Source organism: uncultured Winogradskyella sp., from assembly GCF_947501905.1.
Classification (GTDB): domain Bacteria; phylum Bacteroidota; class Bacteroidia; order Flavobacteriales; family Flavobacteriaceae; genus Winogradskyella.
Genome location: NZ_CANMXL010000003.1, coordinates 403,698 through 634,383, shown reverse-complemented (window position 1 = coordinate 634,383; position 230,686 = coordinate 403,698). Strand labels below are relative to the sequence as shown.

The window sequence follows — 230,686 nt, the reverse complement described above, 5'->3', positions numbered from 1 at the left end:
AAATGAGGTAATGGGTCATCATCCATTCGTATTTGCTGAATGTGTTGATAATCCATTTTTTTATAATCTACTGGCAAGTTCTCAAATCCACTTTTACTAAAGGAAGGATGGCTTGTTTGACAAACCGTATAATCACCTTTGCTACTTAGAACTACTCCATAGTTATCATCAAAGCGATGGTTATAGTTTTGCCATAAAGCAAGATCAATAGCTTTCTGCTTATTTGGAAACCGTATCATCTTTCTTTTTAGTTTGAGTCGTTTTACTCGGTTCTTTTTTGGCAGCTACTTTATCCTCTTTTGGCAATACACGTCCGTTTAAAGAAATGATATCAAGTTTTGACGATTTTGGATCGCTACCTTTTTTACGTAACAACTTTTGAGTATTAAAAAGCGAACGACATTTGATATTAAACTCGGAATACTTAACAGCTTCATCCTTGTTCTTTAAAGCATTTACATAACCGTCATATAATTCCTGATTGGTTAGCTGATTGTTTTTAGCTTTCATGATTAAATCAAGCGCTACAGATGCTATATTATTAATCCCTCTTAGAGGGTCAGAAAAACTAAATCCTAAAGCTTCAATTTTAGCGTGTTGTTTTTCATCAGCATATTTAAGTAATACCGAGATATCTTTTTGCTGTTCTTTCAGACGATTCACTATCCTTTGTTTTTCGTCTTTTGCAGTTTCAATTTTTGCCTCTACAGTTTGTAATAGGTCTTGGTCTGTTTTGATGTTTTCAATTAAAACATCGACAATAGTTGCATTCATAATATTTAATTTTAGTGGTGGCGAATCGCCACAGATTTGTATTTAATTTTTCTTGTTTAACACCTCTTAGGGTTCGATTTTCCAGAGTGATAATATTTTCAAATCACCTTTTTCAAATTTTTCTTGCGCAATACAACGTTCTAACTCTTCTTCCGCTTCTTCTTTTGTATCAAAAAAGAAGGACGGTTGTGTACTAACCACATATTTGTCTTCTTCTTTAATATCAGAAGTATAGATGGCAAATACACGTCGGGTCTTTCCGTGTTTGTATAAAATGGAGTAATAATTGCTGACGTCATAATCATCCCACTCTTCTACAGGTTTATCTCTCAAGTAATGAGTTGTAATGGGCATCCGCTCAAAGAAATCATCAACTTCAGCTTGGGTTAATTTCGGGACAAGGCTAATGTTACTTTTCCATTGTTCTATGACAAAGGCAAGTACATTAGCATCATCATTTAACAGCTGCAATAACTCGGTATCTGTTTTTTCAGTAAGCATACTCTTGTCGTAATTTGTATGTAGCCACAGTACCATTTCTATAAGTTCTGTTCTTGAGAATAAATTCAATAATTCAGAACTAATGTTGTGGTCTTCGTGACTTTCCATATTTACCATAAGAGCTTCTAAAAAGTAAAGGATTCGTTTACGTTCTTTAATTTTCATGGCTTTCGTCTTTAGGTTCACAATGGTTTTCAATAGTCGCCAAGAGGTGGTTGTAATCGCCACTTTTAGCTTCCGCTAGCACCATTTCGATTTCAGAAGTACTCCAGCCTTCCTTTTTTGCTTGTCTTTGAAATACGCCCATAATCATAAAGGCATTTCCGTTGACGCCAACCAAATCAAGGTTGACGGTCTTATCGATTACTCGTTTCATGTTTAATTGTTTTTGTTGTGGCACTTCGAATATGTTCAGTATAAACTGCCACGGATTAAAATTCATTTTTATTTTCTAATCTCGCTTAGCGAGAAGTTTGCAGTGAGAACCTCAGTTTTACGACCTCTAGGTTTATTTTCCTGTGCTTTTCGTGCAGAGAGTGGTTTGTCAAAAGTTTTGGTAAACCACCCGAATTGCTTAGTGTACTTTTCTAATGCTTCATTTGGATAAGAAGACAAAAGGAACTTGGCTTTTAATTTTGATAGAACTACTAATAAGTCTTCAAAATCTTGTTGGCTGAATCCTGAATAGTGACCTTGATTGCTGTTAGGATACGGCGGATCGAGATAGAAAAACACATCCTCACCATCACGGTTTTGGATGACTTTAAGCGCATCTAAATGTTCAATTTGAACATCTTCCAAGCGTTTAGCGATATTATCATTGAATAAGAGTTTCTTATTCCGAAACGCTTTAACTCGTTTTGAATATTTATCATAGCCCCAAGACCCAATCTGACATGAAAAGCCCATATTGGTTCCCACATAAAATGCCCAGGCACATTGTAGCTTTGAAAATAAATGTGGCATCCTATAAATGGCAAGTGCTACATTGTAAGTCGCTCTTGAAAACGGTGTACCTTCAATTTTTTCTTTAAGGTTTTTAAAGTCTTTTGACTTAACCACTTCGTAGAAGTTAACCACCATAGCATTTAAATCATTAATGATTTCAGCATCAGATTTATCTTTAGCAAATAGAATGGCGCCTCCACCGAAGTAGGGTTCTACATATACTTTATGCTTTGGAATAAGCGGAAGTATATGCTTTACCATGTTCAATTTTCCACCATAATAGGTTATACAAGTCTTCATAAGGATTTAAAAAAAATTAAGTCTTCAATATTTAAAGTACCTTCTCGTAAGCAAGGGATAAAAAAGATTCAGAGGTGAGGATTAGATGGTCTAGTAATTCAATGTCTAAAAGTTTACAGGCTTTTTTCAGCTTATCTGTGTAAGTCTTATCACTATCGGAAATCTTAAGGTTTCCTGATGGATGTGAGTGCGCCACGATAATTCGTGAGGCATTCGCTTTTAAGGCAATTTGTAATATTTCTTTGGTGCTAACAATAACACCACCCGTATTACCAACGGTCGATTCACTAATTCCAATCAATCGATGAGCCGTCGTGAGCGTTATTAGCCAAAAGCATTCTTTCAAATCCAATTGTTTTAGATTAATGCAGGAGCGCAAAGCTTTATCTGCATCTTCTGCGCAGGTAATGGAGACCATCGTATTAAAAAGTGGCCGTTTGTAGTGCAGTTCAATCTCAGAACTGCCTAACAAGTTTATGGAAGGTAATTCTAAGTTCATAGTATTAATTTTTAATGCCCACGATGGGCTTCAAAAGAAGTATTACAGAAAAGGACTTTAGAGAATATCCGTACTTTGTTGTCATAAAATCGCCTTATAATAAAGCGTTTTAGCAGTAAAGGGTTTGCTAGGCTTCCCATCAATCATAAGGGAGATAATGATTTCCTTGTTGGGTAAATACACGTAATCTCCGATGGTAAGTGGACTGTATTCTTTGAATTGCTGTTTTATCATATGCTCAGCATCCAACGCCCCAATACGAAAACAGATAATTGTCCCTACGTTCCCGAGAATTCCAAGCCGTGTTTTTTCAGGGATTTCTGCTAAATAATGGTGTGCAATATTGAGAGAAATATGGAACTTTCTTAGCTCCGAAAACATATCCGAAATATCCACGGTGTAGTATTGAAACTCATCTAAATACACATGAAAAGGATTGTGGAGGCGAGTCGATTCAGGTAAAACAACTCTAGCCATACCCGCATGTTTGATTCCAAAAATGAGTAGGGAACCAAGGATATGAACGACATCATTTCCGAGCAACCCTTTATTGAGATTGACCAAGACTAACTGGCGTTCATTCATTGCTCTATAAAGCGAAAGAGAATCGGGATTGTCTATCAAGAATCGTTTCACTACAGGGTGTGCCAAAAACGCTTCTACCTTACTGAGTACTGGAAGTAAGCTTTGTGTTCCAAGTTTTGGTAATTGTTTTTCAAGGAAGTTTCTAACGTCTTTATTAACGGTATGTTTAATACAAGCTTTACGGAAATCATCTTCTTGTAGAATCCGAACAATATCTCGAAGATTGGCTTTAGGTTGATCCAGGAGGCACAGAAGTACCATTCTTAGTGTATTCTCCAATCGGTCACCCCAACTACCACTCCATAATTTTTGGAAACTCTCCAAAATACCACTGGCAACTAAAGAGCGTTTTTCATAGGATACTTTCTTAAGCGGATTGTAACCAATAGCTAGTTTTGGATTGGGAAGGTCAATATAAAGGACATCTTTTTTACGGTGTTCGGGAATGTTCTCTACTAAAGTATGCACTAAATCTTGGTGGACATCACAAACATAAACACCCATACCTTTTTTAATATCCTGTAAACACATGGATAATATCAAATTACTTTTTCCTGATCCTGTTTTTCCAAGCACATATAAATGAAAAAAACGGTCAGCATTCAAAATACCGAACCGATGTTTCCAATCCCTAAAGTTGGTTCTTCCAATATAGGTGATGTCTTTTGGGGTATACATACTAGAAAAGTATAACTACTAATAGAGAAGTGAAATACTAGGGCTGTGTTGTCATTTATACCTACTATCGGGTACTTTTTCAATTATATTTTTTGATTAAATTGCCTCGTTTTAAGTATATTACGATTAAAAAACTAACCAAAAACCAATAATTTATGAAAATACATTACTTGTTAATTATAGGATTGCTCTTAGTCTCTTGCGATGACGATACAAAAGATGTAACCCCAGTAAGCTTAGATGATGCCTTTGAAGGCGTGAAAGATTTAGATAACTCTTCGGGCCTAAAATTAGTTGATGAGATAGCTAAAGAGGCTAATAATGTCACGCCATATTATTTTTTCAAAAGTTTACCTGAAAAAAGAGCCTTTAAAATATGGGAAGCTCGCAAATCTAATAAAGAAGGTCTTGTTCAATGGGAATGGACAACTCGAGATTCGTTAGCTATTGGTAATACAGTATCGATAGCTGCAAATAAGGATTTATCATTTGATGATTTTCAAAAATATGCCGTTCAAGCAAAATCTGGTTCCTACAAAACAGCAGATTTTGCGGCATATACCAGTGTTGATTTTAAAGCAACGTTCAATGATAAAGAATTAGTACAGTACGACACTATAAATATTAAACAGGAAATTGTTACTTTTTTCAGCCCAGAAAATTTTGAATGTGTACTTCCTAAAAAAATTAAAAAAAGATTTAAGAAGCGTAAAAACTGGATACCAAGTTCATTAAAATCTAACTTTAATAATCTTCCTGATGTAGCTTATAAATTAAATGATGCAAGCATTGCCGTTTTGTTAAATACTTTTTACATAAAGCCATCAGACGGTTCTGAAAAGTATCCAGTTACCGTGACAAGCTCGCAAACCTACTCTTCTTTTGATGTTCAAAAGTATATTGACGGTCAGCGTTCTAATTTTGCTTACTCATTAGATTGTTCTGGATATTTAAGTGCTGCATTCTCAGTAGATGCAAAAGCACCTATTGTAGATATTCAATCCTCTGCCCAGTCATCACTTGATAGGTCTAATTCAACTTTATTAGCAAGAGCATTCGTCTTTTCTCCAATCATTTCTGCCATTAGACCGAGGCAGTTTAATAAAGGTAACTATATGAGTGATAGTGAAAGATTAGACGTCCTAGTGTCTATATTGTCTTCAGTCGGAAACACTAATGATGATGATGTTCTTATGGTTCCACCTATTATGGATGTTTTATGGACTTCAAAAAAAGGAGAATCTAAATTTAACGGAGAAGGAAAGTTTACAGGTAATGCAGGCGGAGGTATTGGTATTGCTTCATTAAGTTTTAAAACTTCGGCAGGTGCAAGTTTTACACGATCAACGACTTTTACAGATTATGATTCATACCTGTTGAATTCTGAGATTATTAATAATCCAAGGCCTATTAAAATTGTCGAGATTAAAAATGAAATAAAAAAACTTACAAAGAATACTGTCATAACTAAACCATTAAGTGAGGTTGATGGTAAAAAAGTATTTACCGTCGGCATACCAGCATCTTTATGCGACTTAAATTGGACGATTGAAGAGTCAAATTTCACAATACTCTCTACACAGTCTAATGAAAAAGGTTGCGAATTCGAAATACTAGCTCAAAATCCTAATGCACCAATTGCAACTTTAAAATGTATAATTGAGGGCGTTGAACTAAAGAAAAAAGTATTGATCCAGTAAAAAAGTAATATGAAATATTATCAACCAATTATTTTAAGTATTCTCCTATTGTTTATTTCAAATTTAGCTCTATCGCAAACTAAAAACTCTCTTGATGATGGTAGAACAATTAATATTCCAGTAGTTTTTCACATTATTTATTCTAATAAAACATATACTGTATCTGACGGTAAGCCACATCAAAATGAAAACATCCATGATGAAGCTATATTACGTGAACTGAAGGATTTAAACTTGGATTTTAGAATGAAAAACGACCTTTCCTTTGTCGAAGAAGAATTCAAAAATATTATTGGAAATCCTAATATCAATTTTCATATTGCTGATACCATTTTACAAGAAGGTGGAAGTAAAGGAATTATAAGAAAGTTTCATCCTACAGGGACAAAGTTTATGACTAATGTGAGCCCCTTAGTACAAAAAGACAAGTACTTAAATGTTTATATAGGAAACAAGGGGAATGTGACTAATCTTAACGGAGATTGGATTAATCTAAATTTTAGCCAAATAGGTGAAAACACCCATGTCCTTACGCATGAAGCTGGACATTGGCTGGGTTTATACCATATTTGGGCAAAAGTAGGAAGCTGTAGTAGATTCAAGAATTTCTTTGCTAAAAAGGATGATGGAATTGATGACACGCCTCCTCAAAAAAGATGCTCGGATTTATCGAGAAAATCATGTCCACCAAAAAACAGAGCGGTTAAAAAGGGAACAAAAGCAAATTGGAATAATTTTATGGACTACTCAACTTGTAGATGTATGTTTACGCAAAAACAAGCTATTAAAATGCGAAATAACATTATAGAGAAAAGGTTAAAACTATTTAATAGTAGTAGTCTCTAGAGGATGTTTAAATAATTGACCTCTTAGGTGTTCTGCTGAAGCTGATAGATATAAAGTTGTTGTTTTGATATCACTGTGTCCCATCATTTTGGAAAGACTGTAAATATCGCAACCACCTTCCAGCATTAGTGTTGCAAAAGTGTGCCGTAAAATGTGAGGTCTAAAATAAATACCACAGGTCTCACGGATACATTTAACCAATCGTCGTAATCCAGCATCTGTATAACCTTGATTTAGATGATAGGAGGTAAAAAAAGACGTACATGTTTTCTTCATGTTTTGACGCTCTTTTAAATAACGTTCTAAAATGTTCGCAAGTTTGAAACTCATTGGAACAATGCGTTGCTTTTCTCCTTTTCCATTTATAAATAGTGTTCGATTTTCAACATCAACATCTGTAAGGGTGAGTCTTAGGAGTTCATCCTTACGAATGCCAGCAAAAATAAACGTGGCAAAAATAGCGTGGTTTCGATAGCGTAAAAATGGTTTAGTATATGGATAATTAAGTGTAGCCTCTAGAATAAATGCAGCTTGTTGTTTGGATAGGTTTTTAGGTAAGGACTTCGGAATCTTTGGGAGCTCCAACCCTTTCACATAGTTTTTCTCCATGTACTTATTAGTAACTGCCCAATCAAAGAAAACAACCAAAGACATATAATTTGTTCTGTAAGTAGTGGCTTTCCACTTCCTATGAATACGTCCTTCAAAGAAAAAGGCTAAAACATTTTGGTCATTAATTTCACTCATAGTAGTAATCTTTGAGCGTGAAATGAAATGACTAATATTATGTTTATAACGTTTGATAGAATTATCTGAGACCCCTCTGATAAATTTTGCATAACTACAAAAATCCTCTAGTAACTGTTCGATGTGCATAAGTAATATTGACGATGCATCGGACTACTAGAGGATGTTAAGGGCATGTATAGAAAATGATGTGATCATTCTAAGCGTTTTTAAAGCTCATTTAGCTTTAAAACACTTATATAATAGGGGGTTTAAGAACAATAGATGCGCTCGTGGGTACTACCACGAAATTATCAGTGACGCGCTCTAACCACCTGAGCTACACGCGCTGAAATAATGGTATTTTATAAGGGTTTTAGCCTACCTGCCTCCAAAAACATAGCTTTAAAGGTGGGTCACATCACCACGGAGGGTGATGTCAAAAAAATACAGCATTACAGCTTAAGTAGTCGATGCATTATCGGTTAAGTTAACGTCTAATGAATACGACACCTCAAATATTACACGAGCTTTTAAAAAAAATCAATACGACAATTTTTCAATATAACCCCGAGCCTGTTCAGGGGTAATTGATCGTAAATAGCGCTCCGTCATCCTTGTTGTTGAATGTCCTAGTGCTTTCATAATAGTAGCTATATCTGCTCCAGATTGTGCTAAGGAACAGGCAAAAGTATGTCGTGTTTGGTGAATATGAAAACGAACTCCCGATAGCTTTCTATATCGCTCTACCCAATGTTTCAGACCATAAATGGACAATTGGGCATCCTTGGTGGTAGAAATGATAATATACGGGCATTTTAAGCTTCTGAGACGTCGCTCTTTTAAGTGCGACTCTACTTGATGGAGCAATTCGGGATGCAAAGGTATGAATCGATTTTTTTTACTTTTTGAAGTTTTGGCATTTACTCGAATGGTCTTACTTCGTAGATCAATATCTTGGATTTGTAATCCCAACAATTCTCTTCGACGAAGTCCAGAGTAAATACAAAAGCTAATAATGAGCATATCACGCTGAAACATCAAATAATCATCCATAGTGTGCAAACCTATAGTAGCTATAAGTTTAGAAATATCCTCATGCGAAAGTGCCCGCTCATCTTCATATACTGGTTCTGGTGGTTTGGGAATTTTATCCGTAACGCCTTTATCCATATACTCAAAATGTTCCAGCCATCTGAAATATGCCATTAGTTTACTGTAATATGTTTTTATTGTTGAAGGTCTTAGTGCGCCACGTACCATTTTTCTACCAACGAGACGTTCTCTGGTTGCCAAGCGTTTATAAAATAAGGAAAGCGTGTGGGGTTGTATATCTTTCGGACTTTTAAGCTCAGGCATTACTTTAATGAAACATTTAAAAACAGCTTGGTAACTTTTCAGCGTATCTGGTCGTAGTTGTTTGGTGTACATGCAATCTGATATGTAGTTATCAAATAGAGTTTCCAATGGTTTCTGATTTGGCATACTTCCATACTAATGCAGATAAAACAGCTCGTATATCCGTACCAGGTTGTCTAATTGACAACCCAGCCAGCATATATTTTTAGCTCTTATATAGTTATGCTAAATCTATGGATTATACCGCCACAACAATGACTCCGAATCGTTTGTACGGTCTGCTTAAGTCTTTAAGCGAAAAGGAGCTAAAACTCCTTTTGATTATTATACGCCAAACCGCAGGATGGATAGAAAGAAAAACAGGGAAGCGTAAAGAGCGTGATTATATCAGTCACCGTTTTTTTATGAATGCCACGGGCTTATCCTCAAAGTCTGTCTCTAATGGGTTGGGTTTGTTGCTTCAAAAGAATCTGATTTCTATTGAGACTGCTTCTGGAATAGAAATTTTAACAGAAGTACAACGCCAATCGCGTTGCCGAAAATTTTACCGCTGTTTGCTGTTTGAAAAAGAAATACCGGTAAAACCTACTGTAGACAAGCAGTCAATTTTACGGGCAACAAAACTAACACCTACAAAACTAAAGCCTCTTCAATTCAAAAAAATAAAACAGGGACATCGAAGACTTACAGACCTAGAACGTTACCAACAGATTATTGGACGTTCTGTCAAATAACGTGGTATACTAATAAAAATACTCTTGTCAGTTTGTATTTATTGTTGTTTTAAGAATGCTTTGCATTCGTTCCTTAAACAATGGTCATTACAACTTGTAGTTGGCTTACATCTTCTAAAAGTGGTCTAGTTGCCATTTATACACGGCACTATCCACGAATATTAGAGTAACCCAGAAAAAAAATTGTCAATTTGACAACTTCGTACGGGTATATTGCCATGAGAGATTAAGCTATAGTATAAAAAGCGTTGAATCGTAACACTCAACGCTCTTTATATTTATGCAGACAAAAATAAATTCATTTTCCAAATACCGCAACGATTCCAGTGTGCCACTGGCTGACGTTGCGTTTCTATTAGCATTGGACAAGGGCAACCTCTCAAAAATTGAGAAAGGACATAGACAGCCAGACCCTCGAACCATATTGTTGTACCACATACTCTTTGGCGCCTCGTTAACCGATCTTTTTAGCGAGCAATTGGAACTGCTCAAGAAGATGATCCAGCGAAGAAGTAAGACACTTATCAGTCGATTGGAAACCGACAGACCCCCAAAGAGTATTCAAAGAATATCATACATCAAATCTTTTGTCAATACCTTAACAAAATCCGACCATGAATGTTAGTCTTTATGAAGACCGACACGAACGTGTCTTGGGGATATACCCAAATTCTTATGGTTTTGGTTTTGCACTGATGCAAGGCGCATTGACCTTAATTGATAAAGGGATGGTCAAGATAAAGCCAGCCTGCAATACCACAGCTATGACCAAGATTAAAGAGCTCATTGATAAGTACGAACCAGAGCGGGTTATCCTTGAAGATTTTCAGGCCAATCGTCTTGGAAAGTCAGCACGTATCAAACAACTGATTCGAAGCCTATTGTCATATTTAAAGGCAAAAGACATTCCTGCTTCCCAATATTCAAGAGAACAGATCCGATTGGTGTTTGCCATTTGGAATGCCAATTCACGCTATGAGATTGCTGAAGTCATAGCACGGAACATTCCAAAACTTAAAATGCTCTTCTATGACAAACCCAAATACCCAAAATCTGAAGTCTACCAATCTGGACTGTTTGATGCGGTATCGATTTGTATTTGCCACTATTATTTAACCACTTGAACCAACACATAAGGTGTTGACAAATATTTTTATAATGCTATGATAATGAGGAATTTAAAAAAACAGTTCCTTATGACAACTTCATCAAAATCTTTAGAAATAACTTATAAAAACGGGGTGTACCAATTTACATCAGATAGTCCTCTGGAAGAGCAAACTTCTTTCAAAAGTTTAAAGGAACTTCCTAGCTTTCTCAATGACTGTGAGTCAAGACATAATTTTGTCACAGAAAGTAAGGATGTGAAAGAAGAATTCTTCACCATCATCTATTATAATAAAGATAATGAGATGATTGGATTTTCTGATTACCGACGTCCATTTACAGTAGAGACTGATATTACTACGGTAATGCGAAATACTCTTATGGTAGATGCAAAAGGTGTTGTGATTGCTATTACAAGGCCTAGTATCAATTTTCGTCCCAAAAAAATGACACGAAATCATTATGTGGAAGCTTTAAAATTAGATGAAGCCTTATCTACCGTAAGTATTTCGATGTTAACCTATGTTGGTTATGATTATTTTAGTGTAGATTATGCCACCGACAAATCAATTTAACAAAAGCCCGATTATGGGCTTTTTTTCTTTTCTACTTGTTTTTTAAAGTTAAGAAGTTTCAGATATAAGCTGTCTTTTAGGTAAAAATGATTTTTATCATCAATAAAAATTAATCTCTTTTCCATATCCTCAATGAATTCAAATTTCGTTCTGATATCTTTTTTTTGACCATAAACTGCTATTGGTAACGTATTTAACTTCTTGTCATTAATGTATTCTTCGAAGGTCATTTTCTTACCCCAAGATTCCATGTCATTACTCATAATAGGATAATTTACTTTAGTCTCTAATAATTTCTGCTTTTCACTATGAAGCTTATTGAAAAAGCTGGATTCATCAATCAGAATACTATCGACCATCGTCGTTTTATCAAAGTACACATCTCCAGTAGTCAATCTCATATCGATATCATACAACCTAGAATCCTTAAAAAACAGTTTTTGGAACGTTGAACCTTTAAAAGAAACGCCATTTATCTTCGAGGAGAAACTTACGTTATAGAATTTACAGTTTTCAAATGAAGCGTAGAGAGGATGGTTTTCCAAAACCACCCTTTCAGGGCATTTCATATTATCAATATTTCCAAGTCCATAACAGTAGAAATCCTTTCCTGAACTTATAAAAATTGTATCTGAACTTTGGATAACTTTATCTTTCCAGAGATAATTTAAATAATGCGTTATGGCATATTCGGAGTAATAGTTATCATTGGTACGTACCGTATAACTCACTAGTGTACTCTCTTCACTTTTCCAATTTTCTATATATTTAGGTAGTGAATAGTTTTTTCCTATCAATCTAAAGTTTTTGTCTAAAAATGGTATTTCCTTTTGAGATGGACTCAAAAATACTTGAACAGGATTATAAAAATCATGTACCCAAGTTCCTTCTAACGATTTGTATTCTTCGTTAAAAAAAGAGTTTGCAGCATATTTATTCTTACCGAATTTAAAGTCAGAGTATCGATATCTACTGTATATTTCTTTTGATCCCAAGAAAGAATTATGGAATGTTGTTGTCTCTGAATAGGTATCAATCGGTTTGTTGCCGATAGTCTTCATATCAGTAAATGCATCATTATAAAGATTGTATGGTAAGAGCATACTATTATTAAAAATTGCACCTCGAAGATCAGAATCAATAAAACTTCCATAAATGGTATCATTCTGAAAGTTAGTATTCTTAAAATCAGAATTCACGACCTCGATAACTCTTTGCGAACCTGAAAAATTAGCGTTTACAGCACGACTCCAGTAAAACAGGGTATTAGTAACTATAGCATTCCTAAAATCCGCGCCACTAAAATCCGCAAAAAGCTTTGCTCCAGTCAAATTACAATTTTCAAAAAGAGATTCTTTCAAGTTTGGACGATTGAAGGTTGCTATTAATAATTTAGCGTTTTTACCGTGATTTCCTTGAATACCTTCGATAAACCGAATAAGATTAATGTTAGATAAGTCTATGTTAGAAAAATCTCCATAGGAAAAATCAGCTTTATCAAATATTTTTCTATAGGTGTCATTAGAAAGTTTGAGTTGTATTAGGTATCTAAACAAATCAGCTCGTTCTCGGCTTAAGGGCGTATCCAATAACTTTTGATTGTATAGATATCTGTAGGGTTTTAAATTACCTGAAAGCGAGATTATTTTATCTATGGTAGTTTTAGAAAGAACATTGTCTCCTTTCTTTAATTCTTCTTCAATGGTCTTATACAATTGATTTAATTGACTAGAATATCCACTATGAAGCATTGTTGCGTTACTTAAAATACGCTCTTCTTCAAGAGCCTGCTCTTTTAATTGAGATTGTTTTTCTAGATAATTATATCCAAAATAAACAACTATCAATATGCCCAACACAATTAAACCAGTGCGTATCCATGTTTCTTTTTTTAATGGTTTTTCTTGTTGAACCTCAGGCCGTGATTCGGAAGTTTTTTTTGATTTTGAAAAAGAAAAAACGTTGCTTTCTTTGAATACAGGCATCCATTTCCCCTTATTTTCTTGTAAAAAAGCCAATCGCCATTTAATACCAATTTCTGCTTTAATGGAAAAAAGGTCTATTTTTTTTAAAAGGGTATTTATAAGAATCTGAGTTCCCTTGAAAGATTCTCCTTTTGTTTTTTTGATATCAATCCATTCAAATAAAGTTTCCAATTTCTTCAGCTGATAAACACGCTCGTCTATATTATTGGAAAAATCTTTTTGAATATTATAAAAGAAATAAATGATAAAGGCGTGCAAGCCTGCCAATTTCATATCTCCCGTGAGGAGATATTTTGATAACCTATCATGTCCAGATATAGGTTTAGGATTAATGTTACTTGGATTTATTTTCCAGTCGCTATAAACATCGTCTACACAGCTAGAAATATGTCGTCCGATGGTGGTGTGCTTTTCTGTATGTTTTACGTCTTTATCAAGATTGTAAATGAGCTTCTGAAACTCATCTATTTTTTCATTTTTTATCATTCAATAATCGAATTTTGACTCTCTTTTTCCTCCTTTTTTAGTGTCGACTGATTTTCCTCCTAAAATAGGCTAATCGACAACTTTGTCGACAACTCTCAAGACGAGTAAAACCGCTTATCGTCAGCATATTGTGACTGTAAAAATTAAACATTAGTAGTCATGAGAAAAAGCGAAAAAGTTACAAAAAAAACTTCAAATAAGAAATCTAAAGGTTTCTTCAAAAGATTAGAAGACATTCACACATTAATTGATGCTCCAAGATTTAATCAAGAGTTAGTGTCTGAATTCTTAGGCAGAATCAAACCTGACTATTTAAGTCCATACTATAAAGTCTATAACCTTTATTTGAATGCTAAGTTTCATTTTAACTGTTATAAGCAAGAAGATGCTATTGAGCATTTAGAACTAGCAAGTGGTCTATTAGATTCTATGGATGCATTAGCATACCAAAAAAAAGTATGGATTAATAATCCTGATCATCACTTCACTAGAGCATACATTAAATTTCTATTAGCTACCCTCTATTGGGATAAAGATAGCTCTCCATACTATTTAGAAAAAGCAATTCGAATTACGGATTGCAGTTTAAATCACCATCCAAAACATAAGGGGTTCATTTGGCTGAAAAATCAGTTTGCGGCATAGAACCCCCTAGCAACAGCTCCAACTGGAGTTGTTGCCTCTTTTCAATTTCACAAATCTTTAAAACTACTAGTTATGACCGAACATAGCAAAATTACCCTTGATGAGTACATCAATAATCCAGTGCAATGCGAAAATCAATATCTACATCTAGCACCATTGGAAATATTAGAATCCACAGCATGTGAATCTATTCAACTTCTTTTTGATTCAGAGTTCAAACAGCATTGTGTTTTAAGTTCTTCCTCACTTGTTTACGTAGAGGATTTAATGCAAGCCAAGAAACTCTATCAAAAGCAAATCTCAAAACTAAATAATTCACTTAAATCCAATTAATTATGAAAACTAAAGTTAAAAACAACGTATCGGAAAACAACAGCATAACTGTGTTCCGATACAAGATGGAAGACTTGGAAAAAAAATTAATCCAAGAGCATGAGGCTATTAAAAACGAAATAGCGATTCCTTTAGGTAAAGACCTAGGGAATATGAAACCTAGTAAGCCTGAAGAGGGCTGTGAAAAAGATGTCTATAGCGGTGTTATTAGCGGTGCGTACTCTAAAATGATGATGACGGCAAAAAAGGAATTGCAGTCCGATATTGAATCCCATCATATTTTAGCAGACAAAGAAGAAGCGGACAGGAAGCTAAAGGAACTAGAGACCGAACTGGAAAAGAAAGAGACGGATTACCGTCTCAAAAAACGTGAACTAGAAAAGTGTGATAATACTTTAAAAAAGAAAGCACAGCGCTATAAGTGGACAAGGCTTATTTTATTATTCCTAGTTCTGGTAGACACGCTTATCTCAGGAACTGCACTTCAAGCCATGGGCTATCCGCTTATTACCTCTTACATCATTGGATTAGCCATTGGTATCGGGATTTTCTTCACGGCTGAACATCTGCCCGAGATTATTGATAAGGGTAAAACACTTTGGCAAAAACGCTTAATTGCTTTTACGGTTTTTACGGTGCTTTTTATAGTGTTTTATGTACTCGGTATTTTCAGGACTACCACATTTAGAGGCAATGAGGTCTTTGGTAATGGCGCGGGACCGTTTTATTTCGCTTGTTTAAATCTTTTCTTCACAGCAGTTGCAACTCTGGTAGTCTACTTTGCTGGATTAAGTCGAGCTGAAAAAAAGATATGGGACAAATACCGTATTGCCGAAGACGAGGCTAAGGCACTTAAACTTGAGGTTGTAGAGCTTAAGGAAAAGATTGCCGAAGTGCGCAAGCAACAAAAAGAATCTGAATTGGCACGAAAACAAATTCAGATTTATGCAAACGATATTCAAGAATTGATCCAGAGACTGTTTGAAGAAGCACAAAAGACCTTTTACAGCACGAACTGTATTCATCGCTCAGATGGAAAAGTCCCGAAGTTTTTCGAGGATGACATTCCATTACTTCCATCATTCTATAAAGGTTTAAACATATAGTTATGAGAAGTTGGATATACATACTGGTGATTGGGCTGACGATGTCAGCCTGCACCGACTCGAAGCAAACAGGAGTTACCATTTCTGTTTTAGAAGATGTTACGGAAACTGATTTTCTAGCGACCCCCAAAGCACAATCATTAGTTTCGAAGTTTGATTTGTTTGACAATCCTTGGCAATCCGCTAGGTTTCGCTATGGAACGATGAATAGTCTGGTTCATAATAGACGTTCGGAACTACATATTGAAGGAGCTACAGCATTACTGGGTAACCAACTGGTACGTGATGTTGAAATAGCCACATTCCAAAAGGGAATAGATAGTATTTTAAACATTCCAAAGAATGATAAGGTCTACAACTATTCCTCTATTTGGAAGCCACTAGTAGAGGAACTAAAGCACCTACAGAAGGACACTATCAGGCAAACAACGCTATGCGTTTACTCGGATTTACAGGAGAACAATGGCAACTGGTTTTCGGTACATCGCTCTGCAGATTTAAAACTACTCGAAACGAATTCCGAAAAGGTCAAAGCTTTGTTTTTACAACGTGCTTCAGGTATTCTAAAGGGTAGTTCTAACATCAACGTCGTTGTGGTGTATCAACCACAAACCATGAAGCAGGACAAAGTCTTTGCAATGATGAAAAAGTTGTATTCAGAAGTCTTTGCTGAGATGGACATTTCTATTGAGTTCGTATCCCATCTAAATTAAATTCAGCGATATGAAAGCAATACTAACACTATTACAATTCCTCTTCAAAATTGTTTTGATCTGCGTGTACACCGTGACACGTGGATTGGAACTCTTTTTAGAGGCGTTCAATAACGCATTTCAAAAGCTACTTGGAAAATAGACCTCAAAGAGGCAGTTAAAAATTTTAAACGATGACTATTAAAGATTTCAGAATACTGGCTATGGAAAGAACGGGAGAGTTCTTAGACGGCATTTTAGATAAGATTGCAGGCAAAGACCACCGTCTCAAGGCTGACTTTACAAAAGCTTCGAAACTCATATCTGCAAGGCATAAAGGCTTTTCTGTTACAGGAAAAAAACATTTGTCAGTGCAGCAGTCGCGCAACAATATGGTGGTTGTTTCGCCAAGTGGTGGTGGTAAAACTACCACTATAATTTATCCAACTATTTTCAACATTGGAAATGATAAAAGTGGTGGTTCAATTGTGATTAACGATCCGTCAGGAGAATTGATCAAGACTCGAAATTTCTTATTACATCGTGGTTATAAGGTCGAAGAAATCAATTTTGGAGACAAGACCAATTCATTGTATTACAATCCGCTTCATAGAATTCAAACAAATGCGGATGTAAACAAAGTAGCAAGTATGCTCGTTCGTGCTACAAGCAAAGATTCAGACTTCTGGACGCTTAAAGCAACGGAACTCATTGGACTTTGTATTCATCATTTAAGTGCTACTGAACCACGTATCCATCAGAATTTGGCTAATGTGTATAGAATACTAGAAACACTGGCTGGAGAACCAGAAGTAATTGATGCCTATTTTGCGGATACGACTCCGAAACATCTATGGCGTAAATTCCTTTCATTAATGGGGAATTCCGAAAATACTCGTGCAAGTATCATCAGCTCTGCTCAGGCATCTTTAGCCTTTTTAGGAGAAGACGAAACACTATGTGACCTAACTTCTGTCGATACATTCAATTTCGAACAATTACGCAAAGAAAAAGTAGCGGTGTTCCTGCGCTGTCCGTTATCAGACATGCAGTATTACAGCACTATTTTAAGCATTTTTTGGGAGCAGTATTTTTCGCACGTTTTCAGAAGTTTACCCAGTAAAGATGATAATGATGTGTTCGTTATTTTGGAAGAACTCTCCAGTCTACATCTACCAAATTTGGCAAACGTGATATCCAATTCTCGTAAGTTTTCTATGCCAATAATGGGTGTAATTCAGTCGGAGAATCAGCTATATAACAACTACGGTATTCATAATGGTAAAACCATTTTAAACAATGCCAATGTAAAGGTGTACTTCACAGGGCTTTCGGATGAGAGTCGTGCTATCTCAGATACGCTCGGTGTGTATGAATATCAAGATGACAGTGGTTATAAGCGTATAAGAACACTTATGACACCAGACGAAGTACGCACAATGCCTAAAGACCAAATTCTTGTCGTTCCAAGTGGTATGCAACCGCTAAAGTGTAAAACCATTCCTTTTTACAAACAATCTAAGCTAGTCCACTATATGGAACTTGAAGCTCCCATTAATGCTGAAGTATTGAATATGGAATATACAGCGCAATACATTGATTTTGAAACCTACAGAGATGATAACCAAACTCCAAAAAACAAAAACAAATAGCAATGGAAAGATATACAATCATACAAACCATCAAGAAAGCCATCTTAAAAGGTGAAAGTACTTTTCAAGGTATTTCACTTCCAAGTAAACAAAGTGCAGGCACTTATTTTCAACAAACTACCTATGCTCAAATACAGGCGCAAAAAGTATATGAACAACACTTTGTAAAATTCAATCATTAAAACTTCTATGACTATGCAATTCAATAGTATTTATGAGTATTTGGATATGGTGTTTGAAGCAAATACCAATCCTACCAAAGCAGAAATTATCGAAGCCAAAAAACAATACTATAAGCTTTGGCACAAAGCGTATAACCGTAAACGCAGAAAAACCCGTAAAGAGTTTAGGCTTGGTTTTGATATTAATACACTGGGGCGCATCAAACGAGAAAAAGGAACCAGAACCGTCTCGAAATATTTATATGACGCAGTGTTTAACGCCTTAGACGGTGGTTCAAAATCAGACTTTGATAATGAACAATTAGTAACCATACATCAAAAACTGATGCAATTGATTGCACTTGTAGAGCAAGTGCTAGACAGCGGAGAATCTCTAGAGTTAGAAAATTTACTGGAGCGCATCGAACAACTGGAACTTCAATTTTCAAAGCTAACAGCATAAAAGGTGATTATTAAAAGTAAGTCCATAAAAAGTAAAACCAATCTGTCTAATGTCCTGCGGTATATTTTGGTAGGACACGATCTGACAGATTCGGGTTTTGTGTTAAGTAGATCCATTCGTGGCGATAGAAAGTACCACAAAGAACTTATACAATTTAAAGGAAACACGACACTTGAAACAGCCGTTTTAGAGGCTCGTATCGACAATATGCTAACTCAGTTCGAAACTAATAACGAAAAGCGGTTAATTCCGCATAAAAACGGTAACAGGGCGTATCACGAAATCATTAGTTTTCACGCCAATGATTCTAAAAATTTGTCCAGGGATGCCATGCTAGATGTGGCTAGAACCTATGCTAAAGAGCGTAGCCCAAATTCACTAATGGTTTTTTCGTTGCATAGAAATAAGACCCATTTACATATTCACGCTATTGTTTCTGCTGTAGAGCTTGGTGGAAAAGTAAAACGCCTGTCTAAGAATCAATTCCGTGAACTGAAACAAACCATGGAACGCTATCAAGAAAAGCACCTACAACTTGAGCATAGCAAGGTAAATCATTCAAAAAAAAAGAACCATCGCTTCTAAAAGATGCGGAATACCAATTGCAACTCCGTACGGGAAAACTCTCAGAAAAACAGCAACTGCAATTAGACTTGGCTGAAGTCTATGACAAAGCTAAATCATCAAATAAGTTTATTGAACTACTTAAACAGAAAGGACATCAGATCTACCAACGAAATGGAAAAGATGTCGGTATTAAATCAAAACGGAAATACCGTTTTAAAACTCTTGGGTATCCAATGGAAAAACTACAATTATTGGATAAAAACATCATTCGTAATCAGCGTTTATCACAAGTTAGAAAACTACGAAATAATCGTTCTAAAGACAGTGATCGAGAACGGTAATCATTAGTATTTGGATAATACAAAAACAGCTAACAGGGTGCATTTCTGTTAGCTGTTTTTGGTTTGGGGTTCTAGGGTCTCCCTAGCAAGATAGCACCTTAACCTTAGTGTCGACAGACCTTATGGCTTAAGGTGCAATCTTGCCACGATGTCGCTAAAAGGAATCACTAGTTGATTCCGACTTACGATCATCGTGCCAGTAGCTGTCCAAAAAGCCACATGGTAAGGCGACTTTGGACAGCTACTTTTTTTAAAGGACATCATATTTTGAGAATTAAAATCACCTAGCTTCCAATAAAAAAAAGAGCTATATCTCAAGCTCTAATTCTTTTGCCATTTGATTGGCTGTTTCTTCAATTACGATCCAGCAGAGATTGGTAATAGCATGGCCTTTAAATTTCAAAAGGTCGTTATGAGTAATGCCAAATTGTTTTTGCTTTTTCAGAATGTCATTTTTATAAGTTTGATAAAAATCATCAACATCTGAATATTCAAAAAATTGGAACATCATACTCATTGATGTTTCAGGATTGAGAAGGTTTTTAATATAAGTTGAACAGTCTTCCGGATCGTAATTAAGTGCGTCGTAAGCAATAAAGCCTTCAATCTTTGTTCCTGCTTCTTTTTCTGCAATTGATGTAAGCGTTTTTTTTAGTTCTAAATGAGTCATAGTATTATATAAAGGTTAACGAATAATACGCTGACAGTAAAGCCTAGTGGCAAAGTTTTTTTGACAAGGAGGAATCCGCTAGGAGCAAATCCTTGCGAAAAAACGGCACTAGGATAGTGTCGAAAGTATTTATGAGTCTTTAATCTAATACAGGAGTGCATTACTAAAAAATAAAGTAATTGTAGATAAGAAAGCGGACACTTGAAGCGTATCTTATTTACCTCGCACTTTGGCTAGTTCTGCAAGGCGATTCTTCATTTTAACATTCTGAAATTTTTCAACACGATCTTTCTCAATCATTGAATCCAGTAAAATGTTTACAACATTCTTGTTGTAGTCTGAAAGATCATTTATCATCTCAAGTTTTTGAGCAATGCTTCTATCCTTTATCTCTGTAGTGGAAAGTAATTCTATTAAAGAAACATCAAGCGCATTGGCGATACGTATCATCGAAGCTAAAGAAGGATTAGAACCACCACGTTCTAATCGTGAATAGGTTGGTACAAGCATATCTGAACTGTCAGCAACGTCTTGTTGTGTGAGTCCCTTTTCCTTACGTATACGTTTAATATTGGCGAGTAATAGTGCTTGTGTTGCGTCCATAGTGCTAATTATTTACCACAAACTTATGAAAAACAGACGTAAACAGCAAAAAACACAAGTTTTAATTATTTTATTAAACATATTTGTTTATATTTGACTTGTTAATTTGTGTAATATGATGTTTTAAAATATGAGCCAATTGAATACAACGAATCCAAACCATTACATCTATACCACCGGGGTACTTGAATTTCATATTCTCGGTGGGCTCTCGACGTTTGGATTGGATAGACTTCGAGTAACGATTAAGGTACATCGTGTTGATGATGAGTTCCATGCCATGCGTCATAACATTGATTTGTATAACGCTAATGGCGTTGAGAAGTTCGTTCGTAAACTTGCTGAATTTTTGGAAATTGGTACCTCAATTATACGACGAGCTTTACAGGAACTTATTAGTAAGTTAGAACACTTCCGATTGGAAGTACTCGAACAAGTCGAAAACGAAGAAGTCGAAGAATACCTGCTATCCAAAAAGGAAAGACGCTCTGCAATGGATTTTCTCAAGTCAAAAAATCTGCTTGAAAAGACCAACAAGTACATTGGCAAATCGGGTGTTATCGGTGAAGAGAATAACCGCTTACTGATGTACTTGATATTTACCTCTCGTAAAATGGATAATCCACTCCACTGTATTTCGTTTGGAAGCAGTGGTTCGGGAAAAACGCATTTGCAAAGTTCTGTTGCAGAATTGATACCATCCGAAGATAGATTAAGCCTCACGAGTTTGTCCAGTAATTCTTTTTACTATTTCAAAAAAGACGAACTGAAACACAAGCTCGTCTTGATTGAAGATTTAGATGGTGCTGGTGATGTACTCTATCCACTGCGAGAATTACAGACCAAGAAGCGTATTACAAAATCGGTTGTTCAAAAGGGAATTGGTGGACAAGGTAAGACCAAGAACTTAACCGTTGAGGGTCCTGTATCGGTAGGTGGCTGTACAACCAAAGAAAGTATTTACGAAGATAACAGCAATCGTAGTTTCTTGCTTTACATTAATGAAAGTGAGGAGCAAGACGAGCGCATTATGAAATACCAACGTCGTATGTCAGCAGGAAAGGTGGATGTTGTAGAAGAACTGATGGCAGAGGAATTATTACAAAATGTACAACGCTTACTGAAACCTGTACGAGTAATCAATCCACTTGCCGAACACTTGATATTACCTAAATCAGTATTCAAACCACGACGTACCAATGCTCATTATCTGCAATTTATTGAAGCTATTACTTTCTACCATCAACACCAACGTGAATCGAAATTTGATCAGCAAACAGGCGAAGAATATATTGAAACCACATTGGAAGATATACGCTATGCCAATGAATTATTAAAACCTATTCTGCTCCGCAAGTCTGATAATCTGAACGGAGCAACTCGAAACTACTTCGAAAGGCTGAAAATATATTTGAAAAAGAAACAAGATACTGTTTTTACTAATCGAGAAATCCGCAAAGCATTCAGAATTGCGGAAAGCACCCATCGTCGTTATCAGCTCCTGCTTCTACAAGAAGGGTTCATTATACGCAGAACTGATATCGAAAGCGATTCCTTTGTGTACGAGATAGTCGATGTGGATGAGTTTGGAGATTTAGAGAAAAGCATCAATCAAGCATTGACGCTGTGCGTGGATAAGCTAATAGAGGCGAGTTAAAATGTTTACCTCACCTCGCTACAGTGCGCCAGCGCGTCACAGGTTCGCCACTATAAAAGTGGCGAGGGTAACAAATAGATAATCAAACAGTTGCGAATAGGTCGCCACAAAACGTAAAAGATAAAAGGTAGGTCGATAATCGACACTTAATTATTCAAAGCGAAAACCATAAAAATGAAGAAGTTAATCCTACAGAGCGAACATTTTAACGCCATCTTGGAGTCCTATAAGGATTGGCTGAAGATATTAGGATACGCACCATCAACAGTATACAATCTGCCACATCATTTAAAGGAGTTTTTCCACTATCTCGAACAACGTGGTCATAACAACGTCTCATCCATTACGACGCATATTATCAAAAGTTACTACACGCACTTGTCTCAACGTAAAAACCAACGACGTGGCGGTTCGCTTTCCAAAGCCTTTTTAAACAAACACCAACAAGCACTCAAGAAGTTTCAAACCTACATCAAAGAACACGATGGTAAAGTACTTTTTGGCGTGCATTTGAAACAAGAGAAAATCAACTACCAAGACAATAAAGTTATCCTTACCCAAGCAGAAATCAAAGACCTTTTTAATGCCTGTCAGTATGCACACATGGCACCGTATTTCCAAGCACGAGACAGAGCGATATTAGTGCTATTATATAGCTGTGGACTTCGCAGGAATGAAGCAGTGCATATTGATACCGAAGATATTCTCTTTCAAAAATCACGTATCTATGTTCGCAAAGGAAAGAACTATAAGGAACGCTTCGTTCCAATCAATAAGCATAATCTTGAAATTTTAGAAGAGTATGTTTTTGAATACCGTTCGGAGTTTATAACCAACTATCAAACGGATGCATTGTTGTTATCTTCTCACGGTAAGCGTATGAATGATTTAACAATAGCGCACCGCTTGAAAGCCATAGTTGAAGCGACACTCAACGAAACCATTATCGAAAAGGGAATTACGATGCATACGTTACGCCATAGCATTGCAACACACCTTATGCAGAATAACGTGCCGCTTCAGATGATTAGTTCCTTTCTTGGACATGCTTCACTAGAAAGCACACAAATCTATACACACCTCGCAGACCCACACGCTCATAAACAACAAGTACATGACTGATATTCCATTTACCAAATACCTGAAACAGCAAGGCTATGCTGATACCACTATTACGTCTTACGAGGCTACCAAGTCTCATTTCCTTGATTGGTGCGATAGGAAAGTTTACGATCCAATGATTATCGATTACAAATCCTGTTTGGATTTCGTGAAGAAGCTACAGTATGGTCTCAAGGGAAAACGTGTAAGTCAGTCGACGGTAAAACACAAAGTTGGTGCCTTAAAAATCTACTTCAATTATTTGGTTGATTTAGAATACCGTTTCGATAATCCCATTCAGAATGTAAACATTCGAGGTGTTAGACGAACGCTTAACCATAACTTACTAGAATATGCAGAGCTTGAAGATTTGTACTACAGCTATCAAATGGACAATATTGAGTTTCCAAGCAATCCATCAGTGGCGATTCGCAACAAGGTTATCACTGGCTTTATCGTATACCAAGGTATGAACGTAACAGCGTTAAAGTCGCTTACTATTGATCACGTGCATATAGAAAAGGGAATTGTTTATATTCCGAGTACTCGTAAAACAAATGGTCGCACATTAGAGCTAAAATCGTGGCAAATACTGCCACTGGTCCAATATGTCGAGAAACATAGGGGAATCATCCAAGAGGAGCTACAAAACTACTCACAGGCGCTGTTTCCGCTTAATTCAAACCGCTTTGATATCATTACAGCGCAACTCTACAAAAAGCTAAAACGAATCAACCACAAAGTAGTTTCTCCAAAGCAAATCCGTGCTTCGGTTATTACCCATTGGCTAACCCAATACAATATCCGTGAAGTACAGTACATGGCAGGCCATCGCTATATTTCTTCTACGGAACGGTATGTGCAGGATGATCTTGAAAATCTACAAGAGATTATTGAAAATCTACATCCTATTTCTTAAAAAACACTATATTTAGCATTGACAATTCTCTCCAAGAAAATTAGTAGTGTGACTGAATTTAACGTTCAGAACTATTGTTGCATTTGAGTAAACTTAAAATGCGATTACTAACTAATTTAATGCATTGTATAATAACTCTATGGCGAAACAAGATACATTAATCGGAAAACACCCTGTTGCTCCAAATTTATTTGGAAAATGGTTAGCGAGTACTGATCATCCAGATTCAGATACACAATGTCACAGAAGCTTAACAGATTTAAAAACTATTGATGAAGATGAGCTGTTAGACTTGCTATCTAACGAATTAATTAAACATCATTACAATGAAGACCTCTTAGAACGTTTAAAGAAAAAATACGCTTCGTTAGGATTTTCAGAATACGCAGAACAATATCGGATGTTGCCGAATGCAGATAAGGTCAGAAAAGGAAATCTGACTGAAGTTATTTTGTGTGAATATGTATTGGGTGCTTTAGACAAGCCCTTGGTACATACATATCGATTTCGTTATAGTCAAAATGTAGACCAGTCAATGAAAGGAGATGACGTGTTATTGGTTGATTTAGATGGTGAAGAAACTAAAATTTATCTTGGTGAAGCTAAATTTAGAAAAACACCTACCAAAGCAGTTGTTGAAGATATTTCAAAGTCACTATCAAGAGACACGAAACCTCTTTCGTTTCCATTCCTTTCACAACGCCTTTTTGAATCGGAAACAACAAGAGATATAGCTGAACAAATTGATTCATTAATAGTCGAAACTATTAAACAGGGAGGTGGAATTATTTATGCGGGATTACTTTTAAGTAATGAAAAAGCATCAGATCGAGTTCAAGACAACCTAAATAGCGATAATCCAAATTTATTATTCATATCCTTGGGTATTGAAAACCCAACAGATTTAATAACCAATGTTTTTAATCGTGCTCAAGAAAAACTTAATAACCCAACAGCGCTATGAGTAAGGAAATGAGTATCGAGACCATTTTAGAAGAAATAGATAAGCTTGACGAAGACAAGTATCTACAAGATCGTATTGCTCAACTTAATGCGAGGTACATTTTATTTAATACGAATGAAAGCAAGGAGAATTTTCCAAACTATAGTGTTAAGGATAATGAAATGACCTTGTTAGCATTTCAGTATTTAAACTGGGGTTGTAGACTGGCAGAAAGAGAGCAAATTGACCTTGCTCATAATGCCCTTGAAAAAGGTGCTCAAATACTAGAGTACATCTATGGTTCAGCCAATAATGAAGTTGATTATCGAAAATACCACGTCCTCATCTCTTCATTAGCGTATTATGCTTCTTTTCAATATTCGAAATCTTTTATCTTAATTAAAAAAGTAGAACACGAAACTACAATTGCTGGGCTTTTGAGTCTATATTTAAAACGCAACTTCTCTGATTTAGAAAACACGATTAACTCAATTCTTATCGATGATAACTATATTAATTTTTCTAATAAAAAAGATGTAGACCAAACACCAGATAGAATTTATGAAATTGTTATCGCAAGAGCTCTTGGTAAGATAATTAGCTTTTTAAATTTTGGAGACATTATATTGTTGGATAAAGCAAGAAGTGAGTTAATCGACCTTAAGGACATTGCTGAAATTAGTAGAGATGTTGATGTTTGGTGGGTAATACGGTTAATTCTATTGATTGCATTCGGGATAGAAAAATCTTCTTTGTGGAGTGTTTTAAGAAATCACTATACAGATTTACCGCACCTTGCAGAAAGATTTGTTTACTCGCATGTATTTTCAAAAAGCACAAAAATTCATGAATTCTTTACTACGCAACGACAAGCATTAAATAAGGTTATCAATAATGACTCGGGAGTTATTATTAGTATGCCTACAAGTAGTGGTAAAACTCGTATTGCAGAGCTATCTATTTTGAATTGTAAGGTGGACGACCCTAAATCAAAAATTTTATTTATCGCTCCGTATCGCTCGTTAGCGTTTGAAATTGAAAACGATATATCAAAAATTTTTAATCCCATTGGAATCTCTGTATCACAATTATATGGAGGAAGTTTATTTAGTAAGATTGATGAAAAATTAATTCAAGAGACCGATGTTATTATTGCAACGCAGGAGAAGGCAAAAGCCTTGTTGCGTAGTGATTCTGAAATGTTAAATCTGATTAAACTGGTCGTTATCGACGAAGGGCACTTATTAGGTGCTACTGAACGCATGACCAGAAACGAATTATTTGTTGAAGAGTTAAGATTCCACATTGAAAAAAATGGTGGTAAGTTCGTAGTACTTTCAGCAGTTTTGCCCAATCCAAAAGACTTATCAAACTGGCTTACAAGTTCAGAAGATAATATATTTCAGAGTGACTGGAGACCATCCGAAGAACGTTTAGGTACGTTACAATGGACAGGAAAAAGTGTAAGTCTTAATTGGTTGAGTGCTGACGATGAAAGAGATTCCTTCAACAATAGATTTGTCGTCTCTAAATTGCAGCCCCGTAAACGACTAGAAAGAGTTGATAAATATATTCCAGGCAATAAGAACGAAGCTGTTGCAGCTACGGCATTAAAACTTTTTAGCTTTGGTTCTGTATTGGTATTTGTAGGTAGAAAAAAATCTGTTTTCACGATGGCAAGAGCCTATGTAAAAGTGCTAGGTGAGACAGAAGATTATGTTTGGAAGAATAATCAGAATTGGACAGCTTTTGAATTAGCCTGCAAAGAATTTGATGGGAAGGACTCTCTTTGGATAGCGTATGCAAGGAAAGGAATTCTCTGCCATAACTCGGATTTACCGTCTGATGTTAGAGTGCCCTTGGAACGATTAATGCGAACTGAAAAACCGAGAGTGATTATTGCTACATCAACACTTGGGCAAGGGGTGAATTTAGGAGTGTCTTCTGTTATCTTCTCAACATATTATCAGGCAGGAAATCCACTTGAATATGGTGATTTTTGGAATATTGCTGGACGAGCTGGACGCGCTTTTGTTGATCAAGAAGGGAAAATACTTGTCGCATTAGATGCTTCAAAATCTGGCACAATAAAAGAGCGTAAACGCATTACCTATAAGCAAAAAGAGATTCTTAAATACTTTGAGAAATCCAATATACAAAATGCCGAAAGTGGCCTAATGTATTTAATTAGAAGCTTAAAGTATACAGCGGCTCGATTTGAAGGAATTAGTTTTGAGAAATTTTTGGAGCTTATTGCAGAAAATAATTTTGAAGAGCTGGAAGAAAAAGAATACTTTATACAACGTCTTGATATCATCGACGATACCTTATTGAGCTTGCATCAGTTATCAAAAAGTAACGATGATTTACTTGATGTAACTTGGGTGGAAGACTTTTTTAGAAAATCGCTTGCATATATACAACTCGAAAAAAACCAAGATGACACAGCATTAAAATCGGAAGAACTTATTTCTTTTATAAAAGCAAGAGTTAAGGGTGTTATAGCTTCTGTTGGTGGTGATGAAAGTCAATGGAGTACTCACATAAAATCTGGTATCCCTTTGCAAAGTGATCTTCTTTTAGAAGAGAAACTTCCTGATATTATCCATTTGATTGAAGCTTATTTCGACTGTGGAGAATACGATATAGAACAAAAAATAAATCTACTTGCTTCAATAGAAGAACTAATAAATGAAATCCCTGTATTAGCGGATTCGATACTTAACAACGACCGTTTAGTAGAAATAAGAAGGTTGTGGTTGTCAGGAGAATCAATGGCAAAAATTAAACCGATAGTAAATTCCCAAAGAATAATCAATGAACACTACTTGTTTAGATTACCTTGGGTATTAAACGGTATTGCTAAAAAGCTATCAAATATAGAATTAGATGATTACTCGGATGTACTACAGGAATTGGCAATCTTATCTGAAACTGGTTTACCAAACCTTATCGCTGTAAAAATATACCAAGCAGGTATACGCTCACGAGAATCAGCAATTGAACTAAGTAGTGCTTTCGATGATGACCTATGGGACAAAAGCATTAAATTCTACAAACAAGAAATTATTAGAAACGCTGATGTATATAAAATCGTCTTTTCAGATACAACTGCCAGCTGGATTGATTTATTTCTTCAGTACAACAAAAGTGAAATTAAGATAATTAACTATATTGAACCATTTGAGTTTAATGATGAGCGCTTGTCGGGTGTAACAATATTAATTCCTAAAAGGATTAGTGGTGACGAATATCTTGTGAGTCCCGATTTAAAAACAATGATTCCCGTTGGGGATATCAAAGATTTATATGCCAATGAAATTATAGGGTTAGATGGTATATACTTCCAAGCAAATGCCACAGGGTTATGGGAACTTGTTGTTGTTAACCCGAATGTACATTTGAATTTAGAAGATTATGAGTTTTAAAACACCAACAATAGAAGAAAAACTTGGTAAGGAGTATACCGAACACGATGTTTTTAAAAGGTTGGACTTATATATGTCCTTTTATGAGTCGTTAGCGTTTATTGTCATGCATTGGGTGCCTCAAGGAACAAGTGCGTTTATTAATATTGACACCTATGCTTATTCGTCTATTCAAGGAACGTTAGAATCTATAAAAATGGTTTTAGCAAAAGGTCGAATTAATGATTCGTTTGCGCTTTTACGTAAGTATTATGATGTGACCATTATCAACGTATACACAAACCTTTACCTTAAGACCGAGATTGATTCAAATAATTTTCACGTCAAGGATATAGATAATTGGTTAAAAGGGAAGCAATCTATCCCAACTTACAAGACAATGATTGAGTATATCAAAGGACAAAAAACGGTCTCTCATATAGTGAAATTACTGTATAAAGATGATAGATATAAGAACATTAGAAAACGTTGCAATCAAAACATGCACTACAATTTTTACGATAACCTTTTGTTAAACGATAATGAAATTCATCGTACGGATAGAGTTATCAAACTTGATGTATTTCTTGAGGATTTAAATGAACTTTTCGTTCAACACTTTGCTTTTATATTTTCGATTAGTGAACACTATATGATGTCGAGTGATCATGTGGATTTTAGAGATGTCGGAATGGAACCACCAGAAGATTCTCAATATTGGGTGTCTCCTCCAATACAAAATGTATTTGACGATGTAATTAAAAAAGAGAGAAATGATATTGCGCTTATAATGAAAGAGAAAACGATAATGCAATTGGAATAATTATTTCTTCTTTTTCTTTGGGTCTTGAGATGTATTGAAAACAGAATAAACAATAACTTGACTATGGAACTCTTCGTAAATGATTACATAAGGAAATCGCTTTAAAGGAAGTTCTCTAAAGACTGGTTTTCGTTTGAGTTCAAATGTTGCTTTTGCGTTTTTTAAGGTTTGAAAATAACCATCAAGATAATTTAAGAAATCAGCACCTAACCCAACTTGCTTGGACTCGTACCATTCTATTGCGTCTATAATTTCTTGCTCTGCTTCAGGTTCAATAATTAATTTAGAACCCATATTTGTCTTTCAGTTTTTGTTTCACTTCAGACCAAGTAGCACCTTTTGTTTCTCCAGCGTGAAATTTTCGTCTGCGCTCTTCAACAATTTTGTAGTGTTCATCTGGAACAATAGATGGGGCTGCAGTAGATGTATTTATAGAATCAAAGATACCGTCCAAAGCTATAAGTTTTGAATCGTCCTGTATAAACAAGTTAAATTGCTCAATCAGTTTTTCTCTTAATTCCAACGCTCCCATGATATAAATATTTGTAATAATCAAAGATACAAAAATCATTCCAGATGAATGATTTTCAGGAAAAAAATTAGGTCAATTTGTACCAAATATGTAGATTTGAATATGAAAGGTTTTGATTCATTTGTTGATGATATAGTAGCTAAATGGCGTACAGAAAAAAAGGTTATTCTTGAAAGAGGTGGTCTTGCTGGAGCTGCTAGTAATCGTTATTCTGGTGATGCAGCCGAAGAATACATATTAAGGCGTATTAAAGGGATACCTCAAAGTTATCTTGGAAAGAAATCAAAGGGAAGTCAAAGCCCTGCGGATATTTTTGCAGTAGCCAATAGAGGGCGTTATTGGCATATTATGTTGATTCAAGTTAAGAGTTCTGAACGAAAAGAAAGTATTTACATGCTGAATGATGCAGAGAAGAAAGTATTGAATGAGTTTGCAAAATTGTTTAAGAAAGAACTAGGCTCATCAAAAACAATGAGTAATTATAAAAACAGTGCTGTGGTTATTACTACGGGTTACGCTGGTGTTTTTAATGATAAAAAAAATAATAGACATCTTTTGAAGGATACTAGATATTTTAGTTCTTACAAAAGAAATATGTCTGGTGTAGTAGATTTAAAATTAAATTTTAAGATTGCCTTAGCTCATAGCTTGGCATCTAAATAACGTTCTTTAGAAGCCTGCTTGAAAATGTGAGGCATTGGTTAAAAAAGTGTAAAAGCCCTCAAAAAAGACGGGTAGTTACTATCCATTTGGCTTAAAACATAAAGGGTATAATAACATAATTAACGGCACCGACCATCCGTATGGGTACAATGGAATGGAAGAAAATGACGAGTTAGGATTGAATTGGAATGATTTTGGGGCAAGAAATTATGAGGCAAGTTTAGGCAGATGGATGAATCTTGACCCATTAGCTGAACAATATTCTAATTTAACACCTTATGCCTTTGTAGCAAATATGCCCACTATAGCTATAGACCCAGACGGTAAGAGAATTGTTATTATTGGGAGCGACGAATATTCCGAAAAAGTTAGAGCCCAGTTAGCAGTACTTGCGACTACTGAAGAAGGTTCCAAAATGATTTTGGAAATGGCTAATAGCAAAGACGATATTGTAATTGGAAATTTTGGAAAGAAAGGAAATCAATATGTTAAAAGTATAGAAAAAGAAGATGGAACAAGTAATCATTATGTAAATTTCTTACCTGGTTTAAAACGAAACATGGCAGATGGAACAAAAAGAGACCCTGCTGTTTCTTTAGGTCATGAATTAGGTCATGTATCGGACGAAATGAATGGAAAACCTGATAATTATTATTGGGAAGCTACAACTGATGATGCTTTTGATAACTTTGGCACTACTATTGAAGTAAACGAAATAGACAACGTTCATAGAGAAAATTTAGTTAGAGCTGGTCTTGGAGTTGACTTACGTAATACCTACGATGGTGTTCAAGTAAGAGATATGCAACTTGGTCAGCAAAAATGGTTCGGTGGTCAAGCCAATTCTCAAAGTGCTTCGTATTTGTTTGAATTGGTACCTAAACCTGAGAATATGCACTTTGACTATTCTTCAGTACCGAAGGCATCAAAGAAGTATTTTACACAAACAGCAAATGGAGTTAAACCTTATAGTATTAAGAGAAATATAAGTGAATGGGCTGTAAAAAGGCATGGATTTACTAGATTTAGTACAAATTTTAATAAATCGGATAAAGCCACCATATTGGAAGGGAAATCAAAAAATTAATATTATGAAAAAAATCATTTATTCTTTGTTATTATTGCAAATTGCCTTTTTTGGCTGTGATTCAAAAGAAGATGTTAATGCTATTTCGAGAATAAATCTAATTAACTATGATAGTTCTCTTGGTGAGTACTATATCTATGGTGTCACAAGAGATAGTTTAAAAATAAATCACAATTGTGATTATGAAAACTGTAGTGATTCACTAATTTTTTCTAAGAAATTACTAAAGGAAAGTTCTAAAAAGTTTTTTAATTTTTTATCAGATTTAAAAATAGATACACTACAACAAAAATATTCAGAAGAAGGGTTCGATGGTATAAAGATAAATCTTACATATTATAAGAATGAGAAAAAGAAAACGATAAAATTTGAAAGATACATTCACCCACAACTTGAAGAAATTTTGTATGAATTGGATAAACTAGTTCCTAAGAATTACTCTCCAACATCCAAAGCACTTTTAAAATAATGTTTCCCATTTAAGGGAATTGATATAGAAACGCTCGTAACAACTACGGGCGTTTTATTTGTACAATAACTAGATGCCAGAAAAAGGACTTTTTCTCTAAACTTCATAAAAGCGCCTGTATATACAAGCGCTTTATTTTTATGAATTTTGTTTTAATTATTTGAAGCTCAGTTAATTGAAATGATTTTCGTACATTTATACTCCTCCACAGCATTTTTATCCCCCGTTTTTAATTAAAATCATTTCTTGAGTCTTACTCAAGACTATTAATATATTTATAAACCTATGACTGTCTGTATACAGTTTTAAAGATTAATACTACTACCATGGATTTACCAAAAGAATTAGAAGGAGGTGCTTATAACATCCCTCAAATTTGTATAACGCTAGCAGCTTTAGCCTATGACTCAAATACTGAATTAATCTCAGAATTGGCTAATAAATCATTGGCAACTCAAGCTAATTGGAGTTTAGCTTGGGGTCCTGTTGATAATGGGAGCAATAGAGTTTATGTGGTTAAAAATGGTTTAACCAATGAGTATGTAGTGGCCATCAGAGGCACTGTTAAATCTGTTGAATCCATGTTTATTGATGCAGATTCGTTCTATCTGGCGCCATTACCTTGGAATATGGGAGAAAACATGATATCTGATGGAATGTCAGATGCATGGACTCATATTAACAACATGGTAGATTCAAAAACAGGACAAAATCTGTATCAATTTATTAGTCATTTTGCTTCTAATACAACTGTTTATGTTACTGGGCATAGTCAAGGAGGTTGTCTAGCTTCAGTTGTAGCCTTATGGTTGGCACAAACATTTAATCATATTAAAGTATATCCCATAACATTTGCCGCAGAAACGGCAGGTAATAAAGCTTTTGCAACCGTGTATCAAACAGCATTTCTATTTGGTGGTTTAAGAGTATTTAACCCCAATGATATTGTTCCAATGGGCTTTGCTGATATAGATAAAATAAAACACTTATACGGTTCAGAACCTCCTTATGTAGCATGTCCGGATGAGTTTAAGGCTATAATCAATGGATTAGAGTCAACCTTACCAGAATATGTTCAAGTGATAAGAGCCTATCCATTACCTAATGCGTTTATAGTAAAAGTAAGAGGTGAAGTTCATTTTTTCAATAGAACCCAAGTGTTCTTTAAACAAGTTGAAATACAACATTCTTGTTTTTCATATTTACACCTTTTAAATGCACCTATGACAAATGGTGCTCCAAAGGTATGGCCTCCAGTATATATCAATGCATAAAAACAATTACCCTTAATGTGCTAACGCTCGTAATTAATACGAGCGTTTTGTTTTTTCAAAACCTATTTTAATCATTTGAAATTCAGTTAATTGAAATAATTTTCGTACATTTATAGTCCTCCACATAATTTTTATCCCCCGTTTTTAATTAAAATCATTTCTTGAGCCTTACTCAAGACTATTGATATATCTATTAATGTAAAAACGTAAATAATGAGCACTTACAAATCATGGCCCATTACCTTAGTTGGTAATGTTGTCACCGATAGTATCGGTACTTATCAAATGATGAGTTTAACACTAGAAACTGGAAATGGAAAAAATGGAACTATCCTCGAACTTACTCCAGGAACAAGTAGTAAAAATTACCCTTCAGCACCTGTCTATAATTTATCGCCTTCTCAGATAATATTTCCTGGACTAATCAATCTACACAATCATTTAGATTGGGATTTCTTTCCATTATGGTATCCATCTCTCGGGAATATATGGGGATATGATAACCGATTTGAGTGGCAAGCTAATTCTAGTTATCAAACCAATATTAGAAATGTACATGGGCAAATAGAAAAGAAACTCCCTACAGTAACCTATCCTGGAAGCCCTGATGGTTATACACTACTTACAGCCTTATCTGAAATTCAATCAGTTTGTGGTGGTACAACCATTATACAAGAAAATACATCAATTGATTATTCTACTAAAAAAGTTACTAATCACCATATCTTAATTAGAAATACAGGAGATACAGATGATATGCAGACGTCTCCTAAGTTTATTGATTCGGCGGTAATGTTCTATAGACCAACACCTCCAACTGGCGGAATCCCTGGGTCACCTGGACATGACACTTCTACTTGGGTTCCCCCTCTAGTTCAATCCAGTCTTACTGACTGGCAAGGTTATATTGCTAATAATGATATACAGAGTGCCTTAGTGCATTTATCGGAAGGTCGCTATGGCTATTTAAACAAAGGCACAAAAGATGCCTACACAAGACAGGAGTTTTTAGCTTTTAAAAATTTAGTAACTAGCAGCTACACTCCAGCTGCTTTTAAGAATACAAGATTTAATATGATTCATGCCTGTGGTATTGACCCAACCGATGCCTCAGATATCAGTTTTATTCAAAACTATGGTATTACTGTATTATGGTCTCCTGTATCTAATACTATGCTATATGGAGATACTTTAGATATCAAAACTTTAGTAAATAAAGGTGTCCCAATTGTACTTACTTCGGATTGGTCACCGTCGGGTTCCAAGCATGTCTGGGATGAATCTAAGTATGCATATGAGTTTTTAACAAGTATTCAAGGTTATTCAGATACTCAAGCTAAGCAAATGCTTTATGGGATGATGACCTCTAATGCTGCAAAATGTATAGGAAAGGATAATGTGTGTGGAAAGATTGTTCAAGGAGGTTGGGCAGACCTGTTTATACTAAACGCAAAGAATCCAGTCTCTTCTTATGCTAACGCATTGGATATCCTTTTTGAGTCTGACGATAGCCAAACATCAGGTGTTTATACTGGAGGTATGCTGGTATTAGCAGATACAACAAATTTTACACCACCTGGACTTTCTTTAGATTTTCAAAACCTCCCAGCTTCTGACGGTCCTTATGCCGCTAATAAAGCTATTAATTTTAATGCCAATGGCGATTATCCAAACATTCAATTAGGGAAAGTTGTTCTAGCTTTAGATACACTTTTAGCTGGTTGTACTCCTCCCGTTGTTAGGTCTAAATTTTTAGTATCAGACGATAAGCCTTATCAAGCTTATATCTCATCACTACATACATGGCTTTCAAAACAAACAACATAAGTATAAATTAATATTAACCTTAAAACTTAAACAATGAATTCAGCAAACTTATTTATTGATTGGAGTAGTCAGTTCCATAATCCGCCATGGCAAGCATGTGATTATATTCCAATTACACCAAATCAAACTAGTGTCTTTAATTTAATGAACGATGCAAGTTCTTGTAATCCACCTGTAAAATTCACTTTTGAAGGCAATGGCGATAGTGCTTATTTAACAAGCATTGACGGTGTTGAAAACAATCAAAATGGAAATGGGTATTATTGGGTTTTTCTAGTAAATGGAAAAATGGCTAATGTAGGTTTTGCCGCTTACAAGCTCTCTGATAATGACAGTGTCGTATGGGATTATAAACACTTTAGTTCTGGCATGAAGCAAGCAAATCAACCTGACCATCCTTTAAATAAACAATAGAAGTCTAGAATAGAAACGCTCGTAATTAACGGGCGTTTTTTGTATAATATATTTCTATTCTATAACTCTAAACTTTCTTTTATGCTCTCTGCTAATATTGTCTATGACGATAATTTCGTTTAAACCAGCTTTTATATCATTCTGATCTAGCTTAATAAGTAACGTGTAAAATGCTCTATTCTCATCATCAAATTTTTCAATTAAAGAAATAAGCTTCATGAATTTACCATTGATTTTAATTCTTTTTGGTTTGTCAGTCATAGAATTAACTAACTCATCGTTATTTGGATTATAATCAACTTTAATAAATACATCATTTTCACTTACAAGATTATTACCTTGATAAGGATATATTCTTTTTATTTTTTTTGTTTCAAAATTTACTGAAGGTTTTTTGATCTTTGATATAATAGTATCAGGTTCTAATTCCACTTTTTCTTTCTCCTTAGTCGAGTCACTATTTTCTTGATTTTCAGAAATGGATTTTTCCATTTCTTTTTGTGTTCTTTTTAATTCATTGTATTTACTGATGTAAACAGCTTCAACTGTCTCATTATTTTTATTAACACTATCTTTTTTATTTTGAATTGCTATTGACAAGATTGAGTCGAACTCTTGGGTTTTAGTTACCAACAATTTTAAGTTATCAAATTTCAGATTATTCTCTTTTATTTTTTCCTGAAGAACTAAGATTTCATCATTTTGTTCTCGCAAAAATTGTTTTTGTTTCTTGTAGAAAAGAATTGTTGAAGCAAAAAATATTAGAAGTATGGCTATGAAAAAGTATTTTATCTTCATATTATTTTCTTATCAAAACATCAAGTTTACCTTCTATGTTCGCATTAGTTGAATGTAACTTCTCGAATTCTTTTAAAAATTCAAATCTTTGCTCTGATACTTCATTCTTAATACCGTTTAGCATTTCTTTATTACTTGTGATATCGGTTTTCATATCTTGGAATGTTACAATTTGTGTTACTATGATAGCTGTTACACTAATAACTCCACCCAATAGAGCAACTATATATTGGGGTTTAGTTAAAATTTTCAAATTATCTACATCAATAACATTCTTATTCTTTGACATTTTGGTGAGTTTATATTATTTGTAGTAAAAATACTTCATTTTTAACAAAATCAAAAGTTAATAATTTATTTTACAGGGTCTTACACGGAAAATATCATAATTAGCACCAATTCTTTTATTTAATTTAGCTACATGAAGAAACTACTTATAATATCTCTAATTGGTATATTCATTTTTACTAGTTGTAAAAAAAGCTCCTAACCATTCAAAAGAAACTAATGAGGCTACAATATTTGGATTGAAAAAAGAGAATGATTCTCTTAAAGAAAAGCTGATTAATTGAAAAATTATAAGCTTTGACAAAAAGACTTTTAATAACAAACCTTTTTTAAATAAAACCTTTATCTCTAGCTTCGTCTAGCAAATCTCTATCTGTTGCTTTATCTGAACAAAAAATGTCTTTAAGCTTTCGTTTTCTATATTCTACAGAACTATTAGATAGGCAAACAAGTCGTGGTATTTCTTTCATTTTTATGCCAATAGACAGATAGTGTAATATGGATTTATCTATTTTATCTATAACAATATTATGTGCCAATCGCTTTCTAATACATCGCAACACGCTTTTACTATAATAAGGCGGTTCTACAAGTACAGTTTCTATAGCTTTTGTAAGCTCTTTGTAATCTATATCACTTTTAATTAGTAAGCATTCAGGGTTTATTGTTTTTAGTACGGACTGCATGTGCATCGTATTCCTGTACGAAGAGAATAGTATGGTTTTTGCTTTGGGGTTTGTTTTGTGTAGCATAGCGTTTACATCATCTGCAAGTACTAACACGTCACTATTACATGGCGGAATATTAATATTAAGTAGCGTAATATCTATAGCCGTATTAGCCTCTATTTGTTTTACAGCTCCACTATAGCTTCTTACAGTTTTTAAGTTAAAACTTCTGATCTTATTGCTAAGACTTGTAAATGCGTTTGCTAATACATCTACAAGTAGGTTTTCATTTTCTACAATAAGGACATTAATAATTTTCATTTCTTGATGGTCAATCTTTTATAAGATGCAATTTGTAAGAAAAGGTTGCTTCTTATGTATTTAATAACTTAAAAATAGGTAAGTTATTACTCAGAAACATCTGATAATGAGTAAAGGCTTCAATTTAATTGGGGTTCTATTAAATTGGATGAGTAAAACTCATATCAGTGAGGAAAACCCTTAAAAGTATTAAGGGAAATCCTTAAGGTTACAAAAGCACTTTCTTATACATTTAGTATCTAAAAATATAGATGTATGAAAAACTATCTCAGTTTACTTTTTCTTTTTGTATTACTATCTGCATGTGAGGAAATCATAGAAGTTGGGGATATTTCTCAAGAGCAAGTCACTATACTTGCACCAACAAACAATAGTGTTCTTAACCCATCAACTATTAACTTTTCATGGCAATCTCTAGAATTTGCTGAGACCTACCAGTTACAAATTGCAACTCCAAGTTTTGCAAATGCTTCTCAAATTGTTGAAGACACGCTAATAAGCACCACTAGTTTTGGCAAATTACTTAATCAGGGCAATTACGAGTGGCGTGTTAAAGGATTAAACTCAGCATACCAAACTCAATACCAAATACAAGCCTTTACTGTTGAAGAATAAGAAAAAAACATATATACTATTAGTTGTTGTTATTAGCGTTTGGGGGACTATAGCTTATAAGGTAATATCTGCATATTCTGAGGATATGCCAGAAATTAATGCTCCTAACCTTGCATTAAATACAGATTATAAATTAGAGTATGTAAAAGACACTTTTTCTATTCAACCTTTAGAAAGAGATCCTTTTTTAGGAACAGTATACAAACCTAAAGCACAAAGCAATTTTGTTGCAAAAAGGCAAAAAAAAGTGCTTTGGAAACCTATTGAATATTTAGGTGTTATTGCTAATGGAAAAGACAAGGTCTTTATTATTTCTGTTGCTAGTAAGCAAACACTTTTTAAAACGGGTCAGCAACTAGATAGTATAAAACTTATTAGGGGGAATAAAAAACATGTTACCCTTAGGTATAAGAATCAGAATAGGACGTTTAAGCTAAAACAATAGTTATGAAAAAGCTTAATGCAGGATCATTACAACTCGTTACTTATATCACTGTAATCATTGCATTATTATTGGGATGTTTTATTCTTTTGGTACATACCCAGCGACAGTTTAAAACGAGGTCTTATACTCTTACAGAAACTATTCAAAATATAGATAAAGGGATTTTAGACCTTGTGAATAATCCAACAAAACAGGATAGTGTTTCTATTTATACAAATAACAATGCTCTTATATATATATTAGAGCCTTGGGGTGTTTTCCAAAAACTAGGCGTCATTTCTAAACAGAAAACATACACCTATAAAAAGACAGCACTTCTTGGGAGTTCTCAACCTATTGAAGAAAACGCTTTATTTATCAAAGACCATAATAAAGCTTTGGTACTGGTTGGAGATACTAAAATAAAAGGCGATGCTTATTTACCAAAACAAGGTGTAAAATCAGGTAACATTGCAGGTCAATCCTATAACAAACCTAGATTTGTAGATGGTAATATAGCTCCTATAAAGCAATTTCCTAAACTACAATTTAAGCTTAGAAATTACTTGCAGAATATTCAAAGTTATTATGACAAAAACAATTTTGAATCTATAATTATAAAGCCTGGAAGTACTTATCTAAACTCTTTTGAAACGACAACTCAGGTTTATATAAATCCTAATCCCATTTATCTTGAAAATATTACTCTTAAAGGCAATATTGTTATTCAATCCGATTCTAAAATTGTTATTGATGTATCGTCAAACTTAAAAGATGTGATACTTATTGCTCCCATTATAGAAATCGAAGATAATACTAAAGGCATATTTCAGGCATTTGCTTCAGAATATATCACTGTAGGAAAGCATTGTAATCTTGAATATCCATCTGCTTTGGTTTTAATCAAGGATTATAGAAGCCCATTTACTAAAGATAACTTTATTGATGTTGGTTCTAATACTAGACTCAAAGGAAGTATTCTCCTTTTAGGAAGAAAAGACTCTAAAAATTACAATCCTCAACTTATCATTAACAAAAGTGTAGAAATTAAAGGTGAAATCTATTCTGAGCAAACCATAGAGCTCATGGGTAAAGTGTTTGGCACTACCTACACCGATGGTTTTGTAACTAGAGCTAATGGTTCTTACTACCAAAATCATTTACGCAATGCAGAAATCAATAGAGATAAACTTGAAGATGAATATGTAGGTTTAGCATTTCAAAACTCAAAAAAAGGGATTGCCAAATGGCTATATTAAAAAAAATAAAAGCAGCCACGCTAATGGAAACACTGGTAGCTACAGTGTTAATTGTTATTGTTTTTGTAATGGCTAGTCTAGTATTAAATAATACGTTTTCTAACCTTATAAGAAGCAAAAAGCATCAAGTCCATAACTACATCTATGAGCTAGAATACCAATACTTAAACGACAAGATGAGTCTGCCGTACTCTGCTCAATATAACAAATGGGATATCTCAATTTATAGTGATACCAATATATCTGGAGAAATAAAAATTATAGCTATTAATAAAGACACTAAAAAGCAAATAGAAAAAACCATTTATGACTATTGACAATAAAATAAAATCTTTTACCCTTCAAGAACTATTAGTCACCATTATAATAACCGCAATAGTTGCTGGAATGGCATTTTCTGTATTAAATATGGTACAAAAGCATATGTGGTCAATACAAAAACATATGACTGCGAATACTGCTTTAATACAGTTAGAACAATCTTTATGGATCGATTTAAATAGATATCCTATTGCTAAGTATGATAGCAAGCAATCTACTCTTAAATTAAAATCTGAAATAGATTCGGTGAATTATCATTTTTCTAATGATTACATCGTGAAAGTAAAAGATACATTCAATATTAAGCTAAAATCAAAAGCGTTTTATTTTAATGGAAATATTGCAAATTCAGGAACCATTGATGCTTTAAAACTCGCTTTAGGCAAATCTCCGAATGAGAAGATACTCTTCGTTTATAAACGCAGTGATGCTAATCAATTTATCAAGTAATGGCATTTAATCTAGCTAACATAGAACGGTCCAAATCCAAAGTAGCTTCAAAAGAAAAGACGTCTTTCCTTGAAAAAGAAATTGTGCTTTTTAAAAAAGGATTTTCTAACAAAGTCAAAGAAGACTTCTATACTGAGATAAGTGTACTATTAAATGCAGGTGTTAACTTAAAGGAAACTCTAGAATTACTTTACAACTCTCAAAAAAACAAACACAACAAAGACATCATTAATACAATGCTTACAGATGTTATTTCTGGTAAGAGTTTGTCCGATTCTGTGAAAGATTTAAAATCATTCTCTAGATATGAATATTACTCCTTAAAAATTGGAGAAGAAACTGGTAGAACAGCAGAAATTACAAAGCAATTAGGTGATTTCTTTTCTCGCAAAAATGAACAGCGAAGACATCTGATAAACGGACTTACTTACCCAGCAATAATCATTTCTACGGCTTTGCTGGTCGTTATATTTATGCTACAGTTTGTTGTGCCTATGTTTCAAGATATATTTAAACAGCAAAATGCTGAACTTCCTGGTATAACGCTTTTTGTGATGTCTTTATCTCAAAAAACACAAGAGTACGGATGGTTTATTTTACTAAGCATAGTTGGTATAATTATTACAATACTACTACTAAAAGAAAATCCTAAATACTTAAAATTTAAAGATGTATTACTGAGTAAAATCCCATTCATTGGAGACTTTATTAAAACGGTTTACTTATCGCAATTCACGCAAGCAGTGGCTTTACTAACCGCATCAAAAGTCCCTGTAGTAAATAGCATTAAGCTTGTAAAACAAATGATACGGTATCAACCCTTAACCCAAGCTCTAGAAGCTATAGAATTAGAATTACTAAAAGGTAAATCATTAAGTTTAAGTCTTTCTAAACATAACATCTTTGATGAAAAGATGATTGCACTTGTAAAAGTTGCTGAGGAAACCAACCAAACCCAATACATGTTTGAGCGTCTTAACCAACAGTACAATACCAAAGTACAACAACGCTCTAAAATGCTTTCTACAATTTTAGAACCTACTATCATCCTTATTGTTGGTGTTTTTGTTGGCTTTATACTGGTAGCTATGTATTTACCAATGTTTGAGTTGAGCAATGTAATGGGGTAATCTAGCTTTAAAACGTTTCATCTCATTGCTTATACATATAGAGACACAAGTAATACAAAACAAAAAAGCATCCCAATTTTCTATAAAGAAAAAAGGAAAGCTTCTCATTGGTAAAATCCTAATCGCTTAGGAATCTTACAACTACTCTAGGATTTCTCCTAGAACAACACAACATCTTTGCTGCTAAAAAAAGCTCTAATTTCTTAGAGCCTTATAGCTCCCGAAAGCTTTCGGGATTTGCGGTCTGGACGGGACTCGAACCCGCGACCCCCTGCGTGACAGGCAGATATTCTAACCAACTGAACTACCAGACCGTTGCTTAATTGCGAGGGCAAATATACATTGCATTTTTAATTCCGCAAACTAAATGGAAAAAAATATTCTTTATTTATATAAATTTTTGCCGTTCAATCATATATGTGGTAAGTATCTTGTCAAAACCTTTATTGATGTCGGCTTCTACATACTTTATCCTGTATTGGCCACAGCGTAATTTTAGGTTATCAAAATACTCAGAAACTGCTTTTTCATAATTCTCTTTAATAGTATCCGGATACAAATCTATAGTCTCTCCAGTCTCTACATCTACAAAACGTTTGGGTCTGTTATCGAAATCAAAAGCGAGCTCTTTTAGCTTATCGAAAACGTGAAATACAACTACTTCGTGCTTGTTATGCTTTAGATGTCTTAATGCTTCAAATATTTTTTCATCATCTTCAGACGTTTGAAACATATCTGTAAATACAAAAATTAAAGAACGCCGATGTATCTTTTCGGCAATTTGATGCAGGTATTTATAAGTTTCTGTCGTTTTTGATGCTGTCTTATTTGAAACGGCAACACTCAACTTAGACAATAGCATGTGGTGATGGCGTTCACTTCCTTTTTCAGGCGAATAGAAATCGTATTTATCACTATAAATGCTTAAACCAACAGCATCTCTCTGCTTCTTAAGAATATGCATTAAGGATGCCGATGCCAAAGACGAAAAGCCTATTTTGTTAAGATGACTTATTGAATTATGAGACAACTCAGGATAATGCATTGACGAGCTATTATCTAGAATAAGATGACATCGTAGGTTTGTCTCTTCATCATATCTCTTAGTATACAATCTATCCGTTTTGGCATATAGTTTCCAATCTATATGTTTAGTACTTTCGCCTTGGTTATAAATTTTATGTTCTGCAAATTCTGCCGAAAACCCATGAAACGGACTTTTATGCATGCCAGCAATAAAACCTTCAACAACTTGTTTAGCTAACAATTCTAGATTTTTAAAGCCTCCAGCTTTATTAAGTTCTTTTTGTAAATCCATGAGTTACCGAAACTAAAAAAGGTTTGCCGTATTGGCAAACCTTTTATCATTTCTTTTAGATGTATTTATTATAAAAGCGCGTCTAATGCCTCAGAGTAAGCATTTTTTGGTGCTACACCTACTTGACGACCAACAACCTCTCCGTTTTGAAATACCAATACAGTTGGGATGTTTCTTACGCCGTATTTAGCAGCAAACTCTTGGTTAGCATCTACATCTACTTTACCTACAACAGCTTTACCATCGTATTCAGTACTAATCTCATCGATGATTGGTCCAACCATACGACAAGGTCCACACCATGCAGCCCAAAAATCTACCATTACTGGCTTATCGCTATTTAATACTTGCTCTTCAAAAGTTGCATCTGTTATTTCTAATGCCATAATATTTATTTTAATTGTATTCTACTTCAGTTTAATATGCAATATTAGTCAAAAATTCTGCCAAACCTTACAATCACATTATTTGTTTTGGTTATGCACTTATTGACTGACAATATAGCTATTTTATGGCGCAACCCAAGGGTCAGGCTGTTCGTTATATCTTTTTTGCTCTTGGCTTCGAGTAACCTCAGCCACCCGACAAAAAAGGATGCCACTTCCATCCTTTGCGCAATTCAAAATTAAAATACGCAACCTTTTAGTTGCTTATTAAATTTATTTATTTAATTTAGCAACCATAAAGTTGCATATAAATCAAAAAAACGAACATTATGAGCAAAACAATAACAAAAGAAAAAGTGTTTAATCATCCTATCGGTCAAATCTGGGATGCCATTACTAAAGCCGAAGAAATCTCAACATGGTTTCTCGAAGCAGATTTTAAGCCTGAAAAAGGCTATAAATACACCTTTAATTCGTCTGGTGAAAATTGCTCACCTATCATTGGCGAAGTTTTAGAAGCCAATCCTTACACACTCATCTACACATGGGTTGTTAAAGACACTCCAGCCACAACTACTGTTACGTGGAAGCTAGAATCTTTTAAAAATGGCACCAAACTCTATTTAGAACACTCGGGTATTGAAAACTACTCAGGTGAAACTGCTATTGAAATGTTTAATAGTTTTAATGGTGGTTGGGATAATTGCATTAATGGTTTAACAGACTATTTAAAAGAAGAAGTCAATGCAGGATAATATTACAAAACTATTTAAAGCCATTGCTGACCCTACAAGACGTGAAATTTTTCATGCTTTAGTACTTGCAGCCTCATCAATATCTATCACCCAAATTTCAACACAATTCGACATGAGTCGTCAAGGGGTTACTAAGCATATTAAAATACTTAATGATGCTGGTTTGGTAAAAATGAAAGAAGATGGTAGAAATCGATTTTGCTTAGCAAACCCAAAACCCCTGAAAGAAGTTAATAAATGGATGCAATTCTATGCACAGTTCTGGGATGATTCGCTAAATAGTTTAGACAACTACTTAAACGCTAACAAAAATGCATGATAATAGCTCATCGGATTTAGATTATAGAAAACAGATTAAAGTAGTTTCTACAGCTGAGAATGTCTTTAAAGCTTTAACGGATAATATTCATCTGTGGTGGTCCAAAACAACAGACTCTATCCAAAAAGCAGATGGTCAATTCACTATTCATTTTGAAAATGGGTATTGGTGGACTTTTAAAATTTTAGAATTTACTCCAAATTCAGAATTAGTATGGAAATGCATAGATGGAGAGCCTGGCTTTAACAAAGAATGGATTGGACATGTATTGCATTGGCAGATTATCGAAGATGAATCTGAAACTACAATAAATTTTCATCAAGTTGGTCTATCACCACAATTACATTGTTATGATGTGTGTTCAAGCACTTGGGATATGTTTATTGCGGAAAAATTGATACAACATATTGAACTAAGTACTTAGATTACAATTACATCCATATTATAAGATAGGATCTTATCTAACCTACCATATATTTCTTTAATTCAACTTATACTTAATATCATTTTCAGCCAGCGTATTTAATAATTCTTGAGAAATTTTAACTTTTTGCTTTCGGCTAGGCATATTAAGCTTTATCTTGTCTTCACTGTCATATACTATAAAAGATAATGAATTTGTACCTTGATGAATCCTAAACATCTCCTCTAAATTCTGAACGGTATTTTCCTTTAATTCATTAATATCTAATTGTACAGACAACTTCTTAGCATAAGTATCCATAACATCATGTAGTAACTGAAAATTATTAAACTGAATTCGAGGATCTCCTTTTTTACCAGTATCTCTATTTATCCAACCTTCTTTTACAAAAGCTTGCACATGCACAAACGAATTTTGAACTAAGAAGTGTCTAAACTTTAAATAATCTTCTCCAAAAATTCTAAAATCGAAACTATCTGTATAATCTTCTATCGTAAATATGGCCCATCCTTTGCCTTGTTTACTGATACGGTGTTGCACATCTGTAACTACACCTCCAAACTTTAAGTTTTGGTTTACTGCAGCTTCTAAATCATTAAAATCTGCAACTACACTATTACAAAAAGACTTCATTTCTATTTTAAAATCATCTAGAGGATGTCCAGAAATATAAATACCAACAACTTCTTTTTCACGAGATAATTTTTCCATGGTTCCCCAATCTTCACATGGCGGCACCTGAGGCTCCGCTATCTCAACACCACTAGCCTCACCAAATAAACTTACTTGGGCTGAATTTTCATTTTCTTGATGCTTTGCGCCATATTTCATGGCCTTTTCTAAGAATGTAATCCCATCGCCATCATGAGCAAAATATTGAGCGCGATGTGTATCATCAAAACAATCAAACCCACCGGCATTAGCCAAGCCTTCAAATGATTTTTTGTTTGCCGCTCGTAAATCAATACGTTTTGCCAAATCAAAAATAGACTTGTAATTACCGTCTTCTTTCCTATTCTGTACAATAGTTTTTACTGCGCCATGACCTACTCCTTTTATGGCTCCCATCCCGAAACGAACGGCATTATCTTTATTTACTGAGAATTTATAATAGCTTTCATTAACACTCGGCCCTAAAACAGGTAAGCGCATACGCTTACATTCTTCCATAAAGAAGGTTACGGACTTAATATCATTCATGTTATTAGACAATACAGCTGCCATATACTCGGCAGGATAATGCGCTTTTAAATATGCCGTTTGATAGGCAATCCATGCATAACAAGTGGAGTGTGATTTGTTAAAGGCATAACTTGCAAAAGCTTCCCAATCTTTCCAGATTTTCTCAAGTTTTTGCTCATCCATACCTTTTGCAGCTGCTTGAGAGATAAACTTGGGTTTCATTTTATCAAGTACAGCCTTTTGTTTTTTACCCATAGCTTTACGGAGTACATCAGCTTCACCTTTAGTGAAATCAGCCAATTTTTGAGAGAGCAACATTACTTGCTCTTGGTACACTGTAATTCCGTAAGTTTCTTTTAGGTATTCTTCAGTTTCGGGTAAATCGTAAATAATATCTTCTTCGCCATGCTTACGTCTAATAAAACTTGGAATGTACTCCATTGGACCAGGACGATAGAGCGCGTTCATTGCAATTAAATCATCAAAAACCGTCGGCTTCAAATGCTTCATATGCTTTTGCATACCAGGAGATTCATACTGAAAAATCCCTACGGTTTCTCCACGCTGGAAAAGCGCATAAGTTTCTTCATCATCTAAGGGAAAATTCTCAGGATCAAGTTCAATACCATGTTTTGCTTTTACAATCTTAACCGTATCCTTAATAAGCGTCAATGTTTTTAATCCTAAGAAGTCCATCTTTAACAACCCTGCACTCTCAACCACCGAGTTATCAAACTGCGTTACATATAAATCGGAATCTTTTGCAACAGATACTGGAACATAATTGGTAATGTCACCTGGCGTAATAATGACGCCACAGGCATGAATACCTGTATTTCTTACTGAGCCTTCAAGGACTCTTGCTTGATTTACGGTTTCGGCTTGTAAATCTTCTCCATCAGAAATATTGAGGAGTTGATTAACCTTATCTAGTTCTTCCGCTCTGAATTTTCCTGCGAGTTCTTTTTCACTTTTCCCAAATATTTTTCCAAGTTTGGACATATTTGGTATCAGTTTCGCAATATGATCAGCTTCATTTAATGGTAAGTCCAACACACGAGCTGTGTCTCTGATTGAAGATTTAGCTGCCATAGTTCCGTAAGTAATAATCTGAGCCACTTGATTGGCACCATACTTATCAATAACATATTGCATAACACGACCACGACCTTCATCATCAAAATCGATATCAATATCTGGCATACTTATACGATCTGGATTTAAGAAACGCTCAAAAAGTAAATCGTATTTAATGGGATCAATATTTGTAATCCAAAGACAATATGCAACTACAGAACCAGCTGCAGAACCACGTCCCGGACCAACAGATACATCCATATTTCTGGCTTCGCGAATAAAATCTTCTACGATTAAGAAATATCCTGGATAACCTGTATTCTGAATAACGCTCAATTCAAAGTCTAAACGCTCTTTTATTTCTGGTGTAATATCCCCATAACGCTTTTTTGCACCTTCATATGTGAGGTGCTTTAAGTATGCATTTTCTCCTCGTTTCCCGCCATCAACATTATCTTCTTCATCTTTAAATTCATCCGGAATATCGAAAGCTGGCAATAACACATCTCTTGCTAACTCATAAGCTTCGACTTTATCTACAACTTCCTGAATATTGACAATAGCTTCAGGAATATCTCTAAACAAAGCCTTCATCTCTTCTGAAGACTTAAAATAATATTCTTGATTTGGTAATCCATATCGGTAACCACGTCCTCGTCCTATTGGTGTGGCTTGCTTTTCTCCGTCTTTAACACAAAGTAAAATATCATGGGCATTAGCATTTTCCTGCTCTACATAATACGTATTATTTGTAGCAATGAGTTTTACATCATGCTTTTTCGAAAATTGGATTAAGACTTGATTTACACGATTTTCGTCCTCTTGATTGTGACGCATAAGCTCGATATACAAATCGTCTTGAAAAGCATCTTTCCACCACATTAAAGCTTCTTCGGCTTGTTTTTCTCCAATATTTAAAACCTTGCTTGGTACTTCACCATAAAGGTTCCCTGTTAGGCAGATTAAATCTTGTTTGTATTTTTCAATAAGGGATTTGTCTATTCTAGGCACATAGTAAAACCCATTTGTAAAGGCTGCAGAAGATAACTTGGCTAAATTGTGATAGCCATTTTTATTTTTAGCTAAGAGTACAATTTGGTAGCCATTATCTTTTCGGGTTTTATCTTCATGATTCTCGCATACAAAAAACTCACAACCAATAATTGGTTTTATGATATTGCCTTTTTTGGTTTCTCCATGTTCTTCTGCTTCGGCATGTTGCGCTTTTACACCTTTATTATGATTAGAAACCGCACTTACAAAATGAAATGCGCCCATCATATTACCGTGATCCGTCAAAGCTACTGCTGGCATATTTTCATTAGCCGCAGCAGTCACTAAATCCTTTACACTTATGGTAGATTGAAGAATAGAAAACTGCGAGTGATTATGCAAATGCACAAAATCAACGTCAGCAAGTTTAGCAGCAGCCTCTTTATTAGTTTCTACCGGAATAACATCTACCTGCTCTTTCTGAAGACGCTCATTAATCTTTGCACTCTCACGTTTAAGATTAACATGTTTTAGCTTTATGCCCTCAACTTTTGAAGGGTTTGCTTGGGCAAACTCTTCAAAATAATCTGGCTGAACATCGAGCTGCTCTTTTGTATATTCTCTTCGCCTTACTAATTCTAAAAAACAACGTGTTGTGGCTTCTACATCTGCAGTTGCATTATGCGCTTCGCCAAAAGGTGTGTCGAATAAAAATTGATGTAACTCCGTTAAAGTTGGGAGTTTAAATTTCCCGCCACGACCTCCTGGAATTTGACACAAGGTCGCAGTATGCTCAGTACATGTATCTAAAACTGGTAATTCTTGCAGTGGATTTGCAATATCTCCACGCACAAACTCAGCACCCATGATATTTACATCAAATCCAACATTTTGCCCAACAATAAATTTTGTTTTAGACATAGCAATGTTGAATTTTTCTAAAACTTCAGCTAAAGCTATACCTTGCTCTTGAGCCAATTCTGTAGAAATACCATGAATTTTCTCTGCATCATACGGAATATTAAATCCGTCTGGCTTTATCAAATAATCCTGATGCTCAATACAGTTACCCATTTCGTCATGCAACTGCCAAGCAATTTGTATAGCTCTTGGCCAGTTATCTGTATCCGTTATGGGTGCATTCCAGCGCTTAGGTAAACCTGTAGTTTCAGTATCAAAAATTAAATACATGTGTAGTTAAATCGTTTTTTATTGAGCTATAAAGTCTAAAAAAATCCAAAGAAATTTAGCATATAAACTTACATAGAATTTCTACTTTTTTAAACTAAAGTTATAAACACTTGTAAACAAAAAAAGCCACGCAATGCATGGCTTTTTTCAATACATATTGTTTTTAATTCTGTAGATAATCTGGCGTACCATCCATATCTGTATCTAGAGCATCACTTGGGTCACCATCTCCATTTGGGTCAGGGTTTTCGTCAATTGTAGGTATACCATCACCATCATCGTCTGGGTCTATATGATCGACCAAAGAGTCACCATCTGTGTTTTGAGATGCGTTAGCACCTTCAAAAACACTAAGCACTCCATCGTTATCATCATCCATATCCAAATAATTTGGTATGCCATCACCATCTGTATCACCTCTCATATTTTCAAAGTTTGTAAGAACACCATCACCATCATCATCATTATCTAAATAGTTAGGAATACCATCCATATCAGCATCATCATTGTCAAGGTTTCCATCCATATTTACATCTTCAAATGAGTTTGGTAGTCCATCACCATCATCATCATTACAATCTACATTATCTAACATCATTTGCAAAGTTCCATCACTATCCACACAGGATAACACCTGAACTTCTAATGCCGCTTGATATTGCAAGCATAAGTCTACATCAGGAGATGGCTCAAAAGCCATAATTTCTGCCTGCAAATCATTAATTGTTGACGTAGCTAAGTCACACGTAGAGCCTCCTGTTGATTCTAGGATGTTTTGAAGTATTGGAGTTTGAAAGAATACACCATCAATAAAGTTTACTGAATTTAAACCATCAGCTGTAAATGCATTAAACCAAAACTCTCCTGTGGCAATATTATTAACCAGATCTACACTTGTGATTTGTATTAAACCATCTGAAGGAAATACTTGAACTGATGGGTCTGGTGCATTTAATGTAGAATATACTGTTCCATCTGCTGCTGTATACCTTGCTTCACTTTGATTATTACCTCCTAGAGGATAATCTCCTGCATCCGTTCTAGTTGTGAAAAGCAAAAGTTTTTCAGTACCTCTAATTCCTCTAATAATTAATCCGCCATCTTTTGTAGATGCACTAAAGGCAACTGCTCTCCATGATTGACCTTCAAAATTTGCCTGTACAGCTGGGTTATTAAACTCTACATCATCGGCACAACCAAAAAATATAGAAACCAGTAACAATAAAAGTAGATTCTTATTCATTTTTAATTACTTTAAAAATATCTATGTTTACAACGTTCGATTGCCATCAAAAGTATATTATTTTTTTGAGATTTCTTTATATTATATAAAGTCTTGAAAATTAAAAAAATATCCTATCTTTGCGCCCTCATTAATAACAGAGGTCGAGAACCTCAACTAATTAATTATTATGCCTGTAAAAATCAGATTACAAAGACACGGTAAAAAAGGAAAACCTTTTTATTGGATTGTAGCGGCAGATGCTCGCTCAAAAAGAGATGGTAGATACCTAGAGAAATTAGGAATTTACAACCCAAACAACAACCCAGCAACAATCGAATTAGATGTTGATGGCGCTGTTAAATGGTTAGATAATGGAGCACAACCAACAGATACAGCGAGAGCTATTTTATCTTACAAAGGTGCTTTATTGAAAAAGCATTTAGCTGGTGGTGTTAAAAAAGGAGCTCTAACTGAAGAACAAGCGCAAGCGAAATTCGATGCTTGGTTAGAAGAAAAAGCAGCTAAGGTTCAAGCAAAAGCAGATGGCTTATCTAAAGCAGATGCAGATGCAAGAGCTAAAGCATTAGAAGCTGAAAAAGCAGTTAATGATGCACGTATCGCAGCAGCTACACCAGTAGTTGAAGAAGAAGTTGCAGAAGAAACTACAGCATCTAACGAGGAAGAGTAAAAAATTTATTTTTATACTTTTAAACCCAGACCATTTTGTGTCTGGGTTTTTTATGCAAAGAACTTTCTTTTGCATAATGCTGAACTTGTTTTGGCATCTAAAATTTAAATAATGAAGACCCTGAAATAAATTCAGGGTGACAAATCAATAATTTGTCATGAAAAAAGACGATTGTTTTTACTTAGGAAAAATAGTAAAGAAGTATAGCTTTAAAGGTGAACTTTTAGCTAAACTCGATACCGACGAACCTGATTTATATGATAATTTAGATGCTATTTTTATAGATCTAAGAGGAAATCTAGTTCCCTTTTTTATCGAAGCATCCCAATTACACAAATCTGATTTATTACGATTAAAATTTGAAGATGTTGATAATGAAGCAGATGCTGATGCACTTTTAAAATCTGAGCTTTACCTACCTCTAGATTTGCTCCCAAAACTTGAAGGCAACAAATTCTATTTTCATGAGGTGATTGGTTTTACAATGAACGATGAAAATTTTGGTAAGGTTGGAAAAATTGTAGCAATCAATGACAGTACCACTCAAGCTTTATTTGAAGTTGACCGAAACGGCATCGAAATTCTTATTCCTATGAATGATAAATTTATTATTAAAATAGATAGAGATAACAAAACTGTTATTGTTAATACACCTGAGGGATTAATAGATTTATACCTTTCTGAATAGTGAGTTCTAAGCCTTTCAAATTCAAAGAATTTACTATTAATCAAGACCGTTGTGCTATGAAGATTGGCACAGATGGTGTTTTACTTGGTGCATGGACATCTATTGAAAACCATCCATTTTCGGTTTTAGACATTGGTGCTGGGACAGGGATTTTATCATTAATGTTGGCACAAAGAAGCAATGCTCAACTCATAGAAGTTATAGAAATAGATGCTGACGCATATGAACAATGTGCAGATAATTTTGAAAACTCACCTTGGGGAGACAGACTATTTTGTTATCATGCGTCACTATTAGAATATGTTGAAGAAGTTGAGGATAAATACGACACCATTATTTGTAATCCACCGTTTTATTCTGAAAACTATAAAACAGAAAATATTTCTAGAGATTTAGCCAGATTTACAGACGCTATGCCTTTTGAGCATTTGGTATATGCTGCATCTCAATTACTATCTAAAAGTGGATTATTCTCTGTCATCATTCCGCATAAAGAGGAAAAAAAATTTATTGAACTTGCATCTAAAGTACATTTATTTCCAAAACGTATTCTTCATGTAAAAGGGAATCCCGAAGCTGACATTAAACGCAGTTTAATTGAATTCTCATTTCAACATACGACTATTAAAACTTCCGAATTAATTATCGAAAACGAAAGACACAATTACACAGAAGATTATATAAATCTTACCAAAAATTTCTACCTTAAAATGTAATTTATTGGTTGTCCACTGAAAACGTTTTCGTTACATTTGACCCATAATGGGTATTTAAAAAAATCTAATTGTCCATTACTATTTTTCAGTTAAGTATTTAAAAGTATTTTATAATGAAACCAGATTTATTTGAAGCTCCAGATTATTATAATCTTGATGACTTATTCTCAGAAGAACACAAACTAGTTCGTGATGCTGCTCGCGAATGGGTAAAACGTGACGTATCTCCAATAATTGAAGATGCTGCGCAGAAAGCAGAATTTCCAAAATCTATTATAGGCGGATTGGCTGAAATAGGTGCTTTTGGACCATATATTCCTGAAGAATATGGTGGCGCAGGATTAGACCAGATTTCTTATGGTTTAATCATGCAGGAGATTGAGCGTGGCGATTCTGGTGTAAGAAGTACAGCTTCTGTACAATCGTCTTTAGTCATGTATCCTATTTGGAAATATGGCACTGAAGAACAACGCAAAAAATACTTACCAAAATTAGCCACTGGAGAATGGATGGGAAGTTTTGGATTGACAGAACCTGACCATGGAAGTAACCCTGGTGGCATGACCACCAATTTTAAAGACATGGGTGACCATTATTTGTTGAATGGTGCGAAAATGTGGATTTCAAATTCGCCATTTTGTAATGTAGCTGTGGTTTGGGCAAAGAATGAAGAAGGTCGTATTCACGGTTTAATTGTTGAACGCGGAATGGAAGGGTTTTCTACTCCAGAAACACATAACAAATGGTCTTTGAGAGCATCTGCCACTGGAGAACTTATTTTTCAGGATGTCAAAGTCCCTAAAGAGAACTTATTACCTAACAAATCTGGTTTAGGCGCCCCTTTAGGATGTTTAGATTCTGCGCGTTATGGTATTGCATGGGGTGCCATTGGTGCTGCAATGGATTGCTATGACACAGCTTTAAGGTATAGTAAAGAACGTATTCAGTTTGGTAAACCTATTGGACAGTTTCAGCTTCAACAAAAGAAATTAGCCGAGATGATTACTGAGATTACCAAAGCACAGTTATTAGCTTTTCGTTTAGGGCAATTAAAAAATGAAAACAGAGCAACATCAGCTCAGATTTCTATGGCTAAACGTAATAATGTAGATATGGCTATAAAAATTGCTCGCGAAGCTAGACAAATGTTAGGTGGTATGGGTATTAGTGGAGAATATAGTATTATGCGTCATATGATGAATTTAGAAAGTGTAATTACTTACGAAGGCACACATGATATTCACTTACTAATTACTGGTTTAGACGTTACAGGTTTAAATGCATTTAAATAAGTCTCTAAACGACTTTTTAAAAATATAATATTGAAAATGCTTCATCTCATCATGAAGCATTTTTTATTTACATTTACTAAATGTTTTCAGCAAAAAAACGATTAGATAAAGCTTACAATAAAGCGAAAGTCATTTCTTTTAATGACTCTAGTAAGTATATCTTATTTAGTGATTGTCATCGTGGTGATAATAGTTTTGCTGATGACTTTGCTAATAATCGTAACATTTACTTTCATGCTTTAAAGCATTACTATAATGAAGGTTTTAATTATGCTGAATTAGGTGATGGTGATGAACTATGGGAAAATCTTTCATTTGAATCTATCTTGCATGCACACAAAAATGTGTTTATGCTCATGAAGCAATTTCATGATGAAGGTAGATTGCATATGATATGGGGGAATCATGATATGGTGTATCGTAATCAGAATTACGTTAAAAAACATCTCAACACCTATTTTGATGCAAAAACTGGAGAAAACAAAGACTTGTTTTGCGACATTAAATATCATGAAGGTATCGTTTTAAAACATTCTGAAACTGGTCAAGAATTGTTTCTATGCCATGGACACCAAGCTGATTGGTGGAATTATTTGTTTTGGAAAGTCAGCCGTTTTATGGTGCGTGCGCTCTGGAAGCCATTAAATGTTATGGGTATTGCAGACCCTACAAGTCCAGCAAAAAACTACAAGGAACTTATAAAAGTTGAACGTCGCACAAAAAAATGGATTACAGAAAACAACAACTTAGTTACCATTGCTGGTCATACACATAGACCACGCTTTCCTGAACCTGGTGATATTGCTTTTTTTAATGACGGCAGCTGTGTACACCCAAGAAGCATTACTGGTCTTGAAATTGAAAATGGCGCTATCTCACTTATTAAGTGGCAAATTGCCACAGCAGATGATGGTACACTAAAAATTGTGCGAATCCTTTTAGAAGGCCCAACAAAATTGATGGATTATAAAACTGAGTGATTAACTCTCAGGAGCTAACTCTACTTCTAAACCTTCAAGTTCTGGTGAAATATGTATTTGGCATCCTAAACGGCTATTGTCTTTTACATAAAATGCTTCCGAAAGCATAGCTTCTTCATCGTCCTGCATTTCTGGTAAGTTGTGTTCGGAATTGACATAGCATTGGCAAGATGCGCACATTGCCATACCTCCGCAAACACCAATGGTACCTTCTGGAGCAAGCTCATAACTACGAACAATCTCCATCAAATTCATGGCCATATCTGTAGGTGCTTCGATATTATGTTTTACACCATCACGATCAATAATTGTAATCTTTATGTCATTACTGTCCATTAATCAATTGTTTTTACCACAGCCTTTGGTGCTTCTTTACGCGTCCCATCAAAACCATCGATACCAGCTACAGTAGTATACTTTAGCACATAACGTTTCCCTGGATTTATGATTTTGTAAGCCGCTTGACACATTAATGTAGCTTCATGGAAACCGCAAAGAATCAGTTTTAATTTTCCTGGATATATATTTCCATCACCAATGGCAAAAATACCTGGAATATTAGTTTGGTAATCTAACGCATTATTAACCTTAATAGCATTTTTTTCAATTTCTAAGCCCCAATTGGCTATTGGTCCTAGTTTTGGTGATAACCCAAAAAGCGGAATAAAATGGTCTGTTTCTATAGTAAATGGCGCTTCATCTTTTTTGGTAATTTCTAGTGCTTCAACTTTATCATCACCAATAATCGCGGTGATTTCTGCAGGTGTAATTAGACTTATTTTTCCTGAGTTTTTTAATTCTTGAACTTTTTCAACAGAATCTAAATGTCCTCTAAACTCATTGCGTCTATGCACTAAAGTGACACTTTTTGCTACATCTGCTAAAAAGATACTCCAGTCTAAAGCAGAATCGCCACCACCAGCTATGATGACATTTTTGTCACGATAGAGCTCTGGCTCTTTTATAATATATTCTACACCTTTATCTTCAAAATCTGTAATGTTACCTAATAATGGTTTACGAGGCTCAAAACTTCCCAAACCGCTTGCAATAGCAACAACAGGCGCTTGATGTTTAGTACCTTTATTGGTTGTGACAATAAATGTTCCGTCTTCTTGTTTATCTATAGTTTCTGCACGTTCACCAAGCGTAAAACCTGGCTCAAATTGTTTACACTGTTCTAATAACTTATCTGTTAAATCACCTGCCAAAATCTCTGGGTATGCAGGAATATCGTAAATAGGTTTTTTGGGATATATCTCAGAGCATTGTCCTCCTGGTTGAGGCAATGCATCAATAAGATGACATTTGAGTTTAAGTAAACCTGCCTCAAAAACGGCAAAAAGCCCAGTTGGGCCAGCACCGATAATAATTATATCTGTTGTAATCATTGAATTGTAATATTGAAAAGCAAAACTAATACTATGCTTCTTTCCAAAGTGTGATAAAAGTCATTTTAAACTATTCGACGTTAATCACTTTTTCTATCTGTGGTGCATACTTTTTAATAGTCATTTCTACTCCAGATTTTAAAGTCATTTGATTAACGCTACAAGCAATACATGCGCCTTGCAACTGCACTTTAACAAACTTATCATCCTCTATAGAAAGCAAAGAAATATCACCTCCATCGCTCTGAAGAAATGGGCGAATTTCGTCTAGTGCCTTCTCTACATTTTCTTTTAATTGTTCACCAGTCATAATTTTTATTTAATGGAATTCATGAAGTTAAGATTAACCTATGAATTCATTTTATTTCTTTTTTACAGCAGAACATCCTGCCATTGTTGTAATTTTTATTGCTTCTGTTTCGGGTAAAGCTTCATTTCTATAAACCACTTGCTCTACAACACTTTTTGTTAACGCTTCAAAAGCTTCTTCTATTGGGGTTGCTGTTTGTAAAGCAGCTGGTCTACCAACATCTCCAGCTTCTCTTATACTTTGTACTAAAGGTACTTCTCCTAAGAAAGGTACTTCTAAATCCTCTGCTAAATGTTTTGCACCTTCTTTCCCAAAGATATAATATTTATTTTCTGGCAATTCAGCTGGCGTAAAGTAAGCCATGTTTTCTATAATTCCTAAAACTGGCACATTGATACTATCTTGTTGAAACATCGCAACACCTTTTTTTGCATCAGCCAAAGCTACATTCTGTGGTGTACTAACGATAACCGCTCCAGTAATTGGTAATGCTTGCATGATACTCAAGTGAATATCTCCTGTTCCTGGAGGCAAGTCTAATAATAAGAAATCTAATTCGCCCCATGCGGCATCAAAAATCATTTGATTTAATGCTTTCGAAGCCATTGGTCCACGCCAAATTACAGCCTGGTCTGGTTTTGTGAAAAATCCTATTGATAAAACTTTTACACCATAGTTTTCGATAGGTTTCATTTTAGATTTTCCATCTACATTAACAGACAGCGGTCTTTCTGAAGCAACATCGAACATTATTGGGATTGACGGCCCATAAATATCCGCATCTAGAACACCTACTTTAAAGCCCATTTTAGCTAAAGTCACTGCTAAATTTGCTGTAACAGTAGATTTACCAACACCACCTTTTCCTGAGGCTACTGCAACTATATTAGAAATTCCTGGAATAGGTTTTCCTTTTATTTCATTAGTTTGTTTTGGAGCTGCAGCTGGTGCTTCAACTTTTATATTGACTTTTATTTTAGCCTTTTCGTAAACTTCACGATGTATAGTTTGTAAAATCTCAACTTCTGCTTTTTTACGTGCTTGAAGACTTGGGTTTTTTATTGTTAAATCTACAATTACTTCATCTGCAAACGTCACTACATTAGTAACCGCACCACTATCAACCATATTTTGCCCTTCACCAGGAACTGTTATGGTTTTAAGCGCATTTAATATATCTTGTTTATTAAGCTTCATCTGTTAATATTCAACTTTACTAGTTTGTAAGATGGAATTCGCCATTAGTACTCTAGGGCAACTAGAAACTTTCATTTTTGGCTCATTTCACTTTTTATCTAGATTAATTCTAAATGCAAAGATACTGCTAAAAGTTTATATTTTTCGTTAAGAAAATTGAAAAGAAAAATGTGTGGATAAGCTTTATAAATGGGCTTGTAATTCCTTCGAAGGGTCCCAAAAAACAGCTTCAAAATTCTGAATCTGATTCTCTACAACTTCAATGCCTTCGTTTTCTAAAAGTTGCTGCATCAAATTTGTGCCTTCAAAATGATGCTTTCCAGTCAATAAGCCTTTTCTGTTCACCACACGATGTGCTGGGACATCTTTACCAAAAGAACCATTCATAGCATAACCCACAATACGTGCACTTTTGGCCGCTCCTAAGTATTTAGCAATAGCACCATAGCTTGTTGCTCTACCATAAGGGATACGTTTTGCGACTTCATAAACACGTTCGAAAAAAGATTCAGTTTCAGGTTTCATCTTAAATTTCTCTAAGAATATTTATAAATGTAACTAATGCCACCAGACCAGTAACACTACCAATAATATAGTTCATGTTCTTTTGAGATGTAAATGCTTTGTCTTTTATCTTATCAAAAAAGAAAATATAAAAATATAGCATTACAAAAGTACCCATTGCAGCTCCAGTCACATAAGTGATAATGCTCACCCGCTCAAAATCCATAACCCCAAAAGATGCCAAAGTAATTGTCATGTATGCCTGATATGGTATGGGAAATACATTTAGCGCAGATAACAACATCCCATAAAAAAAACGACTTTTTTTACTTCGAATATCATCTTCATCAACTGGCTTAGTTTCTTCTTTTTGTTTTGATGCTAAAACCAGAAAATAGATAGTAATTAAAACAAAAATAACAAACGCTACACGTTGAAGAATCTCAACCACATCTGGTCGATTACTCAAATATCTTGAGAAAATTGCAGCAATATAAGTCTGAATAAAAACGACTAAACATACACCTGTGGAAAACATAACGCCTCGTCCAGCACCTTCTTTAAGGCTTATTTTTGCGGCCGTCATATTAAGTAAACCAGGCGGAATTACTCCAATTAAGGCCACAAAAAGACCAAGGAAAAAGACAATTGTTATACTCAAGATTTAGTTGATTTGAAATCTAATATACGTAATTGGTTTGTCTTGTTCTAAATATTGACTCTCGTAATAGGTTTGTATTTCTGTAACTTCTTCAGGACTACCTTCTTGCTTATAAACATTATGATTAGCATAAAGTACTTTATGTTCAGCTCCATGTAACAAGCCTAAGGTATAACCATGCATAAACTCGCTATCAGTTTTTAAATGCATTATTCCGTTTGGCTTAAGCACCTTTTTATAACGTTCTAAAAACTCAAGATTAGTCATTCTATGCTTGGTCCGCTTGTATTTAATTTGTGGGTCTGGGAATGTTATCCAGATTTCATCAACTTCATTTTCAGCAAAAGCAAAATCGATAAGCTCTATCTGGGTTCTTATAAACATAGCATTAGGGATATTCTCATCAAGCGCAGTTTTTGCACCTCTCCAAAAACGTGCGCCTTTAATATCTATGCCTATAAAATTTTTATTAGGATAGCGCTTGGCAAGACCAACAGTATATTCGCCTTTACCACATCCTAATTCTAAAACAATTGGATTATCGTTTTTGAAAACGCCTTCATTCCAATTGCCTTTATTTATAAAATTACCATCTGTAAGTTCTTCTCGTTTAGGTTGAAAAACGTTTTCAAATGTTTCGTTTTCCTTAAAGCGCTTTAATTTGTTTTTGCTTCCCACAATTATTTAATCTTTTGGCAAAATTAAGGAAACATTTTAGGTTTATCTTTGGTCGATAATCGACATTTTAAAAATAAATGGCAATTACTGCTCAGTCATCATCAAAATATAATAATCAGATACTGAAACAAGCTCAGAATAGAAAGCGGGTTTTAGTGGCACCATTACATTGGGGGTTAGGTCATGCTACACGTTGTATCCCCATTATTAACGCTTTAATTTCTCAAGGTTTTGAGCCTGTTATTGCTTCGGACGGTGGCGCATTAGAATTACTAAAAAAAGAGTTTCCTAAATTGTCTGCTTTTGAGCTTCCATCTTATAATATTTCGTATTCAAAAAAAAGTAATGGCTTTAAATTGAAATTTTTAAAGGCATCTCCTCACATTTTAAAGACCATTAAACGAGAAAGAAAACGTGTTGCCCAATTAGTTGAAACTGAAAGAATAGATGGTATTATTTCTGATAATCGTTTTGGTGTTAGACATAAAGCTATTCCATCTGTATATCTAACACATCAATTAAATGTTCTTAGCGGGAAAACAACTTGGCTGAGTAGTAAATGGCATCAAGATATCATTAAGAAATTTGACGAATGTTGGGTGCCTGATTTTGAACATAGTCCTAATTTAAGTGGTGAGTTAGGTCACACAAAACGCCAATTAAACAATGTAAAATACATTGGTCCTCTGAGCCGTTTCAAAAAACAGAATAATGAAGAAAGCATAGACATTCTTGTTATTTTATCTGGACCCGAACCTCAACGCACTCAGCTAGAAAAGAAATTATTATTTGAGCTTAAAAACAAAAAAAAATCTGTGGTTTTTGTAAGAGGTATGGTTGAAGGTAAACAGCAGACTACCATAATTGACAATATTGAGATGTATAATTATATGACTAGCAACGAGCTTGAGACTGCAATTAATTCTAGTAAGTTAATTATTTCACGTTCAGGATATACCACGATTATGGATTTAGCTAAGCTAGAAAAGAAAGCGATTTTCATCCCAACTCCTGGACAGTTTGAACAGTTGTATTTAGCTGAAAAGCTATCCGGAAATTCTATTATTCCTTTTGTAAAGCAAGACACTTTAAGCTTCGAAGACCTTAATTTTAATACTGCTTATTCAGGCTTTAAGCCTATGGAGTCTGAGCTTAACTATAAAAAACTATTTAGCCTTTTCTAAGGTAAACGAAAACTCGCTTCCTACACCAGGTTCGCTTTCTACATATATCTTTTCGTTGTGAGCTTCTATAATATGCTTAACGATAGATAATCCTAAACCCGAACCGCCTTCTTTTCTGGATCCACTTTTATCTACACGATAAAAACGCTCAAAAAGACGACTTAAATGTTCTTGAGCAATCCCTTCACCATTATCTGTTACACGCACAATAACCTTATTCTTAATTAAATTCTCAATGCTTACTTCTGTTGTCCCGTGCTCTGAACCATATTTTATAGAATTAACAACTAGATTACTTACAATTTGTTGAATACGTTCTTTGTCTGCATTGACATAAACAGGCTGAGGATAATCAGTATCGAAAGTAAGTGTAATCTTCTTTTTTGAAGCCTTCATTTCAAAAAGGTCAAAAATATTTTGAATCAATTCTACAACATCAAATTTCTCAATGTTCAAACTTAAGTCTCCAACTTCTAATTTGGTGATCATGTCTAAATCTTTCAAGATATAAGTCAATCTTTCTACGCCTTTACTCGCGCGACTTAAATACTTTTTTCTAATCTTTTCATCATCCATCGCACCATCTAGAAGTGTTTCGATATAACCTTGAACGGTAAACAAGGGGGTTTTTAACTCATGAGACACATTTCCTAAAAATTCTTTCCTGTATTCTTCTCTAACTTTAAGTGTTTCAATCTCTAGTTTTTTGTCCCTAGCATACTTATCAATCTCCTTAGTAAGCGTAGTCATATCTGTAGTGATGGGCTGCTGTCTCAAATCTGTAGACTCAAGAAGTGTAAGGTCATCATATATTCTTTTTATACGGCGATATATAAAACGCTCTATTCTGTATTGAATAACCACAAAGCAAACAACAAAACATGCAAATGGAAAAATTAAAAATTCCCAGTCTATCGTATAAAAAGAATTGAGAAATAAAGCCATTAAAACTGAAGCTATTATTGTAACATAGCTTGCAGTTCTAATCGTGAATTTATAAGATTTCTTAAGTGATTTTTGCATTAGTCAACAAACTTGTAACCAACGCCTTTGACAGTTTTAAAAGATTTGTCACCAATTTTTTCTCTAAGTTTTCTGATGTGTACATCTATGGTTCTTCCGCCAACAACGACCTCATTACCCCAGACTTTGTCTAAAATCTCTTCGCGCTTAAATACTTTCCCAGGCTTGGTTGCTAATAAAGATAGTAATTCAAACTCTTTTCTAGGTAAAATGATTTCTTCTCCTTTATTAGTGATTTTATATTCCTCTCTATTAATAATTAGTTCGCCAATTTTGATAATGGTATCTGATGGATTTTCTGATTCTTTAAGACGTCTTAAAAGTGCTTTTACTTTACTTACCAATACTTTAGGTTTTATCGGCTTTGTAATATAATCATCAGCACCAGCATCAAAACCTGCAACTTGAGAATAATCTTCACCTCTTGCCGTTAAAAATGTAATGACTGTATTGCTTAAGTCAGGAATTTCTCTAAGCTTCTCACAAGCTTCTATACCATCCATCTCTGGCATCATAACATCTAAAATGATAAGATGTGGCTTATGTTTTTTTGCTTTTTCAATAGCTTCAATACCGTTTTTTGCAGTAGTTACTTGATAGCCTTCTGATGATAAATTGTAGCCTACAATTTCTAAAATATCAGCTTCATCATCGACTAGTAAAATTTTAATATCTCTTTTTTTCAAAATAAAGTAGAATTATAACTTACGGTAAATATAATTATAACTCCTAAATAAAATTTACTGATTACAAATTGGTAACAATTACCTAACATTTGTCGGATAAAATTACAGTTTGTCGAATTAAGAAAAGTTAATTTTAAATAATTGTAAAATGAGAGCTTAATTGCTTGATATCATTTAATTAAAGCCAATATTCTTCTTATATTTGAGGCTCTTATAACTACAATTAATATATTATGAAAAAACTTTACTTTTTAATTTTTACAATTTTAATCTCTACTGCTTCTTTTGGGCAGGTAATATTAGCTGAAGACTTTTCTTATCCTGATGGGAGTCTTGTAGCAAATAGTGCATGGGTAAACACTAGTGGTACTGCAGGAACTTTCTTAGCTAACTCAGGACAAGCTGTAATACTACAAGACAATTCAGCACCAGAGGATGTCGCTATTGATTTTACTTCAGTTGCCGGAGATATATATGCAGGATTTGATTTTTCGGTTGATGATTTAGGTGCACCAATTAGTGGAACAGACTTCGAATATTTTGCGCACTTTGACTTTAGAGCTAGATTAGATATTCAAGCACCTAATAATACTGGTGATTTCACTGTTGGAATTGCATCTAATAGTAGTACAGGTGAAGTAAGTTGGGCAAATGATTTAGACTTTGGTGTAACTTACAGAGCTATTTTAAAATTTGATCAAACTGGCGGTACTGCGCAATTATGGATTAATCCAGTAAATGATATGAGTACATCAATTTCTAGTACTGTCTCAGCACCACTATCAGTCTCTCAATTTGAATTTAGACAATCTAATTCTTCTGGAGATGAGACTGTAAGGGTTGATAATCTTATGCTGGGTCAAACTTTTAATGATGTATTGGTCTTTATGGCGCAAACTAATCCAAGTATAACTATAACTGCTCCATCTTCAGGCACAGTTTTTAATCCTGGTACTACTAATGTAGACTTAACTTGGACTACGGCTAACTTAACTGGCAATGAATTTGTAAATGTAATTGTAAATGCAGGTGCTCCAACAAGTGTGGCGCCGACAGCTACTCCTTTTGGTATTACAACTACTGATGGTGCTAGTTATAATGTTACTGTTGAGTTAAGAGATGCAGGAAATATGTTATTAGACACTAAGATGACTGATTTTAGTGTAGGAAGTTTAACTACTGTTGCTGACTTGGCTGCAGTAAGAGCAGATTTCAATACAAACGGCCCTGGAGCTTTCTATAGTATACAAAGTGAGCCTAGTGTCACTTATACTAGATCAACAAGGAACCAAAAGTATATTCAGGATGCATCTGCAGCTATTTTAATTGACGATGATCCTGGAGTAATTACTTCAGTCTTCAATATAGGTTTTACTATGAGCGGTTTAGTAGGTCAAGTATCAGAATTCAATGGCGTAATGCAATTTAACCCTATTGAGGATCCAACTATTGCTGGAAATAATCCTATTATACCAGAAGTAGTGACATTAGCACAGATTGTTGCAAATCAAGATGATTATGAATCTGAGTTAGTTCAAATTAATGATGTAACATTCTCAGATGGTGATGGTGTGGCGACATTTGCTGCTTCTACTAGCTACAATATTTCGGACCCTTCAGCTAGACTATTAGCAGCGTCAATATATAGAACTAATTTTAGCGAAGCTGATTATATTGGAGAACTCATTCCTTCAGGAGCTATAGGTATTACAACGTTTGTTGGAGAATTCAATGGCACACCACAGATAACATCAAGAGCATTAGCAGACTTTTCTCTTAGTAATGACGAATTTAGTATAAACAAATTCTCAATCTTCCCTAACCCAACAAATACTGGTGAAGTAACTATTTCTTCTGTAAATGCATCTCCTATTGCAGTTACTGTATTTGATGTATTAGGTAAGCAAGTAAAAAACGAGACGATTTCTAATAATAGATTAGACGTTTCTAACTTAAAATCTGGAATCTATTTATTGAGATTAACTCAAGATGAAGCAACAAGCACTAAGAAGTTAGTGATTAGATAATCATAAAGAATTTTTTTAATTCTAAAAAGCGCTACCCATTGGTGGCGCTTTTTGTTTTGCTTAATTTTACATCATGATAGAAACGGATAGAATTTTTAATATATCTTCTGAAAAGGAATTTAAAGTTTTGGCATTGGAAGTCTTTAAATTTCAGTTTGAAAATAATCCCGTCTATCGTTCGTTTTGCGATTTACTTTTTAAGCATCCTTCTGATATTTCTGAAGTTGAAGAAATTCCGTTTTTACCCATTCAATTTTTTAAATCACATGAGGTTTTAAGCTCTAGAAATCTTATTGAAAAGACTTTTACAAGTTCTGGTACAACAGGAAGTATAACTAGCAAACATCATATTACTGACCTAAATATTTACGAAAATAGTTTTAGAAAAGGCTTTACTCATTTCTACGGAAATATAGAAGATTATGTTGTTTTGGCCTTATTACCGTCTTATTTAGAAAGAGATGGGTCTTCGCTAATATATATGGCTGAAGATTTAATCAAAAGCTCCAATCATACTGAAAGTGGTTTTTACTTAAATAATTTAGATGAGTTAGCTAATACTATAAAAAGTCTAGAAACAAGAGGACAGAAAACACTTTTGATAGGTGTTTCTTTTGCTTTATTGGATTTAGCAGAAAGCTACAATTTCAATTTAAAGCATACCATAATTATGGAAACTGGTGGTATGAAAGGTCGACGAAAAGAAATGATTCGCACAGAATTGCATGCTATCTTAAAGAAAGGCTTTGGCGTCAATCATATTCATAGCGAGTATGGTATGACAGAATTGTTAAGTCAAGCTTATTCTAAAGGTAATGGTATTTTTGAATGTCCGCCATGGCTAAAAATCTTCACTCGTGACACTGAAGATGCTTTATCTATACATAAAAAATCAACTTCTGGAGGTCTTAATATTATAGACTTAGCAAATATTAATTCCTGTGCTTTTATAGCTACTCAAGATCTTGGCAAAACTTATGAGAATAAAACTTTTGAAGCCATAGGGCGTTTTGACAATTCAGATATTCGCGGTTGTAATCTTATGGTTTTGTAAGCAAGCTTTTAAGTTCTCGACATAGTCTCTAAACAAAGATATTATGAGATTTACACTAATAGCATTACTAATTAGCATTACGAGTTTAAACGCGCAATCTATAGATTACAATCTTAAAAAGGGTTATGTTGCCGAAGGTTATGATGTTATAGAATACTTTAACAACAATGCTGTCGAAGGCAAAAAAAGTTTCTCAACGACGCACGATAATGTAAAGTATAAATTTTCTTCTCAGAAAAACTTAGATACTTTTTTAATGGCTCCAGAAAAATATGCACCTCAATATGGTGGCTATTGTGCTTATGCTGTTGCTGTAAAATCTAAAAAAGTAGGAATCGACCCAGAAACGTTTGAAATACGTGATGGAAAACTCTATTTATTCTACAATTCATGGGGCACAAACACTTTAGAATTATGGAAAAAAGAAAATGTGAAAGGTTTACAGAAAAAAGCCGACTTAAATTGGGAGGCTATTAAAAATTAATTTTTTAAATGAAAAAGAAAGATTAATAAATAGTTGAAAGTTGATTGATTGGTTGAAAATGCTCGGAGGCTTCTCCGGGCATTTTTTTATACAACCTTAATAATATATGTATTGCGTTTTCCTTTGTTAAGAATAACGTACTTGCCATTAATTAAATCATCAGAAGAAATGATATAATCTTCTTTTACCTTTTCTTTATTTACAGATACAGAATTTTCTTTAAGTGCACGCCTAGCTTTGCCATTAGAGTTTAAAAACCCCGTTTTAGCTGCTAATGCTGCAATCATATCTAGTCCAGTTTCAAAATCTGCTTTTGAAATCTCAGCCTGAGGCACACCTTCAAAAACATCTAAGAATGTATTTTCATCAATCGTCGAAATATCAGCTTTAAAAGTTTTGCTAAATAACACATTTGATGCTTTTTCAGCATTTTTAAAATCTTCTTCAGAATGTACCATTGACGTAATCTCCTCAGCTAATCGTTTTTGCAATCCTCTTAAATGTGGTGCTTCTTTATGAGATTCAACAATACTCTTAATTTCTTCTTGATTTAAAAATGTAAAAATCTTGATATACTTTTCTGCATCTTCATCACTTGAATTCAACCAATATTGGTAGAACTTATATGGTGATGTTCTTTTAGCATCTAGCCAAACATTTCCACCTTCAGACTTTCCAAATTTAGAGCCATCACTCTTAGTAATTAGCGGGCATGTAATTGCAAAACCTTTACCATTGCCTATTCGTCTTATGAGCTCTGTTCCTGTAGTGATATTTCCCCATTGGTCACTTCCTCCCATTTGTATGGTACAATTATTCGCTTTATATAAGTGTAAAAAATCGTACCCTTGAACCAATTGGTATGTAAACTCTGTAAAGCTCATTCCATCGTTAGTAGATTCTGCAGAAATCCTATTCTTTACAGAATCTTTAGCCATCATATAATTCACAGTAATATGCTTACCTACATCACGAATAAATTCAAGGAATGAAAACTCTTTCATCCAATCGTAATTATTTACCAATTTTGCTGCATTTGGGGCGTCACTTTCAAAATCTAAAAAATGAGCTAACTGCCCTTTTATGGCTTCTTGGTTATGACGCAATGTGGTTTCATCTAATAGGTTGCGTTCACTTGATTTACCTGATGGGTCACCAATCATTCCTGTAGCTCCACCAACCAATGCTACTGGTTGATGCCCGCAACGCTGATAATGTGCTAACAACATAATTGGCACCAAATTGCCAATATGTAAAGAATCTGCTGTTGGGTCAAAACCCACATAGGCACTTCGCATGGCTTCACTTAAGTGATCTTCAACGCCCGGCATACTATCATGTAACATGCCTCTCCATTTTAACTCTTCAACAAAATTCTTACTCATCAGATGTTTAAATTCTAAAATTCGTTAGGCAAAGATATGTTTCCACTTTAAAAGACAAAAGACAAATGTAAAAAAGCGTAAATTAGCTTCGACAAGCTCAGCTACAGCGTTTAGTCATCTATTCAAAATAAATACATGATTTTAGTTACCGGAGGCACAGGATTAGTAGGTTCTCATTTACTTTACAAACTAACTAGTGAAGGCAAAAAAGTAAGAGCCATTTATAGACGTGCCCATAAATTAGAATCTACAAAACATGTGTTTTCATATTATTCTGAAAATTGGGAAACGCTTTACAATACTATTGAATGGGTTGAGGCGGATATTACTAATATTCCAAAACTACAAGACGCTTTTAAGGACATTACATATGTATATCATTGTGCAGCTTTTATTTCTTTTGAACCTGATAAATACAGAACTCTACGAAAAATAAATATTAAAGGCACAGCTAATATTGTTAACCTATGTATTTCGTTTAATATAGAAAAGCTCTGTTACGTCAGTTCTATTGCAGCTATTGGACAAACTAATAATCCTGAAGATTTAATAAACGAAACAACGTCATGGAATCCAGAAGAAGACAATAGTGTTTATGCTATTACTAAATATGGTGCTGAGTTAGAAGTTTGGCGTGGATCACAAGAAGGGTTGGGTGTAGTAGTTGTTAACCCTGGCATAATTTTAGGTCCTGGTTTTTGGCGTGGTGGTGGCAGTGGCAGTCTATTTAAGCAGATATATAATGGATTATCTTTTTACACCGAAGGGGGCTCTGCATATGTTGATGTTTATGACGTAGTTGATATAATGATTCTTTTAATGCAAAGCGAAATTAAAAATGAAGGGTATATTTTAATTTCCGAAAACCTACTATTCAAAGATTTTAATAGAAAAACTGCTGAAGCTTTAAATATTTCTAAAAAGCAAAAGCTAATAAAACCATGGCAGTTACATATTTTATGGCGCTTGGATTGGTTAAACCATAAGCTATTTGGGAAAAGGAGAAAACTATCTAAGCAGTTAGTTAAAACCATTACATCTGTTACCAAGCATGATAACTCAAAAATAAAATTAGTTCTTGATTACGAATTCACTCCAATTGAAGAATCAATAAAAAAAGTCTCCGAACTTTTCCTGAAGGATTTAAAACACTAGTCTTTTGTTTTAATAGACCCATCTTTTAAATTAGGATTAGCTCTTTGAACTTGTCTTAACTGCCTAAGAGAATCTTTTTTCTTTTTGTTAGCAGCTTCTTCCTCTTTATTTATAGCTTCATATTTTTGCTTTTTTGAAGTGAGTTTAGCCTTTACCTCTTCTATAATTTCCTTATAGGTTTCGACATCATGAGCATAATAATCATTGCTTTGCGCAAATTGTAAACTATCAATATTATATTTTTTTAGAATATATGTTTCTGGATCAATCCCTTCTACTTCAAATTTAGTTCTACTAATTCCTTTTGCAGAACTTACAACAAACATATCGGATAAAATCTCAGTCATTTTATCTTTAGGAATCAAATTTTCAGGTTTTTTTGGTTGTAATTTTGGTTCACACCCTAAAAAAAGTCCTATAACTAATACTATGACCAAAACCTGTTTCATTATCTATCAAAAGTTAATCTTTGCCCTGCTTTAACATCTAATACTTTAAAATTGTTATATACCAATTGACCATTAACAAATGTATGTGTAATACGACTCTTAAAGGTATTACCCTCAAAAGGAGACCACCCACATTTATAAAGTATATTTTCTTTATTAACCGTCCAAGGATTATTTAAATCTGTAATAATCAAATCTGCATAATAACCTTCTCTTATATAACCTCTTTTTTCGACATCAAATAAAATTGCAGGATTATGCGCTGTTTTTTGAGCAATTGTTTCTAAGTCTATTTTTTGACTGTGATAAGCTTCAAGTAAAGCTACAAATGCATGCTGTACTAATGGCCCACCAGATGGTGCAGTTGTATAATTATTATCTTTTTCTTCTATAGTATGAGGTGCATGATCAGTTGCAATAATATCAATACGACCATCTAATAATGCTTTCCACAGTCCTTCTCTATCATCTGCTGTTTTTACAGCTGGATTCCATTTGATATGACTTCCTTTTGTTTTATAATCCTTATCAGAAAACCATAGATGATGTATACAAACCTCAGCTGTTATTTTTTTATCTTTTAAAGGAATTTTACTCGTAAACAACTCCGTCTCTTTTGCCGTTGACAAATGAAAAACATGTAAGCGCGCTCCTGTTTTTTTGGCCAACTCAATAGCTTTCGATGATGACAAATAACAGGCTTCTTCACTTCTAATAACAGGATGTAATTCCATTGGAATGTCATCTCCATATTTAGCTTTTGCTTTTGCTAAATTCTCTCTAATTGTTGATTCATCTTCACAATGTACTGAGATAACTAAGTCTGTATTAGAAAATATTTTTTCTAGCACTTCAGGATTATCTACTAGCATATTACCCGTTGAAGAACCTAAAAACAGTTTTAAGCCAGCAACAGCTTTTGGGTCTAATTTTAAAATTTCGTCTAAATTATCATTTGTGCCACCAAACATAAAAGAATAGTTAGCATAAGAAGATTTTGCAGCGATGGCAAACTTTTCTTCAAGTTTTTCTATTGTAGTTGTTTGCGGATTGGTATTTGGCATTTCTACAAAAGATGTAATACCTCCTGCAATGGCTGCTCTTGACTCGGTTTCTATATTAGCCTTATGCGTTAATCCTGGCTCTCTAAAATGTACTTGGTCATCTATCATCCCTGGAAACACATAATTACCCTCTGCATCAATCACTTTTACATCTGCAGACTTTGCGCTTATCGAAGCATTTATTTCTTTGATTAAGTTATCTTCAATTAATATATCGCCTTCAATAATCTGACCTTCATTTACAATCTTGGCATTTTTTATAAGCGTTTGGTTACTCATTTATTTAATCTTTTTTGAATAGACTTTTCCATTTAAGGCTAATGACTCCAAAGATTGCTTCAGAAATAATGCCTCCAGACATTTTTGATTTGCCTTTAATTCGGTCTGTAAAGATAATGGGAATCTCAACAATTTTACAGCCTTTTTTGTAAGCTTTAAACTTCATTTCAATTTGAAACGCATAACCTATAAACTTTATTTCATCTAAATTAATCGCCTCTAACACCTCTCTTTTATAACAAACAAAACCAGCTGTTGGGTCTTGTACACGCATGCCAGTAATAATCTTTACATAGAATGAAGCTCCGTAAGATAAAAGAATACGAGCCAATGGCCAGTTTACAACATTTACACCTTTGATATATCTAGAACCTACTACAACATCAGTACCTTTTTGTTTTGCTGCTTGGTATAATCTTACTAAATCTTTTGGATTATGAGAAAAATCGGCATCCATTTCAAAAACATAATTGTAATCTCTTTTCAGGCACCATTTAAAACCATCTATATATGCCGTACCTAAGCCATCTTTATTAGCTCTTGAGAGTAAATGAAGCTTGTCGTTAAAAACAGATTGCAATTTGCTTACAATAGAAGCAGTACCATCTGGGGAGTTATCGTCAACAACTAGTACATGAAAACTTTTTGGTAATGCAAAAACACTTTCAATTATGGCTTGGATGTTTTCTTTCTCGTTATAAGTTGGTATGATGACAATTGCATCACTCATATGCCTTTTTGTTTTAGCAAATGTAAAATTTTTAAGCAACTAAGCCGCTTTTAATTCCCTTTTTACATTTAATACATACCTCGACTTTTCTTTATAAATTAGCTTAATGCTAAGAGAGTACTTTACACAAGACATATACATAAGCCTAATATTGGTTTGCCTAATTCTAATTGTCTCAACAAGGCAGTTATTTGGTACTCGCTTTGCAGATTTTTTACAAGTTATCTGGAATGACAGATATCTTAAACTTTACTCTCGCGAGCAAAAAAAGCTAGACATCTTTAATATATTCCTGTTTATAAATTTTGTTTTTACTTTAGGGATTTTTATTCATTTTACGTATTCCACGCTAAAAGGACCCTTACCAGATGACATATTCTTATTAATCTATTTATTTGTTAGCATATTATTTATTACGGTATTTAAGATTATTATTGAGCGTATTATCGCTCATATATTCGAATTTTCGGAGTTTATAAAAGAGTATATATTTCAAAAAAATACTTATAAAAACATTTCTGGCTTGCTTTTGTTGCTTGCCAACATCTTGTTATTATTCAGTAATTTAGATAAAAAAATAGTGATATACTCAGGTTTAACACTATTCCTTTTAATTAATATCAGTGGATTTATAAGATTCTTGCAACACTATCAAAAAGCCATAATTTCTAATTTTTTCTATTTTTTATTGTATCTTTGCGCTCTCGAAATTGGACCTTATGTTATTTTGTATAAGGTATTTAAAGATTATTTCGGGTAAAAAAGCGTTTAGCATATGAAAGTAAAAACGATATTGGTTTCACAACCAGAACCTAAAATTGAGAATTCTCCTTATTTCGATTTACAAGAAAGACAAAAGGTAAAAGTAGATTTTAGACCGTTTATACATGTTGAAGGTGTTGAAGCCAAAGACATAAGACAACAAAAGATTGACCTTACCAAATTTTCTGCTATTATCTTAACTAGTAGAAATTCAGTTGACCACTTTTTTAGAGTTGCCGAAGAAATGCGCTTTAAAGTGCCAGATACAATGAAGTATTTCTGCCAATCTGAAGCTGTTGCTTATTACTTACAGAAGTATGTTGTTTACAGAAAGCGTAAAATCTATGTGGGTAAACGTACTTTTGAAGACTTAATGCCTTTAATAAAAAAGTATAAAGACGAAAGTTTCTTATTGCCAACAACTGATAAAGTAAAGCCTGTAATACCTAACACTTTAGATAAGTTAGGCGTAAACTGGACACAAGCGACTTTTTACAAAACTGTAATTAGTGATTTATCAGATTTAGAGAATGTAACTTATGACATCTTAGTATTCTTTAGTCCATCAGGGATTGAATCTTTATTCCATAATTTTCCTGATTTTAAGCAAAACGAAACGCGTCTTGCGGTGTTTGGAAACACAACTATTAAAGCTGTTGAAGCTAAAGGTTTACGTGTAGATATCGCTGCACCAACTCCTGAAACACCTTCAATGACTATGGCTTTAAAGAAATATATTGATGCCGTGAACAAAGGGAAATAATTTCCTTATTTATATAAAACAAAAAAGCGATTCAAATATTTGAATCGCTTTTTTGTTGTTTCCTATTTTGCTTAAAAAGCATAACGTTGAGGACCACCTCGTCTAATTTCTTCTGATGCATAGCTTTCAAATTGCTTAAAGTTATTTCTAAACTCATTAGAAAGTTTAAATGCCATTTTATAATAGGCTTCATCATCATTCCAAGTTGTTCTTGGACTTAAAACCTCTGTTGGCACTCCAGGGCAACTTCTTGGTTGCGCCACTCCAAAAACAGAATGTATATGGTAGTCTTCATAATTATACAACCCCAAATGACCATCCAATACGGCATTAATCATAGCGCGCGTATACTTTAATTTAATACGTGTACCAACGCCATAAGGCCCACCAGTCCAACCTGTATTAACCAACCACACATTTACACCAGCGTCTTTCATCTTTTTACTAAGCATCTCTGCATATTTAGTTGGATGCAATGGCATAAATGGCGCTCCAAAACAAGCAGAGAAAGAAGGTTGAGGCTCTACAACTCCAGCTTCGGTCCCAGCAACTTTTGCAGTATAACCTGATATAAAATGATAAGCCGCCTGACTTGGTGTTAATTTAGATATTGGAGGTAGTACTCCAAAAGCATCAGCAGTCAAGAAAAAGATATTCTTTGGGTTTTTACCAGATGAAGGTTGCCTTATGTTCTCAATGTGATATATTGGATAACTTACTCTTGTATTCTGAGTGATGGATGTATCAGCAAAATCTACATGACCATTATTATCAATGATTACATTTTCAAGAATAGCACCTTTCTTTATTGCACCATAAATTTCTGGCTCTTGTTCTTGAGACAAATTAATAACTTTTGCATAACAACCACCTTCAAAATTAAAGACTGTATTCTCTTTAGTCCATCCATGCTCATCATCTCCAATTAAACTTCTATTAGCATCCGTAGATAATGTTGTTTTTCCTGTTCCAGATAAACCAAAGAAAATCGCAGTATCGCCATCTTTACCAACATTTGCACTACAGTGCATTGGTAATGTATCTTTAAATACTGGTAAGATAAAATTCAGCGCAGAGAAAATACCCTTTTTAATTTCGCCAGTATAACCTGTCCCACCTATTAGAGCAATTTTTCTTGTGAAATCTAGAATCGCAAAATTGTGTTGCCGTGTACCATCAATCTCAGCATCTGCCATAAAACCTGGAGCGTTTACAACAGTCCATTCTGGTGTAAAATCCATTAACTCGTCTTCCGTTGGGCGTAAAAACATGTTATAAGCAAACATATTACTCCAAGGGTACTCATTAATAACTCTTATGTTTAGTTTGTAATCTTCGTCAGCACATGCATAACTATCTCTGACATAAACTTCTTTTTCAGATAAATAATCCACGACTTTATCGTAAAGTTTCTGAAATTTATCACTATCGAAAGGAATATTGATATCACCCCACCAAACACGGTCTTTTGTAATATCATCTTTTACAATAAAACGATCTTGCGGAGAGCGTCCTGTAAACTCTCCTGTGTTGACAGCTAAAGTATTATTTGATGTTTCTACGCCTTGACCATTTTCAACAGCCCTTGACTGTAGCTGGTCTGGAGACAATTGATAATTAACTTTAGCGTTTTTAATCCCATACTTTTCTAACGAAATCGTTTTCGTAGATTGGTCTGAATTTACCATATTTATTATGTTGTGTTATCCCGCAAAAATAAAACTTTATTTTAGAATATAAGGTGGTTAAACTGTTAATCAACTCTAGTTTTTAAGATATTAATTAACAATAGTAACCAAGCCAAAATAAGTAGTAGACCACCTATTGGCGTAATAAAAGCTATTGTCTTAAAATCAAATCCTGATAGGCTATTAGTAGCTAAAACATATATAGAAAATGAAAAGAAGACAACACCAATACTAACCAAAATTAGTATATAGGATTTAGCTTTTTCTTTAATAAAAGATGTACTTCCAAGTATCAACAGAAAAAAAGCGTGATACATTTGATAGCGCACACCTGTCTCAAAAGATTGTATCGCTTTTTCATCAATTAAATTTTCTAGACCATGAGCTGCAAATGCACCAAGAATAATAGCTAAAATTCCAAATACAGAACCCGTAATCAATAATTTTTTGTTCATAATTAAATTGAATTAATACTGTTAATCCTTTTATCTATTTTATTACATTCGTGGTGAACAAAATTAGTCATATAAAGCCATTATGCGAAAGATTTTAATCATCGGAGCAGGAAAGTCTTCATCATACCTCATCAAATACTTATTAGACAAGTCTAATGCAGAAAATCTTCATGTTACAATTGGAGACCTTAATGTTGAAAACGCAAAAAAACTAGCAGGTAATCACGATAATGTAGCTGTTATTCACTTAGATGTTTTTAATACTGAATCGCGAACTGAAGCCATAAAAAATGCTGATATCGTAGTATCTATGCTACCCGCGCGTTTTCATATTGAAGCTGCAAAAGATTGTATTGCCTATAAAAAACATATGGTAACGGCATCTTATGTAAGTAAAGAGATGCAAGACTTAAATGAAGACGCTAAAGCTAATAATTTGGTCTTTATGAATGAAATTGGTGTTGACCCAGGTATTGATCACATGAGTGCGATGCATGTTATTGACCGTATAAGGGATAATGGAGGTAAGATGATTTTGTTTGAATCCTTTACAGGCGGACTTGTTGCTCCAGAAAGTGATAATAATCTTTGGAACTACAAATTTACCTGGAATCCAAGAAATGTTGTTACTGCTGGACAAGGTGGTGCTGCGAAATTTTTACAAGAAAACCAGTTTAAATACATTCCTTATAATCGCTTGTTTAGACGTACAGAATTTTTAGAGATTGATAATTACGGGCGTTTTGAAGCTTATGCTAACCGAGATTCTTTAAAGTATCAGCACGTATATGGATTAGACTATGTAAAAACTCTATATCGTGGTACAATGCGCCGCGTAGGCTTTAGTCGTGCATGGAATGTTTTTGTTCAATTAGGAATGACAGATGACAGTTACACTATTGATGATAGCGAAAATATGAGTTATCGCGATTTTATAAATGCATTTTTGCCATATAGTCCTACCGATTCTGTTGAATTAAAATTTAGACATGCCCTTAAGATTGATCAAGATGATATTGTTTGGGATAAGTTTTTAGAGTTAGATATTTTTAGTAATAAAAAAATGGTAACTCTAAAGAAAGCTACACCAGCGCAAATACTTCAGAAAATATTGATGGATAGTTGGGCTTTAGATGAAGACGATAAAGATATGATTGTGATGTATCATAAATTTGGTTATGAGCTTAATGGTGAGCAACATCAAATTGATGCAACTATGGTAACTATAGGCGAAGACCAAACTTATACAGCTATGGCAAAAACTGTTGGGCTTCCAGTAGCCATAGCAACATTAGCCATACTTAATGGAAAGATTAAAACACCTGGGGTACAAATACCAATAACCAAAGAAGTTTACAATCCAATTCTTGAAGAGCTTAAAGATTATGGTATTGCATTTTCTGAAAAAGATGTAGAATATTTAGGCTATAATCCATTAAACATCTGAACTGAGGTTACATATTCTGATACTTTTAGTACTTTTAGCTTTCAATCTTAAAGCAAATACAAGATGAAGATTAACGATAAAGGCATTTTTATAGATGGTATTGACAAAAAGATACTTCGTGCCTTAATGGAAGATGCAAGAACTCCTATTCTAGAAATTGCTAGAAATGTTGGTATTTCTGGAGCAGCAATTCACCAGCGTCTCAGAAAGCTAGAAAAGTCTGGTCTTTTAGCGGGTTCAAAGTTTATTGTTAATCCAAAAGTGTTAGGTTATACGACCATGGCATTTGTTGGTGTTTACTTAGACAAAGCTGTGAGTAATCCTGAAGCTGTGAAGCAGCTAAAACGTATTCCAGAGGTTATAGAATGTCATTACACTACAGGACATTGGAGTATATTCATTAAAATTCTTGCTAAAGACAATGAACACTTAATGTATGTTTTAAATACCCAAATACAAAGTATCACTGGAGTTTCAAGAACGGAAACTTTTATTTCACTTCAACAGCAAATAGATCGGCAGATTAAAATATAATGTACAAAAAAAGCTCTGATTCCTCAGAGCTTTTTCTTTATATCTATTTATAACGCTTAGTCTCGTGACATAAAAATCTGCAGTATATACCAAAATAGCAACATTACTGCAGCAAAAATACCTAAAGCCGCACCAACATATTGGTCTTTGGTATATTCATACTTCACTTTTGAAGTTTGATATAATATAGCTGCACCAGCAAAAACTACCATTGCCATTGAGAACCATAATCCTAAATTAAACCCAAAAAGGCTACCTGCGACAATTAATCCGATAGCAATAAAACTAGCAATCACTAATCCTGTTTTTAAAAACGAGAAGTCTTTGTTAGTCATAAACACAACAGCTGTTAAACCTCCAAAAAGGCAAAGCGTTATAATAACTGCTTGAGTCAACATTTCTGGACCCGTTGAAGAATATGCTGCATAATAAATCAAAGGCAAAAAGATAATAGCTTCTAATAACACATATAAACCTAAACCCATGTATTGTGTTTGTTTGGACTCATGATGTGCTAGTTTATCTGCCATAGAACTTCCTACCCAGAAAAGACCTAAAACTATTAACCAAGAAAAGCTATTAGCAAACATGAGGTTAATCAAAGAAACTACCGTCTCTTCAAAAAAGCCAATAAATATGTATTCGAGAAACGTAAATGCGAGAACAGCCCAAGCCACATGCATGTATGTTTTACGATAAAAAGTTGCTTTTTCAGTGTCTTCTAAATGGCCAACTAAAATTGGTCCTTGAATTTGATCGTCCATAATAATTGATTAATTTTTCCTAAATGTAAGTTTTTTTCTCAGGCAGAAACAAAAAAAGCTCTGATTTCTCAGAGCTTCTCCATTACTATTATTCTAATTAATCTCTTTCACCAAAAACTTGAAGTGCCCAATACAATAAGGAAGCTAAAGCTCCTATTGCAGCTACTAAATATGTTCTTGCAGCCCATTTAAGTGCATCTTCAGCGCCTTCATATTCCTGCTGAGAAACCATGTTTTTATTCTTTAACCAAGCCAATGCACGATTACTGGCGTCATATTCTACTGGTAGTGTTATAAAACTAAACAATGTTGCTGCGCCCATAAAAACTAAACCAGCAACAGCAACCCAATAACCCATACCAACACCTGCGGCAGCACCCATAATTAAACCGCCGATAACAAGCCATTGAGACATGCCTGAAGTTACACTAACTATTGGCACTAAAGCAGAGCGCATTTCTAAAGCACTATAAGCTTGTGCATGTTGCACGGCGTGACCAACTTCATGTGCTGCAACAGCGGCTGCAGCTGCATTACGTTGATTATATACTGCTTCACTTAGATTTACTGTTTTGTTTTTTGGATTGTAATGATCTGTTAGTTGACCTCTTACCGAAATCACCTCAACATCATAAATACCATTGTCAGAGAGCATCTTTTCTGCAATTTCACGACCTGACATTCCGTTTTGAAGTTGTCGTTTAGAATAAAACGCAAACTTTTGTTTTAGTTTGTTACTAACTAACCAACTTACAAGTGCTATTGCGCCTATTAAAATATAATATCCAAACATAATTTTATCCTTTTTTGATTTATAAAGTTATAATATTTAAAGCAAAAAGTACGCCAAATCCATGTTAAGAAATTTTGTCAGTATTTGTCGATTTACATTGCCTCAACTGACCAATTAAAAGCTTCAGCAATTTCTTCGTAAACAATTTTACCGTTAACGATATTAAGTCCTTTTCTTAAAGCCAAATCTTTAGCACATGCTTTTTCCCATCCTTGATTCGCTAATCGTAGCACATATGGCAATGTTACATTTGTCAATGCCAAAGTAGATGTGTAAGGCACAGCACCTGGCATATTCGCCACACAATAATGCACCACATCATCAATGATATAAGTTGGGTCTTCGTGTGTGGTCGGTTTTGTAGTCTCAATGCAACCGCCTTGGTCTACAGCTACATCTACAATTACAGTTCCTGGACGCATGTCTTTTAGCATATCTTTGGTAATAAGTTTTGGTGCTTTAGCTCCTTTTATAAGTACACCACCAATTATTAAATCATGATTTTTAATGCGCTTTTTGATGTTATATGCGCTAGAGAATTCTGTAACTACGTGATTTGGCATTACATCATTGACATAACGTAATTGCTTCATGTTAATATCCATTATCGTCACATGTGCACCCAAACCAGCTGCCATTTTTGCCGCTTGTATACCAACAGTACCTGCGCCTAGAACTAATACTTTACCTGGCGGTACTCCGGGAACTCCGCCTAATAGTACACCACGGCCTTTAATTGGTTTTTCTAGATATTTAGCACCTTGTTGTATAGCCATGCGACCAGCAACTTCTGACATTGGCGTTAATAATGGTAATGATCCATCCGCTTCTTCAACAGTCTCGTACGCAATACAAACGGCTTTACTCTTAAGCATCGCTTTTGTTAGAGGTTCACTAGAAGCAAAGTGAAAATATGTAAACACCACATGATGCGATTTTATGAGTGGATATTCTTCAGCAATAGGTTCCTTAACCTTAACTATCATTTTACTTGAAGCGTAAACTTCTTCGATAGTATCTAAAATAATAGCGCCAACATCTTTATAGTCTTGGTCAAAAAAACCACTGCCGAATCCAGCATCTTTTTGTACAAATACGGTATGATTTTTACGTATTAATTCGAAAACGCCAGCTGGTGTCATACCAACTCGGCTTTCATTGTTTTTGATTTCTTTTGGAACTCCAATTTTCATTCTCTAAGTAGTGTTGAGATTAGTAATTGGACTTGAATTTAAATTTAAATTCTGAAACGAATATGCTTAAAATGAGATATTTAAAATTATTGCGAATATGATAATTTGAATCTCAAATAATACGAAATCAGCAAAAAAGTCAGTAAAATCAATCTATTGCTTCTGTTACTTTACTCACCTTTTCGTTTTGAAATATGACAAGCATTTTCACTTCTTCTTCAGTATTAAAAAAACTTGGCTCCGTTCCTAGTTTGTATACAAATCCCCTTTTTGGTTTTGACACAACTGAATTCGGTTGGCCTAATAAACTAATAATATCGCCTTTGGTTTTTCCTATTAATAACCTTGACTCTATAATATCATGAACCATTTGATATCGCTCTAAGGGTTTATTATGCCACTTTGCCTTATCAAAACGTTCATCAAAAATTGAGATTAGAAGTTTACTTGACACTACAACAACTAATAAGAACACTATTACTTTTATTATTCTTATTAGCTTGAGTTTTATCATATATTATCCTACAATATTCACAATTTTACCTGGAACAACAATTACTTTTTTAGGCGTGCGTCCTTGTAATTGCTCTTGCGTCTTTTCGTTAGCTAAAACTGTTTTCTCAATCTCTTCCTTGCTCATATCTAAAGGTAATTCTAGCGTAAAACGCATTTTACCATTAAACGAAATTGGATAGTTTTTGTTGCTTTCCACCAGGTGACTTTCATCAAAAATTGGGAAAGCTGCTGTTGAAATAGATTCGTTATTCCCTAACTGACTCCATAATTCTTCTGCGATATGTGGTGCGTAGGGCGAAATTAAAACCAATAAAGGCTCAAGAACTTCTTTACTGGTACATTTTTGAGCGGTTAATTCATTAACTGCAATCATAAAGGTAGAAACTGATGTGTTGAACGAGAAATTCTCAATGTCTTCTTCAACCTTCTTTATGGTTTTATGAAGCGTTTTTAAATTATCTTTTGATGGCTCAGCATCATTAACATTTATAGTCTCTTGGCCAACATAGAGTTTCCAAAGTTTCTTTAAGAAATTATGTACACCAGTAATACCAGCTGTGTTCCAAGGTTTGTATTGCTCTAATGGCCCCAAAAACATTTCGTATAATCTTAAACTGTCTGCTCCATAATCTTCGCAAATACTGTCTGGGTTAACGACATTAAACCAACGCTTTGACATTTTTTCGACTTCTCTCCCAACAATATATTTTCCGTCTTCTAGCTCAAATTTCGCGTCTTTAAATTGAGGTTGCCATTTTGATAATTCTTCAATATCAATTTCATCTGAAGAATTAACTAAAGTAACATCAACTCTAATTTCTTCAACATCATAATTACTCTTAAGGTTTTTCGAAACATAAGTATTTGTTCCTGAGACTCTATAAACAATAGCGCTAGTCCCTAAAATCATCCCTTGGTTAATAAGCTTTTTAAAAGGCTCGTCAACACCTACAAAACCTCTATCTTTCAATAGTTTTACCCAAAAACGAGAATATAGTAAGTGGCCAGTCGCATGCTCGCTACCGCCAATATATAAATCTACATTTTCCCAATAGTTTAAGGCCTCTTCACTTGCAAAAACACTGTCGCGATTAGCTTCTTCCATATAACGGAAAAAGTACCACGAGCTTCCTGCCCAACCTGGCATGGTATTAAATTCTAAAGGATGTATCGTCGTATTGTTTATTTTATCGTTTGCAACAACAGTATTGCTTTCTGTACACCAAGCCCAAACATCAGCACGACCTAATGGCGGCTCGCCTTCTTCAGTTGGTAAATATTTTTCAACTTCAGGTAATACAATTGGCAAATGCGCTTTGTCAATCTTTTGTGGCATGCCATTGACATAATATACTGGGAAAGGTTCACCCCAATAACGCTGTCTAGAAAAAACAGCATCACGCAAACGGTAATTGGTTTTACCTTCACCTTGACCTATTTGCTCTAATTCGTATATGGCACGTTTTGTTGCTTTTTTATAGTTCATCCCATTAAGGAAATCGCTATTGGCAATCTTTACATTGTCTTTTGAACCATAAGCTTCTTCAGAAATGTCAACGCCTTCAAAAATATTTGGAATCGCAATATCAAAATGCTTTGCAAAATCATAATCACGTTGGTCACCACATGGCACTGCCATAACTGCTCCTGTTCCGTAGCTTGCCAAAACATAATCGCCAATCCAGATAGGAATTGGTGCTTTTGTAAACGGATGCTCGGCATAAGCGCCAGTAAACACCCCAGAAATGGTTTTTACATCTGCCATACGTTCGCGCTCGCTTCGTTTTGCAGTAGCTTCAACATAAGCGGCAACGGCTTCTTTTTGTTCTGGTGTGGTTATTTGAGATACATATTCGTGCTCTGGCGCTAAAGTCATAAAACTGACACCATAAATAGTATCTGGACGTGTGGTGAAAACGTCTATCTTTTTATCGTGACCATTCACGTTAAACGTCACAGAAGCACCAACAGATTTTCCAATCCAATTACGTTGACTCTCTTTTAAAGAATCGGTCCAATCAATAGTCTCTAAACCTTGCAATAAACGCTCTGCATAAGCAGAAATACGCATGCTCCATTGGGTCATTTTTTTACGCACTACAGGATGTCCACCACGTTCAGAAACACCGTTTACGATTTCATCATTAGCTAAAACGGTTCCTAATGCTGGGCACCAATTTACTTCGGTTTCAGCTAAATAAGTTAATCTGTATTTTAGTAGTATTTCTTGTTTTTTTTCTGATGAAAAGTTATGCCAATCATCAGATGAAAAAATCTCAATATCATCATCACAAGAAGCATTTACCGTTGTATTTCCTTCAGTTTCAAAAACCTGAATTAAGGTTTTTATGTCTTCAGCTTTATTTGTTTCGTTATTAAACCACGACTCAAACAACTGGATAAAAATCCACTGTGTCCACTTGTAATAGTCTGGATTAGAAGTACGCACTTCGCGACTCCAATCAAAAGAAAAGCCAATTTGGTCTAGCTGGCGACGATAGGTTTTGATATTTTCTTCAGTAGTTATTCTTGGATGCTGACCCGTTTGGATAGCATACTGCTCTGCTGGCAAACCAAAACTATCGTAACCTTGGGGATGCAATACATTAAAGCCTTTGTGACGCTTATAACGGGCATAAATATCACTGGCAATATAACCTAGAGGATGTCCAACATGTAAACCCGCACCACTTGGATAAGGGAACATGTCTAAGACATAATATTTTGGTTTATCTGAGCTATTGGAAGCTTTAAACGTTTCGTTTTTTGCCCAATAGTCTTGCCAGTTTTTTTCAATCTGATTAAAATCGTATCGCATCGCTATAATTTCCTTGAAATAAGCCGCAAATTTAGGGCTATTACAACACATTTAAAAACTAAACGTTGTAATACTCAGCATAACAGATTTCTTTTTTATTTTTACCTTAATTAATTATCCTTTATGGCCTCTTCTTTTGACTCTTACCAAAAACGCAAATTGATATCATCGTATATCTCTGTTGTGATAAGTATAGCCTTGGTATTATTCCTTTTAGGTTGCTTAGGGTTACTGGTCATAAACTCTAAAAAAGTCGCTGATCATTTTAAAGAACAAGTGGTCATGACTATTTATTTGAATGACACTGCAAAAGACGTCGAAGTCAACCAACTTAAGAAAAGTTTAGCCTTAGCTGAGTACTCTAAAGAAGCGCTTTATGTCTCTAAAGAAGAAGCAGCCGAATTTATGAAAGCCGATACAGGTGAAGACTTTATGGATTTTGTGGGTTACAATCCTTTAAAAAACTCGATTGATGTCTATCTAAAGGCCGAATATGTAACCACTGAAAAACTCACTGAAATTACTGAAAGCCTTTCCGAAAAAGGGTTTATTGAAGAAATTCGATACGATAATGACTTGGTAGAATTGATGAATGACAATGTGAAAAAAATCACGTTTTGGGTATTAATAATAAGCGGGCTTTTTACCTTAATTGCAGTCCTTTTAATTAATAGTTCTATACGATTAGCTGTATATTCTAAACGTTTTATCATTAAAACCATGCAAATGGTTGGTGCAACAAAACGCTTTATCCGCAAGCCTTTTGTATGGCAAAGTGTAAAGCTAGGTATTATTGGTGCTTTATTAGCCTTAGCAGGCATGGCTGTTGTACTTTACTATTTAGACATCACCTTTTTAGAACTCCGACTACTCGAAAACACAGTACTTATTGTTGCCCTTTTTGTAGGCATCTTTTTATTAGGTATCCTCATCACTTGGATAAGCACCTTTATTGCGACGCAACGCTTCTTAAACTTAAAGACGGATCAGTTGTATTATTAACATTTGTTGCATCAAGTTTAACACCATTTTACCATTCTTTCTACAATAAGGGAACAATAGTTGAGTTATCTAATACCTAAACCCTATTTATAGCTAATGACATAACTATACGCCAACCAAAGAGAAGTTTAACTAAAAATCTTTGATTATGAATCGTATTGTATTTGTAGGTTTATGCCTCGTAGGAATTATGGTTTTTGTGTTTGCACACGCAGATTCAAAATTAGAAGAACAACCTAAAGCTGAAGTAGCTAAAGAGAGTTATAAGAAAACGTTCTATTAGGACTAAGTCCTAATCCATACTAAATGCTCAATGTTGATTATAAAATTTTCAATACTGAGCATTTATTTTTTTGATGCTCTTAACAATTCATTTCTTAGAATATGTTTACTTTGCAATAGCTATAACAAAAATCATGGGCGAACAAAAACGCAAACAATCTGCTAAAGGCGATTTTATCTTCGGGAAAAAAAACTATAAATGGTTATTTATTGGTCTAGCCTTTATTGCTGTTGGTTTTATTATAATGGCTGGTGGCGGCAGTGACGACCCAAACGTATTTGATGAGTCTATTTTTCATTGGAGACGTATCCGTTTAGCACCAACACTTGTACTTATTGGTTTTGGCATTCAGGTATACGCTATTCTCTTAAATCCTGATAAGAAAAAGGATTAATTTAAATTTCATTGCGTTTTCATTTTTCGGTAACTGTATTTTAATACTTTTGCTTCATGGATACAATCGATGCCATTTTATTAGGAATTATTCAAGGGCTCACAGAGTTTTTACCTGTGTCGTCTAGCGGACATTTGGAATTAGGCAAAGCTATTTTAGGTGATAATTCGGTCCCAAAAGAGAGCCTCTTATTTACAGTCGTACTTCATTTTGCAACTGCTCTAAGTACTATAGTTGTATTTAGAAAAGATATTTTATCACTTCTAAAAGGCATTTTTAAGTTTCAATGGAATGAAGACTTGCAGTTTGCTGCAAAAATTGCAGTATCTATGATTCCTGCGGTTATTGTAGGTCTGTTTTTTGAAGAACAACTCGAAGCCCTTTTTGGCGGAAATATTCTACTTGTTGGTTGCATGCTTATCGTTACTGCTGTATTACTATTCTTAGCAGATAAAGCAAAAGATACACAGAAAAAAGTGAGTTTTAGTAATGCTTTTATTATTGGTGTTTCGCAAGCTGTTGCAATGCTTCCAGGGATTTCACGTTCTGGAGCAACAATATCTACATCCGTGTTATTAGGAAACGACAAAACCAAAGCTGCACGGTTTTCGTTTTTAATGGTAGTGCCCTTAATCTTTGGAAAAATAGCGAAAGACATTTTGGGTGGCGAGCTCACATACGATTCTGCAAATTTCACCACTTTAGGTATTGGTTTTGTAGCTGCTTTTGTCGCAGGTCTTTTTGCATGTACCTGGATGATTAGTCTCGTTAAAAAGAGTAAGCTTTCTTATTTTGCTTTCTATTGTGTTATTGTCGGTGTTATCGCCATAGGGTTTTCATTATACAATAGGTAATATGAAAACAGCTGACGATTTTAAAAACGGACAAGTATTATTAATAGATAAGCCGTTAACATGGACATCTTTTCAAGCTGTAAACAAACTCCGTTGGTCAATCCGTCAAGCTTATAATATCAAAAAAATCAAGGTAGGTCATGCAGGCACATTAGATCCATTAGCGACAGGTTTATTGGTGATTTGCACAGGCAAAATGACCAAGCAAATCAATACATTTCAAGGTCAAGAAAAAGAGTATACTGGCACTTTTGTTTTAGGAAGCACGACACCTTCGTATGATTTAGAAACAGAAGTCAACGAAACATTTCTTACGGAACATATTACCGAAGAGTTAATTCATAAAACCACTGAACAATTTACTGGTAAGATTGAACAGTTTCCACCTATATTTTCGGCTATAAAAAAAGAAGGAAAACGTTTGTATGAATTTGCTCGTGCTGGTGAAGCTGTAGAAATCAAATCTCGTGAAGTAGAAATTACCGAGTTTGAAATTACCGCAATTCGCGAATTAGAATTAGAATTAGATTTTAGGGTGGTTTGTAGCAAAGGGACTTACATTCGTTCTTTAGCTCATGATTTCGGAAAAGCGCTGAATTCTGGCGCACATCTTTCGGTATTACGACGCACTCGAATTGGTGATTTTAAAGTTGAAAATGGCTTGACTCCTGAAGAATTTATTGGAACACTTCCAGAAAAAGAACAAAATTAAAAATTAGATTCTTTAATCCTTTTCTAAACTACGTTCGTATATTATTTAGGTACGATTTTTGCCCTAAACAAACTAAATGCATTTTATAGAAAAATACAAAGCGGTATTAATAACAAGCCTTATCACAGGCATTGTTGCTTTTGGTATGTTTAGTATTCAGCTTTCAAATACTAAAGAATTAATCGCAGAAACCATCTATGAGATTGAACCAAAGACCGAAGAAGATATTCAGAAGGAACTTGAGGAAATTCAAGATTTAAAATCTCCAACCACTAACAAAGCTTATAATGAAGATGAAGAGTACAAAAAACTCATGAAAAACTTTAAAACTATAAGTGCGGATGATTTTGAAAAAACGACTAAACGACTCGAAGACAATAAAGCTGAAAGAGAGGCTGAAATAAATAATAACTCTAATATAGAAACTCATAAAGCTTATGCACTTAAGCAAAATGAAACCGAGTCTTACAAGAAACTACAAAATTTACTAGACAAAAAACAAAATGGAATTGCTGAACATGCTGCTGGTGGAAGCACATTAAGCTATTCTTTAAAAGACCGTAGGCTTTTAAGCTATGATACACCAAGATATTTGTGTGAAATTTCAGGAAAAATTGTGGTAAACATTAAAGTAGATAATACCGGTAATGTCTTTGAAGCCTATATTAATGGTTCTTCAAATAGTAATAATGAATGTTTGATTGAACACGCGATAGCATATGCTAAATCGGTACGCTTTAATACTTCAAAACGCACCGACCAATTAGGCTCTATAACCTTTTATTTTAAGGGAAAAGATTGACTTCGACTCCGCTCAGCCACCACAATTAAACTAAAGTCTTCAGTAAATCTTCAAGTGTAGATTGCCCTTTGTCTTTGTTATACCAACGCTGTAAGTCTTCTTTAAACTCTGGTGTTAATTGACCATGTTCAGCTTTATAATCATTTACTAACTCTGTAGCAACAGATGGTCTTGGACCAAATGTATCTATAACTTCATTAGAGTCATTATCAATCATAATTAGCTTTGGGATTGATTTTCCGCCATTGGTTAAAAAGGCATTCATTAAAGCTTCATTCTCATCCCTAAGTACAACTTTGTAATCGATATTATCATTAAGCTCTGCTACTTTATTAATAACAGGCATAATATGTGCTGCATCTCCACACCAACTTTCAGTGAGTACCAACCATGTCATTTTTCTATTAGAATTTTCAACAGTGGTTTTAGCATCTTCAGATAGTTTTACTGTTTTATCCCAGCGTTTCATTCGTCTATCGTTTAAAGCTGTATAGTTTACTAAAGCCTCCGTCTTTTCTAGACCAGTAGTAGAGTTATTTTCGGTAAGTTCGCTTACCAAAGTTCTATATTCAGCATAAGACATGCTTTTTTCTAAACTATTAGAAATTATATCATTTATCATATTGACTTGTAAAGTTTCCATAATACAAAATTAAAATTCTATTGCCCAAAATTGTACAACAGTTGTTACATTAGTAGTATAATTATTAAAAGCTTACAACTATGGAAAAACACAGATGCGGTTGGTGCGTTGGCGACCCACTTTATGAAGCTTATCACGATAATGAATGGGGTGTTCCTGTGAGAGATGACCATCAATTATTTGAATTTTTAATCTTAGAAACCTTTCAAGCTGGATTAAGTTGGATTACCATTTTACGTAAGCGTGAAAACTTCAGAAAAGCTTTTGATTATTTTGATTACAAGAAAATAGCTAATTATGATGAAGACAAAATTGCCGACTTACTCCAAGATGCAGGAATCATTAGAAATAAGCTAAAAGTTAATGCCACAGTTTCTAATGCAAAAGCATTTATAAAAGTCCAAGAAGAGTTTGGTACGTTCACAAAATACATTTGGAGTTTTGTTGATGACAAACCCATAAAAAACAATTTTAAAAACTATAAAGATGCGCCTGCAAATACACCTTTAAGTGATGCATTGAGTAAAGATTTAAAAAAAAGAGGTTTTAAATTTGTTGGCTCTACTGTCGTTTATGCGCACATGCAAGCTACTGGAATGGTTAACGACCATGAAGTCTCTTGTTTTAGGTATAATGAAGTATAGTTATATGTACTTTAAGAACTCTTGTCTTGAAATATGTTTTCCACCTAAACTTTCAAGATGTTTGGTGTGTAACTGGCAATCAATTAAATCATAGTCCGAAGATTGAATAAAATCTATAAAACCATATTTACTTGCATTACTTACTTTAGTAAACATACTTTCGCCACAAAACACTTTATTACCAATATCTACTCCATAAAGTCCACCTACTAAATCTTTACCTTGCCATACCTCAATAGAAGTGGCATATCCAAGTTTATGTAATTTTACATAAGCTTCAATCATGGCATCTGTAATCCAAGTTCCCTCTTGCCCTTCACGAACGACAGCTGCACAATTAGAAATCACAGCTTCGAACGCTTTATTCTTAGTCACTTTAAACTGCTTTTTTTTGAACAACTGCTTCATACTTTTAGACACCTTAAGTTCGTCTGGAAAAACAACAAATCTTGGGTCTGGTGACCACCACAAAATTGGCTCATCTTTTTCAAACCAAGGGAAAATTCCGTTTTTATAGGCATGCAATAATCGCTCTGAAGATAAATCACCACCTATAGCTAATAATCCATCGGCAGAAGCCTCAGAAACGTGTGGAAATTCTATTTTATCGTTTAAAAAATACATTTCTTCACCCAACTATAACGTTATAGTTGGTGTTATTAGTGTTAAATCAGGCAATTACCTTGGGTAAATTAGCTTTTTTTCTCATATTTGATATAACCTTTATGTTACGAATTTTGTTCATCATTGCTTTTTTTTGAGTTTGTTCGTAAAGGTTAAACCTAAAACCACAATATTAAGTCCTGATTTTTAATCGGGACTTTTTTAATAAAACCAAAAAGCCTGTTCAAAAAACAGGCTTTTTTAATTGATTATTTTTTCTGAATTAGAACGGTAAATCGTCGTGATCTTCTGTATTTAAATCTGTAGCAGGCTCAAATGCAGCTGTTGGAGGTACCGGTGGCATATCAGCTGGAGCAGCTTCAGATTGTAAAGCTTCTATTCTCCATCCTTGAATGGAGTTAAAATACTTCACTTCTCCTTGAGGGTTTGTCCATTCACGTCCTCTTAAGTTGATATTTACTTTTACTTGTTGTCCAACTTGGTAGCTATTCAATAAATCTGTTTTGTCCTGAACAAACTCTACCATGATATGTTGTGGGTATTGTTCTTCTGTAGTTACTACAAGCTCACGCTTTCTAAATCCATTACTACCAAAGGTTTGTGTTTCGCCAATCACTTTGATTCTTCCTTGTACTTCCATTTTATTAATTATTCAAATTGTTTATTTTATGTTTTGCTAAAAGCATGATTAATGCTTCTTGGGAATGACCTTGCTTTATGATTTTTTTGGCGCTTTTATGAATAAAGTCATCCGATATATCTACGTTAGACAAGTTCCCGAATTCTTCCGAAGTTTTTAAATAGTTATCTATTTCATCCTCACTTGGAAAGGCTGCTAAATTACCTAAAATTCCTAAATCATTTCCAGATAAAATAGAACTTTTTCTAACGGATTCTGGCAACTTATCAACACCTATACCTAAAGTGCTTAATGGCTTTGGTATTTCGAAAAAACCGTCCTTGGCTCTACTATAATAACTACCGCCAGCTCGGGCGACTAAATCTAGCTTCTCTTGGTTAATATTTCCATTATCTTCTAAAACATCTTCGGATATATGTATTTTTAAAACCTCGCAAATAATAAGATTCCCAGCACCACCTTCATTTCCTAATTTTATTATTTCATTAACCTTACATTCCATTTGTATTGGTGATTCTGCAACTCTAAAGGGTTTTACTAAATCAGATTCTAGCATGGTTAAACCTGCTTTTTCAAATTCATTTACGTCTTGAGCATATTCTGTACTACTCAAAGACATTTGCTGAACGATATCATAGTTTACTACATTGACAACAACTTCTTTTGCAACTTCAGCATTCTCTAATGTATGCTTCGTCGTATTATCTCTAACACGTCTGGCAGGAGAAAATATAAGAATCGGAGGATTTGCACTAAACACATTAAAGAAACTAAACGGTGATAAGTTTGGATTTCCATTAGCATCAATTGTACTAGCAAAAGCAATTGGTCTTGGTGCAACTGCACTTAATAAATAGCTATGTAATTTGGCTGTTGAAAGCTCTTTTGGTTGGTAAGACACCATAAAAAATTCATTTTTATCAAAGATAACCATATTACAGACGTAATAAAATGAATTGCCTATGGTTTGAAAACAATAATATTTACAGAATTGCATTATATTTAGAACCATTAACTATTCTTATTGATGCGTCGTCTACATCTTAACAGAAATGTAATCCGTTGGATTATAATTATTTCATCTTTTGTCATTGTATCCTTAATCCTATGGAATACATATGTGTTTTTCCAACATTTTAAGTCTGAAGAACGTTCAAAAATGAAGAACTGGACTGTCGCTTACTCTGAATATGTTACAACATTAACAAATTCTGGAGAAGACTTAAGTATTAATGAGGTTGTAGATTACATAGTTTTAGAGACAAATATCACAGCTCCGATGATACTCGTAGATGCTGATAAAAACATCATTAATCATAGAAACATTTTCGGTAAACCTAGGCTTACCGAAGAAAATGAACTAGCAAAAATATTTAATGATAGTATTGATGCTAAATATGTAGAAACCCATAAAGACCGATTAATTTTAAAATTCCAGAGAGAGAATCAGCCATTAGTTATGGAAGATTTAGAGCAAACTCTTTATTACGGAAATTCGCCCTTACTAAATAATCTTAAATACTATCCTTTAGCCTTATTATTAATAATTCTCCTTTTTGCTGCAGTAGTTTACTTTTTTTACCGAAGCTCTAAAACAGCTGAACAAAACAAACTTTGGACTGGTATGGCTAAAGAAACAGCACATCAAATAGGAACACCATTATCCTCATTAGTGGGTTGGACAGAAATATTAAAGTCTGAAAATGTCAATCCAGACTACATTGTTGAAATGGAAAAAGATGTAGACCGCCTTAAAACCATCACAGAACGTTTTAGTAAAATAGGCTCTGTCCCTGAATTAAAAACTAATGATATTGTTTCTGAAACCAGAAACTCATTTTCTTACTTACAATCAAGAACCTCCAAGCTTATAGAATTTGATATAGAAATCCCTGAAAAAGAAATAAAAGTAAAATTTAATGAGCAACTTTATAGCTGGACTATAGAGAACTTGGTGAAAAATGCTATCGATGCCATGAAAGGTAAAGGTAAATTAACCTTAAAGCTTATTGAAAAAGAAAAGCAGGTTATGATACAAATAACTGATACAGGAAAAGGCATTCCCAAAAGTCAATGGCAAACTATTTTTGAACCAGGTTACACAACTAAAAAACGTGGTTGGGGTTTAGGCTTATCATTATCTAAACGGATAATCGAAGATTACCATAATGGTAAAATAAAAGTCATTCAATCCGAACTAAATAAAGGCACTACTTTTCAAATTGCTCTAAAAAAGCATATCTAAGACTAGAGTTATGAAAGCGTCAAATTATTTTACATTAAAAGAGTTTCAACTAAATAACAACTGTCCCGAATGTTATAGTAATGGAAGTTTGCAACTTACGTTTAAACAAAGAATTACAGATAATATCTTCTTTAAGGCTATTACAAGCGATACTTCTCACGAAATGCATTGCAAAAATTGTAATACCGCCATTTATCCTGTGCGTTGGAATGATGATATTGAGCGGGTTGTTGCGTACCACGAACGTGCTATTACACCTAAGAAAACATCTTGGAAGCTAAAACCATTTGGCTATATATTTATTGGAATAGACCTATTAATAATTATAGCCATTGCACTAGTACTGCTTGGTATTATTAAATTTTAATCTAAATGTGTAGCTATTGAAGCTGCTACTGCTTCAAACTCATCTTTTGATAAGTTCTGTTTTGAGACAAATCTAGCATCCTCCATTGTATGCAATGGTATTAAATGTACATGTACGTGAGGTACTTCTAAGCCTATAACTGACATCCCAATACGTTCACATGGCACAGCCTTTTTTATAGCTTTCGCCACACGACGAGAAAACACCATTAAGTTTACGTAAGTCTCTTCATCTAAATCAAAAATCTTGTTAACCTCTTTTTTGGGGACGCAAAGCGTATGCCCTTTACTATTTGGATTAATGTCTAAAAAAGCTATAAAATCTTTAGTTTCCGCAACTTTATAAGATGGGATTTCTCCATTTATGATTTTAGTGAAAATAGAAGTCATTATTACTAGCGGTTAGTTATGTAAATATAAAAGATTCCTGCTTAAAGCTATAAACAGGAATCTTAAAATATGTTTTGTAATCTTTATTATCTCGAAATCTCAAGAATATCAAACTTCATGATACCATTTGGGACTTGTATTTCAGCAACATCACCAACAGATTTACCTAAAAGGCCTTTACCAATTGGTGAGTTTACTGATATTTTCCCAGAAGCCAAATCTGCTTCACTTTCAGCTACCAAAGTATAGGTCATTTCCATACCGTTTGTTTGGTTTTTAATCTTTACTATAGACAGCGCCAAAACTTTAGATGTATCTAGTTGCGACTCATCAATAACACGAGCATTTGCTAAGGTTTCTTCCATTTTAGAAATTTTCATCTCCAGCATCCCTTGTGCTTCTTTAGCTGCATCGTATTCTGCATTTTCACTTAAATCACCTTTGTCTCTGGCTTCTGCAATAGCTTGAGAAGCTTTAGGCCGTTCTATATCTTTTAAGTGATTTAATTCTTCTCTTAATTTTTTTAATCCTTCGGCTGTGTAATAAGATACTTTACTCATAACTCATTCGTTTTAAATAAAAGATGCTGAACAATTTCAGCATAAAAAAATCCCGCTTTCACGAGACAACTATACAAATATATAAAATATTTATGGGATGTCTTAATTATTGTAAATTGCGGCAAAAGGAAACTAATAAAGTTTAACTCTTACACTTTTTGAAATATTGCTATGAAAAAGTTCTTAATATTATCTCTGTGCGTTCTTACTTTTGGATGCAGTAGTAATAACAACCCTAATAATTGTAATTTTTTGCTTAACGTTAATGTTAATGTCACTGTGAATCTCAATTTACCACAGTTTAGTCAATTACAATTTACTGGAAATTCTGTAAGACTTGAAGGCCAAGGTAATGGTGGTATTATAATAGCAAGAACAGGTAGTGAAACATTACGTGCTTGGGATGGTGCCGACCCTAATCATGCATTTTCTAACTGCTCTTTACTTTCAGTCAATGCACTTACTGCAACTTGTGGCTGCGAAGATGCTAATGAATATGAGCTTTTATCTGGACAGAATCTAGGTCAAGACCCAGAACCCTGCACATTATTACCGTACAGGGTTGAGTTTGTTGGAAATAACCAATATTTAATTACTAACTAAAAATTAAGCGTTACACCCAATAAAAAGTTAGTTGTCGCTTGAGGGTAGAAGCCCGAGAAAAACCCTGTCGTGACACCTGTTGTACTTGAGGGGTCAGCAAAATCAAACGAACCAAAATACCCGTTTGAGATATACTTTTCATTAAAAATATTGTTAACCAATAACGAAATGTCAACGTTATCAATAAATGAATTTACTTTCCAATTATAAGTAGCATTAAAATCATTTACAAAAAAGGCCTCTAATAAAGAGGCTTCATTATCAATATTACCCATATATTGCTCCCCAACATGTTTAGACAAAAACGCTAAATACAACTCTTTTGTAGGCCTATAAGCTATTGTATTACCTATAATAAGGTTTGGAGAGAACGAAATATCTGTATTACCTAAATTTGTTAATACGCCATCACGTTGAAAGAAAAAATCTCGATTTTTATTAGCACTCAAAGCAATATTTGGCTGTATATTTAGCTTTGAAGTAATAGCTAGATTAGCATCAATCTCAACTCCTAATCGATAACTACTACCACTATTAGCACGTATTGGTGCACCCGACCCATCTAAAGCACCTGTAAGTACTAGTTGGTCGTTATAATCCATATAGAAGCCATTAATATTTAAGGCTAATTTTTCTGAATTATGTCTCCAACCTATCTCAATATCGTCTAAGCGTTCTGGGCGTGGGCTTCCATTTTCAAAATCTGTTCTATTTGGTTCTCTATGAGCTCTAGCAAACGAAGCATATAAATGATTCTTATCGTTTAGTTTAAAACTTGCTCCAAATTTTGGATTAAAGAAATTGAAGTTTTCGTCCACAATAAAATCAGCAACATCTGAGTTCTGCCCAGTTGTTGAGTAATCAACAAATCTACCTTGTAGGTCTAAATAAAATTGCCATTTTTCATTTAATCTATAATCAGCTTTTGCGAAGGTTGAAAATTCATTCTTTTTACCTACACCAAAGTAATAACGGTCTCCCAATTCAGAATCGCTAGCAAAACGAGACCAGATAACTTCTCCAAAATGGTCGCCTTCATATGTACTGTAAAATAAGCCTGAAGTCACATCAAATTGGTTGTCTTTATAGTTCACATTTCCCGATAACACATAAAAATCATTATCTAACCAACGTCTTCTTACTATATCTGAAGTTGTAATAGTTTCACCTCCTATTTGAACTGGTGATAAGCCATAAAAAGCCAGGTCATCATCATTTTCATATTCTTCAAAGAACCCACGACCATAGGTATAATTGAAGCTTACATTTGAGCTCCAATTATTATTGTAACGTTGTGCCCAATGCAATTGATAGTGATCTTGTTTGTAATCGTCTACTTGATTGTTATGAAATCCGACTATATCTCCTTGGTCATCTAGAATAGCTCCAGCCGGATTAAACGTTGGATTATTAATTGCAGTAGCTCTATCTACACCAAACCAAGATTGGTATGTAACTTCACTACCTGCAAAATGTATTGCTTTAACCAATGTATTATCATCCTTATAAGCGCCTTGTAGGTAATAGGATTTTAAATCTGAAGTAGCTCTATCTATATAACCATCAGACGTAATCTGTGACAATCTACCAGAAAATATAAAATGGTCATTTAATAGCCCCGTACTAAACTTAACATTATGACGTCTTGTATTAAAAGACCCTATTGAGTGTGATGTACTCGCACTTGCCTCATCAGAATCAACATCTGTTAAGATATTTAAGCTTGCACCAAAAGCTGCTGGGCCATTAGTTGATGTACCTACTCCTCGCTGCAACTGAAGACTCTCTACAGAAGATGTAAAATCTTGTAAATTCACAAAAAACGTTGTTGCACTTTCTGCATCGTTATATGGAATACCGTTAATAGTTACATTAATACCTTGATTTGCAGTACCACGCACTCTAAAGCCTGTGTAACCAATTCCAGCCCCTGCATCTGAAGTTGTAACAACAGATGGTAAAAATTTAAGTTGGGTTGCTATATCCTGACCTAAATTACGCTTAGCTAATTGCTCTTTTTTTAAGTTAGAATGTGTTATTGAAGAATTAGCTTTTACACGAACAGCTTTAATTAGGACAGCTTCTAATTTTTCGGTTTTTGTTGAATCCTGTGCTTTTTCTTGAGAAAATGATGCTAGAGAAATAATCCCTAAGCAGATAAAAGTGAATAAATTTTTCATTACGACTATAACTAATAATCGAATAAAAAGAGGTAATTATTCTTTGTTAATAATTGGTTTGAGCATGAGATGCTGAAACGAGTTCTGCATGACAAGCTATTAAAATTTCCTTAGCAGCATTACCTGCCCAGGTTCTATGGGTATGATCTCAGCTTTTTACAGCACCCCTTTTTTGAGAACGCTGCAAAGATAATAGGGATTTATGATTTTAGAATCACAAATCATCATTTTTTTAATCAATTTTTGGAGGCTTCCTATTTGCTTTTTTTTCAGAAGTTTTTCTCTTATTAAGCAATCTTTTTTGCTTTACTGCTTTAGGAATTTTGGTTGGTAAACGCTCTTTCTCTTCTTTTAAGCCTTCTTCTATTAGCTCTAAAAAACGCTTTGTGACTATAGTCTTATTTTTAAATTGACTTCTGCTTTCGCCACAGCTTAAAATCAAAATACCACTATTAGTGAGTCTGTTTTGCAAATATGCTTTTAACCTTTCTTTTTGCTCTTCATTAAAAAATACAGAACCGAAGAGGTTAAAGTATAATTCAATCTTAGTAGCTACCTTATTTACATGCTGACCACCGCTTCCCGAACTACGAACTGCTCTATATGTAATTTCGTTTATTAACTGAGAGAAATCCATCTTAACTGAGTTGATGAGATGGTTTTAACAAATCATTTACCGTCTTAACAGGGTTAAATGTTTGTATAGGTACTTCTACAAAAATGCTATTCCAATAGGCCATACTACCATTCCACAACCCAGGTAACTCAAGTGCTTTTATATCCTTTCCAACTTTTGTCTTCATAGTTATAAAGGCAGCTTTATGATTAACATATTTTTGCAAATCAAAAATATTACCTTCATCATCTTTGATAGAACAGACAATATCTACAGGATTAAAATGTGTCGCATTTTCTAAAATTCTTTTTTGCTCTTTATTCTTTTTATTGACTTGTGCAGATTCTACAATTTGTAGTGATAATCTTCCTGCCTCATCCTTAACCCAAAATGGGCCACCTCCAGGTTCTCCTTCATTTTTAACCATTCCGCATACTCGGATTGGCCTATTCAATGCTTCTAAAAGGTATTCTACTTTGTATTTATGTGAATATTTTTCAAACTCTTCAGAAATTAAAAAGTTTAATTTATTAGATAGAAAATCTCCTATTTGGTTCAAAACTTCTTCTGATAAGTCTTGATTTTTAAGCTGCTTAATATATTGAAAAACAGAAGCTCTGGTTTTAAGAAGTATTCCTGCTAAAACCTTTTTGTATTTGGCAACTTCTGCTTTATAATGCTTAACCACTACGTTATCTATATTGCTTATAAAGATTAAATCCGCATCGATAGCATTCAAATTTTCAAGTAAAGCCCCATGACCAGAAGGTCTAAAATACAGACTACCGTCTTCGTTTCTAAATGGCTCGTTTTTGGTAGTTAATGCAATTGTATCAGTCGATTGATGCTGGTAAGAAAATGAAATTTCATAAGGGAATCCCGTTATTTCTTCGACGCGCTCCTCTATACGTTTAAACTCTGCCGTAAATTTATCTCTATGCTTCTCCGAAATTGTGAAATGCAACTTTAGTGGCTCTTTTCGTGAACCGTAAAATGCCATCTCAAATAAATGCTCTTCAAAAGCTGTAGAAATATCATTATTGTATTTATGAAAAGGGAATAAGCCTTTTGGATAACTTCCAAAATTTAACTGATTCTCTTCAAGCATTGCTTTAACAAAGGTATATGCTTTTTGATTTGGATTTAGGGTATTATAATCAACACCATTACTTTCAATTTGTTTTAGAACAGTATCATAAAACGGAAACTTTTCTAAAGCAATTAAAAAAAGAGGCAAGTCTTTAAGGCTATTTCTATTTATATAGGCATTAAGCGATTGTATTAGGGGGTTATATTCTTTTAGAAATTGAAATAAAAACTTAAACATCCTTGTAGCAGCTCCTGATGCTGGCACAAATTTTACAATGTCTATTTTCTCTTTTTGAGAATCAAAAAACGAAACATGCTCTGATACATCATGATACGACACCTCCATAATTCCATTTCCAGTCGTAGCTGCAGAATGGATATTAGAATGATTAACTCCTGCTATAAATTGAGAAATTTGATTATTGACCAACTGTTCTGTTAGACCGTAACTCTCAATTTGCTTTATATCTTCTTTTGTAAACTTCAATTTTTATTTATTCAATAATTTATTAATATGAAAAACTGCTTTTTCCAAACGCTCTTTCTTTCCGCCTTTGAGCAAAACATAAGGTTTGTTATACCTTTTTAGTGCATCTTCAAAAGCGTTAAACATTCGCACTCTTTCATCTGGCTTATCCCTTAAATCATCAGCTTCCCAAGGTGTATCAATATAGGTTAAAAAATATAAGTCATAGATGTTCTCTTGAGCATATTTATCCAAAACAGGGTCACATACACCTTGATAATATGCTTCGCTATACACTTTTGTTTCTAATAAATCTGTATCGCATATTAACACAGAATCTGTTTTTAGAGACAATTCATTTTCTAATTTCATTTGTCCGATAGCAATTGGCAATAAATCTTTTGGCTCACAGGTTTTACGTTCATTATTCCACTTATTTTGAAGATATTCTCGTGCATATTCTGGCACCCAAACAGAATTATAGTATCTAGCTAATTGACCAGATAACGTCGTCTTGCCTGTTGATTCTGGACCAAATAGGACCACTTTTATACAGTCTGATGCTTGTTGCTTAAGTTTCTCTTCCATGCTAAATAACCCATTATGGCTAGAATAGTAAAAATTAAATATTGTAAAGATAACATCCCTAGACCTCTGTGAGCATATAACGGGATTGTTATTAAATCACCTATAATCCATAACGTCCAATTTTCTAGTTTTTTATTTGCCATATACCACATGGCGGTAAAGAAAATTCCTGAAGTAAAAATGTCTATGTAATTCGGAAGTTCTAACTCATAATTAAAAGCTTTGTAGACTAAAAATGTGACTAACATAGTAACTAAAAATAGTCCAAACCCTATAATTTTCTCTTTTGAGTTAGTTCTTGAAATAGGAACCACATATTTATCATTTTTCTTACGAGACCAATTCCACCAGCCATAAATACTCATTATAGAATAGTAAAAATTCATCATCATATCCCCAAAATATTGATTGATATAAAGAAGGTAAACTGTAATTACCGTACAAATAATTCCTGTTGGATATACTAATATATTTTCTTGTTTTGCAAACCAAACACTTGCAATACCAAACACAAAAGCGATAGCTTCTAAAATAATTTGATATGTTGGGGCGCTTTTGTAAGCATCAAGAAAAAAATCAAAAATGGGGTTCATAATCGCTTCTATCTGTTTTTACGATTTTTAATTGTAATACGGCTATATCAATAGCTTCAAAAGCCTTTTTAATCTCAGTATTCAAAAAAGGCATCAATGTATCATAATTGCCATAAATCTGTGTACTTAATGGATTTTCTAAAACTTTAAATTCTGAAGCTCTGAGCGCTTTTATGAACGCTACAATATGTGGCTCATAATCATCTTTTAAAGGCGTGTATGTGAGTTCTGCTGATACTTTCATATTTACTTTTTAAGTTCTTCAAAGAAGTTTTCATTTTCTTCAAAAGCAGTGCCTATAACCACCATATCTGCTCCTGAATTATATGCCAATTCTAAATCCTCTTTAGAACGAATGCCACCACCAACAATTAGAGGAATTTTCAATCGTTTTTTAACTTCAGAAATAATCTTATAATCTACAGGATGTGTTGCACCGCTTCCAGCTTCAAGGTATATCAATTTCATTCCCAATAATTCACCAGCTCTAGCCGTATTAACTATTGCATCTATATTTTCTCGTGATAAAGGTTGGGTATTACTAACGCGCTCGACAGCGGTTTGTTTTCCGTTTTCAATAAGCACATATCCAGTTGGGATAACTTCAAGTTGTGTTCTATACAGTTTAGAAGCGGCTTCAACATGCTTACCAATTAAATACTCAGGATTACGTCCTGATATTAATGACAAAAACAAAATTCCATCTGCTTTGTTTGTTATTTGCGTTACATCGCCTGGAAATAAAATTATAGGAAGTTTTGTATGTTTTTTTAACTCTGCAACTACTTTTTCGGTTTCGAATTCTTCAACTTCACTTCCCCCTACAAAAATATGAGTAGCTATTGATTGATTAATTTTCTCACATGCAGATGCAATAGAATTAATCTCTATTTTATCAGGGTCAATTAATATTGCCAAAAGCTTTTTCCGTCTTTTACTTGCTGATTTTATGTTATGATAAATTGAACTCATTCTTCTAAAACATAAGCACAGGTAAACCCATCGAATTCTAAAAAATTGCCTTTGTATCTGTATTTCCTATCGTTGTAGTCTATCCAACATACTGTTTCTGTCTCTTCAAAAGTAAACGGAATCACTAAAAAATGTTCTCTAAATAACATGCCTGGTGTAGCAAATAATTTATATAAGGATTCTTTAATTCCCCAAATAACAGTAAGCTTTCTCACATAATCTTCTGCTTCAGGCTTTAAATAATTGAATTCGTAATCCACAAACTTCTTAGCAATAATCGCAATTTTCTCACGCTGTTTTTCGATGTCAATTCCTACCTCTGCATCACTAATGATTACTCCAGAAAATGTAAAACTATGCGTAATTGAAATATGTTTACCATCCTTAAGATGCGGCTTCCCGTTCTCGTCATAAAACAAATCTTGGTCTGTATAACCAAATTCGCGAAGCAAATGACGGACACTCAAAAAGCCACGTTGATGTAGCTCACTCTTCATGCCTAAAACACGCTCCAAACTATTTGATTTTAGGTCAAGAGGCTCTATTAAATCTTCATAAGATTCTCCAATCTTCCAAATTTTAACAGTAGTTTGTGTGTTAACGCTAATGGATTTATACAGCGGCATTTAGTAATATGAATGTTATTAGTTATCTTTGCACCGCCTAAGGCAGGATTAACAATTTTGATAAGCGAATTTAGCTATTTTAAGCACTAACGCCAAAGTTGTTTCAATTTATAAAATATTAGAAAAAAAGAAATGAGTACAAAGACTATTGCTTACGTTCCAAACAAAGTAAAAGACATGTCGTTAGCGGCTTGGGGAAGAAAGGAAATTGAATTAGCCGAAGCAGAAATGCCAGGTTTAATGAGCTTACGCGAAGAGTATAAAAACGAGCAACCTCTTAAAGGTTCTCGTATCGCGGGATGTTTACACATGACTATCCAAACAGCGGTTTTAATCGAAACTTTACAAGCACTTGGTGCAGAGGTCACTTGGAGTTCTTGTAATATCTTCTCTACGCAAGATCAAGCTGCTGCTGCAATTGCTGCTGCTGGTACAGCTGTATATGCATGGAAGGATATGACAGAAGAAGAATTTGACTGGTGTATTGAGCAAACTTTATTCTTTGGTGAAGACCGTCAACCATTAAACATGATTTTAGATGATGGTGGTGATTTAACTAACATGGTTTTAGACAAGTATCCTCACCTAGCTAAAGACATTAAAGGGCTTTCTGAAGAAACTACAACAGGTGTTCACCGTTTATACGAGCGTGTTAAAAACGGAACATTACCAATGCCAGCTATTAACGTAAATGACTCTGTCACTAAGTCTAAGTTTGATAACAAATATGGTTGTAAAGAATCTGCAGTAGATGCAATTCGTCGTGCAACAGACGTCATGTTAGCTGGTAAGCGTGTAACAGTTTGTGGTTATGGTGATGTTGGTAAAGGTACAGCTGCTTCTTTTAAAGGTGCAGGCTCTATCGTTACTGTAACAGAAATCGACCCAATATGTGCATTACAAGCTGCAATGGATGGTTTTGAAGTAAAGCGTCTAGAGACTGTTGTTGGAAATTCTGATATCGTAATTACTACAACAGGGAACAAAGACATCGTACGTGCTGAGCATTTTAAAGCAATGAAAGACAAAACTATCGTTTGTAACATTGGGCACTTTGATAACGAAATTCAAATGGCTTGGTTAAATGAAAACTACGGCGATACAAAAGATACGATTAAGCCACAAGTTGATAAATATTCTGTTGATGGTAAAGATATCATCATTCTTGCTGAAGGGCGTTTAGTAAACTTAGGTTGCGCAACTGGTCACCCAAGTTTTGTAATGAGTAACTCATTTACAAACCAAACTTTAGCGCAAATCGAACTTTGGAACAACAGTGAAGCATACGGAAACGATGTGTATATGTTACCAAAGCACTTAGATGAAAAAGTAGCTAAATTACACTTAGAAAAAATCGGTGTAGAGTTAACAGAGCTTGCAGAATACCAAGCTGAGTATATTGGTGTAACTGTTGAAGGTCCATATAAACCAGAACATTACCGTTACTAATTTAATAATTACAGTGTCACACTGAACCGCTACACTGAGCGTAGTCGAAGTGTCTCATCATAATTTCTAAAGCCTCAAATACATTTTATTTGAGGCTTTTTTATTTATCTTGTCTGAAAGTTTTATCATGAGCAACCATTCAAAATTAGATAGCTATATAAAGCAATTTGAAACCTATATTCCAGAGTATGAAGTTTCAAATTCTAAAGTCTCAAAGTCAACAGTTGGTTGGCAAATAGATCATAGCCTTAAAGTCATCAATGGTGTTATTAATGCACTGAAAAATGCACCTACAGATAAAAAATCTAAATTGACAATGCCAGGGCGTTTTTGTCTGACCCTAAGATATATTCCTAGAGGAAAAGGTAAAGCTCCTAAGTACGTTTTACCACCAGAACATATTGAGAAAGCACATCTAGATGAGCAATTATTGATGGCTAAAGAATTAGTACCACAACTCAAAACCATTAATACTAAAGCCACTTTTAAGCATCCTTTTTTTGGTATTTTAACCAAACAGCAAACCATCAAATTTATTGAAGTGCATACCAAGCATCACCTAAAAATTGTAAAGGATATTTTGAAAAAGTAATCCTAAATATTACTTCTTCGGATGCACCAATTTCATCTCATCAATTAAGTGTTTTGCTCCAGCATACTTATCTATAATAAACAACACATAACGTAAATCTACCATAATATTTCTGCAAATCTCAGGGTCGTAATAGATATCACTCATGGTACCTTCCCAAACGCGGTCAAAATTTAAACCAACTAGATTACCTTCAGCATCAATAGCTGGACTCCCAGAGTTCCCTCCTGTGGTATGATTGGTACCTAAAAAGCAAATAGGTAGTTTTCCATTTTTGTCTGCATACTGTCCATAATCTTTTGTTGCATACAAATCACGAAGTCTTTGAGGCACGTCAAACTCATAATCTCCAGGTACATATTTCTCAATAACGCCATCTAAATACGTCACCGGATTATAATAAATAGCATCTCTAGGTGCATAACCATTTACTTTACCATAAGTAACTCTAAGCGTACTGTTAGCATCAGGGAAATACCGTTCTTGCGGAAGCACTTCCATTAAAGCTTTCATGTATTTAGTTTGTAATGCATTAATTTTTGTATTAATACGCTGAAATTCTGGCTCTAAATTGGTGTAAAACTCTAAAACTAGAGGTTTCGCATATTGGTAAGCCACATCATTATTTAACTTTTGTAATACAGTTTTAGAGTCTCCTTCTAATAATTTTAATGCACTATCTAGATTTACAAAAGCTGTTTTATTATAAATAGAAGCGTCAAAATTAGACGTGTATAATGGTATAACAGCTTCAAAAACACCTTTGTCTACAGCAGAATTATAGTTTTTATGTATGCCTTTTAATCGATTTACCATTGATGCTCTTGCTCTTTCAAAAGCTTCGTCACCTCTACTAGCCGTGTTTTCCATTTGCACCAATCGGAACATCATTTGCATCAACTCATTAGAACGTAAAAAGACCTCAACAAAATTGTTGCGCTTTACATTAATGGATTCAAACTCTTTGTAGAACTTCTCGAATTCTGGTAAAATATCTCCATATGCTGCTTCTTTTCCCTGGTCCTTTAAAGCCTTGACAAACTCCTTTTCAAATTGTCTTTTTATGTCTACGGCACCGCTTTTTTCAATACCTTGGTTTTCTCCAATCCACTTCTTCCAAGCATTGGCTATGCGCGCTTGTTTTGATGCATATTGAATACGAATTTCGTCATCAGCCTTCATATTGGCATCAATAACTTTTAAGGCAGCTTCTCTGATGGCTATGTTAGATGGATTTACCTTTTGTGTAATTTGCTCCACAGCTACAGCAGGAAGGTATTCATTTGTACGTCCAGGAAAACCAAATACCATTGTAAAATCACCTTCTTCAACACCATCTAAAGAAACTGGTAAAAAGTGCTTAGGCGTATAAGGCACATTATCTTTGCTATATTTTGCTGGTCTATTATTCTTGTCTGCATAAATTCTGAATATTGAGAAATCCCCCGTATGCCTTGGCCATACCCAATTGTCAGTATCACTACCAAATTTACCAATACTACTTGGTGGCGCTCCTACTAAGCGTACATCTTCAAACCTTTCGGTTACGAATAAATAATATTGATTGCCTTTATAAAACGGACGAATCTTAAACCCTTGCCATTCTTCTTTAACTATGTTTTTTTCAACAGCATTTCTATTTTTATCTATTTGCGACTGTTTTTCGCGAGGACTCATCTCTTCTGAAACATCTTTGAGCATTGCATCTGTAACATCCTCAATACGTACAATAAACTCTACATAAAGTCCTTCATTGGGAATTTCTTCTTCAAAATTCATTGCCCAAAAGCCATCTTTTAAATAATCGTTTTCTAAAGATGAATGTGACTGAATTTGACTAAAGCCACAGTGGTGATTAGTCAATAATAAGCCTTTTGGAGAAATAACTTCACTTGTACAACCACCATTAAAATGACCAATAGCGTCTTTTAAACTTGAATTGTTAACGTCGTAAATATCTTTGGCTGTGAGTTTACTTCCTAAACTTTGCATTTCACTTTCATTCATTCCCTCTAAGAGTGAAGGAATCCACATACCACCTTGTTGTGCTGAAACTTGAAAAACAATAAATAAAATAATGACTTTTAAAATACGCATGGTCTATAATGTTTTTGATTACAGTAAAGATAAAAAAGGATAGGATTTTGTCAACTCGAAATATCGGATTTTAAAGTATCTTTATTCTTATGAATTTTACCTCTAAGCTCCCAAACGTAGGCACCACCATTTTTACTATTATGAGTGCACTTGCAAACAAACACAGTGCCATTAACTTATCACAAGGGTTTCCTAATTATCCTAGCGATCAAAAATTGATTGATTTGGTGAATAAAGCCATGAATAATGGGCATAACCAATATGCACCAATGGCTGGGAATTTAGATTTACGTTTAGCGATTGCTAATAAATACCAGAGGCTTTACGATAACACATATCATCCTGAAAAAGAAATCACCATAACAGCAGGTGCAACTCAGGCCATCTATTGCATTATATCAGCATTTGTGAGACCAAATGATGAAGTCATTGTCTTTAAACCTGCATACGATTGTTATGAACCTGCCGTAGAAGTTAATGGCGGAAAAGTGATTCCTATTCAGTTGTCAGCTCCAGATTACAAACCTAATTGGGAAGAGGTTAAATTAAAACTATCTTCTAATACCAAGATGATTCTCATTAACTCACCGCATAACCCAAGCGGAACGATTTGGTCTCAAGAAGATATGCTTGAACTTCAGGAAATAACCCAAAATACTGATATCATCGTCTTAAGTGACGAGGTCTACGAGCATATTGTTTTTGATAATGAGCAACATCAAAGTGCTTGTCTATTTTCAGACTTAAAACAACGCAGTTTTATTACGGCTTCTTTTGGAAAAACATTTCATAATACGGGTTGGAAAATTGGTTATACTTGCGGACCTGAAGCACTTATGGAAGAGTTTCGAAAAGTGCATCAATTTAATGTGTTTTCTGTACATCATCCATCCCAAAAAGGCATAGCAAATTATATGCAAGATGAAAACACCTATTTAGGATTAAATCAATTTTTTCAGCAAAAACGAGATTTGTTTTTAAGCTTAATAAAAGAATCTAGATTTAAGTTTACACCTTCAAAAGGCACTTATTTCCAAGTCTTAGATTATTCAGATATCACAAACGAAAATGATGTGAATTATGCCAAACGCTTAATCAAAGAATTTGGTATAGCGTCAATCCCGCTTTCGGTATTCAACCTCAATCAAAAAGATGATAAGGTCTTACGTTTTTGTTTTGCTAAAACAGATGAAACTTTAGTAAAAGCTGCTGAGATTTTGAATAACATCTAATCTAAAGCCTTCGTTAACTTCTGCATAAACTCTCCCACTTTAGAAGGCTCTAACCAACGTGTTACGACAACAACATTATGCGCTCTATCGACAACAATAAAATTGCCGCCAAAGCCAGCAGCATAATAGATATTCTCAGAAACATTCTCCCAATGACGAGGTCCTTTTTTATTCAGCCACCACATATAACCATAATTTACATTTGGTTGTGAAGGTGTAATTGCTCGTTCTATCCAATCCCTACTAATCAATTGCTCATTCTTCCATTTACCATTATTTAAAAACAGTAAGCCAAAACGTGCCATATCTTCGGCTGAAATAAAAATACCTGCTCCAGAATGTCCGCCACCTGTAACCGATTTCATTTTAAGACCATCAATTGTTGTCCAAGCATTGTCGTAACCAAACCAACGCCACGTTGTTGAAGCATCAATTTTGTCCATCAGTTCTTCCTTTAAAACTTGAGGTAGTGGTTTGCGCCAAACTTGTAGCGCTGAGTACGCTAAAACATTAACACGAACATCATTATATTCCATTTTTGTTCCTGGGTCATGATATTTCCTGTTTTTCCAATCGTCTAAATCACCTTCTCTTGGAGGTCTATCAGCCCAATCTTTTCCGCCCCAAAGCTCTCCAGACCAATCTGAGTTTTGTTGTAGTAAATGCTGCCAAGTAATTTTTGAATTATGATTACCTCCAAAGGTGCCATCCCAAACATAGTACTTTACAAAATCGGTCTCATTAGCAATCAATCCATTATCAACAGCTAAACCTGTAACCGTAGACAAAAAACTTTTTGTGACACTAAAGGTCATATCCACACGTTTTGTATCTCCCCATTTTGCAACTACATAACCATCCTTGAGTATTAATCCTGCTGGTCCACCACGCTTTTTTGTGGGTCCTAAAATGTCATGGAAAGGTTCACGAGCAAATCCTTTAAGAATAGCAATACGCAAATCTCTTGAACCAGAATATTCATTATTCTTGGCAAACTCAACAGCATCATTTAACCATTCTGAATCTATATCTACATCTGCTGGTGCTTTTTCTTCCCAAACTTCATTCTTCTTTGGAAAATACTCAACTTGTGCAGAAACACAATAAAAACAAAACAACAGCACAAGCAGTAAACCTTTCTTCGTTAGAGACATAGTATCTATTTATGTTAATTAATTTATTAAGCCTTGTAAATTTACTAATTTTAAATCATGAAAACCGACTTAAAAATTGCGCTTATCCAAACAGATTTGGTTTGGGAAAGTCCTGAAGAAAATCGCAGAAATTTTCATCAGAAAATTGAAAGTATTTCTGATGTAGTAGATATCATTGTATTGCCTGAAATGCTCTCTTCTGGTTTTACGATGAATGCAATCTCAGTTGCAGAAACCATGAATGGTAAAACTTTGACTTGGTTAAAAGAATTGGCTTCAAAAAAGAATGTCGCTATAACAGGAAGTTTGGTGATTTCAGAAAACAACAACTTTTATAATCGTTCTGTTTTTGTGCATCCTCATGGAAAAGTAGACACCTATGATAAGCGCCATACATTTACTTTAGCTGGTGAACATAAAACCTATACTGCCGGGACAACTAAAACTATAATTGATTATCAAGGCTGGAAAATCTGTCCATTAGTTTGTTATGATTTACGTTTTCCTGTATGGGCAAGAAATACCGAAGATTATGATGTGCTTCTCTACGTTGCCAATTGGCCAAAACCAAGAATTAATGCTTGGGATGCGCTATTAAAAGCTCGTGCTATTGAAAATATGAGTTATTGTATTGGTGTTAATCGTGTTGGAAAAGATGCCAATGGACATGAATATCCAGGTCACTCTGCTTGTTACGATGTTTTAGGCAGAAAAATGAGTAATCTAAAAGCTCATCAAGAATCTATTGAAGTTGTAACTCTTGAAAAAACAATTATTGAAACATATCGTAATAAACTTAATTTTTTAAACGACAGAGATAGTTTTACTCTTTTAGAATAAACTCAATAATATAATCGAAATTTGGTCTCACTGGATCAATAGGTTCAGCATAACTGACGCGCTCTGGCTGAATTTTCTTTAAGTAATTACCAGAATCGTATTTACCATTTTTATTGGTATCAAAAATAGCACGAAGTTGATACTGCTTTGCATCAATATCATTAAAATCTACCACTGGGTATGTATCAGCATATTGCTCATACAATACTTTCCCTCTATCGTCAATAAGCTGAACAATCAAAGGGAATTTTGCATTAATCAAGTTCACCCTAATATTACCAAAATCAGATTTTTTTCGTGTATTAAAACTAAAATTTAAGGTGTCATTAACCTCACCATAAAAATCTGTAATCGCGGAAGGCAATAACTCCATTTTATATTTTTGAGATTCTTTAGCATCAATTTTAAACTTGTAACGATTATATAGTTCATCATATTCAACATCATACTTTACGTTCATAGAATCCTTATCTATAAGTTTAATTTTAGTTGTATCTATCTTACTAAAAGGTGTTGTAGCTTCAAGAGTAATATCATCATTAAAACTCAGGTTACCTGGCTTTAATGGTGTGACCGTCAAAGAATCTTTATCTGCCTTTCTGAATTTATATTTAAACGTCTCAGCGAAATTTTCACTCTTCACTACAAACAAAGCAGAATCCACTTCAACTTTTGGCTTAAACCAATAATACAAACTATCGGTTTCTTTATCTCTAGTTAGTTTATACTCTAAATTTTTTATTGAATCAGATTGGACTTCAATTTCAACATTTTCTAATTCGCCCTCAAAAGGAAACATAATACGTTGCTCTGCAATTTGACTAGGTTTTAAAACCTTAAAATCTAAAGTTTCCTTGAAAAGTGTAATGTTATATGTAGAGTCTGTTGGCACAGTAATTTCACCTTCGTAGTAACCTATTTTATCAGTTTTTGGCTGATAAGTGAAATTAGCATTTTCGTCTTTTAAAGCTACCAATCTATATGTACCAGCTTTAATATTATCGATACTAAATGTTGTTAAACTATCTAAGGTATTGGTTACAAATTTTGGTTTCTCCTTATAGACAATAGAATCTGTATACGTTGAATCAGATTCATAAAGCATTACAGATATAAATGTGTCCGCGTTTCTATTTTCGGCATCAAAAACAGCACCTTTTACAGATAAAGAATCTATTGTTTCTCCTGTAGAAAACACATAACGGTAATACGGATATGGATTTTCCTCATTATTATCAACTATACTTTGCCCAAAGTTGATGGCATATGTGGTGTTATCTGCTAAAGTGTCTTTAATTTTTATAGTAATATATTTACTAGCAGTACCCAAAGGCGTGATTACTGGAGGCGTATCCATTGGCGGTGAGATAATCAACTGCTTCTGCAAATCCTTAAGTTTTACAAACTCATCAAAATAAATCTTAATCTCTCTGTTTCTGAAATTTGTAGAATAATTTTTAGGACTTTCGCTAGTGATTTCTGGTGGTGTAACATCTTTTTTCCCACCAGAAGGTCTGCTACGACTTGCACAACCTACTGCTAATAGAATTGCAGATAGAATTACGAAATATATCCTAAAGGATTTTATAAACATTGGCTTCAAAAAATTTAAGCAAATTAACAACTTAATTCTATTAATAACGAACAAACTACTCTGCAATTGCCATAGTAGCCACACTAATTTTTACATCCGCAATTGTCTTTAAAAGTGTGACGCAAGCTTCAATAGTTGCGCCAGTTGTAATAATATCATCAACTAATAAAATATGTTGGCTTTCTAAATTTTTTACATCACCAAGGGCAAAACGTGTATTGGCATCATCAAAACGGGTAATTCGGTCTTTAAAAACTTGTGTTTTTGCATGTTTTATTTTTATCAAAACATCTTCATTATATTCTGTATCTAAGGCTTTTGCAATAGCTTTTCCAAATTTTGTGACTTGATTATAACCTCGTTCTCTGCGTTTGTTTTTATGTAAAGGCACAGGCACAACAACATCAATATTCTTATAGTCTTCAATTTTAGCCAATTCGCCTCCAAGCCAATCTCCAAGAAACTTTCCTATTTGTTCATGCCCTCTATATTTGAGGTTGTGCAATAATTCTTGCACCAATCCTTTCTTAGAAAAGTGTAATAATGATGTGGCATTCTCTAATTCTACACGACCGTATACTATTTTTTTAACAGCATCATTATTTTCAAAATGAAAATTAGTTACCGGTAGTTCATGTCTACAGTTTATACAAATTACTTTTTCATTATTCTGTAATGGCGTTTTGCAAGCTTCGCATATTTGCGGAAAGAATAAATTAATGAGGTTTTGGAACACTTTAAATAAATATCTTGAAAACAGTATGGTTTTCGACTTTATAACTTAAATGTAATATTTATTTTTGAAGCCTCTATAAATTACCAAAAACCAACCGTTAATTGTGACGGTTTTATATTTTTGCAGCATGGCAAATAACGATGACAAATTTAAAAAGGTAATCTCCCACGCAAAGGAGTACGGATATGTATTTCAGAGTAGTGAAGTTTACGACGGTTTAAGTGCAGTATACGATTACGCACAAAACGGTGTTGAATTAAAGAAAAATATACGTGACTATTGGTGGAAAGCCATGGTGCAAATGAATGATAATATTGTAGGTATTGATGCTGCGATTTTTATGCATCCTACCACTTGGAAAGCTTCAGGACACGTTGATGCCTTTAATGACCCATTGATTGACAATAAAGATTCTAAAAAGCGTTATCGTGCTGATGTTTTAATCGAAGATTACTGTGCTAAGATTGAAAACAAAATAGAAAAAGAAGTAAAAAAAGCAGCCAAGCGTTTTGGAGATGCTTTTAATAAAGAAGAATTTCTATCAACAAATGGTCGTGTTTTAGGCTACCAGGAAAAGATAAATACTATTCTATCTAGAATGGGGAAATCTTTAGAAAACGAAGATTTAGCAGATGTCAAAGCTTTGATTGAAGAGCTTGAAATTGCAGACCCATTATCAGGAAGCAAAAACTGGACGGATGTTAAGCAATTTAACTTAATGTTTGGCACTAAATTAGGTGCTTCTGCAGATTCTGCCATGGACTTATACCTAAGACCTGAAACAGCGCAAGGTATTTTTGTCAACTTTTTGAACGTGCAAAAAACGGGGCGAATGAAGATTCCGTTTGGTATTGCACAAACAGGAAAAGCCTTTAGAAACGAGATTGTAGCGCGTCAATTTATCTTTAGAATGCGTGAATTTGAACAAATGGAAATGCAATTTTTCATTAAACCTGGCACGCAAGCCGAATGGTTTAAGCATTGGAAAGAACACAGAATGAAGTGGCATCTTTCTCTAGGAATGGGTGAAGACAATTACCGTTTCCATGACCATGAAAAATTAGCCCATTATGCAGATGCCGCTACAGATATTGAGTTTAAATTCCCATTTGGATTTAAAGAATTAGAAGGTATCCACTCACGTACTGATTTTGATTTAAAACAGCACGAAGCGTACTCTGGTAAAAAACTACAATATTTTGACCACGAAGATAATGCCAGCTATACACCTTATGTTTTGGAGACTTCTATTGGTTTAGACCGTATGTTCTTGGCGGTATTCTCAAACGCTTTACAAGAAGAAGAATTAGAAAACAATACCACACGTACTGTTTTAAAATTACCTGCGGTTTTAGCACCAGTTAAAGCAGCTATTTTACCACTCGTTAGAAAAGACGAGGCGCTTGTTAAATTATCTAAAGGCATTATTGATGATTTAAAATGGGACTTTAGTGTAGCATATGACGAAAAAGATGCGGTTGGTCGTCGCTACAGGCGCCAAGATGCTAATGGAACCCCATTTTGTATTACGGTAGATGGTGAAAGTTTAGAGAATAATACCGTAACCATACGCCATAGAGATACGATGGAACAACAACGTGTTAAAATTGAAGATTTAAAATCCATCATCAAAAAAGAAGTAGACGTTAAGGAATGGTTGATGAGGATGTAATAAACAAATCAATTTATAAAAAAAGCACCTAACTTTAAGTTAGGTGCTTTTTATTTATATGCAATATATTCCTAAAAACGATAGCCTAAAGTTATACCTATTTTACCTACAAAATCTATATCTGATTCGTTGGTGGTAAATAAGTTTCTTCCTAAACCAAAACTCAATTCTCCTACAAAACCACCTTTAGTCACCCACTTGCCTCCAAGGCCAATACCTAAAGCAAAATCAGTCACATAATCATCGTTGCTTGTAAATAATTCAGATTCAACTGAATTTAACATCCCAAATCCTTCTAAGAAAAACCCGGCTGCGGGTTTTTTACCAAAATAAAAACGGTAATAAGGTGAAATATAATATTGAATGTCATCTTTGATTTCAGAATCATATGGTAAGAAAATATTAATTCCCAAGCCAGATTCTTCGTTTAGTAAATATTCATAGGTGACATCAAAAGCTCCAACAACAAGAAATAAGCCATTAACTTTGAGTTCGTGACTACCTGAATAAACATCAGATTCTGACTGTTCCTGAGCTTGGATACTAACAAAAGAAATGCATAACAGAATTAAAAAGATTTTTTTCATAATTGATTGAATTGTTTTGTGATTACAACACAAAGATGTCTAATTTTATAAAAGGTTGCGTTAAAGAAATCATATTTTTAAAAATAAGCCTTCAACTGTATAGTACCCGTATGTATGGTCTTAGACGTTTCGGTTTTACGCCCAAAATAATTAAGATTCAAATCTAAAAATTTAGTCAACTTTTTCTGTGCAATTAAACTCCACGTGAAGTTTCGGCCTGGTTGCAACCCTTCTAATATCTGAAACGCCACAGGTGTATTTGCGTTACCTGTATAATCATTTTGAAAATAATTAAATTCACCTGTCAATGCGATTTTCTGGACATTGTTATAGGTAAATGAGAATCCATAGTTGCTTTGCGATAACTCTTCAGAATTGCCTATAGTATTTTTCTTGTTTGTGTATTGGTAAAACACATCGAACTGCGCATTCTCATTAAATATGTATGATAATTTTGGCTGAAACTGTGTCTCATCAATATTAAAATCTCGAGTAGCAAAACTCTCATTAAAACTTCTGGTATTACTCAAACTTCCTTCAGTATTAAGCAACCAACTTTTTGCAAACTTATGATTAAAATTAAACTGATGACTCCTTAATTTACTCTGCTGTGCGCCTATAGATAATAGACTCTGGCTCTTATTTGTGAGATAGGTATAAGATGTGGTATAGCGTTGTTTCCCACGGTTGTAAAACAAGACATTTCTTAAACTAAAATTGAGTCCCAAACGGTTTGGGTCATTATCATTATCATCATTTAAAGCTTCAAACGGATTTAGATTAAAATCACTTCCATTACGACGCAATTTGTTATCCACTAAAAAAGAGGTTTGATTGTAAAAATGTGACCAGAACTTTTTGGATTTATTTTCTGATGAATTCCATTGTTGAGGATTAAACGTTACTGTTTGGCTAAAGCGGTTTTGATGCGTTTGTACAAACACTTGATTAGGCAATAACACTCTGATGTAATTGCCCTGATCTTGAAATTGAGCAACTTCGAATTCGCCTAATTCTTGTATGCCATTTTCGTTATAATCTATCCATGTAAAATTACCTTGACCAGGCTCGACCTCAACAAAAGTAAAATCTTGTTGTGGTAAGGTTCCAGAATTAGTTTCATAACTTGTATTGAGAACCAAAATGTTTTTAAATAATCGTTGATTGTAGTTTAGTCTGCTATTAAGAGATTGCTCATCTTGTGATGTATTATCGTCAGCTTTTAGCGTCCTATAATTAACAAACAACTGTAAGTTACTTGTTTTGTTCTGAATTAAACGCGACTTTAAATAATAGGTGTTTGAGGTATTGACGCGTTGCAAATTATTATTTCTTAAGCTGTCATTAAGCCTATGAATATAACCCAACTCCACAAATACTTTTGTGCTATCACCAATACCTACAAAGGCCTCATAAGAAGTGAATTTCTGACTTAAAGCAGTCAAGTTTCCTGAGGCTTTTTCAGTTTGTTCATTATCTTCAAGAGCAAATTTTACGCCAGCCCATTTATTGTTTTTACCATAAACAACACGATTAAAAGACCTTACAAATTCTGACCTGTTTAATGTCGAGTTATTACTCAGCGCGCTTGATTGCGAATAAATAGTGAAATTACCTAATCGTAAATCTGCATTGAGATTATGTCTATTTCCATTAAAAGCCTCAGAATAATTGAGATGTTCAAAATTATATGCAACTCGCCCTTTTTTATGATGAAATAGTTGAACGCCTGAATTAAAAAGCAATTGATCTCCTAAACTTACATTACCTTGATTGGCATCAGAATTATCCAGATTCCAATCACGCGCAAATTCTGGTCGGTACAAACGTTGCACTGTTCTAAAATTATCTTGTAAATAATCGACATCGGCAATAGCTGAGACATTCCAAGCACTATCTTTTTTTATGAGTTTTTGCTGAATCTTAAACTTTCCCGCAAAACCATCATTATTATCATCGTCAGAGCTAGAGAAAAGGTTCAAATCATTTTTACTACCAGCCAATTCAAAAAATACATTTGTCTTTTCTGTTGGTACATAAGACCCATTTAATGTAGCTATTTGTAATCTTTCTGGTGCTACAAGTTGAATAATGGGCTCAAAATTCCCTTGAGGAATTCCTGCAATTGGTGGCACAAATTCATAAATATTAGCAACTGTACTGTCATTACTCAATACATAATTGCCTTGATTATTTCCCACTAAAGTAAATCGTACACTAAATAACTGGTCATTTGGGTCATTAGAGAACACAAATATTTCTTCAGTACCAAATAACTCTTTACGGTACAAAATCCTGTTTTCAGAAAATGGTTCTTCAACTGCAGAAGGTGCTGTCATTAAACTTCTATCATCTCCTGCTGCTGCTAAAATTTGCACTTGCTCAGTAGATAAATTTTGCTGTAATGGTTGATTTTTAGCATCACTTTCAGAATACACAGAAAGATTCAACTTCAATTTTTCACTTTTGTATTGTCCGCCACCGTAAACCGTAAATCTCGAATAATTACGCTCACTAAACTGATAGTCAACAGTGATTCTCATTTCAGAAGTAATCGGAAATGTAGAATTAAAAATAATTTCGCCAGCGTTATAATCTATAATATAATCTTTGTTTTCTCCACGCTGTAAAGGCACACCATTGACATAAACAGTCTCGCTTCCAGAGACGACTAACACAAACAATTCTCCATTTTGTCCTCGTAATTTATATGGTCCTTGATTACCTTCTTGTGCCGTAAATTGACTAGTCGTAAACTGACCACGCACCAAAGCACCTGAAGCAAAAACTGATGTCTTTTCACTCAAATTGGCATTAACTAACAAACCCTGTACACGCTTACTAAATCCATTAAAGTAACTCGTGTTGTTATTTAAGTCTATATCACCCGCTCGTATGCGCCAATCTTGGCTAAATATTTCAATAAAAATTTGGTCGAACTCATCCAATCGTTGTGAAAATCCACTTTCTTGTAACGGAATATTTGCATCTTGTATCGATGCTCTTAAAGAAACTTTTTCGCTTAATTTTCCAGAAATTTGCAAATCTAATTCGCTATTTAAAACCGAATTTTGATTATTTCCAATAGTTACACCACGAGAAATACTTCCTGATGTGGTTAAACCATCAAAAGGCGTAAAATTATTTGTTCTGTTTGTATTCTGAATTTGAAATAACTTTTGCCGTGCTTTTGTGTTTTTAACAATGATATTATCATCAAGCTGTCTATACGTTTTAGTAATAAATTTTGGGTACTGAAGATATTCAACAACAATTGTATCTGTATTAATTGGTTGCTTAAAACGCAATATGGATTTAGCAAAATTCACAGAATACAAGGTAGAATCTATAATTACACCTGACTTAGTTCTGATTTTAAACAGGTTTGGATTAATACTTACAGAATCAATTTTAATCGAATCTTTAACCGCTATTTTTTTAGTGCGATAATTACTAGACTTGTCCTGTCCTAGGGCAGCAAACGAAATCAGAAAACATAGAAAAGTAATTATTATTCGCATATAGAACAGTAACGCCTTTATTTAAGACATATTTCACAATAAAAAGCATTGTAAAAGTACAGTATTATTTATTTTTGAAATTGAACTAATTCTTCAACATGAAAATAGCATCATACAACGTCAACGGTATTAGAGCCGCATTAAAAAAAGGATTTATAGAATGGTTAACAGCAACTGACCCCGATGTCATATGCTTACAAGAAATAAAGGCTCAAGAAGATCAATTAGATTTAAACGTTTTTGCAGAAGCAGGCTACTCATACAATTATTGGTTTAGTGCGCAAAAAAAAGGCTATAGCGGTGTTGCTATTTTAAGTAAAACGGAACCAAATCATATTGAATTTGGCACAGGAATCGAATCTATGGATTTTGAAGGCCGGAACATTAGAGCAGATTTTGATAATGTATCTGTAATGAGTTTGTACTTACCATCAGGGACAAATGATGCTCGATTGAGTTTTAAGCTCAATTATATGGACGAGTTTCAAGATTATATTAACAGCCTAAGAAAGGACTTTCCAAAACTTATTATCTGTGGCGACTATAACATTTGTCATGAAGAGATTGATATCCATAACCCAAAAATGAAAGGTGTTTCAGGATTTTTACCTGAAGAACGTGAGTGGTTAGGCAACTTTTTGGACAGCGGTCTCGTAGATACATTTAGATACTTAAACCCAGAGTTGCAAAAATATTCGTGGTGGAGTTATAGAGCAAATGCGCGTGCAAATAATAAAGGTTGGCGTTTAGATTACGCCTTAGCAACAAAACCTTTACAAGAAAATTTAAAACGAAGCGTTATACTCACCGAAGCAGTACATAGCGACCATTGTCCTATTATGCTCGAATTAGAATTTTAAATTAAATCATCCCTTAAACCCAAATAGAACATATGATTAAAAAAATTTCAATCTTAGCTTTAAGCCTAACGCTGTTTTCATCTTGTGTATCAAAAAAGATTTACACTGATTTAGAAGACAAATATGCTAATCTTAAAAAAGAACATCGTCAACTCTCTGATGATAATCAATCACTTTCTGAAGCAAAAACAAAGCTCAAAAATGATTTAGACAAACTCCAAAAAGCTTATGATGATGCTGTAAAAGAACGTGACCAATTAACCACAGAATTAGCAGCTTCTAAATCAAATTTAGATAACCTTAAAGCATCTTATAAAGCTTTAGAAGAAAATAGCTCAGCATCAATTGCGGCAAATTCGAAAAAGAATAGAGAATTACTAGCTCAGCTTGAAGCTAAAGAACAAGATTTAGCTACTGAAAGTGACCGATTAAACAAGTTGCAAAAAGAATTAGAGAGTGGCTCTAAACGTGTTGCAGAGTTAGAAACAATTATTGCTAACAAAGATGCAGCAATGACCAAACTAAAAGATGCTATTTCTAAAGCTTTAACTAATTTTGAAGGCAAAGGTTTAACCGTGGAACAACGTGATGGAAAAGTTTACATCTCCATGGAGAACAAACTCCTTTTTAACTCAGGAAGCTGGTCTGTTGGTTCTGAGGGACGTAAAGCGGTACAGCAACTAGGTAGTGTTTTAGCAGATAATCCAGATATAGACATTTTAATCGAAGGACATACAGATAATGTCCCATACAAAGGTAATGCGCAATTAAGTGGCAACTGGGATTTATCGACAAAGCGTGCCACCGCAATTGTAAACATCTTACGTGAAAATGCCTCCATTAATCCTGAAAATTTAACTGCTGCTGGTCGTGGTGAGTATGCGCCAATTGCAAGTAATGATTCTGCCGAAGGCAAAGCAAAAAACAGACGTATCGAAGTGATTTTAACGCCGAAGTTAGATGAGATTTCAAAGCTTTTGAATGATATATGATTTAATAAGTTCGTCTTCGACAAGCTCAGACTGACAGATAGATTCAAATCATAATTATTGGTTACAATGTCATGCTGAGCTTGTCGAAGCATTTCAGCAGAAAACCTTAACATAGATTTAGACCTTTCAAGTTTTACTAACCTGAAAGGTCTTCTTATTTTTGTTAAAATTTTTATTACTACTATGAAATACACCAACCTTCCGAATACAGATATAAACGTTAGTAAAATATGTCTTGGCACCATGACTTGGGGAAATCAAAACACTCAAGACGAAGGTTTTGCTCAAATGGATTTAGCACTAGACAAAGGTGTAAACTTTTTTGATGTCGCCGAATTATATCCTGTCCCAGCAACTGCAGAAACTTATGCTGAGACTGAGCGTATTATCGGAAATTGGTTTGCAAAAACTGGTAACAGAGACAAGGTTGTTTTAGCTAGTAAAATAGCTGGTCCTGGAGATTATACAGCGCACATTAGAACTACAGGATTTAGTAAAGAAGCGCTTAATGAAGCTGTAGACAACAGCTTGAAGCGTTTACAAACTGATTATATAGATTTATACCAATTACACTGGCCAGAACGACAAACAAGATTGTTCGGTGCAAGAGATTATGTACATAATTCTAATGACCCTTGGACAGATAATTTTAATGAAATTCTTCATAATCTTGACGAAATTGTTAAGTCAGGAAAAGTAAGGCAAATCGGTATCTCTAATGAAGGTGCATGGGGCACTATGCGTTATTTAGAGGAATCTAAGCAGAATAACTTACTACGACCAATTACTATACAAAATGCTTACTCATTATTAACCCGAAGTTTTGAAGCTGATTTAGCAGAAATTGCTCATCGAGAGAACATTGGACTTTTAGCCTATTCGCCAATGGCATTTGGAGTACTTTCGGGTAAATATATTAAAGGTACAGCTGCAGATAATGCAAGGTTAAAACTATTCCCGCGTTTTGCAAGATATAGTGGAGAGCAAGCTACTGAAGCTACAAAACGTTACTTAAAAATTGCCGAAGATAATGGTATGAGTTTAGCTCAAATGGCTTTAGCCTTTGTTAATAATCGTCCGTTTTTAACGAGCAATATTATTGGTGCAACCAATTTACAGCAACTAGAAGAAAATATTGATAGCATTAATATTTCATTATCTGACGATGTTATGAAAGCGATTAATGATGTGCATGCAGTAATTCCTAATCCTGCGCCTTAAACTAAATTTTATTAAAGCAAAAAGGCAGAAACTATATTTCTGCCTTTTTTTGTTTGATTAATCTATTAAATGTAATTCACCTTTAGCATCTAGCGCTTTTAGGCTTTTTACTAAATCTAAGGCATCTGGCACCACATCACTACATAAAATAATTAGTGAGCCTTTTTCTGCATTTTTAACAGCATATTTAATCGCTTCTTTTTCCGAAGGTATTATCGTTGTCTTCTTATTTGGGTCTTTACTTTTAATACCGTCATTAAGCATTTTAATTAACTCTTCTTCAGTTTTTCCACGTAGACGCTTGTCCTGCCTAATAATAATTTCATCAAACATTTCAGCAGCTATGCTTCCCATTTCATTATTATCTTCAACACGTCTATCTCCAATACCAGCAATAATCCCGACTTTAACAGTAGATTCTAACTCATCTGTAAATTTTTGTAGCGCTCTCATTCCTGCTGGATTGTGAGCATAATCTAACAAAATATTAAAGTCATTAAACTCAAATAAATTCAAACGACCTGGTGTTTGAGATGCTGATGGAATAAAGGTTTCTAAACCAGCCTTAATATCTTCATTGCTAATTCCTTGAATATTTGCAGCTAATACAGCAGCCAAGACATTCTGTATCATAAATTTGGCCTTACCGCCATAAGTTAATGGAATGTTTTCAGCTTTCATGATACGCATTTTCCATTCCCCTCTACAAATAGTTACAAAACCACTTTCATAGACTGCTGTTATACCATTTAATCTCTGTAATGCTTTAATACGTGGGTTATTTTCATCCATTGAAAATAATGCTACGTTGCAATCTACATTTCGCCTCATATCATAAACTAAATCATCATCCGCATTTAAAATAGCGTAACCATCAGGTAAAACAGTTTCTGGAACTACAGCTTTTACCTTAGCTAATTGCTCTATAGTATTAATACCTTTTAGTCCTAAATGATCTGCTGCTACATTAGTCACTACTGCTATATCACATTTCTTAAACCCTAAACCAGCTCTTAATAAACCACCTCTTGCACATTCTAAAACTGCAAAGTTTACTGTTGGGTCTTTTAGCACAAATTCTGTACTTGCTGGCCCTGTACAGTCTCCTGTCATTAATAACCTATTCTGGATATAAACACCATCGCTGGTTGTATAACCAACACGATAACCTTTCATTTTAGCTATATGCGCTATTAAGCGCGTTGTGGTTGTTTTTCCGTTTGTTCCCGAAGTCGCAATAATTGGAATTCTTCCCGTGTCTCCTTTTTGAGGAAATAATTTATCAATCACAGGCGCAGCAACATTTCTTGGTAAGCCAGTAGTTGGTGCTAGATGCATTCTAAAACCTGGACCTGCGTTAACTTCTAAAACAGCGCCTCCAGTTTCTGATAATGGCTTGGTAATATCAGTCGTCATAACATCAATACCACAAATGTCTAAATCGATAATCTTTGAGATTCGTTCTGCCATACTCACATTAGCAGGATGAACAATATCGGTCACATCTTCTGCTGTACCACCAGTACTTAGGTTAGCTGTATCTTTTAAAATCAACTTTTCACCTTCAGCTATAACCGAATCCAATTTATACCCAGCATCCGCAATAAGTTTTTGTGTCAGCTCATTTGTTGTGATTTGAGTCAAAACCTTTTCATGACCATATCCACGACGAGGATCACTATTTACTTTATCAATTAATTCTTGAATTGTCGATTTTCCATCACCTATTACATGTGCAGGCGTTCTAATTGCGGCTGCGACCAATTTATTATTAATAACTAGTAATCTATAATCCTCACCAGTGATAAATTTTTCAACAATTATAGCGCCACTTCTTGAACTATCTTTTGCATGTCTAAAAGCTACTAATGCATCGTCATAATTTTGAATATCCACGGTAATTCCACGACCATGATTGCCGTCAATTGGTTTTATCACTAGAGGAAATCCCACATATCGGCATGCGTCTTCCAAACTTCTTTCACGACGAATAATATCACCTCTTGGCACTTCAACTTCAGCTTGCTCTAATAAGTATTTTGTATCTTCTTTATCACATGCAAGCTCAACGCCTATACTACTTGTTTCACTTGTAACAGTAGCCTGAATTCGTTTTTGATTGGCCCCATAACCTAATTGACATAATGAATATTTGTTAAGTCTAATCCACGGAATACCTCTAGCTTCAGCTTCGGCGACAATAGAACCAGTACTTGGCCCTAATCGATCAGCTTCGCGAAGTTCTCGCATTTCTTGTATATCTTCAGATAAATCATAATCTTCCCCAGCAATTAAAGCTTCACATATTCTAACAGCAGCTTTAGCGGCATAACGCCCAACCGATTCTTCCATATAGGAAAACACAACATTGTAGACGCCATGCTCACCATAACCTCGTGTTCTTCCAAAACCGGTATCCATGCCTGCCAAAGTTTGAATTTCTAAAGCAATGTGTTCAATAACATGGCCCATCCAAGTGCCGTCATCAACTCGCATAAAAAATCCACCCTCACATCCTTCTGAGCAGCGATGAGAATACATACTAGGAAACATGGCTTTTAATCGTTCTGGGAATCCATCTATTTTATTAGATGGTAATTCCTCCATTTCCTGAAGGTCTAAAACCATTACAATTAACTTATGACGTCTCACAGACCAATAGTTTGGTCCTCGCATTGCATTAATACTTCTTATCTCCATTATGGTTGGGTTTTATTTAGTGAAAGATTATAAATATAGTATTTTTCAATAGAAATTTTGACTTATTTTAGCCCAATATTTTTAGATTAAAATTATGCAGAAAGCAAAAGGGATATTAATACCAATTGGAGGAAATGAAGATAAAGGTATTGAGGCAGATGAAATGTATACCTTAGAGTTTATTGAAGAAGGAATATTGGCGCATGTTGTTAAAGAAGCAGGTGGTATAGATTCTAATATTGTTGTAATCCCAACAGCATCAAGTATTCCTGTTGAAGTTGGCGAAAGTTATTTAACAGCCTTTTCAACTTTGGGATGCAAAAACGTAGAAATTTTAGATATCCGTTCTAAAGAAGACTCGGAAACAAAACACTCAATTGAGCTTATTAGTAAAGCTGATTGTGTGATGTTTTCTGGAGGAAATCAATCTAAAATAACAGACAAAATAGGCAATACCACCATTCATAAAATCTTAGCAAAACGCTACAAAAACGAAGAGGGTTTTGTTATCGCTGGCACTAGTGCTGGCGCTATGGCCATGGCAAACGAAATGATAGCTGGAGGAAGTGCTTCAGAATCGTTTATTAAAGGAGCTGTTTTAATGTATAAGGGTTTAAGTCTTATTCCTGAATTAATTATTGACACACATTTTATCCGTAGAGGAAGATTTGGTCGTGTTGCTGAAGCGGTTGCTCAACATCCAAAACTTATTGGGCTTGGTTTAGCAGAAGACACTGGTTTAATTATTAAGAATAACTGTTTTGAGGTTATTGGCTCAGGTATGGTTATTGTTTTTGATGGCAGAAAAATAAAACATAATAACCATGATATTCTTGAGGAAGGCACACCAATGTCTTTAACCAACTTAAAAACTCATATTCTTTCTAATGGGGATCGTTTTAATATTAAAAAGAAGAAAGTTGAAGTGCTACCAATTGAAGCACCGTTTATTTAATAATTGATAAGGACATTTATTTTAACCATATCTCCTATTAAACTATTCATCGCGCCAAACTTTAACTTAAAGTCTTTTCTACTGATTTGAGTTGATAAGCTAATTTCCCGTTTTGTCTGGGAAATTTGAAACACTATAACTACCTTTCTTGTTTCATTTTTAATAGTCAAATTTCCAATTATTTCTCCAGATGACACTTCGATTTTATTTGACTCGAATTTTATTGTTGGGTGAGATTTTATATTAAAATAAGATTCGCTGACTAAAGTTCTATCCCGAGAATCATCATTAGTAGAAATGCTTTGAACACTTATACTGGCATGTATAGTGTCCAAAACATCATTTTTAAAACTTACCGAACCCTCAAAATCTTGAAATGTGCCATCTACATCTAAAACACCCAAATGCGATACATTAAACCCAACTTTAGATGCATTAGTATGTATTGCGTAAGTCTTTATCTGAGCATTACACATTAAAGAAAGTCCAAAGATGAGATAAAGTGTCAACAAAAGACACCATTTTATATTACTCTGCAATGGCTAAAATTGACAGTGTAACTTTTATATCATTACCCACTAAACTAGTTCCATTAGGTAATTTTCTATCGAATGTCATTCCATAATCTTGGCGATTAATTATTATAGACGCATTAAATGCAATGGATTGTTTTTGTGTAGGTAAATCCATTAATGGTCCTTTAATAGAAAAAGGTAATTCTATTGTTTTTGTAACACCATGTATTGTTAAGTCTCCAACCAAATACATATTACCACCCTTAGATATGGCTTTAGTACTTTTAAATAAAATCTCTGGATAAGTATCGGCATCCAGAAACGCTTTACTTTTTACTGCACTTTCCCCTCCAATATTATTAGCATCATAACTATCCACTTTAATTATAGCATTTGCATTAGTTTTAGGCGCATCAGCTTTATCATAATAAATATTACCTTCAACAGCTTTAAAACGTCCAGACACATCGACTACACCAAAGCGTTCGACATTAATTTGAACATTGCTGTGACCAGCATCAATAACATAGTTTTGAGCATTAATTTCAGAATTACTCAGAAATAATACAGCTAAAAAAGTAAAAAGAATTTTCATAAATTTTGATTTTAAAATTAATACCGTAATAGTAATATTCTAAAATAAAAACCACGACAACCTTTATAAAGGTTGCTCTCTTTTATGAAAATATTAAACTCAAATTCTATCTCTGTATTTTGAAGGTGTCATGCTTTCAAATTTTTTGAAGGCATTTACAAAAGATGTTTTATTATTAAATCCAGAATCAAAGGCAACTTGCAATAAGGTATATTGTGGATGCTCAGATATTATAGCCTTGGCCTCATTAATTCTAAATTGATTTATAAAATCAAAAAACGATGCGTTATAATGCTGATTAATAATTTGCGATAAATGATGCTTACTTATATCTAGCTTTTTAGCTACATGATGTAATCGTAAATCAGGGCTGAGGTATAATTTTTCATCTCTCATTAATTGATTAATTGCTGCTTTGTATTCGGAAATTTTATCAGCTTTCAAAGTACTACCAGAATATTTTCCATTGGTCTCAATGGGTTCCCAATCCGCACGAAAGAACTTGAAACTTACGAAATAAAATAAAACACCTATTGGTAGTACATAGATATAATCGAGATGTCTTCTATAAATATCTGTTACCAATAACACATATAGAAACATTGCAGAGAGCACCAAAAGAATGAGTAATGTTAAATTGAAATATCGTAACCATTTCACCTTAGCATCAATAACAGAATACTCTTTTCTTAAGCCTTTTGAATATAAGCGAACTAGATTTAAATTTTTGAAAAGAAAGAATGCCAAATGCACAAACTGTAAAACAAACACAATAGAATATATCCATTGAATTGTAGCTAGTTGTTTCTCTCTATAATCAAATACCGATAGCATTCCATAATCTATTTGTCGGTCGTTTATCGCTTTATATGAAATTAGAGGAATCACAATAACGAAAATGACAAAAGGTAAAAAGTGAAGTAATTGTTTTTTAGTAAATGACCAGTCAGAGTTTGTAATGGATTTAAAATAAAAATAAGTCAATGGTCCCAACAAAAACCATGACCCATAACGTGTTCCATAAAATATGTTGAGTTGGAAATTTACCTTATTTCTAATGAAGAAAAATTCAATTAAAAACCAAATGAGTACAATGACAATCCAAAGTAAGAAGATATTCCCCTTCTTAACTCGATTTTGCCTATTTGACAAAATAATTGATAATAAAAACAGCCCTTGAAAAGCAACAACAATAATTAATATAGACCAGATATCTAGTATCATCTTATAATTTTAACACCATTTCATATTGATTTACAGAATTCTGCAAACCTGCTAATTCTAGAGCTTCTACTTTACTCACTAACTTATCATCAACATTATTGATTCTGATTTCTGAATTAATAGAATGTATTGCGAAAAATAGATTTTGCCATTGAAAAACTGAATCTTCTAAAACTTCAAACTGAGCGATATATCCACTTTTTGAATTCATTATAAAATACGATTGCAATTTATCCTTAACATGTACTTCATAATATTCATAATTCCCTTTTATTAAGCTCTCTTTTTGATTATCCCAAGAATATAAATTTTGATTTGGAAAGGCATTCCAATTTATATCTTGATGCAATACTTGCTTTAATGTATAATTATTATAAGTTTCTGCTGAAAGTATTCCTTTATAGCACTTAAAATGCTTACATATTTTAAAACCTATACCTTGATAAGACTTAATTGCCTTTACATTTTCGGTTATAACTTCTAGTTGACATTTTGTAACTCCGCTTTTAATTAATTCTGGTATTGCATAATCATAAATAGACTTTACAATTCGTTTTCCTCTATATTCTGGAATCACTCCTGTTCCAGAATTATAAGCTGTTAAATAACCTCGGCGCTCATCAATTGCGTTTATTATAAACCCAACTAATCTATCGCTGTCAAACATTCCATAAGACATATCATATCTTACTCCTGCAGCTTTCCAACGTTCACGATAAAAATCATGATTTGTTGGCATTTTTACAAAATAATTTTCGAATGCAGATAAGAAGCATTCCATAATAATATCAAAGTCCGTATTACCTAAATGCTTAACGACCACTATTTATAGATTGAAATTTCTTCTTTTCCGTTAGATGATTTACAAGCGCGATACATTCCTTCAGTATTAAAAGGCATAGCAATATTGCCTTTAGTATCTACAGCAATAAGACCGCCATCACCATTTATTTCTAATATACGCTTATTAATCACTTCGTTTGATGCGTCTTCTAGAGACAAACCCTTATGCTCCATTAAGCAAGACACATCGTAAGCGACTACACCTCTAATAAAGAATTCTCCACTTCCTGTACAGCTTACTGCACAAGTTTTGTTATTGGCATAATTACCAGCACCAATCATTGGACTGTCTCCTACGCGTCCCCATTTTTTATTGGTCATACCGCCTGTTGAAGTTGCAGCTGCAATATTACCATCTTGATCACAAGCTACTGCGCCAACCGTTCCGAATTTTCCATCCTTTTTTACGCTATGATCTAATTGAAAATTATCACTGTCTTTTATCCCTTGCCATTGCTGATAACGTACCTCATCATAAAAATAATCAGGAGTTTCAACTTCATAACCTTGGTTCTTGGCAAATGTCATAGCGCCTTCTCCTGCCAAAAACACATGATAACTTCTATCCATAACATCTCTTGCTAAGGATACAGGGTTTTTAATTCCTGTGACTAAAGACACAGCTCCTGCATTTAGCGTTTTACCATCCATAATAGCAGCATCCATTTCGTGGGTGCCTTCCGCTGTAAATACTGATCCTTTTCCTGCATTAAACAATGGTGAATCTTCTAATAATTTAACAGCTGCCTCAACAGCTTCAATTGCAGATTTACCATCCTCTAGGATTTTATAACCAGCTTCTCTAGCATTTTTTAAAGCACTTTTATACTCTTGTTCCAATTCTTTAGTCATTAAGCCTTCTACTAAAGTACCAGCACCCCCGTGTATCGCTATTGAAAATGTTTTCATATCTAAAATTTGATTCTGGAAAATTACAAATTGCATTTCAAATAAACCCCTAACTTTTTGTAGTTTTATAGACTTCAAAATTTAATTTCATGTCAGACCAAAAACGTCTCTTTTTAGTTGATGCCTATGCCTTAATTTTTCGCGGGTATTACGCTTTTATAAAAAACCCTAGAATAAACTCTAAAGGTGAAGACACCTCAGCTATTATGGGGTTTATGAATTCCCTTCTAGACGTTATTAAGCGCGAAAGACCTGACCATTTAGCCGTTTGTTTTGACAAAGGTGGTAGTACAGACCGCGTTGAAATGTACCAAGAATACAAAGCTAACAGAGATGAAACTCCTGAAGGTATAAAAACAGCTGTTCCCTACATATATGAAATCCTTAAAGCCATGCATATCCCTATCATGGTAAAAGAAGGTTATGAAGCTGATGACGTTATTGGCACCTTAGCAAAAAAAGCTGAAAAAGAAGGTTATAAAACTTTTATGGTAACACCAGATAAAGATTTTGCACAGTTAGTTTCAGATAATATTTTCATGTATCGCCCAGTGTTTGGTGGTGGTTATGAAACTTGGGGCATTCCTGAAGTACAGAAAAAATTTGAAGTTACTGATCCATTACAAGTCATAGATTACTTAGGCATGATGGGAGATGCTTCTGACAATATTCCAGGATTACCTGGTGTTGGAGACAAAACAGCGAAGAAATTTTTAGCGCAATTTGGTAGCATGGAAGGCTTATTGGCAAATACTGACCAACTCAAAGGGAAAATGAGAGAAAAAGTTGAAGCTAATGGCGAACTTGGTTTGCTTTCAAAAAAATTAGCTACAATTATGCTTGATGTACCCGTTGAATTTGATGCCAAAGATTTTGAACTAGACCATCCAGATGTTGAAAAAGTAAAAGAGATATTTCAGAACTTAGAGTTTAGACGATTGACTGATAATTTTGTAAAAACATTTTCTACAGAAACGCCAACTACAAATAATACTGCTACAACAACCGAAGTAAAAACAGAAATTAAAACTACGCCAAAAGAACAAAAATCTGCTGGAGCTGGTCAATTTTCACTATTTGGTGGTACTTCGACTACGCTCAGCGACCAAAATGATGAAATAGTTTCAGAGTATACAAGAAAAACTGCCGAAACTACTTCGCATTTTTATCAAAGTGTTGCACCTGGCATGGCAACAAAACTATTTGTCAAAAATTTGATGAATCAAAACTCGGTTTGTTTTGACACTGAAACTACTGGCTTAAATCCATTAACTGCAGAGTTGGTTGGTATTGCCTTTTCATGGGAAGTTGGTAAAGGGTTTTACATTCCTTTTCCAGAAAACAAAGATGATGCACAGAATTTAATTGAAGAATTACGTCCTTTCTTTGAAAATGAAAATATTCAGAAAATTGGACAAAATCTTAAATATGATATTAAGGTTTTAGCAAAATATAATATCGACGTTAAAGGCAAACTATTTGACACCATGTTAGCACATTACCTCATTAATCCTGATATGCGCCATAATATGGATGTTCTTGCAGAAACTTACCTCAACTACACACCAATCTCTATCACAGAGCTTATTGGTAAAAAAGGAAAGAATCAACTTTCTATGCGAGATGTCCCTTTAGAAAAACAGACTGAATATGCAGTAGAAGATACTGACATTACGCTTCAACTCAAAGAGCATTTTGAGAAAGAACTTGGTGAGGCTAATACGCAACAATTATTTGATGATATAGAATTGCCTTTACTACGTGTTTTGGCAGACATGGAATTGGAAGGCATCAACTTAGACAAAGACTTTTTAAATTCATTATCAGAAGAATTAAATAACGACATCTCCAATCTTGAAAAAAGAATATATGATGCCGCTGGAGAAGAATTTAATATTGCGTCTCCAAAACAGTTAGGTGTTATTTTATTTGAAAAACTAAAATTGGTAGATAAGCCTAAAAAGACAAAAACAGGGCAGTACTCTACCGCCGAAGATGTATTAAGTTATTTGGCAAAAGACCATCAGATTATTAGAGATGTTTTGGACTTCCGTGGACTTTCAAAATTAAAAAGTACTTATGTCGATGCCTTACCGCTTCAAGTAGAAGAAAGCACCAACCGTGTGCATACAGATTATATGCAAACCGTTGCCGCAACTGGGCGTTTGAGCAGTAATAATCCAAATCTTCAGAACATCCCAATCCGTACAGAACGTGGGCGACAAGTCCGCAAAGCATTTGTCCCAAGAAATGAAGATTATACTTTACTCGCTGCCGATTATGGTCAAATAGAATTAAGAATCATAGCAGCATTAAGCGAAGAGGAAACCATGATTGAAGCCTTTAAACAAGGTGAGGATATTCATGCTTCAACCGCTTCAAGAGTGTTTAATGTGCCAATTAGTGAAGTTTCTCGTGAGCAACGTGGTAATGCCAAAACTGTAAACTTTGGAATTATTTATGGGGTTTCAGCCTTTGGATTAAGCAACCAAACAGATTTATCTCGAAGTGAAGCCAAAGAACTCATTGACACCTATTACGAAACATATCCAAAACTTAAAGCTTATATGAGCAAACAGGTAGATTTTGCTCGTGACAATGGTTATGTGCAGACTGTTTTAGGGCGTCGTCGTTATCTTAAAGATATTAATTCTCGTAACGCTGTTGTTCGTGGTGCGGCAGAACGTAATGCTGTAAATGCGCCTATACAAGGTAGTGCTGCAGACATTATTAAAATTGCCATGATTAATATTCATCAAAAATTAAAAGCTAGTGATTACAAATCTAAAATGTTGTTGCAAGTCCATGATGAATTGGTGTTTGATGTCTACAAACCTGAACTAGAAAACATGAAATCGCTCATTAAAACCGAGATGGAAAATGCTTATAAATTATCTGTTCCGTTAGATATTGAATTAGACATTGGCGATAATTGGTTAGAGGCGCATTAAAACATCATTTTTTTGAAGTAGCTTTGCGCTCTATTTATGAGTATCATTTCAAAAGACATATCAAAAGCAATTTCCGTCTTAGAAGCAGAAGGATTAGTGGCTATACCTACCGAGACAGTTTATGGTTTGGCTGGTAATATTTTTAGTGAAAAAGCCATAAATTCTATTTTTGAAACTAAACAACGACCGTTTTTTAATCCTCTGATTGTCCATATACCAAATATTTATTACTTAGATAAAATTGTAAGCCATATTCCAGAAAAAGCAAAATTACTTGCTGATGCCTTTTGGCCTGGACCAATAACTCTGGTATTGAAAAAGAAATCTGTAATCCCTGATTTAATAACAGCAGGTAAAGATACCGTAGCAGTTCGTATACCAAATCATCCAACTACATTGGAGTTATTAAAACGGTTAGATTTTCCTTTAGCGGCTCCAAGTGCAAATCCGTTTAATCGAATTAGCCCAACAACAGCTAAGCACGTGGAAGACTATTTTAAAAACGACATAAAAATGGTACTCGATGGAGGCGCTTGTAAAAGTGGTATTGAATCTACCATTATTGGTTTTGAAAATGAAGAGCCTATTATTTATAGACTTGGCTCAACACCTATTGAAGCTATTGAAAAAGTCGTTGGAAAAATTGAGATAAAGAATAAGAAGGAAAGCTCACCAAACGCACCAGGAATGTTAGCGCGTCATTATGCCCCTAAAACAAAGACAATTCTTTCAGATAATATACTAGAGTCAATTAAAGAATATCTAGGTCATAGAATTGGAATTTTAGCTTTTCAAAATAAAGTAAAGCATGAAGATGTGAAATTTCAGATTGTCTTATCAGAATCTGCAGACATGTCTGAGGCTGCTTCAAATCTTTATGATGCTTTACATCAACTTGACAAAAAAGATTTAGATATTATAATAGCTAAGCGCTTTCCAAATCAAAACATAGGAAAGTCTATAAATGATAGGTTAGAGAGAGCCACTAAGTAACATCAAAGTACAAATCTATAAGTTGCTTTAATCAAAAATGTGTTTTCCGGCTTTGCATTGAGTAGTTGATTGTCTATAATACTTCCAAAATCATTATTTACATCTCCAAGACCTGTTATGCCTTGAGACCATACCAAAAATATTTCTGAACCAGGTATATATTCCCATCTTACAACTAAATTAGACCTAAATTGTACAAAAGCAAAATCAGGATTACCAAATGTATAATCCGTAGTACCATTCCTATCCTCATCAATACTATAAGTATTATTTGCAAAAGAAATTTGATTGTCGTCAAAATAGGTTATTCGGTCATTTAAATCTTCTGCAGTAGCATTATTTACCAAATTGAAATTACTAAAATCTGCTTTAAAAATAAAAGGTTGCCCATAATATTGAATAGTTAAATTTGGATTAATATTATAATTAACTCTCAATGTAGCACTTAAAGTTTCTTGATCAATATTACCTAAAATATAACGTCTTTGATTTCCAAAATCACGCTGTGTTACATACTGAGTTTTACTTGGGTTTTTATCATATTGCGTTTCTAGAGAAAGACTTAGTGCATTTAATGGTTGATATCTAAATCGAAGCTCAAATCTATCTAAGCTAAAATTATCTTGTTTGGCTTGAGAATTAACATAACCCGCAATAACACTCAGTTTTTTTCTTTGGTCAGTCCCTGCAAAAAAGTAATAGAAATTTTCCTCATTATAGCGCCATCTTGGCCCGCCACGCAAAAATGAATTGGTGAAAATCCGAGGTTTGTGAGCACCACCAAATTCTGTAAACCAGTTGTTGGTATAATTAATCTCTCCACGACCTTCGTATTGTATTCTATTGTAATTTCCCTGAAAATCGTAAGCCGATGTAAGACTTGCTCTTAAATTAGCTCTTCGGTACCAACTTGTAGGTTTATTAAATAATCGTGTCACATTTGCATATTGACGTATGTCATCTGCTTGCCGTAAAAAACCAATATCGTTAAGTTCTAATTCAGGTGATTTCCAGTTAGCGCCAATATTATAGTTCCAATTTCCATTTCCACCTTTTCCGAATTCTAATTGACCACCTGTTCCTGTTAATGAGGTTCTTGTTGGGTCAAAATCTACATGGTTTGCATCTACTCGTTGAAATAAATGTGTAATTGATGTTTGTGTTCTAGCGATAGCCTCAGGTGTTCCATTAACATTACTTAGTGTAAAATTTCCTTGAAGGTAATATGTCCTGTCTTTCCAATTATGCCTAAAGTCTAATCCTCCTGAATATGCAGATTTATGTAAAAAGCTCACACTATCTTCTATATTCCTATTTGTGGCTGTAAATATTCCGCCTATATAACTATTCCTATCATTAAAATCTTTTTGAACACGTGTTACAAAATAATTGGTAAAAGGCTCTACCAATTCTTCTCTTTCTTCTCCTACTTGTGGCAAACCGTTAATAACATCTGGTCTTTCATCGAGCTCTATATCTGCATATTCTTTTGCCGTAATACTTTCCAAAACTCCTACGGCCCAACCATCTTTAGTTTTACCACTAAATTTTGCAGCACCAAGAATAGTGCTAAAATTAGGGATATCCTCATATTCTCCAAAATCTCTATCTGCTGTTGTAAAACCTTGAGGTGTTCGCCCAATACGACGAGAAAAGAATACATTATCAGCACCACCTCCAAGCCTAAAGTCAAATACATTTTTATTTTCTACAAAAAATGGGCGACGTTCTTGAAAAAATATTTCGAATCCATCTAAGGCAATAGCGCCTGGGTCAGCATCTACTTGTCCAAAATCTGGATTAATCGTTAAGTCTAAAGTTAAATCGTTTGTAATCCCAATTTTAGCATCAAGTCCTCCGGTAATCTTAGCATCACTACCATCTCTAAAAGGATTGCCAGGTTCTGCCTGGTAGGTATCTAATTGTGCAACGGTATATGGTTGAATTTCTAGTTGTTTTTGAGGTTTAAGACCAATAAGACCTCTTAATTCTCCAAACTCACTTACCCAACCTGGAGGATTTGCTTCTAACGGTTGCCACGTAGAACGTTCTTCATTATTAAAATAACGTCTTGTTGACTGTAAGCCCCAAACTTGTTCTTGCTCGTTCCCAAAACGTAATTGACTTAATGGTATACGCATTTCTGCTGTCCAACCTTCTTCGTCGATATTTGTATTTGTGTACCAAATTGGATTCCAACTAGAATCAAAATTTCCATTATTAGAAATAAATTCATCTCCTTTTACACCTGAAGCAGAAATAGTGAAAGAGAATCCTGTCCTGTCATCATTATAGCTTCCTAAATTAATTTCAACCCAATCTCCAGGAAAATCATCTCGGCGTCCCATGCGTTTCTCAATAGTACCTGGGTCTTTTTGATAACACTTAAAGGCTACATAAAGATTTTTGTCATCATATACTATCTTCATTTTAGTTTGCTCAGTAGGTGGTGTACCAACATCTGGCTGAAACTCTGTATAATCTGTTGTCCATTCTACTGCATTCCATGCTTCATCGTTTAAAACACCATCTATGGTGGGTGGATTTTGCTTTACAGGCTTTGTTGTGTATACTCGTTTTGGGATTTTAGTACTTTCAGATTCTTGAGCACGCATTGTAAAAGATAAAATGCATATAAAAGCATAAACTAAAATAGATTTCATTCTTTGATTGATTGATAGTTAGGCACAAGTTAAAGACTTTGTTAGAGTGCCAGTGTTACACTTTTCTTAAAATTAATTATTATTACAGATTCATTGAATACTTTCCTTTTAGTATTATTTAGAAAAAAAGTAACAAAAAAATACTTAACTCGTCAATTTAATATGACTGCTCTTTTTAAAACCTATATTTCTTTTTTTTTATTATTATTTTCAATACCAATTTCTGCACAAAACACAGATATAACTATTACTGGTCAAATTTTAGACAAAGAGAATAATAACCCTATTCCATTTGCATCTATATATCTTAAAGGGCAAGCTATAGGAACAACATCAAATGAGGAAGGAAATTTTATTTTTCATATTTCAAATATTGACAAGTCTAACGTTATTGTAATATCTAGTCTGGGTTATAGTTCTGTAGAAAAGACAATTGAAAGTTTTATAGATAATGAAATTATATTCCTTAGCTCTAAAATTAATAATCTAGATGAAGTCATTATCACTTCAACAAAAAAGAAAAAGCTAACCGCTAAGCAAATTGTAAAAAAAGCATATAAAGAGATTGATAAAAACTACCCTAAAGAACCTTATATTCTTGAAGGTTTTGTAAGAGATCTTCAAAAAGAAGATGACAACTATGTTGAATACCTAGAATGTGCTGCAAAATTTTATAATCAAGCTTATAATAAAGAAATTGAGCCAACTGTAGAATTGGTTGAGATAAGAAATAACTATATCTCTAAAAAAAATCCATGGAATAAACAATGGGAGAGAAAAAATTCAATTATAGATTTGATTGAAGATAATTTTATTCGTTTTGATTATGGTCCAATAAAAGGTAGAAATGGATGGAAGTACAATTTAGAAGATGTTTTGCTATACAATAATAAATTTGTTTATAAAATTACAGGAGTAGATGCCCCTTTTCAAAATGCAATCTTATATATAGATACTGAGTCTTTTGCCTTTGTAAGAATTGAACTTACTAGGACTATACATAATGGAAAATCCTGGAAAAGGAGATTATCTAATGGCCAAGAGCAAGTATATTATAATGTCGTCTTTGATTATCAAGAGTATAACAACAAGATGTACTTAAAATATCAAAAGGAAGAAGATACTTGGGAAATATATGACATAGACAATCCTAGTAAACTACTGTTTGTAAAAAACCCAAAAAAAGAGCTATTTATTAATAATATAGTAGTGGATAATATTAAAGGCTATCCTTTTCAGCAAAATATGAATATTGGGATGAGTCTTGAAAATCAATCAAAAGCATATAATGCGAAATTTTGGTCAACATATAATGCTCCAAAACAGACAAAAGCAATAAGTGAAATAGAAAAGTATTTACAGGAAATCTCTATTGATTAGAAATTTTATAAACTTAAATGTATATCCAAAACACAAGCTAAATTAAACCCATTGATTTTCAGCTTAAAAAAACATTAGCTAGGGTTTGCCAATCCAATAAGTTATCGTAAATTTGCAAACTCTTTTTCGGAAGAGGAATGTTTAATCAATTGTATCATAGTGGTACAACATAAATCAAATTAGTGTGGATACATTAAGCTACAAAACAGTTTCAGCTAACAAAGCTACCGTTAATAAGGAGTGGGTTTTAGTTGATGCTGAAGGACAAACTTTAGGTCGCTTAGCTTCAAGAGTAGCAATACTTTTAAGAGGTAAGCACAAACCTAATTTTACGCCACACGTTGATTGCGGTGACAATGTAATTGTTGTTAATGCAGAAAAAATCAACTTAACTGGTAACAAGTGGACAGATAAAAGTTACATCCGTCACACAGGTTATCCAGGTGGACAAAGAAGCCTGACAGCTACTGAGATGTTTGAGAAAGATCCAAGCAGATTAGTAGAAAAGTCAGTAAAAGGAATGTTACCTAAAAATAAATTAGGTGCAGTTCTTTTTAGAAACTTAACAGTTGTTTCTGGTACTGAGCACGCTCACGAAGCGCAGAAGCCAAAAGCAATTAATTTAAACGAAATTAACTAATGGAAGTAATTCACAAAATTGGCCGTAGAAAGACGGCTGTTGCTCGTGTGTACGTTGCCAAAGGAAAAGGTAACATCACGGTGAACAAAAAAGACATGGCGGATTATTTTACTACTGCAACATTGCAGTATAAAGTAAACCAACCTTTAGCCTTGACTAACAATGATGGCAACTTTGATATTACTGTTAACGTATATGGAGGTGGTATCACCGGCCAGGCAGAAGCAATACGTTTAGGATTATCTCGAGCTATGTGCGAGCTTGATCCTGAAAACAGACTAGTATTAAAGCCAGAAGGTCTATTAACTAGAGATCCAAGAATGGTAGAGCGTAAGAAATTCGGTCAGAAGAAAGCGCGTAAGAAATTCCAATTCTCGAAACGTTAATATCCAAACAACACTTAATTCAGAGTCTGTTAATTCAGATTCTGAATTATTTTATTTTATTGAAATCGTCGAATATTTCGACAAAAAATTAAACCAGTTATTGTTGTCCATGATGGTAACATCAGGATTTAGTTTAGCATCTAAATGGTTAAGGCAAGCAAAAGCGACCACTTAATCATTGCTAATTCAACAGAACGTAAACTATTACAAAATGGAAAAAGTAGAAGTAAAAGAATTACTTGAGGCAGGTGTACACTTCGGTCACCTTACACGTAAGTGGGATCCAAACATGGCACCTTACATCTATATGGAGCGTAATGGCATCCATATTATCAACCTTTACAAAACTGCAGCTAAGATTACAGAAACTGCAGAAGCAATGAAAAAAATAGCTGCTTCTGGTAAGAAAATCTTATTCGTAGCTACAAAAAAACAAGCTAAAGACATCGTAGCTGACAAAGCAGGTGCTGTAAACCAACCATACATTACTGAAAGATGGCCTGGTGGAATGTTAACTAACTTCGTAACTATCAGAAAAGCTGTTAAGAAAATGGCTGCAATTGACAGAATGAAGAAAGACGGAACATTCAACTCTTTATCTAAAAAAGAACGTTTACAAGTAGACCGTCAACGTGCTAAATTAGAGAAAAACTTAGGTTCTATCTCAGACATGACGCGTTTACCAGGTGCTTTATTCGTCGTAGATATTAAGCGTGAGCATATTGCTATTAAAGAAGCTCAAAAATTAAATATCCCAATCTTTGCAATGGTAGATACTAACTCTGACCCACGTCAGGTAGATTATTTAATTCCTGCAAATGATGATGCTTCTAAGTCTATCGATAAAGTTTTATCTATCGTGACTTCTGCAGTAGCAGACGGTTTAAACGAAAGAAAAGCTGAGCGTACAGAAAAAGAAGATAAAGCAGCAGCTCCAGCACCAAAAGCCGAAGCTAAAAAAGCAGCTCCGGTTGCAGCTCAAGAAGAAGAATAAATAAAGAATTATACAATATTTAAGAGTCGTTTAATTCTTTTCAAATCAGAAAATAGTTAAGCGACTTTTTCAAATTTTAATATACTATGGAAAACACAGTAAAAATTTCAGCAGCAGAAGTAAACAAGCTTAGAAAAGCTACTGGTGCTGGTATGATGGATTGTAAAAAAGCACTAGTTGAAGCTGGTGGTGATTTTGACAAAGCAATCGAAGTTTTACGTAAAAAAGGTCAAAAAGTTGCAGCAAAAAGAGCGGACAGAGATTCTTCTGAAGGTGCAGCTGTTGCAAAAATTAACGCAGACAACACAAAAGGCATTGCTCTTGTATTAGGTTGTGAAACTGATTTTGTTGGTAAAAACGAAAACTTTTTAAAGTTAGCAAGTGACTTTGGAGATATCGCTTTAAACTACAGCAACAAAGAAGATTTCTTAGCTGCTGATTTTGGCGGAATGACTGTTGCAGAAAAATTAGTTGAACAAACTGGTGTAATTGGTGAAAAATTAGACATCAATGCATTTGAAGTTATAGAAGCTGCTTATGTAGGCTCTTACGTTCACATTAACAAAATTGCTGCAATAGTTGGTTTCTCTGCTGTTGTGGATAACATCGAAACTTTAGGTAAAGATGTTGCTATGCAAGTTGCCTCAATGGGTGCAACTACATTATCTTACAAAGATTTTGACCCAGCTTATGTAGCTTCAGAAACTGAAGCTCGTATCGCTGTTATCGAAAAAGATAATATCGAATTAGGACGTTTAGGTAAGACTTTAAAGAATGTGCCAAAATACATCTCTATGTCTCAATTAACTCCTGAAGTATTAGCACAAGCTGAAGAAGATGCAAAAGCAGAACTAAAAGCTGAAGGTAAACCAGAACAAATCTGGGATCGCATTTTACCAGGTAAGATGGAGCGTTTTATCTCTGATAACACAACGTTAGATAACGAGCAGTGTTTATTAGACCAAGCTTTTATTAAAGACGAAAAGAAAACTGTTGCACAATATGTAGCTACTTACGGTAACGTAGAAGTAACAGGATTTAAGCGTGCTACAGTAGGATAATTAATATTCTATTATATATACAAAAAAAGCCTTCAGAATTCTGAAGGCTTTTTTTATGAGTGACACGCTCAAAATTATAATACAATCCACGAAATACATTTCACTTTTAAACCTAGCAATAATTGTTTAGCTTTGCCTAACTTTCAAAACATCCAATGAAATTTAAAAGAATACTACTCAAACTCTCTGGCGAAGCCTTAATGGGCAATAGACAATATGGTATAGATCCAGAGCGTCTTTCGGAATATGCACATGATATCAAAACCATAACGGACCAAGGTGTTGAAGTTGCTATTGTTATTGGTGGCGGAAATATCTTTAGAGGCGTTGCAGGTGCAAGTAATGGTATGGATCGTGTACAAGGAGATCATATGGGTATGTTAGCTACGGTTATTAACGGTTTAGCTTTACAAGGCGCTTTAGAAGATGCTGGTATACCAACACGTTTGCAAACAGCTATAAAAATTAATGAGGTGGCAGAGCCTTTTATTCGCCGCAAAGCAATGCGTCATCTAGAAAAAGGTCGTGTTGTGATTTTTGGTGGCGGAACAGGAAATCCATATTTTACAACAGATTCTGCAGCAGTTTTACGTGCCATAGAAATTGAAGCAGATGTAATTTTAAAAGGTACTCGCGTCGACGGCATATACAATGTAGACCCAGAGAAAGATAGTAATGCCATTAAATTTGACCATATTACTTTTGAAGATGTACTACGAAAAGGCTTAAAAGTTATGGACACTACAGCATTTACATTAAGTCAAGAAAACGAACTCCCAATAATCGTTTTTGATATGAACAAAAAAGGTAATTTATTAAAAGTAGTATCTGGCGAAAATATTGGTACTAAAGTTAACTTATAACGTTTGGCTCAAATTTTGATAACGTTTCATTAAAATTTAATAACATGAACGAAGAGATTCAATTTATTATAGACACAGCAAAAGAAGCTATGGAAGGTGCATTAAAGCATCTAGAAAAACAATTGGTAAACATTAGAGCAGGTAAAGCCAGCCCTTCTATGTTGGGTAGTGTCATGGTAGACTATTATGGTTCTCAAACACCTTTAAACCAAGTTGCTAATGTCAATACACCTGATGGGCGTACCATTACCGTACAACCTTGGGAAAAATCAATGCTTCAAGAGATTGAACGTGGTATAATGATAGCTAATCTTGGATTTAACCCTATGAATAATGGCGAAAATATTATTATCAATGTCCCGCCATTAACTGAAGAACGTCGTAGAGATTTAGCAAAGCAAGCCAAAGCTGAAGCTGAAGATGCAAAGGTTGCTATACGTAACGCTCGTAAGGAAGCTAATAACGACATCAAAAAAACTGACGTATCAGAAGATTTGCAAAAAAATGCTGAGATTGACGTACAAGAACTTACAGATAAACACGTTAGTACAGTAGACCAAATACTTAGTGCTAAAGAAAAAGAGATTATGACGGTGTAATTAATTACATCATCCCTCTTTTATTTTAATCCATTAACTACAAACTATCTGATTGATGCTAAAGCGTTCTCTTGCTGTAATTTTACTATGCATGTCCTCTTATGCTTTTGCACAAATTGAATCTAATAAAGATTCCGAAAAACAAGCGAATAAAAAAACTGAAGACTCTTTAAAAAAAAGAGTCTTTTTAGAAAATATTGGTTTGGGCTATTTCCCTACCAAGTATTTTAATTTTGACCTTAGATATTTAGTAAAATACAATCAGTTTGAAGGCTTTAGAACTGGTCTTGGTGGTGTCACTAGTGAGAAATTTTCTGATAAGTTTCGTGTAAACGGCTATCTAGTATATGGTTTTAGGGACGAGCGTTACAAGTATAGTATTGGTGGGGGATTAAGACTTAATGAAAAAACGGATACTTGGGTTAACTTTACTTATACTGACGATTTACAAGAAACAGGCAGTTCAAAATTTTTAACAGATAAACGCTTTTTTTCTTTCTTTGAGCCTCGCCTTTTAAATATTGATTTGTTTCATCGACATATTACCAAATCTGTTTCACTACAACATAAAGTGTCGAAAAATCTTTTGTCAGAAACTCAATTTGCAGTTAGTAGAGTTAATCCTACTTACAACTATAGTTTTGTAAATAACGGTAAAGTTTTTAACTCCTTTAATCTAAGTACAGCAAAATTAAGCTTGCAATGGAGTCCGTTTAGCAAATATGAGTTTATTGATAGTCAAATCGAAGAAACCGTAGATGGATATCCAAAATTCACAGCTCAACTAACTCAAAGTGCTTCTAATGTTTTTAATAGTGATTTTAATTTTACAAAAATAGATTTCAGAACTATTCACCAAATAGATTATGGTAATGAATCACTAACACGATTAACATTAGTTGCTGGATTAGCTTCAGGTGAAACTCCTCTGACACATTTGTATCATGCTTATCCCAATAATATTAGAAAAGAAACAGTTTTGCAACGCTTTTCTGTGGCTGGCTTAAACAGTTTTGAAACCATGTTTTTTAATGAGTTTTTTAGTGACCGTTTTGCTACATTTCAATTTAAACATTACCTCAAGCCTTTTAAAATTTCGAGTCGTTGGAAACCTCAATTGGTCTTAATCTCAAGATATGCTCTAGGAAACATGAAAAGTATAGGCCAACATCAAGGTATAAATTTTGGCACTCTAGACAAGTTATATTCTGAGTCTGGATTTGAAATCAACAAGCTTTTATTCGGTTTTGGACTTAGTTTTGCCTACCGTTATGGTGGTTACCATTTACCTTCTCTGGCAGACAATTTTGCATTTAAGTTTACCTTTAATATTTCTCTTTAGTATAATCATGGGGTTCTGTGACTTTATACTCTAAAGTTTTATAACCTAACTTTCCGTCTTTAGTAATAGATTCAATAACGACGAGAAATTCCCCTACATCATCAGAATGGCTATAGCTTATGTTTAAAGGTTGCCCTATTTTATTAACAACACTAGGATTCCAATAAATAGTCGAACGAAAGTCTGGTTCTGGAAAATTTCTCGCTGTATTATTTGTATAGTCTGAAACGTAAAATTCTTTCTCAATTGAAAACACATTTACATTCTGAACATTTAAGTCAGCCTTTGTGTCTAAGGCTCCAAAAAGTCCTTTACCTTGTTTTGTATATATTGAAATAATACTTGCTTGAAAGTCTCCATAAGGATATGTTCCATAAATAGTTGCATACAATTGTCTTGCCCTAGAAGGGTTGTCTATAATTTCGAAACTTGTTACTTCTTTAGGATTTATTCTTTGAATTAATAAATAGTTATCCTGAATAACGGCTATGCCATCCACTAAAACCATATTTACATGCCCTTTACCGCCATTGGTAGTTTCGGCATAATAATTTCTATCAGAATCTTTTCTTATAAAAACCTTATCATGAAAACCAATCAAATTACTATAAAGGCCTCTTGAGTACTTGTTTGTTTTTGCATTTATGTCTTTTCCATCAATTACAACGTCAGGCTTACCGTATTTTTCAAACATCTCTTTTCTTTTTGGAGTCATTTTATATGCATCGACAATAACTTCATCTAGTTGATTAACACCTGTTACATCTGTATAATATTTGTTAATAATACGTTTATTAATAGTATTTATCTTAGCTATAGTATCAATTAAACTATCCTTTTTCTCAAAAGAATTTTTAGTTTCATTTACTACAAAATTTGGCTTTAGCTCCGGCTTTTTTATAAGGCTTATCTTATAATTACGACTCTCCTTTTCTGAAACTCCAGAAGGTTTCAAAATCAATTTCCGCTCTCCGCCATATAAATCTCCAATATGGAAATTAAAACTACTTGGCACATCGACTTTTCCAGTGTAAACTGAGGAATCATCACCAAATGTCATTAGTAGAATATCAAGACTATTGAGCTTAGCTTTTTTGTTTTTCTTGTTAATTACACCTTTGATTTGCAATCCGCTCTCCATAAGATGTTTAAGTTTTTTTGATTTTGCTATATATTTGTAATTTCTCCAACCTTGGGTAAGCATTAAGTCATCTATATTTAAATCTGTGCTGTCTTTAAAGTACGCTGAAGCTTCTTCGATATTTCCTTTTATATCCGAACTTAGCAAAAAATAGGTTAAAATATTTTCTCTTTTAGTCTCAAATTGGCCATATAAATTTTTATCTAAAACTAGTACCGAACTGTTTGCTTGGACGATTGAGTCTTTATGATTTTTTGCCTTTAATCTAATGAGTACCTCATCACGTATAGAAAGATTATTATTGATAATTACAGCGTCTATATTTAAGCGATAAGATTTACGTTTATTAAAAAAAAGTCGTTCTGCAACAGGCACAGAAAACCGATTTCGGAGAGTAATCTCTAAAACACCTTCAGGAAATAAGGTTTTTGGTAATGTGAAGATATATCGTCCATCAATTAAAGAAACTTCCTTTTCATAATATATTTTACCTCTAAGTGCCACTGAGAGTTTTATTTTTGAAGTTAAATCTTTATTGTGATTTACAGTTGCCACGATGAAATCTTTGCGAGCTGATGCAGAAAGTAAATAACCGTTCTCATAAATTTTAGGCAATCTATATAAGCTAATATTTTTATCATTATAGAGTTTAGCCTTATATATTTCTGAGGCCAAAACATTTGGTATGTTGAAACTGCCTAAACCTAATCTGTTACTTTTAAACGTGGTAATAGTTTTACCATTTTTATTAATTATTTCACCCTCTACACTAATACTTTTGCCATTAATATCTGTAGCTTTAAATCCTACTTTATTTTCGAGATTAGCAATTAACTTTCCTCCTTCTGGGAAAAAATTTAGAATTATTGAATCGCTTTTAATCTTAGAATCTACTGCTGTATTGGTTATCTCTGTTTGAAGCTTTTCAGCTTTATCGTTGTTTACAGAGATAACTCTAATTGTTTTTTTTGTTTCAAAATCACCATCAAAATTCTTATTCCATTCTGTGTAAGCTCTTATCTGATATATTCCATTTATGTAGCTTCTATCCAAATCAAAATATCCTTTAGCAATACCTTCTCTTACTTTAATAATTTTAGATTCAATGATTTTATTTTTAGGGTTTATCAAATCAACATATAAAACGCCACTTGAAAGTTCTGTACTATGAGTAGCCGCATTAGCTATAATCGCTTTGAACCAAATTGTTTTATCTGCTGTATAAATTTTATTGTCTAATTGAAGATATATTTTCTCTGCCAATGCAGTTTGTTTATAGTCCTTCTTATTTTGAGCAAAGGATAACTGGCTAGCACAGAACAAAATCAACATTAAAAATCTAAAATTCATATTGTATAAATTAGATATAACAATTTATAATTTAGTGAAATAATAAGTTAAGCATTTGTGTAATCTAAATTTTATAAGGTATTGTTAAAAATTAATTCTTGTCAAGAAATATTTAACTAATTAAACGCTATTAATAAACTGCAATTTTAACTAAGATTATCCGCGTTTTTTCTACCTTTGACGCTCATTTACAAATGCATGTTTAAACTTTTAACAACTGGTTTTTGGGAAACTGTTGCACGATTAATTTTGCGCAATAAAATTGCTATTCTCATCACAGTAATTTTGTATACTATATTTTTTAGTATGCAATGGAAGCACATGCGCTTTACGTACACTGAAGCTAACTTATTGCCTGATGAACACGAGGTCAACCTTACTTACAATAATTTCCTTGATGTTTTTGGAGAAGAAGGCAATCTCATTGTTTTTGGCGTTAAAGACTCAACACTTTTTTCTGTTGAAAAACTTAATGCTTGGAATCGTCTTTCTGAAGATTTTAAAAGTTTTGAAGAGGTTGAAACTGTTGTTTCTATAAAAGATTTACAAAAATTAGTTAAAAACACAAAAGAAGAAAAGTTTGATTTAGAACCTTTTATTAAAGATTCTATTACTTCAATAAAGCAAATTGAAACATTACAAGATGAGCTTTTTAAAAAGTATCCTTTTTACGATAATTTTTTATTCAATAAAGAATCTAAAACCATTCGTACTGCGATATATCTTAAAAAAGATATTGTAAACACCTCAACAAGGAAGGACTTTGTAATCGAAACTCTTAAAAACAAAATAAGCGAATTCGAAGCAAACACAAATCTAGATGTACGTATTTCTGGAATGCCCTATATACGTACTTTAAACTCTCAAAACATTGTTGATGAAATAAGCCTTTTTATTGGAGCTGCATTAGCAGTAACCTCATTAATTTTCTTTCTATTTTTTAGGTCATTTAGGGCTACATTTATATCATTGATTGTTGTCTGTATTGGCGTTATGTGGACCTTTGGCATTCTTGGTCTATTAAATTATGAAATTACAGTGCTGACAGCACTTATTCCTCCATTGATTATTGTCATTGGCATCCCTAATTGTATTTTCTTAATTAATAAGTACCAACACGAAGTAAAATTACATGGTAATAAAGTAAAATCACTTCAACGCGTAATTACAAAAGTTGGTAACGCCACCTTAATGACAAATGTTACTACGGCATCTGGTTTTGCAACTTTTATTCTTACTGAAAGTCAACTTTTAAAAGAGTTTGGTATTGTAGCATCTTTGAGTATTCTAGCCATTTTTATCCTTTGCCTTTTAATTATACCTATTCTATATACATTTCTACCTTATCCTAAACCTCGTCACTTAGAGCATTTAAACAAACGCTGGATAAATGGTTTTGTCGATTGGATGGAACGGATGGTAAAGCATAAGAAAATTACTATATACGTTACAGCATTAATTTTATTAATTGCAAGTCTTTTGGGTATAAATAAGATTATTATATCCGGTAGTTTAATTGAAGATATGCCAAAAAACACAGAGTTTTTTAGTGATATCCGTTTCTTTGAATCTGAGTTTAATGGCATTATGCCATTAGAAATTATGGTAGACACCAAGCGTAAAAAAGGTGTCATGAAATTGACCACCATAAAAAGAATGAATCAACTTGAAGAGCTGATTGAAGAAATCCCTGAACTCTCAAAGCCAATTTCTGTAGTTAGCTTAGTAAAGTACGCAAAGCAGGCTTATACAAATGGTAACCCTAAATACTATCAGTTGCCAACAAGTCAAGAAAACTTATTTATTAGTTCTTATGTAAAAAAGTCTTCTTCAGATGTCGATTTACTTAAAAACTTTGTAGATAGCACAGGACAATACGCACGTATCACAACCTTTATGAAAGATATTGGAACTGATAAAATGGAACGTATTGAAGAAGACCTTCAGAATAAAATAAACAAAGTTTTTCCAAAAGAACGTTACCAAGTTACCATGACAGGAAAAGCATTAGTTTTTCAAAAAGGAACTAAGTATCTCGTAAGAAATCTTGTTATATCTCTTACATTAGCTATAATATTAATCTCCATTTTTATGGCTTATATGTTTAGGTCTATAAGAATGATTGTAGTGTCTCTAATACCAAACTTATTACCATTATTAGTCACTGCAGGACTAATGGGTTATTTGGGCGTTCCTATAAAACCATCGACTATTTTAGTATTTAGTATCGCTTTTGGTATTTCTGTAGATGACACAATACATTTCTTAGCAAAATACAGGCAAGAGCTACAAGCAAATCATTGGAAAATACGTAAATCCGTTTATGCTGCTTTAAGAGAAACCGGCGTGAGTATGTTCTATACCTCAATTGTGTTATTTTTCGGATTTTCGGTGTTTACAATTTCAAGTTTTGGAGGCACAGTAGCTTTAGGCGGATTAGTTTCTGCAACATTACTATTTGCCATGTTATCAAATTTATTATTATTGCCATCACTATTACTTTCATTAGAACGAAGCATTGCAAATAAAGAAGTATTAAAAGAACCTTCGATAAATATTATTCCTAAAGATGAAGATGATATCGAAGATGACATAGAATAGATTAAAAAAGAATATAAAATGACTAAAACTGTATCAGAATTATTAACTCAAGATGTTACATTACAACAAGTGAGTGTCAAAGGTTGGGTTAGAACGTTTAGAGCTAATCGATTTATTGCCCTTAACGATGGTTCTACAATAAATAATATTCAGTGTGTTGTTGATTTTGAAAATTTTGATGAAGAACTTTTAAAAAGAATAACTACAGGTGCTGCTTTACATATTAATGGAGAATTAGTAGAGAGTCAAGGTAAAGGTCAAAAGGTTGAAATCGTTGTATCAACGATTGAAGTTTTAGGAGATTCTGATGCAGAGACTTATCCTATTCAACCTAAAAAACACTCCTTCGAGTTTTTACGCGAAAATGCACATTTACGTACGCGCACAAATACATTTAGTGCTGTTATGCGTATAAAGTCTACACTATCTTTTGCAGTCCACAAGTATTTTACAGAAAATGGATTTTACAATATGCATACGCCTATGATTACAGGAAGTGATGCTGAGGGTGCTGGAGAAATGTTTAGAATAACCACCTTAGACGCAAAAAATCCTCCACTTAATGAAAATGGAGAAGTAGATTTTAAACAAGATTTCTTTGGAAAAGAAGCAAACCTAACTGTTTCAGGACAATTAGAAGCTGAAACTTATGCCATGTCTCTTGGTAAAGTTTATACATTTGGACCAACTTTTAGAGCAGAGAACTCTAATACATCACGTCATTTAGCAGAGTTCTGGATGATTGAACCAGAAGTTGCTTTTATGGATTTAGCTGGTAATATGGACTTAGCAGAAGACTTCATTAAATCTGTGATTAGTTATCTTTTAGAACAAAATCAAGAAGATTTAAAATTCTTAGATGAGCGATTATTTAATGAAGAAAAATCTAAACCTCAAGCAGAGCGAAGCGAGATGCGTTTGATAGAAAAACTAAAGTTTGTTACTGATAATAACTTTAAACGTGTAAGCTACACTGAAGCTATAGATATTCTTAGAAATTCAAAGCCAAATAAGAAAAAGAAATTTAAATATTTGATTAATGAATGGGGTGCAGATTTACAATCGGAGCACGAGCGATTCTTGGTAGAAAAACACTTTAAATGCCCAGTAATTTTATTTGATTATCCTGCGAATATTAAAGCCTTCTACATGCGCTTGAATGATGATGAAAAAACGGTAAGAGCTATGGATGTACTTTTTCCTGGTATAGGCGAAATTATTGGCGGTTCACAGCGTGAAGAACGTTTAGACATTTTAAAAGAAAAAATGGCTGCATTAGATATCCCAGAAGAAGAATTATGGTGGTATTTAGACTTACGCAAATACGGAACAGCAGTGCATTCTGGTTTTGGATTAGGTTTTGAGCGGTTAGTTATGTTTGCTACTGGAATGGGTAATATTAGAGACGTTATTCCTTATCCTAGGACACCTCAAAATGCAGAGTTTTAAAATTTTCAGAAAACAATCTAATAACGGTATAGTTTTAGATTGTTTTTTTATTTTTAACTAAATCGAAACCAACAAATGCTAAAACAGTATTTACAATTTAAGTTATCACAGAAGCTCTCACCGCAGCAAATACAACTCATGAAGTTGATTCAGCTGCCAACTCAAGCTTTTGAACAACGACTCAAGCAAGAACTGGAAGAAAATCCAGCTTTAGATACTGGAAAGGAAAGCGACGCAAAGGATAACGAATTTGATGAATTTGATAACTCTCAAGACGATTATAACGACAATGATACTATTGATGCTGGAGATATTAATGTAGATGAGTATTTGAGTGATGACGAAATTCCAGATTATAGAACTCACGCCAATAATTATAGTGCGGATGATGACGAAAAATCTATACCATACGCTTCAGGAACTTCTTTTACTCAACATCTAACAAATCAGCTTAATACATTTAGACTTAATGAGCAAGAATATGAGATTGCACAGTTTCTGGTAGGAAGTGTTGATGAGAGTGGTTACATCCGTAGATCTTTATCTGATATTACAGACGATTTAGCTTTTACTCAAAATGTTTACACTACAGAAGAAGATGTTGAAAAAGTATTAGCAATAGTGCATCAGCTAGATCCGGCTGGTGTTGGTGCTCGTAATCTACAAGAGTGTTTGAGTATTCAATTAAACAGAAAGGAGCAACATCCAGATGTAGAATTGGCGACAAAAATCATAGACAAAGCATTTGAGCAATTTACAAAGAAGCATTACAAAAAATTACTTCAAAAATTTAGTATAACAGAAGACGAGCTTAAAGCAGCTATTGAGGAAATTGAAGGTCTTAACCCTAAACCAGGTGGCTCGTATTCTGGAAGCAATAGAATGGTTGAGCATGTTGTTCCTGACTTTGCTATTAAAATAATAGATGGCAAATTAGAACTAACACTCAATGGTCGTAATGCACCAGAATTACATGTTTCGCGTACGTACAACAATATGCTAAAAGGTTATAAAGAGTCTAAAGAGAAATCAAAGTCTCAGAAAGATGCTGTTATGTTTATTAAGCAAAAACTTGATGCAGCAAAATGGTTTATTGAAGCTGTAAAACAGCGTCAGCAAACGCTTTTTGTCACGATGAGCTCTATAATGCATTACCAAAAAGAGTATTTTTTATCTGGAGATGAGCGCATGCTTAAACCAATGATTCTTAAAGATATTGCCGATGAGATAGAAATGGATGTTTCTACAGTATCTCGTGTTGCAAATAGTAAATATGTAGATACCCCTTACGGCACAAAACTCATTAAAGAATTCTTCTCTGAATCTATGACCAATGACCAAGGAGAAGAAGTGTCTACTCGTGAGATTAAAAAAATTCTAGAAACCGTTATCGAAGAAGAGGATAAAAAGAAACCTCTGACTGACGATAAGCTTGCAGGTATATTAAAAGAAAAAGGCTATCCAATAGCTAGACGTACTGTTGCAAAATATCGTGAGCAATTAGATATTCCTGTGGCGCGATTACGTAAAAAGATTTAGTTATTACAATTTTCGCAATAGCTCTTTCTTAGATAATCATCTTTTAGTAATTGAAAAGTTACACCATCTTTTTCTGGTGTATTAAATAGTTTGCAATACCTATCTTTATTTAAATTCACAGCATTAAGCATTATGGCGCGATATTCATCTGTCTTGGTTAATTCCTTATTTATTAATGTAAGATTGAGATAGTAGAATAATAAATCTTCATCTACATCAATTTGTCTTGCTTTATCAGATAACAATTTTGCTGCAGCTTCAACATTGGCATAGTATGATAAAAATTGAGCTAAGCTGAAATAATCAAAATCTGATAGCGGTATTTTCTCATATATCGATTTTATATAATTAACCGATTTGTCTTTGTTAGAGTAATCTCTTTTTCTATTAAAATTTTCACTTTGAATAATATGATAATTAATCATCATTCTATTAATCAAGGCTTTTGAAATTTTATATTTTTCAAGATTAAAAATTTCATCTTTAAACAGTGAAGGATTTACTTTCTCAATATTATAGCGCCATATTTTGAATTTTATCGCAGCAAGATTGTATCTAATTCTAGCATTTTTAGGGTCCAACTTTTTTAATTGTTCTAGTTCATTCCTAACAATAACTATCTGCCTTTCATCTAACCGATATTTAATAGCGCTGTTCTTATTTAATATATTGATGAATTTAAGCTGCATTGGCACTTCTAATTGCTTCAAAATATCAGGAGAAACCTCACTATTCTTCAATTTTTCAAATACAGAATTCTGAATAGTATTTGCCTCATCTAATTTGTCCTCTTTTATGGATTGATTAAATAAACTTACCAACTGCGTTACAGGCATTGTTTTGTACCTATCCTTTTTCTCAAGCTCTAAAGTGATTAATGCCTTACGGTGATTTTTCAAATACGGTTCCATCTCAGTAGAAAATGCACCCACTAACTTCTTCTTTATTTGCGCTTTACTTAATGCTTTTAGGTTTTCGTATTTGGTACCTTCAATATCATTCAAAAATTCAACCCAATTTTCTGAAGATGAAATCGTGTTTTTTATAGTAGGCTTCTGATAAGTCTGTATCGCTTTTGCAATACTATTTGCTCGTCCTTCTTGTAATTCTATGTTACGCTCTAAGCTTCCTTCAACTGAGGAATAAGCCTTTATATTTATGGTTTTAATATTAAAATCTGTTAGGTTTAACGAATCGTAAACAGGTTTTATATCTTCTGGAGAATAGATAGACTTATTTTTCTCAAAAGGAATTTTAAACTTTAGAGTTTTATATCTAATCTTAACATTTTCTTCGCCTTGACTCACCAATTTTTGATTTTTAAAGTTTACAGAATCTAAATACATACCCATATCTAGCAAACCCCATTGGTATGCTTTAAGATTGTATATAATTTGATATCGGCAAAGCGTTTTATTTCCAAGAAAAAGAATATTGTATTCTAGCTCTTTTCCTTTTAATTCAGCAGGTATTTTACCCACCAAAACTCTAAACATATCTTTTCCAATAGACTGCAACCCACTTTTTAGACGCTTTGCGTATACTGGTTTAAGTAGCTTACCATTTATTTGCTTATTCTCTATAGATGTTACTGAGCAGTTATAAATATCTTTTGCTACAACATCAAGCGCTAAACCGTCAGTTGGGCTTTTAAAAAGTAGATTAAACCACTTTCTGTCATTAGTCTGAAAGTATAAATTTCCATTTTCGTTCTGAATAGAAAATCTTACCTCCTTTGTTTTTTGACGAAACACATTAAAACAATTAGAACATGCTTTATTTCTTTCGGCTTCCGTTTGCGGAAATACTATTCTGAAATTCTCATCTTGAGAAAAAGAGACATTTACAGTTAAGACTAATGAGATTATGAAAATTAAATATTTCAGTTTCATTTTTTAATATTTTTCTGAATTTGAAAATTAATAAATTACTTTTGTTTGACAGCTATGGATTTTATCTTAAAAAGTATATCGTACATTTTTCACCCGTTGATAATGCCCCTATTGGGTGTTTTATTTTACTTTTCTAAAACGCCAAGGTTTATCCCAGAACCTGTTAGCCAAGCCAAGATTTTTTCTACAGTTCTGCTTACTATTATTCTGCCTGTATTGGTCTACTATTTATTAAAAACTTTAAATAAAATAGACAGTATTTACCTTAAATCTACTGACGAAAGAAAGTTACCATTATTAATCAATTCTGTAATTATCGCCTTGGTGATTACTCGTGTTTTTACTCAAACCGAAATTGAAGAATTGTACTATTTTTTTGTAGGTATATTATTATCGACTCTAATCTGTTTTTTTCTTGCAGTTTTTAAAATAAAAGCCAGTATACATATGTTAGCTGCTTCTGGTTTCTTTATGTTTGCCATAGCATTGAGTATTCATTTTCATATAAACATTAATGGTTCTATAGCGCTTATGATGATTTTACTAGGTGCAATAGCAACGTCACGTTTGCACTTAAAGGCGCATACATATCCTGAACTAATTATAGGTAGTCTAACAGGCTTTATTCCTCAGCTTTTGTTACTTAAACTTTGGCTATAGTATATAGAACATTATACCAACCTTAACAGCTCTAGAATCAATAGATTGACTGTTTAATTGAGCTGTATTATCAAAAATTGAGTTAAGCCCATAATAGATTTGAAAATTCCATGTGCCATATCCTGCACTTAAGGTAAGCCCATATTGTAGTTTATTAAAAGCACCAATATTAGATATATTGGTATTTAATAAATCACTTTTTAATTTAGAAGAATTGTATACTAAATAACTTAGTTTAAATCCAGGATATATGCGCCAAAATTTATACGTCTCAGCGTCCGAAGTTCTCCATCGAAATTCAAAAGGGACATCTATTAAATAGGTTGTAAATTTATTCTTAGTAATATTTCCAAGACTTCCATCATCAATAGAAAAATTAACGTTTTCTGATGTTTCTGTAATAATCAAGTTCTGGTTATATGAGTTAGAAGAAACCCCTAATCCTATACCAATTGACCAATTTCGCTTTTGATTGATTGGCATGTCTCTTATAAAACCAAAATGAAAACCTGTAGAAAAATCACTCTGCGATACACCATTAGGGTTATTTGATAATAGATTATAAGTAATAGAAGCATAAAACTGATCTTCACGGTATCTATCATCTATATCAACAGACAAACTGTCTTGCGCTCCAGAAAAATTGGTTAACAAACAAAACAATAACAAACAATAATATAATCTCATACTGTAAAGCTATTAAATTTCAATAATTATAGCATATAAAAAAAGCGTTATGATATTAACCATAACGCTTTTAAAAAATTAAGATTTTATTTATTCTTCTTTTTTCTTACCGGTAATGTACATAATCTTAAGCGCATTTGCTTCTCTAAGCTCTTGCTTAACATCTGAAACAATACCTGCATTTGTTTTTTCATCTACCTTTAAAGCTATCACAACTCTATCTTTTAATTCTTCAGGAAGTGTAGCTATATATTCGAAAACAGCAGGTTGAATGGCATCTAAATTAACAAATGAATCATTAATTTGAATACGCCCTTCAGTACCTAAATTACTGTATTGCGAACTTGGTTTTCCAGCATAAATAAACATTGTTCTGTCTTTTTTAAGCTTCTCTATCTGATCTGCAATAGGTAAAGTGTTTTCTACCATTGTAGAGTTATCTCTCATTACAGTTGCTACCATAAAAAAGAATAATAACATAAATACAATGTCTGGTAAAGATGCCGTCGATATCGCCGGTAATTCACCACCTTTTTTCTTCTTAAACTTAGACATACTAATTAACTTTTATCTGGTTCTGCTTCTGAGAGTTTCATAGGATACATATCCTTTATTCTCTTAATATCAGCATTCAGCTTTTCGTCTTTATTAAACTGATTCTTTTCTTTCTCCTCTAGCATGGATGCGAAAGATCTGTTAAAAATACGTTGTGCTTCTCTTTCTCGCAACTCGTTATAGGCAGCTACTAGTTCATTTTGAACTTCAATATATCTACCATAACTCGTTTCACGATCATGCTTTAGCGTAATAATTGCTTTATCTGGATGATCTGACGAAGCTGGGTCTTTTTTACCTCTACAGTATGTACATGACTCACCTTCTGCATTAACATCTCCACCGTTATCTAAGAAGTCTATTGCAGCCTGTCTTAAATCTTTGATATTCATTTCTTCTTCCTCAACCAAAAGACGGTCATCTCTATTTACCAAAATAGTAAACAAGTTTTTTTGTTTAATAATTGGCGGCTCTGTTTGTGAATCATCAATAGGCGGCAAACTTCTTAAAATACCTTTATCTTTCTCTATAGTTGTAGTAACCAAGAAAAATATCAATAGTAAGAAAGCAATGTCAGCCATTGAACCTGCGTTAACTTCTGGTGCTGCTCTTTTTGCCATAATCTACTATTTACTTAATATTTTTTTTACTCCAGAGAAAATCATTGAAACTGCAGCAATAGCTAATAGTATATAAAAAGCTACTAAACCTGCACCTACCATATGAGATTGACCATCTGATGCAATACCATCTTGTAATTTATAAGCTCTAGAGTCTCCTCCAGAAACTACATAAGCGATAACAAGTACAGCTACAAAAGCGCCAACTCCTATTAAAGTGTTTTTAAGCCCTGCTGTATTTGTAAATAAATTTTTAACTACAAAGAATACAACAAATGCTAATACTAATCCTAAAATCACATAGGCTACATAAGCCATAGGATCTACTAAACCTGCAGACTCACCGCTCTTGATTGCATCATCTCCTGCAGAAATAATTCTAACAAGAAAAACAATACCAAGAACCCCAAGTAAGGCGGCTACTATTTTTAATATTTTATGCATATCTACTTCTTATTTTTTGTGTCTTACTAATAAATCCATCAATGTGATAGAAGAATCTTCCATATCGTTTACAATACTATCAATCTTAGCGATAATGTAGTTGTAAAAAATCTGAAGTATAATAGCCACAATAAGACCAAATACAGTTGTTAAAAGTGCTACTTTAATACCACCTGCTACTAAAGAAGGTTGCATATCACCAGCTGCTTCAATTTTATCGAATGCTTGAATCATACCAATTACCGTACCCATGAAACCTAACATTGGTGCAAGTGCGATAAATAATGATATCCAAGAAACGTTTTTCTCTAATTGTCCCATTTGTACACCACCGTAAGCTACAACAGCTTTTTCAGCAGCATCAATATCTTCGTCTGCTCTGTCTAAACCTTGGTAGAATATAGATGCAACAGGACCTTTTGTATTTCTACAAACTTCCTTAGCAGCTTCGATACCACCAGATGCCAAAGCATCCTCAACATTTTGAGTTAATTTCTTTGAATTTGTAGTAGAAAGATTTAAAAAGATAATTCTTTCAATAGCGATTGCTAAACCAAGAATTAAACATAATAAAACGATTCCCATAAACCCAGGACCACCTTCAATAAATCTCTTTTTTAATTCTTGATGAAACCCTAAGTCTTCAGCGGCTGCTTCATTTGTTTCTTGGGCTACATTTGCAACAGTTGTTGTTGCGGCTGCTACTGTTGTTGTTGCATTTGCATTAACAGTTCCAATAACCATTAAACATGTAATGGCTAGGATAGAAAATAATCTTTTCATTGTCTTGAATCTTAATTTTTATTAGTTAAAGTGTTAAAGATAAAAAAAATATGTAACTATTTAAGTAAAACATCAGCAGAGAGGAAGGGATTCGAACCCTCGAAACGCTTTTGGCGTTTACACACTTTCCAGGCGTGCGCCTTCGACCACTCGGCCACCTCTCTGTAAGTCTTAAAAATTACAGAACGCCAAATAACAAAAAAATCTTTAAACACTAAAATTATGGGCGTTAATTTTAGGACATTTCGCCACGTAGTGAGGTTTCAAAGATGCTTTGAAACTCTAAAGAATTAATATCTTGTCCTATGAGATACATTAACTTTGTTATTGCAGCCTCTGTCGTTAAGTCTTTTCCAGAAATAATACCTATCTCTTTTAACTGCGAGCTCGTCTCGTACTGTCCCATGTTTACACTACCGCCTGCACATTGCGTCACATTAATAATATATATACCTCTTTTAACAGCTTCATTCAACAAATCAATAAACCAAGCTTCTGTAGTAGCATTACCCGATCCATAAGTTTCTAAAACTAATCCTTTAATAAGTTTACTTCTTAAAACAGCTTCTAATATTGGTTTTGATATGCCTGGAAATAATTTAAGTATCGCAACATTAGTATCTAGCTTTTTGTTAACCTTAAGCGAAAGTCCTTCATTAGGTTTTAAAAGATACTCTTTGTTGACATTAAGATTTACTCCAGATTCTGCCAAATTAGGATAATTCAGAGACTCGAAAGCTTCAAAATGCTCCGCATTAATTTTTGTTGTGCGATTACCTCTGTATAATTTGTATTCAAAATACAAACCTACTTCTCTTATAATAGGTATACCATTATTATTAAGTGTTGCTAATTGAATAGATGTAATTAGGTTTTCTTTTGCATCTGTTCGTAAATCTCCTATTGGGAGTTGAGATCCAGTAAATATAACTGGCTTTGCTAAGTTTTCGAGTATAAAACTCAAAGCTGATGCAGAATAACTCATCGTATCACTACCATGTAATACTACAAAGCCATCAAAGTTTTTATAGTTGTCTTTAATTATGTCTGCTATTACACACCAATATTCTGGATTAATATTAGAGGAGTCTATAGGTTCTTCAAAAGAAATAGTTTCTATATTACAATCGAGCAATCGTAGTTCTGGTATTCTTTGTATAAGATTATTAAAATCAAAAGCCTTTAATGCGCCAGTATTGACATCTTTTACCATACCAATAGTTCCGCCAGTATATATTAAAAGTATGTTTTGTTTTTTCATCTTATATCCCAAAAATTGCCTTAGAGTTTTCTGTTGTAATATTAGCTATCTCTTCTGTAGATAAACCATACAATTCTGAAAGCTTGTCTAATACTTTAATAACATATTGACTTTCGTTACGTTTTCCTCTGTAGGGTTTAGGTGCAAGATATGGCGAATCTGTTTCAAGAACAATATGCTTTAAGTCTATTTGATTAATAAATTGATCTATTTTTCCGTTTTTAAACGTCACCACACCACCTATTCCTAACTTCATATTATAAGAAATGGCTTGTTTGGCCTGATCTATATTTCCGGTAAAACAATGAAATATCCCAAACAAATCATCACTTTTTTCTTGTTCTAAAACTTCAAAAATTTCATCAAAGGCTTCCCGACAATGTATTACAATAGGCAGCTTATATTGTTTCGCTAAGTTAATTTGATATCTAAATGCTTCAATCTGTATTGGCAAAGTACTTTTATCCCAGTATAAGTCAATTCCTATTTCGCCAACAGCATAGAAATTTCTTGTTTTAAATTGCTCTTCTACATGTTTAAGCTCTTCTTTATAATTTTCTTTTACAGATGTAGGATGCAGACCCATCATTAAAAACACCTCATTAGGAAACTCAGCTTCTAGCTTATACATCGCTTCGGTGTAACTAGAATCAATGGCTGGAATAAAAAAGCGTTTTACATTTGAGTTGATAGCGCGTTGTATCATCTGATGTCTATCTTCGTTAAAGGCTTCGCTATATAAATGTGTATGCGTATCTGTAATTATCATAGCGCAAAAATACACATCTTTTTAGTCTAGTTTATCAATTAATTTTTGAGCTTTTTCGTAATGAATTGTATCTTCAGATAGACTTTTAAGAAGCTCAATACAAGCCTTGTTATCTTTTTGCTTTAGTTTGCTTAAAGCAGCATACCAAAGTGCTTCACTTTTATAGGCTGATTTACCTGAAGCAATTTGCTTTAAAATAGCTTCAGCTTCTTCAAACTTATCTTGTTCAATTTGACTAATAGCTTTGTACAGCTTTACTTCCTCATTATCTGAATATGTTTTTAAAATTTCAGAGAAATGGACCTCGGCATCTTTGTAGTTTTTTTCATTAAATGCATTCTGAGCTTTAATAACAACATCTTCAACATTTCCTCTTACAGATAGACTAATAACACCATGCTCTGAATAATCTTCATAGCCAGGCGCTGAAAATCTATTAAAGATAAATAGACCTAAAAGCACAACAACTGTTGCTGCAATAGCTAGTTGGCTAATCTTAAATGTTCTTGATTTCTTTAAAGGTTGAACTTGATGTTCTTGCTTTTCAAAATAGTTATTAGATATGGTTTTTAGATTAGCTTCAAACTCTTTTGCAGCCTTCTCTTCATCATAACTATACTCTAAAAATTCTGTTAGTTCTTTATAGGTTTCAAAGTCTTTTTTAAATTCAGAATCTGAGCTTAACTTTTCTTCAAAAGCTAAAACCTCTTCATCCGATAAGGATTTAGAAATGTAATTCTCAAACGCTATGTAATTTTCTTCCTTCATTACAATTTAAGCTGGTTAAATTTGGGTGATTTGCGCACCATTTCGGTTAATTTCCCAATGCATAAAGATTTCTTTTTTCTGGCATAGGCATAAGTTACACCTAGACTTTCCGCAACCTCTTCCATAGATTTTATTTTAAAAGTTGCTTTAAGTAAATCTTTACAAGCATCGCCCAACTTCTTAAACATCTCAGCAAACAAAGCTTGTTTTTCACCAAAAAGTTCTGTTTCAAAGGCTAATTCTTGTACATCGTCACCTATAGATACAGTAGCTTCATTAATTGTTACCTCTTTATTGTAATTTTTTTTGAGATAGTTTAACCATTTACGTTTACAAAGCAGGAAGAAGTAGGCATCAAACGGGCAAGTGAGTTGTAAGTTTTTTTGACTGGCTTGATTATATATAGTAATCATAGACTCTTGAATAATATCTTGAGCTTCATCTGCACTTCCACTATTCTGTTTAATATAATTAACCACTTTGGGCACATACTTATCATATATAGATTGTATCACAAAAGAGTTGTTTTGCAACAATCCAGTGATATATTTCTGGTCTTCATGAATTTTTTTTTCGCCCAACAGCCCTTGTATTTTCTACTAATTTAAAAAAACTTTAAAGAAACAGGGTAACATTTTTACAAGTAGTCTGATATAAGGTTGTAACAAGAAAATTAATTCATAAAAATACAAATCATGAAAAATTCAATTTTAATTATCAGTACTGTAGTATTATCGTTCTTAAACTTAAATGCTACAACATTAAAAACAACTGCTAATCCTGCAATTGTTGAAACAGAAATTACAGAAAACAATATTACTACAATATATGAGTGGTCTGTAAAAACCTTAACCGGTAAAAGCTCAGGAACTGCATCAAGTCTTGAAGGAGCCAAAGAAATGATAGCGCTTTTTAGCCGTAATGAAGCAATCCTTGAGAAAAAGATAACTAGTTATTATGTATTAAAAAGTGAAGCTAAAAATACTAATAGCAGAACTTATTACTGGGAAGTAGACTCTACAAATGGTAATGCAAAAGGTTATTCTTCTTCTGAGAGTGATGCTAGAGAGATGATTGCTCTTGTAGCAAAAGGCGAAATAATTACCTATAAAATAATTACAAGCGAAAAATAAAATCAAAAACAGGGTAACAATTATGTTACCCTGTTTATATAAAAATGTAAAACACAATAAACATTAGAAATTATGAAAACTTTAAAATCAATTTTCGGAATCTTATTAATGACCTCAATTTTATTCACAAGTTGTGAAACTTCAGATGATAGTGATGTCCTTTTTGCCCCAACAGCACAGCAATTTCAAACTTTAAAAGAAAATGCTCGTGAAGCTTTAAAACAAGATTTTCAACTTACAGTTGAAGACGGAATAACTACCCTAACAACAGCTAGTGGTGTTAGTGTTAGTATTAACGGTGCCTGTTTAACACTTAACGGAAACGCAGTAACTGGAGCAGTAGATGTAGAGCTAACTGAAATTTTTGACAAAGCAAACATGTTAAAAACAAACAGAAACACAATGGGTACATTACCAAATGGAGATAAAGCAATGCTTTTAACTGGTGGAGAATTTTTAATAGAAGCTTTCCAAAACGGAATTGCTTTAGAAACAAACTGCCCAATAGAGTTACAGATACCATCTAATCTTACTGGTGGCGATGATCCAGCAATGGAACTTTGGACTGGTAGAATTGACGAAAATGACAACTTAACTTGGGACGAAATGGAAGGTGGACCTCAAGGAATGGGTGGTGAAGTTTTTGCAGAAGGCGGACAATATTATGCGTTTTTTAATGACTTTGGATGGAGTAATGTAGATCGTTTTTATAATGACCCAAGACCAAAAACAACTATCCTAGTTGCACCTCCAGCTGGTTATGATAATACAAACAGTTCTGTATTTATCTCATACGATGGTGAAGATACAGGGTTAGCAAACCTAGATACTTATGATACTGGATCAGGATTATTCAGTGAGCATTATGGACAGATACCTGTTGGTTTAGAGTGCCACATCATTTTTGCATCACCAAATGAAACCGGGGGGTGGTTATATCATATTCAAGCGGTGACAATAGCAGCTAATGATCAGATTACTTTTAACGCTGGTAATTTAGTTTCTGCAACAGATGCTGAATTAACAACTGCCATAAATGCCCTACCTTAATTCTTGACCTGTTAAAGCGATGACTTTTTTAGTCATCGCTTTTTTTTATCTTTAAGAGCAATCAACTCAATATAACATGAAAACTAATGCTTTTGTCTTTGGCTTTCTTTTTTGTTTCTTATCGGTCTTTCCGCAACAAGGTGCATCAACAGATTCTATAAAACCACGGATAGCTTCCATAAACTATAATGTTAAAGGCGATAGTCTTATATTAAATGCTGAAACACCGCCATTAGAACAAATAGCTGGTGCTCCTAAAGCATTTTACACTTATTATTGGGAGATGGGTGATGGCAATTATAGCAAAGAAAAAAATCCTAAGCATGTCTATAAAGATAAGGGTGATTATGAAGTAAAATTATGGGTTACTAATAATTACGATACTGGTAAGCCTCCTGTAAGTCGTCCTAAAAAAATAAACATTCCTAAAGATGCTGAAAACTTTCAAGCACAAGCCTCAATGTCTGAAGATTTTACATTACAGCGTAACAGAGAACCTGTACCTAATCAAGACATGGTCTTAATAATGAGTTATAAAAATGAAAATGACTATGCTTCTAATGGTAAACTCTACTTATTCTATAATGAGCAAAAATATGCAGCTGATAATTTTGAGTTAACTGAAATGCGAGCACATTATGGCGAAGAAGAGCTAATTAATGAAGATATCGTTTATAACATTCCTAAAGATAGTTTTGACGGCACACTTCTTGCTTCAACTGAAGATGCTATTAAAAGTCTGCATATAAAACAGCAGGATTCTACTAAAAAAACAGATTTACCATTAACTTTAAAAGAGGCAAACGAATATTACAAAAAATCTAAAGTTTTAGAGTTTAAAGACATGGAGCCTAAAGAAGAACGCAATGTGTTTTTTACAATGAAAACTACACCAGAAATGCTTAAAGATACTAGTGCTATAATTTCTGTTCGTGGTGTTTTTGTTCCAGACTCTAACTATAGCAACCATACAGTAAAAGAAATGGAAATGGAGATTGTAACATCTCATGATCCAAATAAAATGTCAAGTAACGGCACATTTTTGAATTACAGATTTGTACGATACAAAACTCTTAAATATAAAATCAAGTTTCAAAATAATGGTGAAGGTCCAGCACGAACAATTAGATTAGAAACAGATATTCCCGAGATGCTAGATAAACAAACCATTGAGGTTATTGACATGTATCCAAAAGTAAAAATCTGTCCCAAAAGAGATGTGCAATACAGTTGCTTGGACACCACATATACTGATACTCAAGCCGTATTTACATTTAAAAACATTTACTTACCAGGAAGTGAACAAAAAAATGTAAAAGAATATGATTCTACCAAAGGTTTTGTAAGGTATAAGATTAAATTTTCTAAAGACTTTCACAAGAAAAAAACTAGAAGTAGAACGGCTATAATTTTTGATAAAAACGAACCCATAATTACAAATTACTCTACAACTCGATTTTTACCAGGTATATCGATTGGAGCAAAAGCGGGTTATAACTATTTTCCAGATTTAATTGATTCTAAAAGCTACTTTGTTGGCGCAACAGTCTCGCCATACAAGTCTTATCGATGGTATTGGCAAGTAGAGCTTTTAAATAGCTTCCATAATTATGATTCAGACACCTCAGTTACTGAAGAGATTATTGGAGGAGCACAAGGTTTTCAACAATTACAACGTACTACAGCTTCGTCTAGTTTTCAGAATATAGATTGGGAAGTTCCTATTTTAGTGAGATACAATATTAATAACTACATAGGTTTAGGAGCTGGTCTTAATACTATGATAACTCTTAGTGAAAAAAGAGATGAATCTCTTTTAATAGAGCGTTTTGAAGGCACAAATCCACAAGCACCAATTGTAGAAACTCTTAACTCTACTTCTGAATTTTCAGATTCATTTACAAACCTTAGAACTGGATTTTTAGTAGAAGTCACTGGAGGATTTGCTCGGATTGGTCCAAGTTTTGGAGCACGTTATGTTTTTAACTTAAAGGATAATTTTAATTATCTTCAATTGTATGGTATTTGGAAGTTCTAAATTCTTTTAAGGTATAAATGAAAAACCTCTTCGTTCTTTTTTTTGTTTCGAGCTTTTCGATTTGCTTTTCTCAAACTTTAGAGGAGCGTATTTATGCTTCAACAGAACAGTTTTATAGTGAACCAAATCTCAAAAACTTACAAATTTTAAATTCTGAAATTAAAACCTATGAACCCCAATTAAGGACAGAAGATGAGTACTTTGCATTCATCAATCTTATTCTAAATAAAGCCTTTTACTTAAGTGAGAATAATTATCTAAAACAAGCAATTTCTGCTTACGAAAAAGCCCATCAGCTCTACACAAAAAATAATATTTACAGTTATGATATTGTTGAATATTGTTTAATACCGCTTGGTATTCTCTATAATAAAACCAATGCTTACATCAAAGCTGAAAACATTACCAAGCATTATATCTCTGTTGCAAAACAGCAAGGCAACAAAGCTCAACAAATTTCAGGCAGTATTAATCTTGCCAAGCTATACCAATCTTTAAACAAGCATGAAAGTGTTATATCGATAGTTAATAAAACTCTAGAATTCGAAGGTATATCAAAATCACAGTTGCATCGTCTTCACTCTATAAAACAAAGAAGTCTTCTTTTAATGAGGACCAACCAAGATAAGCTTTTGCTAGATGGCGATACTGTTTTCAATTCTGGAGATAATCTTGAAACTTTAGAGTTAAACTATCAACTTGTTAAAGAAAAAAAAGACTACAAAAAGGCTTATAGTTACTTTAACCAAATAAAGAACAAACATCTAAAGAATAAACTAACTTCAAAAAGAGAGCTTGCCAAACTTAGTTTTGAAGAGGCACAGTTACATTATCTTTTAAACAAACCCCATAAGGCTTTAAATGAATTAAAAAACTCGCTTGCTATACTTTTGCCTGAGTTTAAAGACTTACAGCAGCTTAATGAAAATGATTTATACCCAGAAAATACGTTTTTAGATGTATTTGATTTACTAGCAGAATTAGAGACAAATCCTGAGAAAAAATTATCATATCACAACCTTGGTTTTTATGTTGCCAATTTATTAGATAATGAAAATTCCAGTGAAGAAAGCTTTATAGTTAAAGCTAGTGCAAACAGAAATAGAAGTGAAAAATGTATTAGTATTTTGCATCAACTATATCTTAAAGGAAGGGATTCTGTTTTTTTACAGCGAGCAATCAATTATGCCGAACAGCATAAAGTTTCAATTTTAAAAAACAGCTCTCAACGAAGAGATAGGCTTCGAAAATATGGGAATACTGATTCTACTCTTATAAAAGAAAACTTACTTCTAAAAGAACAAAAACAATTAACTAATAGACTTCTCAATAGACCTGCGAACAAGGGTCCAATCAATGAGCAAGACAGTATAAGATTACGATTAATAAAAATAAACAATGAGCTTAAATCTCTGCAAGACTCAATTAAACAGAATTACACTATTGAAAACAATAAGTCTATAACTCTAAAAAACATCTATCAGAAACTAAAAGCTGAGAACACAACTATAGTAGAATATTTTTATGGTAAGAATGCGATATATCAATTTGTGTTTTCTGAAAAGAATTATGCCTTTAATAAAATAGCTATTAATCAAAATACAACTCAAGACATCATAAATTTTATTAGCTATTTTAATGATGCAACAAAGATAAATTCTGATGTTACAGCCTATACAGAAAATGCCTTTTCTATTTATAACCTATTAAAATTCAACGCAGTTAGAGACCAATCTAATATTATAGTAATTCCTGATGGACTAATTAATTTTATTCCTTTTGAAACACTTTTATATAATAAAACGACCTCAACTACCTTCTCTAAAATGCCCTTTGTGGTTAACAATCAATCTTTAGCTTATAACTCTAGTCTTCTATTTTACTTAAACGATAAAAAAGAAAGATTAGAAGACAAATTACTTGGTGTTTTCCCTGTTTTTAAAGATTCTGACCAAGAACTGTTGCATACTATTAAAGAAGCAAAAAGTATCGAAACACAAATCCCATCGAAACTATTAATGCACCAACTAGCAACAAAAGAAAGCTTTATAAAAAAAGCTAATGACTATTCTATTTTACATTTATCAACACACGCAACTTCTGGTGATTTTGTGAACCCTGCAACAATTTCTTTTTCAGATAGTGCTTTATCATTAACCGAACTCTATAATCTTAATCTTAACCCCAACTTAGTGGTACTAAGTGCTTGCGAAACTGGTATTGGAAAACTAGTAAAAGGTGAGGGATCTATGAGTATTGCAAGTGGATTTCAATATGCTGGTGCAAAAAACATATTATTTTCTTTATGGCAAATTAATGATTTAAGTACTTCAGAGATTATGTCTTCTTTTTATAAGTATTATGGTAATGGAAAGTCTGCAGTATTTTCAAATACACAATCAAAGATTGACTACCTAAACAACAACACTATTAGCAATGCCAAAAAATCACCTTATTATTGGGGAGCTTTTACTTATTATGGTGATTCTCAAGAGTTAAAATCCTCAGAATCAATAGTTTTTTTATGGAGTCTTGGTTTATTAGCATTACTAATAATTGTATTTTTGATTTTTAAATACAACTACAAAAATGCAAATGACACTTAAAGATTTTTTGACGTCAAAAGGCTATTCTAAAATAAAACTGAAGCTCACAAAAACCAATCATTTTGAAATTAGAGCAACAATTAATGGTGTAAAAGGGCGATTTATTTTAGATACTGGCGCATCAAGTAGTTGTGTTGGCTTTGAAGCTATTGAACAGTTTAATCTTAAAGTTGTAGATTCTGAAATAAAAGCCGTTGGTGCTGGAGCTTCTGGCATGGATACAAAACTCTCAAAATCTAATACAGTAAAAATTGGTAAATGGAAAAAGCAACGCATTGCTTTAGTTCTATTTAATCTTACTCATGTTAATGAAGGTTTGGTAAACCATAATGCTGATAAAGTTGATGGAATCATAGGTGCTGATATTCTAAAAAAAGGGAAAGGCATCATTGACTATGATAAAAAATACCTTTACCTAAAACTTTAATAACTCTTCATTTTAATCTCTACAATTCTAAAATTGGTTTTTTGACAAATAAGAAGGATTTTTTTGCACAAAAAAATCTGTTTTTTCGTAAACATTTGACTTTCAATTTTTTACAAATTTTAAAAAAAATAAAAAGCACGTATTTCTACGTATAAATATTTGAAAAATTATTCGGAAATTTACCTTAGCTAACAATTAAAGCAATTTATAGTTTTACAGAGAGACTATTAATTAGTATGAAAAACAATAACAGTAAAATATTTGTGTTACTTCTAATTGTAAGTACTGTTGCTATAATTACAGCTAATATCTCTGTTATTTTTTTTAGTTAATTTTAGTTTAGTTAGCTTTAGGTATAAGGGTATCTAAAAACAAAAGCGCAATTTGGGGGAATTGCGCTTTTACTTTTTAATATGATTATTGAGTTTATAACTCCAGTGCCTTCTTAATATTATTATCCATTAATAATTCTATAGGATTTTCTAGTGCTTCTTTTACCGCAACTAAGAACCCTACGGATTCTTTACCGTCAATAATTCTATGATCGTAAGACAACGCAACAAACATTATTGGTCTAATCTCTACTTTGCCATCTATAGCTACAGGTCGTTCAACAATATTGTGCATCCCTAAAATTCCACTTTGAGGAGGGTTAATAATTGGTGTAGATAACATACTACCAAAAACACCACCATTAGAAATGGTGAAGGTTCCACCTGTCATTTCATCCACAGTGATTTTTCCATCTCTAGCTCTTAATGCTAATCGTTTTACTTCTGACTCTACACCTCTGAAAGATAAGTTTTCAGCATTTCTTATAACTGGTACCATTAATCCTTTTGGCCCAGAAACTGCAATACTAATATCTACAAAATCGTACGATAACATTTCTTTGCCATCTATCATAGAGTTAACCGCTGGATATAATTGCAATGCTCTAACAACAGCCAAACTAAAGAAACTCATAAACCCAAGACTTACACCATGCTTAGCTTTAAAATCTTCTTTGTATTGTTTACGCAAATCGAATATGGGTGACATATCAACTTCGTTAAACGTAGTTAACATAGCTGTAGTATTCTTTGCCTCTACTAAACGCTCAGCAACCTTACGACGTAACATTGACATCTTACTTCGTGATGTTCCACGATTTCCTCCTGATGGTGTACCCATTGACGGTACAGCATTAACAGCATCATCTTTAGTTATACGTCCATCACGTCCAGTTCCTGATACAGATTTAGCATCAATGCCTTTTTCGTCTAATATTTTCTTAGCTGCAGGACTTGGTGTTCCTGTAGCGTAAGTTTTAGATTCCTCTGCTGGTTTTGACGCTTCTTTTTTAGTTGCAGCTTCTTTCTTCTCTTCTTTTAGAGTTTCATCAGAGCTCCCTTCAGGTTTTGCAGCACTAGTGTCTATTAAACACACTACAGCACCAACTTCAACAGCATCACCTTCTTCTGCTTTTAGCGTAATTGTTCCGCTTACTTCCGCTGGTAGTTCTAATGTTGCTTTGTCACTATCTACCTCAGCAATGGCTTGGTCTTTTTCTACATAATCGCCATCTTCAACTAACCATTCTGCTATTTCTACTTCAGTAATTGATTCGCCTGGTGAAGGCACTTTCATTTCTAAAATCATCGTTCTTTTATTTATTTAAGCTCTGATTTGAGTTTTATTTATTATTTTCTTTGATTGTCTTTTGTTTTATCAAAAACATAATCTATCACTTGTTGATGACGTATTTTTGATCGTACTGAACTTCCCGCCGCAGGCGCACCGTAAGGTCTTCTTGTTGCAGCTCTAAATTGTTTTGCTTCTTCAAGATGCATTAACATATGTCCATAAGCACCCATGTTTCTTGGCTCTTCTTGCGCCCAAACGATATCATCTGCATTTTTGTACTTTTTAAGTACCTTATTAATATCTGCAATTGGTAATGGGAAAAGCTGTTCTACTCTTACCAATGCCACATCATCTCTTCCTAATTTTTCTTGCTCTTCAAGCAAATCGTAATAGAATTTACCTGTAACAAAAACTAAGGTTTTTACTTTTGTTGACTTAGCATTCTCGTCGTCAATTAACATTTGGAAAGTTCCATTAGCAAACTCTTCTACTGATGACGCAACTTTTGGATGACGTAGTAAGCTTTTTGGAGTAAAAACCACTAATGGCTTTCTGTAATTAGCTTTCATCTGTCTGCGTAGCAGGTGGAACATATTTGCAGGAGTAGTACAATCTGCAACAAACATATTGTCTTTTGCACAGACTTGTAAGTAACGTTCCATACGACCCGAAGAGTGTTCCGCACCTTGACCTTCGTAACCATGAGGTAATAACATTACCAATCCGTTTTGCGTTTTCCATTTATCTTCTCCTGACGAGATGTACTGATCAATCATTATTTGAGCACCATTACTAAAGTCTCCGAATTGTGCTTCCCAAATAGTCAAAGTATTTGGACTAGCCATGGCATAACCATAATCAAAACCTACAACACCGTATTCTGATAATAACGAATTGTAAATATTGAATTGCCCTTGATTCTTAGCTACATTTTTAAGTAAGATAATTTCTTCTTCACTATCTTCTACCTTAACAACGGCATGTCTGTGAGAGAATGTTCCTCGTTCTACATCTTGACCAGAAATACGAACATTAAATCCTTCAGATAATAATGAACCATAAGCTAAATGCTCGGCCATTGCCCAGTCTAATCTATCTTCATCAAACATCGTCTGTCGAGATTCTACTAAACGCTGAATCTTACGAATAAACTTTTTATCTTCTGGTAAGTTAGAAATCGTTTTTGTGATGTCTTTTAATAACGTTTTAGACACTGTTGTATCTGAAGACTTTACCATTTCCTTTTCATCAACTCGAATGAAGTTCTTCCATTCTTCTTGCATAAATGGCGAAATCTTAGTCTTTTCAATCTTACGAGAATCAACTAACTTTTCTTCAAGTTGGTCTTTGTATTCTTTTTCAATTTTTTTGACATGACCATCGTCAATAACACCTTCTGCAATTAATCTAGCAGCATAAATATCTCTAGGGTTTTTATGCTTAGAAATAGCTTTGTATAATAAAGGTTGTGTAAACTTAGGTTCATCTCCTTCATTATGCCCATATTTTCTATAACCTAATAGATCAATAAATACGTCACGTTTAAATTGCATTCTAAAATCTAATGCAAATAATATGGCGTGTACTACCGACTCAGCATCATCTGCATTGACATGTAACACTGGAGACAAAGTAACCTTACCAACATCTGTACAATAGGTACTAGAACGTCCATCTAGGTAATTTGTGGTAAATCCAATTTGATTATTAACCACAATATGCACAGTCCCATTGGTTTTGTAGCCATCTAACTGTGCCATTTGTACAATCTCATAGACTAAACCTTGCCCAGCTATTGCTGCATCTCCATGGACTACAATTGGTAGGACTTGAGATGCGTCCTCAATTTCTTTTCTATCTTGTTTTGCTCTTGAAATCCCTTCAACAACTGCACCAACAGTTTCTAAATGTGAAGGATTTGGAGCAATACTTAAATTTATTTTTTTTCCTGAATCTGTTTCCCGATCACTCGTCCATCCCAAATGGTATTTTACATCACCATCAAAGATTTTTTCTTCATAATCTTTTCCATCAAATTCACTAAAAATATCTTTTGCAGACTTACCAAAAATATTGGTCAATGTACTTAATCGTCCACGATGCGCCATTCCCATTACAAACTCTTTAACACCATAATCTGCTGCCTTTTCTATCATGGCATCTAATGCTGGAATTAAAGATTCGTTCCCTTCTAAAGAAAATCGTTTTTGCCCAACATACTTTGTATGCAAAAATGTTTCAAAAGAAACAGCTTCATTCAGTTTTCTAAGAATATTCTTTTTCTCATCTGCTGAAAACCTTGGATGATTATCATTAATATTGAGTTTATTCTGAATCCAATCAATCTCTTCTGGTTGGCGGATATACATATACTCCACTCCTATAGAATCGCAATAAATGCGCTCTAAATGATCTATAATCTCTTGAAGTGTGGCTGAGCCTAAACCTATAATTTCTCCAGCAGAAAACTTAGTTGATAAGTCACTTTTAGAAAGTCCAAAATTTTCAATCTCTAAAGTTGGTGCATACTTGCGTCTAGCTCTTACAGGATTGGTTTTTGTAAATAAATGACCTCTGCTTCTATAGCCATCAATAAGTTTTACTACTTGAAACTCTTTTTGAACATGTTCTGGAATTTGCGTCGATACGCCATCTATAATCTCACCTTCTAGACCATAGGTTTCAGCGCCAAAATCGTAACCTTGAAAAAAAGCTCTCCAACTTGGTTCTACTGAATCTGGATTTTTAAGATATTGATCGTATAAATCAGCGAAATATGCTGTGTGTGCTGCGTTAAGAAAGGAATATTTATCCATTTGTTTTTTTGAGACGTTATCGCTTCAACAAAGTTTAAGCAAAAGTACAACTTTTAGGTTTTTCTATAACACATTTAGTATATTTATAACCATTGTTCACCCAATTTATGAGTATGAAATCATTTTTTTTGAATATTGCATTTGTTTTTTTTAGTCTCATTAGTTTTTCTCAAGAAAATCAAAGTTCAAATTTTTGGAGTAACGTTAGATTTGGAGGTGGTATTGGCTTAAACTTTGGCGATGGCTTTTTTAGCGGGACATTAGCACCCCAAGCCATCTATGATTTTAATCCTTATTTTTCTGCAGGTTTGGGTCTTAATGGAAGTTACAGTAGTCAAAGAAATGTTTTTAAATCAACCATTTTGGGTGGTAGTATAATTGCTTTAACTAACCCTTTTCCAGAAGTTCAAGTTTCTGCTGAGTTAGAACAAGTAAATGTTAATACCGATTTTGACTCTCAATTTTCATCAAATACAAGAGATAATTTTTGGGCAACAGCTTTGTTTTTAGGAGTTGGTTACCGAACAGGAAATGTCACTTTTGGTGTTAGATATGATGTGCTCTATGATGAGGATGAAAGTATATACGCAGACCCGTGGTTGCCTTTTGTGAGGTTTTGGTTTTGACTTCGACAGGCTCAGTCACCAAAACACTCCTAATAATTGGCTTTATACCAAACCTTTTGCCACTCACGTTGCAAAATTAAAAATGTGATGTCTTCTGAAAGTTTTACGGTATTGTTGCTCTCTATATTTCTGACTTTAGCTTCAGAGACATCAACGATGTAAAGCAAATTAAGATAGTCTGAAAATTTATTCTGAATAAGATTATAAACCTCTTCTTGTAAAATCAACTTCAAACTGGTTGGTAAAACTTCATTATCAAAGCCTAAATCTATATTTGCATATAGCAAGTCTTTATTAAGTTGAAGGATTAATCTTTTATAAAGTTTTAATCCATTTACCTCTTCGATTAAGTCTTCAAAATTTGTTGGTAATTGCATTACACTTTTCTTGTCATCAGACCTAGTCCAAATTGCTTAAGTACTTGTTTTTTCTCTTCAGAGATATTTAGCATTTTTAATAAAGAAAATGCTTTCTCTGTATATTGCTCAACGGCCTCTTTTGTGGTTGCTTTAGCTCCAGTTTCAGTAAATATCTTTTTTACGTCTTCTATTTTTTGTGAAGCATCTTCTGGCTGAGAAGAAAACCAATCTTGTAATTTAGTTTTATTATCCGCAGAAGCAAATTCCATAGCTTTGAGATATAAGTATGTTTTTTTATTTTCAATAATATCGCCACCAACCTGTTTTCCAAAAGTTTCTGGATTACCAAAGGCATCAAGATAATCGTCTTGTAACTGAAAAGCTATTCCCAAAAAGCGTCCAAAATCATAGATAGCATCTTGGTCTTCTTCAGATGCTTCTGCTACTATAGCTCCCATTTTCATTGCTCCTCCAACTAATACAGCTGTTTTATATTCAATCATTTTTAGGTATTCTGGTATTGAAACGTCATCACGAGTTTCAAAATCCACATCATATTGCTGACCTTCACAAACTTCAGTAGCTGTTTTGCTAAATAATCTTGCCAATGCCCGAAAAGTTTCAGGTTTATAATTTTCAAATAATTGATAGGCCATAATCAACATAACATCACCAGAGAGTATGCCTGTATTAATATCCCATTTTTCATGCACGGTTTGCTCACCTCTTCTTAGTGGTGCATCATCCATAATATCGTCATGGACCAAAGAAAAATTATGAAAAACTTCAATACTCAAAGCTGCATCTAGAGCTTTATTATAATCACTCCCAAAACAATCACAGGCTAATAAGGTTAAAACTGGTCTTAAGCGTTTTCCGCCTAGATTAAGAATATAATTTACAGGGTCGTATAGGTTTTTTGGATGACGCTCTTTAATATAACTATCTAAATACTCAGTAAACGAAGTTTGGTAGGTCGTAATATTATTCATAACACAAAAATAGGATTTCAATAGACTTAAACTCAACATTATGAATGTTAAAAAATCATTAAAACTTTGGAAACTATTTTTGTATTTAAAGTTTCCTGATGTATTTTTGTGCTCTGAATTATGAAAGAAAAAATAATATATAGAGCTACAGACCTTTTTCTTAACCTTGGTTTTAAGAGCGTTACAATGGACGATATTGCTAACGAAATGGGCATATCTAAAAAAACTATTTATGTCCATTTTAGTAATAAAACCAAGTTAGTAGAAGCCGTTACATTTTATCTTTTTGACACTATTTGTGATGGAATAGATGATATATGTGATAACGCCCTTAATCCAATAGAAGAGCTTTATTCTATAAAAATGTTTGTAATGCAACATTTAAAAAATGAGAAAGCTTCACCTCAATACCAACTTAAAAAGTATTATCCAGCTATACATGACGCATTAAAATCTAAGCAATTTGACAAGATGCACGAATCTGTATCTGAAAGTCTAGAAAAAGGAATTGAAACCAAATTATTTAGAGAGAATATAGATGTAGAATTTATTTCGCGACTTTATTTTAATGGGATGACAGGTATAAAGGACGAAGTTATTTTCCCTAAAGAAAAGTTTAATATGGAATATTTAATGGAGAACTTTTTAGAATATCATCTTAGAGCCATAGTAACAGAAAATGGCTTTAAAATATTAAATCAATTTATCACAAAAAATCAATCATAAACCATAATGAAACACCAATTATTTTTTTGTTTTCTTTTGCTATTTAGCTTTGGTTATGCACAAGACATACCAAGTAGCTTTAGCCTCCAAGAAGCTATAGATTATGCTTTAGAAAATAACAGACAATCAAAAAATGCAGCTCGAGATATTGACGCTGCCAAACAGCAAAAATGGGAAACCACAGCAACAGGTTTGCCTCAATTAGATGCTACTGTAAACTACCAAAACTTTTTAAAGCAACAAGTTTCTGTAATACCTGCGGAGTTTTTTGGTGGTAATCCTGGTGAATTTGCAGAAGTTATTTTTGGAACTAAACAAAATGCCACAGCCACTGCGACTTTAAATCAATTACTATTTGATGGCTCATACATAGTAGGGCTTCAATCTGCAAAAGTCTTTTTAGAAATTTCTGAAAACGCCAAAGTCAAAACAGATTTAGAAGTACGAAAATCTGTAATCAATGCTTATGGTAATGTATTACTATCTGAAGAAAGTCTAGAAATTATTGAGAAGAATATTGATGTGCTTGAAAAAAATCTTTATGAGACCACAAAAATATATGAGAATGGCTTAGAGGAAGAAGAAAGTGTTGAGCAATTACAAATTACATTATCTAATCTTAAGAGTAATCTTAATAACACAGAGCGTTTGCGAGGCATAGCCTATCAAATGCTAAATATTACACTTGGTATAGAATTCAATGCGACAATAAAGCTAACAGATGATTTAGAAACACTTGCAATTCAAAACATTTCTCTACAAAATATAGATAATGAAAATGATGTAGAATCTACTATTGATTATAAGATTGCTGCTAATGACACAAAATCTAAAGAGCTACTACTTAAACTAGAAAAAAGTAAAGCTTTACCTAGCCTTAGTGCATTCTTAAATGGAGGTTATAATAGTTTTAATGATGACTTTGTCTTCTTAGATAGTAACAATCGTTGGTTTGGTTTCTCAACAGTTGGTATTAACCTCAACGTTCCAATTTTTAGTTCAGGGAAACGAAGTGCTGCAACGCAGCGTGCAAAAATAAATCTTGAAAAATCTAGAGATGATTTAACAGAGACACAACAACGTTTAAATCTTCAAATTGAATCAGCAAAAAGCAATTACCGTTTTGCTGTTGAAGATTACACAAACAAAAAGCAAAATTTAGCTTTGGCTGAGCGTATTGAAAAGAAGAATCAAACTAAATTTTTTGAAGGTATAGCATCTAGTTTTGAGCTTAGACAGGCTCAAACTCAACTTTATACGGCGCAACAAGAATTATTACAAACGATGCTAGATGTAGTTAATACAAAAGCAGAGCTTGAAACGATTACCAATAAAACATCTGACAACTAATTATTCCAAAAAACATGAAAATCATGAAACATATATTACCACTATTATTAATCGGCGTACTTATCACTTCTTGTGGTGAAGAAAAAAGTAAATCTGTGGAAGCTGTTATTGAAACAGAAAACTTAGAAGATATAAGAAAAAAGCGAGCTGAAATAGTTGCAAAACAACAAGAAATCTCTGAGCAATTAAAACAACTTGACACAAAAATTGCAGTGTTAGATACTACAAAAAAAGTGCCTTTAATTACAACATTTACAGCAAAACAAGATGTATTTAATCACTATGTAGAGCTTCAAGGGAATGTTAGTACTAAAAATAACTTGGTCATTTTTCCTGAATATTCAGGTGTTCTAACAAAAGTATATGTTACTGAAGGACAAAAAGTAAGTAAAGGGCAAATACTTGCAAAAATTGATGATGGCGGAATGAGTCAACAATTAGCACAAGTAGAGATTCAAGCAACCCTAGCCAAGACAACTTTTGAACGCCAAGAACGTCTTTGGAATCAAAAGATAGGTAGTGAAATTCAGTACTTACAAGCCAAATCTAATTACGAAGCGCAAAGCCAGGCAGTAAACCAAATAAAACAACAAATAGGTAAAACAATTGTGAAAGCTCCTTTCTCTGGAACTATTGACGATATCATTACGGAACAAGGAAGTGTTGTTGGTGCTGGTCAATCAGAATTAATGCGTATTGTAAACCTAGACAATATGTATATAGAAACTGATGTCCCTGAACGCTATATCTCTAATGTTACAAAAGATAAAAATGTAGAAGTAGAATTTCCAATCTTAGGAAAAAAGATGAATGCCAAAGTGCGTCAAGCTGGTGACTTTATAAACCCTTCTAATCGCACCTTTAAAGTTGAGATAGGTGTACCAAATAAAGACAGAAGTATAAAACCAAACCTCACAGCTAAGGTAAAGATTAATGACTACACTAATAAAGAAGCACTTTTAATTCCACAAAGTATCATTTCTGAGAATGCTAATGGAGAACAGTATATCTATATAGTAAATAACAAAAAAGACAATGGAGAAGGAGTTGCTCAACGTGTTATCATTCAAACAGGTAAAACGCAAGGTGATGTTATAGAGGTTATAAAGGGTATTGAAAACGGCTCTGAAATTATTCAGGAAGGCGCCAGAAGCGTTAAAAATGGGCAGACTGTAAAAGTTCTAGATTATAAAAACGAATAGTTATGGCTAAAAAGAAAAGCACTAAAAAAGTTAATAAAGAGTTTCCTTTATCATCATGGGCTATTAATAACAAAACGACCATGTATGTGGTCATGGCTGTTATATTCTTCTTAGGGGTTTCAGCTTTTTTTGAAATGCCTAGAGAGAATTTTCCCGAAATTAAAGAAACCAAGATTTATATAAGTACTCCTTTCTTTGGAAATACAGCTGAAGATATTGAGAAATTAATTACGGACCCTTTAGAAGACAAACTTAAAACTATAAGTAACGTTGTAGAAATCACATCAACATCTCAAGAAGATTACTCAATGATTATTGTTGAGTTTGATGAAGAATTATCTATTCCTGAAGCTAAACAAAAAGTAAAGGATGAAATAGATACAGAAACCTCTAGTGAAGATTGGCCGACATTTAACGACGCAAAAATTGAACCTAATGTCTTTGCATTAAGTATGTCTGAGGAAATGCCAATCCTTAATATTAATATATCAGGTGATTATACCGTTGTAAGACTCAAAGAATTTGGTGAATATCTTCAAGATGAAATAGAAAATCTACTAGAAATAAAGAAAGTAGATATTCGTGGTGTTCAAGACATGGAGGTTGAAGTTGCTGTTGATGTATACAAAATGATGGCTGCTCAGGTTAGTTATGGAGATGTCATGCAAGCAATTGGTAATGGTAATGTTACTATGTCTGCTGGCAACTTTATTACTAGTGGTCAACGTCGTACTATTAGAATTTTGGGTGAAGTTGAAAAGCCTTCTGAGTTAGATAATTTTGTTGTGAAATCCGAGAATGGAAATCCTATTTATTTAAAAGACGTCGCTGAAGTTTCCTTTAAAGAAAAAGATAGAACAACATATGCTCGAAAAAAAGGGAATACCCTTGTTGGTGAGCGCGTAGTAATGCTAGATGTAAAGAAACGTGCTGGTGAAAATATGGTTGCTGCTACTGACCAAGTAAAAGAGATTGTAGAAAAAGCAATTGCAGATGTATTTCCTCAAGATTTAGAAGTCTCTATTACCAATGACCAGTCTTCAGTGACTCTTGGTCAGGTAGATGATTTGGTAAATAATATTCTTTTTGGTGTTATACTAGTTGTAACCGTTTTAATGTTCTTCTTAGGGTTTAAAAATGCCATTTTTGTTGGGTTTGCAATACCAATGTCCATGTTTATGTCTCTTATGATTTTAAACATGTTTGGTTACACATTAAATACTATGATTCTTTTTGGTCTTATTATGGGACTTGGAATGTTAGTTGATAATGGAATTGTGGTCGTTGAGAATGTCTATCGCCTTATGGACCAAGAAGGTATGAGTCGTATTGAAGCTGCAAAGAAAGGTATAGGCGAAATTGCTTTTCCAATTATTATTTCAACAGCTACAACGGTTGCTGCTTTTATTCCTTTAGGTTTATGGCCTGGGGTTATGGGTGAATTTATGAAACTACTACCAATAACTTTAGCTACAGTATTAGGATCTTCTTTATTCGTTGCTATATTTTTTAATTCGGTGTTAGTATCAGAATTCATGAATACTGAAGATAAGGACATGCCTTTAAAGAAAATTATACGAACTACTATTATAATGGCAGCAATTGGAGTTATTGCTTTCATTTTTGGTGGAGATTATAGAGGTTTAGGTACATTAATGGTTTTTACGGCAATTATGCTTTGGGTATATAGATTGTTTCTTCGTGGTTGGGCAAATAGCTTTCAAAATAAAACTTTACCAAGATTAGAAAATTGGTATGAAAGAAAGCTTCGTGGTGCATTATCAGGTAGAAGTCCATATTGGTTAGTTGGTGGAACTTTCCTTTTATTAATAATCTCCTTCATGGCTTTTGGTGGGTCATTAGCTTCACAAAGAACAAAAGTTGAATTCTTTCCGGATAATAAGCCTAATCAAATCATTGTTTATATAGAATATCCTCAAGGAACAGATATTGACAAAACAAATGCTATCACCAAAGAAATAGAGCAAAAGGTATATACGGTTTTAAATGACTCTCAATATACAGATGATGGTTACAATTTCTTAGTAGAAAGCGCTGTCTCTCAGGTAGGTGCCGGAGCAGGAAATCCTCAAACTGATGGAGGTTCTGATGCAGAAATGCCGCATAAAGGAAAAATCACAGCCTCTATGCGTGAGTATAAGTACAGACGTGGTGAAGATAGTGAGTTATTGCGTCAAAAAGTTCAAGAGGCATTAGTAGGAATTTATCCTGGTGTGTTAATTTCAGTTGAAAAAGATGCTGCTGGTCCACCTGCTGGTGCTCCAATAAATATTGAAATTGAAGGTGATGATTATGTCGAACTTATCACAATGGCTGAAAGAATGCGAGATTTTATTAATTCTAAAAACATTCCTGGAATTGATGAATTAAAAATTGACGTTAATAAAGACAAGCCTGGAATGCAAGTAGTTGTTGACAGAGAAAAAGCTGGTGAGTTGGGAGTGAGTTCTATGCAAGTTGGTCAGCAAATACGAAACTCCATTTTTGGAGCTAAAGCTGGAGTCTATAAAGAAGATGGTGAAGATTATGATATCTATGTTCGATTTAATAAAGAAAACAGGTATAATAGTAGCGCTATATTTAATCAGAATATCACTTTTAGAAATAATTCTGGAAAGATTATAGAAATTCCTATATCAACTCTAGCTAAACAATCTAATAATTCTGGTTTTAGTGCTATTAAGCATAAAGACTCAAGGCGCGTTGTAACAGTTTATTCTGCTCTATCACCAGGGTTTACTGATGCTGGAGCTATTGTCGCTCAAGTTCAAAATGAAATGAAATCTTTTCAAAATTTACCTAAGAATATTAAAATAGATTATACAGGTCAGATTGAAGAGCAAAACAAACAAATGGCCTTTTTAATGGGTGCATTGTTTACAGGCTTAGGTTTAATTTTTTTCATTTTAATTTTCCAATTTAACTCTATCTCTAAACCAACAATTATAATGATAGCTATTTTGCTTAGTTTAATTGGTGTATTTGGCGGATTGGTAATTTCAGGAAATCCTTTTGTTATTATGATGACCATGATGGGAATTATTTCTCTCGCTGGTATTGTTGTGAACAATGGTGTTGTGCTCTTAGATTACGCGCAACTCTTAATAGACAGAAAAAAGAATGAATTAGATTTAGATGATAATGAATATTTAAGCAAAGAACTTTTGTTCGAAAGTATAGTTACTGCAGGTAAAGCACGTTTAAGACCTGTTTTACTGACTGCTATTACTACCATTTTAGGCCTTATTCCGCTAGCCATTGGGTTTAATATTAACTTCTTTACCATGTTTAAAGACTTTAATCCAAACATATATATGGGTGGTGATAATGTTATATTTTGGGGACCTTTAGCTTGGACAGTTATATATGGTTTATTAATAGCCACCTTCTTAACGTTAATTGTTGTTCCTATTTTATTTTATCTGGTGACACGATTAAAAATGCGAATGTATAAAAATAGAGTTGCCTTAATTACTGGAGACGACAACACTGAAAACATTCAAATTGATGAAAATATTCAGTTAGCGCTGGATAAATGATAAACTTTACAAAAAAATAGAGTAATTAATAGCGAGAAAAGCCTCAACAATTGTTGAGGCTTTTTATTTGATAGTCTGAGAAGTTGCTTAAATTTGCAACCTTAATATTTCAATATGTATAGAAGTCATAATTGTGGTGAGCTTAGAGCTTCACATAACAATGCAGAAGTTACCTTAAGTGGTTGGGTACAAGGTGTTAGAGACAAAGGGTTTATGGTTTACGTAGATTTACGTGACCGTTATGGTATTACGCAATTGTATTTTGACGAAGAGCAAACAACTAAAGACATTTTAGAAAATGCTCAGAAATTAGGTCGTGAATTTGTAATACAAGTAACAGGAAAAGTACAAGAGCGTGCGTCTAAAAACCCAAATATCCCAACTGGTGATATTGAAGTATTGGTTTCAGAATTGAATATACTTAATGGTTCTGTGACACCACCTTTTACAATTGAAGATAATACTGATGGAGGAGATGACTTACGTATGAAGTATCGTTACCTCGATATCCGTCGTAACCCAGTAAAAGAGAGCTTAATCTTTAGACACAAAGTAGCACAAGCTGTACGAAACTATCTATCTACAGATGGTTTTATTGAAGTGGAAACGCCATATTTAATAAAATCTACTCCTGAAGGTGCACGAGATTTTGTTGTGCCTTCTCGTATGAACGAAGGTCAATTTTATGCATTACCACAATCGCCACAAACCTTTAAGCAACTACTCATGGTAGGTGGTATGGATAAATACTTTCAGATTGTAAAGTGTTTTAGAGATGAAGATTTACGTGCCGATAGACAACCAGAGTTTACACAGATTGACTGTGAAATGGCATTTGTAGAGCAAGAAGACATCCTAAATACATTTGAAGGTTTAACGCGTCATTTATTGAAAGAAATTAATGGTGTTGAAGTAGATAAATTCCCAAGAATACTCTACAATGATGCAATGCGTCTTTACGGAAATGACAAACCAGACATCCGTTTTGGAATGGAGTTTGGCGAGTTAAATGCCGTTGCTCAGCATAAAGAATTTAATGTTTTCAATTCTGCTGAATTAGTTGTTGGTATTGCAGTTCCTGGAGGAAATAGTTATACTAGAAAAGAAATAGATAAGCTTATTGATTGGGTAAGACGTCCACAAGTTGGAGCTTTAGGTATGGTATATTGCCGTTGTAATGATGATGGTACTTACAAATCTTCAGTAGATAAATTTTACGACCAAGACGATTTAGCAAAATGGGCAGAAGTTACTGGAGCAAAAGCTGGGGATTTAATCTGTGTGCTTTCTGGAGACACCAATAAAGTTAGAGCACAATTAAGTGCCTTACGTATGGAATTAGCAGAGCGTTTAGGTTTGCGTAAGCCTGATGAATTTGCACCACTCTGGGTAATGGATTTTCCTCTCTTAGAATGGGATGAAGATACTGAGCGTTACCATGCGATGCACCATCCGTTTACTTCGCCAAAACCAGGTCAGCTAGAATTATTAGACATAAAACCAGGTGAAGTTAAAGCCAATGCCTATGATTTAGTTTTAAACGGAAACGAAATTGGTGGAGGTTCTATTCGTATTCACGATAAGGCCACACAAGCTATAATGTTGAAGCATTTAGGATTCTCAGACGAAGAAGCAAGAGCACAATTTGGCTTCTTAATGGATGCTTTTGAATATGGTGCGCCACCACATGGTGGAATCGCTTTTGGATTGGATAGACTCGTTGCAATCCTTGGCGGACAAGAAACCATTAGAGATTTTATTGCCTTCCCAAAAAATAATTCTGGTAGAGATGTTATGATTGATGCTCCTGCGCCAATTGACCATGAGCAACTCACAGAGCTTAGTTTAAAGCTAAACCTAAAATCATAAATTTAAAATCCTGCTTCTTGCAGGATTTTTTGTTAGATTTAACCTGTGCCAACTAAATCCAACTTTTTTAGACGATTACTCGTATGGAGATACAAACATATCTCCGAAAAAAACTTCGTGTTTTTACTAGCCTTAATTATTGGGTTATTGGCAGGTTTAGTTGCTGTTTTTATTAAGAATATTACCTTCACTATAGAAGCTATTTTTGAAAAAGGCATCAACTTATCAGAAAATAGCATTTACTTTATTTTGCCTGTTATTGGCTTGCTTTTAGTGTATTTGTTTGTAAAGTATGTCTCCAAAAAACCAAATGAACATGCTATTCCATCCATACTATATTCCTTATCAAAACGAAATGGAATAATTAACAAACGTAAAATTTATTTGCCATTAGTTACTGCACCACTTACTGTTGGTTTTGGTGGCTCTGTGGGTTTACTTGGACCAGCAATTGCATCAGCATCGGCCATAAGTTCTAGCTTAGGTCAATTGCTTCATATCGACAGAAAGACAAGAAGTTTATTGATTGGCTGTGCCTCTGCAGGAGCGATTGCTTCAATTTTTAAATCACCAATTGCGGCTATTATTTTTGCCATAGAAGTATTTAGTTTGGATTTGACATTCGCTTCGCTTCTACCACTATTAATTGCATCGGTTTCGTCTGTAATTACATCATATTTTTTCTTAGGTGATAGTGTGCTTTTTGATTTTACCGTTTCAGAAAAATTTCAGATTAAGGATACATTATTCTATATATTATTAGGAATAGGAACTGGTGTTGCTTCTATATATTTTACCAAGATATATTTTGGTGTTACATCCATTTTTAATCGGTTTAAATCAGCAAGACATAAATTAATTATTGGTGGATTAGCTATTGGCGCCATGCTTTATTTTATTCCACCGCTGTATGGTGAAGGTTTTGGGTTTATCAATGATTTAATGCTTGGGAACGATACAAAAGCAATTGGCTCTTCACTTTTTGATAATTACATCGATAATATTTGGGTCGTCATTGCGCTTCTTTTTGGTATTACGGTTTTTAAAGCCATTGCCATGACGACTACTTTTGCTGCAGGTGGAACTGGCGGAATTATAATTCCAACATTGGTTATGGGGAGTTCATTAGGAAATCTCTTTGCCAAGATTATTAATAATTGTGGTTTAGGATTCTCGGTTTCTGAAGCTAATTTTACATTGATTGGTATGGCTGGTTTAATTGCGGGCGTTTTACATGCACCACTGACAGCCATCTTTTTAATAGCCGAAATCACTGGTGGTTACCAATTGTTTGTACCACTAATGATAACGGCTTCAATGTCTTTTATCATTAATAAAAATGTATTGGACCATACCATTTACACTAAAGAGCTACTTGAAAAAGGTGCACTATTAACACAAGACAAAGATAAAAGTGTCCTTACTTTAATGAAATTAGATAGCGTTATTGAGCAAAACTTTGTGGTATTACAACCTGAAATGACACTTGGTGACATGCTGAAAAATGGTGTTGCAAAATCAAGCCGTAATCTATTTCCTGTTACCGATGATGAACAAAACTTTATGGGCATTATTCTGTTAGATGACATAAGAACAGTCATGTTTGACCAAACACTTTATGAGTCAACTACGGTTGAAACCTTTATGCATCTTCCACCAGAATTTATTGTTTACGAAAAAGATAGTATGCAAAAAGTAATGAAAAAGTTCCAAGATTCTGGCGCATGGAACCTGCCTGTGATTAAAGACGAAAAATATTACGGTTTCATTTCAAAATCTAAGCTATTGACTGCCTACAGGAAAGAATTAATTAATTTTACATCTTAACGCTATGAAACCTATAAAAATCATAACATTTATTGCCTTACTGGCTTCGATGACAAGTATCATATGTGGTTTTATTATGGATGTAGATTATTCTCAAAAACTCATAGGCTTTGGTGTTATGGGTATTTTCTTTGTTGTATTTCCGTTATTCTCCTATTATCGATGGAAAGATAAAGACGCTAAAGACTATATGATTACCAAAGAAAACTTGGCTAAAATGCGTGAAAATCAAAAGCGTAAAAAGCAATTATAACTCCAAACATATCTGTAACATTTTGAAATAAAACAATTTATTAACATTGGTAATGTTTTTAACTGTATCTTTGCACTTTAATTTTTATTTATAATTTATAATGACTGGAACAGTTAAATTTTTTAATGACTCTAAAGGATTTGGATTCATTACAAACGAAGAAACAGGAAAAGACATCTTCGTACACGTATCAAACCTTAATGGTTTAGAGCTTCGCGAAGGCGATAACGTAGAGTACACAGAAGAAGAAGGACGTAAAGGAATGGTTGCTGCTAACGTAAGCATTCTTTAAGGATAAGATATACTTTATTAGTTTCAACGCTCAACCGAAAGGTTGGGCGTTTTTTTTGGCTTCGACTGCGCTCAGCCACCAAAAAATAAATTCTCAGTTTAGATTGCGCTTTTCAATAAAAAAGCGTTTCATAATTTCTGAAGCTTCGTCTTCCAAAACACCACCAATGACTTTAGTCTTAGGATGTAATTTTGTGCCCATAGCCTTAAAGCCACGTTTTTCATCTGTGGCACCATAAACAATTTTAGAAATCTGACTCCAATACAAAGCTCCAGCACACATTTGACAAGGTTCTAATGTTACATAGAGTGTACAGTTTTGCAAATATTTTCCACCTAGAAAATTAGCAGCAGATGTAATAGCTTGCATCTCAGCATGTGCAGTAACATCATTCAACAACTCTGTTAAGTTATGCGAACGCGCAATAATTTTGTCATTAATAACTACAACAGCACCTACAGGGATTTCACCTTTTTCAAAAGCAGCTTCTGCTTCCTGAAGCGCTTTTTTCATAAAGTATGTGTCGTCGAAAGGGTTAATCATACTTCAAATATAACTTTAGTACAATTTATTCATATTAATAATATCAATTTTTATATCAGAAATGCAAAAATTAGTATTCATATCGTAGCTTTGTCTTATGAGCAAAAGCTTACTCAACAACATAAATCTTCCAAAAGATTTAAGACAATTATCTCAAGATGATTTATCGCAACTTGCTCAAGAATTGCGTGACTTCATTATAAATATTGTCGCTACAAAAGAAGGGCATTTGGGCGCTAGTTTAGGAGTGGTCGAGTTAACTATTGCATTGCATTATGTCTTTAATACACCTGAAGATTTACTCATTTGGGATGTAGGACACCAAGCATACGGACATAAAATATTGACTGGTCGCAAAGAAATTTTTGATACCAATAGACAACTCGGCGGTATTAGCGGTTTCCCTAAAAGAGATGAAAGCAATTATGACACGTTTGGAGTTGGGCATTCATCAACATCAATATCGGCAGCTTTAGGTATGGCCATTGCGTCTAAACTTAATGGCGACACAAACAAGCAACATATTGCAGTAATTGGTGATGCCTCTATCGCTAGCGGCATGGCCTTTGAAGGCTTAAACCATGCTGGTGTGACTGATGCAAATCTCCTAGTAATCCTCAACGACAATGCCATTGGTATTGACCCAAGCGTTGGTGCTTTAAAACAATACCTAACTAACGTAAAAAAAGGCACTCAAAAGCAAGACAATATTTTTGAGGCTTTAAACTTTGATTATTCGGGACCTATTGACGGACATGATTTGCCGAAATTAATTTCGGAATTAGAGCGTTTAAAATCTGTAAAAGGTCCAAAGTTTTTACATGTCATTACTACTAAAGGCAAAGGCTTAAAACAAGCTGAAGAAAATCAAGTCAAATATCATGCGCCTGGGAAATTTGATGCCAAAACTGGAGAGCTTATTGCCAAATCTAGTTCTAACCAACTGTCACCAAAATTTCAAGATGTCTTTGGCGAGACCATCGTAGAACTTGCAAAACAAAACGAAAACATTGTAGGCATAACACCTGCAATGCCTACTGGTAGCTCTCTAAAGTATATGATGGAGACTATGCCTGAGCGCGCTTTTGATGTTGGTATTGCCGAGCAACATGCCGTAACTTTGGCTGCAGGTATGGCTACACAAGGGTTGATTCCGTTTTGTAATATTTATTCGACATTTTTACAGCGAGCTTATGACCAGGTTATTCATGATGTGGCTATACAAAATTTACCTGTAGTATTTTGTTTAGATAGAGCAGGTTTAGTTGGTGAAGATGGCGCTACCCATCATGGTGTTTTTGATTTGGCTTATTTAAGATGTATTCCTAATTTGGTGATTTTTGCACCTCGCAATGCTGTTGAGCTACGTCATATGATGTACACAGTTCAAAAAGGTATTAATTTCCCTATGGCTATACGGTATCCGAGAGGTCGCGGTATTTTACTAGACTGGAAAAAGCCTTTTGCAACTATTGAAATTGGTAAAGGAAAATGCTTAAAAGAAGGTGTAGCTATTGCCGTATTATCTATTGGTACAACTGCTAATACTGTTACAAATGTCATTGAAAATAACCCAAAATTCGACAATATTGGACATTACGATATGCGCTTTGTAAAACCACTAGATGGAGATCTTCTTCGCATTTTATTCAAAAAATATAAGGCAATCATTAGCATAGAAGACGGTGTTGTTACTGGTGGTTTTGGTTCTGCGGTTTTAGAATTTGCTAATGCCAATAATTACAAAACTAAAATTGAAATTCTTGGTATTAAAGACCAATTTACAGAACATGGTACTGTAAATGAGCTTAAAGCAATTAATGGCATCGACGAAAATAGCTTAGAAGAAAAACTAGAAGAATTAATCCTCAGTCTCTAAGTCTAAAGTGGCCAAAGTTTCAGTATTCGACTGCTCTATTTCATTACTAATTTCAGAAGAATCTGTTTTTGAAGCACTCATACCATGTGATATATCATCAATGATTAATAAACATGCAACAACTGCAAAAAAAACTACAAAAGCACTAAGTACATTATTTTTCATGGGTTGGTAGATTTGGGGTTCTAACATTTCAAATTAATGTATAATATCGTTAAAAAACAAATTTTATCGATGAAATGCATATTTAATTTTGCAAAAGACTGTTTTTCAGTGATTTAAGCTATATTAAATTTCCATTAAATCTATGATATAATAGCATCGCATTAGAATCTGACAGCTTTGAAACATACAAACAGACAGCTATTAAATTATCATAGAGAGAGTTAGTAGACAGATTAACTGTCTCTGGCAGTGTTTTTAGAATAAGCTTATCGTAACTCGTTAAATGACCAGAATAAAAATTACTAGCTGCTCTACCAAAAACTGAAAGAATACCTTCTAAAACTTTATATCCCGCAATTTCTTTGTTGACTACCTCAGCGGATTGATATACTTTTTTGATACTAATATCTATAATATCAGAAATTTGAGCTTTGTAACTACTAACATCCAATAAACCCGTTTCAAATGTACCAGCTAAAATCTGCTCTTCATTTTTCATAAAAATAGAAACCGCTTCATCAATGAGAGTTCCAATAGCAAGAGCCCTCAAATAACTCACACGATCTTCAGTGGTTTTTAAAGCATTATACTTTTCAGTGTTTATCGTGTTTTTTACAAGCTTAATTAAATATTCTAAAGCATAGTCTTCTTCTATTAATCCTAGATTTATACCATCTTCAAAATCAATAATAGTATAACATATGTCATCAGCAGCTTCAACCAAATATGCTAATGGATGTCTTGCGAACGCATTATTAGCTTTGTCTCTAGCTTCAAGTCCTAGTTCTTCTGCAATAGCCTTAAAGGTCTCTTCTTCACTTTGAAAAAAGCCATACTTTTTATCCGCTATATGTGTTGTAGGTTTTTTAGGTAACGATGCTTTTGGATATTTCATAAATGCACCCAAAGTCGCATAACTTAACCTCAATCCGCCTTCTCGACCAACTCTACTTTCAGTTAAAATTTTAAACCCGTTGGCATTACCTTCAAAATCACATAAATCTTTATACTGCTTTTTAGTAAGATGACTCTCGAATTGTTTTCCTTCTCCTTCTTTAAAGTAAGCGCCAATCGCTTTTTCTCCAGAATGCCCAAATGGTGGGTTACCAATATCGTGAGCTAAAGCGGCGGCGGCAACAATAGCTCCAAAATCGTTAATTTGATAGCCATGAATCTTCTGAAGGTGCGGATGTTTTTCTAACAACAATCGACCTACCTGTCTTCCTAAAGAACGCCCGACAACACTAACCTCCAAGCTATGTGTTAACCGCGTATGTACAAAGTCTGTTTTAGACAATGGCACGACTTGTGTTTTGTCTTGTAGGCTTCTAAATTCTGAAGAAAAAATAATACGATCGTAATCGACTTCAAAGCCCAAGCGAGTTTCGTCTTGTTCTTGTCGCAGCCGTTTATTTACGTCTCCAAAACGCTTTAAAGACAGGAGTTGTTCCCAATTCATGAGTTGCATTTTTTTAGTACAGGCAAGATATACAAATTGAGAAATAAGACATTAGCTTTGATTAGAAAAGTAATAACATTTTTAATGTTAATAAATTGTTGCCTAATACTCCTACCTCTTAATGTTAAGCTAACTATTGTATAACCTTTTTATTACCAATCATTAATTTTTGATTAACCTATAAACTAGAATTGCGACGTTTCTTTGCACCATCAATTATAAAAAACTGATGAGACAAATTATATTACTTTTTATTTTCCTTTTTACGGCTTTTGTACAAGCACAGGATACAGGCTCAATAATAGGGAAATTAACTGATAAGGAATTTAATAACGAACCACTTCCTTTCGCTAATGTCCTTATAAAAGGCACAACTACTGGTGTTACTTCTGATGTTGATGGTAATTACAGACTAGATAATTTAAACCCTGGAACTTATACTATTCAATTTAGCTTTGTAGGTTACGAAACGATTGAGAAACAAGTTATTGTTGAAGCTGGTAAAGAAACAAAGCTCGATATTTTGATGTTTGCAAGTGCTGCATCGCTTGATGAAGTTGTCATTAAAACTACAGCGAAAAGAGAAACTGAAACTGCACTTCTTTTAGACCAAAAGAAAGCGACTACTATTAAGCAAAGTATTGGCGCTCAAGAATTGTCTCGTAAAGGGGTTAGTGATGCCGCAGGTGCTGTTACTAAAATATCTGGTATCTCAAAACAAGAAGGTGGCGGTAACGTTTACGTTCGTGGTCTTGGAGATCGTTATTTAAATACGACATACAATGGCCTTACGCTTCCTGCTAATAATATTGAAAAGAAAAATATGGACCTTAATCTTTTTTCTTCAGATGTTATACAAAATGTAGGAGTTAGCAAAACTTATGCAGCTAATTTTTATGGAGATTTTGCAGCTGGTAATGTAGATATCGTTGCTAAAGAACATACTGGAGATTTCTTCTTAGATGTAAATCTAGGGTCAAACTTTAACTCAAACGCAATTGGTAAAAACTTTGTAAAGAGTGAAGGTACAGGTTATTTTGGTTTTTATAATAGATACCGTAATAATCCTTACGCTGTTATTCTATCTCACGGTGTAGATCCTCAAAACATTGATGGTTCTTTAGGTGTAGAAGGAAATTTTTCTATTGGTGATTCATGGGAAATTGGTGAGGAATCTCGCCTAAGTGTATTTACTACAGCCGCTTTTGGTAGTAGTTTTGAATACAGAAGAGGCCAATTTGCTAATGTTACTGCAGCTGCAAACACCATCTTCCAAGATGCTGAAGAGTTTGAATTTACTCGTAATACAACCGCAATGGCTAATGTTGTATACCGTATTAACAACGATCATAAAATAAAATTCAACTCTTTATTCATTAACGCTGCTACAGATGAAGTAGGACGTTTTGGTATTGACGGACGTGGCTATAATCGTAACACCATTGCTGATAATGATGATTTTGGATTCTTTACTCAGAATGTACAGTTCGAACAGGATATGATTTTTGTAAATCAAGTCCTTGGAACAAGTACTATTAGTGAAAAATTAAAACTAGATTACGGTTTAGGGTACAATAAAGTTCTAGCTCGTCAGCCAGATCGTAAACGTATTGCTCTTGAACGTTTTGAAAACACGCTTGATAACGACCCATCAACAAACGCGATTTTTTATAGAAATGTTGACTTTGACAATCAGCGCTATTTTCAGAATATTGAAGACGGCGAATTTAATGCACGGGTTAATTTAAGCTATGAGCAATCAGAAAACTTAAAGTTTAACTTTGGGTATAACGGACGTATTAAGGAACGTACTTTCGATAACCAACGTTATGGATACGAAATCATTAATCCTCTAACAGAAATAGAAGACCCTAATAATTTCGACGCTTTCTTCTCAACTCAAAATCTAGGGGTATTATACAATACGAGTGTATTCCGTCCACTACCTGGTTTAGAAAGAGAAAATCTGCCAGGACAATTAGAGAACACGTATAGCGGTAATCTTGATGTCCATGCGCTTTACGCAGATGCGGTCTACAAAGTTGGAGAAAAATGGACGTTTGTCCCTGGGCTTCGCGTAGAGAAATTTAATCAAGAGATCAGTTACGATGTGATTAACTTGTCTTTTAATAATCCTGGAAGCAACGAAGCTAGCGAAACTTTTTTCTTGCCTAGTGTTAATGTAAAATATGCGTTGACAGAAGATCAAAACCTTCGTTTTTCAGCAAGTAGAACAGTTTCTAACCCAGAGTTTAAAGAAGTTGCACCATTTGTTTACGAGAATGTAACCGATCGTATTGGTGGTAACCCAGACCTTTTAAATGACCCTGCGTTTTCAACGATTGTAAACTTAGATTTAAAGTACGAATGGTTTATTAATAGCGGTGAGATATTTTCTATAGGTGTTTTTAATAAAACCATTAATGATCCTGTAAACTTAGTTTCGGCAAATGATGCTACAGGTACACAACGTTTCTTTAGAACAGGTGATCGTGCTGATGTTTTCGGAATCGAGCTTGAAGTCAGAAAAAGACTTATTAAAGATGAAGACGAAAAGAGTATTCTATCCGCTGGAATGAATGTGACTTACACCTCTACAAAACAAGATTTAAAGACTGTTTCTGGAACATTTAACACCAACTTTAATAGAGACTCTGATGAGCTACAAGGTGCTTCACCGGTTCTTATCAATGCTGATGTAAGCTATAGCCCAACTTTCGGTGAATATAAGCCAGTTGCAAACCTTGTATTCTCTTATTTCTCAGACCGTATTGATGCATTAGGTTCTGGACAATTAGGAAACATCATTGAAAAAGGAGTTCCAACCTTAGACTTTGTGTGGAAAAATACGATTAACAAAAACTTTGAAATCAATGCTAGTGTCAAAAACATATTAGACCCTACAATAGAACGTGTTCGTGAAAATGTGTCTTTTGATACAACATTAGCAAATGACTTAGGTATAAATTCTAACCTCTCTGAGTTTGCCTTATCAAGCTACAAAAGAGGTATTAACGCAAGTATTCAATTCAAGTATAAATTTTAACCCAATCAAAAAAACGAATATTAAATTAATTCAAACAAGATGAAAGCAAACAAATTTCTTTTAGGATTATTTACAGCAGCAACACTTTTAGTTGTAGGTTGTGCCGCAGATGACACTGCAGACGTAACAATTAATCAAGGAAACGGAGGTTCAAACCCAACTAACCCTTCTGACTTTATAATTGGAGGAACATTGACTGAAGACCTTACACTAATTACAGGTACAGAATATGATTTAACAAGTGCGCTTATTGTGCCTGAAGGTATAACATTAACTATTGAGCCAGGTGTAGTTATTAGAGCTACTACAGGCTCTGATGTGTATGTTGCCATACAACAAGGTGGTGTTATCATGGCAGAAGGCACATCTTCTAACCCTATTGTATTTACTTCTAACTCAGCAACACCAAACCCAGGTGATTGGGGAGGGCTTATTGTCTTAGGTCGTGCTCCAATAAATTCTGTAGTTGGTGGCGATGCAACCTCTACATCCGAAATTGGAGGTTTACCTTACGGAGGAAGTATTGCAAATGATAATTCTGGAATCATAAGATATGTACGTATTGAATATTCTGGAGGAGCTGCTGATGCTGCCTCAGAAAATAACGGATTCTCTTTCTATGGTGTCGGAAGTGGAACAACAATAGACTTTATTCAGGCATTTGAAGGTGCTGATGATGGTGTTGAATTCTTTGGAGGTACGGTTAATGCTTCTCACATATCAGTGGTTGGAGCCCAAGATGATTCTGTAGATTGGACTGAAGGTTTTACAGGTACACTTACAGATGTATATATCGAGCACAGACAGTCTCATGATAAAGGTATAGAAGGAGATGGTTTCAATACAGATATTGGAAACAACTCTAACCCAGTTTTTTGGAGTGCTCCTACTATAAACAACTTAACTATTAACGGGTTAGGTTCTAGTAATGGCAATGAAGCTATCCGTTTAAGAGCAGGTACGCGTGCTACATTTAATAATGTTTGGATTCAAGGTTTTGAAGAAGGTTACGACTTAGATGATGAAGAAACAGGAACTGGATTTTTGGCAGGAGAAACTAGTGTCACTGATATCACATTTGATGATGTAACACTTACTCTAAAAAATGACACAAACGGCGCCTTTGATGAAAACTCATTCTTTACTGGTGTTGGTAATGGTACTGGTGCTGATTATGATTCTTGGAACTCTGGATGGACAAGAAACTAATTAATAAAGTGAAAATTTTGATTTAGTCTCAAAATTATAAAAACAAAAAAAGCAGCGATATCGCTGCTTTTTTTGTTTTTATAATTTTCTAATTTAATTTGATGCTACAGCACTATTTTGTACCCATTCATTAACACTAGCAATCTTATTATTAGAATAATCTACTTCTTTTAATTTATCTGCACTCCAGTAAAACCATTTGCCGACTTTTTTTCCGCTATTATACTTTGCAGATATGATTTTATTCCCTTCTTGACAATAGCTATACCATTCGCCATGAAGTTTTCCTTCTTTAGTATAAAACCCTGTCTGACTTATTTGACCATTATCATGGTAATAGACCACTTCTATAAGATTCGTCTCTTCATTAAGTTTTAAGGTTCTATCTTTTTGTGCATAGGCAAATCCTACACATAACATCAACATAATTACAACTATTTTTTTCATCACAATTTGGGTTTATTAATGATTATGAAACAAACATAACATTAATTTTACATTTAAACAAGATTTACGTAACATTAAATTAACATTGACTATTTATCTAACTGATTTTCAGAAATTTAAATATGTAGATAAATTTAATATTGTATAAGAATGGATAATCTTTATTTTTAGGGACTCAACGGTGTCGTAATGAAATTGAAACTCATTTTTGTAATCCTATTATCATCTTTTATTAGCCAATCCTTATATAGCCAAATCAAAAATGAAAAAGAAGAGCGCATCAAAATTTCAGAATTTCCTGAAGTGGCTCAAACTATTATTAAGACATTACCCAAAAACTGTAAGCGACTTAAATTTTACAAGGAAACAGATGGAGATAAGAAAAGTTATGAGGTAAAGTTTAAATATTTGAAACAGTATTACAGTGTTGAGTTTTCAAATCAAGGTCTACTTGAAGATATTGAGGTAATTACTAAATTCAAGAGCATTGAAGATTCTGCAAGGCAACAAATTGCGGCTTATTACAAACAATTCTTCAAAAAGCACAAATTCATAAAAATTCAAAAACAGTATGTTTATACCAGCGGTTTTAATGCCAATACATTTATAGATCATACGCTGAAAAAAAGTAATATCACCTCAGCCAATTATGAAATAATAGCAGAAGTTAGAACAGATAAAAAAAGAAGTATTAAAGAATTTACTTTTAACAATAAAGGCGAATTTTTAAGCTCAAGAATTCTAAATCCAACATCATACGAGCATGTATTATATTAGGATTCTAATTATTTCTTTTAGCTTCATATTTGGGTTAAATCTGTTTTCTCAAAGCAATTTTGAAACCCTAGGCGAAACAGGTTTTGCTTTAAATCATAAGGTTTCAGATTCATATAAAATCAATTTTTCAGCACGCTCACGGTATTATCTATACCAAGACGAAAGCTTTGATTTTGAAAATCGTCAGTTAGACATTGTACACTTTTCAACGCTTAATTTAGATTACAACCATAGCTTGAGTTTAGGTGTTCAATATCGTTTTAGAGAATCTTTCGATGGTGGAAATAATGAGCTAAGACTTACCCAACAATTTAATTACACGAAAAAGAATCAAGCATTACGCTTTGGTCATAGAATTAGGTTTGAGCAGCGCATTTTTGACCAATTAACTGTTTTACGTTCCCGCTATCGTTTTGCTTTAGATTTTCCTTTAAATGGAGAAAAGTTAGATATAGGCGAAAGCTATTTGGTAGTATCTATGGAAGCGCTTTTGAGCAAAAATGTAAAGATTAAACCTGAATTAGACCATAGGACGACAGCACAAATCGGATGGCTTATTAATGAGGAATCAAAAATTCAATTTGGTTTAGAATATCGATTTGAAGCATTAAACATTAAGACAGAAGAAAAGTTATTTATCCTAACGTCTTTTATTCTAAAAGTTTAAACTAATAATATTTCTCGTGAGTTATTAATTAACAATTATTTGACCGATATTGCAGACTGTATTTTATGAGCAATTTTGCTTAATTTAGATGTTCTAAAATAACGTTTAGGTAACGTTGCTTTCAAAATAATTAAGGTATTTTGCATACAATTTTTTAGTATCCGTTTACATGGAAAACCTTTACCTCTATATGCTAGCCGCTCTAGCATTTTTAGCAATAGCAGATTTAGTTGTTGGCGTTAGTAATGATGCCGTTAATTTTCTAAATTCCGCTATAGGTTCAAAAGCCGTTTCATTTAAAACCATTATGATTGTTGCCAGTATTGGAGTTGCCGTAGGCGCAATGACATCTAGTGGTATGATGGAGGTTGCACGTAAAGGGATTTTTAACCCAGGTGAGTTTATGTTTGATGAGATTATGGTCATCTTTATGGCGGTAATGCTCACCGATATTCTACTCCTCGACTTTTTTAATACACTTGGGCTGCCCACTTCTACAACAGTATCTATTGTCTTTGAATTATTGGGTGCTTCTGTAGCGCTTTCAGTTATAAAAATTTATGGTGATGCCAACCAAACCCTACTAGATTTAGGCAATTATATTAACAACTCTAAAGCCATTGAGATAATTCTTGGCATATTACTTTCCGTCGTCGTCGCCTTTACCATAGGTGCTATTGTGCAATATCTTTCAAGAATTTTACTATCATTTAAATTTCAGGAAAAACCTGCCTGGTATGGTGCCATTTTTAGTGGTATAGCGTTATCTGCAATCATGTATTTTATTCTTATAAAGGGTTTAAAAAATGCGACTTTTATTAGTTCTGACATCTTAGAATTTGCAAATACGAATCTGTACGCCACCTTAGGCATAAGCTTTATTTTTTGGACCTTATTGTCTTTGGCAATAACTGTTCTTCTAAAAGTAAATATTTATAAGCTGATTATTATTGTTGGTACTTTTGCATTAGCTGTAGCCTTTGCGGGCAATGATTTGGTTAATTTTATTGGTGTTCCAATTGCTGCATTTAACTCTTACGAGAGTTGGCATGAAGCTTACCTGGCTTTTGGTACATTACCTTCAGAATTTGGTATGCAAAGTCTTGCACAAAAAGTACCTACACAACCTTATCTTTTACTTTTGGCCGGTGTTGTTATGGTATTAACACTATGGTTTTCTAGTAAAGCTAAGGCCGTGGTTAAAACTTCGGTTGACTTATCTAGACAAGATGAAGTAAAAGAGCGTTTTGAGCCTAACTTTTTATCGAGAACTATTGTTAGATATACTATAGAATTATCAAAATCTATTAATCATATCCTACCTGATTCTTATAAGAAAACTACAGATAAACAGTTTACAAAACCTGAAAAAGACCCATTAATAAAAGCCGCGGATTTACCCGCATTTGATTTGGTAAGAGCTGCCGTAAACTTAATGGTTGCTAGTGTGCTTATTTCTATTGCCACGTCTATGAAATTACCATTATCTACAACTTATGTCACATTTATGGTGGCTATGGGAACATCATTAGCGGATAGAGCATGGGGAAGTGAGAGTGCTGTTTACCGTGTTGCTGGTGTACTTAATGTTATTGGTGGATGGTTTTTTACTGCTTTTAGTGCGTTTGTTGCAGCCTTTATTATGGCTTGTGTTCTTTATTATGGTGGTGGTTTTGCTCTAATGGGCTTATTTATACTCGCCATCGTTTTATTAACAAGAAACTATATCACTCATAAAAACAAAGCCAAAAAAATAGATATCGAAGACGAACTTGAACGTACAGAAAGTTCTTCTGTTCAAGGTGTCATTCATGAAAGTGCAAAAAATATTTCTAACGTTGTTAAGCGTGGTAATCGCATATACACCAATGCAATTAGTGGTTTGGCTAAGCAAGATTTGCTAGAGCTTAAAAAGAATAAAAAACAAGTCGCTAAGTTATCTGCCGAAGTAGATGACCTTAGAGATAACATCTTCTATTTTATTAAAAACTTAGATGAGTCTAGTGTTGGCGCAAGTAATTTTTATATTAATATTTTAGGGTACTTACAAGATATGACACAATCTTTAGAGTACATTTCTAAAGCAAGTCATAAGCATATTAATAACAATCATAAGAAATTAAAGTTCAGTCAAATTAAGGAACTTAAGGAAGTGGATGATGTTTTAGAAGTGCTTTTTACAGATATAAAATCTGCCTTTGATTCGCGTTCTTTTGAGCAAATCGGAACCATATTAACTCAGCGTAATACTAATTTTGATTTGGTAACTTCTAAAATTGCCAAACAAGTAGAACGTACACGTACCGAAGAATCAAGTCCAAAGAATACAACTTTATACTTTGGGCTACTCTTGGAGACCAAAGATTTAATTAATGCGACCATGAATCTTCTACAAGAGTATCATAATTCTCATGACAGCTCAGTAGAACCTGCAACGATTAATACTGAAGAGGAAGAGTAGTTATTGCTTTTGTATATTTGATACAATAATGCAATACCTATTCTATGAAATTTTCCTACTCCTTATTGCTATTTGTTTTTGTTAGTGTAACCATACAATCGCAAAACTTAACGGGACAACAACTCCTAGAAAAAGCCATTAATTATCATGACCCAAGTGGCAATTGGTCTACGTTTAGTGGTAACTTTAAAGTCACGATGACAACACCTAACCAAAGTGCTAGAGTTAGTGATATAAACATCAACTTACCTGCGGAGTTTTTTAGTGTTACAGCTGTTAGAAATAACACTAGTCAAACCTATACTGTTGACAAATCAGATTGCGCTTTGTTTTATAATAAAACACAGCTTAATGAAGAAGCGGCCAAAGAAAAGAAGATGACTTGCGAGCGTGCCAGCATGTATAAAAACTATTATACCTATTTGTACGGCTTACCAATGAAACTCGAAGACAAAGGCACAAACATTGACTCTAAAGTAGAACGCAAAACCTTTAAAGGCAAAGAGTATTTAGTACTAAAAGCCACTTACGATGCCGCTATTGGGAGCGATGTTTGGTACTTCTATTTTAATCCAGAAACCTACGCTATGGAAGTCTACCAGTTTTACAAAACAGATGAAAATGGCAAGGTAAAACCAGACTCTGGAGAATATATATTACTGACCGAAGAAGACACCGTAAACGGCATTAAAATGCCTAAAGTCCGTGCTTGGTATTACAATAAAGATGACAAGTATTTGGGTACAGATACTTTGGGGAATTAATTACATAATTCTACACCAGTCATACGATGAATCTTTTTGATTTCATTGGACAACTCAACAACTTCTGTATCTACATTTTTTTGCCCAAAATTAGGAATGGACTTATGAAGTTCTTTAATAAATTTTAAATAATTGAGATAAGTCAATTTTTCATCGTAATCTAAGAATATGATTTCTGATTTATTTAATACATCTGAAATTTCATTTCTTTTGTAAACTTTTAAATTACTCTTGAAACCATCATTGGTAATTCTATAACATTTAGTTGTTTTATTCTCTAAATACTCTTTAATAACATCCTTTTGAGAACCATATACTAATGTTTCAATTTGGTAAATTGGTTTCCAGTTTCCTTTAGCATCATCTAGCATTCTATTCATTTCTGCAATATCCGGGAATTTTTCTTCCTGTAATTTTCTTAAACTATCTTTCTTCTTAATCTGTTTTAAAGTTTCTCTGTATTCAGGAATTTCTAATTTAAAGAAGCTTAAAGGAGATTTATGTTTTATACCTTCTCGTCTAGTTCCTCTCTTTACTTGTTTGTCAAAATTAGATCTATAAATCACGTACCTTGATTTATTCGTTCTAGAAATTTGTGTTTTTATTTCGTCTATAATATTATAGTTTAGATTTTCATCAGCAAATAGATGCACATATGTCTTAATGTACAAACTATTGAGCCCATAAGATTTAAACATCTTAGAGTTTAGAAATATGTTATTACTCAATAACTTTATGGGAATAGTATCTTTTTGGAAAATGATATTGTCCTCATCGAGAACCTCTACAGAAAAATATGGGTAAGATAGTGAGCCTAAATTCTCTATAACTTGAGGAAGATTTATTTTTTTGTTTTGTGAAAAACAAAACAGATTAAATACTAGAAAAGTAAATACAATAAATTTATTCATTTTTTGTAGAGTCAATTTTTGTAGTTGTTTTTACTTTAGATTTTTTCATAAATTCTTCTAACTCTTTGGCACTATTAAAATTTAATACTTTAGTTGAGTCCACATCTCGTTTAATAGATATATCTATATTTCTACCTTTTAATATTCTATATAGTTCTAAATTAGTAATCACCTCTTCTTTACTATATATATTAAGAAATAAAGCATCTAATTGAGGTTTTATTTTTTTTGTTGGAATACTATCCTTAATAGTTATAAATAAATTCAATAATAAATCATCATTATTTTCTACTACTTTTAGATTTGTCTTGTTAAGATTTATAGAATCTTCAACAAGCCTTAACATATCAGATTTACTGATTTTTGTAGTTGTTTTTACTGTTGGTTTTACTTTAACCTTTTTCATAAAGTCTTCAAGTTCATTTATATTGTTGATAAATAATGCTTTACTTGAATCAATATCTTTAAGGTCAACAGTTGTATAATTTTTGCCTTTAAAAACTCTATTAAATTCTAAAGATGCTAATAATTTGTTTTCAGGGTACTCTTCAAGGAAAAAGGATTTTAAAATAGACGACGCTTTCTTTTTTGTTAAAGAATCTTTTATTGATAATTTTAACTCTTCAATTATCTCTTTATTGTCTTTAATTTTTTTGAAGTCTTTATCTTTAATACTCAACTCTTTCTTTAAATATTCATAATTTGAAGGGTTCTGTGATATGATCTTATCACAACATCCTGATAGAATAGAAATGAGTATTAAAAAAAACGGTGTAAAATATCCTCTTTTCATAAAACTAATCTATTGTCATGCTTCATTTCAATAATTGATTTAGTTAAATAAATCAACGAAACTAAACCAATTGCTTATTCAATTCAAAATCAAAGTAATAGATGGTAAATTATAGGGACAAACGGGCAAATATTAGGCACGGATACTTTGGGGAAATAAATTATTAGTAAACAACCAATTCTGAATTGTAATTATAATAATCTATCATAAGGACAATGAAGTTATGAATGAAGTGAATTACTATACCATACCACATCGTATTGTACTTACTTCTTAAATAACCAAGCAGCAATCCAAATGGAAAAATCCAAATAAACGAGATAAGAGAAAAATGAATTAAAGCGAAAAGAAATGCTGTTGCTATTATTGTTACCCTTTGGCTAGCGACATTGCTTAATTCATTAAAAAGAAAACCTCTAAAAGCCAATTCTTCAAAAATTGGAGGCAGAATAGCAATTAAAATAAAAGACCACAATAGTGGGTTGCTTAAATAAACATATTCGCTATAATAATTATCATAATAAACTTCAAACAACCATTCATTTAAATATCCAATTGATATTGAAACAAAAAAGGCCGATAACACTGGAAACAATAATGTAAATGTTGCAATTTTATTATCAAAAATTGGGAGCTTATACAGCTTTAAAATTGATTTATAATTTGAAAGTGAAAAACCAATAACTAATAAAGCGAATACACTTTCGATTGTAAGTTCTAATGCTAAGCTAGGCTCTGAAGATTCGTAGATTAAATAAGATATAAGAGAAAATAGTAGAAATGTTACATAAAAAACAATTACTAAATTTAAAGATTTAGCTCTAGTTTCTACCTGAGGTTTTTTCAAAATCACGCCGCATTGCGTACAATATTTTACTTCATTACTTAACACGTAATCACATTTAGGGCAAGTCTGCATATAATTTTGAAAATTAATTTTTAATCGACGATGCCGAAAATACGCCTTTGGTCAAATATGCTATAATAATGATTTTAAAAATTATTCCTTTTATAATAGTTTGAGGCTCGACTATTGCAGAAATAACAATTGTAGTCACATAAAGTAATAGACCGAGTAGTACAGCCATTAATGGTTTTTTAGATGTCCAAGAACCTAATAAAATATAAATAACTCCTAGGATGAAACCTGTGATTAATGTTGCCGTATCTTGATGAGAAAAAAACTGTATTGTTGAGAAAAGGATGGTAATTCCTGCTAATACATACAAAGTATTTCTGGCTGATTTAATTTTTTTATCGGCTTCACGTTTCTGGTTTTTATTAAATGATAATCTCCTATGAAATATATTAACTTGTTGGTCAGTTCCGTTCTCTGGAAACCCACAAGAACCGCAAAAAACACTGTCTAATTCTATCTCAGTTTTACAAAGTGAACATAGTTGTAGATTTTCAGTAGACTCAATAATTTCTTCCATGAATTTAGTTTGGTTATAGACTAGCTATACTATATAAATATACTTCTAAAATAAAAAAACCAACGCTTTCACGTTGGTTTTATAACACTTAATTTAAAATATTAAGACCCACACATTAAGCAATCATCACCTTCAGCTTCTTTAGCTTGGGCAATTAATGCTTTCATCTCCTCTGCCGTCATTGGCTCTGCTTCTGGAGTCTCAGTTTTTTCAGCAAACTTGGCTGCTGTTTTTGCTGCTTTCTGCTTTTGTTGTTCTATAACAGCAGCGTCTGCAACTTTTATAGACTCTGATGCTACTTTCTCTGCAACAGGCTCTTTTTTAGTTTCTCTTGTTACCGTAAACTTCTTAGCATCTACAGCCGCTTTTGTACGCAGATAGTACATCCCAGTTTTTAAGCCGCTCTTCCATGCATAAAAATGCATTGACGTTAGCTTTGCCATAGTTGCACCTTCTAAGAATAAGTTTAACGATTGAGACTGGTCAATGAAATAGCCACGTTGACGAGACATATCTATAATGTCTTTCATACTCATTTCATAAACCGTTTTATACAATTCTTTTATATCTGCTGGGATATTCTCAATTCCTTGGATAGAACCGTTAGCTCTCATGATTTCGTTCTTAAGACCATCGTCCCATAATCCTAACTCTACTAAATCTTCTAATAAATGCTTGTTTACCACAATAAACTCACCAGACAATACACGACGCGTGTAAATGTTAGAGGTGTACGGCTCAAAGCATTCGTTATTTCCTAAAATTTGAGATGTCGATGCTGTTGGCATTGGCGCTACTAACAACGAGTTACGCACACCATGCTTCTTTACTTGCTTACGTAGTTTTTCCCAATCCCAACGACCACTTAATTCGTCATCTTTAATGTTCCAAAGGTTATGTTGGAAATCGCCTTGGCTTATTGGAGAACCTTCGTAAGTTTCGTATGGCCCATCTGCTTTTGCTTCTTCCATGGACGCGGTAACAGCCGCAAAATAAAGCGTTTCAAAAATCTCTTGATTCAATGCTTTTGCCTCATCGCTTGTAAATGGTAAACGCAACTTAATAAATGCGTCTGCTAAACCTTGTACACCTAAACCAACTGGTCTATGACGGAAGTTAGAATTCTCCGCTTCTTTTACTGGGTAATAATTACGGTCAATCACACGGTTTAAGTTCTTAGTCACACGTTTTGTGATTCTAAATAACTCCTTGTGGTCAAAAGCACCATTCTTTACAAACATTGGTAACGCTATCGATGCTAAATTACATACCGCAACCTCATCTGGAGATGTATATTCCATAATCTCCGTACATAGGTTAGACGACTTAATTGTCCCTAAATTCTTTTGGTTAGACTTACGGTTTGCTGCATCTTTATATAACATGTACGGCGTACCTGTTTCAATCTGTGACTCTAAGATTTTCTCCCAAAGCTCACGAGCTTTAATGGCTTTGCGGCCTTTTCCTTCAGTCTCGTATTTTGTATATAATGCTTCGAATTCTTCAGAATGTACATCTGATAAACCTGGGCATTCATTAGGACACATTAAGGTCCATTCTGCATTTTCTTGAACACGCTTCATAAATAAATCTGGCATCCACATGGCATAGAATAAATCACGAGCACGCAATTCTTCGGCACCGTGGTTTTTCTTTAAATCCAGAAAACTCATGATATCTGCATGCCAAGGTTCAATGTACATGGCAAAACTTCCTTTACGCTTTCCGCCACCTTGATCTACATAACGTGCTGTATCGTTAAATACTTTCAGCATTGGTACAATCCCATTACTTGTACCGTTTGTACCAGCGATGTAACTTCCTGTTGCTCTAATATTATGAATAGATAAACCTATACCACCAGCAGACTGCGAAATTTTTGCTGTTTGCTTTAAGGTGTCATAAATACCATCAATACTATCGTCTTTCATTGTTAATAAAAAGCAAGAAGACATCTGTGGTTTTGGTGTACCAGAATTAAACAATGTTGGTGTCGCGTGTGTAAAGTATTTTTTAGACATTAACTCATAGGTCTCAATAGCGGCATCTAAATCATTTAAATGAATACCAATTGAAACACGCATAAGCATGTGCTGTGGACGTTCGGCAATTTTACCATTTAGTTTTAAAAGGTAAGAACGTTCTAATGTTTTAAATCCAAAATAATCATAGCCAAAATCACGGTTATAGATTATCGTAGAATCTAATCTGTCCTTATTTTCCATGATGACGTTGTATACTTCATCAGATAATAAAGGTGCATCTTTACCAGTGCGTGGATTTACATAAGTATATAAATCTTCCATCACCTCGCTAAAGGTTTTCTTTGTGTTTTTGTGTAAGTTAGAAACAGAAATACGTGCAGCTAAACGTGCATAATCTGGGTGAGCAGTGGTCATTGTTGCCGCAATCTCAGCTGCCAAATTATCTAACTCACTTGTAGTTACACCATCGTATAAGCCTTCGATAACACGCATGGCTACTTTTAATGGATCTACAAGCTCGTTTAAGCCATAGCATAATTTACGAACTCTCGCCGTAATTTTATCGAACATGATTTGTTCTTTTCTTCCGTCTCTTTTGATTACAAACATACTGTACACATTTTTTGTTTTTTCTGAATATTGCCAGTTCAGAAAAGGGGTTAGTTAGTTATTCTAATGCTGTAATTATCTGTAGCTAAAGCAAATAATTACAGTAGTCAATGGTTAATTTTATGATTAGACAAGCGTTTCTTATAAGGAAAGCGCATGTTCTAAAAAGCTTGTTTTAATTTGAAAGGATTGATTATTAAAAATCGAAATCCATATTGTATTTATCCTCTTCAACTTCTTTATTAAGGACACCCGCTTTTTGGTAATCGCCAACACGCTTCTCGAAGAAGTTTGTTTTACCTTGAAGCGAAATCATATCCATAAAATCGAAAGGATTTGCCGTGTTATACACTTTTTCACAACCTAAATCGGCAAGAAGCCCATCGGTTACAAATTCTAAATATTGAGACATTAAATTGGCATTCATCCCAATTAAACTCACAGGAAGAGACTCTGTAATAAATTCTCTTTCAATGTTTAATGCGTCAACAATAATTTCTTTAATACGTTCTTTTGGCACCTTATTAACTAAGTGGTGCTCATGTAGGTGCACAGCAAAATCACAGTGCATACCTTCATCTCTTGAGATTAACTCGTTAGAGAATGTTAAACCTGGCATAAGGCCACGTTTCTTTAACCAGAAAATGGAGCAAAAAGAGCCTGAGAAGAAAATACCTTCAACCGCTGCAAAAGCAATTAAACGTTCGGCAAAACTTGGAGATTCAATCCATTTTAATGCCCATTCTGCTTTTTTCTTAATCGCATCAAATGTTTCGATAGCATTAAATAATTTTGCTTTTTCTTTCTCGTCTTTAACGTAGGTGTCAATTAATAACGAGTAGGTTTCGCTATGAATGTTTTCCATCATAATTTGGAACCCATAGAAAAATTTCGCTTCGCTATATTGTACTTCGTTTACAAAATTTTCAGCCAAATTTTCATTCACAATTCCATCACTTGCCGCAAAAAATGCTAAAATGTGCTTGATAAAATAACGCTCATCATCGTTTAATTTTTCTGTCCAATCTGTAATATCTTGGTGCAAATCAATCTCTTCAGCAGTCCAAATACTCGCTTCAGATTTTTTGTACCATTCCCACAAATCATGGTGTTGAATTGGAAATATTACAAATCTATCTTTGTTTTCTTGTAAAATGGGCTCTACTGCTTGCGACATGCTTCTTAATTTATTTGTGAATTAATAGAAAATATTTGGTATGACTTGGGACTAACAAATATGACAAAATGATTTACTTATTTTACTCATTTCACTGAAACCTTTTCAACAAGTTTTTAACAACACGAAAATTCTTTCAAATGAAATTCTATTAATCAGAATAACTATTAAAATACTGATAATCAGTATTTTAAAAAAATATTGTTGAAAATGTAATTGTAAGAATTAGATTATTAAAAAACTGCTAAGCAAGTGTAAAAATGGGCAGTTTTTAAATTTTAATAAAACTAATTTGCATGAACAAAAAAACAGTTGAAAACTTCTTGAGTTTTGAAAAAAGTAAAATTTAGTAACGTCAGATTTTAAAAAAAGATAAAATTATTTGCCAAATTTTTCTTCGGCAACAGATTCTAGTTCCATATACCAATCTTCACCAAATTTTCTGATTAAAGCTTCTTTTACAAACTTATAAATTGGCACTTGCAATTCTTTTCCTAAAGAACAGGCGTCATCACAAATTTCCCATTTGTCATAGTTAACCGCAGAAAACTCGGTATACTCTTTTACTCTTATTGGATATAGATGGCAAGACACTGGCTTTTTCCAATCGACTTCTCCTTGATTATAGGCCTCTTCTATAGCGCAAAGTGCTGTTTTTTTATCATCAAAAATAACATAAGCACAATCGGCACCATCTATTAACGGTGTTTCTAAATCGCCAAAAACTGTAGTAATTGATGTGCCTTGCGCTTCTATAGCTGCTATACCTTCTTTACGTAAAAATGGTTTAACTTTTGGATAGATATCTTCTAAAATTTTGGCCTCTGCTTTGTCTAAAGGCGCACCTGCATCGCCATCAATACAACAAGCGCCTTTGCATGCAGAAAGATTGCAAACAAAATCTTTTTCAATAATGTCTTCTGACACAATAGTTTTACCGAGTTGAAACATTTTAATGGCTTAAATTCTTGAGCAAAAATACTTAAACTTTACCTTTATTTAATACTGAAAATCAGGAATTAAGTTGCAACTTTGCGGCGAAATTAAAACTAAAGATTATGGAATTTAATTTTAAACAAATATTTACTGCTTTTATGGTTTTGTTTGCCGTGATAGATATCATTGGCAACATTCCTATTATCATAGATTTGCGTAAAAAAGTAGGTCACATACAAAGTGAAAAAGCATCTATCATTGCCGGTATAATAATGATTGTGTTTTTGTTTGTAGGAGAGCGTCTATTGCATTTTATAGGTGTAGATGTTAACTCATTTGCAGTAGCAGGTGCTTTTATATTATTTTTTATTGCATTAGAAATGATTCTTGGTATTACTCTGTATAAGGAAGAAGAAAGTAACTCTATAACCGCTTCTGTATTTCCATTGGCATTCCCTTTAATTGCTGGGCCAGGAAGCTTAACAACGCTTCTGTCTTTACGAGCTGAGTTTGAGATTCAGAATATTATTTGTGCCGTTATTATTAATGTTCTTGTTATCTTTATAGTGCTAAAAACATCTTCTCGTATTGAGCGGCTAATTGGTCCTAACGGGATACGAATAATTCGTAAAGTATTTGGAGTTATACTTTTAGCTATTGCTGTAAAACTATTTACGGCAAACATTAAAGCTTTACTTATATAGATTATGAAACATCCATAACTTAAATTTAGTCATGTAAAGATAATGATTGTATGGATGTTACATGTGACCAATAAAAAACAACAACTATTAACACATGAAAATATTTATTCCTATTGCGTCAATTATTGCGATTGCCTTGATTGTTTTTAATGCTACAAAATTAAATTTTGATGCTTTATTTGAAGGTGAAAGCTTTACTGCTGTTATTACAATAATTGCTGCACTTTGTGCCTTGGTTTTGCTTCAAATACTGAGAATCTCAAAAAAAATTGAACGTTTACAAAACCGTAAATAATGGATTTTGATGCCTTAATTATTGGTGGTGGCGCAGCTGGTATGTCGTGTGCTTTAGTTTTGGGTTCTGCAAAACCTAAACCTTTTGCAAATGATAAAAGTATTGGAATTATTACCCATCAAAAAACATCGCATTTACAAACTGCACTTTTTAATAATGTCTTAGGATTAGAACCTGGTACTTTAGGTAAAGATATTTTGGAAAATGGTAAGCAGCAACTCAAAGACTTATATCCTCACGTAAAACAGATTGACAAAGAGAAAGTAACATCCATTATAAAAACCTCTAAAGGTTTTACAATTGAAACCAATAAAAACTCTTATACAGCTAAAGCAACTGTAATAGCTGTTGGCTACACCAACCTTATGACCATAAAAGGTTTAGAGAGTTATATTGAGGCACACCCAAGAGCTGTCGCCCAAAAAGAACGCATCTGGTTAAAAAATGAGAATCACCTCTTGGAAGATGGCCTTTATGTCGCAGGCACTTTAGCTGGATGGAGAAGTCAGTTTGCAATTGCCAGTGGTAGTGGTGCACAAGTAGCTACAGATATTTTAACATTGTGGAACGGCGGGAAACACACTAAAATCCATGATAAGATTTCGAGTTAATTTCCATCAAAATTTTCTTGGCTTAAGAGAATAACTTCGTCAATCATGATATCGCTTTTATTTACAATTTCTTCAAAAGCATTATCATCATAAAGTTGTCTTGCCAACGTTGCTTTAATTAGCCTTTTAATGACATCATTAAAAGCAACGAAACTAATTTTAGTTCGTTCCTGTCTATTAACATACTTCTGAAAACGTACAACGATATCATCACTTACTGAAAAGTTATTTATAAAATCCCGTTTTTCAACGCCTTTATAAATGGCTCTGTTTTTGTCTAATTCTTCAAAAACAAAATATCCAAAATGACCAGAACGTCTCAGGTAATTAATAGTCTCGTTTTCAAAGGAGCGATCTAAAGGCACGAAGACATCTGGTATAATTCCTCCACCACCATAAACCACTTTGCCTTCCGGTGTAGTGAATTTTAATGAATCTTCTATTTGTATATTTTCAGAGTCCATAAGTTCTCCATTACGAAGGCGCTTATAATAATCATTAAAATAAGCTCTATTCTTACCATTATTATATGGTTTTTGAATAGATCGTCCTGTTGGCGTATAATATCTTGAAACGGTTAAACGTACAGCACTACCATCTCCAAGAGCCATTTCTCGCTGCACTAAACCTTTACCATATGATCGTCTCCCCACAATAACACCTTTATCGTTATCTTGTAAAGCTCCAGCTATGACCTCACTAGCCGAGGCGGAACTTTCATTAATTAAAATATAAACTTGCCCTTCTTCAAAATCACCTCGTCGAGTAGCATAAATATTTTCTCGCCTTCCTTTTTTATTTTTTGTAAAAAGAATAAGCTTATCATCTTCTAAAAACTCGTCTGCAATCTGTTCTGCAATACCCAGAAATCCACCTGGATTATCTCTTAAATCTAAGGCTAGTTTTGTTGCACCTCTGTCTTGTAATCTATCTAGAGCTCTTTTAAATTCTTTGTATGTTGACTCCGCAAAGCGGTTAATCTTTATGTACCCTAAGTTATTGGTAAGCATATATGCAGCCTCGACACTTTTGATAGGAATATCACTACGTTTAACGGTTATATCTAAAAATTCTTTTGTTTGTGGTCTGTAAACATTGAGTTTTACTTTAGTCCCTTTTTCACCTTTAAGTTTTTTACTGATTTTTTCAGTATTAAAATTATCGCCTATAATAGAATCTCCGTCAGCAGTAATTATACGATCTCCTCCTAATATCCCTGCACGTTTACTGGGACCGCCTTCTGTTGGACGAATCACGGCCAAGGTATCTTTGTAAGGGTAATAATTAATACCAATACCTACAAAGTCGCCTCTCATATTTTCTGTTACACGTTCTAAGTCTTTCTTTGGAATATATACCGAATGCGGATCAAGATTATCTAATATCCCATTTACGGTAACATCTACAATACTATCTGTATTTATGTCCTCAACATACTCGTAATCTATATAATCTATAAGTCTATTAAGTTTATCTTTTTTACTATTGGTTGTAAACAACCGGTCTGAAGTATCTGTAAAATTAAGTCTACCACCAATAAACACACCTAGAGCTATAGCGATGCCAATAATTAACGGTATATATTTTTTGGTATTAGACATATTATGCTTCTACTTCTTCTATTAAATCTATTTGAACTCCTGCTTTCTCTAAGAATTTTATACCTGAGTTATCTTTATAAGCTTCTGAGTAAACTACTCTAACTATTCCTGCTTGATGAATGAGTTTACTACATTCTTTACACGGAGATAATGTGATATAAAGAGTAGCTCCTTTACACGATTGCGTTGATGAAGCAACTTTTAAAATGGCATTAGCTTCAGCATGTAAAACATACCATTTGGTATAACCGTCATCATCTTCACAATAGTTTTCAAAACCTGTTGGAGTACCATTATATCCATCAGAAATTATCATTCGGCCTTTTACAATAATTGCGCCTACTTGCTTGCGCTTACAATGAGATAGTTTTCCCCATTCTTGAGCCATTCGTAAATAAGCCTTATCGTATCGAAGTTGTTTTGCTTCTTGAGCCATTAACTTGAATTATAATGTTTGTAATTAACGAATATAATGGCTTCGTATTTTATAAACAATGCCTTGTAGTTAAAGTTTTACAAAACTTTAAGACGCTTAAAATATATTATTAGCCAAAAGTATTGGGATAACTAAACCAATAACAATTGATGAAACGACAAGCGCCCAATCTCGCTTTGAGACTCTAAAAATAGTTTGGCATAAGAAGCCCAAAAAGAGAATTACGAAAACAATAATAATCTGTGCCAACTCAATCCCTAAAGCAAATTCTAATAATGCTAAAGGTTTATTTTCGGCATCACCAAAGACCATTGCAAACTCTCGTGCAAAACCTAAACCGTGGATTATCCCAAAGGCCAAGGCTGTTAAGAAAAGTACCGAAATTTTTGTGCTTTCTTTCTTTTTACCAGCAGTAAAGACATTGTAAATTGCTGCGATTATTATGGTAATTGGTATTAGAAACTCTACAGTTTTTCCATTTATTGAAACATAGTCATAAGCTGCCAAAACCAATGATAAAGTGTGCCCTAAAGTAAAAAGGGACACTAAAAGTAGTACCCGTTTCCAATCTTTAAAAAGATAGGGAACAGCGAGAACCATTAAAAACAGTACATGATCATAACCATTGATGTCTAAAACATGATTAAGACCATATTTTACATTAAACCAGAATTGATCCATATTGGGGGGAATTATAAATTTATGTCTAAGTTAATTTTATCTTTTTATAAAACGAATGGTTTGAGTTACCGAATCAGAAGTATCATTGATTTTTAAAAAATATGTTCCGGAAATAAGAGATGAAACATTAACTTTTTTATTGTTGAAATCCATTAAAACTTTTTGACCTAATACGTTAAAAATCTCTACTTCTTTAAGTTCAAAATTGGTTTCAATATTTAGTATGTCTTTTGTTGGGTTTGGATAAATCAATACCTTTTCTATTATAGGTTCTTCTTGACTAAGAACATTGTCATTAGTAATTGTTACAACTTGGTTGGCTGCAATATCGTCTACTACTGTCACTGTATTATCAGGCCATTCAATTCTTACTTCATCTACAATTAAGTTATCTGCTAGACCAAAAAACGCTTCCGCTGGTTCTTGTCCATAAAAGCTAGTGCCAGCTGTTATTAGTCGCATACCTGTAGTACCACTGTCATAAGTTATTTTAACAACTGCTCCTATTGCAAAATGATTATTACCATTCATCCTAGGTTTTACAACTAGATAATTATTTGAATTTATTGTTGTCGAGTAATTGCTTTGATATAGCCTTACTAAGTTATTTTCATTCCCATTTTCTTTCATCGATTGAAGTAAATCTAAATCCCCATCTCTATCCATGTCAAAGGCTAACAGAGTAGTTGCATCCCACGTATCATCAAAGTTGGCAGAAGCAGAAATGTCATTAAATAAAATTCCATCTAAATTTAACCATAATCTAGATTGATCTGCACTCCAGTTTTGCCCCCAACCATTTGTAGTTGCTAAATCAACAAAACCATCATTATTAGCATCGAAAAAAGTTGTTCCCCAGTCCCAACCACTATTACCCACACTTATTCCCGTATTGTTTGATATTTCTGTGAATCCTAAAGTATTGGTTTCAACCCAATTATTTTTTAAAAAAATATTGTGTCTAAGAACTCCGTCTTCAACTCTTGAAATATTTGTCGAATACAAATCAAAGTCGCCATCGTTATCATAATCTCCAACTGCCATTCCCATTTCATTAAAAGCATTATTTGCTGAGATGGAAGCTCCAATTTCTTGGAAGGTATTATCGCCATTATTTAACCAAAATTCATTTTCGGTAAAATCTATATTTATATAAATATCTATGTTTCCATCATCGTTAAAATCATGAAATAAGGGTTGGTATCTAGAACGAGCGTTTTCTCCAAGATTGCTAGAAACAGTTATATCAGAAAAAGTACCATCACCATCATTCAAAAACAATGACATTTTAGCGCCCTCAAACATTCTCCCCCAAGTTGTTATCAATAAATCAAGCCAACCATCATTATTAATATCTCCTGCGGCTATACCTCCAACTACAGGGTCTGCAACATTTAATATGTTATATCTATCTCCAAAATCTAAATCTGAATCCGTAATTTCTATGAAACTTCCACTACTAGTTTGCTGATACAAAAACAGCTCAACTCTATTTGTACATGAACTATCTATTCCTAAACAATCACCTAATAAGGCTAAATCTAATAGTCCATCTCCATTGTAATCAAACCAGAGGGAAGCCCTATTCCTATAGGTAGAAGTAATTCCAAGAGTTGAAGCTACGTTTTGAAAAGTACCACTACCGTTGTTTTGATAAAGTTGATTGGTTAAACCAAACTCTGTACCAACAAAAAAATCAAGGTCTCCATCTTTGTCAAAATCAGCTATAGATACTCCACTACCAAATAAATCCGGCATTGTTATAACACTTTCAATTCCTTTTGTAGAAGTCACATCTGTAAACTGTTGTCCGTTTAAATTGACACAAACAAAAACAACATAAAAAAACACAATAAACCTTTTCATTACAAAGGCTAATATAAATCAAAAAAAGCAAAACTAATATGATTTAGTTCTGCCTTTTAGTGTACTCAAGGTGGGAATCGAACCCACACTTCCGAAGAAATCGGATTTTGAATCCGACGCGTCTACCAATTCCGCCACTTGAGCATTGAATTTGGATTGGCAAAAATAAAAAATTATTTCTGCTAATCAATTAAAAAATACTAGGTTTTATGTTTTTTGCTAGGTAAATATTTTTCTAACTTTGAGCATATTTTTACAACTACAACAAACTAACATAATACAACACTAAAAATGCCTTACGACTTAACTGAAGCTAAGATTTTTACTTGTTCTCAAAGCAAATATCTAGCCGAAAAAATTGCTAATGCCTATGGCGTAAAACTTGGCAACGTTATCACATCTAGATATAGCGATGGAGAATTTCAACCATCTTATGAAGAATCTATAAGAGGTACTCGAATTTTCATAATAGGCTCCACAAATCCTGGACCAGAGAATTTAATGGAAATGTTACTAATGATTGACGCAGCTAAACGTGCTTCGGCAAGACATGTTACAGCAGTATTGCCATATTTCGGTTGGGCTAGACAAGATAGAAAAGACAAACCTAGGGTTCCAATTGCAGCAAAATTAGTTGCAAAAATGTTAGAAGCTGCTGGCGCTACTAGAATTATAACTATGGATCTTCATGCGGATCAAATACAAGGATTCTTTGAAAAACCTGTAGATCACCTTTTTGCTTCTACTATATTTTTACCTTATCTAAAATCATTGAACCTAGATCATTTAACCATTGCGTCTCCTGATATGGGAGGCTCTAAACGTGCCTATGCGTACTCAAAAGCCTTAGAAAGCGATGTAGTTATTTGTTACAAACAACGGGCTAAGGCTAACGTTATTTCACATATGGAATTAATAGGTGATGTTACTGGAAAAAATGTAGTTTTAGTTGATGATATGGTTGATACTGCAGGCACACTAACCAAAGCTGCAGATTTAATGATGGAGCGTGGTGCGTTAAGTGTAAGAGCTATTTGTACACATCCAATATTATCTGGAAGTGCTTATGAAAAATTAGAAAATTCAAAATTAGAAGAGCTGATAGTTACTGATTCGATTGCTCTTACCAAGGAAAGCAGTAAAATTCATGTTTTAAGTTGCTCAGACTTGTTTGCTGAAGTCATGCAAAATGTGCATCAGAATAAGTCTATTAGCTCTAAATTTGTAATGTAACTGTACTCCTTTTTATTGCATTTATTTTCAATACATAAGGCTTATTAAAAAAGAGTGCTTATGTCATAGAATTTTAATTTAATATTACTACATTTGCAGCCCTCAAAATGAGGTAATTAATAATATTAAATTAAACTTTTAAAATGAAATCAATTACAATTAATGGATCTCAAAGAGAAAGCGTAGGCAAAAAATCAACTAAAGCCTTACGTAATGCTGGTCAGGTTCCTTGCGTAGTATACGGAGGAGATAAGCCATTGCATTTCTCTGCACCAGAATTGGCATTCTCTAAACTTGTATACACTCCAGATGCGCATACAGTTGTGATTGCCTTAGATAATGGCGAAACAGTCAACGCAATTATGCAAGACATTCAGTTTCACCCTGTGACTGATAGAATTATTCACGTGGATTTCTATCAAATCTTTGATGATAAAGAAATTACCATGAATATTCCAGTACGTGTTACGGGTACTTCTAAAGGTGTTTTAAACGGTGGTAACTTAAGAAGACCTTACCGTAAATTAAGAGTAAAAGCAATCCCTTCTAATCTTCCAGACTTTATTGAGATTGATATTACGCCTCTTAAAATTGGAAGCAAATTATACATCACTGAGCTTCAAAATGACGCTTACAAACTTTTACACCCAGATAATACTGTAGTGTGTCAAGTAAGACGTAGTAGACTAGCTGTTGTTGATGAGGAAGAGGAGGAAGAAGAAGGAGCAGAAGCAACAGAAGGAGTAGAAGGAACAGCAGATGCACCAGCTACGGAAGCAGCACAAGAATAGGCAAAACTATTTCTTCATATAAGCTAAAAGCATTCTGTATTTCAGAATGCTTTTTTATTTTTGAGAAAATATAGATTCTATGATTAAATGCTTAATACGCTTATTTAAATCTAAAGAAAACATTGACCCCATGAAAAAGTTTTTGATTGTCGGCTTAGGTAATATTGGTGAGAAGTATGAAAATACAAGACATAATATTGGTTTTAAGATATTAGATTATTATTCTGCTTCTAATGATTTTGGGTTTAAGACAGATAAATTAGGTGATTTGGCTTATCATAAAATAAAAGGACGTACTCTAATTTTTTTGAAACCTAGTACCTATATGAATTTAAGTGGAAAAGCCATTAAGTATTGGATGGCAAAAGAAAAAATTCCATTAGAAAATTTATTAGTTATAACAGATGATCTTAATTTACCATTTGGCACTTTAAGGTTAAAGGCAAAAGGAAGCGACGGTGGTCATAATGGATTAAAAGATACTCAAGACAAATTACAAACCGCAAAGTATAGTAGGTTTAGATTTGGAATTAGCAATGATTTCTCAAAAGGAAGACAAGTTGATTATGTATTAGCTAATTGGACAGATGAAGAAAATAATCAGCTAAAAGAAAGGTTAGAATTAAGTACTAAGATTATAGATTCTTTTGTTCTCTCGGGATTAAAAATTACTATGAATAATTATAACGGAAAATAAAAAAGCCTCTCAAATTTTGAGAGGCTCTTTTATATAAACAAGTAGTAAACTTAAATTATTACTTCTTATTCTTCTTCAGAGTTATCTTTGTTCTTACCAAAAGTAAAACGCACTAAGATTTCATGAGTACCATCATTTACGTCGTTTAAAACATCTCTTGATGATCCCTCATAAGCATATCCTAAATCCATCCAGTCAGAAAGACCAAACATCAATGTTCCTGCCCAACCTCCATCAGTTCTGTACATAGGAGCTAATTCAAGACGTTGGTCATATCTAAATGCTGCTGTTAAATCAGCTGATACAGGAGATCCGCTAACCGCTCTTACCATAGCCGATGGTCTAAACTCCCAGTCGCTTGATATGTCAAAGTTATATCCTCCTGATAAGTAGAAATGTGTCTTTTCGTTAACAGTGGTAACTTGACCATTATCATTTAAACCTATTCTATCATTTAATAATATAGACGGAATTGATAATGATAGGAAGTATTTGTCATGCACTAAATAAGCACCAGCTCCAATAATAGGTCTAAATCCATTATCAATATTACCAATTGCTGGATCGGTAGGAAATGCAAGATTTGCTAAATCACTATTTATGAAATTATAGACACTTCCCCCACCTTTTAGTCCAAGAAATACATCTGTGCTCTCATTTAATTGTAATTTATAAGAGAAATCAACCACAAATGTTGTGTTCTCATTAGCAAATACATCATCATTAATTATACTTAATCCTAAACCAACTTTATCATTCAAGGATGTCTCGAAGAATAATGTCTGAGTTTCAGGAGCATCTTCAACGGTAACCCATTGACTTCTAAAGTTAGCTGTTAGTCTTGACACACCATCAGCCCCTGCATAAGCAGGGTTGATAGCGTTCATTGTATATCTATATAGTGCATAATTAGGCTGTTGTTGAGCATATATACTACCAAACAATAACAGTGCACCGATTTTTATTGAGTTTTTAAGAAAATTCATTGTATTGATTTAAATTAATTTATATGCTTCCTAGAAGATGATTGCCATCCAACCTTTAACGATTGTTTCTCCAGTTCCACCTTGATCTAAGATATAGTAATATGATCCCGCAGGCAATATTCTACCTCCAGGTCCAGTACCATTCCAATTATTTTGGTAATTGTTAGACGAGAATACTTCATTACCCCATCTGTTAAAAACCTGAACTGAAGTTCCTGGGAATCTTCCAATATTAATAATAGTCCATGTATCATTAATTGAATCTCCATTTGGAGATAACACATCATTAGCTGTTAATCCATCGCAAACATCACCAATCCCATTGAAATCAATATCCGCTTGATCAGTATTAGCTGTAAATGGACAATTATCGTCAACGTCTAAAATACCGTCATTATCATCATCGTCATCACAAACGTCACCTTCAGCATCACCATCGTTATTAGCTTGATCAGCATTAGCTGTAAATTGACAGTTGTCATTTACATCAAGCACACCATCGTTATCATCATCTGGATCACATTCATCTCCTTCACCATCACCATCATTATCTGCTTGGTCTGGGTTAAATACTAATACACAATTGTCATCTTCATTTAATACACCATCACCATCATAGTCTGTTAAATCTCTTAGACCACAGATTTCTATTGTCCAGTCATTAAAGCTTCCTCCGTCTCCGTCAGCAAAATCAACAACTCCTAACAACCAAGTTCCTCTTGAGAACTCACCATTAAATGTTGATAATGGCTGCTCTGGACTAAACACACCAGAATAAGGTGGGGTACCGCCAGTAATTGGTGTTGGAGCCTGATCATCAAAAACAGTGTTTTCATAGTTGTCACCACTACCTCCAATTTGGTCAGATAATAGAATAAAGTCTCCAGCAGGATTTACTAAAGCAATACGTAAATCTCCGGTCCATGAATGTGTAATATCCACAGATACATTTATATCATTGATAATAAAATTATCTTCAATAAAAATCTCAGATATATATACTTGTGGCTCATCTTGCTCATCAATAATAAAGATTGGTAAGTCTGATGCACGTCCTAAATTACAGATTTCATCACAAGCTTCTCCAATACCATTATTATCTAAATCTGCTTGATCTGCATTTGCAGTATCAGGACAGTTATCATCTACATTTAATACGCCATCTCCGTCTATATCATCATCACAAAGATCACCTAAGTTGTCTCCGTCTATATCTGATTGGTCTGTATTAACAATAGCAGGGCAGTTATCCGTGTCATCTGGTATACCATCTCCATCAGCATCAGGTAAAGGAACTCCACAAACTTCAACAGACCAGCTATTGATTATACCTGCATCAGCACTAAATGCATCTAATGCTGTTAATGTCCATGTACCTGTAGCCAACATTCCATTTAATGTTGACAAATCACCTTCAGGAGCAAATGTACCAGTAAAAGGGGGTGCTCCAGTTCCAATAGCATTAGGTGCATCACTGTCAAAAATTGTGCCCGTATAATTATCTCCATCACCTCCAAGATTAGTAGCTAAATTAACTTGTGTACCATCTGGCGCTGTTAAAATAAGTGTCAAATCAGAAACCCAAGCATGAGATATATCTATCGTTACGTTTACATCTGTGATGGATGTAGAACTAATTACATCAATAGTTGAAATTCCAGGAGGGCCATTTTGAGGACCGAAAAATCCTAAACCATCTGGTATATCCACAGGTACATCTACTGCATCAAAAGTATTGCACTGTATATTACCAGTTGTAAAGCTAGCAGTAGTGTAACTACCTTCTCCACAAAGATTTACAGATCTAACTCTCCAGAAATATTGTGTTGTAGAAGAAAGCATCGCCTCAAACTCTGGTCTATCTGGAACTCCTGAAGCAACAATATTAGTAAAAGCAGCGTCAGTTGCGATATCAACTTCATATACGGCTGCGTTAGCATCTTCACTCCACTCTAAAGTAGCCGTTGGATTTGCATCAATTGCTCCATCTGCAGGAGCAGAAACTGTTAAAGTAGCATAATTTGTATCATACACATTTAATGTTGAAGCCGTTGGCACAACATCGTTACCATCAGTTCCTTCTATAGTAATTGCATAAGTATCTACAGTTGCACCTCCAAGATTACCAATAGTTAAAGTAATAGCTGTTCCATCTGCTGTTGCTGACGTAGGGCTAAAAGTTGCAGTAGCTCCTGCTGGTAATCCTGTAGCAGAAAATGTAACAGGGTCTGTAAATAATGGGTCTATCAATGTATAGGTTAAATCTATAGTTGCAGAATCCGTAGTACAAACGTCTTGATTTTGACTTGCAGCGTCTACACTAACTATGAACGGGAAAGGTGGTTGCTCTAAGGTATCACGAGGGCCTCCTGGCTCTAGTGTAGCTCGCATTCTATTTTTCTGGCCTTCTGTAAAGAGTCCCATACATGCATCATCACTATAATCCATATAATTTTCTACCATATCAACAGAACCACATGACATAGAACCTGTTTGACATCCACCATTTGAAGAGTCAGCCTCAGGTGTATCACTAACAAAATCATCTTGACCACAAGGACCATCTCCCCATATGTGTCTTAAGTTAAAGAAGTGACCCATTTCGTGTGTTGTAGTTCTACCTTTATCAAAAGGAGCACTTAACACAAAACTTCCATCGTCATCATCAGAAGAACCAAAAAAGTTATATCCCATAACAATTCCATCTGTAGAAGGATCTCCTCCTGGGAATTGAGCAAATCCTAACAATCCTCCAGAAAAGTTTACTGTCCAGAAGTTAAAATACTTAGAAGTATCCCATGGATCTTTCCCTCCTAAAGCAGTACTCTTCATAGTCTCTTCAAAACCAAAAGATGTTTGACTTGTCTGAGTTCTTGTAATACCATTAGTTGGGTTGCCATCAGGATCGATTTGAGCCAAATAGAATTCTATCTCCATATCTGCAGCTTGAGGCCAAGCTCCCCCTTGTAGACCTGCAAATTCAGAATTCAAACCTCTGAAATCCTTATAGATTACATCTATTTGAGATAAAATTTGTGCATCACTAATGTTTTGTTCAGGAGTATTATATACAACATGAACTACAACAGGCACATAAAGAATCCCATCCATTCTTTGGACACTTGGATCATTGTTTGCTCTTTGTCTAGTACGTTCTTCTAATCTAGCTAAAGTTTCTGCTTGATTAGGATTTTTTTGTAATTGCAATTCTAGATTCTCTGCCGCAGCACATGTTCGCTCTTGTGCAAAAATCGACGTAGAAATCATGAAAAAAGCAGCTACTAAAAAGTAAAGATTTTTTTTCATTTGAAGTGAGTTTAATTAATGTAATATAAAAGCCTCTCAAAAAAATACGTTTATAGTATTTCGATGAAAGATCAAACCTATAGGTTAGTTAAAAAAAGATTTAAATATTTAGTTAAGTGGTTTAAATGTAGTTTTTTTGCCATATGGATTAGTATAGGATTATTAAATTAGCACCAAATTTATACTTTTTTTTTACATATCCTTAACAAAAGCACAATAATTCGTACAATGTCATCAAATCACCGACGTTTTTCTAAAATTTTAACAATTGGAACCTTTGATGGTGTGCACATTGGCCATCAAAAGATACTAAAAAGAATAGTAAACCTCTCAAAAGAGAAAGACTTGATTCCTAGCGTATTAACTTTTTTTCCTCATCCTAGGATGGTACTCCAACAAAATCACTCTATAAAATTATTAAATACTATTGCGGAACGAAGAGTTTTACTAGAAAAATTTGGTGTAGAATTAATTTGCGTAAAAACATTTACAAGAGAGTTTGCCAACTTATCTGCTAGGGCTTATGTAAAAGACATTTTAGTAAATGAATTAAATACCAAGCAGGTTGTAATTGGATATGATCACCATTTTGGAAAAAACAGAAGTGCCAACATTAATGATTTAAAAAAATTTTCAGAAGAGTTTGATTTTGAAATTGAAGAAATCTCTGCTGAGGATATTGCTGAAGTAACAGTAAGTTCTACTAAAATAAGAAATGCCCTCAATAATGGAAATATATCTCTTGCTAACACTTATTTAGGTTATAATTATTTTTTAACTGGAAAAGTCGTTAGCGGTCAAAGTATAGGTCGTACTATTGATTTCCCTACAGCTAACATATATATAGAAGAAGATTACAAGCTCATCCCAAAAGATGGTGTTTATGTTGTTAAATCTACAATTAATGAGACTTTATATTATGGTATGATGAATATTGGCTCAAACCCAACTATAAAAAATAAGCCAAGATCTATAGAAATCCATTTCTTTGATTTTGAAAATGACATTTACGGCAAACAAATTGTAATAGAACTATTGACCAGATTAAGAGATGAGCATAAATTTGAAACCCTAGAAGCGCTTCAAGAACAACTCAGACTTGATAGGGAAAATGCGTTAGCATATATTAAATCAGCGGAATGAATACATTTCTATTTAGACATATAGATAATTCTTCTCTAATTGTTTTTAGAATTTTCTTTGGACTACTATGCTTTTTAGAATCTGTTGGCGCCATATTTACAGGTTGGATAAAGAGGACACTTATTGAGCCCGAATTTACTTTTAGTTTTATAGACTTTAGTTGGTTGCAACCACTACCCGGAAACTGGATGTATGCTTATTACATCATCATGGGTGTTTTTGGCTTACTTATAATGGTAGGTTATAAATATAGGTATAGTGCTTTTGCTTTTGCAATTATGTGGGCTGGCACATATTTTATGCAAAAATCATCATACAATAATCATTATTATTTATTGTTTTTGCTAAGCTTTATTATGGCGGTGTTACCTGCTAATAGCTATGCGTCTTTTGATGCAAAACTTAACCCAAAACTCAAAAGCATATCTATGCCCAATTGGTGTCGTTGGGTGTTTATTTTACAACTCTTAATTGTATACACATATGCTTCAATTGCAAAAATATACCCAGATTGGTTAGATGGCTCAGTAATTAAGCTCTTAATGCAGAGTAAATCTCATTTCCCTATAGTTGGTGAGCTACTTCAAAATGAAAGTGTACATTATTTTATTGCATATTCTGGGATATTATTCGACGGGTTAATCATTCCGCTTTTACTTTTTAAGCCAACTCGTAAATATGCATTTTTCGCTTCTATATTTTTTCATCTTTTTAATTCCTTTATATTTCATATTGGCATATTCCCATACTTATCCTTAGCGTTCTGCTTATTCTTTTTTGAACCAAAAACGATTAGAAACATCTTTTTAAAAAAGAAAGAACTATATATAGGTGATGATATAAAAACACCAAGCTACCTGAATGCTTTTAAAATTGCTTTTGCTACATACTTTATAATTCAGGTAGCATTGCCTTTGCGTCATTATTTTATAGAAGACAATGTACTTTGGACAGAAGAAGGACATCGCCTATCATGGCGTATGATGTTACGCGTCAAAAGCGGAAGCATTAACTTTAGAGTAATTGATAATACTACAAATAGCTTTATCCCAATTAACCTCAACGACTATCTCACTAAAAAGCAGCAACGCAACTTAAAAACTAAGCCCGATTTTATATGGCAATTTTCTCAAATGCTTAATCAAAAATTTGAAGCTGAAGGTAAGTCTGTTTCAATATTTGCTACTTCTTATGTAAGTGTAAATGGCAAACCTTCAAAGCGTTTTATAGACCCAGAAATAGACCTTACTGAAGTAGAGTGGAATTACTTTAAACACAACGAGTGGCTTTTACCTTCAAAATAGACTTCTTTTTGTTTCACTAGCCACAAAATCTTTTTACTTTTGCCCTTTGCTAATTAGCGTTATAGCTCAAATTTTGAGCAACGCAAAAACCAAGTAACTATGTTACAAGTTTCGCATATAAGAGAAAACAGCGAAGAGATTATAAAATTATTGGCCATCAGAAATCTTGATGCAAAGCCAATGATTGATGATGTCTTAAATTTTGATGAAGAACGTCGTCAGTTGCAGACAAAACTAGATACGACAAAAGCCGAAATGAATTCTATTTCAAAAGAAATAGGAAATTTGTTTAAATCTGGTCAAGCAGAAAAAGCTAATGAACTTAAATCAAAAACATCTGAACTCAAAGAAACTATAAAAACGGTTGAACAGGAGTTAAATGAAAAAGCTGAAGCTTTAAACAATATACTATACAAAATACCTAATGTTCCTAATCCGATTGTCCCTAATGGAAATTCGGATGAAGATAATTTAGAAACTCTTCGTGATGGAGAAATGCCTAATTTACATGACGGTGCACTTCCTCATTGGGAATTGGCAAAAAAATACGACATCATAGATTTTGAATTAGGTAATAAAATAGCTGGCGCAGGTTTTCCTGTTTACAAAGGAAAAGGTGCTCGTTTGCAACGTGCATTAATAGCTTATTTTTTAGATAAAAATACTGAAGTAGGTTATACAGAATATCAATTACCTCATTTGGTTAATGAAGCGTCTGGTTTTGGAACAGGTCAATTACCAGATAAAGAAGGTCAGATGTATCATGTTACTGAAGACAATCTATATCTAATTCCTACTGCAGAAGTTCCGGGGACTAATATTTTTAGAGATATTATTCTTAACGAGAGTGATTTACCAATTGGTATTACTGGTTATACGCCTTGCTTTAGACGTGAAGCTGGAAGTTATGGCGCACATGTTCGTGGCCTTAACCGCTTACACCAGTTTGATAAGGTAGAAATTATCCGAGTAGAGCACCCATCAAAATCTTACCAAGCGTTAGATAATATGGTATCTCACGTTCAGGATATTTTAAAAGAACTAAAATTACCATATCGCATTTTACGTCTTTGTGGCGGAGATTTAACCTTCGCTTCTGCACTAACATACGATTTTGAAGTGTTTTCTGCCGCCCAAGAACGTTGGTTAGAAGTATCTTCTGTTTCTAATTTTGAAACCTACCAGTCTAACCGATTAAAATTACGTTTTAAAAACAGTGATGGTAAAAACGAATTAGCGCATACACTAAACGGAAGCTCATTGGCATTACCTCGTATTCTCGCTAGTATTCTTGAAAATTACCAAACGGGAAGTGGTATTAAAATTCCTGAAGTTTTAATTCCGTATACTGGTTTTGATATTATAGATTAAAACTTAAGATGTTATAAAAACTAATGCTCAAGGTTTCTTGGGCATTTTTTATGATACCATTTGCAATATCTAAAAGCGTCATTTGTTATATTTACAACTTATGATGTTAAGAAAGCACATACTATTAGTCTTTATCACAATATTTTCTGCTGCAATAGTTGTCGCCCAAGGCGCTGATAAAAAACAGCTCAATTTAGGAGATGATTATTATAAGCGTGGAGAGTTTAAGAAAGCATTACTCATTTACAGTAAATTATACGAAGCTAAACCCTATTCTTATACTTATGTCTATAAAATTGTAGACACCTATCAGCAATTAGAAGAGTATGATAAAGCGCAAACCATTTTAGAAAAACGAATAGTAAAAAATAGAGCCCCAATAATGCTTGTAGAATTGGGCTACAACTACCAACTTAAAGACAGCATTGTAAAAGCAGAAGCATTATATAATGAGGCTATTAATGCACTAGACGAAAGACCTACATACATTTACGGTATTGGACAACGTTTTGAAAAACATTCGCTTTTACCTCAAGCCATAAAAGGCTACAAAAAAGCGACACAACTATTACCAGAAAAGAATTTCAGTGTCCAATTAGCACGCATATACGGAGATTTAGGCGATGTTAAAAATATGTTTTCTAGCTATATAGATTATGTTGCTTATAAGCCAAATACATTAAATAACATAAAACGAAATTTTAGCCAATTTGTTTCTGAAAATAAGGATAACGAAAACAATAAAATCCTAAGAGTCCTTTTGCTTAAACGCTTACAAACTAATCCTGATGCATATTGGTATGAGTTATTAAGCTGGCTTTATGTACAAGAGCGTCAATACAGTAAATCTTTTGTACAAGAAAAAGCCTTATACAGAAGAAACCCTGAGAGCCTAGAACGAATTATAGATTTGGCGATAACAGCCTCAGATGATGCAGATAAAGAAACAGCAATAAATATCTTTAACTACATTTTGGAGACATCTCAAGAGAGAGATGTTATTCTACTAGCACATCAATCTATATTAGAAATTAAAACCGAAAATGCTTCGAAAAAAGAGCTCGAGGTTATAAATGAAAAGTACTTATCGTTATTTGAAACATATGGCAAGTTTGAATCTACATTAGCACTTCAGTTATCCTATGGGCAGTTTTTGGCATTTAGTTTTGAGCAACCTAAACAAGCTTCTGAGTTTCTGAAAGCCTCATACAAATTAGACATTTCGCCTTATCAAGAAGCCTTAGTAAAATTAAAATTGGCTGATATTTTAGTGCTTCAAGAAAAGTTTAATGAGGCGCTTATATTTTATACTCAAATAAAGGCTAATCTAAAAAACAGCACTATTGCTCAGGAAGCAGCCTATAAAATTGCTAGAACAAGTTATTATAAAGGTGATTTTGATTGGGCTGAATCTCAGCTTAAAGTCTTAAAAGCATCTACCTCTCAACTCATTGCTAATGATGCTTTAGATTTAAAGTTATTAATCTCCGATAATAAGTGGGACGATACTACGCAAACAGCTTTAAAATATTATGCTAAAGCAGATTTATTAGCATTTCAGAATAAAACTGGAGAAGCCATCAAACTTTTAGATAAGGTTTTAACTGAACATAATGGCGAAAGTATTATTGACCAAGCCTTATTTACTCAAGCAAAACTTTACGAGAAGCAAAACCAATACGAAAAAGCAGAAGCCAACTATGAAAAAATCATAGCAGATTATCGTGAGGATATCTTTATTGATGATGCATACTACTATTTGGCTGAGCTTTATAATTTGCACTTAGCAAAACCTGAAGAAGCAAAATCACTTTATGAAAAAATAATCTTCAATCACGAAGACAGTATCTATTTTGTCGAAGCTCGAAAGAAATTTAGAATGCTACGAGGTGATACCATAAATTAAATTCTAGAATGAAAATAGCCGAGACCGAAAGATTAATTCTTTCAAAAATTACTGTGGAGGATGCACCTTTTATTTTAGAATTGATGAACACACCTGGTTGGTTAAAATTTATTGGCGATAGAAATATAAAAACTGTAGCTGAAGCCGAAGATTACATAAAAAATAATCAGTTAAAATGTTACGAAAAGTATGATTTTGGTTACTACAAAATGTGCCTAAAATCTGATAATCTTAAACCTATTGGCACAGCTGGTTTACTAAAACGTGATACCTTAGAGCATGTAGATATTGGTTTCTCTATCTTACCTGAATTTCATGGAAAAGGATATGGTTTTGAAACATCGTCCGAACTACTAGATTTAGCTAAGAATACATTCAATATTAATACAGTTTGTGCAATAACATTACCTATTAATAAGGTCTCCATTGGACTTATTGAAAAATTGGGTTTCAAGTATAAAAAAACAGTTAATCCTTTTGAGGAAGATGAAAATCTTCTCTTATTCGAAAAACAATTATAAATGATAATATATAATGTCACTGTAAACATAGACGATTCTGCCCATGATGAATGGCTCATCTGGATAAAAGAACATATTCCTAAAGTTTTAGCAACTGGCAAATTTGACGGCGCAACCTTCTCTAAAGTTATAGTTGAAGAAGAAATGGGTGGCCAAACCTATTCTATTCAATACCGTTCATATTCCCGCGAAGCATTAGATAAATATTACCAGGAAGATGCTGATGGATTAAGACAAGAAGGATTAAAAAAGTTTGCCGATAAAATGTTAGCCTTTAGGACAGAGCTTGAAGTTATAGACACTTATGCTGTAAATTTTAAGTAATTATGAATCACTTTCTATACAATAACAAAACATTACTAATTGCTGTATGTATACTAATTATTGTATCTGGGGCAATATTAGCATATTTGCAATATAATATTGAGCCATGGGAAACCGTTGGCGGATTCTTATGTGGAATTGGTTTAGGACTATTGCTTATTTTTATCTCACTAAAGAAGCCTTTAGATTAATCTTATGAGCGTAAAAGCAAAAAAACACCTAGGACAACACTTTTTAAAAGACGAGAGTATCGCTAAAAAAATAGCCGATACTTTATCTTTAAAAGGTTATGATGATGTATTAGAAATTGGCCCAGGAATGGGAGTTTTGACCAAATATTTGCTAGAGAAAAATACCACAACTCATGTTATAGAAATTGATACAGAATCGGTTGAATATCTAAAAAACAACTATCTCAATCTTTCTGATAGAATCTACGAAAAAGACTTTTTACGTTACGACCTCAACCTCGTATTTAAAGGACAGTCATTCGCTATTATTGGTAATTTTCCCTATAACATCTCTTCTCAAATAGTTTTCAAAACTTTAGAAATGCGAAATCAAATTCCAGAGTTTTCAGGAATGTTTCAAAAAGAAGTTGCCAAACGCATTTGTTCTAAAGAAGGCAGTAAAGTATATGGCATTCTTTCCGTTTTAACACAAGCTTTTTATGATGCAGAATATTTATTCACAGTACCGCCTAGTGTTTTTAATCCACCACCAAAAGTAGATTCAGGTGTATTATTATTAACCCGAAAAGAGAGCTACAATCTGCCTTGTGACGAGAAGCTATTCTTCCGTGTGGTAAAAACAGGTTTTCAACAACGACGAAAAACACTTCGCAACAGTTTAAAAGTTTTTAATCTTTCTGATAATTTAAAAGCAAATACTATCTTTGGCCAGCGTCCAGAACAATTAAGTGTTGCTCAATTTATAGAGTTAACCTTATTAATTGAAAAGGACGAAAAGTAGACATTAGGTTTAATAACCTTAATTGCTGATTTTTCGTTTTGGAAGAAACTCAAGAAAACATACAATTTCAACTCACTACCGAGCTGATAGAAAACGTAAAAGCACTTATCATTAGTAATGATGACGAAGCGCTAAAAAGTCTTCTTAATGAGTTTCACTACGCCGATATTGCCGAGATTTTAGACGAACTCAACTTCGAAGAAGCTATCTATATTATAAAGCTTCTCGATAGCGAAACTACATCAGACATTCTTACTGAGTTAGATGAGGATGTACGTGAAAAAATTCTTGATAATCTATCCGCAAAAGAAATCGCAGAAGAAGTTGAAGAATTAGATACCGATGATGCTGCAGATATTATTGCTGAGCTTCCTGAAGAGCGTCAAGAAGCGGTAATCTCACAAATTGAAGACGAAGAACACAAAGCAGAAATCCAAGAACTTTTAACCTATGATGAGGACACTGCTGGTGGACTTATGGCAAAAGAGCTTGTAAAAGTTTATGGCACTTGGACCGTTGCTGGCTGCTTGCGTCGTATTCGTGGACAAGCAAAAGATGTCTCTAGAGTACACTCTATCTACGTTGTCAGTAAAGATGAAAAGCTAATTGGCCGTCTATCATTAAAAGATTTAATTACAGCAAAAAGCGAAGAAAAAATTGCTGAGATAGCAAAAGACAATGTTGATTTTGTTAATGTTAACGAAGACGCTGAAGAGGTCGCAAAAGTTATGGCAAAGTACGATTTAGAAGCCATCCCAGTTGTCGATGATGAACAAACGCTATTGGGCCGTATTACCATTGATGATATTGTCGATGTTCTTAAAGAAGAGGCAGAAAAAGATTACCAACTTGCTGCTGGTATTACGCAAGATGTAGACTCAGATGATAGTATCATAGAATTGACAAGAGCACGTTTACCTTGGTTGTTCTTAGGATTACTTGGTGGTATTGGAGCGTTTATAATTATGGAAGGTTTTCAAAATGCTTTTGATAAATATAAGGTACTCTTCTTTTTTACACCTCTAATTGCTGCAATGGCTGGTAATGTAGGTGTACAATCTAGCGCCATTATTGTGCAAGGTTTAGCCAATGACGATGTTAAAGGAAGCATCAATAGCCGACTCATAAAAGAAATGTTTTTGGCTGCTCTAAATGGCATTATACTAGCAGTCTTTCTGTTTTTATTTGTTTGGGGTTATAATGGCGATATGGATAAAGCCTTAGCCATTTCTGTATCTCTAGTAGCTGTGATTATAATCGCAGGACTAATAGGCACTTTTGTACCACTATTTCTTGACAAGCGTGGCATTGACCCAGCAATAGCTACTGGTCCTTTTATAACTACAAGTAATGACATACTTGGTATTCTACTCTATTTCTGGATTGCTAAACTAATTCTAGGTATTTAATCCACTTTGCTTTTGTAACTTTATGGTATGAAAGCAATAAACATTAAAGACAAACACGCACTTTTTTCAAAACAATGGCATCCGCATCGCATTGCAACTGTAGATAACATGCAAGTGATTCTGGCTAAAATTCAAGGCGAATTTGTTTGGCATAGCCATGATGACGAAGATGAATTATTTCAAGTGATTAAAGGCACGTTATATATGCAGTTTCGTGACCGCACAGAAATCGTTAAAGAAGGTGAAATGATTGTTGTGCCAAAAGGTGTTGAGCATAATCCTTCGACTAAAAATGGCGAAGAAGTTCATCTACTTTTATTTGAAAAGTTAGAGACAGCGCATACTGGAAAAGTGCAAGACGAAATGACACAAACTGAATATCCTTGGATTTGAAAATACTCCACATAGACAATAACCACAGCATTCTCATAAATCAACTCAACGATTTACGCTTTACAAACCATGAAGATTATACGTCTTCAAAAGCTGACATTGAAACTAAAATTTCGGATTATGATGGTGTCATTATCCGTAGTCGCTTTACTATTGATAAACATTTTATAGATGCTGCTAAAAATCTAAAATTTATTGGTCGTGTTGGTGCAGGGTTAGAAAATATTGATTGTGATTATGCTGAAGAAAAAGGCATTTCATTATTCAATGCACCAGAAGGCAACAGAAATGCCGTTGGCGAACATAGTTTAGCAATGTTATTGTCTCTGTTTAATAAACTAAATAAAGCCGATAAAGAAGTAAGACAAGGTAAATGGCTAAGAGAAGACAATCGAGGCATTGAGCTAGATGGCAAAACGGTGGGTTTAATTGGGTATGGTAATATGGGCAAAGCCTTTGCAAAAAAGCTTCGCGGTTTTGATGTTGATGTCTTATGTTATGACATTAAAACTAATGTAGGTGATGGGAATTGCAAGCAGGTCTCACTTGAAGAATTGCAGAATAAAGCAGATGTTTTAAGTCTACACACACCACAAACACCTTTAACATTAAATATGGTGAATTCAGAATTCATCAATAATTTTAAAAACCCGTTTTGGTTAATTAATACCGCTCGCGGAAAAAGTGTAGTAACTTCAGATTTGGTTAAAGCGCTTAAGTCTGGTAAAGTATTAGGTGCAGGTTTAGATGTTTTAGAATACGAAAAGTCGTCTTTTGAAAATCTTTTTACTTCAGAGAACATACCAGAAGCATTTAAATATTTAATCAATTCTGAAAACATATTACTCTCACCTCATGTTGCCGGTTGGACTATTGAAAGTAAAGAAAAATTAGCCCAAACCATCGTGGACAAAATCAAAGTAAAATTTTGCTAATTTTATAAAATGAAGAAAACTATTCTTGTTTTTGGAATGCTCATTTTAGCATTGCTCTTGCTATTTCAACTTAGTAAATATGCTGTAATAAGTGGTGATTTTCAGGTTGAATATATTATGGCTATTATCGCTGTTATCTTTTTAGTTATTGGCCTATTCATTAATAAAAGAGCACAAAAACCTTCTCATGTCCCTAAGCAAGAAATAGACTTTAAAAAAATTGAAGAATTAGGATTGAGTAAACGTGAATATGAAGTCTTAAAAGAGATTGCGCTTGGTTTATCAAATCAAGAAATCGCAGAAAAGCTTTTTGTTTCAGAAAGTACCATAAAAACTCATGTCTCTAACCTTCTTGTAAAACTAGATGCAAAACGCAGAACCCAAGCTATTCAAGTTTCAAAAAGTCTAAATATTATATAATTCACTAGCTTTAACACTAAAGTACGAGTAAAATAGTACTTTAGTATTAGACTCCTAAATCTTCCTATTTCTACTTTTGGCTAACTAATCAAAACCTAATAATTATGAAAAAAACAGTAATAAGATATGGGCTATATGCGCTCATAAGTGGATTTGTTCTATTTGGATTGCCTTTCTTTTTAGGAATGGGCGTTGACTATGACTATGGAGAACTCATTGGATATACATCAATGATAATTTCTTTATTGTTTGTATTCTTTGGCATTAAACATTATCGTGATAAGGTTAATCATGGTAAAATCTCTTTAGGAAAAGCGCTTGCAATAGGTATGCTTATAGCTTTATTTTCTGCAATTGGTGTAGCTGTTATGGATTATGTATATACAACACAAATTAATCCTGATTTTGCTTCGGATTATTTAGAGTATAAATTAAATGGTATGGAGACAGCTTTATCGCCTGAAGAATTTAAAGTTGAGAGTGCAAAGCTTACCAAACAAATGGAAGATTATGGTAGCCCAGGCTTTATGGCTTTTATGATGTTAGCTTCTGTTCTTATATTAGGGTTTATTATATCTTTAATATCTGGATTAATTTTACAACGTAAAAACTAAATCAATCATATTATGCAATACAAAGCAGATTCACCAGAAGACTATATAAGTCAATTACCTGAGGAGCGCAAAGCCCCAATGACAAAACTTCACAACCTTATAAAAGAACATATGCCTAAAGATTTAGAATCAGGAATGGGCTATAATATGCCGGCCTATTTTGTACCTAAATCCATTTATCCTCTAGGATATCATTGTAAACCTTTTCCGCCTTTACCATTTATTAATATAGCCTCGCAAAAGAACTTTATTGCCTTTTACCATATGGGTTTGTATGCAAAAAAAGAGTTATACGATTGGTTTGTTGCAGAATATCCAAAACATGCCAAATACAAATTAGACATGGGTAAAAGTTGTGTGCGTTTTAAGAAGGTTGACGATATTCCTTATGATTTAATTAAAGAACTCTTAGGAAAAATGACTGTTGAAGAGTGGATAACTATTTATGAAACTGCCTTAAAAAAGAAATAAATAATGAAAAAACGTGTCACAGGAATAGGCGGTCTATTCTTTAAATCTAAAGACCCAAAAGCCTCAAAAGATTGGTATAAAAAACACCTCGATTTTAATACTGATGATTACGGTTGCACCTTTTGGTGGAAAGACAAAAACGATAATGATGCCTCTACGCAATGGAGTCCTTTTAAGGATGACACCACTTATTTTGAGCCGTCCAAAAAAGACTTTATGTTTAATTACAGAGTCGAGGATTTAGAGACTCTTATAAAAACTTTAAGAGAAGAAGGTGTAACAATTGTTGGTGATATGCAGACATATGAATACGGAAAGTTTGCTTGGATACTTGACAATGAAAACAATAAGATAGAGTTATGGGAGCCTATTGATGCTGCCTTTAAATAATCTCATTGGTTTTTTTAGTAATTTTAAGAGCTAACTATTATTAACTTAAAAACCAAATGCTATGTCAGACGATAATAAAAATTTAAGTGACGACCTTGATGATATGATAGGTGACGCTAAAGAAAGTGCAAAAAGAGCTGGAGAAAAAATAAGTCAAAAAGCTAATGAACTAGCTGATGATGCAAAAGAACTAGGTAAAGAAGCCAAAGAAAAAGCTTCTGAGTTTGCTAGTGAAGCAAAGGAAAAAGCCTCTGAATTTGCTGATGAGGCCAAAGAAATATTAAGTGACGGAAAAAATATTGGTATTATTTCTCACGTTTATTGGATTGGTTGGATAATTGCTGTGATTATGAATAATAGCAACAAAACAGAATTAGGTTCTTTTTACATAAGACAGAATTTAGGGTTGTTTTTATTAAGCTTTTTTGTTTGGATTCCGTTTTTAGGCTGGGTATTAGGAATTGCTATTTTTATAGCTTGGGTTATGAGTTTAATCAGCTCTTTAAGTGGCGAAAAGAAACCTACCTTTTTATTAGGAAATCAATTCCAAGAATGGTTTAAGGGTTTATAAAATTTAAAAATATAACAATTGTAAAAGCTCAGAGATTTTGCTCTGGGCTTTTTTATTATCATCTATTAGTCTAAAGGCGAGATACAATAAACTGATAATTTATTCCTTAACAACTCTTAGTACAAAATAAGATGGTTCCCCTTCTTTTCCTATAGTAAAAAAAACATCTTCTCCTTCTACAGTAACAAGTAACTCCATTTGGGATTTTTGATTATTTGCAATACTGATAAATGAATTATTATCGAGTTCGCGAATATCCCAAGTAGATTGATTTATAACAGAAGTCATCAATGAAAAATAACCTTTATCTACAGTAGTTTCCAACTTACATGTTCTATCTGAATTAAAAGTAAACTTAGCCTCTTTAAAACTATCCACCATTAAACTAAAAGGGGGCTCTTTTGGAGATTTGTCTATATTAACAACTTGCCAACTACCTTCTACAAATCCTTCGTTTATAATTTGGGAGCTATTTTCTGAATTTTGAGAATTAT

The 230,686-nt window shown here is 33.8% G+C and carries 226 protein-coding genes, 3 tRNA genes, 1 pseudogene and 1 riboswitch (2 of these 231 only partly in view); of the genes and pseudogenes, 126 read left to right on the top strand and 104 right to left on the bottom strand.

Annotated elements, in window-relative coordinates; all coding sequences use genetic code 11:
• From Q0770_RS09830 to Q0770_RS09800, 7 genes are all read right to left on the bottom strand, one after another.
• Window positions 1-239: the 5' portion of a hypothetical protein gene (locus Q0770_RS09830; RefSeq protein WP_299116452.1), read on the bottom strand. Its footprint begins 172 nt before the window's first position; the window shows 239 of its 411 coding nt (coding positions 1-239); the start codon lies at window positions 237-239; its stop codon lies beyond the left edge, outside the window.
• Complete coding sequence (locus tag Q0770_RS09825) at window positions 220-774, bottom strand: hypothetical protein (protein WP_299116450.1); 555 nt, start codon at window positions 772-774, stop codon at window positions 220-222. The genes Q0770_RS09830 and Q0770_RS09825 overlap by 20 nt, the downstream gene beginning before the upstream one ends.
• A 66-nt stretch (window positions 775-840) precedes the next feature.
• A complete protein-coding gene (locus Q0770_RS09820; RefSeq protein ID WP_299116448.1) occupies window positions 841-1,461 on the bottom strand; it encodes a hypothetical protein in 621 nt (206 codons plus the stop codon).
• The gene (locus Q0770_RS09815; protein ID WP_299116446.1) at window positions 1,430-1,651 is read right to left on the bottom strand and encodes a hypothetical protein; all 222 of its coding nucleotides are present in this window, start codon (window positions 1,649-1,651) and stop codon (window positions 1,430-1,432) included. The genes Q0770_RS09820 and Q0770_RS09815 overlap by 32 nt, the downstream gene beginning before the upstream one ends.
• 68 nt (window positions 1,652-1,719) lie before the next feature.
• Window positions 1,720-2,523: a DNA adenine methylase gene (locus Q0770_RS09810; protein WP_299116444.1), complete on the bottom strand. Its 804-nt coding sequence runs from the start codon at window positions 2,521-2,523 to the stop codon at window positions 1,720-1,722.
• Between the two features lie 31 nt (window positions 2,524-2,554).
• Window positions 2,555-3,022, bottom strand: a complete 468-nt coding sequence (locus Q0770_RS09805) for a JAB domain-containing protein (RefSeq protein ID WP_299116442.1) — start codon at window positions 3,020-3,022, stop codon at window positions 2,555-2,557.
• Between the two features lie 81 nt (window positions 3,023-3,103).
• Window positions 3,104-4,285, bottom strand: coding sequence for a type IV secretory system conjugative DNA transfer family protein (locus Q0770_RS09800; protein WP_299116440.1), 1,182 nt, complete (start codon window positions 4,283-4,285; stop codon window positions 3,104-3,106).
• Between the two features lie 155 nt (window positions 4,286-4,440).
• Here Q0770_RS09800 and Q0770_RS09795 point away from each other — a divergent pair, with 155 nt between their 5' ends.
• Window positions 4,441-5,985 carry a hypothetical protein gene (locus tag Q0770_RS09795; RefSeq protein ID WP_299116438.1) on the top strand — a complete coding sequence of 515 codons (1,545 nt, stop codon included), beginning with the start codon at window positions 4,441-4,443 and terminating at the stop codon, window positions 5,983-5,985.
• Window positions 5,986-5,994: 9 nt separating this feature from the next.
• Complete coding sequence (locus tag Q0770_RS09790) at window positions 5,995-6,831, top strand: M43 family zinc metalloprotease (protein ID WP_299116436.1); 837 nt, start codon at window positions 5,995-5,997, stop codon at window positions 6,829-6,831.
• Here Q0770_RS09790 and Q0770_RS09785 read toward each other — a convergent pair.
• Both Q0770_RS09785 and Q0770_RS09780 read right to left on the bottom strand, forming a co-directional pair.
• Complete coding sequence (locus Q0770_RS09785; RefSeq protein WP_299116434.1) at window positions 6,808-7,707, bottom strand: tyrosine-type recombinase/integrase; 900 nt, start codon at window positions 7,705-7,707, stop codon at window positions 6,808-6,810. The two genes, Q0770_RS09790 and Q0770_RS09785, sit on opposite strands and share 24 nt — an antisense overlap.
• A gap of 393 nt (window positions 7,708-8,100) precedes the next feature.
• Entirely contained in the window at window positions 8,101-9,024 is a 924-nt protein-coding gene (locus Q0770_RS09780; protein WP_299116432.1) for a site-specific integrase, read from the bottom strand.
• 125 nt (window positions 9,025-9,149) lie between these two features.
• On the opposite strand from Q0770_RS09780, the gene Q0770_RS09775 reads away from it, so the two are divergent.
• The 3 genes from Q0770_RS09775 (at window position 9,150) to Q0770_RS09765 (ending at window position 11,332) form a co-directional block, all read left to right on the top strand.
• The gene (locus Q0770_RS09775; protein ID WP_299116430.1) at window positions 9,150-9,650 is read left to right on the top strand and encodes a hypothetical protein; all 501 of its coding nucleotides are present in this window, start codon (window positions 9,150-9,152) and stop codon (window positions 9,648-9,650) included.
• 614 nt (window positions 9,651-10,264) lie between these two features.
• On the top strand, window positions 10,265-10,774 hold the full coding sequence (locus tag Q0770_RS09770; RefSeq protein ID WP_299116428.1) for a hypothetical protein: 510 nt from the start codon (window positions 10,265-10,267) through the stop codon (window positions 10,772-10,774).
• A 72-nt stretch (window positions 10,775-10,846) separates the two neighbouring features.
• On the top strand, window positions 10,847-11,332 hold the full coding sequence (locus tag Q0770_RS09765; RefSeq protein ID WP_299116426.1) for a hypothetical protein: 486 nt from the start codon (window positions 10,847-10,849) through the stop codon (window positions 11,330-11,332).
• Window positions 11,333-11,343: 11 nt separating this feature from the next.
• Here the strand turns inward: Q0770_RS09765 and Q0770_RS09760 are convergent, their stop codons facing one another.
• Entirely contained in the window at window positions 11,344-13,803 is a 2,460-nt protein-coding gene (locus Q0770_RS09760; protein WP_299116424.1) for a pentapeptide repeat-containing protein, read from the bottom strand.
• Between the two features lie 159 nt (window positions 13,804-13,962).
• Here Q0770_RS09760 and Q0770_RS09755 point away from each other — a divergent pair, with 159 nt between their 5' ends.
• The 9 genes from Q0770_RS09755 (at window position 13,963) to Q0770_RS09715 (ending at window position 19,763) form a co-directional block, all read left to right on the top strand.
• The gene (locus tag Q0770_RS09755; RefSeq protein WP_299116422.1) at window positions 13,963-14,448 is read left to right on the top strand and encodes a hypothetical protein; all 486 of its coding nucleotides are present in this window, start codon (window positions 13,963-13,965) and stop codon (window positions 14,446-14,448) included.
• A 72-nt stretch (window positions 14,449-14,520) separates the two neighbouring features.
• On the top strand, window positions 14,521-14,781 hold the full coding sequence (locus Q0770_RS09750) for a hypothetical protein (protein ID WP_299116420.1): 261 nt from the start codon (window positions 14,521-14,523) through the stop codon (window positions 14,779-14,781).
• A 2-nt stretch (window positions 14,782-14,783) separates the two neighbouring features.
• Window positions 14,784-15,887 (top strand): hypothetical protein, encoded by a 1,104-nt coding sequence (locus Q0770_RS09745; RefSeq protein ID WP_299116418.1) that lies wholly within the window; start codon window positions 14,784-14,786, stop codon window positions 15,885-15,887.
• Window positions 15,888-16,090: 203 nt separating this feature from the next.
• Complete coding sequence (locus Q0770_RS09740; RefSeq protein ID WP_299116416.1) at window positions 16,091-16,600, top strand: hypothetical protein; 510 nt, start codon at window positions 16,091-16,093, stop codon at window positions 16,598-16,600.
• 173 nt (window positions 16,601-16,773) lie between these two features.
• Window positions 16,774-18,231 (top strand): type IV secretory system conjugative DNA transfer family protein, encoded by a 1,458-nt coding sequence (locus Q0770_RS09735; protein WP_299116414.1) that lies wholly within the window; start codon window positions 16,774-16,776, stop codon window positions 18,229-18,231.
• 2 nt (window positions 18,232-18,233) lie between these two features.
• Complete coding sequence (locus Q0770_RS09730; protein WP_299116412.1) at window positions 18,234-18,413, top strand: hypothetical protein; 180 nt, start codon at window positions 18,234-18,236, stop codon at window positions 18,411-18,413.
• 13 nt (window positions 18,414-18,426) lie between these two features.
• The gene (locus Q0770_RS09725) at window positions 18,427-18,855 is read left to right on the top strand and encodes a hypothetical protein (RefSeq protein WP_299116410.1); all 429 of its coding nucleotides are present in this window, start codon (window positions 18,427-18,429) and stop codon (window positions 18,853-18,855) included.
• A gap of 99 nt (window positions 18,856-18,954) precedes the next feature.
• The gene (locus Q0770_RS09720; RefSeq protein WP_299116408.1) at window positions 18,955-19,440 is read left to right on the top strand and encodes a relaxase/mobilization nuclease domain-containing protein; all 486 of its coding nucleotides are present in this window, start codon (window positions 18,955-18,957) and stop codon (window positions 19,438-19,440) included.
• A gap of 17 nt (window positions 19,441-19,457) precedes the next feature.
• Entirely contained in the window at window positions 19,458-19,763 is a 306-nt protein-coding gene (locus Q0770_RS09715) for a hypothetical protein (protein ID WP_299116406.1), read from the top strand.
• Between the two features lie 307 nt (window positions 19,764-20,070).
• Here the strand turns inward: Q0770_RS09715 and Q0770_RS09710 are convergent, their stop codons facing one another.
• Window positions 20,071-20,433, bottom strand: coding sequence for a hypothetical protein (locus Q0770_RS09710; protein ID WP_299116404.1), 363 nt, complete (start codon window positions 20,431-20,433; stop codon window positions 20,071-20,073).
• A gap of 213 nt (window positions 20,434-20,646) precedes the next feature.
• Complete coding sequence (locus Q0770_RS09705; RefSeq protein ID WP_299116402.1) at window positions 20,647-21,036, bottom strand: helix-turn-helix domain-containing protein; 390 nt, start codon at window positions 21,034-21,036, stop codon at window positions 20,647-20,649.
• A 139-nt stretch (window positions 21,037-21,175) separates the two neighbouring features.
• On the opposite strand from Q0770_RS09705, the gene Q0770_RS09700 reads away from it, so the two are divergent.
• The 6 genes from Q0770_RS09700 to Q0770_RS09675 all read left to right on the top strand — a co-directional run bounded on the left by Q0770_RS09700 (window position 21,176) and on the right by Q0770_RS09675 (window position 29,886).
• Window positions 21,176-22,693 (top strand): hypothetical protein, encoded by a 1,518-nt coding sequence (locus Q0770_RS09700; protein ID WP_299116400.1) that lies wholly within the window; start codon window positions 21,176-21,178, stop codon window positions 22,691-22,693.
• Between the two features lie 174 nt (window positions 22,694-22,867).
• Window positions 22,868-23,815 carry a tyrosine-type recombinase/integrase gene (locus Q0770_RS09695; protein WP_299116398.1) on the top strand — a complete coding sequence of 316 codons (948 nt, stop codon included), beginning with the start codon at window positions 22,868-22,870 and terminating at the stop codon, window positions 23,813-23,815.
• On the top strand, window positions 23,808-24,713 hold the full coding sequence (locus Q0770_RS09690) for a site-specific integrase (protein ID WP_299116396.1): 906 nt from the start codon (window positions 23,808-23,810) through the stop codon (window positions 24,711-24,713). Before Q0770_RS09695 ends, Q0770_RS09690 begins: the two co-directional genes overlap by 8 nt.
• A gap of 139 nt (window positions 24,714-24,852) precedes the next feature.
• The gene (locus Q0770_RS09685; protein ID WP_299116394.1) at window positions 24,853-25,677 is read left to right on the top strand and encodes a Hachiman antiphage defense system protein HamA; all 825 of its coding nucleotides are present in this window, start codon (window positions 24,853-24,855) and stop codon (window positions 25,675-25,677) included.
• Window positions 25,674-29,084, top strand: a complete 3,411-nt coding sequence (locus Q0770_RS09680; RefSeq protein ID WP_299116392.1) for a DEAD/DEAH box helicase — start codon at window positions 25,674-25,676, stop codon at window positions 29,082-29,084. Before Q0770_RS09685 ends, Q0770_RS09680 begins: the two co-directional genes overlap by 4 nt.
• Window positions 29,074-29,886: a hypothetical protein gene (locus tag Q0770_RS09675; protein WP_299116390.1), complete on the top strand. Its 813-nt coding sequence runs from the start codon at window positions 29,074-29,076 to the stop codon at window positions 29,884-29,886. Before Q0770_RS09680 ends, Q0770_RS09675 begins: the two co-directional genes overlap by 11 nt.
• On the opposite strand, the gene Q0770_RS09670 is transcribed toward Q0770_RS09675, so the two are convergent.
• Window positions 29,887-30,180: a type II toxin-antitoxin system RelE/ParE family toxin gene (locus Q0770_RS09670; protein ID WP_299116388.1), complete on the bottom strand. Its 294-nt coding sequence runs from the start codon at window positions 30,178-30,180 to the stop codon at window positions 29,887-29,889.
• Window positions 30,170-30,418: an addiction module protein gene (locus Q0770_RS09665; protein ID WP_299116386.1), complete on the bottom strand. Its 249-nt coding sequence runs from the start codon at window positions 30,416-30,418 to the stop codon at window positions 30,170-30,172. The genes Q0770_RS09670 and Q0770_RS09665 overlap by 11 nt, the downstream gene beginning before the upstream one ends.
• A 102-nt stretch (window positions 30,419-30,520) precedes the next feature.
• Here Q0770_RS09665 and Q0770_RS09660 point away from each other — a divergent pair, with 102 nt between their 5' ends.
• The 7 genes and pseudogenes from Q0770_RS09660 to Q0770_RS09630 all read left to right on the top strand — a co-directional run bounded on the left by Q0770_RS09660 (window position 30,521) and on the right by Q0770_RS09630 (window position 36,152).
• On the top strand, window positions 30,521-31,081 hold the full coding sequence (locus tag Q0770_RS09660) for a hypothetical protein (protein WP_299116384.1): 561 nt from the start codon (window positions 30,521-30,523) through the stop codon (window positions 31,079-31,081).
• An 88-nt stretch (window positions 31,082-31,169) separates the two neighbouring features.
• Window positions 31,170-31,394: pseudogene (locus Q0770_RS09655) on the top strand (RHS repeat-associated core domain-containing protein); the annotation flags it as partial.
• Window positions 31,377-32,168 carry a M91 family zinc metallopeptidase gene (locus Q0770_RS09650; protein WP_299116472.1) on the top strand — a complete coding sequence of 264 codons (792 nt, stop codon included), beginning with the start codon at window positions 31,377-31,379 and terminating at the stop codon, window positions 32,166-32,168. The pseudogene Q0770_RS09655 and the gene Q0770_RS09650, both read left to right, overlap by 18 nt.
• A 4-nt stretch (window positions 32,169-32,172) precedes the next feature.
• Window positions 32,173-32,637 (top strand): hypothetical protein, encoded by a 465-nt coding sequence (locus tag Q0770_RS09645; protein ID WP_299116382.1) that lies wholly within the window; start codon window positions 32,173-32,175, stop codon window positions 32,635-32,637.
• 326 nt (window positions 32,638-32,963) lie between these two features.
• Window positions 32,964-33,911, top strand: coding sequence for a lipase family protein (locus tag Q0770_RS09640; protein ID WP_299116380.1), 948 nt, complete (start codon window positions 32,964-32,966; stop codon window positions 33,909-33,911).
• A gap of 213 nt (window positions 33,912-34,124) precedes the next feature.
• Window positions 34,125-35,738 carry an amidohydrolase family protein gene (locus tag Q0770_RS09635; RefSeq protein ID WP_299116378.1) on the top strand — a complete coding sequence of 538 codons (1,614 nt, stop codon included), beginning with the start codon at window positions 34,125-34,127 and terminating at the stop codon, window positions 35,736-35,738.
• Between the two features lie 33 nt (window positions 35,739-35,771).
• Entirely contained in the window at window positions 35,772-36,152 is a 381-nt protein-coding gene (locus Q0770_RS09630) for a DUF4430 domain-containing protein (protein WP_299116376.1), read from the top strand.
• A gap of 54 nt (window positions 36,153-36,206) precedes the next feature.
• Here Q0770_RS09630 and Q0770_RS09625 read toward each other — a convergent pair whose 3' ends face one another.
• The 3 genes from Q0770_RS09625 to Q0770_RS09615 all read right to left on the bottom strand — a co-directional run bounded on the left by Q0770_RS09625 (window position 36,207) and on the right by Q0770_RS09615 (window position 38,227).
• Window positions 36,207-36,950 carry a hypothetical protein gene (locus Q0770_RS09625; RefSeq protein ID WP_299116374.1) on the bottom strand — a complete coding sequence of 248 codons (744 nt, stop codon included), beginning with the start codon at window positions 36,948-36,950 and terminating at the stop codon, window positions 36,207-36,209.
• A gap of 1 nt (window position 36,951) precedes the next feature.
• Window positions 36,952-37,239 carry a hypothetical protein gene (locus Q0770_RS09620; RefSeq protein WP_299116372.1) on the bottom strand — a complete coding sequence of 96 codons (288 nt, stop codon included), beginning with the start codon at window positions 37,237-37,239 and terminating at the stop codon, window positions 36,952-36,954.
• Between the two features lie 328 nt (window positions 37,240-37,567).
• Window positions 37,568-38,227 (bottom strand): hypothetical protein, encoded by a 660-nt coding sequence (locus Q0770_RS09615; protein ID WP_299116370.1) that lies wholly within the window; start codon window positions 38,225-38,227, stop codon window positions 37,568-37,570.
• A gap of 255 nt (window positions 38,228-38,482) precedes the next feature.
• On the opposite strand from Q0770_RS09615, the gene Q0770_RS09610 reads away from it, so the two are divergent.
• The 6 genes from Q0770_RS09610 to Q0770_RS09585 are packed head-to-tail and all read left to right on the top strand — an operon-like array spanning window position 38,483 to window position 42,426.
• Window positions 38,483-38,842 carry a hypothetical protein gene (locus Q0770_RS09610; protein ID WP_299116368.1) on the top strand — a complete coding sequence of 120 codons (360 nt, stop codon included), beginning with the start codon at window positions 38,483-38,485 and terminating at the stop codon, window positions 38,840-38,842.
• A complete protein-coding gene (locus Q0770_RS09605) occupies window positions 38,832-39,287 on the top strand; it encodes a hypothetical protein (protein ID WP_299116366.1) in 456 nt (151 codons plus the stop codon). Before Q0770_RS09610 ends, Q0770_RS09605 begins: the two co-directional genes overlap by 11 nt.
• Window positions 39,288-39,289: 2 nt before the next feature.
• Window positions 39,290-40,525 carry a hypothetical protein gene (locus Q0770_RS09600; protein WP_299116364.1) on the top strand — a complete coding sequence of 412 codons (1,236 nt, stop codon included), beginning with the start codon at window positions 39,290-39,292 and terminating at the stop codon, window positions 40,523-40,525.
• Complete coding sequence (locus Q0770_RS09595) at window positions 40,513-40,842, top strand: hypothetical protein (RefSeq protein ID WP_299116362.1); 330 nt, start codon at window positions 40,513-40,515, stop codon at window positions 40,840-40,842. Before Q0770_RS09600 ends, Q0770_RS09595 begins: the two co-directional genes overlap by 13 nt.
• Window positions 40,832-41,296 (top strand): type II secretion system protein J, encoded by a 465-nt coding sequence (locus Q0770_RS09590; protein WP_299116360.1) that lies wholly within the window; start codon window positions 40,832-40,834, stop codon window positions 41,294-41,296. The genes Q0770_RS09595 and Q0770_RS09590 overlap by 11 nt, the downstream gene beginning before the upstream one ends.
• Window positions 41,296-42,426 (top strand): type II secretion system F family protein, encoded by a 1,131-nt coding sequence (locus Q0770_RS09585; RefSeq protein ID WP_299116358.1) that lies wholly within the window; start codon window positions 41,296-41,298, stop codon window positions 42,424-42,426. The genes Q0770_RS09590 and Q0770_RS09585 overlap by 1 nt, the downstream gene beginning before the upstream one ends.
• 240 nt (window positions 42,427-42,666) lie before the next feature.
• Here the strand turns inward: Q0770_RS09585 and Q0770_RS09580 are convergent.
• The 3 genes from Q0770_RS09580 to trxA all read right to left on the bottom strand — a co-directional run bounded on the left by Q0770_RS09580 (window position 42,667) and on the right by trxA (window position 44,130).
• Window positions 42,667-42,740 (bottom strand) — tRNA-Asp (locus Q0770_RS09580).
• A gap of 74 nt (window positions 42,741-42,814) precedes the next feature.
• Window positions 42,815-43,744 carry a DUF58 domain-containing protein gene (locus Q0770_RS09575; RefSeq protein ID WP_299116356.1) on the bottom strand — a complete coding sequence of 310 codons (930 nt, stop codon included), beginning with the start codon at window positions 43,742-43,744 and terminating at the stop codon, window positions 42,815-42,817.
• A 68-nt stretch (window positions 43,745-43,812) separates the two neighbouring features.
• Window positions 43,813-44,130, bottom strand: coding sequence for a thioredoxin (gene trxA, locus Q0770_RS09570; protein WP_299116355.1), 318 nt, complete (start codon window positions 44,128-44,130; stop codon window positions 43,813-43,815).
• A gap of 329 nt (window positions 44,131-44,459) precedes the next feature.
• Here trxA and Q0770_RS09565 point away from each other — a divergent pair, with 329 nt between their 5' ends.
• The 3 genes from Q0770_RS09565 to Q0770_RS09555 are packed head-to-tail and all read left to right on the top strand — an operon-like array spanning window position 44,460 to window position 45,628.
• Window positions 44,460-44,885: an SRPBCC domain-containing protein gene (locus Q0770_RS09565; protein WP_299116353.1), complete on the top strand. Its 426-nt coding sequence runs from the start codon at window positions 44,460-44,462 to the stop codon at window positions 44,883-44,885.
• On the top strand, window positions 44,875-45,204 hold the full coding sequence (locus Q0770_RS09560; protein WP_299116351.1) for a helix-turn-helix transcriptional regulator: 330 nt from the start codon (window positions 44,875-44,877) through the stop codon (window positions 45,202-45,204). The genes Q0770_RS09565 and Q0770_RS09560 overlap by 11 nt, the downstream gene beginning before the upstream one ends.
• Window positions 45,197-45,628: an SRPBCC domain-containing protein gene (locus Q0770_RS09555; RefSeq protein ID WP_299116349.1), complete on the top strand. Its 432-nt coding sequence runs from the start codon at window positions 45,197-45,199 to the stop codon at window positions 45,626-45,628. Before Q0770_RS09560 ends, Q0770_RS09555 begins: the two co-directional genes overlap by 8 nt.
• Window positions 45,629-45,685: 57 nt before the next feature.
• Here Q0770_RS09555 and dnaE read toward each other — a convergent pair whose 3' ends face one another.
• The gene (gene dnaE, locus Q0770_RS09550; protein ID WP_299116346.1) at window positions 45,686-50,071 is read right to left on the bottom strand and encodes a DNA polymerase III subunit alpha; all 4,386 of its coding nucleotides are present in this window, start codon (window positions 50,069-50,071) and stop codon (window positions 45,686-45,688) included.
• Between the two features lie 163 nt (window positions 50,072-50,234).
• Window positions 50,235-51,314, bottom strand: coding sequence for a DUF6252 family protein (locus tag Q0770_RS09545; protein WP_299116344.1), 1,080 nt, complete (start codon window positions 51,312-51,314; stop codon window positions 50,235-50,237).
• A gap of 169 nt (window positions 51,315-51,483) precedes the next feature.
• Between Q0770_RS09545 and Q0770_RS09540 the strand changes: the two genes are divergently transcribed.
• The 5 genes from Q0770_RS09540 to Q0770_RS09520 all read left to right on the top strand — a co-directional run bounded on the left by Q0770_RS09540 (window position 51,484) and on the right by Q0770_RS09520 (window position 55,660).
• Window positions 51,484-51,984 carry a 30S ribosomal protein S16 gene (locus Q0770_RS09540; RefSeq protein WP_299116342.1) on the top strand — a complete coding sequence of 167 codons (501 nt, stop codon included), beginning with the start codon at window positions 51,484-51,486 and terminating at the stop codon, window positions 51,982-51,984.
• Between the two features lie 157 nt (window positions 51,985-52,141).
• The gene (rimM, locus tag Q0770_RS09535; protein WP_299116340.1) at window positions 52,142-52,672 is read left to right on the top strand and encodes a ribosome maturation factor RimM; all 531 of its coding nucleotides are present in this window, start codon (window positions 52,142-52,144) and stop codon (window positions 52,670-52,672) included.
• Window positions 52,673-52,728: 56 nt separating this feature from the next.
• Window positions 52,729-53,388, top strand: a complete 660-nt coding sequence (locus tag Q0770_RS09530) for a tRNA1(Val) (adenine(37)-N6)-methyltransferase (protein WP_299116470.1) — start codon at window positions 52,729-52,731, stop codon at window positions 53,386-53,388.
• Window positions 53,389-53,501: 113 nt separating this feature from the next.
• Window positions 53,502-54,680 (top strand): acyl-CoA dehydrogenase family protein, encoded by a 1,179-nt coding sequence (locus Q0770_RS09525; RefSeq protein ID WP_299116339.1) that lies wholly within the window; start codon window positions 53,502-53,504, stop codon window positions 54,678-54,680.
• A gap of 80 nt (window positions 54,681-54,760) precedes the next feature.
• Window positions 54,761-55,660, top strand: coding sequence for a metallophosphoesterase family protein (locus Q0770_RS09520; protein WP_299116337.1), 900 nt, complete (start codon window positions 54,761-54,763; stop codon window positions 55,658-55,660).
• Here the strand turns inward: Q0770_RS09520 and Q0770_RS09515 are convergent, their stop codons facing one another.
• From Q0770_RS09515 to trmB, 7 genes are all read right to left on the bottom strand, one after another.
• Complete coding sequence (locus tag Q0770_RS09515; protein WP_299116335.1) at window positions 55,661-55,996, bottom strand: 2Fe-2S iron-sulfur cluster-binding protein; 336 nt, start codon at window positions 55,994-55,996, stop codon at window positions 55,661-55,663.
• Window positions 55,996-57,051 carry an NAD(P)/FAD-dependent oxidoreductase gene (locus Q0770_RS09510; protein WP_299116333.1) on the bottom strand — a complete coding sequence of 352 codons (1,056 nt, stop codon included), beginning with the start codon at window positions 57,049-57,051 and terminating at the stop codon, window positions 55,996-55,998. Before Q0770_RS09510 ends, Q0770_RS09515 begins: the two co-directional genes overlap by 1 nt.
• Before the next feature lie 70 nt (window positions 57,052-57,121).
• Window positions 57,122-57,361: a NifU family protein gene (locus tag Q0770_RS09505; RefSeq protein ID WP_188372827.1), complete on the bottom strand. Its 240-nt coding sequence runs from the start codon at window positions 57,359-57,361 to the stop codon at window positions 57,122-57,124.
• A gap of 51 nt (window positions 57,362-57,412) precedes the next feature.
• Window positions 57,413-58,558 (bottom strand): Mrp/NBP35 family ATP-binding protein, encoded by a 1,146-nt coding sequence (locus Q0770_RS09500; protein WP_299116331.1) that lies wholly within the window; start codon window positions 58,556-58,558, stop codon window positions 57,413-57,415.
• A gap of 183 nt (window positions 58,559-58,741) precedes the next feature.
• Entirely contained in the window at window positions 58,742-59,083 is a 342-nt protein-coding gene (locus tag Q0770_RS09495) for an MGMT family protein (protein WP_299116329.1), read from the bottom strand.
• A gap of 1 nt (window position 59,084) precedes the next feature.
• Window positions 59,085-59,723 (bottom strand): LysE family transporter, encoded by a 639-nt coding sequence (locus tag Q0770_RS09490; protein WP_299116327.1) that lies wholly within the window; start codon window positions 59,721-59,723, stop codon window positions 59,085-59,087.
• Window positions 59,724-59,726: 3 nt separating this feature from the next.
• Window positions 59,727-60,401, bottom strand: a complete 675-nt coding sequence (trmB, locus tag Q0770_RS09485) for a tRNA (guanosine(46)-N7)-methyltransferase TrmB (protein WP_299116323.1) — start codon at window positions 60,399-60,401, stop codon at window positions 59,727-59,729.
• A 77-nt stretch (window positions 60,402-60,478) separates the two neighbouring features.
• On the opposite strand from trmB, the gene Q0770_RS09480 reads away from it, so the two are divergent.
• The gene (locus Q0770_RS09480) at window positions 60,479-61,585 is read left to right on the top strand and encodes a glycosyltransferase (protein ID WP_299116321.1); all 1,107 of its coding nucleotides are present in this window, start codon (window positions 60,479-60,481) and stop codon (window positions 61,583-61,585) included.
• Here the strand turns inward: Q0770_RS09480 and Q0770_RS09475 are convergent.
• Entirely contained in the window at window positions 61,568-62,608 is a 1,041-nt protein-coding gene (locus Q0770_RS09475) for a cell wall metabolism sensor histidine kinase WalK (protein ID WP_299116319.1), read from the bottom strand. The genes Q0770_RS09480 and Q0770_RS09475 overlap by 18 nt on opposite strands.
• The gene (locus Q0770_RS09470) at window positions 62,608-63,294 is read right to left on the bottom strand and encodes a response regulator transcription factor (RefSeq protein ID WP_299116317.1); all 687 of its coding nucleotides are present in this window, start codon (window positions 63,292-63,294) and stop codon (window positions 62,608-62,610) included. The genes Q0770_RS09475 and Q0770_RS09470 overlap by 1 nt, the downstream gene beginning before the upstream one ends.
• Before the next feature lie 233 nt (window positions 63,295-63,527).
• Here Q0770_RS09470 and Q0770_RS09465 point away from each other — a divergent pair, with 233 nt between their 5' ends.
• The 3 genes from Q0770_RS09465 (at window position 63,528) to Q0770_RS09455 (ending at window position 66,859) form a co-directional block, all read left to right on the top strand.
• Window positions 63,528-65,321 carry a T9SS type A sorting domain-containing protein gene (locus tag Q0770_RS09465; protein WP_299116315.1) on the top strand — a complete coding sequence of 598 codons (1,794 nt, stop codon included), beginning with the start codon at window positions 63,528-63,530 and terminating at the stop codon, window positions 65,319-65,321.
• A gap of 73 nt (window positions 65,322-65,394) precedes the next feature.
• Window positions 65,395-66,375 (top strand): acyl transferase, encoded by a 981-nt coding sequence (locus Q0770_RS09460; RefSeq protein WP_299116313.1) that lies wholly within the window; start codon window positions 65,395-65,397, stop codon window positions 66,373-66,375.
• A 43-nt stretch (window positions 66,376-66,418) separates the two neighbouring features.
• Window positions 66,419-66,859, top strand: a complete 441-nt coding sequence (locus tag Q0770_RS09455) for a YHS domain-containing (seleno)protein (RefSeq protein WP_299116312.1) — start codon at window positions 66,419-66,421, stop codon at window positions 66,857-66,859.
• An 86-nt stretch (window positions 66,860-66,945) separates the two neighbouring features.
• On the opposite strand, the gene tyrS is transcribed toward Q0770_RS09455, so the two are convergent.
• Complete coding sequence (gene tyrS, locus Q0770_RS09450) at window positions 66,946-68,244, bottom strand: tyrosine--tRNA ligase (RefSeq protein WP_299116310.1); 1,299 nt, start codon at window positions 68,242-68,244, stop codon at window positions 66,946-66,948.
• A gap of 135 nt (window positions 68,245-68,379) precedes the next feature.
• On the opposite strand from tyrS, the gene Q0770_RS09445 reads away from it, so the two are divergent.
• Entirely contained in the window at window positions 68,380-69,399 is a 1,020-nt protein-coding gene (locus tag Q0770_RS09445) for an NAD-dependent epimerase/dehydratase family protein (protein WP_299116308.1), read from the top strand.
• Here the strand turns inward: Q0770_RS09445 and Q0770_RS09440 are convergent.
• From Q0770_RS09440 to Q0770_RS09430, 3 genes are read right to left on the bottom strand one after another with little or no spacing between them, the layout of a single operon-like run.
• Window positions 69,396-69,848, bottom strand: coding sequence for a DUF4296 domain-containing protein (locus Q0770_RS09440; RefSeq protein WP_299116306.1), 453 nt, complete (start codon window positions 69,846-69,848; stop codon window positions 69,396-69,398). The genes Q0770_RS09445 and Q0770_RS09440 overlap by 4 nt on opposite strands.
• Window positions 69,848-71,191 (bottom strand): dihydroorotase, encoded by a 1,344-nt coding sequence (locus Q0770_RS09435; RefSeq protein ID WP_299116304.1) that lies wholly within the window; start codon window positions 71,189-71,191, stop codon window positions 69,848-69,850. Before Q0770_RS09435 ends, Q0770_RS09440 begins: the two co-directional genes overlap by 1 nt.
• Window positions 71,192-71,195: 4 nt before the next feature.
• Window positions 71,196-71,921 (bottom strand): polyprenol monophosphomannose synthase, encoded by a 726-nt coding sequence (locus Q0770_RS09430; RefSeq protein ID WP_299116303.1) that lies wholly within the window; start codon window positions 71,919-71,921, stop codon window positions 71,196-71,198.
• A 106-nt stretch (window positions 71,922-72,027) separates the two neighbouring features.
• Here Q0770_RS09430 and Q0770_RS14720 point away from each other — a divergent pair, with 106 nt between their 5' ends.
• Window positions 72,028-72,681: a DUF4271 domain-containing protein gene (locus Q0770_RS14720; RefSeq protein WP_368667007.1), complete on the top strand. Its 654-nt coding sequence runs from the start codon at window positions 72,028-72,030 to the stop codon at window positions 72,679-72,681.
• Between the two features lie 15 nt (window positions 72,682-72,696).
• On the top strand, window positions 72,697-73,446 hold the full coding sequence (locus Q0770_RS09425; protein ID WP_188372844.1) for a uroporphyrinogen-III synthase: 750 nt from the start codon (window positions 72,697-72,699) through the stop codon (window positions 73,444-73,446).
• Window positions 73,447-73,517: 71 nt separating this feature from the next.
• On the opposite strand, the gene pckA is transcribed toward Q0770_RS09425, so the two are convergent.
• Window positions 73,518-75,134, bottom strand: coding sequence for a phosphoenolpyruvate carboxykinase (ATP) (pckA, locus tag Q0770_RS09420; protein ID WP_299116300.1), 1,617 nt, complete (start codon window positions 75,132-75,134; stop codon window positions 73,518-73,520).
• Between the two features lie 65 nt (window positions 75,135-75,199).
• The gene (locus Q0770_RS09415) at window positions 75,200-75,589 is read right to left on the bottom strand and encodes a DUF423 domain-containing protein (RefSeq protein ID WP_299116298.1); all 390 of its coding nucleotides are present in this window, start codon (window positions 75,587-75,589) and stop codon (window positions 75,200-75,202) included.
• Window positions 75,590-75,671: 82 nt separating this feature from the next.
• On the opposite strand from Q0770_RS09415, the gene Q0770_RS09410 reads away from it, so the two are divergent.
• Complete coding sequence (locus Q0770_RS09410) at window positions 75,672-77,036, top strand: saccharopine dehydrogenase family protein (protein WP_299116296.1); 1,365 nt, start codon at window positions 75,672-75,674, stop codon at window positions 77,034-77,036.
• A gap of 63 nt (window positions 77,037-77,099) precedes the next feature.
• Window positions 77,100-77,570 carry an Lrp/AsnC ligand binding domain-containing protein gene (locus Q0770_RS09405; RefSeq protein ID WP_299116294.1) on the top strand — a complete coding sequence of 157 codons (471 nt, stop codon included), beginning with the start codon at window positions 77,100-77,102 and terminating at the stop codon, window positions 77,568-77,570.
• Window positions 77,571-77,626: 56 nt separating this feature from the next.
• Here Q0770_RS09405 and Q0770_RS09400 read toward each other — a convergent pair whose 3' ends face one another.
• From Q0770_RS09400 to leuS, 5 genes are all read right to left on the bottom strand, one after another.
• Window positions 77,627-78,334 carry a Bax inhibitor-1 family protein gene (locus Q0770_RS09400; protein WP_299116292.1) on the bottom strand — a complete coding sequence of 236 codons (708 nt, stop codon included), beginning with the start codon at window positions 78,332-78,334 and terminating at the stop codon, window positions 77,627-77,629.
• 97 nt (window positions 78,335-78,431) lie between these two features.
• On the bottom strand, window positions 78,432-79,127 hold the full coding sequence (locus tag Q0770_RS09395) for a zinc metallopeptidase (RefSeq protein ID WP_299116290.1): 696 nt from the start codon (window positions 79,125-79,127) through the stop codon (window positions 78,432-78,434).
• A gap of 92 nt (window positions 79,128-79,219) precedes the next feature.
• The gene (gene ald, locus Q0770_RS09390) at window positions 79,220-80,320 is read right to left on the bottom strand and encodes an alanine dehydrogenase (protein ID WP_299116288.1); all 1,101 of its coding nucleotides are present in this window, start codon (window positions 80,318-80,320) and stop codon (window positions 79,220-79,222) included.
• A gap of 148 nt (window positions 80,321-80,468) precedes the next feature.
• Window positions 80,469-80,834 (bottom strand): hypothetical protein, encoded by a 366-nt coding sequence (locus Q0770_RS09385; protein WP_299116286.1) that lies wholly within the window; start codon window positions 80,832-80,834, stop codon window positions 80,469-80,471.
• A 3-nt stretch (window positions 80,835-80,837) separates the two neighbouring features.
• Window positions 80,838-83,654 (bottom strand): leucine--tRNA ligase, encoded by a 2,817-nt coding sequence (gene leuS, locus Q0770_RS09380; protein ID WP_299116284.1) that lies wholly within the window; start codon window positions 83,652-83,654, stop codon window positions 80,838-80,840.
• A gap of 123 nt (window positions 83,655-83,777) precedes the next feature.
• On the opposite strand from leuS, the gene Q0770_RS09375 reads away from it, so the two are divergent.
• From Q0770_RS09375 to Q0770_RS09350, 6 genes are all read left to right on the top strand, one after another.
• On the top strand, window positions 83,778-84,656 hold the full coding sequence (locus tag Q0770_RS09375; protein ID WP_299116282.1) for an ABC transporter permease: 879 nt from the start codon (window positions 83,778-83,780) through the stop codon (window positions 84,654-84,656).
• Window positions 84,657-84,804: 148 nt separating this feature from the next.
• On the top strand, window positions 84,805-84,939 hold the full coding sequence (locus Q0770_RS09370; RefSeq protein WP_299116280.1) for a hypothetical protein: 135 nt from the start codon (window positions 84,805-84,807) through the stop codon (window positions 84,937-84,939).
• A gap of 133 nt (window positions 84,940-85,072) precedes the next feature.
• Window positions 85,073-85,333: a DUF3098 domain-containing protein gene (locus tag Q0770_RS09365; RefSeq protein ID WP_188372856.1), complete on the top strand. Its 261-nt coding sequence runs from the start codon at window positions 85,073-85,075 to the stop codon at window positions 85,331-85,333.
• A 56-nt stretch (window positions 85,334-85,389) separates the two neighbouring features.
• Window positions 85,390-86,187, top strand: a complete 798-nt coding sequence (locus Q0770_RS09360) for an undecaprenyl-diphosphate phosphatase (protein WP_299116275.1) — start codon at window positions 85,390-85,392, stop codon at window positions 86,185-86,187.
• A gap of 1 nt (window position 86,188) precedes the next feature.
• Window positions 86,189-86,899 (top strand): tRNA pseudouridine(55) synthase TruB, encoded by a 711-nt coding sequence (truB, locus tag Q0770_RS09355; protein WP_299116273.1) that lies wholly within the window; start codon window positions 86,189-86,191, stop codon window positions 86,897-86,899.
• A 76-nt stretch (window positions 86,900-86,975) separates the two neighbouring features.
• Entirely contained in the window at window positions 86,976-87,701 is a 726-nt protein-coding gene (locus tag Q0770_RS09350; protein ID WP_299116271.1) for a hypothetical protein, read from the top strand.
• 25 nt (window positions 87,702-87,726) lie between these two features.
• Here the strand turns inward: Q0770_RS09350 and Q0770_RS09345 are convergent, their stop codons facing one another.
• Window positions 87,727-88,344, bottom strand: coding sequence for a thioredoxin family protein (locus Q0770_RS09345; RefSeq protein WP_299116269.1), 618 nt, complete (start codon window positions 88,342-88,344; stop codon window positions 87,727-87,729).
• 80 nt (window positions 88,345-88,424) lie between these two features.
• Here Q0770_RS09345 and Q0770_RS09340 point away from each other — a divergent pair, with 80 nt between their 5' ends.
• Complete coding sequence (locus Q0770_RS09340; RefSeq protein ID WP_299116267.1) at window positions 88,425-88,988, top strand: DNA-3-methyladenine glycosylase I; 564 nt, start codon at window positions 88,425-88,427, stop codon at window positions 88,986-88,988.
• Here Q0770_RS09340 and aat read toward each other — a convergent pair whose 3' ends face one another.
• From aat to Q0770_RS09325, 3 genes are all read right to left on the bottom strand, one after another.
• The gene (gene aat / locus Q0770_RS09335; RefSeq protein ID WP_299116265.1) at window positions 88,989-89,612 is read right to left on the bottom strand and encodes a leucyl/phenylalanyl-tRNA--protein transferase; all 624 of its coding nucleotides are present in this window, start codon (window positions 89,610-89,612) and stop codon (window positions 88,989-88,991) included.
• A gap of 262 nt (window positions 89,613-89,874) precedes the next feature.
• A complete protein-coding gene (locus Q0770_RS09330; RefSeq protein WP_299116263.1) occupies window positions 89,875-90,252 on the bottom strand; it encodes a DUF3127 domain-containing protein in 378 nt (125 codons plus the stop codon).
• A 4-nt stretch (window positions 90,253-90,256) separates the two neighbouring features.
• On the bottom strand, window positions 90,257-91,156 hold the full coding sequence (locus tag Q0770_RS09325) for a flavin reductase family protein (protein WP_299116261.1): 900 nt from the start codon (window positions 91,154-91,156) through the stop codon (window positions 90,257-90,259).
• A 123-nt stretch (window positions 91,157-91,279) separates the two neighbouring features.
• Between Q0770_RS09325 and Q0770_RS09320 the strand changes: the two genes are divergently transcribed.
• Window positions 91,280-92,497 (top strand): HAMP domain-containing sensor histidine kinase, encoded by a 1,218-nt coding sequence (locus Q0770_RS09320; RefSeq protein ID WP_299116259.1) that lies wholly within the window; start codon window positions 91,280-91,282, stop codon window positions 92,495-92,497.
• Window positions 92,498-92,507: 10 nt separating this feature from the next.
• Window positions 92,508-92,864: a hypothetical protein gene (locus Q0770_RS09315; RefSeq protein ID WP_299116257.1), complete on the top strand. Its 357-nt coding sequence runs from the start codon at window positions 92,508-92,510 to the stop codon at window positions 92,862-92,864.
• Here the strand turns inward: Q0770_RS09315 and Q0770_RS09310 are convergent.
• Both Q0770_RS09310 and greA read right to left on the bottom strand, forming a co-directional pair.
• A complete protein-coding gene (locus Q0770_RS09310; RefSeq protein ID WP_299116255.1) occupies window positions 92,861-93,253 on the bottom strand; it encodes an HIT family protein in 393 nt (130 codons plus the stop codon). The genes Q0770_RS09315 and Q0770_RS09310 overlap by 4 nt on opposite strands.
• 86 nt (window positions 93,254-93,339) lie before the next feature.
• Complete coding sequence (gene greA / locus Q0770_RS09305) at window positions 93,340-93,813, bottom strand: transcription elongation factor GreA (protein ID WP_188372868.1); 474 nt, start codon at window positions 93,811-93,813, stop codon at window positions 93,340-93,342.
• A 171-nt stretch (window positions 93,814-93,984) separates the two neighbouring features.
• On the opposite strand from greA, the gene Q0770_RS09300 reads away from it, so the two are divergent.
• Window positions 93,985-94,416, top strand: a complete 432-nt coding sequence (locus Q0770_RS09300) for a hypothetical protein (RefSeq protein ID WP_299116251.1) — start codon at window positions 93,985-93,987, stop codon at window positions 94,414-94,416.
• Here Q0770_RS09300 and Q0770_RS09295 read toward each other — a convergent pair.
• The 8 genes from Q0770_RS09295 to Q0770_RS09260 form a co-directional block, all read right to left on the bottom strand.
• Window positions 94,413-96,596 (bottom strand): TonB-dependent receptor, encoded by a 2,184-nt coding sequence (locus Q0770_RS09295; RefSeq protein WP_299116249.1) that lies wholly within the window; start codon window positions 96,594-96,596, stop codon window positions 94,413-94,415. The genes Q0770_RS09300 and Q0770_RS09295 overlap by 4 nt on opposite strands.
• 89 nt (window positions 96,597-96,685) lie before the next feature.
• A riboswitch (TPP riboswitch) is annotated at window positions 96,686-96,775 on the bottom strand.
• A 53-nt stretch (window positions 96,776-96,828) separates the two neighbouring features.
• A complete protein-coding gene (arfB, locus tag Q0770_RS09290; protein WP_299116247.1) occupies window positions 96,829-97,233 on the bottom strand; it encodes an alternative ribosome rescue aminoacyl-tRNA hydrolase ArfB in 405 nt (134 codons plus the stop codon).
• Between the two features lies 1 nt (window position 97,234).
• Entirely contained in the window at window positions 97,235-98,788 is a 1,554-nt protein-coding gene (locus Q0770_RS09285) for a DUF4301 family protein (RefSeq protein WP_299116245.1), read from the bottom strand.
• A 3-nt stretch (window positions 98,789-98,791) separates the two neighbouring features.
• The gene (locus tag Q0770_RS09280; RefSeq protein ID WP_299116243.1) at window positions 98,792-99,355 is read right to left on the bottom strand and encodes an ATP-binding protein; all 564 of its coding nucleotides are present in this window, start codon (window positions 99,353-99,355) and stop codon (window positions 98,792-98,794) included.
• Entirely contained in the window at window positions 99,316-99,948 is a 633-nt protein-coding gene (gene pnuC / locus Q0770_RS09275; RefSeq protein ID WP_299116241.1) for a nicotinamide riboside transporter PnuC, read from the bottom strand. Before pnuC ends, Q0770_RS09280 begins: the two co-directional genes overlap by 40 nt.
• Window positions 99,932-100,192, bottom strand: coding sequence for a hypothetical protein (locus Q0770_RS09270; RefSeq protein WP_299116239.1), 261 nt, complete (start codon window positions 100,190-100,192; stop codon window positions 99,932-99,934). The genes pnuC and Q0770_RS09270 overlap by 17 nt, the downstream gene beginning before the upstream one ends.
• Window positions 100,193-100,194: 2 nt before the next feature.
• Entirely contained in the window at window positions 100,195-100,920 is a 726-nt protein-coding gene (locus Q0770_RS09265; protein ID WP_299116237.1) for a geranylgeranylglyceryl/heptaprenylglyceryl phosphate synthase, read from the bottom strand.
• Window positions 100,917-101,546 (bottom strand): 4'-phosphopantetheinyl transferase superfamily protein, encoded by a 630-nt coding sequence (locus Q0770_RS09260; protein ID WP_299116235.1) that lies wholly within the window; start codon window positions 101,544-101,546, stop codon window positions 100,917-100,919. The genes Q0770_RS09265 and Q0770_RS09260 overlap by 4 nt, the downstream gene beginning before the upstream one ends.
• A 132-nt stretch (window positions 101,547-101,678) precedes the next feature.
• Here Q0770_RS09260 and ahcY point away from each other — a divergent pair, with 132 nt between their 5' ends.
• On the top strand, window positions 101,679-102,995 hold the full coding sequence (gene ahcY / locus Q0770_RS09255; protein ID WP_299116233.1) for an adenosylhomocysteinase: 1,317 nt from the start codon (window positions 101,679-101,681) through the stop codon (window positions 102,993-102,995).
• Between the two features lie 127 nt (window positions 102,996-103,122).
• On the top strand, window positions 103,123-103,587 hold the full coding sequence (locus tag Q0770_RS09250; protein ID WP_299116231.1) for a DinB family protein: 465 nt from the start codon (window positions 103,123-103,125) through the stop codon (window positions 103,585-103,587).
• A 9-nt stretch (window positions 103,588-103,596) separates the two neighbouring features.
• On the opposite strand, the gene Q0770_RS09245 is transcribed toward Q0770_RS09250, so the two are convergent.
• Complete coding sequence (locus Q0770_RS09245) at window positions 103,597-105,684, bottom strand: S46 family peptidase (RefSeq protein ID WP_299116229.1); 2,088 nt, start codon at window positions 105,682-105,684, stop codon at window positions 103,597-103,599.
• An 89-nt stretch (window positions 105,685-105,773) separates the two neighbouring features.
• On the opposite strand from Q0770_RS09245, the gene Q0770_RS09240 reads away from it, so the two are divergent.
• On the top strand, window positions 105,774-106,916 hold the full coding sequence (locus Q0770_RS09240; protein ID WP_299116227.1) for a methionine aminotransferase: 1,143 nt from the start codon (window positions 105,774-105,776) through the stop codon (window positions 106,914-106,916).
• On the opposite strand, the gene Q0770_RS09235 is transcribed toward Q0770_RS09240, so the two are convergent.
• A complete protein-coding gene (locus tag Q0770_RS09235; protein ID WP_299116225.1) occupies window positions 106,913-108,070 on the bottom strand; it encodes a serine hydrolase in 1,158 nt (385 codons plus the stop codon). The genes Q0770_RS09240 and Q0770_RS09235 overlap by 4 nt on opposite strands.
• A 57-nt stretch (window positions 108,071-108,127) precedes the next feature.
• On the opposite strand from Q0770_RS09235, the gene Q0770_RS09230 reads away from it, so the two are divergent.
• Complete coding sequence (locus tag Q0770_RS09230; RefSeq protein WP_299116223.1) at window positions 108,128-108,910, top strand: amidohydrolase; 783 nt, start codon at window positions 108,128-108,130, stop codon at window positions 108,908-108,910.
• On the opposite strand, the gene Q0770_RS09225 is transcribed toward Q0770_RS09230, so the two are convergent.
• Both Q0770_RS09225 and Q0770_RS09220 read right to left on the bottom strand, forming a co-directional pair.
• On the bottom strand, window positions 108,894-110,504 hold the full coding sequence (locus tag Q0770_RS09225; protein ID WP_299116221.1) for an Ig-like domain-containing protein: 1,611 nt from the start codon (window positions 110,502-110,504) through the stop codon (window positions 108,894-108,896). The two genes, Q0770_RS09230 and Q0770_RS09225, sit on opposite strands and share 17 nt — an antisense overlap.
• Window positions 110,505-110,559: 55 nt before the next feature.
• The gene (locus Q0770_RS09220; RefSeq protein WP_299116219.1) at window positions 110,560-111,240 is read right to left on the bottom strand and encodes a ComF family protein; all 681 of its coding nucleotides are present in this window, start codon (window positions 111,238-111,240) and stop codon (window positions 110,560-110,562) included.
• Between the two features lie 127 nt (window positions 111,241-111,367).
• Here Q0770_RS09220 and Q0770_RS09215 point away from each other — a divergent pair, with 127 nt between their 5' ends.
• Window positions 111,368-112,912, top strand: coding sequence for a glycine--tRNA ligase (locus Q0770_RS09215; RefSeq protein WP_299116217.1), 1,545 nt, complete (start codon window positions 111,368-111,370; stop codon window positions 112,910-112,912).
• 71 nt (window positions 112,913-112,983) lie between these two features.
• Here Q0770_RS09215 and Q0770_RS09210 read toward each other — a convergent pair whose 3' ends face one another.
• Window positions 112,984-113,499, bottom strand: a complete 516-nt coding sequence (locus Q0770_RS09210) for a DUF3575 domain-containing protein (RefSeq protein ID WP_299116215.1) — start codon at window positions 113,497-113,499, stop codon at window positions 112,984-112,986.
• A gap of 77 nt (window positions 113,500-113,576) precedes the next feature.
• Window positions 113,577-117,020: a hypothetical protein gene (locus tag Q0770_RS09205; RefSeq protein ID WP_299116213.1), complete on the bottom strand. Its 3,444-nt coding sequence runs from the start codon at window positions 117,018-117,020 to the stop codon at window positions 113,577-113,579.
• Window positions 117,021-117,118: 98 nt separating this feature from the next.
• On the opposite strand from Q0770_RS09205, the gene Q0770_RS09200 reads away from it, so the two are divergent.
• The 3 genes from Q0770_RS09200 (at window position 117,119) to Q0770_RS09190 (ending at window position 120,093) form a co-directional block, all read left to right on the top strand.
• Window positions 117,119-117,880, top strand: a complete 762-nt coding sequence (locus Q0770_RS09200; RefSeq protein ID WP_299116211.1) for an exodeoxyribonuclease III — start codon at window positions 117,119-117,121, stop codon at window positions 117,878-117,880.
• Between the two features lie 32 nt (window positions 117,881-117,912).
• A complete protein-coding gene (locus Q0770_RS09195; protein WP_299116209.1) occupies window positions 117,913-118,872 on the top strand; it encodes an OmpA family protein in 960 nt (319 codons plus the stop codon).
• A 183-nt stretch (window positions 118,873-119,055) separates the two neighbouring features.
• Window positions 119,056-120,093, top strand: coding sequence for an aldo/keto reductase (locus Q0770_RS09190; protein WP_299116207.1), 1,038 nt, complete (start codon window positions 119,056-119,058; stop codon window positions 120,091-120,093).
• Between the two features lie 57 nt (window positions 120,094-120,150).
• On the opposite strand, the gene cphA is transcribed toward Q0770_RS09190, so the two are convergent.
• Window positions 120,151-122,793: a cyanophycin synthetase gene (gene cphA, locus Q0770_RS09185; RefSeq protein ID WP_299116205.1), complete on the bottom strand. Its 2,643-nt coding sequence runs from the start codon at window positions 122,791-122,793 to the stop codon at window positions 120,151-120,153.
• Window positions 122,794-122,887: 94 nt separating this feature from the next.
• Between cphA and Q0770_RS09180 the strand changes: the two genes are divergently transcribed.
• Window positions 122,888-123,748: a cyanophycinase gene (locus Q0770_RS09180; protein ID WP_299116203.1), complete on the top strand. Its 861-nt coding sequence runs from the start codon at window positions 122,888-122,890 to the stop codon at window positions 123,746-123,748.
• Here the strand turns inward: Q0770_RS09180 and Q0770_RS09175 are convergent.
• The 5 genes from Q0770_RS09175 to Q0770_RS09155 all read right to left on the bottom strand — a co-directional run bounded on the left by Q0770_RS09175 (window position 123,745) and on the right by Q0770_RS09155 (window position 127,834).
• Window positions 123,745-124,260, bottom strand: coding sequence for a YceI family protein (locus Q0770_RS09175; RefSeq protein WP_299116201.1), 516 nt, complete (start codon window positions 124,258-124,260; stop codon window positions 123,745-123,747). The genes Q0770_RS09180 and Q0770_RS09175 overlap by 4 nt on opposite strands.
• A 16-nt stretch (window positions 124,261-124,276) precedes the next feature.
• Window positions 124,277-124,858: a YceI family protein gene (locus Q0770_RS09170; RefSeq protein WP_299116199.1), complete on the bottom strand. Its 582-nt coding sequence runs from the start codon at window positions 124,856-124,858 to the stop codon at window positions 124,277-124,279.
• A 99-nt stretch (window positions 124,859-124,957) separates the two neighbouring features.
• A complete protein-coding gene (locus Q0770_RS09165) occupies window positions 124,958-126,082 on the bottom strand; it encodes a helix-turn-helix domain-containing protein (protein WP_299116197.1) in 1,125 nt (374 codons plus the stop codon).
• 1 nt (window position 126,083) lies between these two features.
• Window positions 126,084-126,905 (bottom strand): GNAT family N-acetyltransferase, encoded by an 822-nt coding sequence (locus Q0770_RS09160; RefSeq protein ID WP_299116195.1) that lies wholly within the window; start codon window positions 126,903-126,905, stop codon window positions 126,084-126,086.
• The gene (locus Q0770_RS09155) at window positions 126,905-127,834 is read right to left on the bottom strand and encodes an isoaspartyl peptidase/L-asparaginase family protein (protein ID WP_299116194.1); all 930 of its coding nucleotides are present in this window, start codon (window positions 127,832-127,834) and stop codon (window positions 126,905-126,907) included. Before Q0770_RS09155 ends, Q0770_RS09160 begins: the two co-directional genes overlap by 1 nt.
• 89 nt (window positions 127,835-127,923) lie before the next feature.
• Here Q0770_RS09155 and polA point away from each other — a divergent pair, with 89 nt between their 5' ends.
• Window positions 127,924-130,785: a DNA polymerase I gene (gene polA, locus Q0770_RS09150; protein ID WP_299116193.1), complete on the top strand. Its 2,862-nt coding sequence runs from the start codon at window positions 127,924-127,926 to the stop codon at window positions 130,783-130,785.
• Between the two features lie 36 nt (window positions 130,786-130,821).
• Window positions 130,822-131,778, top strand: a complete 957-nt coding sequence (locus Q0770_RS09145) for an L-threonylcarbamoyladenylate synthase (RefSeq protein WP_299116192.1) — start codon at window positions 130,822-130,824, stop codon at window positions 131,776-131,778.
• A gap of 2 nt (window positions 131,779-131,780) precedes the next feature.
• Here the strand turns inward: Q0770_RS09145 and Q0770_RS09140 are convergent, their stop codons facing one another.
• The gene (locus tag Q0770_RS09140; RefSeq protein WP_299116190.1) at window positions 131,781-134,441 is read right to left on the bottom strand and encodes a DUF5916 domain-containing protein; all 2,661 of its coding nucleotides are present in this window, start codon (window positions 134,439-134,441) and stop codon (window positions 131,781-131,783) included.
• 162 nt (window positions 134,442-134,603) lie between these two features.
• On the opposite strand from Q0770_RS09140, the gene Q0770_RS09135 reads away from it, so the two are divergent.
• The 8 genes from Q0770_RS09135 (at window position 134,604) to Q0770_RS09100 (ending at window position 141,706) form a co-directional block, all read left to right on the top strand.
• Window positions 134,604-135,821 carry a carboxypeptidase-like regulatory domain-containing protein gene (locus tag Q0770_RS09135; protein ID WP_299116188.1) on the top strand — a complete coding sequence of 406 codons (1,218 nt, stop codon included), beginning with the start codon at window positions 134,604-134,606 and terminating at the stop codon, window positions 135,819-135,821.
• Between the two features lie 184 nt (window positions 135,822-136,005).
• Window positions 136,006-136,461, top strand: a complete 456-nt coding sequence (gene rplM / locus Q0770_RS09130) for a 50S ribosomal protein L13 (RefSeq protein WP_188372906.1) — start codon at window positions 136,006-136,008, stop codon at window positions 136,459-136,461.
• The gene (gene rpsI, locus Q0770_RS09125; RefSeq protein WP_299116187.1) at window positions 136,461-136,847 is read left to right on the top strand and encodes a 30S ribosomal protein S9; all 387 of its coding nucleotides are present in this window, start codon (window positions 136,461-136,463) and stop codon (window positions 136,845-136,847) included. Before rplM ends, rpsI begins: the two co-directional genes overlap by 1 nt.
• Window positions 136,848-137,058: 211 nt before the next feature.
• A complete protein-coding gene (gene rpsB, locus Q0770_RS09120) occupies window positions 137,059-137,841 on the top strand; it encodes a 30S ribosomal protein S2 (protein ID WP_299116186.1) in 783 nt (260 codons plus the stop codon).
• Window positions 137,842-137,927: 86 nt separating this feature from the next.
• On the top strand, window positions 137,928-138,902 hold the full coding sequence (tsf, locus tag Q0770_RS09115; protein ID WP_299116185.1) for a translation elongation factor Ts: 975 nt from the start codon (window positions 137,928-137,930) through the stop codon (window positions 138,900-138,902).
• Between the two features lie 155 nt (window positions 138,903-139,057).
• Window positions 139,058-139,765 carry a UMP kinase gene (gene pyrH, locus Q0770_RS09110; protein ID WP_299116184.1) on the top strand — a complete coding sequence of 236 codons (708 nt, stop codon included), beginning with the start codon at window positions 139,058-139,060 and terminating at the stop codon, window positions 139,763-139,765.
• A gap of 44 nt (window positions 139,766-139,809) precedes the next feature.
• On the top strand, window positions 139,810-140,364 hold the full coding sequence (gene frr / locus Q0770_RS09105) for a ribosome recycling factor (protein WP_299116182.1): 555 nt from the start codon (window positions 139,810-139,812) through the stop codon (window positions 140,362-140,364).
• 55 nt (window positions 140,365-140,419) lie between these two features.
• Window positions 140,420-141,706, top strand: coding sequence for a hypothetical protein (locus tag Q0770_RS09100; protein WP_299116180.1), 1,287 nt, complete (start codon window positions 140,420-140,422; stop codon window positions 141,704-141,706).
• Here the strand turns inward: Q0770_RS09100 and Q0770_RS09095 are convergent.
• Window positions 141,690-144,197 (bottom strand): hypothetical protein, encoded by a 2,508-nt coding sequence (locus Q0770_RS09095; RefSeq protein WP_299116178.1) that lies wholly within the window; start codon window positions 144,195-144,197, stop codon window positions 141,690-141,692. The genes Q0770_RS09100 and Q0770_RS09095 overlap by 17 nt on opposite strands.
• A gap of 198 nt (window positions 144,198-144,395) precedes the next feature.
• Between Q0770_RS09095 and Q0770_RS09090 the strand changes: the two genes are divergently transcribed.
• From Q0770_RS09090 to rpoN, 3 genes are all read left to right on the top strand, one after another.
• Complete coding sequence (locus Q0770_RS09090) at window positions 144,396-146,798, top strand: RND family transporter (protein WP_299116176.1); 2,403 nt, start codon at window positions 144,396-144,398, stop codon at window positions 146,796-146,798.
• A gap of 18 nt (window positions 146,799-146,816) precedes the next feature.
• The gene (gene asnS / locus Q0770_RS09085; RefSeq protein ID WP_299116174.1) at window positions 146,817-148,247 is read left to right on the top strand and encodes an asparagine--tRNA ligase; all 1,431 of its coding nucleotides are present in this window, start codon (window positions 146,817-146,819) and stop codon (window positions 148,245-148,247) included.
• 75 nt (window positions 148,248-148,322) lie between these two features.
• Window positions 148,323-149,786: an RNA polymerase factor sigma-54 gene (rpoN, locus tag Q0770_RS09080; protein WP_299116172.1), complete on the top strand. Its 1,464-nt coding sequence runs from the start codon at window positions 148,323-148,325 to the stop codon at window positions 149,784-149,786.
• Here rpoN and Q0770_RS09075 read toward each other — a convergent pair.
• The gene (locus tag Q0770_RS09075) at window positions 149,783-151,678 is read right to left on the bottom strand and encodes a hypothetical protein (protein WP_299116170.1); all 1,896 of its coding nucleotides are present in this window, start codon (window positions 151,676-151,678) and stop codon (window positions 149,783-149,785) included. The genes rpoN and Q0770_RS09075 overlap by 4 nt on opposite strands.
• 102 nt (window positions 151,679-151,780) lie before the next feature.
• Here Q0770_RS09075 and Q0770_RS09070 point away from each other — a divergent pair, with 102 nt between their 5' ends.
• A complete protein-coding gene (locus Q0770_RS09070) occupies window positions 151,781-152,338 on the top strand; it encodes a hypothetical protein (RefSeq protein WP_299116469.1) in 558 nt (185 codons plus the stop codon).
• Here Q0770_RS09070 and Q0770_RS09065 read toward each other — a convergent pair.
• The 10 genes from Q0770_RS09065 to Q0770_RS09020 all read right to left on the bottom strand — a co-directional run bounded on the left by Q0770_RS09065 (window position 152,333) and on the right by Q0770_RS09020 (window position 158,806).
• Window positions 152,333-153,025 (bottom strand): porin family protein, encoded by a 693-nt coding sequence (locus Q0770_RS09065; RefSeq protein WP_299116169.1) that lies wholly within the window; start codon window positions 153,023-153,025, stop codon window positions 152,333-152,335. The two genes, Q0770_RS09070 and Q0770_RS09065, sit on opposite strands and share 6 nt — an antisense overlap.
• A gap of 90 nt (window positions 153,026-153,115) precedes the next feature.
• Window positions 153,116-153,580 (bottom strand): biopolymer transporter ExbD, encoded by a 465-nt coding sequence (locus tag Q0770_RS09060; protein WP_299116167.1) that lies wholly within the window; start codon window positions 153,578-153,580, stop codon window positions 153,116-153,118.
• A 5-nt stretch (window positions 153,581-153,585) separates the two neighbouring features.
• Window positions 153,586-154,200, bottom strand: coding sequence for a biopolymer transporter ExbD (locus Q0770_RS09055; protein ID WP_299116165.1), 615 nt, complete (start codon window positions 154,198-154,200; stop codon window positions 153,586-153,588).
• A 6-nt stretch (window positions 154,201-154,206) separates the two neighbouring features.
• Entirely contained in the window at window positions 154,207-154,644 is a 438-nt protein-coding gene (locus tag Q0770_RS09050; RefSeq protein WP_299116163.1) for a hypothetical protein, read from the bottom strand.
• A 9-nt stretch (window positions 154,645-154,653) separates the two neighbouring features.
• On the bottom strand, window positions 154,654-155,427 hold the full coding sequence (locus tag Q0770_RS09045; protein ID WP_188372922.1) for a MotA/TolQ/ExbB proton channel family protein: 774 nt from the start codon (window positions 155,425-155,427) through the stop codon (window positions 154,654-154,656).
• 76 nt (window positions 155,428-155,503) lie between these two features.
• Window positions 155,504-155,591: transfer RNA gene (locus Q0770_RS09040), tRNA-Ser, on the bottom strand.
• 71 nt (window positions 155,592-155,662) lie between these two features.
• On the bottom strand, window positions 155,663-156,688 hold the full coding sequence (locus Q0770_RS09035) for an asparaginase (RefSeq protein ID WP_299116160.1): 1,026 nt from the start codon (window positions 156,686-156,688) through the stop codon (window positions 155,663-155,665).
• Window position 156,689: 1 nt separating this feature from the next.
• Window positions 156,690-157,457: a TatD family hydrolase gene (locus Q0770_RS09030; protein ID WP_299116159.1), complete on the bottom strand. Its 768-nt coding sequence runs from the start codon at window positions 157,455-157,457 to the stop codon at window positions 156,690-156,692.
• Window positions 157,458-157,478: 21 nt separating this feature from the next.
• Window positions 157,479-158,225 (bottom strand): tol-pal system YbgF family protein, encoded by a 747-nt coding sequence (locus tag Q0770_RS09025; RefSeq protein ID WP_299116157.1) that lies wholly within the window; start codon window positions 158,223-158,225, stop codon window positions 157,479-157,481.
• Entirely contained in the window at window positions 158,225-158,806 is a 582-nt protein-coding gene (locus Q0770_RS09020; protein WP_299116155.1) for an RNA polymerase sigma factor, read from the bottom strand. The genes Q0770_RS09025 and Q0770_RS09020 overlap by 1 nt, the downstream gene beginning before the upstream one ends.
• A gap of 114 nt (window positions 158,807-158,920) precedes the next feature.
• Here Q0770_RS09020 and Q0770_RS09015 point away from each other — a divergent pair, with 114 nt between their 5' ends.
• From Q0770_RS09015 to Q0770_RS08995, 5 genes are all read left to right on the top strand, one after another.
• On the top strand, window positions 158,921-159,358 hold the full coding sequence (locus Q0770_RS09015) for a hypothetical protein (RefSeq protein ID WP_299116153.1): 438 nt from the start codon (window positions 158,921-158,923) through the stop codon (window positions 159,356-159,358).
• Between the two features lie 72 nt (window positions 159,359-159,430).
• Complete coding sequence (locus tag Q0770_RS09010; protein WP_299116151.1) at window positions 159,431-160,408, top strand: hypothetical protein; 978 nt, start codon at window positions 159,431-159,433, stop codon at window positions 160,406-160,408.
• 76 nt (window positions 160,409-160,484) lie between these two features.
• Complete coding sequence (locus Q0770_RS09005; protein WP_299116150.1) at window positions 160,485-162,446, top strand: PKD domain-containing protein; 1,962 nt, start codon at window positions 160,485-160,487, stop codon at window positions 162,444-162,446.
• A 17-nt stretch (window positions 162,447-162,463) separates the two neighbouring features.
• The gene (locus Q0770_RS09000) at window positions 162,464-165,052 is read left to right on the top strand and encodes a CHAT domain-containing protein (RefSeq protein ID WP_299116148.1); all 2,589 of its coding nucleotides are present in this window, start codon (window positions 162,464-162,466) and stop codon (window positions 165,050-165,052) included.
• Entirely contained in the window at window positions 165,042-165,479 is a 438-nt protein-coding gene (locus tag Q0770_RS08995; protein ID WP_370454716.1) for a TIGR02281 family clan AA aspartic protease, read from the top strand. Before Q0770_RS09000 ends, Q0770_RS08995 begins: the two co-directional genes overlap by 11 nt.
• Window positions 165,480-165,905: 426 nt before the next feature.
• On the opposite strand, the gene odhB is transcribed toward Q0770_RS08995, so the two are convergent.
• Both odhB and Q0770_RS08985 read right to left on the bottom strand, forming a co-directional pair.
• The gene (gene odhB, locus Q0770_RS08990; protein ID WP_299116144.1) at window positions 165,906-167,120 is read right to left on the bottom strand and encodes a 2-oxoglutarate dehydrogenase complex dihydrolipoyllysine-residue succinyltransferase; all 1,215 of its coding nucleotides are present in this window, start codon (window positions 167,118-167,120) and stop codon (window positions 165,906-165,908) included.
• A gap of 41 nt (window positions 167,121-167,161) precedes the next feature.
• A complete protein-coding gene (locus Q0770_RS08985; RefSeq protein WP_299116142.1) occupies window positions 167,162-169,921 on the bottom strand; it encodes a 2-oxoglutarate dehydrogenase E1 component in 2,760 nt (919 codons plus the stop codon).
• A 113-nt stretch (window positions 169,922-170,034) separates the two neighbouring features.
• On the opposite strand from Q0770_RS08985, the gene Q0770_RS08980 reads away from it, so the two are divergent.
• The gene (locus tag Q0770_RS08980; RefSeq protein ID WP_299116140.1) at window positions 170,035-170,547 is read left to right on the top strand and encodes an alpha-ketoglutarate decarboxylase; all 513 of its coding nucleotides are present in this window, start codon (window positions 170,035-170,037) and stop codon (window positions 170,545-170,547) included.
• A 29-nt stretch (window positions 170,548-170,576) separates the two neighbouring features.
• Here Q0770_RS08980 and Q0770_RS08975 read toward each other — a convergent pair whose 3' ends face one another.
• On the bottom strand, window positions 170,577-170,924 hold the full coding sequence (locus Q0770_RS08975) for a hypothetical protein (protein WP_299116138.1): 348 nt from the start codon (window positions 170,922-170,924) through the stop codon (window positions 170,577-170,579).
• A complete protein-coding gene (locus Q0770_RS08970) occupies window positions 170,924-171,898 on the bottom strand; it encodes a polyprenyl synthetase family protein (RefSeq protein ID WP_299116137.1) in 975 nt (324 codons plus the stop codon). Before Q0770_RS08970 ends, Q0770_RS08975 begins: the two co-directional genes overlap by 1 nt.
• 120 nt (window positions 171,899-172,018) lie before the next feature.
• Between Q0770_RS08970 and Q0770_RS08965 the strand changes: the two genes are divergently transcribed.
• The 8 genes from Q0770_RS08965 to Q0770_RS08930 all read left to right on the top strand — a co-directional run bounded on the left by Q0770_RS08965 (window position 172,019) and on the right by Q0770_RS08930 (window position 182,977).
• Window positions 172,019-172,624, top strand: a complete 606-nt coding sequence (locus tag Q0770_RS08965) for a TetR/AcrR family transcriptional regulator (RefSeq protein WP_299116135.1) — start codon at window positions 172,019-172,021, stop codon at window positions 172,622-172,624.
• A gap of 6 nt (window positions 172,625-172,630) precedes the next feature.
• Window positions 172,631-173,974, top strand: a complete 1,344-nt coding sequence (locus Q0770_RS08960; RefSeq protein WP_299116133.1) for a TolC family protein — start codon at window positions 172,631-172,633, stop codon at window positions 173,972-173,974.
• Window positions 173,975-173,997: 23 nt separating this feature from the next.
• On the top strand, window positions 173,998-175,176 hold the full coding sequence (locus Q0770_RS08955; RefSeq protein WP_299116131.1) for an efflux RND transporter periplasmic adaptor subunit: 1,179 nt from the start codon (window positions 173,998-174,000) through the stop codon (window positions 175,174-175,176).
• Between the two features lie 2 nt (window positions 175,177-175,178).
• Window positions 175,179-178,736, top strand: a complete 3,558-nt coding sequence (locus Q0770_RS08950) for an efflux RND transporter permease subunit (protein ID WP_299116129.1) — start codon at window positions 175,179-175,181, stop codon at window positions 178,734-178,736.
• 114 nt (window positions 178,737-178,850) lie between these two features.
• Window positions 178,851-180,605: an aspartate--tRNA ligase gene (aspS, locus tag Q0770_RS08945; RefSeq protein WP_299116127.1), complete on the top strand. Its 1,755-nt coding sequence runs from the start codon at window positions 178,851-178,853 to the stop codon at window positions 180,603-180,605.
• A gap of 45 nt (window positions 180,606-180,650) precedes the next feature.
• Window positions 180,651-182,432 (top strand): chloride channel protein, encoded by a 1,782-nt coding sequence (locus tag Q0770_RS08940; RefSeq protein ID WP_299116125.1) that lies wholly within the window; start codon window positions 180,651-180,653, stop codon window positions 182,430-182,432.
• Between the two features lie 4 nt (window positions 182,433-182,436).
• The gene (locus tag Q0770_RS08935) at window positions 182,437-182,685 is read left to right on the top strand and encodes a hypothetical protein (protein ID WP_299116123.1); all 249 of its coding nucleotides are present in this window, start codon (window positions 182,437-182,439) and stop codon (window positions 182,683-182,685) included.
• Between the two features lie 100 nt (window positions 182,686-182,785).
• Window positions 182,786-182,977, top strand: coding sequence for a cold-shock protein (locus Q0770_RS08930; RefSeq protein ID WP_073085124.1), 192 nt, complete (start codon window positions 182,786-182,788; stop codon window positions 182,975-182,977).
• 93 nt (window positions 182,978-183,070) lie between these two features.
• Here the strand turns inward: Q0770_RS08930 and Q0770_RS08925 are convergent, their stop codons facing one another.
• Entirely contained in the window at window positions 183,071-183,520 is a 450-nt protein-coding gene (locus tag Q0770_RS08925; protein WP_299116117.1) for a nucleoside deaminase, read from the bottom strand.
• A gap of 97 nt (window positions 183,521-183,617) precedes the next feature.
• Here Q0770_RS08925 and dxs point away from each other — a divergent pair, with 97 nt between their 5' ends.
• Window positions 183,618-185,399, top strand: coding sequence for a 1-deoxy-D-xylulose-5-phosphate synthase (dxs, locus tag Q0770_RS08920; protein WP_299116115.1), 1,782 nt, complete (start codon window positions 183,618-183,620; stop codon window positions 185,397-185,399).
• Here the strand turns inward: dxs and Q0770_RS08915 are convergent.
• On the bottom strand, window positions 185,382-185,564 hold the full coding sequence (locus Q0770_RS08915; protein WP_299116113.1) for a hypothetical protein: 183 nt from the start codon (window positions 185,562-185,564) through the stop codon (window positions 185,382-185,384). The genes dxs and Q0770_RS08915 overlap by 18 nt on opposite strands.
• A gap of 118 nt (window positions 185,565-185,682) precedes the next feature.
• A complete protein-coding gene (locus Q0770_RS08910; RefSeq protein ID WP_299116111.1) occupies window positions 185,683-187,023 on the bottom strand; it encodes a deoxyguanosinetriphosphate triphosphohydrolase in 1,341 nt (446 codons plus the stop codon).
• Window positions 187,024-187,252: 229 nt separating this feature from the next.
• On the opposite strand from Q0770_RS08910, the gene Q0770_RS08905 reads away from it, so the two are divergent.
• Both Q0770_RS08905 and Q0770_RS08900 read left to right on the top strand, forming a co-directional pair.
• Window positions 187,253-190,069, top strand: coding sequence for a TonB-dependent receptor (locus tag Q0770_RS08905; protein ID WP_299116109.1), 2,817 nt, complete (start codon window positions 187,253-187,255; stop codon window positions 190,067-190,069).
• 39 nt (window positions 190,070-190,108) lie between these two features.
• Window positions 190,109-191,278: a multidrug transporter gene (locus Q0770_RS08900; protein WP_299116107.1), complete on the top strand. Its 1,170-nt coding sequence runs from the start codon at window positions 190,109-190,111 to the stop codon at window positions 191,276-191,278.
• A gap of 93 nt (window positions 191,279-191,371) precedes the next feature.
• Here Q0770_RS08900 and Q0770_RS08895 read toward each other — a convergent pair whose 3' ends face one another.
• The gene (locus tag Q0770_RS08895) at window positions 191,372-191,725 is read right to left on the bottom strand and encodes a toxin-antitoxin system YwqK family antitoxin (protein WP_299116105.1); all 354 of its coding nucleotides are present in this window, start codon (window positions 191,723-191,725) and stop codon (window positions 191,372-191,374) included.
• A 189-nt stretch (window positions 191,726-191,914) separates the two neighbouring features.
• On the opposite strand from Q0770_RS08895, the gene Q0770_RS08890 reads away from it, so the two are divergent.
• The 4 genes from Q0770_RS08890 (at window position 191,915) to Q0770_RS08875 (ending at window position 196,394) form a co-directional block, all read left to right on the top strand.
• Window positions 191,915-192,502 (top strand): hypothetical protein, encoded by a 588-nt coding sequence (locus Q0770_RS08890; RefSeq protein WP_299116103.1) that lies wholly within the window; start codon window positions 191,915-191,917, stop codon window positions 192,500-192,502.
• Complete coding sequence (locus tag Q0770_RS08885; protein ID WP_299116101.1) at window positions 192,489-193,169, top strand: DUF2490 domain-containing protein; 681 nt, start codon at window positions 192,489-192,491, stop codon at window positions 193,167-193,169. The genes Q0770_RS08890 and Q0770_RS08885 overlap by 14 nt, the downstream gene beginning before the upstream one ends.
• A gap of 169 nt (window positions 193,170-193,338) precedes the next feature.
• Entirely contained in the window at window positions 193,339-195,630 is a 2,292-nt protein-coding gene (locus tag Q0770_RS08880; protein ID WP_299116099.1) for an inorganic phosphate transporter, read from the top strand.
• 44 nt (window positions 195,631-195,674) lie between these two features.
• On the top strand, window positions 195,675-196,394 hold the full coding sequence (locus tag Q0770_RS08875) for a DUF6503 family protein (protein WP_299116097.1): 720 nt from the start codon (window positions 195,675-195,677) through the stop codon (window positions 196,392-196,394).
• Here Q0770_RS08875 and Q0770_RS08870 read toward each other — a convergent pair.
• The 7 genes from Q0770_RS08870 to Q0770_RS08840 all read right to left on the bottom strand — a co-directional run bounded on the left by Q0770_RS08870 (window position 196,391) and on the right by Q0770_RS08840 (window position 204,256).
• Entirely contained in the window at window positions 196,391-197,305 is a 915-nt protein-coding gene (locus Q0770_RS08870) for a hypothetical protein (protein ID WP_299116095.1), read from the bottom strand. The genes Q0770_RS08875 and Q0770_RS08870 overlap by 4 nt on opposite strands.
• Entirely contained in the window at window positions 197,298-198,098 is an 801-nt protein-coding gene (locus tag Q0770_RS08865; protein ID WP_299116093.1) for a hypothetical protein, read from the bottom strand. The genes Q0770_RS08870 and Q0770_RS08865 overlap by 8 nt, the downstream gene beginning before the upstream one ends.
• Before the next feature lie 163 nt (window positions 198,099-198,261).
• Window positions 198,262-198,945, bottom strand: coding sequence for a CPBP family intramembrane glutamic endopeptidase (locus Q0770_RS08860; RefSeq protein ID WP_299116091.1), 684 nt, complete (start codon window positions 198,943-198,945; stop codon window positions 198,262-198,264).
• An 85-nt stretch (window positions 198,946-199,030) separates the two neighbouring features.
• The gene (locus Q0770_RS08855) at window positions 199,031-199,534 is read right to left on the bottom strand and encodes a hypothetical protein (protein ID WP_299116089.1); all 504 of its coding nucleotides are present in this window, start codon (window positions 199,532-199,534) and stop codon (window positions 199,031-199,033) included.
• Window positions 199,535-199,635: 101 nt separating this feature from the next.
• On the bottom strand, window positions 199,636-202,128 hold the full coding sequence (locus Q0770_RS08850; protein WP_299116087.1) for a ribonucleoside-diphosphate reductase subunit alpha: 2,493 nt from the start codon (window positions 202,126-202,128) through the stop codon (window positions 199,636-199,638).
• A gap of 196 nt (window positions 202,129-202,324) precedes the next feature.
• Window positions 202,325-203,305, bottom strand: coding sequence for a ribonucleotide-diphosphate reductase subunit beta (locus Q0770_RS08845; RefSeq protein WP_299116085.1), 981 nt, complete (start codon window positions 203,303-203,305; stop codon window positions 202,325-202,327).
• A gap of 378 nt (window positions 203,306-203,683) precedes the next feature.
• Window positions 203,684-204,256: a DUF3109 family protein gene (locus Q0770_RS08840; RefSeq protein ID WP_299116083.1), complete on the bottom strand. Its 573-nt coding sequence runs from the start codon at window positions 204,254-204,256 to the stop codon at window positions 203,684-203,686.
• A 107-nt stretch (window positions 204,257-204,363) separates the two neighbouring features.
• Between Q0770_RS08840 and Q0770_RS08835 the strand changes: the two genes are divergently transcribed.
• The 3 genes from Q0770_RS08835 to Q0770_RS08825 all read left to right on the top strand — a co-directional run bounded on the left by Q0770_RS08835 (window position 204,364) and on the right by Q0770_RS08825 (window position 205,851).
• A complete protein-coding gene (locus Q0770_RS08835; RefSeq protein ID WP_299116081.1) occupies window positions 204,364-204,945 on the top strand; it encodes a MarC family protein in 582 nt (193 codons plus the stop codon).
• Between the two features lie 94 nt (window positions 204,946-205,039).
• A complete protein-coding gene (locus tag Q0770_RS08830; RefSeq protein WP_299116079.1) occupies window positions 205,040-205,240 on the top strand; it encodes a hypothetical protein in 201 nt (66 codons plus the stop codon).
• Window positions 205,240-205,851, top strand: coding sequence for an FAD-dependent oxidoreductase (locus tag Q0770_RS08825; RefSeq protein WP_299116077.1), 612 nt, complete (start codon window positions 205,240-205,242; stop codon window positions 205,849-205,851). Before Q0770_RS08830 ends, Q0770_RS08825 begins: the two co-directional genes overlap by 1 nt.
• Here the strand turns inward: Q0770_RS08825 and Q0770_RS08820 are convergent.
• From Q0770_RS08820 to Q0770_RS08800, 5 genes are all read right to left on the bottom strand, one after another.
• Window positions 205,848-207,452 carry a S41 family peptidase gene (locus tag Q0770_RS08820; protein ID WP_299116075.1) on the bottom strand — a complete coding sequence of 535 codons (1,605 nt, stop codon included), beginning with the start codon at window positions 207,450-207,452 and terminating at the stop codon, window positions 205,848-205,850. The two genes, Q0770_RS08825 and Q0770_RS08820, sit on opposite strands and share 4 nt — an antisense overlap.
• Window position 207,453: 1 nt before the next feature.
• Entirely contained in the window at window positions 207,454-207,888 is a 435-nt protein-coding gene (locus Q0770_RS08815; protein ID WP_299116073.1) for a dCMP deaminase family protein, read from the bottom strand.
• Between the two features lie 96 nt (window positions 207,889-207,984).
• Complete coding sequence (locus tag Q0770_RS08810; protein ID WP_299116071.1) at window positions 207,985-208,569, bottom strand: HupE/UreJ family protein; 585 nt, start codon at window positions 208,567-208,569, stop codon at window positions 207,985-207,987.
• A gap of 36 nt (window positions 208,570-208,605) precedes the next feature.
• Window positions 208,606-210,435: an FG-GAP-like repeat-containing protein gene (locus Q0770_RS08805; RefSeq protein ID WP_299116069.1), complete on the bottom strand. Its 1,830-nt coding sequence runs from the start codon at window positions 210,433-210,435 to the stop codon at window positions 208,606-208,608.
• A 62-nt stretch (window positions 210,436-210,497) separates the two neighbouring features.
• A tRNA-Leu gene (locus Q0770_RS08800) sits at window positions 210,498-210,579 on the bottom strand.
• A gap of 147 nt (window positions 210,580-210,726) precedes the next feature.
• Here Q0770_RS08800 and Q0770_RS08795 point away from each other — a divergent pair.
• The 3 genes from Q0770_RS08795 to pth all read left to right on the top strand — a co-directional run bounded on the left by Q0770_RS08795 (window position 210,727) and on the right by pth (window position 213,156).
• On the top strand, window positions 210,727-211,668 hold the full coding sequence (locus tag Q0770_RS08795; RefSeq protein WP_299116067.1) for a ribose-phosphate pyrophosphokinase: 942 nt from the start codon (window positions 210,727-210,729) through the stop codon (window positions 211,666-211,668).
• Window positions 211,669-211,811: 143 nt separating this feature from the next.
• Window positions 211,812-212,459 carry a 50S ribosomal protein L25/general stress protein Ctc gene (locus tag Q0770_RS08790; protein ID WP_299116065.1) on the top strand — a complete coding sequence of 216 codons (648 nt, stop codon included), beginning with the start codon at window positions 211,812-211,814 and terminating at the stop codon, window positions 212,457-212,459.
• Window positions 212,460-212,589: 130 nt separating this feature from the next.
• Complete coding sequence (pth, locus tag Q0770_RS08785) at window positions 212,590-213,156, top strand: aminoacyl-tRNA hydrolase (RefSeq protein WP_299116064.1); 567 nt, start codon at window positions 212,590-212,592, stop codon at window positions 213,154-213,156.
• A gap of 65 nt (window positions 213,157-213,221) precedes the next feature.
• Here the strand turns inward: pth and Q0770_RS08780 are convergent, their stop codons facing one another.
• On the bottom strand, window positions 213,222-214,142 hold the full coding sequence (locus Q0770_RS08780) for a type IX secretion system membrane protein PorP/SprF (RefSeq protein ID WP_299116062.1): 921 nt from the start codon (window positions 214,140-214,142) through the stop codon (window positions 213,222-213,224).
• A gap of 30 nt (window positions 214,143-214,172) precedes the next feature.
• Window positions 214,173-217,448 carry a thrombospondin type 3 repeat-containing protein gene (locus Q0770_RS08775; RefSeq protein ID WP_299116060.1) on the bottom strand — a complete coding sequence of 1,092 codons (3,276 nt, stop codon included), beginning with the start codon at window positions 217,446-217,448 and terminating at the stop codon, window positions 214,173-214,175.
• A 228-nt stretch (window positions 217,449-217,676) separates the two neighbouring features.
• Between Q0770_RS08775 and Q0770_RS08770 the strand changes: the two genes are divergently transcribed.
• The 16 genes from Q0770_RS08770 to Q0770_RS08695 all read left to right on the top strand — a co-directional run bounded on the left by Q0770_RS08770 (window position 217,677) and on the right by Q0770_RS08695 (window position 230,192).
• Window positions 217,677-218,591: a bifunctional riboflavin kinase/FAD synthetase gene (locus tag Q0770_RS08770; RefSeq protein WP_299116058.1), complete on the top strand. Its 915-nt coding sequence runs from the start codon at window positions 217,677-217,679 to the stop codon at window positions 218,589-218,591.
• Window positions 218,588-219,895 (top strand): HTTM domain-containing protein, encoded by a 1,308-nt coding sequence (locus Q0770_RS08765; RefSeq protein WP_299116056.1) that lies wholly within the window; start codon window positions 218,588-218,590, stop codon window positions 219,893-219,895. Before Q0770_RS08770 ends, Q0770_RS08765 begins: the two co-directional genes overlap by 4 nt.
• A 99-nt stretch (window positions 219,896-219,994) precedes the next feature.
• Window positions 219,995-221,266, top strand: coding sequence for a serine--tRNA ligase (serS, locus tag Q0770_RS08760; RefSeq protein ID WP_299116054.1), 1,272 nt, complete (start codon window positions 219,995-219,997; stop codon window positions 221,264-221,266).
• 100 nt (window positions 221,267-221,366) lie between these two features.
• A complete protein-coding gene (locus Q0770_RS08755; RefSeq protein WP_299116052.1) occupies window positions 221,367-223,172 on the top strand; it encodes a tetratricopeptide repeat protein in 1,806 nt (601 codons plus the stop codon).
• Between the two features lie 8 nt (window positions 223,173-223,180).
• Window positions 223,181-223,693, top strand: a complete 513-nt coding sequence (locus Q0770_RS08750; RefSeq protein WP_299116050.1) for a GNAT family N-acetyltransferase — start codon at window positions 223,181-223,183, stop codon at window positions 223,691-223,693.
• Window positions 223,694-224,017: a DUF4286 family protein gene (locus Q0770_RS08745; protein WP_299116048.1), complete on the top strand. Its 324-nt coding sequence runs from the start codon at window positions 223,694-223,696 to the stop codon at window positions 224,015-224,017.
• Between the two features lie 2 nt (window positions 224,018-224,019).
• On the top strand, window positions 224,020-224,208 hold the full coding sequence (locus Q0770_RS08740; protein ID WP_299116046.1) for a hypothetical protein: 189 nt from the start codon (window positions 224,020-224,022) through the stop codon (window positions 224,206-224,208).
• 4 nt (window positions 224,209-224,212) lie between these two features.
• Window positions 224,213-224,989, top strand: a complete 777-nt coding sequence (gene rsmA / locus Q0770_RS08735; protein WP_299116044.1) for a 16S rRNA (adenine(1518)-N(6)/adenine(1519)-N(6))-dimethyltransferase RsmA — start codon at window positions 224,213-224,215, stop codon at window positions 224,987-224,989.
• Window positions 224,990-225,027: 38 nt separating this feature from the next.
• A complete protein-coding gene (gene mgtE, locus Q0770_RS08730; protein WP_299116042.1) occupies window positions 225,028-226,398 on the top strand; it encodes a magnesium transporter in 1,371 nt (456 codons plus the stop codon).
• A 27-nt stretch (window positions 226,399-226,425) separates the two neighbouring features.
• On the top strand, window positions 226,426-226,791 hold the full coding sequence (locus Q0770_RS08725) for a cupin domain-containing protein (RefSeq protein ID WP_299116040.1): 366 nt from the start codon (window positions 226,426-226,428) through the stop codon (window positions 226,789-226,791).
• Window positions 226,788-227,726: a 2-hydroxyacid dehydrogenase gene (locus Q0770_RS08720; RefSeq protein WP_299116038.1), complete on the top strand. Its 939-nt coding sequence runs from the start codon at window positions 226,788-226,790 to the stop codon at window positions 227,724-227,726. The genes Q0770_RS08725 and Q0770_RS08720 overlap by 4 nt, the downstream gene beginning before the upstream one ends.
• A gap of 9 nt (window positions 227,727-227,735) precedes the next feature.
• Window positions 227,736-228,146 (top strand): response regulator transcription factor, encoded by a 411-nt coding sequence (locus Q0770_RS08715; RefSeq protein ID WP_299116036.1) that lies wholly within the window; start codon window positions 227,736-227,738, stop codon window positions 228,144-228,146.
• Window positions 228,147-228,250: 104 nt separating this feature from the next.
• On the top strand, window positions 228,251-228,760 hold the full coding sequence (locus Q0770_RS08710; RefSeq protein ID WP_299116034.1) for a DUF4199 domain-containing protein: 510 nt from the start codon (window positions 228,251-228,253) through the stop codon (window positions 228,758-228,760).
• Between the two features lie 12 nt (window positions 228,761-228,772).
• Complete coding sequence (locus Q0770_RS08705) at window positions 228,773-229,231, top strand: DUF1801 domain-containing protein (protein WP_299116032.1); 459 nt, start codon at window positions 228,773-228,775, stop codon at window positions 229,229-229,231.
• A gap of 3 nt (window positions 229,232-229,234) precedes the next feature.
• Complete coding sequence (locus tag Q0770_RS08700; protein ID WP_299116030.1) at window positions 229,235-229,621, top strand: VOC family protein; 387 nt, start codon at window positions 229,235-229,237, stop codon at window positions 229,619-229,621.
• Between the two features lie 61 nt (window positions 229,622-229,682).
• The gene (locus Q0770_RS08695; protein ID WP_299116027.1) at window positions 229,683-230,192 is read left to right on the top strand and encodes a YtxH domain-containing protein; all 510 of its coding nucleotides are present in this window, start codon (window positions 229,683-229,685) and stop codon (window positions 230,190-230,192) included.
• 99 nt (window positions 230,193-230,291) lie between these two features.
• On the opposite strand, the gene Q0770_RS08690 is transcribed toward Q0770_RS08695, so the two are convergent.
• Window positions 230,292-230,686: the end of a carboxypeptidase-like regulatory domain-containing protein gene (locus Q0770_RS08690; RefSeq protein WP_299116026.1), read on the bottom strand. Its footprint extends 1,009 nt past the window's final position; 395 of the gene's 1,404 nt are visible here — the last part of the coding sequence; its start codon lies off the right edge, out of view — the gene reads right to left on this strand; it ends in the stop codon at window positions 230,292-230,294.

Bases quoted from the DNA above. Each gene is read 5' to 3' on its own strand.
- Q0770_RS09645 (WP_299116382.1), top strand. From the start codon at position 32,173: ATGAAAAAAATCATTTATTCTTTGTTATTATTGCAAATTGCCTTTTTT.
- Q0770_RS09140 (WP_299116190.1), bottom strand. From the start codon at position 134,441: ATGAAATCTATTTTAGTTTATGCTTTTATATGCATTTTATCTTTTACA.
- Q0770_RS09810 (WP_299116444.1), bottom strand. From the start codon at position 2,523: ATGAAGACTTGTATAACCTATTATGGTGGAAAATTGAACATGGTAAAG.
- Q0770_RS09705 (WP_299116402.1), bottom strand. From the start codon at position 21,036: ATGGACGCAACACAAGCACTATTACTCGCCAATATTAAACGTATACGT.
- Q0770_RS09635 (WP_299116378.1), top strand. From the start codon at position 34,125: ATGAGCACTTACAAATCATGGCCCATTACCTTAGTTGGTAATGTTGTC.
- Q0770_RS08960 (WP_299116133.1), top strand. From the start codon at position 172,631: ATGAAACACCAATTATTTTTTTGTTTTCTTTTGCTATTTAGCTTTGGT.
- trxA (WP_299116355.1), bottom strand. From the start codon at position 44,130: ATGGCATTAGAAATAACAGATGCAACTTTTGAAGAGCAAGTATTAAAT.
- Q0770_RS09210 (WP_299116215.1), bottom strand. From the start codon at position 113,499: ATGAAAAAAATCTTTTTAATTCTGTTATGCATTTCTTTTGTTAGTATC.
- rpsI (WP_299116187.1), top strand. From the start codon at position 136,461: ATGGAAGTAATTCACAAAATTGGCCGTAGAAAGACGGCTGTTGCTCGT.
- leuS (WP_299116284.1), bottom strand. From the start codon at position 83,654: ATGCGATACGATTTTAATCAGATTGAAAAAAACTGGCAAGACTATTGG.
- Q0770_RS09225 (WP_299116221.1), bottom strand. From the start codon at position 110,504: ATGTTTATAAAATCCTTTAGGATATATTTCGTAATTCTATCTGCAATT.
- Q0770_RS08810 (WP_299116071.1), bottom strand. From the start codon at position 208,569: ATGGATCAATTCTGGTTTAATGTAAAATATGGTCTTAATCATGTTTTA.
- Q0770_RS09240 (WP_299116227.1), top strand. From the start codon at position 105,774: ATGAATTTTACCTCTAAGCTCCCAAACGTAGGCACCACCATTTTTACT.
- Q0770_RS08820 (WP_299116075.1), bottom strand. From the start codon at position 207,452: ATGTCTAATACCAAAAAATATATACCGTTAATTATTGGCATCGCTATA.
- Q0770_RS08750 (WP_299116050.1), top strand. From the start codon at position 223,181: ATGAAAATAGCCGAGACCGAAAGATTAATTCTTTCAAAAATTACTGTG.
- Q0770_RS09395 (WP_299116290.1), bottom strand. From the start codon at position 79,127: ATGTTTGGATATTATATTTTAATAGGCGCAATAGCACTTGTAAGTTGG.
- Q0770_RS09455 (WP_299116312.1), top strand. From the start codon at position 66,419: ATGAGATTTACACTAATAGCATTACTAATTAGCATTACGAGTTTAAAC.
- Q0770_RS08995 (WP_370454716.1), top strand. From the start codon at position 165,042: ATGACACTTAAAGATTTTTTGACGTCAAAAGGCTATTCTAAAATAAAA.
- Q0770_RS08825 (WP_299116077.1), top strand. From the start codon at position 205,240: ATGGATTTTGATGCCTTAATTATTGGTGGTGGCGCAGCTGGTATGTCG.
- Q0770_RS08935 (WP_299116123.1), top strand. From the start codon at position 182,437: ATGAAACCTATAAAAATCATAACATTTATTGCCTTACTGGCTTCGATG.
- Q0770_RS08865 (WP_299116093.1), bottom strand. From the start codon at position 198,098: ATGAAAAGAGGATATTTTACACCGTTTTTTTTAATACTCATTTCTATT.
- Q0770_RS09360 (WP_299116275.1), top strand. From the start codon at position 85,390: ATGGATACAATCGATGCCATTTTATTAGGAATTATTCAAGGGCTCACA.
- Q0770_RS09740 (WP_299116416.1), top strand. From the start codon at position 16,091: ATGAATAGTCTGGTTCATAATAGACGTTCGGAACTACATATTGAAGGA.
- Q0770_RS09070 (WP_299116469.1), top strand. From the start codon at position 151,781: ATGCCCCTATTGGGTGTTTTATTTTACTTTTCTAAAACGCCAAGGTTT.
- Q0770_RS08880 (WP_299116099.1), top strand. From the start codon at position 193,339: ATGGAAAACCTTTACCTCTATATGCTAGCCGCTCTAGCATTTTTAGCA.
- Q0770_RS09260 (WP_299116235.1), bottom strand. From the start codon at position 101,546: ATGCCGCTGTATAAATCCATTAGCGTTAACACACAAACTACTGTTAAA.
- Q0770_RS08905 (WP_299116109.1), top strand. From the start codon at position 187,253: ATGAGACAAATTATATTACTTTTTATTTTCCTTTTTACGGCTTTTGTA.
- Q0770_RS09630 (WP_299116376.1), top strand. From the start codon at position 35,772: ATGAATTCAGCAAACTTATTTATTGATTGGAGTAGTCAGTTCCATAAT.
- Q0770_RS08700 (WP_299116030.1), top strand. From the start codon at position 229,235: ATGAAAAAACGTGTCACAGGAATAGGCGGTCTATTCTTTAAATCTAAA.
- aat (WP_299116265.1), bottom strand. From the start codon at position 89,612: ATGTATTTTTTAAACGATAAAATAGAATTTCCACACGTTTCTGAGGCT.
- Q0770_RS09325 (WP_299116261.1), bottom strand. From the start codon at position 91,156: ATGGTGTCTTACCAACCAAAAGAGCTTTCAACAGCCAAATTACATAGC.
- Q0770_RS08850 (WP_299116087.1), bottom strand. From the start codon at position 202,128: ATGTTTGTAATCAAAAGAGACGGAAGAAAAGAACAAATCATGTTCGAT.
- Q0770_RS09060 (WP_299116167.1), bottom strand. From the start codon at position 153,580: ATGTCTAAGTTTAAGAAGAAAAAAGGTGGTGAATTACCGGCGATATCG.
- Q0770_RS09295 (WP_299116249.1), bottom strand. From the start codon at position 96,596: ATGAAAAATTTATTCACTTTTATCTGCTTAGGGATTATTTCTCTAGCA.
- Q0770_RS09555 (WP_299116349.1), top strand. From the start codon at position 45,197: ATGCATGATAATAGCTCATCGGATTTAGATTATAGAAAACAGATTAAA.
- Q0770_RS09675 (WP_299116390.1), top strand. From the start codon at position 29,074: ATGAGTTTTAAAACACCAACAATAGAAGAAAAACTTGGTAAGGAGTAT.
- Q0770_RS09215 (WP_299116217.1), top strand. From the start codon at position 111,368: ATGGCAAATAACGATGACAAATTTAAAAAGGTAATCTCCCACGCAAAG.
- Q0770_RS09050 (WP_299116163.1), bottom strand. From the start codon at position 154,644: ATGCATAAAATATTAAAAATAGTAGCCGCCTTACTTGGGGTTCTTGGT.
- Q0770_RS09340 (WP_299116267.1), top strand. From the start codon at position 88,425: ATGGAAAAACACAGATGCGGTTGGTGCGTTGGCGACCCACTTTATGAA.
- Q0770_RS09730 (WP_299116412.1), top strand. From the start codon at position 18,234: ATGGAAAGATATACAATCATACAAACCATCAAGAAAGCCATCTTAAAA.
- Q0770_RS09425 (WP_188372844.1), top strand. From the start codon at position 72,697: ATGAAAGTAAAAACGATATTGGTTTCACAACCAGAACCTAAAATTGAG.
- Q0770_RS09480 (WP_299116321.1), top strand. From the start codon at position 60,479: ATGGCAATTACTGCTCAGTCATCATCAAAATATAATAATCAGATACTG.
- rsmA (WP_299116044.1), top strand. From the start codon at position 224,213: ATGAGCGTAAAAGCAAAAAAACACCTAGGACAACACTTTTTAAAAGAC.
- Q0770_RS08745 (WP_299116048.1), top strand. From the start codon at position 223,694: ATGATAATATATAATGTCACTGTAAACATAGACGATTCTGCCCATGAT.
- Q0770_RS08900 (WP_299116107.1), top strand. From the start codon at position 190,109: ATGAAAGCAAACAAATTTCTTTTAGGATTATTTACAGCAGCAACACTT.
- greA (WP_188372868.1), bottom strand. From the start codon at position 93,813: ATGAGTAAAGTATCTTATTACACAGCCGAAGGATTAAAAAAATTAAGA.
- Q0770_RS08895 (WP_299116105.1), bottom strand. From the start codon at position 191,725: ATGAAAAAAATAGTTGTAATTATGTTGATGTTATGTGTAGGATTTGCC.
- Q0770_RS08705 (WP_299116032.1), top strand. From the start codon at position 228,773: ATGCAATACAAAGCAGATTCACCAGAAGACTATATAAGTCAATTACCT.
- Q0770_RS09695 (WP_299116398.1), top strand. From the start codon at position 22,868: ATGAAGAAGTTAATCCTACAGAGCGAACATTTTAACGCCATCTTGGAG.
- Q0770_RS08755 (WP_299116052.1), top strand. From the start codon at position 221,367: ATGATGTTAAGAAAGCACATACTATTAGTCTTTATCACAATATTTTCT.
- Q0770_RS09245 (WP_299116229.1), bottom strand. From the start codon at position 105,684: ATGCGTATTTTAAAAGTCATTATTTTATTTATTGTTTTTCAAGTTTCA.
- Q0770_RS09775 (WP_299116430.1), top strand. From the start codon at position 9,150: ATGGATTATACCGCCACAACAATGACTCCGAATCGTTTGTACGGTCTG.
- Q0770_RS09030 (WP_299116159.1), bottom strand. From the start codon at position 157,457: ATGATAATTACAGATACGCATACACATTTATATAGCGAAGCCTTTAAC.
- Q0770_RS09685 (WP_299116394.1), top strand. From the start codon at position 24,853: ATGGCGAAACAAGATACATTAATCGGAAAACACCCTGTTGCTCCAAAT.
- Q0770_RS09045 (WP_188372922.1), bottom strand. From the start codon at position 155,427: ATGAAAAGATTATTTTCTATCCTAGCCATTACATGTTTAATGGTTATT.
- Q0770_RS09760 (WP_299116424.1), bottom strand. From the start codon at position 13,803: ATGATAAAAAATGAAAAAATAGATGAGTTTCAGAAGCTCATTTACAAT.
- Q0770_RS09375 (WP_299116282.1), top strand. From the start codon at position 83,778: ATGGCCTCTTCTTTTGACTCTTACCAAAAACGCAAATTGATATCATCG.
- Q0770_RS09005 (WP_299116150.1), top strand. From the start codon at position 160,485: ATGAAAACTAATGCTTTTGTCTTTGGCTTTCTTTTTTGTTTCTTATCG.
- Q0770_RS09745 (WP_299116418.1), top strand. From the start codon at position 14,784: ATGAAAACTAAAGTTAAAAACAACGTATCGGAAAACAACAGCATAACT.
- Q0770_RS09300 (WP_299116251.1), top strand. From the start codon at position 93,985: ATGAAAAAGTTCTTAATATTATCTCTGTGCGTTCTTACTTTTGGATGC.
- Q0770_RS08795 (WP_299116067.1), top strand. From the start codon at position 210,727: ATGCCTTACGACTTAACTGAAGCTAAGATTTTTACTTGTTCTCAAAGC.
- cphA (WP_299116205.1), bottom strand. From the start codon at position 122,793: ATGGAGATAAGAAGTATTAATGCAATGCGAGGACCAAACTATTGGTCT.
- Q0770_RS09155 (WP_299116194.1), bottom strand. From the start codon at position 127,834: ATGAAAACATTTTCAATAGCGATACACGGGGGTGCTGGTACTTTAGTA.
- Q0770_RS09585 (WP_299116358.1), top strand. From the start codon at position 41,296: ATGGCATTTAATCTAGCTAACATAGAACGGTCCAAATCCAAAGTAGCT.
- Q0770_RS08855 (WP_299116089.1), bottom strand. From the start codon at position 199,534: ATGGAAGAAATTATTGAGTCTACTGAAAATCTACAACTATGTTCACTT.
- Q0770_RS09510 (WP_299116333.1), bottom strand. From the start codon at position 57,051: ATGATTACAACAGATATAATTATTATCGGTGCTGGCCCAACTGGGCTT.
- Q0770_RS09725 (WP_299116410.1), top strand. From the start codon at position 18,427: ATGCAATTCAATAGTATTTATGAGTATTTGGATATGGTGTTTGAAGCA.
- Q0770_RS09460 (WP_299116313.1), top strand. From the start codon at position 65,395: ATGATAGAAACGGATAGAATTTTTAATATATCTTCTGAAAAGGAATTT.
- Q0770_RS09180 (WP_299116203.1), top strand. From the start codon at position 122,888: ATGCAGAAAGCAAAAGGGATATTAATACCAATTGGAGGAAATGAAGAT.
- ahcY (WP_299116233.1), top strand. From the start codon at position 101,679: ATGAGTACAAAGACTATTGCTTACGTTCCAAACAAAGTAAAAGACATG.
- Q0770_RS09610 (WP_299116368.1), top strand. From the start codon at position 38,483: ATGAAAAACTATCTCAGTTTACTTTTTCTTTTTGTATTACTATCTGCA.
- asnS (WP_299116174.1), top strand. From the start codon at position 146,817: ATGACTAAAACTGTATCAGAATTATTAACTCAAGATGTTACATTACAA.
- Q0770_RS09800 (WP_299116440.1), bottom strand. From the start codon at position 4,285: ATGTATACCCCAAAAGACATCACCTATATTGGAAGAACCAACTTTAGG.
- Q0770_RS09205 (WP_299116213.1), bottom strand. From the start codon at position 117,020: ATGCGAATAATAATTACTTTTCTATGTTTTCTGATTTCGTTTGCTGCC.
- Q0770_RS09600 (WP_299116364.1), top strand. From the start codon at position 39,290: ATGAAAAAGCTTAATGCAGGATCATTACAACTCGTTACTTATATCACT.
- Q0770_RS09400 (WP_299116292.1), bottom strand. From the start codon at position 78,334: ATGGACGATCAAATTCAAGGACCAATTTTAGTTGGCCATTTAGAAGAC.
- Q0770_RS09615 (WP_299116370.1), bottom strand. From the start codon at position 38,227: ATGAAAATTATTAATGTCCTTATTGTAGAAAATGAAAACCTACTTGTA.
- Q0770_RS09805 (WP_299116442.1), bottom strand. From the start codon at position 3,022: ATGAACTTAGAATTACCTTCCATAAACTTGTTAGGCAGTTCTGAGATT.
- odhB (WP_299116144.1), bottom strand. From the start codon at position 167,120: ATGATTTTAGAAATGAAAGTGCCTTCACCAGGCGAATCAATTACTGAA.
- Q0770_RS09575 (WP_299116356.1), bottom strand. From the start codon at position 43,744: ATGGATTTACAAAAAGAACTTAATAAAGCTGGAGGCTTTAAAAATCTA.
- Q0770_RS08710 (WP_299116034.1), top strand. From the start codon at position 228,251: ATGAAAAAAACAGTAATAAGATATGGGCTATATGCGCTCATAAGTGGA.
- Q0770_RS09765 (WP_299116426.1), top strand. From the start codon at position 10,847: ATGACAACTTCATCAAAATCTTTAGAAATAACTTATAAAAACGGGGTG.
- Q0770_RS08910 (WP_299116111.1), bottom strand. From the start codon at position 187,023: ATGAATTGGGAACAACTCCTGTCTTTAAAGCGTTTTGGAGACGTAAAT.
- Q0770_RS09075 (WP_299116170.1), bottom strand. From the start codon at position 151,678: ATGAAACTGAAATATTTAATTTTCATAATCTCATTAGTCTTAACTGTA.
- Q0770_RS08970 (WP_299116137.1), bottom strand. From the start codon at position 171,898: ATGAATAATATTACGACCTACCAAACTTCGTTTACTGAGTATTTAGAT.
- Q0770_RS09545 (WP_299116344.1), bottom strand. From the start codon at position 51,314: ATGAATAAGAATCTACTTTTATTGTTACTGGTTTCTATATTTTTTGGT.
- rpoN (WP_299116172.1), top strand. From the start codon at position 148,323: ATGCTAAAACAGTATTTACAATTTAAGTTATCACAGAAGCTCTCACCG.
- Q0770_RS08770 (WP_299116058.1), top strand. From the start codon at position 217,677: ATGTCATCAAATCACCGACGTTTTTCTAAAATTTTAACAATTGGAACC.
- Q0770_RS08780 (WP_299116062.1), bottom strand. From the start codon at position 214,142: ATGAATTTTCTTAAAAACTCAATAAAAATCGGTGCACTGTTATTGTTT.
- Q0770_RS09520 (WP_299116337.1), top strand. From the start codon at position 54,761: ATGTTTTCAGCAAAAAAACGATTAGATAAAGCTTACAATAAAGCGAAA.
- frr (WP_299116182.1), top strand. From the start codon at position 139,810: ATGAACGAAGAGATTCAATTTATTATAGACACAGCAAAAGAAGCTATG.
- Q0770_RS09750 (WP_299116420.1), top strand. From the start codon at position 14,521: ATGACCGAACATAGCAAAATTACCCTTGATGAGTACATCAATAATCCA.
- ald (WP_299116288.1), bottom strand. From the start codon at position 80,320: ATGAAAATTGGAGTTCCAAAAGAAATCAAAAACAATGAAAGCCGAGTT.
- Q0770_RS09015 (WP_299116153.1), top strand. From the start codon at position 158,921: ATGAAAAATTCAATTTTAATTATCAGTACTGTAGTATTATCGTTCTTA.
- Q0770_RS09440 (WP_299116306.1), bottom strand. From the start codon at position 69,848: ATGAAACAGGTTTTGGTCATAGTATTAGTTATAGGACTTTTTTTAGGG.
- Q0770_RS09090 (WP_299116176.1), top strand. From the start codon at position 144,396: ATGTTTAAACTTTTAACAACTGGTTTTTGGGAAACTGTTGCACGATTA.
- Q0770_RS08930 (WP_073085124.1), top strand. From the start codon at position 182,786: ATGACTGGAACAGTTAAATTTTTTAATGACTCTAAAGGATTTGGATTC.
- Q0770_RS08805 (WP_299116069.1), bottom strand. From the start codon at position 210,435: ATGAAAAGGTTTATTGTGTTTTTTTATGTTGTTTTTGTTTGTGTCAAT.
- Q0770_RS09475 (WP_299116319.1), bottom strand. From the start codon at position 62,608: ATGCAAAAATCACTTAAGAAATCTTATAAATTCACGATTAGAACTGCA.
- Q0770_RS09650 (WP_299116472.1), top strand. From the start codon at position 31,377: ATGCCCACTATAGCTATAGACCCAGACGGTAAGAGAATTGTTATTATT.
- Q0770_RS09330 (WP_299116263.1), bottom strand. From the start codon at position 90,252: ATGGAAGTACAAGGAAGAATCAAAGTGATTGGCGAAACACAAACCTTT.
- Q0770_RS09000 (WP_299116148.1), top strand. From the start codon at position 162,464: ATGAAAAACCTCTTCGTTCTTTTTTTTGTTTCGAGCTTTTCGATTTGC.
- Q0770_RS09625 (WP_299116374.1), bottom strand. From the start codon at position 36,950: ATGAAGATAAAATACTTTTTCATAGCCATACTTCTAATATTTTTTGCT.
- polA (WP_299116193.1), top strand. From the start codon at position 127,924: ATGTCAGACCAAAAACGTCTCTTTTTAGTTGATGCCTATGCCTTAATT.
- Q0770_RS09640 (WP_299116380.1), top strand. From the start codon at position 32,964: ATGGATTTACCAAAAGAATTAGAAGGAGGTGCTTATAACATCCCTCAA.
- Q0770_RS08840 (WP_299116083.1), bottom strand. From the start codon at position 204,256: ATGTTTCAACTCGGTAAAACTATTGTGTCAGAAGACATTATTGAAAAA.
- pnuC (WP_299116241.1), bottom strand. From the start codon at position 99,948: ATGAACCCCATTTTTGATTTTTTTCTTGATGCTTACAAAAGCGCCCCA.
- Q0770_RS09200 (WP_299116211.1), top strand. From the start codon at position 117,119: ATGAAAATAGCATCATACAACGTCAACGGTATTAGAGCCGCATTAAAA.
- Q0770_RS09525 (WP_299116339.1), top strand. From the start codon at position 53,502: ATGAAACCAGATTTATTTGAAGCTCCAGATTATTATAATCTTGATGAC.
- Q0770_RS09310 (WP_299116255.1), bottom strand. From the start codon at position 93,253: ATGACTTCTATTTTCACTAAAATCATAAATGGAGAAATCCCATCTTAT.
- Q0770_RS08885 (WP_299116101.1), top strand. From the start codon at position 192,489: ATGTATTATATTAGGATTCTAATTATTTCTTTTAGCTTCATATTTGGG.
- Q0770_RS09660 (WP_299116384.1), top strand. From the start codon at position 30,521: ATGAAAGGTTTTGATTCATTTGTTGATGATATAGTAGCTAAATGGCGT.
- Q0770_RS08695 (WP_299116027.1), top strand. From the start codon at position 229,683: ATGTCAGACGATAATAAAAATTTAAGTGACGACCTTGATGATATGATA.
- Q0770_RS09065 (WP_299116169.1), bottom strand. From the start codon at position 153,025: ATGAGATTATATTATTGTTTGTTATTGTTTTGTTTGTTAACCAATTTT.
- Q0770_RS08765 (WP_299116056.1), top strand. From the start codon at position 218,588: ATGAATACATTTCTATTTAGACATATAGATAATTCTTCTCTAATTGTT.
- aspS (WP_299116127.1), top strand. From the start codon at position 178,851: ATGTATAGAAGTCATAATTGTGGTGAGCTTAGAGCTTCACATAACAAT.
- Q0770_RS09500 (WP_299116331.1), bottom strand. From the start codon at position 58,558: ATGAAGCTTAATAAACAAGATATATTAAATGCGCTTAAAACCATAACA.
- Q0770_RS08870 (WP_299116095.1), bottom strand. From the start codon at position 197,305: ATGAATAAATTTATTGTATTTACTTTTCTAGTATTTAATCTGTTTTGT.
- Q0770_RS08725 (WP_299116040.1), top strand. From the start codon at position 226,426: ATGAAAGCAATAAACATTAAAGACAAACACGCACTTTTTTCAAAACAA.
- Q0770_RS09505 (WP_188372827.1), bottom strand. From the start codon at position 57,361: ATGACTGGTGAACAATTAAAAGAAAATGTAGAGAAGGCACTAGACGAA.
- truB (WP_299116273.1), top strand. From the start codon at position 86,189: ATGAAAACAGCTGACGATTTTAAAAACGGACAAGTATTATTAATAGAT.
- Q0770_RS09770 (WP_299116428.1), top strand. From the start codon at position 10,265: ATGAATGTTAGTCTTTATGAAGACCGACACGAACGTGTCTTGGGGATA.
- rpsB (WP_299116186.1), top strand. From the start codon at position 137,059: ATGGAAAAAGTAGAAGTAAAAGAATTACTTGAGGCAGGTGTACACTTC.
- Q0770_RS09710 (WP_299116404.1), bottom strand. From the start codon at position 20,433: ATGACTCATTTAGAACTAAAAAAAACGCTTACATCAATTGCAGAAAAA.
- arfB (WP_299116247.1), bottom strand. From the start codon at position 97,233: ATGGATTTCTCTCAGTTAATAAACGAAATTACATATAGAGCAGTTCGT.
- Q0770_RS08775 (WP_299116060.1), bottom strand. From the start codon at position 217,448: ATGAAAAAAAATCTTTACTTTTTAGTAGCTGCTTTTTTCATGATTTCT.
- Q0770_RS09135 (WP_299116188.1), top strand. From the start codon at position 134,604: ATGACTGCTCTTTTTAAAACCTATATTTCTTTTTTTTTATTATTATTT.
- Q0770_RS09195 (WP_299116209.1), top strand. From the start codon at position 117,913: ATGATTAAAAAAATTTCAATCTTAGCTTTAAGCCTAACGCTGTTTTCA.
- tsf (WP_299116185.1), top strand. From the start codon at position 137,928: ATGGAAAACACAGTAAAAATTTCAGCAGCAGAAGTAAACAAGCTTAGA.
- Q0770_RS09370 (WP_299116280.1), top strand. From the start codon at position 84,805: ATGAATCGTATTGTATTTGTAGGTTTATGCCTCGTAGGAATTATGGTT.
- Q0770_RS09100 (WP_299116180.1), top strand. From the start codon at position 140,420: ATGCTAAAGCGTTCTCTTGCTGTAATTTTACTATGCATGTCCTCTTAT.
- Q0770_RS09235 (WP_299116225.1), bottom strand. From the start codon at position 108,070: ATGTCTCTAACGAAGAAAGGTTTACTGCTTGTGCTGTTGTTTTGTTTT.
- Q0770_RS09670 (WP_299116388.1), bottom strand. From the start codon at position 30,180: ATGGGTTCTAAATTAATTATTGAACCTGAAGCAGAGCAAGAAATTATA.
- Q0770_RS08715 (WP_299116036.1), top strand. From the start codon at position 227,736: ATGAAGAAAACTATTCTTGTTTTTGGAATGCTCATTTTAGCATTGCTC.
- Q0770_RS09170 (WP_299116199.1), bottom strand. From the start codon at position 124,858: ATGAAAATTCTTTTTACTTTTTTAGCTGTATTATTTCTGAGTAATTCT.
- Q0770_RS09385 (WP_299116286.1), bottom strand. From the start codon at position 80,834: ATGATAAAACTCAAGCTAATAAGAATAATAAAAGTAATAGTGTTCTTA.
- serS (WP_299116054.1), top strand. From the start codon at position 219,995: ATGTTACAAGTTTCGCATATAAGAGAAAACAGCGAAGAGATTATAAAA.
- Q0770_RS09790 (WP_299116436.1), top strand. From the start codon at position 5,995: ATGAAATATTATCAACCAATTATTTTAAGTATTCTCCTATTGTTTATT.
- Q0770_RS09530 (WP_299116470.1), top strand. From the start codon at position 52,729: ATGAAGATTGGCACAGATGGTGTTTTACTTGGTGCATGGACATCTATT.
- Q0770_RS09315 (WP_299116257.1), top strand. From the start codon at position 92,508: ATGAAAGCGTCAAATTATTTTACATTAAAAGAGTTTCAACTAAATAAC.
- Q0770_RS09620 (WP_299116372.1), bottom strand. From the start codon at position 37,239: ATGTCAAAGAATAAGAATGTTATTGATGTAGATAATTTGAAAATTTTA.
- Q0770_RS09265 (WP_299116237.1), bottom strand. From the start codon at position 100,920: ATGAGTTCAATTTATCATAACATAAAATCAGCAAGTAAAAGACGGAAA.
- Q0770_RS09495 (WP_299116329.1), bottom strand. From the start codon at position 59,083: ATGAAACCTGAAACTGAATCTTTTTTCGAACGTGTTTATGAAGTCGCA.
- Q0770_RS08875 (WP_299116097.1), top strand. From the start codon at position 195,675: ATGAAATTTTCCTACTCCTTATTGCTATTTGTTTTTGTTAGTGTAACC.
- Q0770_RS08950 (WP_299116129.1), top strand. From the start codon at position 175,179: ATGGCTAAAAAGAAAAGCACTAAAAAAGTTAATAAAGAGTTTCCTTTA.
- Q0770_RS09435 (WP_299116304.1), bottom strand. From the start codon at position 71,191: ATGAGTAACCAAACGCTTATAAAAAATGCCAAGATTGTAAATGAAGGT.
- Q0770_RS08985 (WP_299116142.1), bottom strand. From the start codon at position 169,921: ATGGATAAATATTCCTTTCTTAACGCAGCACACACAGCATATTTCGCT.
- Q0770_RS09145 (WP_299116192.1), top strand. From the start codon at position 130,822: ATGAGTATCATTTCAAAAGACATATCAAAAGCAATTTCCGTCTTAGAA.
- Q0770_RS09445 (WP_299116308.1), top strand. From the start codon at position 68,380: ATGATTTTAGTTACCGGAGGCACAGGATTAGTAGGTTCTCATTTACTT.
- Q0770_RS09465 (WP_299116315.1), top strand. From the start codon at position 63,528: ATGAAAAAACTTTACTTTTTAATTTTTACAATTTTAATCTCTACTGCT.
- Q0770_RS08740 (WP_299116046.1), top strand. From the start codon at position 224,020: ATGAATCACTTTCTATACAATAACAAAACATTACTAATTGCTGTATGT.
- Q0770_RS09350 (WP_299116271.1), top strand. From the start codon at position 86,976: ATGCATTTTATAGAAAAATACAAAGCGGTATTAATAACAAGCCTTATC.
- Q0770_RS09190 (WP_299116207.1), top strand. From the start codon at position 119,056: ATGAAATACACCAACCTTCCGAATACAGATATAAACGTTAGTAAAATA.
- Q0770_RS09590 (WP_299116360.1), top strand. From the start codon at position 40,832: ATGACTATTGACAATAAAATAAAATCTTTTACCCTTCAAGAACTATTA.
- Q0770_RS08790 (WP_299116065.1), top strand. From the start codon at position 211,812: ATGAAATCAATTACAATTAATGGATCTCAAAGAGAAAGCGTAGGCAAA.
- Q0770_RS09270 (WP_299116239.1), bottom strand. From the start codon at position 100,192: ATGAAAGTATCAGCAGAACTCACATACACGCCTTTAAAAGATGATTAT.
- dnaE (WP_299116346.1), bottom strand. From the start codon at position 50,071: ATGTATTTAATTTTTGATACTGAAACTACAGGTTTACCTAAGCGCTGG.
- Q0770_RS09815 (WP_299116446.1), bottom strand. From the start codon at position 1,651: ATGAAACGAGTAATCGATAAGACCGTCAACCTTGATTTGGTTGGCGTC.
- Q0770_RS09595 (WP_299116362.1), top strand. From the start codon at position 40,513: ATGGCTATATTAAAAAAAATAAAAGCAGCCACGCTAATGGAAACACTG.
- Q0770_RS14720 (WP_368667007.1), top strand. From the start codon at position 72,028: ATGCTAAGAGAGTACTTTACACAAGACATATACATAAGCCTAATATTG.
- Q0770_RS08830 (WP_299116079.1), top strand. From the start codon at position 205,040: ATGAAAATATTTATTCCTATTGCGTCAATTATTGCGATTGCCTTGATT.
- Q0770_RS09035 (WP_299116160.1), bottom strand. From the start codon at position 156,688: ATGAAAAAACAAAACATACTTTTAATATATACTGGCGGAACTATTGGT.
- Q0770_RS09430 (WP_299116303.1), bottom strand. From the start codon at position 71,921: ATGAGTGATGCAATTGTCATCATACCAACTTATAACGAGAAAGAAAAC.
- Q0770_RS09540 (WP_299116342.1), top strand. From the start codon at position 51,484: ATGCCTGTAAAAATCAGATTACAAAGACACGGTAAAAAAGGAAAACCT.
- Q0770_RS09665 (WP_299116386.1), bottom strand. From the start codon at position 30,418: ATGGGAGCGTTGGAATTAAGAGAAAAACTGATTGAGCAATTTAACTTG.
- Q0770_RS08955 (WP_299116131.1), top strand. From the start codon at position 173,998: ATGAAACATATATTACCACTATTATTAATCGGCGTACTTATCACTTCT.
- tyrS (WP_299116310.1), bottom strand. From the start codon at position 68,244: ATGAGTAAGAATTTTGTTGAAGAGTTAAAATGGAGAGGCATGTTACAT.
- Q0770_RS09565 (WP_299116353.1), top strand. From the start codon at position 44,460: ATGAGCAAAACAATAACAAAAGAAAAAGTGTTTAATCATCCTATCGGT.
- Q0770_RS09755 (WP_299116422.1), top strand. From the start codon at position 13,963: ATGAGAAAAAGCGAAAAAGTTACAAAAAAAACTTCAAATAAGAAATCT.
- Q0770_RS08980 (WP_299116140.1), top strand. From the start codon at position 170,035: ATGAAATCATTTTTTTTGAATATTGCATTTGTTTTTTTTAGTCTCATT.
- Q0770_RS09825 (WP_299116450.1), bottom strand. From the start codon at position 774: ATGAATGCAACTATTGTCGATGTTTTAATTGAAAACATCAAAACAGAC.
- Q0770_RS09230 (WP_299116223.1), top strand. From the start codon at position 108,128: ATGAAAACCGACTTAAAAATTGCGCTTATCCAAACAGATTTGGTTTGG.
- Q0770_RS09560 (WP_299116351.1), top strand. From the start codon at position 44,875: ATGCAGGATAATATTACAAAACTATTTAAAGCCATTGCTGACCCTACA.
- Q0770_RS09095 (WP_299116178.1), bottom strand. From the start codon at position 144,197: ATGAATTTTAGATTTTTAATGTTGATTTTGTTCTGTGCTAGCCAGTTA.
- pyrH (WP_299116184.1), top strand. From the start codon at position 139,058: ATGAAATTTAAAAGAATACTACTCAAACTCTCTGGCGAAGCCTTAATG.
- Q0770_RS09405 (WP_299116294.1), top strand. From the start codon at position 77,100: ATGAAGATTAACGATAAAGGCATTTTTATAGATGGTATTGACAAAAAG.
- Q0770_RS08815 (WP_299116073.1), bottom strand. From the start codon at position 207,888: ATGGCTCAAGAAGCAAAACAACTTCGATACGATAAGGCTTATTTACGA.
- Q0770_RS08975 (WP_299116138.1), bottom strand. From the start codon at position 170,924: ATGCAATTACCAACAAATTTTGAAGACTTAATCGAAGAGGTAAATGGA.
- Q0770_RS09690 (WP_299116396.1), top strand. From the start codon at position 23,808: ATGACTGATATTCCATTTACCAAATACCTGAAACAGCAAGGCTATGCT.
- Q0770_RS09785 (WP_299116434.1), bottom strand. From the start codon at position 7,707: ATGCACATCGAACAGTTACTAGAGGATTTTTGTAGTTATGCAAAATTT.
- Q0770_RS08925 (WP_299116117.1), bottom strand. From the start codon at position 183,520: ATGATTAACCCTTTCGACGACACATACTTTATGAAAAAAGCGCTTCAG.
- Q0770_RS08915 (WP_299116113.1), bottom strand. From the start codon at position 185,564: ATGAAAAATAATGTACTTAGTGCTTTTGTAGTTTTTTTTGCAGTTGTT.
- Q0770_RS09025 (WP_299116157.1), bottom strand. From the start codon at position 158,225: ATGAAGGAAGAAAATTACATAGCGTTTGAGAATTACATTTCTAAATCC.
- Q0770_RS08890 (WP_299116103.1), top strand. From the start codon at position 191,915: ATGAAATTGAAACTCATTTTTGTAATCCTATTATCATCTTTTATTAGC.
- Q0770_RS09250 (WP_299116231.1), top strand. From the start codon at position 103,123: ATGAGCAACCATTCAAAATTAGATAGCTATATAAAGCAATTTGAAACC.
- Q0770_RS09320 (WP_299116259.1), top strand. From the start codon at position 91,280: ATGCGTCGTCTACATCTTAACAGAAATGTAATCCGTTGGATTATAATT.
- Q0770_RS09680 (WP_299116392.1), top strand. From the start codon at position 25,674: ATGAGTAAGGAAATGAGTATCGAGACCATTTTAGAAGAAATAGATAAG.
- Q0770_RS08835 (WP_299116081.1), top strand. From the start codon at position 204,364: ATGGAATTTAATTTTAAACAAATATTTACTGCTTTTATGGTTTTGTTT.
- Q0770_RS09280 (WP_299116243.1), bottom strand. From the start codon at position 99,355: ATGGAAGAGAAACTTAAGCAACAAGCATCAGACTGTATAAAAGTGGTC.
- pth (WP_299116064.1), top strand. From the start codon at position 212,590: ATGAAAAAGTTTTTGATTGTCGGCTTAGGTAATATTGGTGAGAAGTAT.
- pckA (WP_299116300.1), bottom strand. From the start codon at position 75,134: ATGGTAAATTCAGACCAATCTACGAAAACGATTTCGTTAGAAAAGTAT.
- Q0770_RS09345 (WP_299116269.1), bottom strand. From the start codon at position 88,344: ATGGAAACTTTACAAGTCAATATGATAAATGATATAATTTCTAATAGT.
- Q0770_RS09165 (WP_299116197.1), bottom strand. From the start codon at position 126,082: ATGATACTAGATATCTGGTCTATATTAATTATTGTTGTTGCTTTTCAA.
- Q0770_RS09735 (WP_299116414.1), top strand. From the start codon at position 16,774: ATGACTATTAAAGATTTCAGAATACTGGCTATGGAAAGAACGGGAGAG.
- rimM (WP_299116340.1), top strand. From the start codon at position 52,142: ATGAAAAAAGACGATTGTTTTTACTTAGGAAAAATAGTAAAGAAGTAT.
- Q0770_RS09410 (WP_299116296.1), top strand. From the start codon at position 75,672: ATGCGAAAGATTTTAATCATCGGAGCAGGAAAGTCTTCATCATACCTC.
- Q0770_RS09515 (WP_299116335.1), bottom strand. From the start codon at position 55,996: ATGGACAGTAATGACATAAAGATTACAATTATTGATCGTGATGGTGTA.
- Q0770_RS08965 (WP_299116135.1), top strand. From the start codon at position 172,019: ATGAAAGAAAAAATAATATATAGAGCTACAGACCTTTTTCTTAACCTT.
- Q0770_RS09415 (WP_299116298.1), bottom strand. From the start codon at position 75,589: ATGAACAAAAAATTATTGATTACGGGTTCTGTATTTGGAATTTTAGCT.
- Q0770_RS09365 (WP_188372856.1), top strand. From the start codon at position 85,073: ATGGGCGAACAAAAACGCAAACAATCTGCTAAAGGCGATTTTATCTTC.
- Q0770_RS08845 (WP_299116085.1), bottom strand. From the start codon at position 203,305: ATGTCGCAAGCAGTAGAGCCCATTTTACAAGAAAACAAAGATAGATTT.
- Q0770_RS09795 (WP_299116438.1), top strand. From the start codon at position 4,441: ATGAAAATACATTACTTGTTAATTATAGGATTGCTCTTAGTCTCTTGC.
- Q0770_RS09010 (WP_299116151.1), top strand. From the start codon at position 159,431: ATGAAAACTTTAAAATCAATTTTCGGAATCTTATTAATGACCTCAATT.
- dxs (WP_299116115.1), top strand. From the start codon at position 183,618: ATGAGCAAAAGCTTACTCAACAACATAAATCTTCCAAAAGATTTAAGA.
- Q0770_RS09055 (WP_299116165.1), bottom strand. From the start codon at position 154,200: ATGGCAAAAAGAGCAGCACCAGAAGTTAACGCAGGTTCAATGGCTGAC.